Origin of the sequence: Winslowiella arboricola (assembly GCF_025527015.1) — a bacterium.
Taxonomy (GTDB): Bacteria; Pseudomonadota; Gammaproteobacteria; order Enterobacterales; family Enterobacteriaceae; genus Erwinia; species Erwinia arboricola.
The window spans coordinates 748,121-978,806 of the sequence record NZ_JAODIM010000043.1 but is presented as its reverse complement, the minus strand read 5'-3'; the positions used below and the strand labels follow the sequence as shown (position 1 = coordinate 978,806).

Sequence of the window (230,686 nt, the reverse complement as noted above, 5' to 3'; positions counted from 1 at the left end):
GAGGTCATAATGAGCATCCTGTCATTAACAGATAAATGTATTCTGGTTAAGGGTTAATTTTTTATTAATTTCAGCTCAGCTGTGGTGACATTTTTATTTGGTTATATTCTTTTTTTCAGGCAACAGGAGTCCGTCATCATCATGCGATAATGGCGTATCATGCGTCAGCCGCTGTACAGGCATTCCTCGCAGGCACACTCAGGTATAAGGCATAAATCCTCCTCAGTCGCAGGTGGCATCACTGAATTCAGACCAAAAAAAAACCTAAACCCGGCGGGCTGCATTAATAAAAATGTCAGCCCGCCGGGTTTAGGTTTTGCCTGAGAACAGTAACAACCCTAAATAATATTTGCGGATTCTGCCACAGAGCAGAGTTAAAACAAGCGTCGATGCAATACGGTGTTGTTTTTTGTGATAACAATCAAAAATAATCAACAGTAAATAGTGACTGGGCATTTTTCCGCTGGAAAGAAATAATACCGCAGCAAAACCACTGCTATTTGGCTTCAGACGGGCACTCGGGTAATCTGACACCGCAGGTGAATTGAAAAAGGGCAGGGCATGGTTTGGATCAATGGTGAAGTGCAGGATCGGCTGGCGGTCAGCGATCGCGCGGTGCAGTTTGGCGATGGCTGTTTTACTACCGCCCGGGTGCGAGACGGCGAAGTTGACTGGCTGGCTGACCATTTGCAGCGCTTACAGCTGGGCGCGCGCCGTCTGCTGATTGAGGGCGTTGACTGGCTGGCGCTGGAAGCTGAAATAAAAGCCGCGGCTGCCGGGCAGGGTGATGGCGTGCTGAAAGCGGTGATTACCCGTGGCAGCGGCGGCCGCGGTTACAGCGCGGCAGGCTGTTCGACGCCAACGCGTATTGTCTCATTTGCGCCTTACCCGTCCCATTATCATCGTCTGCGTGAAAGTGGTGCGCGTCTGGCGCTCAGTCCGGTACGTCTGGGGCTGAACCCGTTGCTGGCTGGCATTAAACACCTGAACCGCCTTGAGCAGGTATTAATCCGTACGCAACTTGAGCAGACTGGCGCTGATGAGGCGCTGGTGCTTGACACTGCGGGTAAGCTGGTGGAATGCTGTGCGGCCAATTTGTTCTGGCGCATCGACCAGCAGGTGTTTACACCGCTGCTGACACACTCCGGCGTCGACGGCATTATGCGCCAGCGCATTATCAGCCTGCTGGAACAAAAGGGATATCACTGTCAGGAAGTCAGCGTGGAGATGAGTGTGCTCTCCCGTGCCGATGAAGTGCTGATTTGCAACGCACTGATGCCTGTTTTGCCGGTATATCAGGTCGAAGAGTGGCGTTATGCTTCCCGTCAGCTGTTTGATCTGATCAGCCCACATTGTTAATTAAATGGATATTGCATGACAAAAACGCGCAAAGTTATCGCCGCTGCGATAGTTATTCTGGCGCTGATTATCGCCACTTGTTACTGGCAGATTCGCCAGTTTGCTGCTTCACCGCTCGCGATTAGCCAGGAAACTATCTTTACGCTGCCTGCCGGCACTGGCCGGGTGGCACTGGAAGCACAGTTAGTGCGTGATAAGATCGTGCCGCAAACACTCTGGTTTGGCGCGCTGCTAAAATTGCAGCCTGAGCTGGCGAAATTTAAAGCGGGCACCTATCGTCTGACGCAGGGAATGACGGTGCGCGAGATGCTGGCGCTGCTGGCCAGTGGCAAAGAGGCGCAGTTCCCGATCCGCTTTGTGGAAGGCACCCGGCTACAGGAGTGGCTGACAGCGATGCGCGCCGCGCCTTATATTAAACATACGCTGGCGGATGACCAGTTCGCTACCCTGGCGCAGGCGCTGGAGCTGGAAAACCCTGACGCGATTGAGGGCTGGTTCTACCCGGATACCTATCTTTATACTGCCAACACCACTGATATCGCATTGCTGAAGCGGGCGCATCAGCGTATGACGGCGCTGGTCGACAGCGTCTGGCAGGGTAAAGTCGCCGACCTGCCGTATAAAACGCCAGACGAACTGCTGACGATGGCCTCGATCATTGAGAAAGAGACCGCGGTAAACGATGAGCGCAGTAAAGTGGCTTCTGTATTTATCAACCGTCTGCGACTGGGGATGCGTTTGCAGACCGATCCGACAGTGATCTACGGGATGGGCGAAAAATATAATGGAAGCCTGACGCGCAAAGATCTTGAAACGCCAACCGCGTATAATACCTATACCATCAGCGGATTGCCGCCCGGACCGATTGCGATGCCGGGCAAGGCGTCGCTGGAAGCCGCAGCGCATCCGCTGAAAACCAGCTATCTCTATTTTGTTGCCGATGGCAAAGGTGGACATACTTTTACCACCAACCTTGCCAGTCATAATCGCGCAGTTGCTGTTTATCGTCAGGCACTGAAGGAAAAGAATGAACAGTAAATTCATTGTTATTGAAGGCCTTGAAGGGGCGGGGAAAACTACCGCCCGTGAGGCCATTGTGGAAGTGCTGCAACAGCATGGCATTCGTGAGCTGGTCTTTACCCGCGAACCCGGCGGCACGCCACTGGCAGAAAAGTTGCGCGATCTGATTAAGCAGGGTATTGAAGGCGAAAAAGTCACTGATAAAGCCGAACTGCTGATGCTGTATGCCGCGCGCGTACAGCTGGTGGACACGGTGATCAAGCCGGCGCTGGCGCGTGGCGCGTGGGTGGTAGGCGATCGTCACGATCTCTCTTCACAAGCGTATCAGGGCGGCGGACGTGGACTTGACCGTCAGCTGATGGAAACGCTGCGCGCGACGGCGCTGGGCGACTTTACCCCCGATTTAACGCTTTACCTCGATGTAACGCCCGAAATTGGCCTGCAACGTGCGCGTGCGCGCGGTGAACTGGACCGTATCGAGCAGGAGTCACTGAACTTCTTTATCCGCACCCGTCAGCGTTATCTGGAACTTGCTGCCGCCGATCCGCGGATTAAAACCATTGATGCGACGCAAAATATTGAACAGGTGACGTTGTCACTTAAAGCAGTGTTGCAGCAATGGCTGGCGGAGCAGGCGTAATGAACTGGTATCCATGGCTGAATCAGCCTTACCGGCAAATTGTTGAGCAGCATCAGGCAGACCGTGGTCATCACGCGTTACTGATTCAGGCCTTGCCGGGTATGGGCGATGACGCGCTGGTCTGGGCGCTGAGTCGCTGGCTGATGTGTCAGCGCCGCGACGGCGTTAAAAGTTGCGGAGAATGTCATGGCTGTCAGCTGATGCAGGCGGGCAACCATCCTGACTGGTATAAGCTGGAAGCGGAAAAAGGCAAAAGCTCGCTGGGTATCGATGCGGTACGCGGCGTAACCGAAAAGCTCTATCACCATGCCCAGCAGGGCGGCGCCAAAGTGGTCTGGCTGCCGGATAGCGCTCAGCTGACTGAAGCTGCAGCCAATGCCTTACTGAAAACCCTGGAAGAACCGCCGAAAAATACCTGGTTTTTCCTGAGCAGCCGCGAACCGCAGCGCCTGTTAGCTACGCTGCGTAGCCGTTGCTTTAACTGGCATCTCGCACCGCCGGACGAGGCGCAAAGCCTGCGCTGGTTGCAAAAGCAGACTCAGGCCGCGCAGCATGACTGCATCAGCGCGCTGCGTCTGAGCAGTGGCGCACCGGCCGCTGCGCTGGCTTTGCTGGATGAGAAACTGTGGGCGCAGCGTCAGCTGCTGTGCAGCACGCTGGCAACGGCATTGCAGCAGGATCTGCTGAGTTTGCTGTCGGTACTGAACCATGATGACGCTGCTGCGCGAATTGGCTGGCTGTGTGCCTTACTGATTGATGCCATGAAATGGCAGCAGGGCGGCGGGCAGTTTATTGCCAATGTCGATCAGCAAACGCTGGTCGGGCAAATCGCACAACAGCTGCCGTCATCTGCGCTGGATAGCAGCCTGCGCAGCTGGATGACCTGCCGCGACCGCCTGCGCCATGTAGTCGCGGTCAACCGCGAGCTGCTTCTTACTGAACAGCTGTTAAGCTGGGAACAGATTTTTTTACCGATAAGCGGGAGCCGATAACGGCACCCCTGTGCTAAACCGTAGGGGCGATGGTTTCGCCGCCCGAACCGATGGATGTAACCTTATGTTTTTAGTTGATTCCCATTGCCATCTGGATGGCCTGGACTACGAAAATCTGCACAAAGATCTTGATGATGTGCTGGCAAAAGCCGCGGCGCGTGATGTGAAATTTATGCTGGCCGTTGCCACTACCTTACCGGGTTATAAGGCGATGCAGCAGCTGATTGGTGACCGTGACAATGTGGCTTACTCCTGCGGCGTCCACCCGTTAAATCAGGCGGAAGAGTATGACTTCGCCGAACTGCGTCAGCTGGCGGCTGACCCGCGCGTAGTCGCGATGGGCGAAACGGGGCTGGATTACTACTACCAGGCGGAAACGAAAGCGCGCCAGCAGGCATCTTTCCGCGAACATATTCGCATTGGCCGCGATCTGAATAAACCGGTGATTGTGCATACTCGCGATGCGCGTGAAGATACGCTGGCGATTCTGCGCGAAGAGCAGGTTGAAGGTTGTGGCGGCGTACTGCACTGTTTTACTGAAGATCGGGACACCGCTGGCAAGCTGCTGGATATGGGCTTCTATATCTCGTTCTCCGGGATTGTCACCTTCCGCAACGCGGAAGCGTTGCGTGAGGCGGCGCGCTTTGTGCCGCTGGACCGCATGCTGGTTGAGACCGACTCGCCTTATCTGGCGCCAGTGCCGTACCGGGGTAAAGAGAATCAGCCAGCTTATACCCGCGATGTCGCTGATTATATGGCCGTGCTGAAGGGCGTTGATACAGAAACGCTGGCGGCAGCGACCACGCAAAACTTCTCAGATCTGTTCCATATCCCTCTGTCGCGCCTTGGCGGAGCCCCGCAGGCCTGATTTTTTTATAGCTCGTAATTAATAAACAAAAGTCGTAAAGTGCTGCGCCGTAAAACGGTGCATGCACTTTTTTTGTTTAAAAAACTGGCAATAATTAAACGTTTTTTAAGATTTTAAGCGATAGCTTCCAGGAAACGTGATAGCCATCAAATAAAATAAACTGGAATTATTTTACTCTCCGTAATAAATACCGAGAGCGCTAAAACGCTCCACCGTAAAGGGATCCTCCCCCCTTTACAACGCGCACTGCGCGGTAAAAAAGCAATCATACTCAGGAGCTCCACAATATGTTTAAGAACGCATTTGCAAACCTGCAAAAGGTCGGTAAATCGCTAATGTTGCCGGTATCGGTGCTGCCGATTGCCGGTATTCTGCTGGGCGTTGGCTCTGCAAACTTTAGCTGGTTACCGGCGGTTGTCTCCCATGTCATGGCCGAGGCTGGCGGATCGGTGTTTGCCAATATGCCGCTGATTTTTGCTATCGGTGTGGCATTAGGCTTTACTAATAACGACGGTGTTTCAGCTCTGGCCGCCGTGGTGGCCTACGGCATTATGGTGAAAACCATGGCTGTGGTCGCACCGCTGGTTCTGCATCTGCCAGCCGCAGAGATTGAAGCGAAACACCTTGCTGATACTGGTGTGCTGGGCGGGATTATCGCCGGTTCTATCGCGGCCTATATGTTTAACCGCTTCTATCGCATTAAGCTGCCTGAATACCTTGGCTTCTTTGCCGGTAAACGTTTTGTGCCGATTATCTCCGGTATGACGGCGATTATTCTGGGTGTGGTGCTCTCCTTTATCTGGCCTCCGGTCGGTGCGGCGATTCAGGAATTCTCCCAGTGGGCGGCGTATCAGAACCCGGTTGTGGCCTTCGGTATCTACGGTGTGGTTGAACGTTCGCTGGTGCCATTTGGTCTGCACCATATCTGGAACGTTCCTTTCCAGATGCAGATTGGTGAGTTTACCAATGCGGCAGGCCAGGTATTCCACGGTGATATTCCACGCTATATGGCGGGTGACCCAACCGCAGGTAAACTATCTGGCGGTTTCCTGTTTAAAATGTACGGTCTGCCAGCCGCGGCGATTGCGATCTGGCATTCGGCGAAGCCGGAAAACCGTGCCAAAGTGGGCGGTATTATGATCTCCGCCGCGCTGACCTCTTTCCTGACCGGTATTACCGAACCCATCGAATTCTCCTTTATGTTCGTGGCGCCGATCCTGTACGGCATTCACGCGATTCTGGCCGGTCTGGCATTCCCGATCTGTATTCTGTTGGGTATGCGTGATGGCACCAGCTTCTCGCATGGTCTGATCGACTTTATTGTCCTGAGCGGCAACAGCAGTAAAATCTGGCTGTTCCCAATTATCGGTATCATTTACGGCCTGATCTATTACACCGTATTCCGTGTACTGATTGCCAAACTGGATCTGAAAACGCCGGGTCGTGAAGAGACCATTTCTGAGCAGACTGCCGGTGCAGCAAACGAAATGGCAGGTAATCTGGTCAACGCCTTTGGTGGTAAAGAGAACATCACCAACCTTGATGCCTGTATTACCCGTCTGCGTGTCAGCGTGGCGGATGTGTCGAAAGTGGATCAGGCTGGCCTGAAGAAACTCGGTGCTGCGGGTGTGGTGGTTGCAGGCTCTGGCGTGCAGGCGATTTTCGGCACCAAATCAGATAACCTGAAAACGGAAATGGACGATTATATTCGTAATCATGCATAGCCATTCAGCAGGTGATAAAAAGGGAGCGTGAGCTCCCTTTTTTGATTTTTTAAGGCGACAGGTTAATAGTGTGAGGCTTTCATTAGTGCGTCACTGATCCACTGATTGACGCTTTTACCTGAGATTTCATCAGCAATATTGATTGCTGAATGAATTTCCGGCGGGCACGTAAGCTTAATGCCAGTCAGTTAATGTATAACTATATGATTTAATTAATCAGGCTGGTTTGTGGGGAGGGTACATCCATAAAATTAAGCGTGTTTCAAACGCCTGGTGCCTCGCCATGGTGCATATCATCGGCACGGGCGGCGAGAACGCCGCCCCTACAGAAAATTCATAGGCTTATGTAGGGGCGGCGTTCTCGCCGCCCATAAAATCACCAATGGTACAATGATAGCGTTGACCTTTGGTGGCGCAACTTTAGCGAAGTCCCTGAAAGCGCGGATGTAAACGGCCACTTTAAGCGGTATTTCTCTTAACTGACCAACATTAGAGCGCAAGCTCCCTTAATTATTTCACCGCCCGGACCTTCCGCTTACAAATAAACCCGCAGATACTCGGTTAAGCACAGCAGTGCCATTGCCTGGCCATACGGCATTGAGGTCAGCGGGATCTGGCGGTAATAGTCCAGATCCTTGCCCATCGCGGTACCAAATGACACCTGCGTCAGCTCACCGTCGGCATTGATATGCCTGATCACCCCCTGCAAGGCTTTCTCCGCCATTGGCAGATAATCGCGTGAGAGATAACGCTTACGTACGGCTTTCAGAATACCGTAGGCAAAACCGGCACTGGCCGAGGCTTCCGGGTAGCTGTCGCGATCATCCAGCAGGGTGTGCCACAGTCCACTGTCATGCTGGTATTGCTCCAGCGCCGCCACCTGGGTTTCCAGCGTCTGCAACAGAAAACGGCGGGTGGCATGGTTTTCCGGCCATGCCATCAGCTCGATAAACTCCGGAATGGCGATGGTTAACCAGCTGTTGCCGCGCGCCCAGCGTGCACTGGCAAAGTTATGTTCGCCGTCAAAGGTCCAGCCGTGGAACCATAAGCCACTCTGGCGATCCATCAGATACTGCACATGCAGTAAAAACTGGTAGCTGGCCTCTTGCAGATACTCTTCGCGCCCCAGCAGCTTACCGATTTTCGCCAGCGGCAGTACGCTCATCATTAGCGTGTCATCCCACAGCTGTTGATGGTTTTCATTGTTATAGACAATATGCTGCAGGCCGTTGCATCGCGTGCGTGGCATCTCATACATCACCCATTCCGCCCAGCGTTCCAGCACTGGCAGCAGCGCCGGGTTGCCGCTCTCTTCATAGCGATAAGCCAGCGTCAGAAACGGGCAGACGGTGTTGACGTTTTTGGTCGGTGTTCCTTCCGCCAGGCGGGCGGCGAACCAGTCATCAATGATCGCCAGCGTTTTTTGATCGCCGGTCTGCTGATAATAGTGATACATGCCATACAGGCCGATACCGTGGGTCCACTCCCAGCCTGCCCAGCCTTTGGTATCGATCACCCGACCATCATCCAGCCGCAGTAAGAACTCGCCGCTATGGTCGGTAATATTCACCAGATTATCCTGCAGTTTGCCAATCAGTTGCATCAGCTCCTGACGTGGCAGCAGATATTCGGGCTGGCGAAGTAATGCGCTCTGTTTAACCGGGAATATCGTCATTATGCGATCCTATCGTTTTATCGTGTGAGTGACGGGCACCGTGCCGCTGTGGGCTACTGGCAGTGCGGGCGCCGGTGCTTTATTGCGATTCAGGAAACCAATATCGTTGTTACCCCACAGGTTTTCGTATGGTATACCGGCAAGAACTTCCACCGTGGCGCGGGCGTCCGGGGTGATTTTTTCCGGTACCGCGCGGCCCGCCTCGCGCATTTTCAGCGTCTCGGCGCGCAGGGTGCTGTGGGTATGCAGATTGAGTTTGAAACGCAGCGAGATAAAGAAGCCCATCGCCAGTACGGCCACGGTGCCAACGCTGAGGATCAGCAAAATGGTATGAGTCACCGCTTCGCTCTGGCTGGGCTGGCCGGAAACGAAACCGGAGAGCTGCAGCACGATGCCGACAAACATCACCGCACCCGCCTGCGAGGCTTTACGCGTCAGGGTCATAATGCCGGCAAAGATGCCTTCACGGCGCTGGCCGGTAATGACCTCATCGACGTCGGCGATATAGGTGTAGATATTCCATGGCACGTAGTTGATACCACCGCGGCCGAGACCGGCAATCGCCGAGATCAGCAGTAACAGCGACATATTGTCATTCATGCCGGCATACCACAGACCGGCATAGGAGAGGGCGCTGCAACCAAACAGCACCACCACCAGGCGATAGGAGGGCGCGGGCCCAAGGCGGATACAGAGTGGGATCATCCCCATCACGGCGATAAATTGCAGAATCGCCATCGTCCCCATCAGGCTGGAGGCGACCTGTGCGCTTTGCATCAGCACAAACACCACATACCAGGTGAACACCGCATTAAACACGTCCTGGGCAATATAACCGCCGAGGTACATACCGAGATGCTGACGGAAGATACGGATGCGGAAAGTGGAAGCCAGTTCGACATACAATCTTTTCAGGCTCTGCAGTAAGTTGAGCTGCTGTTTTTCCTCTTCAGCGCGGCGCGATTCCTCTGAGAAATCTTCCGCCGCGCGTTCCCAGGTAAAGAACCATACCAGCGTCAGCACCAGTGCGCAGATCACCGAGAACACCAGGCTGGAGTAGAAAAACGAGATGGCATTATCTTTGCCGAAAATACCCAGCAGGATGCCCGGCAGGAAAGCGGCAAGGATCGCCGACAGCTGTGCCAGCGCGATGCGGGCGCCGGAGAACTTGGTTTTCTTTTTAAAGTCATCGGTCATTTCCGGCACCAGCGTTTCATATGGCACCAGAATCATGGTGTAGACGATATCGAACAGCAGATAAGTCAGCAGATAATACAGATAGCTCATATCGCCAACCCACATCAGGCTGTAGCTGAAGACGCAGGGAATACCGAGCAGGATAAAGAATTTACGGCGACCAAAGCGCTTGCCCAGCCGTGTTGAGCCGAAGTTATCGGTCAAAAAGCCCATCAGCGGACTGATAACCGCATCAAGCACGCGCGCCATTGCAAAGATAAAGGTGGCTTCGATCGGCGTCAGGCCACAAAAGTTGGTATAGAAGTAGAGCAGCCAGGCGGCGGTCAGCGCGGTCGTGCCAGCGCCGAGAAAATCGCCAGAGCCGTAAGCGAGGTAGTTGGCTAAGCCAATTTTACGAGAGGGCATCTTCAATACTCCCTGGTCAAAACCTGTAGTGAAAAAACACGGATACCGGACAACTCAGACGGATTGGCATGAAATTAGAGCGATAGCGACGGCTTAACCTTCGCAATTTGGCAATCCGCTAATGGAAAGTGGCAAAAATACAAAGAGCAGGCTGACCAGAGTCTAAATTTATAAAACATCGTTTTATTTTTGTTGGGCGCAGCATGCAGAAGTGCGAGAGATCGCACATAAAATCGTAAAGAAGGGTTAACTGAGGCGGAAATGGCGTAAAGCTATGCGGCAGGTAAAAGAAAAGTCACTTGAGGCTTGAAAGAAAACAAATTTCTCGCTCATACTGCCATAACTTATCTTTTCGCTAAGGATTTACACGATGGCTGAAGAAACTATTTTCAGTAAAATCATTCGCCGCGAAATTCCGGCTGATATTGTCTATCAGGATGAGCTGGTGACCGCTTTTCGTGATATCGCCCCGCAGGCACCGACTCATGTGCTGATTATTCCCAACGTGCTGATTGCCACCACTAACGATACGACAGAAGCGCATGAGCAGGCGCTGGGACGGATGATAACCGTGGCGGCGAAGATTGCCAAAGCCGAGGGTATTGCCGAAGAGGGTTACCGTTTAATTATGAATTGTAATCAACATGCTGGTCAGGTGGTGTACCATATTCATATGCACCTGGTTGGCGGTCGTCCACTTGGGCCTTTGCTTTCTCATTGATAACTCAGCGGACTCCCCCTATGCGCGCTCTGTTTACCGGTATTGCCGTGCTGCTGGCCCTTAGCGGTTGCAGTAGCAAGCCGCCAAAGATCAATACCTCGCAGTCACTGGTAATGGAGTCCTCAGTATTATCGGCGGGCATCACCACCGATGAACCGACAATCAGCGAACGCGACGGACAACAGCGCGCCGCCAGCGTGCTGGATAATCAGCAGGAAAATGCGGTGGAGGTGAACTATCGCTTTTACTGGTACGACGATAAGGGTCTGGAGATTCAGCCTTTTGAACGCCCGCGTAAGGTGGTGGTGCCTGCACACGCTAAAGTCGAAATCGCTTCGCAGCTGGGTAATCTTACCGCCAGCAAAGTGCGACTTTATCTCTATCTTTAAGGGGAACATTTGTGACCAGCAGTATGTATAAACTTTCCGGCGTGATGTTACTGGCGCTGATCCTCAGCGGTTGTGTCCGTGAACAGCAACCTCAACAGCCAGCCCCGGTAGAACCGGCCCAGCCAACACAACCCGTTCCGCCGCCGCAACCGCAACCCGGTGTGCCGGTTCCACAGCCGCCAAAACTGGTATCCATTAACTGGGATGCCAGCGTGCAGCCGTTAGTGGCGAAAATGTTGCAGGCTGATGGCGTAACTCAGGGCAGTGTGTTGTTAGTCGATCGGATTAAGAACAGCACCAATGGCAATCTGCAGACCGCCAAAGCCACTGCCGCACTGCAAAATGCGCTGGCGAATAACGGCAAATTCACCCTGGTGACCAACCAGCAGCTGAATGTCGCCAAACAGACCCTCGGTCTGTCGCCGGAAGACAGCCTGACCTCACGCAGTAAAGCGATTGGTCTGGCCCGTTATGTCGGCGCGCAGTATGTGGTTTACACCAATGCGCAGGGCGATGTGAAATCCCCTGAACTGCAAATGCAGCTGATGCTGGTGCAGACGGGCGAAATCATCTGGTCGGGCAACGGTGACGTACAGCATTGATCCCACGCTGCGGCAGCTTATTGTCCGACAGTTTCCGGCGGCTCAGGCCGCCGGTTGCTTTTCCCCATTAGCCGGGCTGACCGGTCTTACTGCTAAAGTGACTGTCGGCCAGCAGCAGATGCTGGCGCGCCGGGAGTCGTCGCAACCGATCCCGTTTGTCAGCCGCCGCCGTGAATATCGCCTGCTAAAGCGTCTTGCCAGTAGTGGCCTGACGCCGCAGGTATATGGGCATAACCCGCACTGGTTACTGCTGGAATGGCTGCCGGGTGAGGTGCTGGACGGCAGTCAGATCCCGCAGCATCTGGCCGAACTGGTGGCGATGCTCAGTCGCCTGCATCATCAACCGCTTAGCGGTTACCGCTTGCAGATATTGCCGCTGTTGCAGCGTTACTGGCAGCTGTGCCGCCAGCGCAATATCCGCTGGTTACGCGCATTACAGCGGCTGACGTGTCGGGGTGAACCGCAACCGCTGCGTCTGGCGCCGCTGCATATGGATATCCACGCCGGCAATATTCTGCAGTGTGGCGCTCAGTTGCGGCTGATTGACTGGGAGTATGCCGGTGACGGCGATATTGCTTTAGAGCTGGCGGCAATTATCGCGGCGAATACGCTTTCCGGTACGCTTAGCGGCGAGCTGGTGGCGGATTATGCGCACCACAACCAGATCGATTGCCATGAGCTGACGCAGCAAATTGCGCGCTGGCAGCCGTGGCTGCGCGTGCTGATGGCCAGCTGGTATCAGCTGCGTGCCGAACAGAGTAGCGACTGCCATCTGCAGCAACTGGCCGCCGACGCCTGGCGGGCGCTGTAAGCAGCGATTTTCCGATTTCCCCTCCTGCAAATCACGCGGCGATCGCCTATTATGGGCGCCTGCTTTGCAACAGGAATACTATCTATGATGGAGCTGACCACGCCTGGTCCGGTGATGCTGGATGTCCAGAGCTATGAACTGGATGCCGAAGAGCGCGAAATTTTACAACATCCGCTGGTGGGCGGTCTGATTCTGTTTACCCGCAATTATCACGATCCTGCGCAGCTGCGCGAGCTGGTACGCCAGATCCGTGCAGCTTCACGTAATCGTTTAGTGGTGGCGGTGGATCAGGAAGGCGGGCGCGTGCAGCGCTTCCGCGAGGGGTTTACCCGTTTACCGGCGATGCAGTCATTCGCCGCGTTGAATGACAGCATCAGCGCCGGTGAACTGGCGCAACAGGCGGGCTGGCTGATGGCATCAGAGATGATCGCCATGGATATCGATATCAGTTTTGCCCCGGTGCTGGATATCGGCCATATCAGTGCGGCCATTGGCGAGCGCTCTTTCCACCAGGATCCAGCGATTGCGCTGGCGGTCGCGCGTCGTTTTATTGCCGGGATGCATGAAGCCGGCATGAAAACCACCGGTAAGCACTTCCCGGGGCATGGCGCCGTCAGCGCCGATTCGCATAAAGAGACGCCGCACGATGGCCGCGATGAAGCGCTGATCCGCGAGCATGATATGCAGATCTTCCGCCAGCTGATTGATGAGCGGGCGCTGGATGCGATTATGCCCGCGCATGTGATCTACAGCGAGGTTGATCCGCGCCCGGCCAGCGGTTCGCCGCACTGGCTGAAGCAGGTATTACGCACTGAGCTGGGCTTTGATGGCGTGATTTTCTCCGACGATCTGTCGATGGAAGGGGCGGCGATTATGGGTAGCTATGCAGAGCGCGGTCAGGCTTCGCTCGATGCCGGTTGCGATATGATTCTGGTGTGCAATAACCGCGACGGGGCGGTGAGCGTGCTGGATAATCTGTCACCAGTGAAAGCCGAACGCGTCAGCCAGTTGTATCACCAGGGATCGTTCAGCCGTCAGCAGCTAATGCAGTCAGAACGCTGGAAGCGCGCGAATCGTCAGCTGACTCAGCTGCATGAGCGCTGGCTGGCGCATACCACAGCGGGCAAATAGCCCCCAGGCGCTGCTGCAGTCGATAATCTGTCATCGATCAAAGCAGCGCCGCGAATTAAGCTCTATCTTTAGTGTGGGTTTTACCGTAACCAACGCTGAGGATAACGATGATCATCTATCTGCACGGTTTTGATTCAAACAGTCCGGGGAATCATGAGAAGGTACTGCAACTGCAGTTTATCGATCCCGATGTACGTTTGCTGAGTTACAGCACCCTGCATCCGAAACATGATATGCAGCATTTGTTAAAAGAGACTGACAAAATGTTGCAGCTGAACGTGGATGAGCGGCCGCTGATTTGTGGCGTAGGCCTCGGCGGCTACTGGGCAGAACGTATCGGTTTTCTCTGCGATATTCGCCAGGTGATGTTTAATCCTAATCTGTTCCCCCAGGAGAATATGACCGGCAAAATCGACCGGCCAGAAGAGTACCTGGATATTGCCACTAAATGCGTCAGTAATTTTCGTGACAAAAATCGCGATCGCTGTCTGACCATCCTTTCCCGCCGCGATGAAGCGCTGGATAATCAACGCAGCGCCAGCACCTTGCATGATTATTACGAGATTGTCTGGGATGAGGTAGAGGGACATAAATTCAAAAATATTTCTCCGCATTTACAACGTATTAAGGCTTTTAAGACCCTTGGCTGACCGGGTTAAACGTGGCCGGAGAGCCCCGGCCATCGCCGGTTATATGGGTATTAATCCGAGTTTTAAGCGTTAAAATTGACCCTGATCAATTTTGGTATGACCTGCTTACCCCGCCATGTTATCCTGCCTTCAGATAGCGATTTAAGTTCGCCAACCCTATGTTTACTAAGGATATTATTTTAACCTTTAGTTAACGATTGGTTCACATTTGAGGGGGTCTTTTGACTACACCAATAAAGAAAATTGTCATCGTAGGTGGCGGCGCAGGAGGACTTGAGCTGGCTACCCAGCTGGGTCACAAACTGGGCCGTAAGAATAAAGCGGAAATTACGCTGGTTGACCGTAATCATAGTCATTTATGGAAACCGTTGCTGCATGAAGTGGCAACCGGTTCTCTCGATGAAGGTATTGATGCGCTAAGCTATCTGGCGCATGCCCGTAACCATCATTTCCAGTTCCAGCTGGGAACGGTGACCAACCTCGATCGTGAATCCAAATCTCTGCAGTTGGCTGAAATCCGTGATGCGCAGGGCGATTTGCTGGTGCCGGAGCGTGAGCTGGCATATGACACGCTGGTAATGGCGCTGGGCAGTACCTCGAATGACTTTGGTACTGCGGGGGTGAAAGATCACTGCATCTTCCTCGACAACCCAGGCCAGGCACGTCGTTTCCATAACGAAATGCTCAATCTGTTCCTGAAGTTCTCCTCGAACGAAGGGGCAAATGATACGGTCAATATCGCCATCGTCGGCGGCGGCGCCACCGGCGTAGAGCTTTCCGCTGAACTGCATAATGCGGTGAAGCAGCTGCACAGTTATGGCTATAAAGGGCTGGATAACTCCGCACTGAACGTGACGCTGGTAGAAGCTGGTGAGCGCATTCTGCCGGCGCTGCCGCCGCGCATCTCCGCAGCGGCGCATCAGGAACTGACGAAGCTGGGCGTGCGGGTATTAACCCAAACCATGGTGACCAGTGCTGATGCTAAGGGCCTGAATACCAAATCCGGTGAGTTTATTGAAGCCGACCTGATGGTGTGGGCAGCCGGTATTAAAGCGCCAGATTTTATGAAAGAGCTGGGTGGGCTGGAAACCAACCGTATTAATCAGCTGGTGGTGAACGAAAACTTACAGACCACCCGCGATGAGAATATCTTCGCCATCGGTGACTGTGCTTCCTGCGCGCTGCCGGGTGGTGGCTTTGTACCGCCGCGTGCGCAGTCGGCGCATCAGATGGCCTCGCGGGTACTGGGCAATATTCTGGCGCAGATCAAAGGCCAGCCACTGAAACCCTACGTCTATAAAGATCACGGTTCACTGGTTTCATTGTCACGCTTTACTACCGTCGGTAGCCTGATGGGTAATCTGATGCGCGGCTCGATGATGATTGAAGGGCGTATTGCCCGCTTCGTCTATATCTCCCTGTACCGTATGCACCAGATTGCATTGCATGGCTACTTCAAAACCGGCCTGATGATGCTGGTGGGAAGTATCAACCGGGTGATCCGCCCGCGTCTGAAGCTGCACTAAGCACCAGTGGCGGGGGCAATCCCCGCCATTTCAATCGATTAACTGCATCCTGTTACCCTGTCACCATCACTTTATCCTCTGAAACGCCGTGCAAACCAGCCAGATAAGAACACTCTGAAAAGGTTTTTCTTATCGCTTTCGTCCGCTTGTCTGATTGTCGCGTTTCGTTACTTTCTGCAAACTTCAGGTTAATGACCACGGCGCGTCGCGCACGCCGGGAATGCCAAAGCTGCAAAGGAACTGGCAGTGGCAATAGATGCGCGGTAACAATTCAGGAGGATTTCCTGTGAATAAATCAATGTTAGCGGGTATAGGTATTGGCGTGGCAGCGGCATTAGGTGTTGCCGCCGTTGCAGGTATGAACGTCTTTAGCAGCGGCCCGCAATATGCTCAGGTGCTCTCCGCAACACCAATTAAAGAAACCATTAAAAATCCGCGTCAGGAGTGCCGTAATGTCACACTGACCCACCGTCGTCCGGTACAGGATGAGAACCGCATAACCGGTTCCGTACTGGGGGCGGTAGCGGGTGGCGTGCTGGGTCACCAGTTTGGTGGCGGACGCGGTAAGGATGTGGCGACCGTTGCGGGCGCACTGGCAGGCGGCTACGGCGGCAACCAGGTGCAGGGTGCAATGCAGGAGCGTGATACCTACACCACCAGCGAACAGCGCTGTAAAACGGTCTACGATAAGCAGGAAAAAATGCTGGGTTACGACGTAACCTATAAAATTGGCGACCAGCAGGGAAAAATCCGTATGGAGAATGATCCCGGCACCCGTATTCCGCTGGATAATAAAGGCCAGCTGGTGCTGAATAATCAGGCCTGAGCAGGCGAAGATTAAGATCATCCTGTTACAGGACCGGTTAATTAAATAAAAATCCGTAAGCACCAATGTGCAAACGGATTTTTTTTTGCATTTGCAAAAGTTGGCGTGGATCACGGCGTATTTACATAAAATGGCACTATTGCAAAATAAAAATCGGATATTATCGAGACAGAAAAATCAGCAGCATAGTTGAAAAGGAATTTAGGCTATTCATATGACAAAATTTATCATTCACCATATCAACCAATTTTCGATAGTTCATGCCGCAACATTTTTTTCTAATGGGGTGGAGTATGAAATAACTTTCCAAAAGCTATCGTCGGATAATTTAATTGACTCAACATTAATTTTTCCGGATAACTTTATATTTAGTAATAAAGGATGCTGGGAAGTTACATTTGATATAGCCGAAAACGCCAGAAAGGGCACTCATTACCACCCCCCTGTACTGGGAAGGGTAAATGCGATTCAGGTATTTCGCATTGTTGAAAATATAATTATTGATCACTACAAGCAGTTCCAGGGTGGCATGTATATGTATCTTCCAGTTAATGATGAGGTTGCTGCTATATACCGGCGGTTAGCCAGTAAAAGACTTGGGAAGGGAATCACATTAGAAATCGGTCTTGAACCCTACAGGAGAGGAAATGTCTTACGCACGCCGCAAAGCTATACAGGAACGTCCTGCAGAAATGCAGGCAGCAATAGACAAACTTGGAGCAAGGATGCGTCTTATCCACGAGGCGCGTATCTCAGGGAAAATGGTTCCGGCAACCCTCGAACAAGTGCTGGAATGTAATCGGGCCACCCAACAGGAGACAATACGTCGGCAAGCGATGCGGGAACATCCCGCTGAAAATATAGTGTTTAAATGTGATATCTGTGCCAGAGAATATATTCCCGTGATGCGGGTTGATAACTAACGCGCGCAAGCGAAAAAATTTAATTACAGCAGGAAGCAACAATCAGCGATAACCATTGTTGCTTCCCCTGTCGGGATAAAATATCAGGCCGCATTCTCCAGCAGCTGAGCCATAAAATCACGTACCCACTTCATACGCAGCTTGCGATCGCCCAGTTCACGGATAAACTTCAGGCGCGTTGGCCCATCCAGCCGCCAGTGCTGCGGCTCTTTTTGCAGCAGACCAATCAGCCAGCCGGGATCGACGCGGTTTTTTTCAGCGAACTCAATAAATCCGCCTTTTTCACTGCCATCGATGCGACGAACGCCCAGTTTCTGCGCCACCAGACGCAGCGCGGCAATATCCAGCAGATTGCGCGCCGCATCCGGCAGCAAACCAAAGCGGTCAATCAGCTCAACTTTTAACTCATCCAGCTCGCCTTCACTCTGCGCACTGGCGATACGCTTGTAGAACGACAGGCGGGTATTAACGTCAGGAATAAAGTCATCTGGCAGCAGGGCAGGCATACGCAGTTCGATATCGGTCTGATTGCTGGTCAGATCCTCCAGCGACGGTTCGCGTCCCTCTTTCAGCGCGTCGACGGCATTTTCCAGCAGCTCCATATACAGCGAGAAGCCGATGGTTTCCATCTGCCCGCTCTGGTCTTCGCCCAGCAACTCACCGGCGCCACGAATTTCCAGATCGTGGGTTGCCAGCGCAAAGCCCGCGCCGAGATCTTCCAGCGAGGCGATAGCTTCCAGACGCTTGTGTGCATCGGTGGTCATCGCCTTTGGATGCGGCGTCAACAGCCAGGCATAAGCCTGATGATGCGAACGGCCAACACGGCCACGCAGCTGATGCAGCTGCGCCAGACCAAAGTGGTCGGCACGTTCAATAATAATGGTATTGGCGGTGGCGATATCGATACCGGTTTCAATGATAGTGGTACAGACCAGTACATTGAAACGCTGGTGGTGGAAATCATTCATCACCCGTTCCAGCTCGCGCTCACGCATCTGACCATGGCCGATGGCGACGCGGGCTTCCGGCACCAGTTCCGCCAGGCGTTGCGCGGCTTTTTCGATATTTTCCACGTCGTTATACAGGTAGTATACCTGGCCACCACGCAGCACCTCACGCAGAATCGCTTCGCGTACCACCAGGTCGTCATACTGACGCACAAAGGTTTTCACTGCCAGACGACGCGCCGGAGGGGTGGCAATAATCGACAGATCGCGCATACCGCTCATCGCCATATTCAGCGTGCGCGGGATTGGCGTCGCGGTCAGGGTCAGAATATCAACATCGGCGCGCATCGCTTTAATTCGCTCTTTATGGCGCACACCAAAGCGGTGCTCTTCATCGACAATCAGCAGACCCAAATCGCGCCATTTAATTTCGGTTTGCAGCAGCTTGTGGGTACCGATCAGAATATCAATCTTGCCTTCGGCGGCCTGCTCGAGGATCTGAGCCTGTTCTTTAGCAGTACGAAAACGGGAAAGCATTTCAATCCGCACCGGCCAGTTGGCAAAGCGGTCACGGAAGTTATCAAAGTGCTGCTGCGCCAGCAGGGTGGTCGGCACTAATACCGCAACCTGCTTATGGTTCTCGACCGCAAGGAATGCGGCACGCATCGCCACTTCGGTTTTACCAAAACCGACATCACCGCATACCAGACGATCCATCGCCAGTGGCTGGCACATATCACTGAGCACCGCATTAATCGCCTGCGCCTGATCCGGCGTGGTATCGAACGGGAAGCTTTCACAGAACAGCTGATACTGCTCGCGGTTATGTTTAAAGGCAAAACCGGTTTTGGCGGCGCGCTGGGCATAAATATCCAGCAGCTCGGCCGCCACGTCGCGCACTTTCTCCGCAGCTTTCTGTCGCGCGCGTGACCAGGCATCACTGCCCAGTTTATGCAGCGGCGCATTTTCGTCGGCGCCACCGGCATAGCGGCTTATCAGATGCAGTGACGAAACCGGCACATAGAGCCTGGCATCGTTGGCATAGGCCAGCATCAGGTATTCAGCGGTGATGCCACCGGTTTCCAGCGTGGTCAGGCCGATATAGCGACCGACGCCATGCTCCAGATGCACCACCGGCTGTCCGGGATGCAGCTCGGCAAGGTTACGGATCAGGACATCCGGGTTAATGGTGCGGCGGCTGTCCTGACGGCGGCGGGTCACGCGCTCACCCAGCAGATCACTTTCGCAAATCAGCGCGCGCTGACGCAGGCCATCAATAAAGCCGCGTTCGCTGGCGCCAACAATCAGATAGTGGCCGGTTTCGCTGGCCTGATCGAGACGGGAAATGGTTTTTGGCTGCACTTTGATTCGTGCCAGCAGCTCCTGCAGGGTTTCACGGCGGCCTTCACTCTCAACTGAGAAGATGACCGGGCCATCAAAGTTTTCAAGGAAGTGACGCAGATTATCCAGCGGGGCTTTCGCCTGTGCCTGCACCGCCAAATCCGGCAGCGGCTGATAGTTAAGATTGGTATGGGCGGCTTTATCTGCCAGCACGTCGCTGCTGAGCTGCACGCGCGGCCACTTTTTCAGTTCGCTAAACAGCTCGTCGATACGCAGCCACAGTTTTTCCGGCGCCAGCAGCGGGCGCATCGGGTCCACCCGGCGGTTTTCATAACGCGAGGTGACGTCCAGCCAGAAGCGGTCGGCGCTGCTTTCCAGATCGCCGGTATTCACTACCAGCGTATTATCCGGCAGATAGCTGAACAGCGCAGGCAGCGGCTGATCGAAAAACAGCGGCTGCCAGTATTCAATGCCGGCCGGCAACGTGCCTTTGCTGACCTGCTGATAAATATGCTCGGGTTCACGTCTGACGTCGAACTGTTCGCGCCACTGGCTGCGGAACAGTTCGATGGCGGCTTTATCGGTGGGGAATTCGTGGGCGGGCAGCAGATTAATCGCCGCCACTTCTTCCAGCGTCCGCTGCGTGTCAACATCAAACAGGCGCAGGCTGTCGATTTCATCATCAAAGAAATCAATACGGTACGGCTGTTCGCTACCCATCGGGTAGAGATCAAGCAGGGCGCCGCGGGTGGCATACTCGCCGTGGGCCATCACCTGGTCGACGCTGCGATAACCGGCCTGCTCCAGCTGACTGCGCAGGGTATCGCGCGACAGATGCTGACCTTTCTGCATCACCAGCGCGTGGCCGTGCAAAAAACTGTGCGGGCAGACGCGCTGCATCAGGGTATTAACCGGCAGGATCAGTACACCGCGTTGCAGCGTCGGCAGCTGATACAGGGTCGACAGGCGCGAGGAGATAATTTCCTGGTGCGGCGAAAAGCTGTCAAAAGGCAGCGTTTCCCAGTCGGCAAGGCTGGTGACCGGCTGGTCGGTAAACTGCTGAATTTCATCCTGTAAGCGCAGGGCATTTTGCATATCAGGTGCAATTAACATCACCGGTCCACGATGACGTTCAATGATTTCAGCGCACTCAACGGCACAAGCCGCGCCGGTCAGCTGCCCAAGCAGGGAGCGATCGCCGGCTTTCACAGGCAGGGAATAGCGAGTCTGTTCTGGCATAGTCGGTTCGACGTTCTCTTAATGATCCATATGGCGTAATGATTTCACAGAACGCGGCAGGGTGCACCTGATCGCGAACGGATTTTTGTGCGGCTAATTCAGCAGGGTAACCGCGTCACTTAGTCGACTGACGAGTGTAATGCATTTTTGGCCGATCGATATTGGCCCAGCACAATTCCTGCTCGACATGATAGCTGTGATTGCCGTCATCCCATTTGACGTAGTAACCGGTTGGCGAATCTCCCTGTTCAAACACATTCACCACTTCGCCTCTGATTTCACCGGATTTATGTTTAACGATACTGCCTTTGGGATATCTGAACATCGTACCACTCCAGCGCCGTTAAAACGGCAGTAATACTCAGGCCACATACTGTCAGTATAGTTTACGTCGCATGCAGGCTGGCCCGTTAACCGCTTAAAGCAGTATGGCTGCTGCTTTTTTACGCATTCAGGCAGCTGTCAGCACGATCTTTACAGCCTTTGCCGCAGACTCAGAGGCTTAGAGGTTCCATAAAGCGAGCCGCTCCTTTATCATCCCTGATCACTTTGCCTCAGCAAGCGCACAAGACGGATTACATGTATCAACCTGTTGCCCTATTTATTGGTCTGCGCTACATGCGCGGACGCGCCTCAGACCGCTTTGGACGGTTTGTTTCCTGGCTCTCCACCATCGGCATTACGCTGGGGGTACTGGCGCTGGTTACCGTATTGTCGGTAATGAACGGTTTTGAGCGTGAGCTGGAAAACAATATTCTTGGTCTGATGCCGCAAGCGCTGGTCACCAGCGATAAAGGATCGATTAATCCGCAGCAGGTCAGCGCCGACAGTCTGAAATTACAGGGCGTCAGCCGCGTTGCGCCGCTGACCACCGGCGATGTGGTGCTGCAGAGCGCACGCAGCGTGGCGGTCGGGGTGATGCTCGGCGTGGATCCACAAGAGCAGGATCCGCTGACGCCATATCTGGTCAACGTTAAGCAGTCCGATCTGCAAAGCGGAAAATATAACGTTATCCTCGGCGAGCAGCTGGCCGGACAGCTGGGCGTTAAGCGCGGTGACTCCCTGCGTCTGATGGTGCCTTCCGCCAGCCAGTTCACCCCAATGGGGCGCGTGCCGAGTCAGCGCCTGTTCAATATTATCGGTACTTTTGCCGCCAACAGCGAAGTCGATGGTTACCAGATTCTGGTTAATCAGCAGGATGCGTCACGCCTGATGCGTTATCCGGCGGGCAATATCACCGGCTGGCGTTTGTGGCTGAATGAGCCGCTCAGCGTTGATACCCTCAGCCAGCAAACGCTGCCGCAAGGTATGGTATGGAAAGACTGGCGCGAGCGTAAAGGCGAGCTGTTCCAGGCCGTACGTATGGAAAAAAATATGATGGGTCTGCTGCTGAGTCTGATTGTGGCGGTCGCGGCATTTAATATTATCACCTCACTTGGCTTGCTGATTATGGAGAAGCAGGGTGAAGTGGCGATTCTGCAAACCCAGGGCCTGACGCGCCGGCAGATTATGCTGGTGTTTATGGTGCAGGGTGCCAGCGCGGGCATTATCGGTGCGCTGCTGGGCGCCTTGTTTGGCGTGCTGCTGGCCAGCCAGCTCAATAATCTGATGCCCGTAATTGGCCTGTTCCTTGATGGCGCGGCGCTGCCGGTGGCGATTTCGCCATGGCAGGTGGTGGCGATTGCCTTTACCGCGATGGCGGTGGCGCTGCTGTCGACGCTTTATCCTTCCTGGCGCGCTGCCGCCGTACAACCCGCTGAGGCTTTACGCTATGAGTAATTCGATCCTGTTGCAGTGTAACGATCTGTGCAAACGCTATCAGGAAGGCAGCGTGCAGACAGATGTACTGCGCAATGTCTCTTTTAGCATTGAGCCGGGCGAAATGATGGCGATTGTCGGCAGCTCCGGCTCTGGCAAAAGTACCCTGATGCATCTGCTGGGTGGGCTGGATTCTCCTACCTCCGGCGAAGTGGTGTTTAACGGTAAATCGCTGAACAGCTTATCTTCATCGGCGAAAGCAGAACTGCGTAACCGCGAGCTGGGCTTTATCTATCAGTTCCACCATCTGCTACCGGACTTCACTGCGCTGGAAAATGTGGCGATGCCGCTGCTGATTGGCAAGGTGCATAAAAGCGAAGCGCAGGAGAAAGCGCACGCAATGTTAGCGGCGGTCGGGCTGGAGAAGCGTGCGACGCATCGTCCTTCTGAGCTTTCCGGCGGTGAGCGTCAGCGCGTGGCGATCGCCCGTGCGCTGGTCAATAATCCGCGGCTGGTGCTGGCGGATGAACCGACCGGAAACCTGGATGCGCGCAACGCGGACGCCATTTTTGATCTGCTGGGTGAACTCAATGTGCGCCAGGGCACCGCGTTTCTGGTGGTAACCCACGATCTGCATCTGGCGAAACGCCTGAAGCGCCAGATGGAGATGCGCGATGGTCAGCTGACTGGTGAACTGACGCTGGCAGGAGCGGTGTAATGGCTTCTTCTTTATCCCTGTTACTGGGATTACGCTTTAGTCGTGGCCGCCGCCGTGGCGGCATGGTGTCGCTGATTTCGGTGATCTCTACTGTCGGTATCGCGCTCGGCGTGGCGGTGCTGATTGTCGGGCTGAGCGCGATGAATGGCTTTGAGCGCGAGCTGAATAACCGCATTCTGGCGGTGGTGCCCCACGGCGAGATTGAGCCGGTAAATCAGCCGATGACCGGCTGGCAGGCGATGTTGCCGCGCATTGAAAAAGTGCCAGGCATTGCTGCCGCCGCACCCTATATCAACTTCACCGGCCTGATTGAAAGCGGCGCTAAACTGCAGGCGATTCAGGTGAAAGGGGTGGATCCGCAGCTGGAAACCCGCCTGAGCGCGCTACCGAAATTTGTCCAGAACAACGCCTGGTCGAGTTTTACCCCGGGCAAGCAGCAGGTGATTATCGGCAGCGGCGTAGCGAAATCGCTGAATCTGAAGCAGGGCGACTGGCTGACGATTATGATCCCCAACAGTGATACCGAACATAAACTGTTGCAGCCAAAGCGTGTCCGCCTGCAAGTTAGCGGGATACTGCAGCTTAGCGGCATGCTGGATCACAGCCTGGCGATGGTGCCGCTGGCCGATGCCCAGCAGTATCTGACCATGGGTGATAATGTCACCGGTATTGCGATTAAAGTTAACGATCCTTTTAGCGCCAATAAGCTGGTACGCGATGCCGGGCAGGTGACGCAATCCTATGTTTATATCCGCAGCTGGGTCGGTACTTATGGCTATATGTATCGTGATATCCAGATGATCCGCGCGATTATGTATCTGGCGATGGTGCTGGTGATCGGCGTGGCCTGCTTCAATATCGTGTCGACGTTAGTGATGGCGGTCAAGGATAAGAGCAGCGATATTGCCGTGCTGCGAACCCTCGGGGCGAAAGATGGGCTGATCCGCGCTATCTTTGTCTGGTACGGATTGATGGCCGGTTTACTCGGCAGCGTCAGCGGCGTGGTGGTCGGCGTGCTGGCGGCGTTAAATCTTACGCCGTTGATCCGTGGCATTGAAACCCTGCTTGGTCATCAGTTCCTGTCAGGTGATATCTACTTTATCGACTTTCTGCCGTCAGAACTGCACTGGCTGGATGTGATTTCGGTGCTGGCGACGGCGATTGTGCTGAGTCTGGTGGCAAGCTGGTATCCGGCGCGGCGCGCCAGCCGTATCGATCCGGCACGCGTGCTTAGCGGGCAGTAACGGCGGGCGGCGATGATGGGTACCGCAGGTAAGGGAAACGGGTAAGCACATGTACTATGGCCTCGATATGGGCGGCAGCAAAATCGCCCTCGGTGTGTATGACGCGCAGCGGCGCCAGGTCTGGAGCACGCGCGTGCCCACGCCGCGTGATGATTATCCGCAACTGCTGGCGGTGCTGGAGCAGCTGGTGCGCGAGGCCGATCAACGCACGGGAGAACAGGGCAGTGTCGGCATTGGTGTGCCGGGCTTGCCGGTGCCGGATGATGGCACACTGTTTACCGCCAACGTGCCCGCTGCGCGTGGTAAGACGCTGTGTGCCGACCTGTCGCAGCGCCTGCAACGTGAAGTGCGTATCGACAACGACGCCAACTGTTTTGCCCTCTCCGAAGCCTGGGACGATGAATTCCAGGCTTATCCGGTGGTGTTTGGCCTGATCCTCGGCACCGGCGTTGGCGGCGGGTTAATTGTCGATGGCAAACCGGTCACCGGCCGCAATTTTATCACCGGCGAATTTGGTCATCTGCGTTTACCGGTTGATGCCCTTGAGGTGCTGGGGCGTGATATCCCCTTGCAACAGTGTGGCTGCGGCAAGCGCGGCTGTATTGAATCTTATCTCTCCGGAACCGGCTTTGCCTGGCTCTGGCAGCAGCAGTATCAGCAGACTCTCAGTGCGCCTGACATCATCACCCGTTATTATCAGGGAGATCAGCAGGCGCTGGCCCACACCGGGCGATATCGCGAGCTGCTGGCAGTATGCCTTGGCAATCTGCTGACGCTGATCGATCCGCATCTGGTGGTGCTGGGTGGGGGACTTTCTAATTTCGATGCACTTTATGAAGGGCTGGAACAGCGTGTGGCGAAGTACCTGTTACCGGTGGCCAAAACGCCTCGTTTCGCCAAAGCCCGTCATGGAGATGCCGGAGGAATGCGCGGCGCCGCTTTCCTCCACCTCAGGTAACTAAAGGAGCTTTTATGCGCACACCCCGTCGCCGACTGCGACTCGCACGCTACAAGAAGACTAAGCGCCAGATCCATCAACGTTTTCGCCAGCGCATTTTTGAGCGCGACCGCACCGCGGAACTGCTGGCCCATCCGCTGCCGCGTGTGGTGATCCTGACCGGAGCGGGGATTTCCGCTGAATCCGGGATCCGTACTTTCCGCGCCCATGATGGTTTGTGGGAAGAGCATCGGGTGGAAGATATCGCCACGCCGGAAGGCTTTGCGCGCGATCCGGAAAAGGTGCAGGCATTTTACAATGCGCGTCGTCGCCAGCTGCAACAGCCGGAAATCCACCCCAATGCCGCGCATCAGGCGCTGGCGGAGCTGGAATCGGCGCTGGGCGACAACTTTCTGCTGGTGACGCAGAATATCGATAACCTGCATGAGCGCGCCGGCAGTGAGCGGGTGATTCATATGCACGGCGAGCTGCTGAAAGTGCGCTGTCCAGGCAGCGGGCAGATTTTTGCATGGCTTGAAGATGTTAATCCCGGCGATCGCTGCCACTGCTGTCAGTTCCCCAACCGTCTACGCCCGCATGTGGTGTGGTTTGGCGAGATGCCGCTGGAGATGGAAGAGATCTATCAGGCGATTGAAAAGGCTAACTACTTTATTGCCATTGGCACCTCAGGCCATGTCTATCCGGCGGCCGGTTTTGTCCATGAAGCTCGCCTGCAGGGGGCGCATACCGTTGAGCTGAACCTGGAGCCAAGCCAGGTGGGCAGCGAGTTTGAAGAGAAGAAATACGGTTTAGCCAGCGAAGTGGTACCGCTGTATGTGCGTACTTTTTTACTGGGCCTGTATAAATAGTATCGGGGGCGGCGAGAACGTCGTCATTACGGCAGGTGCAAATCATTAACACGGGCGGCGAGAACGCCGCCCCTACGGGAAATACCGCTGGTTTGCAGGGGCGGCGTTCTCGCCGCCCACTCACTTAGCGTCCCGCTTTTAACTTCTGGAACAGCGTCTCATATTGAATGCTGGCGTCGCCGACATCATCCTGCCACTCGCCTTTTTTGATCACTTCATCACCCGGATAGAGTGACGGATCGCCGGAAACCTCTTTTGGCAGCAGCTTTTTCGCCGCCAGATTCGGCGTCGGATAACCGATGGTTTCCGCGACCTGAGCCGCCACATCCGGGCGCAGCAGGAAGTTAATCAGCTTCAGCGCGCCATCGACGTTTTTCGCATTCGCCGGGATAGCCAGACTGTCCATCCAGAAAATACCGCCTTCTTCCGGCCAGACGATCTGCAATGGCGTGCCTGCCTGACGTGCGACATAAGCAGAACCATTCCACACCATACCGAGATTGACCTCACCTTCCATATAAGGATTACCCGGATTATCTGAGTTAAAGGTCAGTACATTCGGCATCAGCTTTTTCAGCTCGGCATAAGCGGCTTCAATCTGTTGCGGATCTTTGCTGTTGCCCGAGAAGCCCAGCTTGCGCAGCGCGATCTGGAACACTTCACGCGCATCATCGGTCAGCAACAGGCTCTGTTTATATTCAGGTTTCCACAGGTCGGCCCAGCGGGTAACGCTTTTCGGCTCAATCTCATCGCTGTTCAGACCAATGGCGGTGGCGCCCCAGATATAGGGGATTGAGTAGTCGTTATTGGGATCAAATGACTTATTCAGTAACAGCGGATCGAGGTTATGGAAATTACTGAGCTTCGTTTTATCAATCTTCTGGATCATGCCTTCGTTGCGCATTTTGGCGACGAAGTAGGTCGATGGCACCACCAGATCGTAGGCGCCATCTTTATAGGTCTTCAGTTTGGCATACATACTTTCGTTGGATTCATAGGTGGAGTAGATCACCTTGATGCCAGTCTCTTTGGTAAACTGCTCCAGCAGCCCGGGCGGTACATATTCCGTCCAGTTGTAGAAATAGAGAGTTTTACTGTCGTCCGCCTGCGCGCTCTGTAAACCTAAAGCCAGCGCCCCGGCTGCCAGCCAGTGTGACCATCTTTTCATTATCATTACTCCCAAAGGTGGAGCCGCATGCCGTTGCAGGCCCCGATTTATTATGGCCGGGATTATATGTCAGGGGGCTGTGGGGTCAAGGCTCAACCACCCGACGGGTTTTATCACGCAGCAACAGCTGGCTGGCGGCCACCATCAGCAGTGACAGCAGCATCAGAATAGTCGCCAGCGCATTCACCTCTGGCGAGACGCCCACTTTCACCATCGAATAGATTTTCAGCGGTAAAATCTCGTAGCTGGGGCCGGTGACAAACGATGAAACCACTACATCATCCATCGACAACGTAAAGCTCAGCAACCAGCCCGCCGCCACCGCCGGCAGCGCCAGCGGCAGAATGATTTTACGCAGAATGGTCAGCTCGCTGGCGCCCAGATCTTTCGCCGCTTCCAGCATCCGCACATCAAAGCCTTTCAGGCGTGAGAACACGGTGATCACCACAAACGGCAGGCAGAAGGTGATATGGGAAAACAGCAGCGACCAGAAACCAAGGGAAATGCCCAGCAGCATAAACAGCACCAGCAGGGAGATGGCCATCACAATATCCGGTGACATCATCACCACAAACAGCATGCCGCCGACAAAGGGCTTCCCCCGGAAGCGGTAGCGATAGAGCGCTACTGCCGTCAGCGAGCCAATCAGCGTAGCGAAGGTGGCGGACAGTACGCCCATGGTCAGTGAATGTTTTGCCGCTTCAATCAGGCTGTCGTTATTGAGCAGCAGGCTATACCATTTGCTGCTGAAACCCTGCCAGTTAATGCCGAAGCGTGATGCGTTAAACGAGTTAATGATCAGAATGCCGATCGGGATATACAACCAGGCGTAAATAACGGCCATAAAGCCGCCGCGTAACCAGCGCGCGATCATTCCGGCACCACCTTATTATTCAGCAGACGTGCAGCACGCCAGTAAATCAGCAACATCAGTCCCATAATCAGTGTCAGCACCACGCTGGTGGCGGCGCCGAACGGCCAGTCGCGGATATTAAGAAACTGACTTTTAATCACATTGCCGATCAGCAGATTTTTCGCGCCGCCCATCAGATCGGAGACAAAAAACAGCCCCATTGCCGGCAGCAGCACCAGCAGACAACCGGCGACAATTCCTGGCATGGTTAGCGGCAGAATAATGCGGATAAAGGTTTGCAGCTTGCTGGCGCCAAGATCGCGCGCTGCTTCCAGACACGGCTTATCCAGCTTTTCCAGGCTGGAGTAGAGCGGCATTACCATAAACGGTAGCAGAATATAGACCAGTCCCAGCACCACCGCTTCAGAGCTGTACATAATACTGAAAGGTTTATCGATCACCCCGAGCCACAACAGAAAATCGTTCAGCCAGCCGCGGGTGCTGAGAAAAATTTTCAGGCCGTAAATGCGGATCAGCGAGTTGGTCCAGAACGGCACAATCAGCAGAAACAGCATCAGCGGACGCAGACGCGCAGGCAGGCGGGTCAGACACCAGGCGAAGGGATAGCCGAGCAGCAGACAGCAGAGGGTGGCGATCAGCGCCATATTCAGCGAGTGCAGCAGCACCGAAGCATACAGCGGGTCGGCAAGGCGGCTATAGTTGTCGAGGGTGAATACCAGCTTAACGAAACTGCTGTCATCACGGGTAAGAAAGCTGGTGGCGAAAATCATCAGGTTGGGCAGAAAGACAAACAGCACCAGCCAGCTGACAACGGTCAGAATCACCCCTTTCTGTAAGCGATTACGCGTCGTTTTCATCTTTCAGCACCACTTCCCAGCTTTCAACCCAGTTCACCGCCATCTTCTGATTCAGCGAGTGGTCGAAATCAGGATCATCTTCGTTAAAGAATTCACTGACGGTGACCAGCTTGCCGTTTTCCAGCTCGACGGTCGATTCCAGCGTCATACCTTTGTAGTTGCGCTCGCGCACATAGCCAATCAGGCCATCAATGGTATTGTCATCGTTGATCTCTTCCACCCGCAGATCTTCCGGGCGCAGCAACACATGCAGCCGCTCGCCGGGTTGCACCGCGAAAGGCACCTGGATATCGCATTCCCGCCCTTCGACGCGCGCACGCACGCGCTGGTTACCGAGATCGGCAATCGCCTCGGCGTCGAAAACATTAATTTCACCAATAAAACGGGCGACAAACAGGTTGCGCGGCTCTTCATAGATTTCACGCGGCGTGCCGTCCTGCTCAATACGTCCGTCACGCATCACCACGATGCGGTCTGACATGGTCAGCGCCTCTTCCTGATCGTGGGTAACAAAGATAAAGGTGATGCCCAGTTTGCGCTGCAGAGCTTTCAGTTCGTTCTGCATCTGCTTACGCAGCTTATAGTCCAGCGCCGACAGTGACTCATCAAGCAGCAATACTTTCGGCCGGTTAACTACCGCACGGGCGATAGCCACGCGCTGCTGTTGTCCGCCAGAGAGCTGGTGCGGGCGGCGCTGAGAAAATTCATCCAGCTGCACCATCGCCAGCGCTTCATTGACCCGGCTGGTAATTTCCGCCGCCGGGGTTTTCTGCATCCGCAGGCCAAAGGCGACATTTTCAAATACCGTCATATGCGGAAACAGTGCATAGCTCTGAAAGACGGTATTGATATGGCGATGTTCCGCCGGGGTATCGGTGATGGTTTCGTTGTCCAGCACGATATCGCCGCGATCGGCGCTTTCCAGCCCGGCAATCAGGCGCAAAATGGTGGTTTTGCCGCAGCCGGACGGGCCAAGCAGCGTAATAAACTCGCCATGATTAATGGTGAGGTTAAAGTCGGCGATAATTTCTTTGCCGTCAAACGCTTTACCAATCGCGGAAAGCGTGACCAGTGGCTTGCGCGCGTGGGTTTTCATCATCTTCGCTGCCAGGTTTAAAATTTGGGGGAGCGATGATACCTGAAAAAGTCGCAGCCCGCCTGAGTAAAGCCAGCGGGCTGGGTCAATATGGCCTGATTTATTGACCGCTGGCGTTATTTTCTGCCGACCAGTAACAGTGTCAGGGCAAAAGATAATCCCAGTGACAGTGCTACGCCCAGAAGGGCAAACATAAAGTACGGGCCGATATAGGCTGGCAGGCTGAAAATACTGGATAAAATATAACCGTATAAACGCACGCCAAAGAAAGCAATAAACGCCGAGGCCAGTGAGCTGGCAACCGTGGCGGCGATAAACGCCTTTTTATAGCGCGTCAGCACGCCAAACAGCGCCGGTTCGGTAATGCCCAGCAGCGCAGAAATCGCCGCAGAAAGCACCACCGACTTTTCCTGACGCGTTTTGCTGTGCAGCCAGATGGCAAACGTCGAGCCGGCAATCGCCATATTGGCCATAAACATCATCGGCATCAGCATATCGTAGCCGCGATCGGTAAAATTCTGCAGCGCAACCGGCGTCATGGCATGGTGCATGCCGGTAAGGATAGCAATCGGACGAATTGCACCGACCACCAATCCGGCAAAACTGGCTGAGACGCCAAACAGACCTTCAATAAACCATGCCAGCAGTTTACCCAGCCAGATACCGGCCGGGCCGATAATCACCAGCGCCACCAGCGCAGTAATAAACAGTGTCAGGGTGGGGGTAAAGACGGTTTTTAATACCTCGGGCATGATGGCATCCACCCAGCGGTAGATATAGCTGAGTGCCAGCACGGAAAAGATGACCGGTATCACACTCGAGGCATAATTGAACACCGATACCGGAATCATATCGAGAAAGTAAAACGCGCTGACGGCGTTGGGCGCGTGGTTTGCCAGCGCTTTGGCCGCTTCAAGCAACGACGGATACATCAGGCAGGCAGCGACGGCGGCGGCAAGATATTCGTTCGTTTTAAACATCTTCGCTGCGGAGATCGCGAGAAAGAACGGCAGAAACCAGAATACGCCACTGGCGATCAGATCGATAACCACCACCGTATCGCTTTTCGCCGAAACCACCTGTAGCGCCACCAGCCCGGCCAGCAGACCTTTGATCATCCCGGCACCGGCAATGGCCGGGACTATCGGACCAAAGACGCCGGAAACCGTGTCCATAAACAGCGAAATCAGCCCTTTTTTCTGTTTTGTCGTGCTGTCTGCTGTCGCACGGTCGCCGGGCGTCAGCACACCGGAGAGCTGCTGATACCAGCTGTTGACCTGCGGACCAATAATAATCTGAAACTGATCGCTCTGAATCTGCGCCCCTAATACACCCGGCAGCTGTTTTATTTCCTGCTGGTTAATTTTGCTGTCATCGATTAAATCAAAACGCAGACGCGTCATGCAGTGCCAGACTTTATTAATATTATCTGTACCGCCAACCAGCTGAATAATACGATTTACCGCCGCTGTATTCCCCATAAAACTGCTCCTGACCCTGTGCTTATTGTTGTCTGAGTGTCGCGGAACGATAGTAGAGAATCGCCCATAGCAAAACAAACCAATAAAAGTTGATATCAGTCACAGTTTGCACCAATGCAGGCGGTTAATAGCGCGGAGGGTGAAATTGGTCTGGTTTTTTCTGGTAATAATCCGGCTTTTCGAACCAAAATAAATTCGCTAAAAAAAGGTTTACCTGCTGGCGGAAATAAGGCGATAGTAAATAACGATTGCGATAAATTTAATGCGGTAACCGGGTATTCTCTGCCCGGCGCGGGGATGATTACGATGTTGCCAACGCTGATAGAAAATATTGAGTGCTTTATCACCAAACCGGATCGCCATAACCTGATTGTGGTGCGCGTCACCACCAGTAAAAATATCACAGGCTACGGTTGCGCCACTTTCCAGCAGCGTCCGCTGGCGGTAAAAACCATGGTGGATGAGTATCTGAAACCGCTGTTGACTGGCCGTGACGCCAACCATATTGAAGATCTGTGGCAGATGATGATGGTCAATGCCTACTGGCGTAACGGCCCGGTGATCAACAATGCGGTATCCGGGATTGATATGGCGTTATGGGATATCAAAGGTCAGCTGGCGCAGATGCCGCTTTATCAGCTGCTGGGCGGAAAATCCAAAGATGCGATAGCGGTTTACAGCCATGCCGCCAGTGAGACGCTGGCCGGGCTTTATCCGCAGATCGATGCGCTACTCGCCGATGGTCATCGCCATATTCGCTGCCAGCTGGGGTTCTATGGCGGTACGCCGCAGGGCATGCACAGCACTCGCCAGCCAACACCCGGCGCCTATTACGATCAGGATGAGTATATGGCGAATACGCTGGCGATGTTTAAGGCGCTGCGTGAGAAATATCAGCACCGTTTTCATATTCTGCACGATGTGCATGAGCGGCTGTTTCCGCAGCAGGCGGTGCAGTTCGCTAAAGCGGTGGAACAGTACCAGCCTTACTTTATTGAAGATATTGTCTCGCCGCAGCAGAGCGGCTGGCTGGAGCAGGTGCGTCAGCACTCGGCGGTGCCGCTGGCAATGGGCGAACTGTTTAACAACCCGGCGGAGTGGCACGATCTGATTGTTAATCGTCGCATCGATTTTATCCGCTGCCATGTGTCGCAGCTGGGCGGGATTACACCGGCGCTGAAGCTGGCGGTACTTTGTCAGGCATTTGGCGTACGTCTGGCGTGGCACGGGCCGCCGGATATGTCGCCTGTCGGTTGTGCAGTGAATACGCATCTGAATATTCATCTGCATAATGCGGCGATCCAGGAGTTTAATCCCTATGGCGCCAATACCCGCAGCGTATTTGCCAATGCGCCGCAGGCAGAGCAGGGCTATATCTATCCGCTCGAACGGCCCGGTATCGGCGTCGGCTTTGATGAGGAAGCGGCGCGCAGCTTCCCGCTGGAGTATCGTCCGCATGAATGGACGCAGAGCCGTTTACCCAATGGCGCGATGCATACTCCTTAAGGGTGCGTCTGACGAAAACTCAGATTGTCCTGGTTAAACGGGATCACGTAGGTGCAGGAGTAGTTAATATCAATCACCTCGCTGATCTCAAATACCCGTCCGCCCGCCAGAATACCGCGGCTGTTGATCTGCATCGCTGGCTGGCCCCGCTTGCAGGCCAGCAGCGCCGCTTGCTGTTTGTCGATGCTGATCGCCTGGTAGCTGGTCAGCAGATGAGAGATCTGCAAACCGCGCCCCAGCACATATTGCTGAATCGAGCTTTCGATAATCTGCTGGTTAAGATCGGGGAAATCGCTAAATGGCAGCTTTGAGGTTTCGATCTGCACCCGCTGATTATCGACATAGCGCACGCGGCAGAATTGCCAGATATACTCGTGCTCACCGAGGCCAAATACCTGACGCTCCTCTTTATCCGGCAACTTTTTATGCAGACTGATCAGCCGAAAGGCGATCTGGTCGAAACGTTTTTCGGTGATTGAGTTATACACCAGCGGATTACTGCGCGCGCGCTCGCTGATATAAATGCCGGAACCCTGCACCACATTTATCACGCCGATACTGACCAGCTTCTCCAGCGCCTGGCGAATGGTAAAACGCGAAACACCATACTCCTCGGCCAGCTGCCTTTCCGGCGGCAGTTTATTCAGCGGTGGCGAGCTTTGCTGATAAATCTTGCTCAGCAGATCCTGGGTGACAAACTCTTTTTTCTTCATGCTGGTCTCTTCCACGGCAGCAATGGCCACTACAATTACGCTAATAAATCCATATTAACGTTAGTCGCTTATGACTTTACGCAATACTTTCACTGGCAAGGCTCACCATAATAATGGGCAGGCACTCAGAGGGACGACAGATGGACAGATTACTCGATCGCTTTTTACACTACGTTTCTTACGATACGCAATCAAAAAGTCATGCCCGCCAGGTTCCCAGTACTGACGGCCAGTGGCGGCTGGCGGAAGTGCTACAGAACGAGTTGCGGCAACTGGGTTTTCAGGATGTCACGCTGAGTGAATTTGGCTGCGTGATGGCCAGTATGCCATCCAACGTGGCGTGGCCGACACCAGCGATCGGTTTTATTGCGCATATGGATACTTCGCCCGATTTTACCGCGAAAAATGTCAATCCGCAGATTGTGGAGAACTACCGTGGCGGCGATATCGCCCTGGGCAGCGGTGAAGAGATCCTGTCGCCAGTGATGTTTCCGGTGCTGCACCAGCTGACTGGTCATACGCTGATCACCACTGACGGCAAAACGTTGCTTGGCGCCGATGATAAAGCTGGTGTCGCCGAGATTATGACCGCAATGGCGCGGCTGATGCAGGGCGATATCCCGCATGGCAAGATCTGTGTGGCGTTTACCCCGGATGAAGAGATTGGCAAGGGCACCGCCCACTTTGATGTGGCGGCCTTTGGCGCGGACTGGGCTTACACCATCGATGGCGGTGGCGTCGGCGAGTTTGAATTTGAGAATTTTAATGCCGCTTCGGCAACCATCAGGATTACCGGCAACAATGTTCACCCGGGTTCAGCCAAAGGCGTGATGGTCAATGCGCTGGAGCTGGCGCTGCGTTTTCATGGCGAAGTCCCGGCGCAGGAGACGCCGGAACATACCGCGGGTTATGAAGGTTTCTATCATCTGCATCAGATTAAGGGCAATGTCGAGCGCGCCGAACTGCACTATATTGTGCGCGATTTCGATGCGGATAATTTTGCCGCACGCAAAAAAACGCTGCAGGATATTGGTAAGCGTCTGAGCCGCGGATTAACGGCGAATTGCGCCATTGAAGTGACGCTGGAAGACAGCTATTACAATATGCGCGCGAAGGTGGAAGCTCATCCGCACATTATCGAGCTGGCGTTACAGGCGATGCGTGATTGTGATATTGAGCCGGAAGTGAAACCGATTCGTGGCGGCACGGACGGCGCCAGCCTGTCGTTTAAAGGGCTGCCTTGCCCGAATATCTTTACCGGCGGCTACAACTATCATGGCAAACACGAGTTTGCTTCACTGGATAATATGGAGAAGAGCGTGGCGGTGATTATGCGCATTGCTGAGCTGGCGGCGGTGCGAAAATAAGTCAGGGCGGCATTAGCGCCGCCCTGGAGGTTTATTCGTCGCCGAAATACCAGTAGCCGCTGTTTACCAGCGCTGCCAGCTGGGCGAGGAATGACGGATCGTCCAGCGCGTCGCCAAACGCATCCAGACCCAGCGTCAGCTGATTGGCCAGCGCCGCCAGCGCTGCGGTGTGCGCGCTCTCCAGCTGTTCGCCATTGATAAATACCGCACTGCCGATGCACAGTACGCGCAGACCACCGAGACGCGTCAGGGTATCGCCTTGCTGCAATGCGTCGTAAATTTCATCCGGCTGGTATGGCGGTTCCGGCGGCGCCACATCCAGTTCGTGACGCGATTGCGAAATAAATTCGCCAAACCACTGGTTAAAGTGTTCTGGCTGGTTAATCACATCCAGCATCATCTGGCGGATACCGTCGATCTCCTGCGGCAGGATATCAGCCGGGCGATCGCGCGCGGCAACATCCGGATCGCTGAAGCGGTGACTGCCCAGTTCACGCGCCAGCACATAATCCGCGAAGCCGCTGATCAGTTCACGTCCGCTTGGTGCGCGGAAGCCGACGGAATAGTTGATGGCGTTTTCCAGTGAATAGCCTTCATGCGGGAAACCAGGCGGAATATAGAGAATATCGCCCGGTTCCAGCTCTTCATCGATAATGGCGTCAAACGGCTCAACCTGCAGCAGATCAGGATGCGGACAGTGCTGTTTCAGCGGCAGTTTCTCGCCGACACGCCAGCGACGGCGGCCGGTGCCCTGTACAATAAATACATCATACTGATCGAAATGCGGACCAACGCCGCCGCCCGGCACCGAGAAGGAGATCATCAGATCATCGGTGCGCCAGTCAGGCAGAAAACGGAAAGGGCGCATCAGCGCGGCAGAGGGTTCGTGCCAGTGATCCACCGCCTGCACCAGCAGCGACCAGTTACTCTCGCCTAAATGGTCATAGCTCTCAAACGGGCCATGGCTGACTTGCCATTTGCCATCTTGGTGGCTGACTAAGCGGCTGTCGACTTCATTTTCCATCGCCAGACCGGCCAGCTCATCGGGAGAGATAGGGTCGACGAAATTTTTAAAGCCGCGCTTAAGTACTACCGGGCGTTTCTGCCAGTAGCGTTGAATAAAATCGGGCCAGTTAAGATCAAGCTGATAATCCATATAACGTTCCAGTTCAGGCGGTAATTTGCTGGAAGTATATACCTTCGCTTGTTAAGTTGCAGTGCAGCTTTCGCTATTCGCCGCTGTGTACCACTTCCTGACGCTGGAACACCACCTCCATGCGTGCGCCACCCAGCTCACTGGTGCCGGTGAGGATATCGCCATCATATTGTTCCAGAATATCGCGCGCCACCGCTAAACCTAAGCCCTGTCCGGGACGCATGGTATCGGCACGCTGACCGCGGACAAAAATCAGATCGCGTTTGCTCTCCGGGATGCCCGGCCCGTCATCCTCAACAATAAGATAGAGCGCGTTATCGGTCTGGCGGGCGGAGATCTCTACAAATTCCAGGCAATATTTACAGGCGTTATCGAGGATATTGCCCATCACTTCCATAAAGTCAGTTGGATCGCCGACAAAGGTGATTTCCGGCGACAGATCCAGCGACAGGGAGACCCCTTTGCGCTGATAGACTTTATTGAGTGCCGAACAGAGGCTGTCGAGCAGCGCCGATACTGAATGCAGTTCGCGCTTCAGCGGATTGTGGTCCGCCTGCATACTGGCGCGATGCAGATAGTAACCAATCTGTTGCGAGATACGGCTGATCTGCTCCAGCATCAGCGGTTCGGCCTGCTCAATCGAATATGTTTTACTGCCGCGCAGCGAGCGCAGGGTGCTTTGCAACACCGACAGTGGCGTTTTCAGGCTGTGGGCCAGATCGGAAAGGGTGGTGCGGTAGCGGGTATAGCGCTGGCGCTCGTTATCCAGCAGCAAGTTGAGATTGCGCACCAGACTGCGCAGCTCCTGCGGCGGATAGGGATCAAGCGTTTCGCGGATGCCGGTTTCCAGTTCGCGTACCTGGCTGGCCAGTTCGCCAATCGGCCGCAAACTCCAGTGCGCCGCCAGCCACAGCAAGGGGATCACCAGCAGCAGATTCACCAGCAGCACATAGTTAAACCACACCCAGACCATATCCGACTGTTGCAGCTCTTGCGGAATCGAGTCGACGACTACAATGGTCAGCGCGGGCAGGTTAGTGGTGGCATCGTAGCGATTCACGGCGACCGAGTGGGTAAAAGAGCTGCTGCCGTCATCATCGTAGGCATGCAGTTTGCTCTGCGCATCTTTGTTATTGCCCAGTGCTTCGCGGCTGGTGCTGCTATTGGTATCGATTTCGTAGAAGTCAGGTTTACGCAGCCACTCTGGCTTGATCTTGTTGCTGATTTCCGGCACATCGCGCTGTTGCCACAGCAGGCGGCCGCGTTCGTCATAGATAAACACCAGCGTCGGAAAGTTTAGCGTCATGCGCTCCGGCTGGGCGATGGATAATTTGCCATCCTGCCACTGCGCGAGGGTAAAGAACAGATTGCTCTCACCGCGCATCACCCGATAGGTATTTTTATCAAAACTGACCACATAGCCGACGACCGCGACCATGCCATAGGAGAGTGAGAGAACCAGCACAACTGCGGCGGTTGCCAGCAGAAATCGGGCGCGTAGCGAGTAGGGAATAAAGCGTCGCAGCAGTGACATTGCTCAGAGGTCGAAGCGGTAGCCCTGACCGCGCACAGTGGTGATCACATCTTGCGGGTGTTCCGCGAGGATTTTCTTACGCAAACGGCCCATTAACACGTCAATGGTGTGACTTTCACGCAGTTCGGCATCCGGATAGAGTTGCAGCATCAGCGAATCTTTACTGACCACTTTGCCGTTATTACGGATAAGCGTTTCAATAATGGTGTATTCAAAGGCGGTCAGCTTAATTTGTTGCTCATTGATGGTCAGTTCACGACGTGAGAGATCGACCTGGAAGGGAGGCAGAGTAATAATTTGCGAGGCGAGCCCGCTGTTACGCCGCATCAGCGCCTGCATGCGTGCAACCACTTCTTCAATATGAAAAGGTTTGGTGACATAGTCATCGGCGCCAGCTTCCAGCGCGGCCACTTTGGCCTGCCAGCCATCACGGGCGGTCAGCACCAGGATCGGTTGCTTCACTTCCTGGGTACGCCAGCGGCGGATCAGCGTCATGCCATCTTCATCGGGCAGACCCAAATCAACCAGTGTGATATCCGGGGTATGTTCATTGAGAAAATAATCTGCTTCTTTGGCATCTTCAGCGGCATCAACCTGATGTCCCATATCCCGCAACTGTACCGCCAGATGATGACGCAGCAGGGCATTGTCTTCCACAACCAACACGCGCATAAGCCTTTCCTTTATGAAAACACTAATAATATATGCCGAGTATAGGTTAAAGCAGCTAAACAACAGGTTAACATGGGCTGACTTGCGCCAGCCCGCAGGACATTATTTCAGATCATCAACCATCTGAATAGCCCGACCGATATAATTTGCCGGCGTCATCTGTTTCAGGCGTGTTTTCTCCTCTTCCGGCAGCGCCAGGCTGTCGATAAAGGTCTGCATACCCGCCGCATCCACACGTTTGCCGCGCGTCAGCTCTTTCAGTTTCTCATAAGGCTTTTCAATGCCATAACGGCGCATTACGGTCTGGATCGGCTCTGCCAGCACCTCCCAGTTATGATCCAGCTCGTCCAGCAGACGGTCGCGGTTCACTTCCAGTTTAGAGATGCCTTTCAGCGTCGCCTGATAGGCGATCAGCGCATAGCCGACACCGACACCGAGGTTACGCAGGACGGTGGAGTCCGTCAGATCGCGCTGCCAGCGGGAGACCGGCAGTTTGCTGGCCAGATGCTGCATAACCGCATTTGCCAGACCCAGGTTGCCTTCGGAGTTTTCGAAGTCAATCGGGTTAACTTTATGCGGCATGGTGGAAGAACCAATCTCACCGGCAATGGTTTTCTGCTTAAAGTGGTTCAGCGCAATATAGCCCCACACATCGCGATCGAAATCGATCAGGATGGTGTTGAAGCGCGCCATGCAGTCAAACAGCTCAGCAATATAGTCGTGCGGCTCAATCTGGGTGGTGTACGGGTTCCAGGTGATACCCAGTGAAGTGACAAATGCTTCGCTCAGCTGATGCCAGTCCACTTCCGGGTATGCGGCGATATGGGCGTTATAGTTACCCACCGCACCGTTGATTTTACCCAGCACTTCTACCCGCTCCAGCTGACGCAGCTGACGTTCCATACGGTACGCCACGTTGGCCATCTCTTTGCCTAAGGTTGAAGGCGTAGCAGGCTGACCATGGGTGCGGGAGAGCAGGGGAATATCGCGATATTGCAGCGCGAGGTCTTTCACGGCGGCAATCAGTTGCTGCCAGTACGGCGCGATAACATCGCGACGTGCGGTTTCCAGCATCAGTGCGTGTGACAGGTTGTTGATATCTTCAGAGGTACAGGCGAAGTGAATAAACTCAGAAACCGCATGCAGCGCTGGCACTGACTCCACTTTCTCTTTCAGAAAGTACTCCACCGCTTTTACATCGTGATTGGTGGTGCGCTCAATGGTTTTAATGCGCGCGGCGTCTTCTTCGTTGAAATTAGCGACAATAGCATCAAGGTAAGCGTTTGCGTCGGCATCAAATGCAGGAACTTCCTTGATCTCTGCGGTCGCGGCCAGTTTCTGTAACCAGCGAACTTCAACCTCAACGCGGAACTTCAGCAAACCGTATTCGCTGAAAATAGCGCGCAGCGGGCTGACTTTGTCGCCGTAACGACCATCGACAGGTGAGACGGCGGTCAGAGAGGATAATTCCATCAGTGCAACTCCTGGATCGTTAACAAGGTATTGGGCTGAACCCCCGGCGTTATTCTGCCGGGATATCTGCCGGGGTGATATTGGCTAAAATTCTTTTTGCTTCATTAGCAAGGCGATTACGGGAAAACATTAACTGCAGGCGGCCACCGCCAACCTGCTGCCACAGTACCGCAGAACGAATGCCCGCCAGCAGGGTGGCGCGCACTTTGCTCTGGATCTGTGAATTCTGTAACACTGCCGGCGAACCGGTGACCTGAATGCGCGGGCCGAGCGGGCTGATAACATCGACATAAATCGCCGCCATCGCGCTCATCAGCGTGTCGGATTCCAGTTCGTAATGGGCCAGCTGGCGGTCAAGCTGGGAGATGCGGCTGGCCAGCTCGTTAAGCGCCGACTTATTGCTGTTGAGCTTACGCTCCAGCACCATCAGGCTCAGTGTGTAACGCGTTAGTTCGGCTCCCAGCCCCTGACGGTTGCTGGTGTTAAGGATCGCCAGCATGCTTTCGAGGCCAAAGCGCAGGTTGGCTTCGTTATTACCATATACCGCCAGCGTTGATGACGGGTTTAAATCCAGCAGACTTTGCAGCGAAACTTTCAGGACTTCGCTGTCGCAATGCCCCTGATGAGCCAGCTGCTGCACCAGATGCGCTGACTGACAGATGCCAGCCATCGCTAACGTGATATCGTAATAATTCTTAGCCACGGTTACTCCTGTTTACGCGTCGCGCGCATTTGATGCTGTGCAAATCTTTGGCACGGGCGGCGCGATAACGCTGCCCCTACAATAATGGTAAACGCTGTTCAATAATGCCGCCGCCAAGGCAGACATCATCCAGATAAAAGACCGCTGACTGACCGGGAGTAACCGCAGCAACCGGTTGGTCAAAACGCACTTCAATCGCACCGTCGTCTTGTGGGCTGATCACACAAGGGATATCCGCCTGGCGATAGCGGGTTTTCACCACGCAGCGCAGCGGTTCGCGCAGGGGCTCACGATCGACCCAGTCGAGCTGGCGGGCGATCAGGCCAACCGACATCAGGCGCGGATGTTCGCCGCCCTGGGCGACAACCAGCAGGTTATTGGCGACATCTTTGTCCACTACATACCACGGATCGTCGTTACTCTCTTTCATGCCGCCAATGCCCAGCCCTTTACGCTGGCCGAGGGTATGGTACATCAGACCCTGATGTTCGCCGACAGTCTGGCCATCGACGGTGACGATGGCGCCAGGCTGCGCAGGCAGATAGCGGCCCAGGAAGTCGCGGAATTTGCGCTCGCCGATAAAACAGATACCGGTGGAGTCTTTTTTCTTGGCAGTGATCAGATCCAGTTCTTCGGCAATGCGGCGCACTTCCGGCTTTTCCAGCTCGCCAACCGGGAACAGACTCTGGGCGATTTGCTGGTGGCTTAAGGTGTAGAGGAAGTAGCTCTGGTCCTTATTGTCGTCGAGACCGCGCAGCAGGCGGCTTTTGCCATCGACATCCTGACGGCGCACATAGTGGCCGGTCGCAATAAAGTCCGCGCCAAGATCTTCAGCGGCGAATTCCAGGAAGGCTTTAAATTTAATCTCTTTATTGCACAGGATATCCGGGTTTGGCGTACGACCGGCTTTGTACTCTTCGAGAAAATGCTCAAACACATTATCCCAGTACTCGGCGGCGAAGTTGACCTTATGCAGGCGCATACCCAGTTTGTCACATACCGCTTGTGCATCAGCCAGATCTTCAGCGGCGGTGCAATACTCCTCACCGTCATCTTCTTCCCAGTTTTTCATAAACAGGCCTTCAACCTGATAGCCCTGCTGTTGCAGTAACCAGGCGGAAACGGAAGAGTCGACGCCGCCGGACATACCGACGATCACTTTTTTCTGGCTGTTGTCAGACATGACACACTCACGATAAGGAAATAAGGAATAAAACAAGCGGCGTATTCTATCACGCGTCGCGGGCGGGCGCACCCTCGCAAAACGGCCATTGAAACGCCTGTAAAAGCGTCAGCGGATGGCGTTCCGGCTGCTGCCAGATACGCACGCTTTCCGCGACCAGCGGCGAACGCAAGTTGCTGGCTTGCAGGATCTGCTCCGGTGGCAGCCACCAGCAGCGGTCAATATCGCTATCCTGCGGGGTAGTCGGCAGGATCGCGGGCAGGTCGAGGGCGAAAAGTACACGCAGAAACGGCGTATTATCCGGCGCGATCCACTGATGAATACGCAGCAACCACTGTGGCGACGCCTGGATGCCGGTCTCTTCCAGTAGTTCGCGTTCGGCAGCCTGAATCAGGGTTTCATCCGCTTCCAGGTGACCCGCCGGTTGATTCCAGGTCGCGACGCCGTTAATCGTCTCTTCCACCACCAGCAGCTGGCCTTCGGCCTGTACTACACAGGCGACGGTAACATGAGGTTTAAACATGGTGTTCTCCGTGATGATTAACCTGCGGTTATCGATTTCAGCCGCTAATTTCGGCGCTGATATCACGCCATTCGCCGGGGGGCAGATCGCCCAGCTGTAAGGATCCCATCGCGAAACGAATCAGTCGCAGCGTCGGGAAGCCGATATGCGCGGTCATGCGGCGCACCTGGCGATTACGGCCTTCGTATAAAGTAATTTTCAGCCAGCAGGTGGGAATCGCTTTGCGCTCACGAATCGGCGGATTACGCGGCCAAAGCCAGGCAGGTTCCGCCACCCGCTCGACGCCTGCGGGCAGGGTGGGACCATCTTTCAGATTAACCCCAGTGCGCAGCGGCTGCAGATGCTGCTCTTCCGGCACACCTTCCACCTGGACATAGTAGATTTTCCCGGTGTTTTTACCCGGCTGCGTCAGCTTTGCCTGTAGCGCGCCGTCGTTGGTCAGCACCATCAGGCCTTCGCTGTCACGATCGAGACGACCGGCGGCATAGACTTCGCTCACCGGGACAAAATCTTTTAGCGTCGCGCGTCCCGCTTCATCAGTGAACTGCGGCAGTACATCAAAAGGTTTATTAAAAACAAGCACCCGGCGTGGGCCTTTTGGCGTACGCCGGGCGTCAGCACTTTGGCTGAATCGTTTAACGCGGTGATTTTTAACAGGAGTTTTAGGCATGGTCTTTGCAGTTTGTGACAATAGGCGCATTATAACGCAAACCCGAGGTGATTGGCGCGGAGTTAATATTCGAGTAGTATTGACGCGCATCTTACAAGTCATTAACAAAAAAAGCGCTCGAAGGAGAGGTTAATGGAAAGCAAAGTAGTTGTTCCGGCTGAAGGTCAAAAAATCACCCTGGATCAGGGAAAACTGGTTGTTCCGAATAACCCTATCATTCCTTTTATTGAAGGCGATGGTATTGGGATTGATGTTTCACCAGTGATGATCAAAGTGGTTGATGCCGCAGTACAGAAAGCCTATAACGGCGAGCGAAAAATCTCCTGGATGGAGATCTATACTGGTGAGAAGTCCACCGAACTGTATGGCCCGGATGTCTGGCTGCCAGAAGAAACCCTCGATCTGATCAAAGAATATCGCGTTGCCATTAAAGGCCCGCTGACCACCCCGGTCGGTGGCGGTATTCGTTCTCTGAACGTTGCCCTGCGTCAGCAACTCGATCTCTATATCTGTCTGCGTCCGGTACGTTACTACCAGGGTACACCAAGCCCGGTAAAACGCCCGGAAGAGACCGATATGGTGATCTTCCGCGAAAACTCTGAAGATATCTATGCAGGTATCGAATGGAAAGCGGGTTCTGCGGAAGCAGATAAAGTGATTAAGTTCCTGAAAGAAGAAATGGGTGTGAAGAAAATCCGTTTCCCTGAGCAGTGCGGTATCGGTATTAAGCCGTGTTCAGAAGAAGGGACTAAGCGCCTGGTGCGTGCCGCCATTGAGTATGCGATCACTAACGATCGTGACTCTGTGACGCTGGTACATAAAGGCAACATCATGAAATTCACCGAAGGTGCGTTTAAAGATTGGGGATACCAGCTGGCTCGTGAAGAGTTTGGTGGTGAACTGATCGATGGCGGCCCGTGGCTGAAAATCAAGAACCCGAATACCGGCAAAGAGATCGTGGTAAAAGACGTGATCGCCGATGCGTTCCTGCAGCAGATCCTGCTGCGTCCGGCCGAGTATGACGTTATCGCCTGTATGAACCTGAACGGTGACTACATTTCTGATGCCCTGGCGGCACAGGTTGGCGGTATCGGTATTGCTCCGGGCGCAAATATTGGTGACGAGTGTGCGCTGTTCGAAGCCACCCACGGTACCGCACCGAAGTATGCAGGTCAGGATAAAGTGAACCCAGGTTCAGTGATTCTGTCTGCAGAAATGATGCTGCGTCATATGGAATGGTTTGAAGCCGCCGATCTGATCGTCAAAGGGATGGAAGGCGCTATCGCAGCGAAAACCGTCACTTACGATTTTGAACGTCTGATGGACGGCGCTAAGCTGCTGAAATCTTCAGAGTTTGGCGATGCTATGATTAAGCATATGTAATTCTGCTTGCTCTTAATCAGGCCAGTCAGGGGTAACCTCTGGCTGGCCTGATGTGTTTTCAGCCTTCCCCAAAACCTCCCCAACATATCGGCCTTGACTGTTCCTGAACTTAAAGGTTAATGGTATAGCGGACAAAATCATCCAGTTCGGCAAGCATTGTCATACAATACCCTGGCCGGATTAGATTCTCTGGTAACCCAATCTACTTTTGACCATGATTTTTCCCGGGCCTTATCACCTATAGCCTCAATCAATGCTTTTCCCGCACCAATGCCACGTGACCCCGTGGATGCCTGTGGGGCTGGGGCTCTGCAACAATGCCGACCTGACCCCACACCTCAACATGAATATGACTCATGCTTCAATGAAATTAAATCACTTTTACTCAACCAATGACTCTGGCATAAAGTACGTACAGCTATTAGCGCCAGACAATATGAAGACTGCTGAATAAGAAAACCCGAAAATAAAATTTTGACGTGCTGAATAAGAATGAAATTCAGGTTTTATATCAGAAATTAGGATGACAGATCGCGATGAATAAAGAATTTACCTTTACTATCAAAAGCATTTCTTTCGATGAAAATTATAACCCCTCCGAAAATACGCGTATTACTACCAATTTCGCCAATTTGGCCAGAGGCAACAAGCGCCAGCAGAATTTGCGCAATGCCTTAATGATGATTGATGATCGTTTCAATAGCCTTGCGCATTGGGATAACCCCGAAGGGGATCGTTACTCTGTTGAACTTGAAATTATTTCCGTTGAGATGGATTTGGAAGGCAAGGGCGACACCTTCCCGGTGATTGAAATATTGAAAACGAATATTGTTGATCAAACAACCAACGAGCGTATAGCAGGAATAGTAGGGAATAATTTTTCCTCTTACGTGCGAGATTATGACTTCAGCATATTACTGTCAGAGCACAACAAGAATAAAAGCGAATTTAGCACGCCTGATGATTTTGGCGATTTGCATGGAAAGATATTTAAATGTTTCGTTAATTCGGCTGCTTACAAAGAGCACTTTAATAAGCCGCCTGTCATCTGTCTGAGTGTTTCAAGTAAAAACACCTATCACCAGACTGAAAATCAGCATCCTGTACTGGGCGTCGAATACCAGCAGAACGAACCGTCCATGACCGATCACTATTTCAGAAAAATGGGTTTACGGGCACGCTATTTTATGCCGCCAGGTAGCGTTGCACCTTTGGCTTTTTATTTTGTTGGTGATTTAATCAGCGATTATACGAATCTTGAGCTGACCAGTACCATCAGCACGATGGAGACTTTTCAAAAGATTTACCGACCTGAAATTTACAACGCTAATTCAGCAGCAGGAAAAGAGTATCAACCAAGCCTGAATAGCCAGGATTATGCATTAACTCAGATTGTTTATGATCGCGAAGAACGCAGCCAGTTAGCGATTGAGCAGGGAAAGTTTACTGAAGAGCACTTCATTAAACCTTACCGAACTATTCTTGAGCAATGGTCCGCTGATTACGTTCTTTGATTAACCAAAACACAAGGTCACCTGTTATGAAAATATTGTTACCCACTTCGACTGCAGGCAGTTTGCCTAAACCCTCCTGGCTTGCACAGCCAGAGACACTTTGGTCACCGTGGAAATTGCAAGATCAGGAACTGATTGAGGGCAAACACGATGCTCTGCGTTTGTGCCTGCAAGATCAACAGCAGGCAGGTATTGATATTGTCAGTGATGGCGAGCAAACGCGCCAACATTTTGTCACGACGTTTATTGAGCACCTCAGCGGCGTTGATTTTGAGAAACGCGAGATTGTTAAAATTCGTAATCGTTATGATGCGAGTGTACCGACAGTGGTTGGTGAGGTGAGTCGCCAGAAGCCCGTTTTTGTTGAAGATGCCCGATTTTTACGTCAGCAAACTACACAACCGATTAAATGGGCACTGCCGGGTCCGATGACTATGATAGATACACTCTATGATAGCCACTATAAAAGCCGCGAAAAACTAGCCTGGGAATTCGCTAAAATTCTCAATCAAGAAGCCAGAGAGTTAGAGGCGGCGGGTGTCGATATTATCCAGTTTGATGAGCCAGCATTTAATGTTTTTTTTGATGAGGTAAATGACTGGGGAATTGCCGCTTTAGAAAGAGCAATTGAAGGACTTAAATGCGAAACCGCTGTACATATTTGCTATGGCTATGGCATCAAAGCCAATACCGACTGGAAAAAGACTCTGGGGTCAGAATGGCGGCAATATGAAGAAATATTCCCCAAACTGCAGACATCTGATATCGATATAATCTCACTGGAATGTCAAAACTCTCGTGTTCCAATGGATCTCATTGAACTCATTCGCGGTAAAAAAGTCATGGTAGGGGCTATTGATGTGGCTACCAATACCATTGAAACACCAGAGGAAGTGGCCGATACTTTGCGAAAAGCACTTCAGTTTGTGGATGCCGATAAGCTCTATCCTTCTACCAATTGTGGCATGACCCCATTATCTCGTCGGGTAGCAAGAGGCAAGCTAAACGCTTTAAGTGCAGGCGCAGCAATCGTCCGAAGCGAACTCTCGACTAAATAACATCGCCAGAGATGAGATCATTTGAAGGGAACTCAGTCCGGGTTAAGCGATCTGATCAATCGCCAGCTATCCCAGGCCACCACCCGGACTGAGCGATAATGTTCATATTCAGCAACACCACTTCCTGCCTGGACGATTTATGCCCCAGCAATTCTTGCGTATCGATCCGCTGATTCCGCTATCAGCGTTCTGACAGCGATCGTTGCTTATGAAAGGTCGGCGCCGTTTCTTCCTCCTGTTACCTTCGATCATGAGTGATAAAGATAGTGAACCTAAACCCGTATGCGTTCTTTCACGCTGTCAGAACTGAAGTGTGTCACTGCTGCGTTATGTCTGCCAAATCTTGCAAAATCACCCCTGCCGTCATGTTCATCTGCCTCAGGCTGGCTACTTTGCCTCAAACTGCACCGGGATAACTCGGGGTCTTGTCCCGGCGTATTCAGTTTGTAACGGGGTGGGCTTTGTTAAGCTGAGTTTACTAAATACTAAACATTAAGTAAAGTGTTTGGTGGGTGATAGTTGTTGAGGAACCAAAAAAACCGGCATTAAGCCGGTTATCAAAAAAGAGAGGGGTGGTTAGTTTTTAGCAGCCTGCCGCAGTTTTGCCAGCTCATCAAAAAGCCGGTCGTATTCTTCCGCCTTGTCTCTGAACAGAGCCATCATCTCGCGCTTACCTGCATCGGGGAAACGACGAAAACAGGCAATCAGCGCCTTTTCATTTTCATCTAACTCAATGTTTTCTGACTCTTTATCGCTACTGCTAACGCTGTCGAGGTGCTTAAGCGGCATGCCGTAATCATGCTCAATGCGCCGCGCAGCCTTTTCACCAAAAGAGGATTTGCCGTTTATCAGTTGCGATAAATAGCTCTTCTCTTTTTCGGGGAGTGGCTGACCACTAAACCACTGTCTGAGGCGCGTGCGCCTGATTTCTCTGATGTCCATATCTCATTTTGATTAGAAAAGGCCAAATAAGCAAACGCTTGATGTTTAGTTTAGTGTTTAGTAAATTTCAGTGCGCGCAAGGAGGGTATATGCATCTGAAGATCTGTCTCGCCATAGCGACACGATACGTATCGGGTAACGCTGGCAGCGTTACAGAGCCGCTTCACAGAGGTTGTTATGGCATCGAGCTGGATAAAGATTGAAGTGATCACCCCGGATAAGCCCGAGATTTACCAGATAGCCGAAATTCTGAAGCTGGACCCGGATGCTGTGCTTGGCAAGCTGGTGCGCCTTTGGGCCTGGGCCGATCAGCAAACCGTTGATGGCCATACCAGCTGTAACACTATGAGCGTTACCAAAACTGCAATTGACCGGATCACCTTTACCAGCGGGTTTGCCAGTGCGCTGATAAAGGCTGGCTGGCTGCTTGAGTCGCAACAGGCAATGATTTTCCCCAATTTCGAACGCCATAACGGTAACTCCTCGAAAAAACGGGCGCTTACTAACCGACGCGTCAGCGAACACCGGCAGGGGAAACGCAGTGGTAACGCTGCTGGCGTTAGCCGCCACGATCAAAAACGGTTACCAGAGGAAGAGAGAGAGAAAGAAACTAAAAGTAATAATAACATTGTGCCGCCAGCTGTCGAAAAAAAATACCCGGATGAATTCGAAACGCTCTGGCAGCAATACCCGGCGCGGGAGGGCAGCAATAATAAAATAAATGCCCTGTCATGCTGGAAGGCGCGCAGGCGGGAAGGAATTAGCGACGCCGCCATGCTGGAGGGAACAAGGCGATACCTTAAGTTTTGTGAAGCAAAGGGGCAGATCGGGACGGCGTTTGTGATGCAAACCCAGCGTTTTCTGGGCGCGGGCAGGGAGTTTGCCAATGCCTGGCAGGTTAGTACTGCCTGTGGCAAAGGAGGCCTTGATTGTTTGCCGGAGCCTGATTACTCAATACCTGAGGGATTCAGGGGGTAACAGGATAAAAACGCCAGGCATTAATCGCGAAGCTTTTTGGTGATGGTGGTGGCGTCCATATGGCAGTTGATCGGCTATGGAAAGACAAGCGGATTATAATTGATTCATTAACTATTTAATAATAACCGAACAGATATTATTGAATAACGTGTAGTAAAAATAAGTATCTTTCACCCCGGCTATTTGTACTGCGGTAGCCAGATGCCTTATTTTTTTAGCGGGTTGGTAAGGAACCAACAGCAAGATGGTTACTCTCAAGGAGAGATCATATGATCAAGAGAAGAACTTTAATCCGCAATCTCCCTGCAAACGGCCGTATTGTAGTAAATATGGCTAACGGACAAATAATTTCAATGCGGCTCTTAACGGACAGTGAATATATTGCCACTGTGAGGGAATTTATAGAAATAACCCGAGCGGTCGGTTATCACATTGAATCCGTTGTTGATGGTAGTTATACTGCCGAATAAGCTGGCCTGAACAACCAGTATTGTGTCACTGCTGTGCCTTCGGAGGATATGATGGCACAGCTTCGCTTTATTAATAGCAATCGAATTATCCTGATGCATGAGGAGGGGGCATGATATATCCCTCCACTAGCGGGAGATTTGCAGGTGACGAATACCGTCTGAATACGCTGGAAACGGTCTGGATACAGGGGAAATTACGCCTGTGGGGACGCTGGTCATATACAGGCAGCGCCACCTTCGTCAATATGTTTAATAAACTTCTCGTATCAGAAACAATCAGTAAAAAGGCGATCAACCAGATTTTACTCAGTCTGAAAAAATCCGGGCTGACCCGGGATGAACTGGCTATCTATCTGGATGATCTGCTGAAGAGTAAATATAAAAGCGGTCTGGCATTTTGTAGCGATACTGAGGCGATGATTATCGATCGGGTAATAGGCGAGATTTTTATCGATCAACAACCCTTGCTCAGCGTACTTCATCAACGCTATATCGGTCGGGGCAAAAGTAAAAAACAGATGGCGCGCGAACTCAATGTCAGGCATCCCGGGTGGTCTCTGAGAACATGTGTGAACCGCATCGACGTATGGTTAAATCTCGCCGAATCGATGCTGTATTTGCCAATCTGTGACGCGTTCGACACAAATAGCGGAAGATTTCGTTTGAAAAGTTGCACGCAAAGTGGTTAACTTTAGCTATCCTTCGCAAAGATGCACCCGCAAGGGATTTACCTGAATTATTGTCAAAATGCCCTGGCCATCCGCCGGGGCTTTTTTATGCCCGCAATAAGCACCATCCTGGTGCGGAGGAGATTATGAGTTCAGAAGACTCGGGTCTGCTTGAACATACACTGAAATGGATGTCGGCTAATTTCCCCTCGCTGTATGCCGGCCTCAGCGCATTATGCATCTCAGCCTTGATCGATGTACGCGCCGGAAAATCCAGACTCTTTACTGCTACCGGGGCAATGATCTGCGGCATATTCGCGCTGACGATTTCGGCATCACTGGAGTATTTCGGCCTTCCTGCCAGTTCCGGTGCGTTTGTCGGCGCGCTGGTGGGTTTTGTCGGCGCGGATCGTTTACGGAATATCGCCGTAGCGGTCATCGCGCGTCGCGCAGGGATCGATAATTCAGGGAAATGACTATGGATGTTAACCAGTTTCAGCAGGCGGCTAATATCAGCGTCGTAATGGCTACGCGCTTATTTCCGTACTTTGTCGAATCAATGGAATTATCGGATATTGCGACGCCGCTCGATAAGGCGATGTTTATCGCGCAGACCGGACATGAATCTAACGGCTTTATGGCTACAACTGAAAACTTTAACTACAGCGTGGAAACGTTGCAGGAATTGTTTGTCCCGTACCGTATTTCACGGGCGCAGGCGCAAGCGCTGGGGCGCCGCCAGGGCGAGCCTGCGTTGCCATTAATCCGGCAAAAGGCTATTGCCAATCTGGTTTACCAGGGGCGGCTCGGTAATTCAGCCGTTGGGGATGGCTGGAAATATCGCGGACGCGGCTATTTACAGATCACCTTTCGGGATAACTATCGCGCCTGCGGTAACGCGTTAAAACTCGATCTGGTTGCAAATCCCGAAATACTGGAGCAGGAGCGGGAAGCCGTACGTTCGGCGGCCTGGTTCTGGCAGTCGAAAGGCTGTAGCCGCTATCAGGGGAATATTGTGCGGGTTACCCGAATAATTAACGGCGGGCAGCATGGACTTGCCGAACGTAAAGCGCGCTTTGAGCGCGCCTGCGCGGTGCTGCGATGAAATGGCTGACGCTGAAATCACATCCGCAACAGATCATCGCTCAGCAGCGAGCAACCGCGGGGGAGACGATGCGCGTGTGCAATCTCTTCCTGCAGCGCTAAAAAATAGCGGCCAGGTCAAAACTTCATTTATCGCATGGACAGATAACGATGCCGAGCCTTGACGACATTGCCGGGAATACCGGTAACCAGCTTGCCTCACTACTTCAGTCAGCAGTTGAAACCCTCTCCTCAAGTCAGCAAATCACTTTTCGTCTTTATATAAAACAGGTGCTGCCGCTGGATGGTTTTGTCCGTTGGGTTAATGCGGCAATCATCAACCGGGATGTTCTGAAGCGTCTGAATATCAATACCCCGTTCACTATGACCCTTAATGGCAGCCTTCACCGTCAGGTGTTCGCTGAACAAGCGGATACCACCTCCCGCACGGTTAACAGCCTCATCTTTACGCCGACAGAGCAGATTGATGATTTCAATGTGCAGACCTCTGATGCGCTCTGGTTAGGGGAGTTTGCCGGTACACAATTTGCCTTTGCCCCTGTGGATAGCCGTTACAGCCAGGCGGGGGGGGTTCATTATCGGGGAACGGCAATACTGCCGACGATGTGCAGGCAAATTATTAATGACGCCGATGATATCTCTGACGAGCTGGTGTTATCCAACAGTATGCCGATCTGGCTAAGTCTTAATCAGTTTGCTCCGGTTTACCCTTCATTTCACAACCTGAATGACCTGGAACCGCCCTGCATCGTTGCTGATGTCAGCGAAACTCAGCCTTTGCAGACCGCGCCGTACGTCCCGGGACGCTGGCAGCATGCGCAGGATCGGGTACGCATTACTCTGTATGGCCTGAATAATTCCGTCGCGCTGGAGTACCTCGACTACGTCGTGCACGCCGCGCTGGAGGATGAACATTTCGGCATAACCAATCTGCCGGTTATCACCGATAGCACATCAAATCAGGCAGAGAACACTGTGCTGGCGAAAAGAAAGTGTATCGATTTCGATGCCAACTATTACCAGTCCGCCGCGCGTGACATCTCCAGACAGCTGATTAAACAAGTCATCTTTAACTATGAGGTAAAATAATGAGTTACAACATTGTCACTGTTAACGTCTCACAAACTGCCGGCGCAACACCGTCCAACTTGCAGCAGATGTCCGCTATTATCTCGCATGGCGCCACGCTGCAAAAAAACGCTCATCCGGTACTGATTACGCGAAATACTGAAATGACAGAACAGGTGCAAAACGCCATCGGTTCGCTGGAGGCGGAGCAATCCTCATCCGGCGCAGAGGTGACGCTGCGTCTGCCTGCGGGTGTGGTGATCGACCGGGATACGGATAGTGAAATCGATATCATTATTAGCGGTTGCGCGCCATCGGTCTGGAACGGCAAATACACCGCGACGCTGACTGGCCAGGGCACGCTGAAATGGACAATCGCTCCTTCAGCACTGGCAGGAAAACCCACAACGCTGGGCCTGTTTGCGCTTGCCGCCAGTGAAGAACTGCTCACCGCAGTAAATACATTTTTCGCGCAGGGGAATTCTGTCGGGACTTACCTGCTGGAGCTGGGGTATCAGGGCGGGAAAACGACAGATCAGGTTGCCGCGCTAAAGCGTTATCTGGAAGAGCCGGCTAAACGCTTTTACGCGTATCTGGTACCGTCACACTGGGACGGCGATGCTGATTTTATTGCGCTGGCCAGCCTGTATACCGGTAATGAAGCGATGCAGTATTTTTTTACGCTGACTGCCGCGCCAGCCGACACCAATTATCGCAGTCCATACGCCAGTATTAAATCGGTTATCGCTGTTTGCGATGACAGCGGGCCGCTAACCAACGCGGCGGCAGCCGTAATGTGGAATCTGGTCTCCGCCTCGCCCAGCGAAATCAATAAGGTTCCGCCGATGGCGTTCCGCTTCCTGCTGGCGGTCAATGCCAGCCAGGCAAAATCGTCACTTCTTACCACCCTGGTGAAGAACAATATCAACTACGTCGGCACCGGGGCAGAAGGGGGTATCGCCAATACCATCCTGGTCAAAGGGGTAACCAGTGACGGCAACGATATGACGTACTGGTACTCGGTGGACTGGGTACAGATCAACGTTGACAGGATGCTGGCGAACGCGGTGATCAATGGCAGCAACAATCCCATCAACCCGCTTTATTACGATCAGGATGGTATTGACCGCCTGCAGATGGTTGCTCAGGGCGTATTTAATACCGGCATTGCCTGCGGTCTGGTTAACGGTCTCACTCCAGTTAACGCCGTACCGTTTAAAAGCTACGTTACCCATCATCCTGACGATTACGGCACTGGCCGCTACGCGGGTCTGTCGGCGAGCTATACCCCGATGCGTGGTTTTGTGGAAATTATCTTCAATATTAACGTGACGATGCAGCTGTCTTAAAAGGAATTGAACAATGCATAATCCAATGATCAGCCCCGGCGTGCTCAATCGTGTCAGGGCCAGTGCTAAATTTACCGATCACCCTGAGCTGAATGTATCCGCGTCCGCTCTGGCGAAGGAAGGTGTCGAGATAACATTTCAGGGCAATATCGTTGAGCCTCTCCCGGCAATGACCGGGATTGTTCAGTCGCCGCAGCCTTATGTGCTGGTACAAGCCAAAATCCATCTGCTACGCAGCCAGCTGATGGCTGCTCAGTATAAGAAGCAGATCGAAAACGACGGTTTTGTCGGGGACGTGCGCCTGTATACCGACAGCAGTACTTTAGGCGAGTTTGATATGGCCAGTACCGCGATCACATCGGTTGGCGATATGACATTTGCCGGAGGAGACCCGGGTGTCGTGATTACGCTCACCGGCACCTATTACGTCAACTCAGCCTTGTGGGAACTCTGATGAAAATCTCTCGTGTAATGAATCTGATTGTGCCGGTAGAAACCGAATCAGGAGCAGCCTGGATCCATTCAACGCCGATTTCCAGAGAGATTTACAAAGCGCATTTCCTTATTCTCAGCAAAACCTTTGCCGCCATTTTTACCGAAGGATTAGGCACCGTAGCCGGGCCGCGAGTGGCCTGTCTGATGCTGGAAAAGATTGCATCTGAATCGGGTGGCTGGGACGGGGCAAATGGCGTGCGCAATACGCTGGTCGGGGAAATCATCCGCCTTTCAAACCTGGTGTATCCGCAGGAAGGAAAAGGCTGGCAGACTAAACCGCTGGATGTGGCTATCGAAAAAGGCGTGGTTGAGCTGGATGAAATAATCGGTGAACTGGTTTTTTTTACCTGTGTCTCGGCGATAAACAAACCGGATCAGGCGAGGGGACTTATGGAAGTGGTGGCTGGTCTGTGGAGCAGTGCAACCACATCATTGAGCCTTATGGACTGGATCGATTCATTAGTGATATCGAAACCAACCGGCAATTCTGGCGAGATGGAGAACATGTCGTTAGCGATATCCTCGACTACTGTGCCGGTGTAGGTTTTCGGCAGCTATTTATCGACACACCGCTAAATCTGAAAACAGCAGCTCAGTTACGTGAACTGCTGAAATGCACCCCTCCCGGAGGCTTTTAATGGCCGGAAATCAGCTCCCCGTGATCGATGAAGCGAAAATTCGCCAGTTGCAGGACATAGCGGATAAGTTTAAGGCAGCCTTCAGTGTGGGTCCTGGCGGTTTCTCCGCGCGTTTTCAGGCTCCGGCAGCAGCCCAGACCGATACCGGGTTTAATCAATTTCTGCAAAACCTTGATACAGAGGCGCAGGGAACACTGAAAACCTTTGCACTGATCAATAAGACGCTGGATGTCACCACCAGAACGCTAAAAGGGCTATTTTCAACAGCCCTGTCCTGGGGAAACAAACTGGTGTCGCTTAGCGTCGCGGGGCCATTTGGCTTTGGCCAGTTTGCGAGGCAGGCAACCAGTCAATATCTGAATGCCCAAAGTGTGGGGCTGACGACCGGGCAGTGGCAGGCGGCAAACAGCGTTTATGGCGCCCGCATCTCAGGCACAGATAATATCATACAGGCTCTGGCTGCCGCCCGTAATGATCCTATCCATCCTGCATACGCCGGTCTTATGTCTCTGGGTATCAATCCCAATGCCAGCGTTCACCACAATCTGCCAGCATTTCTTACCCAAATCACCGGACTGTTAGAGCAGTACCAGGATTCGGGGACTTCACAAGCCATTCTGCATGCAAAAGGGCTGGGCTTTATTAGTGTCGCCGATGCTAATCAGATCATGGACAATCGGTACTCCCTTCCCTTACTCAATCAGCAATATAGCGAACGGTCGCAGTATCTGGACGCGGCGATTGGGGACGGTAGCCAGGGATGGTTGCAAAAGGTTTATTCCAGTCTTACGTATAATGCGGACAGGCTTGGTAACACCCTGGTTAAATCATTAAGCAACCTTGCTCCTGCCATTATCAAATTCTCCGATTCAATCACTTCTGGTTTAGAAAAATTTATCAGAGGCGAGAACGGTAAAGCGCTTTTCGAGCTGGTGGCCAGCGGGCTGAATACGTTAAGTGACTGGCTTGGCAGCGAACAGTTTCAGGCGGATCTGAAAACCTTTGCCGACTGCATCAAAACCATTGTTACAGCGTTGGGGCAGGCGATTAAATGGATCGCCGGTAAGGTACCAGGTGTCCAGCTCAGCGGCAGCGGAACAGGGCGAGATAGTGCGGCGCGTGAACTGGTAAATTTTGGCGATAAGTATCTGGGCGGGAAACTGCCTGGCGCCAATCGAATGACCAACCAGTACACCAGTTACTTTTCCGAAAATGCGGTGTACGACAACTATCAAATGCCTGATGGACTGAAAAGGAATATTAAGCATTTTGTCGTGCAGATGAATGATACGGCGAAATTGCCCAAAGGGCTGATGTCCGCGATTGCGCAGACCGAATCATCCTGGAATCCCCTGGCCAAGAACAAACAATCCGGTGCCGCCGGACTGTTTCAGTTTATACCAGCAACAGCTGCCGCTTATGGCCTGAGTGAAGAGGATGTTTTTGATCCGAAGAAAGCCACGCAGGCAGCAGCAAAATATTTGCAAAACAACATGAAACGCTACAACGGCGATATTGCAAAGACGCTGACGCAATATAACGGCGGACAAATTGATCAAGACGGCAACCTGAGCCTTAAAAAGGAAACCGTCGACTATCTGCTGAAAATCCTGCCGCAAGTACAGGGTGGGCTGGCACAGCATCCCGGCATTGTGCCCCGGCTGCGGGAGGCGAGTTACGCCCTTGCCGGCGCCCCGGATAACGCCCGCGCCACGATTCAACTCGATATTAACCAGATGCCGGGATCCGATATCAGCGCCCAGGTGAAAGGCATGTGCAGCGTTCAGAGGTAAAAATGGCATTAAATTATTTCGGCAAAGCCTGGCAGCTGGCATTTGAAATCTCACCAATCATGCTGGTCGGGGGGCTGGCTGCCACTATTCCCGGCAGCACGTTACCCATTGCAGTGTTTACGGAAGGGTTGAGTATTGTCAGTGGGCTTATGCATGGTGAACTCGGTAACGGAGCAACCGCACGTTTTATGCCGATGGCCGGAACCACTCTGATTCAACAAGAGATAGGGAATCTCAATTTCTATAACCAGACAACGGCAGCTAATGCGGTGGTGAACAAACCCAATCGGATCAATATGCAAATGCAGCGTCCCGTCTCCACCCGTGACGGTGGCTATGCGACGAAATCGCTGACGTTTACGGCGCTGAAAATGGCGCTCGATAAACATAATCAGCTCGGCGGCAGTTATAACGTGCTCACTCCGGCATTTATCTATACCGGATGCCTGTTGCGCTCGCTTAGCGATAACTCCGGGTTTTCTGCGCAGAACAAACAGGCGCAGCACTCCTGGGTGTTTGAGTTTGAGCAGCCGCTTTTAGTCCTTTCCCAGCTAGAGGCGGTACTCGGTAACCTGATGAACAAATTTGAATCTGGTTTACCCGCAACTGGCGGGCTGGGTTGGACAGCGCAGGGAAACCAGATAGCGGGGCCACCACCATTATGACAAGTTTTATTCCATTTAAACCGAACGACCAGCTACCGTTTTCGTTTCAGGCAACAATCGGTGGAGTGAATCTGTTTGCCTCTGTGCCGTTTAACCTTTATGCCAACCGTTACTACCTGAAACTGGTCGAGGGGCAGGGAAGCGCGACTGTGTATGTTCCTCTCATCGACTCACCGGATGATTACGATATTAATCTGGCGTTGCCCTGGTCACCGGGTTCACTGGTTTATCGCGGCAGCAGCCGTCAGTTTGAGGTGACTTAGGGTGAGATATTACAGACTGGAAATTGCCGACAAATATGGAAGACCTGCAATTGCCCGCGACGGTACGTTAATCGGACCATTCGATACAGCAGGCAGTGCAGGCCGTGGGTTGCATATTGATTTTGACGCGATGATTGCCGGCTATGATGTGATCAAAAGCGGAACGAAGATTAGCCTTTACGGTTTACCCGCTTCGATGCTGAGTCAAAGCGTCCAGCTTAATGGTTACCATTTAAAACTCAAAGCCGGGTTTACGCAGGGATTGCCGTTAGCGAATCCGGGTCAGGCGGACTGGATAATTAGTGGCGAGATTTATAATTGTTATGCGAACTGGATCGGTACAGAACAGTCACTGAATTTCATCGTTAACCCCAGCCCGCTGTTAAACGACGAAGGGCAATCGACCTGTATTACGCTGTCGGGCAAGAGAGGGGATAATCTTGGCAAGGTAGTAGAACAGGCGCTAAAAAGGGCTTACCCGAAATGCGAGGTGATAACAACGGTCAGCAACAAATTAGTTTTGCCGGAAGATGCCACTGGTGTTTGTCCACGCATGGAGCCGCTTGCCACAACGGCACGAAGTATGTCGAAAGACATCATCAATGACGATGGTTATAGCGGCGTGCAGGTTGTGGTAGCAGACGATGTTATTCATGTTTTCGATAACTGGTGGGTCAGCGGGGAGGGCGATAAGCCGATATTGCCGCAAGAACTCATCGGCCAGCCAACGTGGGCAGGATTAAAGCTGGTTTCCTTTAAATGCCCTCTGAGAGCAGATCTGCGCTGCGGTGATAAGATCAGCCTGCCAAAAAATATTCTTTCCGCTCCTTCATCTTTACTCTCGGTTAATAATGAACAGGCCAACCCCATGCTGCGAAACAATGTGAATTTTTCCGGACTATTTTTGATTACCGCGGTACGTCATGTCGGGAAATACCTTTCTGCTGATAGCAGCAATGCCTGGGTCACCAACTATGAAGCACTTGCTCAGTATCGTGAGGCCGAAAAATGAGTGATGCACAGAAATTTCCGTTTGCGAAAGCGCTAACCAACGTTATTACCACTGCATGGCGGGATAATGACGCGCTCCGCGGCCGCGCATTACCCTGTCACGTGGTTGCAGTAAAAGGGCAGATTGTCACGGTTCAGTTCGATCTGCTGCCTGGTGGGGTTCAGTACCCGCAGATAACCATACCGATCGCGACCTTCGCTTATATTCGCTACCCGGTTCAGCCCGGAGATAAAGGTGTTACTGTTCCCGCAGATGTCTCACTACGCGGGATATCCGGCTTAGGAACGGATATTGCCAGCCTCTCTCTGTCGCCTTCACTGACACCGCTGTTTTTTGTACCGCTCGCTAACGTCACCTGGTCTGATGAAGATCCCCGAAAGGTCACCGTTTACGGCCCGGAAGGGGTGATTTGTAAAACTGTCGCCGGGGACGCAACGGTCACCATCGAGCCAGGCAAGGTGACACTGAAAGCCGCCCATATCTACCTGGAAGGAACGATACATCTTAACGGCAAGATTGTGCAGGATGCAGGCCAGATCCCCGGCGATGCCACCGCATCGCTTATTGGCCCGCTGAGTGTGCAGAACGATGCAACAATCAACGGTGTCAGCGTCAGCCAGCACGGCCATGATATTAAAAACGTGCAGGGCGGTAACAGCACGGTGACTTCAGAAAAACCCAATCCGGGAGGGACACAATGAGAACCTGGGGAAGAGTTACTGACGCGCGCGGCCATGCAAAGTGGGTTGCCGTGGAAGCCGATGAGCAAGGGGATTTTTCCTGGGGCTGGTTAACCACGCTGATCCAGACGCTAAAACTGAGCCTCGGTGAATCCCCGTTCTACGCGCAGTACGGTATACCGGCGCAGCAATCGATTGTTACTCAGGTGCATCCCGATTACTACGTCAACATCACGCAGCAGCAGTTTGCCGGCTACTTTGCCTCGTTATCGATCAGCAAAACAGATGGGGCTGATTGTCCCACCTATGAGATAAAAGCCGTGTTTCTTAACGGGACATCATTTAGCGAGAGTATTGCGGTTTAGTCCTGACTTCTGCATTTGTACCATCACAATAGTCAGAATGGGTCACGATAAATGACGGAATTTTAATATCCCCCGGCGCATCGGCTGAAGGCATTACGCGGCGACAAATCAATAATCACGCCGCGGGTATTTTACATGGCGACTGAAATCCTTCTGGGTTCTGGGAAATGGCTTATCATCGGCGTCAGCAAATCTTCACCGACTTTATTCTCTCAATCCCCTTTCACTATCCATATTTATACAGTAGGTAATCTATGTCAGATCTACCCATAGTCATTACTCAATCTGGTGCGCAGCCCACACCGCCAAAAACACTGCTGTCGAACCTTATCACCAACGTAGCCGCCATCGTTCCCGGCTATACCGCCAATCTGCCTGCCGCTTTGATCGCTGACTTAGCCGGCACCGCAACCGGCGCGGTTGCCCTTATCGACAGCGCGATGGTGGATACCATCAACTCAGTGACGCCGTACGGCGCTAACCTGCCGATGCTGATGCAACTCGGCACCCTTTACGGCGTGCCGCAGGGCAAGGGCTACAACACCTCCGTCAATGTCACCTTTATAGGCTTGCCGGGATTTGTGATCCCGAAAGGATTTATTGTTTCGGATGGCAACTATCAATATATGGTCCAGAATAATGCTGTGGTGCCTGCGGGAGGGCAAACGAAACCCATCTATTGCCTGGCGACAACGGGAGGTTGCTGGGCGGTTCCTGCCGGCTCGGTCACGCAGATAATTACCTCAGTGCCGAGTACCATCACTTTGAGCTGTACCAACGTCACTGCGGGGGTTCCCGGCGCTGAGAAACAGCCTGAGTCTTCCTATCGCGCCCAGGTTATGCAGGCCGGTATGGTAACAGCTCAGGGCGTGCCCGCTTTTCTGAAAACCCTGCTGCAAAAAGTATCCGGGGTGAAAAGTAATCTGATTTCCTACAGAAATGTGAGTACCGGCAGATGGGCGCTTATCGTCGGGGGTGGCGATCCCTACGAAGTCGGGCTGGCCGTGTACAGTGCGGTCCCTGATATTTCGGTTCTGACCGCAGACGTGCTCGACGGGGAGGGCAATAAACCCGATAGTATTACCGTTACAATAACGGATTACCCGGATAACTATAATATACCTGTCATTCTGCCCACGTCACAGATGGCATCTGTGATACTCACATGGAATATAAGAGTGGCTGACCAGCTTGATCCTGACAGCGCCTCTGCCGCCGCCATTGCTCCGCTGGTTGATTATATTAATGATATTCCCATCGGCGAGCCGATAAATACCTATCAGATCGAGTCTATATTTCTCACTGCAATCACCTCCCTCGTCAGCCCTACACAGATATCACTGATCGACATCAGTATCGGGATAAACGGCGTTGTTGTTCCGCCATTAACGGGAACGGAGCTGATATACGGCGGTGAGTACAGTTATTTCACCACAGATCCATCACGTATAACGGTGCAACGATATGGCAACACCGATTAGTCAAATCATTCCATCTTACCCGTTTGTGCAGTACAACGATGATCCAGACGTAGTGGCTTTTTTTACCGCATACAACAAAATCGCACAAAATTATCTGACGGCATTTAATAAACTGACATTGCCATTCTGGCCCGGCGAATGTATCAACGGTTATCTGCTCGACTGGGTTGCCGAAGGTATATACGGTTATGCCAGACCCTATCTGAAAATTTCCGAGGAAAGTGTCGCGAAAGGCGCTTATAACAGCGTTGACTATAACACGGTTCCCTATGCGAAATTAAAAACTTACCGGCCGGGGAAAACGCAATATCTGCCGGATGAATATTTTAAACGCATACTGACATGGAATTTTTATAAAGGTGACGGTTTCCAGTTCAGTATTACCTGGCTTAAGCGACGTATAGCCAGGTTTATCTATGGGAAGTCTGGACTGGATTTTACCCTTCAGCATATATCCAATATCAGTATTTCAAGTTCAGCAGGAACGTTCAATATAAGCGTGCCTGAATATGGCGACGGGATTGGACTATTTCTCAAAACGGCGATTGAGCAGGGGTTAGTTAATCTTCCCTTTATTTACACCTTTAACGTGACGGTAAATAAACAATGATTACAGGATTCGGGAATAATGTGGTGTCTTCGTTAGCTTCTGACATCACCGCAGCGCAAACCACTTTTGCAGTGATGCCTGGCACGGGAGAGCTATTTGCCAGATTGCTGACGACGGATATTGCTAATCCGGACAGCCCTCACAACATTTATGCAAAGCTCACGCTCACTGATGCTCAGCAATCTGTATTTGAAATCTGTCATCTGATGGCAGTATCACAGGATACTTTAACCGTGATTCGCGGGCAGGAGGAAACCACGGCAAAAGGCTGGTCATTAAATGATGCGGTAGCGAACTTTGCCACTCGTGGATCTGAACAAAATTATGTTCAGATTGAGCAGCTGCAAGCCGGAGACTTCACAACCGCAACCGCTGGTGGCACGGCGAATGCCCTGACGGTTTCTTTACCCTCAACGTACTTTAATAACAGCGGCACAGAGTGGCAGCTGAAAACGCCGCTGATTATTACACCCACAGCAGCGAATACGGGGGGCGCTACGCTGCAGGTGACTCTGTCCGGGATCGTGCTCGGTACATTTCCACTGTATAAAGGTCACAAAAGAGAACTTGATACAGGTGATTTAGTCAGTGGGGTGCCGTTTTGCTGCGTGCTTGATCAGACCAAAGAATTTTTTAACGTAATAAACCCAACTGCTTTATATAATTATTCGGTTGATCAGATGTATCCCGTAGGAATCGTTATCTGGTTTGCGCAGAATAAAAATCCGAACCTATTATTCCCCGGCACTACCTGGGTATATATCGGTGAAAACAGGGTGATACGCACAGCTAAGGCTGATGGAACCGATATACTGGCATCCGGCGGTGCTGATGTCGTTACGCTGGTGCCAGGGAATTTACCGGCACATAGCCATAGTTTCTCTGCCAATACCAGCAGTTTTGATTACGGTACGAAAACCAGCAGTAGTTTTGACTATGGAACCAAAACGTCTAACTCTGCGGGCGCGCATACCCATAACGCCTGGCAGTTTACCCTGGATGGGGCAGTACAAAGCTACAGGATTTCTTTACATGATCGTTGGTTCGGAAATAACCTCACGGCTACAAATAGCGCGGGAGCGCATACGCATACAGTGGTTATAGGGGCACACACCCATACTGTAGCTATAGGTGCACACAGCCATAGCGTATCGGGTTCAACCGAAAGCACAGGGAGCGGAACTGCACTTTCGGTTGTTAACGCCTATGTGAAATTAATGGGGTGGTACAGAACGGCCTGATTATGCCTGGCTTTGGCTCACAACGCGTAAACGGAGTGCGATAAATCGGCTGTATACTTCATCGACGCTCAATAAACCCACATTTCTTTCCGGCGCTTCTACTGTTTCGTTTGGCACCCCCCATGGTCCCCAGAACAAGGCATCGCTATTGCCAAACATTGCTACCGTCGGAACGCCTGCTCCAGCAGCAACATGCAATGCGCCACCGTCGCTCGTCAATATCTGATCACAGAGTGACATTGCCGACATCAGTTCTCTGAGGTTTTTCGTTGCGACGGGAGTTATGAATGAATCCTGTAATGCATTGATGATCTGCTGTGCTTTATCATCATCTCCAGGATGCTCCTTATTACTGGTTTTGCCTGGCGCCCAGAAAAGCAGAATATGGCATTTTTCACGTTTGTTCAGCCGGTCCGCCATTTCGACGAATTTTTCTGCCTGCCAGCGCTGCATTGGCTTTCTGGCGCTGATCTGTAATCCATACACAGGCACATTTTCAGAAACGGACAGACGGGCTTTCATCGACCTGATTTCTTCCGCTGTTATATAAAGCTCAAGTGGTCCGGGTTCTTTGTAAACACCAATGGGTTTAGCCAGCTGGGCGAGTAACTGCACAATATGACACCGTTCTGCCGGCTTCGGGACAAGATCTGTAATCGCCGCTGGTGCGTCACTGCCAATGGCGATTACCCTTCTGGCGCCAGATAATTTTGCCCACTGAAGAGGGCGCTTATCCCATTTCTCTCGTGCGATTATTGCCACATCATAGCGCGCAAGCCGTAACGCGATACATGTTTTCAGGCGGCGCAGAATCACGCCTGATGCCCACTGGCCGGGTTTACGATGGTGTAATTTGCTATAAAGATGCACCCGCCCAATATGTGGATTATTATCCATAATAGATTGGTTGTAAGTATTCACCAAAACATCAACTTTAGTGCCGTAGACCTGTGCAATACAGGCAATCAGCGGTGTGGTCAAAATCAAATCACCTATGTTATCCCTGCGTATAATGAGTATTTTCATTCCCATTCCTTTGGTATTAAAGAGAAGAACCAACAAGTTTCTTGTCAGGCTTTATTAATGAGGTCTGGTGACGATTTTATCAGTGGAAATGCACGAAAAAAAGGCTGCCTCGTTTCGGCAAGCTGATAAAAAATCAATGCATTTATAGCTGTGCTAATTATTATTTTTCCATTCTTTCAGGTGGTGTGGAAATATCTTATCAATACAGTTGAAAGATGACGGTTTTTCTTTAAGGCGAAGCCTCATTAAGTATGGGGAAGGCAGGATCTTTTATTTGTAGAATATGCAGAATCCATCGGCCGGCTATCTTAAGCAGAGGCTAAATATTGACGATGTTTCATTACCCCAAAAGGTTAGAAGCCGTCGATTTGATCGTCTGAGGGACGGACGGCGCTACACTACAATCATCAAGCCTATATAATTCTGATGCTCTTAATCAGGCCAGGTGCAGAGTTCACCTGCGGCTGGCCTGATGTGTTGTAAGGCTGCTTCTGTATCCTCACCATCCCTCTATCGCTTATGACACTCAACCAGCATGAGCGATGTTTACGTGATCGAATTGGCCGAAATTTTTAATCTATGAAAGAAATGTCTCATGCAGGTGTCGCCAAATTACATGACCTTCAGGATCTGTTACAAAGACAACGGTGGCAAAACGAAGTATCGCATGTTGTCCCGGCAGCTGTTGCAGCTCTTTATAGGTCAGGGTTGCCCCACGTTCACTTTCAGCAACTATTTGCATATCCTCAATTTCAATGTTCAATCCAGCACGGGCTCCGTGCTGAGTGCGGAAGAAACTGTTTAATGCGGTAAAGTCGAGAAGTTTGCCGCCTGGCGTGACCATCGTGTACGCCGGGCTAAAGCGTGATAATAAAGTTTCGCATACCTCAACGGATGTCTCTGCATTACCCAGCCAGTCACGAATCAGCTCGTGAGCATCCAGCACTTCTTTAAAATAGCGGTTCATTTCTGCTCCTGATTAAGAATAAGACAATGTTTTGGTTAGCGATCCGGGTACAACCCGGGATGAGAAGCAGTAGCTGTTACTTTTCCCCGCAAGCTGACTGAGGGGGGATCAACGCGACAACCCATCTCCGGATAAGCGATGTTGGCTATAAACATGTTCACCAGATTTATTAAGCATCCCGGTAAACAGCCAGATTCGCCAGCCAGCAGAAAATTAGTTATTATCCGCTCCCACTCTCCATCCGGGCTGCCTGATGTCTGTGATTTTCGATACCTTTGTTGCTCCGCCGTGCCATGACGAGATAGAGACTCTCTATCAGGACGATCACCTGGTGCTTATCAATAAACCTGCAGGACTGCTCAGCCTCTCGGGGAAAAATCCGCAAAATCTCGATTCAGTGCATCATCGGCTGGTACAGATATTCCCCGGGTGCACGCTGGTGCATCGCCTTGATTTTGGTACTTCCGGGCTGATGGTGATTGCCCGTAATAAGGCTATCAATGCCGCCCTCTGCCAGCAGTTCAGTCAGCGCAAAGTGACCAAGGTCTACAGCGCACTGCTCTGCGGACATCTGGATGAAAACGAAGGGGTGATAGACGCGGCGATTGCCAAAGATCCGGCGCTGTTCCCGCTGATGTCGATTTGTTCAATCCACGGCAAACCCGCACGCTCCCGCTATCGGGTCGTTGAGCGCTTTTATCGCGAGCTGGAAGACAGAACATTACTGCCTTTGACGCGGGTACAGCTCACCCCGGAGACCGGGCGCACCCATCAACTACGCATTCACTGCCAGCAGTTGGGCCACTCTATTTTGGGCTGCGATCTGTATGGCGGTCTTCTGCTGCCTGGTACCGAGCGGACGCCGCGACTGATGCTGCACGCCAGTGAGTTGCATTTTGTTCATCCCATCAGCGAAAAGTGGATCAAAGCCCATAGTGACTGCCCGTTCTGAAAGCGAAAGCATCTGTAACGATACTGTCGCGCAGCGGCCTGGCGTGATGCCGAAAGGCTTAATCAGAAGGCTTTGATCGTAAAACCCGACATCTGCAAGAGTTAATTACCACATCAAATCATCAGGCACTTTAAAATCAGCATACGGATCTTCTTCATCCTGCTCTTCCTGACTAAGCGTACTGTTTAATATAATGCTGTTCGCATCTCGCTGCGCAATTTTATCGGCTACGCTCGCGGGGATAATAGCGTATTCGCTCTGGCCACTGTTATCCGCAACCAAACGAGCGATCGCGAGACGACCACTGATCAGCTGAGCCTGAGTCGCTTTATCCACTACTATTTTTTTAATTAAATTATTATCGGTGAAGTTAAAATCAATATTACCTTTTGCAATCTCGATTCTGTTCATTTCAATAAGTTGCTTCACCTGAGATTTATATTCTTTAGATAAAGCAGCTTGTTTTTGTTGTTCGCTTAGCAACTTATCACGCTCAAGTTGCGCTTTTTTATTCTCTTCCACAGCTTCTCTTGCCTCACGCGCCTGAACGCGTGATTTTTTGGCCGTTTTCTGGACTTTGGCCATTTTCTTGCTGGTCACTAATCCAGCTTTCAGCATCTGCTCTTGTAAGGTGAGTTTTGTCATCTTCGTTTTAAACCAGTTGAATAATTTTGGGGATTATACCAGATTGCAGGGTCTGATCACTGTGTGGTTTGAATCTGGCGGAGTCGTTCAGTGCTGGCGTGGCCGGATCTCAGGATAAGAGACACAACGCGCAGTTGATAATGTCCGCATCTGACGCCCTCAGGACAAGATTTGTCATCGCGCGTAAGCCGTAACGCGATATAAGTTTTCAGGCAGCGCGGAATCACGCCCAACCGCCGAACTGTAAACTATCATTTATTTCAGTCGCCTGTGAATATCACTCGTCGATATATGATATCAAAAGGTTGATTAATATATGGCTCTTCTCCGGTTATGATGGGTGTGGTACGGTTTTACAAGAGTCATTAAACCGAATTAAGTACGAGGAGCCAGCATGCGCCTGATTACGCAATTTTTATCATTCTGCACGTCTTTAGCGTTTCTCATCACTCCATTTTCCATCATGGCAGAAAGCGGCAGTACTGCTGGTGTTAACGTTGAAAAACTTCTTGAAACCGAGCAATCCTGGGATGGAGTGTTTTATAAGCGATACCCCAAGGGGACGCCGCAGATTTCTGTGCTTAAAATTACTGTTGCACCAAATACTGCCCTTGCCTGGCATGAGCACCCAATACCTAATGCAGGTTATGTACTGAGCGGGAGATTAACGGTAGAAAATAAAACTACTGGCGAAAAACGGCTATTGAAAGCGGGAGAAGTATTAGCTGAAATGGTCGACGGTGCGCATCGTGGTTATACCGGTAAAGAGGGCGTTATGCTGGTGGTTTTCTATGCAGGACAAAAAGGTATCCCTCTTTCTACCCCTGCTGAATAGCGACGGTTGATGTGATTTTCGGCCTCTTTTATAACCAGTGAAAACCTTTTGCCATCATCCCGGCAAGCCCAAGGGCAACAGCAATCATCGCGCCGAAAAGCATGCGAAAATCTGTTCTGGCATCACGCTTGATCTCGCGGATGTCATCATTAATCCCTTTTATTGAATCTTTCATATTTTCGACATTCGATTCAAGCATGGCTAAACGAACTTCAGGCATATCAGCTCCTTTATACTTGCAATTAATATTATATACATTAAATAAAACTGACTGTTATTTTACCTGATGGAAAGGGGGTGGACTAGTACCTGATTAAAGAAAAAAGCGCGAAGATTTATTTATCGAATGTATATCACCGGCTTTATGTATTGTCAGCGGTTTTTCATTGCCTTTTGGGTGACAGATCGAATTTCACCCTGTGGCCTTTACCTCTGCTTTATTAATAAATTAATCAGAAATGATTTCAGAACGCGGGATGCGAAACCAGATGCTGTCCTGACCTGATATAATAATACAAACAACTATAAAGCACTTAACCCTATCGCCGCATTGACCACTGCGGCCGTCATAAAACAGCTTCCTGCATACAAAAAAGCCTTATGCTTACTGGATGCGGCAACCACAAACATCACTACTGCGGTGATAAAGAACGGTATAGCGATGATGGTAAAAGTTGACATTCTTTCTCCTTGACCTTCGTCCTTTTTCTGCCGATTGTTGGCTTAAAATGGTCTGGTAAATTAACAACATTACAGGGATTATCTGTTAACTACGGCGAAGGAGTAAAGGGAATGTTGGAACTCAGACCAAATTGTGAGCATTGTGATAAAGATCTTCCACCCGAGTCAGCTGCAATGATCTGTTCTTTTGAATGCACCTGGTGTGTTGATTGCTGTGACAGTGATTTGCAGGGAATCTGTCCAAACTGTGGCGGAGAGCTGGTGCGCCGACCGATCAGACCGGCAGATAAACTCGCAAAATTTCCGCCATCGACGCAACGTGTCGGAAAACCATACGCATAAACCTTCAGGAAATATGCAGCACCGCGCCGGGGATTTTTAGCAACATGAATATCTCTGTCTGGCTGGCGGCAGAAATATCCCGGGTGCAGTCGGGGTTACTGTATTGCATCGAGGTAATCCGCCCGAGCTGACGCCAGACAATAATCACCGACACGATCAACGAGCAGTGTTCATCCGCCTGCATGCACAACAGGGTGTAATGCCAGCGCTCCTCAAGCTCGTTGGAGAAAAACTGGATGGAGGCCGCGGGCAGCAGCGCACGCAGATCCGGCAACAGTATGTCGCTGACGCCCCATGAGAGTCGTAATGTTAATCTGTGCTGAATCAATATGTTGTCCCTGGCTGCTGAGTGTTGCCGTTGATAACTTACCTTTTAATCGAAAAGTGCACAGATAGCCATAGCCAGGGCGTTTATAGCAGGAAAACAGCGGTGACGGACGCATATGCTTAGTAAGATCAATTTTATCGTCAAAAAAATGGGTCGCGATATTGTGACGGACCGCGTTCAGGCACAACATATCCCTTCCGCTGTAGACTGAAAGAGTTTGCCAATGCTGATTAGAATTGATGAAGCCAGAACGATTATTACTGACAGCCGCTTAGCCTGCACGCTAGCTTTTGTCGCCGGCGCGCTGAATACTGCTGCATTTGAAGCGGTGGGTTTCTTCTCAGCGAATATGACCGGCAATGTCTCTTCACTTTCCGATAACCTTGCCCATGCCAGATTGCAGGGCGGCTGGTTTTTCTTTGAGATCGTCTGCCTGTTTATCCTGGGTTCACTGTTTTCGGCGATGGTAATCAATGCCGGACGCCGGCGTAATATTCGTTCTATCTACGCGCTCAATATCCTGATTGAAGCCTGTTTGCTGACCACGCTGGGCATTATCGAATGCTGGTTGCGTCCGGACTCTGGCGGGGTGCTACTGATTCTCAGCCTCAGTTTTCTGATGGGATTGCAGAATGCGGTGGTTACACGAATATCCAATGCGCGCGTACGCACCACCCATGTGTCCGGCACCTCAACGGATATCGGCATTGAACTGGCGATGCTGATTGATATTCTGCTGCGCAAAGAGTCACCGAAGGATGCGCCGGCCTGGCTGCAAAAGCTGGCGCTGCATAGCAGCACCGTGCTGGCTTTTCTGACCGGCGGCATCGCAGGGATCTGGTTATATCGCATGCTGGGTTATGCATTTCTGATTTTATTCGGTCTGGCGTTGCTGCTGATTGCACTATCGGCGATCTTAAAAACCCGTAGTTTGCAGGTTAACACGCAATAGGAGTGGCCAGAAAACACCTCCGCAGAGGTGTTTTCTGGCGATTACGGCAGCCGCAGTTTTTTGGCGGTCCAGTAAATCACCCCGGCCACCACCAGCGAGGTTATCGTCGGTACGCCCCATTCAACATTAAGACCGACGACACTGCCAATAATGCTGGCGATAATCGCGCTCCAGCCAATCACCGGCAATTCTTCTGGCAGCGCGCCGCTATTGCGCGATGCATCCAGTGCTGCTCTGTGGCTGCGTAACAGATAATAATCCACCAGCATAATGCTGATGATCGGTGGAAACACCACGCCTAGCACCGTCAGGAAATCCACAAAACGATCGAGAATACCCAGTACCGACAGCAGGGTGCCAAGCAGGCCGATGGCGACCGTGGTGGTGGTGTAACGCAGCCTTTTGCCGGTAATGCCTTCGACCGCATTGACAATCCCCAGCGCGGATGAATAGAGGTTGATATCATTAATACGCAGGGTGGAGAACACCACTACCAGCAACCCAATGCCCCCGGCGGTTTGCGCCATAATGGTGACGACATCAGCGGAACCGAGGGTTTTGGCAATCAGGATCGCCAGGCCGTTAACAATAAATTCGCCGGCGATAATGGTAAGCAGGGTGATATTAAATACCTGCTTGCCATTTTTTGAGTAGCGGGTGAGGTCCGGCGTAATCAGACTGGCGACGATGGCGCCGCCCACCACCATGGTAATCCCCGCGCTGATGGTGATCGGCTCACCCGCTGGCAGCAGACCAAATACCTGATGGATATTGATACCTGACAGGGTGGTTACCGAGATAAACGCCACCAGCAGAATAAACAGCGGCACCGCAATTCTGGCGGTAATACGTAATGCCTTAAAGCCAAAGGCCACCAGAATGGTCAGGAAAACCCCGGTCAGGGTTGCGGCCCACGGGAAACTTATGTTGTCATGCAGGGCAAAAGTCAGCGAGCGGGCAAAGATGGCGTTCTGAATACCAAACCAGCCTAACAGGCTGACGGCAATCACCACCCCAATCAGTACCGAACCAATACGGCCAAAGCCACACCAGCGCGCCAGCAGGCTACCGGAGATGCCTTCGCGCATGCCGGCATATCCCAGGCCAAAGGTCACAATGCCAAAAATCAGACTGCCGATAAAAATGGCGATAAACGCATCGGTTAACGTCATTGAGTGTCCAAGTACCGCGCCCAGCATAAATTGATCTAATGCTGTCAGCATCCCCATATGCACGACTGCAACGCTGAGAAAGGAGACGCGTTTATCCTGCGGCACACGGCTTAAAGGATAATCTTCAATCTTTAGCACAATATTCCTTCCTTGATTTAATTTAAATAAACAGAATGCCTTTGGCGATCAGACGGTCAGGGATGTAATTATCTAAATTGCTCTGTTTGCAGAAGCCTTCGAACTGACGCAAAGTATGCACGCCAGCTTTTTGATAAATATTGTAGACGCGGTTTTCAATTGTCTTATGGCTGACATCATAAAGATTGGCAATTTCTTTGGTGGAAAGACGTTGCAGCATCAAAAAGATAATATCCAGCTCCGATTTGGTAAACATATCGGTGCTGACTTCCGTCGTCAGTACGCTGGGTTTTTGTTTATTAATATAGATCAATGGCGACAGGGTATTGAGCGGACGCGCATTCCATACCAGCGCAATCACCTGCTTTTGATCGTTGAAAACAGGGATCTTCTCACTGACAAAAGGCATCAGGGCGTCTTTGCCATACCAGAAATGAGTTTCAATCACGGCAACGCGGTTCTGGGTTAACGCCGTTTGTCTGTCGTGCTCAATAAGCTTATCGGCGCTGTCTGACCAGTCAGCCGGAAACTCTTCATCAAGCTTACCTTCAATCGCAAAATCAACCGGCGTATTGGTATAGAGAAACGCCGCTTTATTCATATAAATATGGCGTGATTCTAAATCTTTAATTCCCCATGGCTCACTCAGATGCTCGGTCATGGCAATCAGGGTATTAAAATAGAGTGCGTTGTCTTTATGAGAAGAATCCATCTTTCACCTCATTTAGTATCTGAGAATGATTATAATTTCTTCGCTAAATAGTAACGCACATGCTTATGGGCATATTCGCCTAATTTACCGTAAGCCTGATAACCTAACTTTTCATAAAAACCTTTCGCCTGAAAACTAAAGGTATCAACATAAGCCATATGACAACCCCGGCCGATCGCCTCCTGTTCCGCCTGCTGCATAAGCTGGAGGCCCAGGCCAGTTTTACGGTGTGCTTCACTGACCCACAGGTATTGCACTTCCAGGCCACCCCACCAGGTTCTGGCAACCAGTCCGGCAATGATTTGGTGCTGATCGTCGGTGAAAGTGAGGAACAGCGGGCGGATATCGACTTTATCGATGGTGTCGTTGTGAGCCCACAGGCTGTCAATGACAAACTCTTCGTCCTGCAGATTCGGTGTATCAGTAATATTAATTTTCATGTGTAGTTCAAATTAGTTATGGGGATGTTTGAAAACATTGGCTTTTCTAACCAGCTAATTTGCCATGCATTTTCTAATCTGGATTACAAGGGTGAATTACACCCCTTCCGTGATTAGTTAAAAATATTTAAGATTAAGATATACCGCGATGGGGAGAGGCTACAAGCCCTCCAGCGATAAAAAGTTACCATCGTGGAAAGCGTCACTTTAAGCCATACCGGGGAAATTCCAGCAACTGCATATCGTGATATCCGCCATCATGGCGGGCCTGTGGTACTCACACAGGGTAGTTTAATATCGACTAACTCACCGCGACTTTTGTCCGCAACGCACCGGGGCTTTTGCCATTGATGCGCTTAAAAGCGCGACTAAACGCCGCCAGCGAGCCATATCCCAGACGCCAGGCAACGGTTTCAATCGCTTCACCATCCTGAGTAATCCATTGTGTCGCCAGCTGCATGCGCAGCTCTGTCAGATAGCGCAATGGCGTCATCCCGGTCACGGCTAAAAATCGCTCGGCAAACACCGTACGTGAACTTCCCATTTCTGCCGCCAGCAGCGCCACCGTCCAGTTGCGACCCGGATCGCGATGCAGTGCAACCAGCGCTTTGCCCAGTCGTGGATCACGCAGCGCCTGCAACCAGCCAGCGGTATTACCACACCCATTTTCTACCCAGCCGCGTACGATAAATGCTGCCACCACATCGGCGAGCCGGGAGAGAATACCGGCATAGCCCGCGCGTCTGGCCTGCGATTCGCGCTCCATTGCATCCAGCATCGGCTGAACCTCGGGGTGCTGGTGCATCAGGGTGCTCACCAGCATCAGTTCCGGCATCGCTCTGATCAGCGGCTGCATTCCCCCTAAATCAAACTCCATGCAGCCACTGAAGATCAGGGTGGTTGACGCATTGTTGGCGTTATTCTTACAGGCATTAATACAACAGACGTTGTCGCATATCGCTGTGGCATCAAAGGCGGTGATATCGGTGGCGGGAATATCAGGCGAGGAGAGCAGCAGATGATCGACGCCCTGCGGCAGTAGCACCGCATCGCCGCTGTTCAGTGGCCAGAGTTTGCCGCTGGCGGTACGCAGCAGCACCGGGCCGCGACTGACAAAATGGAACTGTGCACGGCCGGGCGCACTGGCGAAGTGGATACCGAACGGCTGCGCCATCTCGATACGTTTGTACTGGACGCCCAGCAGGCGCATTCCGAGCAGCAATTCACTGGCAAGATCGTGGCTCTGGCTTATCTCTGACATAACGCGGCATACTCCCGGACGAATAATCAATAATTGCGGATTTTACATCATAGACCATCCGGCCAGAGACTTTTACCCTGTGGCATAATTTAAATCCGCTGAGATATTACCGATGAACAACGCGAATCACCTGAGTACCACCTCTTCCGCTGAGCTGCAGCCAGCATGGGGAGCGGTATTTTCTATGGCGCTGGGCGTGTTCGGCCTGGTCACTGCTGAGTTTCTGCCCGCCAGTCTGCTGACGCCGATGGCCGCCAGCCTGGATGCCAGCGAAGCATTAACCGGTCAGGCGGTCACCATCACCGCGGTGGTGGCATTAATCACCAGTTTTGTCAGCGTCAGCGCCACGCGCAAGATTGACCGCCGCTGGGTACTGCTGGCGTTTTCTGTCATGTTAATCGTCTCCAATCTGCTGGTGGCTTTCGCGCCACAGCTGTCATTTATTTTTGCCGGACGCGTGCTGTTGGGGGTAGCGATCGGTGGATTCTGGACCCTGTCGGCCGCGACGGCAATGCGGCTGGTGCCGGCAGCGCTGATCCCGCGCGCGCTGTCGATTATTTTTAGTGGTGTTTCCGTGGCCACTATCGCTGCCGCGCCGCTGGGGAGTTATTTCGGCGAGCTGATTGGCTGGCGTAATGTGTTTATCGCCGCCGCCGGCATTGGCGCACTGGCATTAATCTGGCAGATCGCCAGCTTACCGAAAATGCCTCCGGCCGCTGCGGGCCACACCAGTAACTTTTTAACCGTGCTAAAACGCCCCGGTATTCAGCTGGCGATGTTTGCCGTGATCCTGGTCTTCTCCGGCCATTTTGCCTTCTTCACTTATCTGCGTCCGTTCCTGGAGAATGTCACCGGTGTGGGCGTGAATGGGCTGTCGGCGATTCTGCTTGGTTTTGGCGTCGCCAATTTCGCCGGAACCCTGCTCGCCGGGCTGCTGCTGGAGCGCAATCTTAATCTGACCCTGATGATGATGCCGCTGGTGATGGGCGTAATGGGGCTGGCGCTGGTGCTGCTGGGATTTGCTCCGATGATCGATGCGCTGCTAATTGCGCTATGGGGAATGGCGTTCGGCGCGGTGCCGGTAGGCTGGTCGACCTGGCTGACGCGCACCATGCCTGATGATGCCGAAAGCGGCGGTGGACTGATGGTGGCCGCAGTACAGCTGGCGATTGCGGTTGGCGCCGCAGCGGGCGGGGCGATATTTAACCTCGGCGGCGCCAGAGGCGTGTTTATCGGTAGCGCGCTGGCGCTGCTGATTGCCACGGTGACCATCTATGTCGCCTTACGACCAAAGCCGGCAATTGCTTAATTTATCTGCGTTCGGCGCAGGCAAGCGATGCCCGCGCCGTCATTCTGCTGAGAAGCTTCTATACTGAGAGTACATTCTGAAGCAACCGGAGGATTTAATGACCATTCATAAAAAAGGACAGGCTCACTGGGAAGGCGATATCAAGCAGGGCAAAGGTTATATTTCTACCGAGAGCGGTGCTCTTAGCCAGCAACCCTATGGATTCAATACCCGCTTTGAAGGTAAAGCCGGCACTAACCCGGAAGAGCTGATTGGCGCAGCGCATTCAGCCTGCTTTTCAATGGCGCTATCGCTGATGTTAGGCGACGCCGGTTTTGTGCCAGAGAGTATTGATACCACTGCAGATGTGTCGCTGGATAAAGCGGATGGCGGATTTGCTATCACCCAGGTGGCGCTGAAAAGCCAGGTTAAGCTGCCAGGCATTGATAAAGAGACTTTTGACAAGATTATCAATCAGGCAAAAGCCGGTTGCCCGGTATCGAAATTGCTTAAGGCGGAAATTACCCTTGAGTATCAGCTGGACAACTGATTACTGTTGCCCGCGCGCCTTACTTGTTAAGGCGCGCATTGAGCGGAAATTGATATCGCTTCGGATTATAGCCTGCTACAACGTATGGCTAAATATATCGCTGAATTAACTGACCTGTAATCAATAACAAATGGAGCTTGTTATGACATTTATCCCTTCCGGTTTGCCGCCAGTAACACCTCACTCGCCCGAGCAAAGTAAGTCTGTCAGTCATCATAATGGTGTTCAACTTTCGTTTTGCCATCAGGTAACAGGGACTGGAAATTGCCTTCAGACTACCTATCTCCAGCAGCCTGCACAGGGGCCGGGTGAGAAAACCTCGCGTTAATAATCTCTGATCTAATGGCAGATATAGGTCACCATCTGATTTTTCGGCGAGTCGATCAGGCAAAAGCTGTTATCAGAGAGGCGTTGGGCAAGATAGCCTTCACGGGTAACCGCTGAGGGCAGATATAACCGGCGGTTGGTGGTTTGTAATGGCCCGCTGTTAATACTTCTTTCGGCGGTGGTGACGGTAAACGAGCTATAGCGGTCAATAACCAGCGCCTGCGTCTGGCCCAGCGGCTGACCGGATAAACTTTGCACTCTGCCGACGCACTCTTTGCCCTGATAATCAGAGGAACAGGCAGTCAGCGCCAGAGTTGTGACGACGAGGATTATCGGCAACAGCTTCATTTTTCCTTCCTTAACTCAAATCTTCATCTCACCCGTATCTCTCAGGTATAGCGTAGCGGATAAACGATGATCCAGCCGATTGTGCGGTTTATTTCACGTGTATACCCCGCAAACCAGTTATCACTGGCGCTGATAAATGATGACGAAGAGCGGCGGGAAACGGTATGCTTGGCCTTATGCGCGAAATGACTTAACAGGGAGGACTGAATGAAAGAAGAAGAAGCCAGTTTGATGATCATCCGTAATGCCGTGGCGTCATTAGCTGAAGATCAGCAACAGCGCGTCAATGGCTGTGTCAGCGCGATTCGTGATGTGATGGGGCAGTACGATGCGGAAGATGCCGGCATCGCACTGATGCTCATTGCTGCAGAAGTAGCGGCAGAGTAAAGCCCGGTCAGCCCGTTAGCGGGCATCTGGTTGCTTTTAGTGACTCCAGCTGATTTAGCCGGTCACTGGCTTTGTCGTTGGCGCGGTATTTAGCGATACCATTACCGATGCCAAAATCACCGATAAATCCCACCACCGTCAGCGCATCGAACGATCCGGTGCGGGAAATCTCCTGCTGCACGCTGTGGGAGCTGGCGATTTCACGCTCGATGGCCGGACAATCCAGCGCGGCGGATTCCTCCGCGCTAAGCTGCGGCGATTGCGGGTACTGCTTTAAAGCACAGCCGGAAAGCAATATCGCCACCAGCGCGACCATAAATTTAAGCCCCATTTTTCTCACTTCTGCCTCGATATGATCACTCTGTCAGATTATCGGTCAACTTGCCTGAGACTTTAATTCTGACAGCGACTATTGGCTCTTGTCGCTACTTCAGAGTTATCTGTAAACCATAAAGTTGCGCACCAATGCCTAAAATCGTGTGGCGCGACTTGTTACTCTTACAGTGAATCTGACAAAGGAGCTGAAACATGACGTTAACGATTAAAAAGACCCTTTTTGCTGCGGCCACTCTGACTGCGGGTCTGTTCCTCGCCGGTTGTGCCAATGATCATGTCATGCACACCAACGACGGACGTACCATTGTGGTTTCTGGCAAGCCTGAGGTGGATAAAGACACCGGGATGATCAGTTACACCGATGAGCAGGGCAAACAGCAGCAGATTAACCGCTCAGAAATTAAAGAGATGTCCGAGTTTGATAATTAACACTGTCTGATCATATCCCCTGAGCGAAATGCGTTCAGGGGAGTCTTCCGCCTTACTGCCAGAACTTCCGCTTACTGGTTTTACCAATCCCCGGATTACAGCTGTTGGTTGGATCGAGATGGCGCATATGCAGTTCATATTCGTCAGAAGCCTGATACAGATGCCCGACATTATGCTCTGCCGGATAGCGCGCACCGCGCTGATCAAGATACGCCAGTACCTGATGTTTAAACGCACCAGCGTCCACGCCGGGCTTCAGAATATAGTCCTGATGATTTACAAAACAGAAAAAATGGCCGCAGCAGGAGTCTTCCTGCACCTGCGCCTGCAATTCTGGCGGCAAATCAATGCGCCACTGCGTGTCATTACGGCGCAGCGCCACGTCAAAGGCGATCAGCCGCTTATCAGGATCAATCGCGTAATAATCGCAGTACGAGATAGTGCAGCCACCGACGCCAAAACGCACCAGAAACGCATCCTTTTCCTCGCGATCGTCACAGCGGAAAAATTCACCGGACTGGGTGCTGAAAAAGCGGGTTAACAGCTGCTGCAACTGTGCAGCGTGGCGGGTTTCGGCTTTGATCATCAGATGATGTTCGTAACGATCGCGATAGTCGAGAAGTCGTTTTGCCACCATTTTCGGCGTCAGGTTATTTGCCAGCTGTAATACTTTATCGACAAAATTACGCGGCAGAATGCGCAGCTTTTTCACCCGCAGATCCCATTTCGCCTTGCCGGCCATTAACGATGGCAGCGCCTCCGGCCCCAGGCGGTTAATCGCCCAGTACATATGTTTGGCATAAGTCACCGTGAGGTCAAAGGCGTTACGGTGGATATACTCCGCCTGTAATGGCAGTTCATCGAGGTTTTCCAGCAGATAGCGACGCAGCGCTACCAGCTCGCTCTCCTGGTTGGTGCCGATATAAAAGGTCGCGGTCTTATCGCTGGCGTCAAAGGTAGAGAGGCGCACGGCAAATACCGCAATTTTCCCGGCGCTACCGGCGCTGTCATGCAGATACTGCACATTGCCGTTATAGCGGGTCGGCGTATCGGCGCCGACATCACGCAAAATCGAGGCGTAATCATCCGCCCAGATTTTCCCCTGCCAGTCGGCGGCGACGCCGGTGGTGTACTGTTGCTGTTCCAGCCGGGTGATCATCTCTTCCGGCGTGTCACCGAGGTCGACACCCAAATGGTTGACCAGTGACAGGCTGCCGTCGAGATTAATTTGCGCGAACAGGGATTTCTCGGTAAACGCCGGGCCACGACGAATCAATGAGCCACCGGAGTTATTACAGACGCCGCCAATCACTGAGGCGCCAATACAGGAGGAGCCGATCACCGAATGCGGTTCTTTATGATGCGGCTTAAGGGCGTTTTCCAGTTCAGTCAGCGTGCTGCCCGGGAAGGCGATCACCTGTTGCGCACTATCAATAACCTGCACGCCCTTAATGCGCCGGGTGCTGATAATCACGATATCACGATCATAGTCGCTGCCATCCGGGGTTGAGCCGCCGGTCACGCCGGTATTGGCAGCCTGCATCAGAATAATTTTGTCGCAGGTGACACAGGCCTGCAGAACCTGCCACAGCTCCATCAGTGTTTGTGGAATTGCCACCGCCAGCGCCTGGCCTTTGCCGACACGGAACCCTTTGGTGTAGTAGGCTTTATCGTCTTCACTGGTCAGCAACTGGTCAGCAGCCAGCAGACGTTGCAACTGCGGAATAATGTCCTGATCCTTCGTCATGCCAGACATCCCCTGAAGTCATCAAATAGAGAGTTCACGCTAACGCGCGTACAGCATTGTAACCATTGCCACGGCAGAAAAATGTCGTTTCGGTGCTAAAATTGGCTTTCACTGTTTTATTACAAGGGCTTAAGCATGCTGAAATTGACGCGTCATCTGTTGCTGGCAGCGGCCCTGACCACCGCTGCCGCCAGTGCGCAGGCCGCACCGCAGTATGGTCAGGAGTTGCAGGGTTTTGCTATGCCATATCCGTTGCAGCACTTCAGTTTTACCTCGCAGTCGCAACAGCTGAGTATGGGTTATATGGATATTGCGCCGGAAGGGCGCGCCAACGGCCACACGGTGGTGCTGATGCATGGTAAAAACTTCTGTGGCGCCACCTGGCAGGAGACGATTGCCGCACTGAGTAAAGACGGATACCGGGTGGTCGCGCCGGATCAAATTGGTTTCTGCACCTCGACTAAACCTGCCGCTTATCAGTACAGCTTCCAGCAGCTGGCGCAAAATACTCAGGCGCTGCTGGAACACCTGCATATTTCACGGGCAATTATTATCGGCCACTCCACCGGCGGGATGCTGGCGACGCGTTACAGTCTGATGTATCCGCAACAGGTTGAACAGCTGGTGCTGGTCAATCCTATTGGTCTGGAAGACTGGAAAGCCAAAGGCGTGCCGTGGCGCAGCGTCGACCAGTGGTATCAGCGTGAGCTGAAACTGTCGGCAGAAAGTATCAGGCAGTATGAACTGAAAACCTACTACGTTGGTAAGTGGCAACCACGCTATGACCAGTGGGTGGATATGCTGGCGGGGCTGAATAACGGTCCAGGCAAGCAGCGCGTGGCGTGGAACTCAGCGCTGATCTACGACATGATTTTTACCCAGCCGGTGTTTTACGAGTTTAAAGATCTGCGTACGCCAACCACCCTGATGATCGGTACTTCAGATACCACCGCAATTGGCAGTGATATCGCGTCGCCGCAGGTGAAAGCACAGGTGGGGAATTATCAGGTACTGGGCAAGCAGGCGGCGGCAGTGATCCCCCATGCGCGGCTGATCAGCTTCCCGGGAATGGGACATGCGCCACAAATGGAAGAACCACGGGAATTTAACCAGCAGTTACTGCAGGCCTTAGCGCATCCGCCAGGCCGCTGACAGGTTGAGGCGGGCTGCGTGCAGCCCGCCTGGGCGCATTACATGACTTCGCTCAGCAGGTTATACATCGCACGGAAGGCGCGTTTGCTGACCTGGTCGTGGTACATACTGACACCTTCAACATTCGCCTGTGGATCGGTAAAGGAGTGTACCGCGCCACCAAAGCTCAGCAGCTGCCAGTCAACGCCGGCACCGCTCATTTCCGCGGCAAAAGCCGGTAACTGTTCACGTGGTACCAGCGGATCTTCCGCGCCATCCAGCACCAGCACCGAACCGGTAATATTACTGGCGCCATCGCGGTCAGTGGTATCCAGCGTGCCGTGGAAAGTCAGCGTCGCTTTCAGTGGTGCGCCGCTGCGTGCCAGTTCCAGCACACAGTGACCACCAAAGCAGAAGCCAAAGGCAGCCAGTTTTTCGCTGTCGACTGGCGCATCGGTTTGCGTCGCCAGGGTATCCAGCGCGGCCTGCATACGTGTACGTTCCTGCGGAGTATCTTTCACCGCCATCATTGCTGCGCCCGCTTCTTCAGCATTGGCAGGACGTACATCGGCGCCGTATAAATCGGCGATAAACACCACGTAACCCTCAGCCACCACCTGACGAACCAGATCGACGGCTTTATCACTCACGCCCATCCAGTTTGGCGCCATCACCAGTCCCGGCAGTTTGCCATCCTGACCGGATTGCCACACCAGACGCCCCTGTAAAGCCTGGCCACCGGCCTGGTAATCGATACTTTTAACGACAATATTGCTCATAATGGCCTCTGCGGCTGTTGTTATGGGTGATTGATTTTTCAGGTGATTATTTTAGACGACAAACGCACTGACAATATAAGTATATTGTTAGCAAGCTATTTAAATGGTTAGCAGCGGTGTCATTACGGGTATGTTGCAAGGGGGAAGGGCAGCGGAGAAGCTGGCGAGGCTTTCCGCTACCGTGCTGATGCAGGCGGTATTTAGCGCATGTAAACGGCATGCGCTGTCATCAGGCGACCTTATTGTGGGGATACTGATTTTTAATATTTTCAGCAAAAAATTGTCCTTTTGATTTCGCCGCCATCAGTAAATGGAAAATGGTCAGCGGGACATGCTGGTAACGATAGACTTCCTGTTGCTGAAACTCTATTTCCAATAGCTTATTATCCATATCGTAGCCAACGGTATGAATTTTAGTGGAATTAACATTGCGCCGTTTCATAAATAACCCTCCTTATTACTTTACATGGCTTTATCCTGTAACCTGCTGCCGCGCCACGGCTTAACTTTGATCAATTTTCGCTCATTAATATTAGTCCATTTTCGGGTTTTAGGATTTTTCCGGAAACAGTATTTTGTTGTGTTAAGCTGTGGCAGAAAATAACCTGTAAATTCAGAGAGAAAAAAACAGCAGCGGAGAATGACATCGATGTCTTATTCAGCACTGGCAGCTTGTCTGCTGGCTTTCATCCTGGTTCCGGCGCACGCCGACAGCGAGTTTCAAATTACCTGTCCGGGCCGTGCCACAATGACCATTTCCCGCGCGCAGTACGGTTTAACCACCGCCATGTGGCCGGGACATCACTTCCAGATTGCTTCCGGCCGTCAGCGCTCACAAATCAACGGTGGCGATCGGGTTACCATTACGCGCTTTCGCAATGGCGATCAGCTGATTGTCGATAAAAGCAGTGATGAGACCTTTTTCGCCTTTAATAACAGCAGCGAACTGGTGCCATGCGCGCGCAGCAGCGACCGTGAAAGCGAAGCCATCTCGCTGGAGCGCTATTCTGATGCCACGAAAGATCACTCTTAAGCTGAATGTCATGCCGCTTTAACGCTGGCATGCCAGGGTTATTAACGGCATTTTGTCTGGGTTTAAGGAGCATTTTATGGAACTTAAAATAACCGCTACGCCAACTCACCAGGATCTGGATGATATAAAAGCTGGGTTAATGGCGTTTAACGCCAGACATATTGATATCGATGAAGTGAGATCGATTGCGGTATTTGTCTGCGATAAACAGGGTAAAAAGCAGGCGGGACTGACCGGCTCGACCTCCGGCAACTGGCTGCGCATTGATATGCTGTGGGTCAGTGATGCTTTACGCGGGCAGGGCGTGGGTAGTCAGCTAATCCACGCGGCGGAGCAGGAAGCACGTGCGCGTGGCTGTATTTATGCGCAGGTTGATACCGCCAGTTTCCAGGCGCGTCCGTTCTATGAAAAGCTGGGCTATCAGCTGCGCTTCTCGCTGGATAATTATCCGCGCGTCCATCAGCGCCATTACCTGACGAAATCCCTGCAGGCTTAATGCTGCGGGGCGTCGCGCATATCCAGCGGCGACTGCTCAGCCTGATTAATCGCCTCCTGCCACTGCTCGTGCGTCACTTGCTGCCAGGAAAGATGACCGCGGGTGGTGCTCATCAATACCACATCCGGTTGCAGTGTCCGATAGTGCGCCAGCGTCTGCTGCAAATCGGCGGCGTTGCTGTCGGTAACGGTGACGGTGATCCAGCGCCCTTTATCCTGTGTCAGCGTATCGCCGACAAACAGATAGCGTTTACCGTAGGGTGAATGATAGAAAAAGCTGCAACAGCCGGGAGTATGACCGGGCGAAGGCAGAATATGGAAATCGCCAAAATGGCTTTCAAGTGCATTCAGGGTAGCATCCGGCTCCAGCACCAGACTCACCGGGCCGAGCGCCCGCGTGTGGCAGTATAGCGCGCTGTTAAAACGCTGCTGGATCACCAGCGCACCGGGAGCGGCTTCATGCCAGTGCGTCAGGTAGTGGCGCATCACACCACCCAGATCGGCTAATGCATCGTGATCGTCCGGGTGTTCTACCCGGGCAATCAGCAGGTTGCCGCGCGGATGCTTCAGCATAAAGCCGTGCATCATTAATTCTGGCTCACCTTCAGCCGCGGGAAATTCTGGTGTGGAGATCCACAGATCTTCATACAGCGGCTTCATCGTCATTTTCCTGATGCATAGAAAGAAATTATCTGAGCGTCGGATGTCCCTTGATGCTCAGCTGACTACGGCCCTGATTTACCTGTAATACGGCCTGCGCGCCCAATGGCAGGGTCACGGTATCCTGATCATGACCAAAGGCCAGATCGGTGATCACCGGCAACCCGGTCAGTGCACGTATGCGCTGCCAGACGTCGGGAAAATCGAAGCCATTGTCATAGTCGCTGAGCGTCGCGCCGGTAAAACTGCCGGTGATAATGGCGCGCTGCCGCGCCAGAATGCCGCTCTGATGCAGTTGCAGCAGCATCCGCTCGGTGCGGAACGGATGCTCATTCACATCTTCAATCACCAGCATGCCGTCGTCACCCTGCGGCAACCATGGCGTGCCGACCAGTGAAGCAATCATCGCCAGATTGCCGCCCCATAATCTCCCGCTGACCTGCGTATCGGGCGCGCTTGTCTGCCACTCTACCCTGAATTCGGGCTGAGTGATCGCCCGCCAGAAGTGTTCGACGGTGAAATCAGACAATTGCTCAGCGCCAAAATTGCCACACAGCATCGGGCCGCTAAAAGTTATCAACCCGCTTTGCGTCAGCAGCGCCAGTTGCAGGGCGGTAAAATCGCTGTGGCCGCAGATTGCCAGCGGTTTTCCCGCCAGCTGGCGCAACGCCGTATAATCGACCTGATCGAGCAGGCGTGTGGCGCCATAGCCGCCGCGTACCGCCAGTACAATATCCGGCAGAGCGGGCAGGGTGGCGAGCGCATTAATATCCTGCAGACGTTCGCTGTCGTCGCCAGCAAAACGCTGAAAACGGCGGCTGATTACCGCACGATTCTCCACGCGATGGCCCGCAGCGGTCAGCCGCTCAATACCCCGTTGGGCGGCAGCCTGGTTGTGACAATAACCCGATGGCGCAACCAGATGAAAAAGTCGGGAAGTTGCAGACCTCATGCTCAGTTATCTCCCTCTAAGCGGTCAATGACGGCGAATGGTGTAAATAGTAACAGCCGTGCAGGCCGGATCCGCAACAGAACCGACGCAATAATGGCTATTTTTCAGACCGCACAAATGGAATTATTTCGCGCATTGCGCTGTCCAAACTCGCTGATGATGACGAAAAGTGGGCGCGAAGTCACCTCCGGCCCCGGATTTCCAGGCAATTCAGATAAACGGCAATTTTTAACTTCAAGCCAGTCAGTATGATTGAGCGCGAATAAGTGGCTGCGAGGAAGATAATAGCGTGAAAACCCGATCGCTGATTTTATGTGCACTGTTACTGGCGGGATGCGCCAGTGAAACCCCGCGACATGCGCCACCCGAGCGGCAAACCCCGTTAACCAAAGCGCCGCCGGAAAAAGTTTCTCAGGCCTGGTCGATGTTTACTGAAGATGCGGCCAGCCATTATGGCGTTGATGAGCGGCTGATTAATGCCATTATCAGCGTTGAGTCCGGTGGCAATCCAACGGTCGTCAGCCGTTCGAATGCCATTGGTTTAATGCAGATTAAAGCCTCAACCGCCGGTCGTGAAGTTTACCGCGCCCGTGGTCAGCACGGACAACCGAGCGGCTCGGAGCTGCGCGATCCGGCACGCAATATCGATATCGGCACCGCGTATCTGCGTATCCTGCAATCGCAGCAGCTGGCCGGTATTCGTGATCCGGAAACCCTGCGTTATGCCACTATTGTTTCGTACGCCAATGGTGCCGGCGCGCTGCTGCGTACGTTTTCACGCAGTCGCGGCCGCGCAATTGCCATGATTAACACCATGACGCCGCAGGAGTTTTACCAGCATGTGCAGGAAAAACATCCGGCCGCTCAGGCGCCGCGCTATCTGTGGAAAGTGACTACCGCTTACCGCACCATCTGACCTGTCGCCACCTGCCCAACGGTGGCGCATGCTTCTGCTTAATTTCTCCATCATTCACCGAGTTTTACCGTTTAGTGTGAAACATGGTAACAATGTATATAAATGTATTGATAATCATTATCATTTATATATTATGGCCGACATAAAAATCAGATCGTCTGTTTAACCCTCTGCCATTGGTGCAGAAGGGCGCTTTTAGTTTGTCTTTTTTTCATGGAAGTCATTGCTGAGCACATACCAATAATTAAGCAGGGTATTGCTATGCGCACTTTTACACCACACCAGCTGTTAGTGAAAACATCGTTTTTAACCGGGGTATTATTGACGGCAACGTTTAACGTCAATCTGGCCCGTGCAGACGAAAAAACCAATACTGTTTCGTCCGATCAAAAGACCCCACTGAAAATCACCACTAAGCGCCAGGCTGAAACGGTAATGACCGTCACCGCGCGCGAGCCGGAAAAAGAAGCTGGCAGTAAAGTGGTTTACAGCGCCGACGATCTGCAGAAAAAGGGCGCCAATGATTTCGGCTCGGTAATGCGTTATGAAACCATTATCAGCGCGATGGGCGTGCAGGGCGGTTCTTCGGCGGGAAAAAGCGGCTTCGATCGCAGCGGTTACACCGGTTTTAATATTCGCGGGCTGGAAAGCAACCGTGTGGGTATTGATGTTGACGGTATTCCGCAGCCAGACGCCACCGGGCGTAGCTATGTCAGCCGCGCCGGTCTGAACACCTTTGGTATCGGCAGGGACTATCTCGACCCTTACATGTATGGCCAGGTTGAGATTGAAGCTGGCGCTACCAGCGTCTCACGTGCGAATACCTCTATCGGTGGCGCGGTATCGTTCCTGCCGAAATCGGCCGATGATTATCTCTCACCCAGCAAATCCACTTACTTTGGCTATCAGAGTGACTACGACTCCGCCAGCCACAGCTGGCACAACGGCATTACTGCTGCCGCGGGCGATGAATACCTGCGCGGCATGCTGGTTTACAGCCGTCGCGATGGTCAGCAAACACGTAATAACAGTGATTCCGTCTCTGCATACCCGGCCAACTGGCACTCCAACGCATTGCAGGCCTCGGCTATCTGGCAGCCAAACGATGAGCATAAAATTACCGGCATCGTCGATTATTACGATAAAACCAACCATACCCACTATGACAGCTGGGACACCAGCGGCAATACGGTGCTGGGCACCGCAGAGCAGCAGAGTAATACCCGTCGCTGGGGCATCAGCCTGAAAGATGAGTGGACGCCGTATAATGATTTTGTCGACAGTCTGCTAAGCAAAGTGTTCTATCAGCATACTCTGGCGCACGATAATACCTGGATGCCGGACGGCAGCAACGGCATGAAGCGCGTCTACTCTGATTACAATGTCGATACCTGGGGATTTGAGACGCAGCTGGCGAAAACCCTTGGCCGTCATCAGCTAAGCGGCGGCCTGAACGGGCGCATCAGCGAGACCGGGCGCCCCTTCCGCCAGGAGCCGGTGCAGAGTATCTACAGCACCATTATGCAGCCGGAAGCGGACAGCCGCAGTTATACGCTGGGCGCGTTTGTGCAGGATAAAATCCAGTTTGATCTCGACGGACATGGCTTTAACGTGGTGCCGGGCCTGCGCGTCGCCCATCAAAGTACGAAGGCGCAAAACCTCAGTAGCCTGACCACAGAAAGCGCGGTGCTGACCACGTCTGACGTAGAAACGCTGTATGGTGAGACCAACTCCGATACTCAGCTGCTGCCTTCGATTAGTTTTAACTACGATCTGACGCCAAAACTGATGACTTATATTCAGTATAAGCGCGGTGCGCAGTTCCCGAATGCCAGCCAGCTGTATGGTTCATGGAATCTCGGTTCCAACTATATCCCAGGCGCGCAGTATGCGCTGATCGGCAACCCGGATATGAAGACCGAAACCAGCAATAATTTTGAGTGGGGCATGAAAGGTGAAGTGACGGATGGCGTCACCATTCGCAGCTCACTGTATTACAACACCTATAAAAACTTTATCGCCTACAGCCGCTATTCGCGTTCCGCTAACCCGGATCACTTCAGCAATGTACCATCCAATATCGCCACCATTTATCAGGCGGAAAACCGCGATAAAGCCTTTATCTATGGCGGTGATATCAGTGCTCGTCTGAACCTGGGCACCTGGTTCCGGCAGGCAGAAGGACTCAGCGCCGGACTGGGCTTCGCTTACAGTAAAGGTGAGTCGAAATCGAGCTACGATGGGGACAAATATGTCGACCTCGAAAGCGTCGCGCCGATGAAAGCAGTGGTCGGACTGGCCTGGGATGCACCGGCGAAAGCCTGGGGCACCGCGGTAACCGCGACCTTTGTTAAAGGCAAGCAGGCTACCGCCACCAATCGTCAAAGCTACTCGAATAGCGGCAGTGCGATTACCGATTCCAGCAGTGAGTATATGCGCGTGCCGGGTTATGGCATGGTGGATATGACCGCTTACTGGCAGGCGACGAAAAACGTCAAGCTGAGTGGCGGGCTGTACAATATCACCGACCGCAAATACTGGGACTACCTCAGCAGTCGCGATCTGACCAGCGGCACCGCCCAGGATGCTAACGATCAGGCGCTGGCGGTGATGCCGGGCCGTACCTTCCAGTTAGGGGTCAATGTCGACTTCTGACAGCAAAAACCACGTTCTCAGCCGCGCACTGCGCGGCTTTTTTATGGATTATCGCTTTTCTTTTCGTTATGCCCGAGATCACGATCGGGAAAACATTGCGCCCGCAGCCGTCGCTTAATCTCCGCCGCATCCGGAAAACCGCCCATGGTTTTGCGATCCCAGATCAGCTGATCGTCAACGGTAATCTGGTAAATGCCGCCCGTCGCCGGAATCAGCGTCACCTGCGCCAGATCGGTGCTGAAGGTGCTGAGCAGCTCCTGTGACATCCAGGCCGCGCGCAGCAGCCAGTTGCATTGTGAACAGTAGGTAATGGTGACTTTGGGAAGGGTTGTCATGGTGGCAAATCCTGCATAAAGGCTGTTATCCCCAGTTTGCCCGATAGCCGTCACCTTATCATCATTTTTACCTGATGGTTTTCCATCATCAAACTGATACCGAAGCCGCCAGGCTGCTGATTATAGTGGTCACCTGCATCACCACTCAGGAGCAAGCAGATGACAACAGCAGGGGTACAACTTGGCGTAAGTCCACTGTGCTGGACTAATGATGTGCTGGAGGATCTTGGCGGCGACATCCCGCTGGAAAGCTGCCTGCAACAGGCCGCCGCAGCCGGCTATCAGGGCATCGAACTGGGGCGCAAATTTCCGCGCACCGTCAGCGAGCTGGAGCCACTGCTCTCCGCGGTTGGTTTGCAGCTGGCCTCGGGCTGGCACAGCGGCTTTCTCGCCGATCGCAGCGTGGAGGAAGAGATTGCCGCCGTACGCGATCACGCTAATTTATTGCGCCAGCTGGGCGCAAAAGTGATGGTCTATGGCGAATGCGGGCAGTTGCCGGGCATTACGCCGCTGGATGAGCCGATATCACGGTCACCGGCGCTGAGCAGCATCGATCTGGCCCGCTATGCCGCCAGAGTAAATGCGTTTGCCGATGTGCTGCTGCGCGATTACGGTCTGAAAATCGCCTATCACCACCATCTGATGATGCTGGTGGAACATGACGACGAACTGGAAAGCTTTATGCAGCACACCAGTCACAATGTTGGCCTGGTACTGGACAGCGGCCATGGCTACGCCGGTGGCGTGGATATCGCCCGGGTATTGCAGAAATATGGTTCGCGCATTGTGCATATCCACCTGAAAGATGTGCGTCCGGCAATTTTGCAGCGCGTTTATCAGCAGGATTTAAGTTTTAACGATGCGGTACGCGCCGGGTTGTTTACCGTACCGGGCGAAGGCTGCATTGATTATGCGCCGATTATTGAGTTTGTCAGCCACTCGGGTTACCAGGGCTGGCTGATTGTGGAAGCGGAGCAGGACCCGCAACAGGCGCCACCGCTGGCGACCGCCACCCGCGCCGCACACTGGGTCAGTCAGCAGTTCCATCTGCCGCATAGCATTAAGGAGATCGCATAATGCGTAATACCCTGAATATTGGCCTGATCGGTTCAGGTTTTATGGGCCAGGCCCATGCCGATGCTTACCGTCGCGCGGCGATGATCTATCCCAACCTGCCAAAGCGGCCGCTGCTGTATGCGGTGGCGGATCAGAATCAGCCTATGGCGGAGGCGTCGGCGGCACGTTTTGGCGCGCAACTGGCGTATGGCGACTGGCGCGAACTGGTTAATGATCCTGAGGTGGATGTGGTGGATATCACCTCGCCAAACCATCTGCACTTTGAGATGGCGCTTGCTGCCATCGCTGCCGGCAAGCATGTGTATTGCGAGAAACCGCTGGCGGTCAGTGCTCAGCAGGCGCAGGAGATGACCGCTGCGGCACGCCGCGCCGGGGTCAAAACCATGGTGGCGTTTAATAATATCAAAACCCCTGCCGCGCTGCTGGCGAAGCAGATTATTGAGCGCGGTGATATCGGCACGCCGGTACGTTTTCGCGGCACCTTTGATCAGGGTTTCTACAATGATCCCACGCTGCCATGGTCATGGCGCTGTTCGAAAACCCTCGGCGGTAGCGGCTCGCTCGGCGATCTCGGCGCGCATACGCTCTCTGTCGCCCAGTTTCTGATGGGCGGCATCAGCGAAGTGACCGCCAGCGCCCAGACTTATCTGCGTCAGCGTCCGCTACCGCAGGTAGATGCCGGTTACGCCAGCCGTACCGACGCCAATGCCGAAATGCGTGAAGTGGAAAACGACGATCAGGTGCAGTGCCTGGTGAGTTTTGACAGCGGTGCTTCCGGGGTGATCGAAGCTTCGCGGATTGCCGCCGGACGAATTTTTGGCGTGTACTGGGAAGTTTCCGGCACCGAAGGCACGCTGTATATGGATGGCGAGCGCTTTAACGAGTTGCAGGTCTATCGCTTTAATGATGATAAACACGATCGCGGATTTAAAACGCTGCTGGCTGGCAGCCAGATCCCGGCTTATGCCGGTTTCTTTGGTTTCGATTTTGGCGGCGGCGGTCTGGGCTATTTTGATATCAAAGTGATCGAGGTCCATGATCTGGTGCAGGGCATCTGCAGTGACCACGACTGCTATCCGAATTTTGCCTTCGGCCTGCAAAACCAGCAGATCCTGACGGCCATTGAGCAATCAATGGCGTCACGGCGCTGGGTGCCGGTTGCCACAGGCGAGTAACCTTATAAAAGCCACCACAGGAGAGCCAATGTTTCCTTCCTCATTACCCGTACCCCGTCGCCCGGCGGCAGGCACTATTCCGTCACTGCGCTGGGGCATTATTGGTCCAGGCTGGATTGCCGATCACTTTGCCAGAGCGCTGCGCGAACACACCTCGCAGCAGCTGGTGGCGGTGGCGTCGCGCAGTCAGCAGAAAGGCGATGCCTTTGCCGCCCGCTGGGCTATCCCGCAGGTGTTTACCCACGTTGATGAGATGCTGGCGCGACCGGATATCGATGCGGTGTATATTGCCACGCCGCATAATCACCACTATCCGGACGGGCTGAAAGTCCTGAGTGCCGGCAAACATACCCTGATTGAGAAGCCGCTGGCGCTAAATGCGCGTGAAGGGGCGGAACTGCAGGCGCGCGCTAAGCAGCAGGGCGTACTCTGCATGGAAGCGATGTGGTGCGACTTTACGCCAAAATATGATGTGCTGAGTCAGCTGCTGGCAGAGGGGGTATTGGGCGACCTGCATACCCTGATTGCTGACCACGGCGAGTTTTTTACGCCCGGTCACCGTATTTTTAATCCCGAGCTGGCCGGTGGTCCGATGCTGGATCTTGGCAGCTATCTGATTGCGCTGAGCATGAAAGTTGGCGGCGCGCCGGAAAGTATCGTCGCCAGCGGCCAGCCCGCCCCTGGCGGCGTTAACGGTCAGGCATCAATGCTGCTGACCCACGCTAACGGCATGCACTCGGTATTAAACACCACGCTGTTTAGCAATACTCCTGGCGGTGCGGTGATTGCCGGGCGTGACGCCACTCTTCTGATCGACGGGCAGTTCTATGCGCCAGGCGCCTTTACCCTGACCGCCAGCCAGGGGGGGAAAAGCTTACGCTGGGAAGAGCCAGATAACCGTTATGCTCAGCTTAGTCACGAAGCGGAACATTTTGCCTGGTGCGTCGGTCAGCGACTCAATGATTCACCGGTTCGTTCGCTGGACAGCTCGTTACTGACGCTGTCAGTGATGGATGAAGCGCGTCGGCAGATGGGCATTGTCTTTAACGAAGAAAAGGTATCGGCATAACTGACCGGGCGGCGAAAACGCCGCCCCTGCAACCGTTCCTTCAATCAATCCCGTAGGGGCGGCGTTCTCGCCGCCCGCGCCGCTTACAACACTATCCGCTCGACGTGACAAAAACGTTTCTCTGCCAGCGACTGCACTGCCGCTTCAGCAATCGCCTGCGCCTGCAAGCCATCAATTAATCCTGGCAGATCCGCCACCGCTTCACCGTTGAGCTGGCGTACAAACGCATCCAGATGCTGATAATAAGTCTCGCGCACCCGACTAAACCAGTCCGGCCACAGACCCGGCCGGGTGGCCTGCGATCCCTGCCACACACTCGCCCCTTGCGGACACTGACTGGCGGACTCCGCCATCCCGCGATCACCCATCACACTAAGGCGTTCATCATAGCCGTAGCCGGTACGCCGGGTGTTATCCAGCTGCGCCAGCGCACCGCTGTTCATCTGCATAATCAGCACCGAAGTATCGACATCGCCAAACGCACTGATTTCCGGCAGCGCCAGCGCCGCCCCCAGTGCGCCCACGCTGCTGACTTCGTCTTCAGTCAGCCAGCGCAACAGATCGAAAAAATGAATCGCCTGGTCGCGCATCTGACCGCCGGAGGCTTGCAGATAGCTTAATGGCGGCATTTCGGAGGCGCGACACACCATCTGAATCAGCTCGGCACGGCCAACAGCACCCTGTTGCAGATGCTGTTTTAGCTGCTGATGGCTGGTGTCAAAGCGGCGGTTAAAGCCCACGGTGATCGGCAGATCAAATGGCAGCACTTTTTCCACCACGCGCTTCGCTCGATCGAGCGACAGATCGATCGGTTTTTCGCAATAGATTGCCTTTCCCGCGCGGGCAGCGGCTTCCAGCAGTTCAGCATGGGTCGGAGTGGCGCTGGCGATCAGTACGGCGTCAATCGTATCGCTGTTAATTGCCTGCGAGACGTCCGCCACCTGCGCGCCATAGCGCGCTGCGACGGCCTGCGCGCGCGCGGCATCAGGATCGGCGACCAGCACCAGATCCACCAGTGGATGCGCCGCCAGGTTCTGTGCATGAACCTGACCGATAAAACCGCTGCCCAGCAGGGCAAATCGTTGCTTTGCTGCCATTTTTTGACTCCGGATGTTGAATAATGTGAGCGCCATCGTTCAGCGTACATTGTCAAAATACCCTCAGCCGATACACTTGAAGAACGTCGTTTTTGATGGAATTCCCTCAAGGTAACCCAGGATGAAAAAACTCACCCTCGAAGGGCTGGCAAAAACCGCTGGTGTGGGCGTCGCCACGGTGGACAGGGTGCTGAATGAACGCGGTGGCGTTTCGCCAGCCACTACGCGAAAAGTACTGGAAGCGGCGCGCGCAGCCGGGCTCAATCGTATTTTGCCCGAGGAGCATCGCCATCCCTGGCAGCTTGAAGTGGTGCTGAGCGGTAATGACTCCTTTTTCTTTAAGCAGCTGGCGCAGGATTTTAGCGATGTGGCGAGCGGCCTCGGCTATCGCCGTCTGACGCTGCACCGCACCTTTATCCCGGAATCACGGCCCGATAAGCTGGCCGCCCATATCGTCGCCTGTAGCAGCAAGCGCGACGGGCTGATCGTCTTTGCCCATGAATATAGCGCCATCTATGATGCGCTGGCGTTATGTAAACAGCGCGGCGTACCGGTGATCACCATTGTCAGCGATCTGCCGGGCGCTGAGCGCTTATGTCATGTCGGCATTAATCAGCTGCAGGCAGGGCGAACCGCCGGACTGTTAATGGGGAAAATGCTGCATACTGCTGGTGAAGTTATCATGATCAGCGGCCGCTTTGATTACACCGCACACCGCTTGCGCATTCAGGGATTCCGCGATGTCTTGCAGCAGGATTTCCCGCATATTGGTCTGCGCGAAGTGCTGGCAGGTCAGGAGCAGCGCGACACCATCAGCAAACTGCTGGAAAAACAGCTGAGTCAGGCGGGCCATATTACCGGCATCTATAACACCGGCCTCGGTAACCGCGAAATCAGCGAAGCGCTGGCGCGTCACCGGATGCTGGATAAAAGCGTATTTATAACCCATGAGTTATATCGTTCTACCCGCGAACTGCTGGCAAAAAAAACGCTCTCCCTGACGATCGATCAGAACACCCGTCAGCATGCCCAGCTGGCTACCGATATTATGTTAAGGCATCTCGACAGCGGTGATACGCCGGAAACTTACGCCAGCGGCAAAGTCGAATTTATGCTCTTTACCGGTGAGAACTATGCATAGGCTTTGACGTTAACTTCTGTGGGGCACTGGCATCATTAATTGTTATGTTATAACATATCAATTAAAAGCATGCTGGATGCTGAATCAGGAGAACCATAATGTCACAGAGTCTCGCAGAACATCCTGCGCCACGCCGCCTGCCGGTTACCGTACTGTCCGGTTTCCTCGGCGCAGGCAAAACCACCTTGTTAAATCACATTCTTAATAATCGTGAAGGCCGCCGGGTGGCGGTGATTGTTAATGATATGTCTGAAGTCAATATTGATGCGACGCTGGTCAGAGAGGGCGGCGCGCAGCTGTCGCGTACCGACGAAAAACTGGTCGAGATGAGTAATGGCTGTATCTGCTGCACGTTGCGTGAAGATCTGCTGCTGGAGGTGACGCGGCTGGCGAAAGAGGGGCGCTTCGATCAGCTGGTAATTGAATCCACCGGTATTTCTGAACCGCTGCCGGTTGCGGAAACCTTTACCTTTGCCGATGAGGATGGCAGCAGTCTGTCAGAGGTCGCGCGGCTGGACACCATGGTAACGGTGGTGGACGCCGGTAATTTTCTGCGTGATTACCAGGCGCATGAGAGTTTGCAGGCACGCGGTGAATCACTGGGGGAAGAAGATCAGCGCACGGTGGTCGACCTGCTGACCGACCAGATTGAATTCTGTGATGTGCTGGTGCTGAACAAAATCGATTTGATCGATGCGCCGCAGCGTCAGAGATTGCTGGCGATTCTGCACAGTCTCAATCCGCGGGCAACCGTGGAGCTAGCTGAGTTTGGCCGCGTACCGCTCGATCGTCTGCTCAACACCGGTCTGTTTGATTTTGATGCCGCTGCGCAGGCGCCTGGCTGGTTGCAGGAGCTGCGCGGCACTCATACGCCGGAAACCGAAGAGTATGGCATCCGTAACTTTGTGTTCCGCGCGCGTCGTCCTTTCCATCCACAGCGCTTCTGGCAGCTGTTCGGCGGCGATCTGCCTGGCGTGATCCGTTCCAAGGGCTATTTCTGGCTGGCCAGCCGTCCGGGTTATGCCGGTAACTGGTCGCAGGCTGGTGGCGTGGCGCGTCAGGGCATGGCCGGTATGTGGTGGGCAAGCGTACCAAAAGCGCGCTGGCCGCAGGATCAGGCGTCGCTGGCGATGATTAATGAGAACTGGATCGAAGGCAGCGGTGATGCGCGCCAGGAGCTGGTATTTATTGGCATTGAGATGGACGAAATACAGCTGCGCCAGCAACTGCAGCAGGCATTGTTAACCGATCGCGAGATGGCAATGGGGCCAGCGGAATGGGTGGCGTTTGACGACCCGGTTCCTGACTGGTTTATTCATCAGTAGGCCGCTGAGTCGGGGATCATGAATATAAGGGGCATCAGCCCCTCTGTATTATCTCAAGCACAAGGCCGGGATTTCACAGTCTTTAATATCGGCAATCGGCCCGAGAATGGCGCCATCGAATGTCTGCACCGGCTGTCCGTTCTTAACCTGTTGCGGCCAGTTATGGTTTGCCAGCGCTCCACGTCCCAGGGCGATAAATTCAGCGCCGGCGGCCAGTACTTCTTCGGCACGGGCAACATCATGCAGGCTGCCGTTGGCAATAATCGTCAGTTCAGGCGCGTATTTACGTGCCAGCGCCACCAGGGATAATGGATTGCCGTCAAAGGCAGGTTGCCAGGCTTCAAATTCTGTCAGGTGCAAATAATCGATCCCGGAATTTGCCAGCAGCGTGAAAACCACCCGCGCATCCTCTTCACCGTTTGCCCATTTATGGAAAAAGTCATTTACTTTCCCCTGGGAGATGCGGATACCGACGGGTACATCCTTACCCAGACGAGTACGGACAGCGCTAATCACCTCAAGGCTTAGCGCCAGACGGCTCGCAATATCGCCACCCCACCGATCGGTACGCTGATTGGTATAGTCCGTAAAAAACTGATCCAGCAGATAACCATTTGCACCGTGGATTTCCACGCCATCAAACCCGGCTTCGTTAACCGCTCGTGATGCAGCATCAGCAAAGCCAGTAATGATATCCTGAATCTGATCTTCATCCAGCTCGCGCGGCACGGGATACTCCCCCTCTCCGCGATAGAATGTCATCTGTTTGCCGACCGGGCGCACAGCAGAAGGTGCGACGGTGCCTTCTGCATAATGGTTACCCTGAGACAGCGCCCCTGAATGCTGAATCTGGGCGAAAATGCGACCGCCCTGGTGATGAACGGCATCGGTAATCGAATGCCACGCCAGTGCCTGCCGGGTATTCACCATACCGGCCTGGAAAGCATAGGTTTGTGACCAGGCTGTATCGATATATATCCCCTCAGTAATAATGAGGGCAAACCTGCCACGGGCGAAATCTTCGTAATAGGCTTTCATACGTTCACTGGCGACACCGTCCTCCGATGCAGTAACCCGGGTCATGGGTGCCACAACCAGGCGGTTACCGAGTGACAGCTTGCTGATACAGGATGGACTGAACAGAGATGATAAGCGCATCAGGCGCTCCTTATTTAGGATTAAATTGATAAGGGAATATAATCGCTATAAGTTAAGTGTTAAACAGGGCAAAGTGATAAACCGGTATATCGTAATTCGTTATAATTGCGCGACCTGTTTCACTGATTTCATGGCACTGAGCGGATGACGTTGATATGAACCTGCAGGACGTTCACCTTTTTTTGATGATTACTGAGACCAGCAGCCTGACGCAGGCAGCAAGGCGTCTTGATATTTCCCCGATGGCGGTGTCGAGACGGCTTGCCGCGCTTGAGCAGGAGTTGGGTACCCGTCTTTTGCAGCGTACAACCCGATCCGTTTCCCTGACACAGGAAGGCGCCGAGTTTCTGCCCTATGCCCGGGCACTGCTTGAGGCGGAAGAAGGGGCCAGAGCCCTTTTTTCCCCTGAAACGAAAGGTGCCGTGGGCCTGCTGAGAGTGACCGCGCCCTCCGGCTTTGGTCGCCGGAATATTCTGCCGCTGGTACCGACGCTGCTTTCTGCAAACCCGGCGCTCAGAATCGATGTACAGCTTAGTGAAGAGGTGGTGGATATCGTTGGCCGCGGTATCGATGTGGCTATCCGCATCGCTCCCCTGCGGGATTCCAGCCTTATTGCCCGCAAACTCAGTGATAACCCACGCGTGGTCTGCGCTTCGCCGGCATATCTGCAAAAATATGGCGTACCTGAAACCTTAAGTGATTTGAGCGAACATAACTGCCTGCGGTTAACAAATGTGTTGCAGTGGACCTTTGAAGCCGACGGGCAAAGCAGCAGCAGCACTGTTGAGGGGCGTTTCAGTTGCAGTAATGTGGACGGCGTCAGGGAACTGTGTGTGCAGGGGCTGGGGATTGCTCAATTAACATGGTGGGACGTGAAAAAAGAGCTGAGTGAAGGTTCACTTATTGAACTGACATTCACTGATGTGCGGCCGCAAAATCTTTCAGTCTGGGCACTGTTACCGACTACCCGTTATCTGCCGCTGCGCGTTAGTCTGTTTGTTGATGAGCTAAAGGCTTCGCTGCAAATGCAATAAATAATGGGGCGCCCCCCATTAATACTGTACAACGTGGCGACAGGGGAAGCGCTTACTGGAAGCGCATAGCTTTATCGCGCGCCAGGCGCTCAAGAGCGAAGATCACCTGCTGCAGCTGACGCTCCTGCACCGCAGTGAGCGCCACAAAGCGAAAACTCAGCCGCGGTGTAACCACCGTTTCATTTTTACTGCTGACGGTGGTGCGCTCAGCGATATTCAGCAACTGGGTATCAACGGTAAACTGGCCATACTCACCCAGCTCCACATACAGATTACGCACAATATCGCCGCTGTTCAGCTTCTCGGGCAGGGCGCCATCCACCAGCACGCCAATACCGCCGAGGGAGAGATCCTGCAGACGAAAGCGCGCTTTACTGCCGTCGGGCCATTTTGTTTCACAGAAGAACACCGGTTCCAGTGGTGCATTAACGCGGAAAAACTCCCGACGTTGCAGCATCCACAACATATCGGGCAGCGGGGCGGCAAAGGCCGGTAAGCCTTCATGTTCAATTGTATTCAGCGACGGCAGGGTAAACTCAACTTTTGCCCCATGGGTTTCGGCTGAAATCTGCAGATCTTCTGACTCTGACGCCAGCTGATTGTCATACTGGCTGCTGCCATAGTCGACGACCACTTGCTCTTTATCGACAAACAGCAAACGGCTGATAAATTGTCCGCGCGAACAGGTCACCCGCACCGGGGTCTGGTGTTTTTCAAGATCGCGCAGCACGCCGAGAACCGCCAGCGTGCCCCGCTTAAGATACTGCTCTTTATCTTCCAGTTTCACTTCCTGCTCCGCTACGATTTATCACAGGTTATTGTTCTTAAGCAGTCACTATCGGCGTTTTGGCAGCAGACTTTAGTGGTTTTTACTTGTGCGTCAGGCTTTTTATCAACAAAGTTTAGATTCAAATCACAGAGTTAGAAATCTCGCCTATACTTATTCCCGTTAATGGCAACGGGATAGCCGTCAGCCTGGAAAAAGGAGAGAGGAATGTTTTCAAAGCGTGAAGCCCGTAACAACCTTGAACAGGTACAGGAATACACCCGCGAGAAGGGTGGTGAGCTCTGTGGTGAACTGAAAAGTGTTGCCAGCGACTCCTGTGATTACCTGAAAAAAAATCCGTGGGCTGGCGTTGGCATTGGTGCAGCGCTGGGTCTGGTCGTCGGTGTGTTAATTAGCAAAAAATAAGGAGCAGCAAATGGGAATTCTTTCTTGGATCATTTTTGGTCTAATCGCCGGGATTATCGCAAAATGGATTATGCCAGGTAAAGATGGCGGCGGTTTTATTATCACCGTTATATTGGGAATTATCGGTGCGGTAGTCGGTGGCTGGATCAGCACCTTCTTTGGTTTTGGCCGGGTCGATGGCTTTAACTTTGGCAGTTTTGTCGTGGCGGTAATTGGCGCGATTGTGGTGCTGTGGATCTACCGTAAAGTCAGAAGTTAAACAGCCGCAAGATTTAAAAAAAGGGAGACATTACGTCTCCCTTTTTAGTATCAGAAATCGTAGCCGACAGTAGCCATAATTGTGCGTTCTGCACCCTTATAGCAGTAGCCAGTGCCGTAACACGCGGCGATATATTTACGGTCGGTCAGGTTGTTGGCATTCACCTGCACAAACGCGCCTTTAAGCTGGCTGTCCCATGCACCGAGGTCGGCACGTACCGAAGCATCAAACAGCGTCACCGAAGGCAGACGGGTGGTGTTTTCGTTGTCCGCCCACTGTTTGCCGAGATAACGCACACCGGTGCCGACGCTGATACCATAATCAAACTGGTAATGCGCCCAGGCGGAAGCCATCTGATTGGGGGTGATATAAGGCGTATGGCCATTGTTGCCATCCGGTGACTCTTTAAAGCGCACATGGTTCAGGGTATATCCGGCGATAGTGCTCAGACGGGGAGTAATCTGATTACGTGCTTCCAGCTCAATCCCCTGCGAATGCACTTTACCTGCTGGTACGTTAACCCCCGATACCACATCGCGGTTAGAGATATCCTTCTGGGTCAGATCGTAGGCCGCGATGGTGTACATATCTGATGTTCCCACCGGCTGATATTTCACCCCGGCTTCATACTGCCCGGCGGTGCTTGGTTTTAGCAGATTGCCATCCGGACCTTCCAGCGAGCTGGGCGTGACAGCCTGACTGTAGCTGACATAAGGTGAAATACCGTTATCAAAAGCATACAGCAGCGAGGCACGGCCGCTGACGTGATCGTCTGAACGGCGACGTGAAGCCTCGGTGGTATCGTTAACCTGCTTCGACACAATACGGTCATAGCGGCCGGACAGATCAAGATGCCATTTATCCAGCGTCATTTCATCCTGCAGATACAGCCCGGTCTGGTAGTAGCGACGGGTAATATCATCATTTTTGTAGAAACTCAGCGCCGTGCCGCCCGTTACGCCGGTAAACGGATTCAGGTTGCTGGCGGTGGCCTGCCCGTCCCACATGTCATTTTTGTACTGATGATATTCCGCGCCGAGCACCACTTTATGCTGCAGATCGCCGGTGGCAAAATCGGCTTCCAGCTGATTATCAATCGCCAGGGCGTCGAGACTGGAGCGGTTACCCGAGTAGTAACGGAACATCTCATCGCTGCTGGGGCTGACCCAGCCGTTCTGATAGACCTGATCCAGATTGATATTGGAGTGGGTATAACTGGCGTTGGAGCGGAATGCCCAGGTTTCATTAAAGCGGTGGGCGAATTCATAGCTGTAAATCTGCTCGCTACGCTTGTACTGATCGACAGAACTCTCACCGTCATAGAAGCTGCGGCTGAGGGTTTTACCGTTGTGCGGATTCGTCGTACCGTCAAGCGGCACCGAGCCGTGATAGCCGCCGGAAGGATCTTTCTGCAAATACGCCTTCAGTAATAATGAGGTGTCTTCCGACGGCTGCCATAACAGCGCCGGCGAAATGGCGTAGCGCTCTTCACGGGTATGGTCGTACTGGGTATCACTGGTGCGGGTCATGCCGGTAATGCGAAACGCCCACTGATCGTTAATCGCATTGGTATAGTCAAAGGCGCCGCCTTTGGTATTTTGCGTACCTGCCGACAGGCGAAAATGCCCCTCTTCAGTAAACTGTGGCCGTTTGGAGGTCATATTGACCAGCCCACCCGGAACGGTCTGACCATAGAGAGCTGAAGAAGGGCCTTTAATAATATCGACGCGTTCAAGGAACCAGGGATCAACCTGCAGCACGTTATGGCTGCCGCCATCGCTCATCACCCGCAGTCCGTCCAGGAAGGTATTATCGGTATCACCACCATGAAAGCCGCGCAGAGAGATGGTATCAAAACGCGAAGCAGCACCGGCGAAGTTGGTAAATACCCCCGGCGTGTAGTTCAGTACCTGGTTAAGGTTGCTGGCGCCCTGATCGTCGATCTGCTGGCGGGTAACCACCGATACTGACTGGCCGGTAGTGATCAGCGGTTCATCGGTTTTGGTGGCGCCTTTACTGGTGGCGGCGGTGTAGCCTGAGGTCGGGGACTCTGCGGTTTCGGCGGGTTGCGCACTAACGACCATAGTTTCGGCGGCAAACGAGAAGTTGGGAGTGCTGACAGCGAGTGAACAGAGCAGAACAGAACGCTTTAAAGTAAAAGACATTCTCATTATTTCCTATCCTTTATTTTATGGTGATTGCGCCGCACTCCGGAGGGAAAGTCGTGGCAAAGGCGCATAAATCTTAGCGATTGGGTTGTGTTTTATCGTTATAATGATAATTATTATCTTTCTCGTTTATCGTTTCAAGCATTGATTTTACTTAACTATTCACACAATAAGATCGGGGTATTATCCCATTCGTGCGAAAACGGGCGGGGAGGAGGCAAAGCGTGACGATGGCGCGCAATGCGCGCCGGCGGGCAGGATTTAGCTTTCGAGGTCGCGCAGATGGTCGTCAGGGCGCAGGGTGAGGATCGCCAGCAAGCTGATGAGCGAGATAATCACCACGTAGTAAGCCGGAATATTGATATTGCCGGTCTGCTTAATCAGCGAGGTGATAATCAGACCCGCACAGCCGGAAAATACCGCGTTGGAGAGCGAGTAGGCGAGGCCTAAACCGGTATAACGCACGCGGGTAGGAAACATCTCGGCCAGCATCGCCGGGCCAGGGCCGGCCAGCAGACCGACCACCGCGCCCGCCAGCATGACCGCCAGCCCTTTCAGCCACAACGAGGCCTCAGGTTGCTGCAGGATCGCCAGTAACGGGAAAGTAAACACAATCACCGCAGCAATCGCCAGTAACATAATACGGCGGCGGCCATAGCGATCACTAAGGCGACCAGCCGGTAAAATGGTCAGGGCAAAACCGATATTGCCCAATACCGTGGCGACCAGCGCCTGCTGGAAACTGGCATGCAGCGAGGTTTGCAGCCACGAGGGCATCACCACCAGAAAAGTGTAACCCGCTGCTGACCAGCCCATCATGCGGCCAATTCCCAGCACAATCGCTTTGACTACCCCAGGCAGCGGCGCGCTGGCTGGCTGCGCCACTGCCTGTTTGAAGGTTGGCGTTTCATCCAGCTGTAATCGCAGCCACAGCGCTACCAGCCCCAGTGGCAACGCCAGCAGAAACGGGATACGCCAGCCCCAGCTATGCAGCTGTTCGGTGCTAAGCAGTGCCCCAAGCAGCGCGACAATCCCGGCACCGGCCAGTAAACCCAGCGCCACGGTAAAGGATTGCCAGGCGCCGTAACTGCCGCGTTTACCGCGCGGGGCAAATTCGGTCATCAGCGCCACCGCACCGCCAAATTCGCCACCCGCAAACAGCCCCTGCAACATGCGCAGCAACGTCAGCAACAGCGGCGCGGCAACGCCGAGAGTGGCATAGGTGGGCATCAGACCGATGGCGGCGGTCGCCAGCGTCATCATAATCAATACCGCGATCAGCGTCGGCTTGCGGCCAATGCGGTCGCCGATACGGCCAAAAATAATCGCGCCAATCGGACGGCAAAAGAAGGCGAGGGCGAAAGCGGCGTAAGTGAGGATCAGGCTGGTAATTTCGCTTTCACCTTCCAGCCGAAAGAAATTGCCGGCAATCACGGTGGCGAGAAAGCCGTAAACACCAAATTCATACCATTCGATAAAGTTACCGACCGAACCGGCGACCAGCGCACGGCGGTTTGAAGTTTGCATAGCGGTTATCCCCGGACATAAATGCGCGGGGGCGACATAAATGCCGCCCCCGCCGGTTGCAGATGATTATTTACTGCGTCTTAGTGATATCACCGACGTTATTACAGGTGACATTTTTCGGGCAATACATATCCATCAGTTTCAGGGTGACGCCATTGGTCCAGCCAAAGCCGTCCTGCAACGGATATTCACCGCCGCCGCCGCCGCCAAGACCTTTGCCTTCCACTACATATTTTTCAACCAGCTTATGCTGCTTATCATAGGTGCCTTGCACATTGTTCAGGAAGCGCATGCCGATATCTTTGGCCAGCGTCTGCTTACCATAGTGGTTGAGACCCTCTACCGCCACCCACTGCAATGGCGCCCAGCCGTTGGGGGCATCCCACTGCTGGCCATTATTTACATTGGTAGTAGCCAGTCCACCCTCTTTAACCAGCTGTTTCTCTACCGCGGTGGCAGTACGATTGGCCTTATCTTTATCAGCGGCCTGCAGGAAGAGTGGGAACAGCGTTGCGGCGGTCAGCTGTTTACGCACACTGTTTTTCTTCCAGTCGTAGTCAGCAAACCAGCCATCCTGCTCATCCCACAAATAGTGGTTAATCGCCGTCTGACGCTTGTTCGCCATCTCAGTAAAGCGCTGGCTGGCATTATCCTGTTTTGCCACTTTACTGGCATGGGCGAGGGTTTTTTCCAGCTGGAACAGCAGGGCGTTGAGATCGACCGGAATAATCTGCGTGGTATGAATGGTTGACAGATCGCCCGGTTTATCAAACCAGCGCGAGCTGAAATCCCAGCCCGATGCCGCACCGGAACGCAGATCGCGATACAGTTCCGCTTTATTGCGATCCGTCGCTTTGCTGGCAGTGGCGATATCATCCATATACGACTCGGTACGTGGCACATCGCGCGCATCCCAGTAACGATTAAGCACGGTGCCATCTTTCAGTTTCACCACGCGCTTGCTGGCTTCACCGGCTTTGACCGTTGCGGCATCCGCCATCCAGTAATCATGCTCTTTCTGCAACTGCGGCAGATACTTGCTGTAGACCTGTTCACCGCCATGTTTCGCCAGCAGCTCCACCATCAGGCTGAAGAACGGTGGCTGGGAGCGGCTGAGATAGTAGCTGCGGTTGCCGTTGGGGATATGACCATATTTATCCAGCTCATGGGCGAAGTTATCGACCATATCCTGTACGCGATCCCAGTTTCCGCTTTCGGCGAGACCGAGCATGGTGAAGTAGCTGTCCCAGTAATAGACTTCGCGGAAACGTCCGCCGGGCACCACATAGGGTTTCGGTAATGGCAGCAGCGAATCATACTGACCGGCTTTATCGGTAGTGCGCGTCAGTACCGGCCACAGGCCGTTAATATGCTCACGTAAACTCTGTCCTGCCGGCGGCACATACTTTTCACCTTCAGCCGGCAGGGTAAAGTTAGTGTTCACAAAATGTCTGAGATCGAAATTGCGCTGCGATTTCTGCATCTGCCAGTCGGCGACAATCGACGCAGGATCTGATTTTGGCACTGCATCGGCAAAGGTTTTCTGATCGGGGAAGAATTTAGCCGATTGTACCGCGTGATACAGCGGTCCCAGTCGCACATCAGGGGGTTGCGGCACACTGCTTAACATGCGTTGGTTATTTTCGCCATCCGCATGGGCAGGTAATGTGACGCCAACCAGTGCACCGCTTAAAATCAGTGGCACGACTAATGCTGCTCGCCATTGACGGCTATCAACTCGTTTCATCATCGGCAGTTCTCCTTGTCCAGACCAGGTATGGTCTGTAAGTTATTGACCATGCGAAAAACTTTAGACGAGATTTGAGCAACTGGCTGTAATGAGGGCACGAAGTGTGAGGTAGCTAATGAATTTAGCTGTCAGCCGCCTGAAGAATGGCCTGGCCCGGCGTCCATATTTAGCCTGTCAGTAACGCGCGTTTAAACGACAGAACATGTTCACGGTTTGCGGCTTCCGCGGCCTGAGGGTCCTGACATGCCAGCGCCGCAATAATCGCCTCATGTTCGGCAATCACTTCCTGCATATGGCTCTCGCGCGACAGGGTTGTCGCCCAGAAGCGCTGCGCCTGAGCATGGATAACGCTGAGAATATCAATCAACCGGCTGTTACCGGCGATGCTGGCCAGCAGATGGTGGAACTGGCGATCGAGCAGCATCATATTGATGCGATCGCGCTGCAGGCTGGCGGCGGCAATCTGCTGATTAATCGCGCGCAGTGCGTCAATATCGCTGTCGGTGACGCGCTGGCAGGCGAGAGCGATACAGAGGGATTCATTGGCCAGGCGCACTTCAATCAGCTCCAGCGCATCGTCAATCGATAATGGCGCCACCATCACCCCTTTCCGCGGGATCACCTGCAACAGCCCTTCACCGGCTAAACGATGAATCGCCTGGTTTACCGGCGTACGACCCATTTCGAGATCCGCCATCACCTGCGCCGTATTCAGATAATCACCGGGCTTGTAGCTCAGGGTGATCAGCGCCTGCTTAAAGCGCAGATAAGCCAGTTCATTTAACGATAATGCGCGCGGGTTTTCACCCAATAGCATAGTGTCGCTGCTCACATTTCACTCCGATGATTTGAACTCTTTCACATTCTACACAAAAACATGGCATGAAAATCGCTTATTTAAGGTTAGTGTGAAATTTCACAGTGATTTCAAATAAGGACTGGATGTGATGAAACTGAGCTTTAGTTTACCGGCAAATCATGGCGATACGCTTAATACCGATGTTAATCAGCTGGTTATTGCGGGCTGGACCGGGCGCGACCATCAGGCGATTATGCACCATATCAGTGAGCTGGAAGCACTCGGTGTGCCCCGTCCTGGTGCAGTTCCGCTGTTTTATCGCGTTACAACTAACCAGCTGACGCAGGCTGACAGCATTGAAGTAGTGGGTGAACACACCTCAGGCGAAGCGGAGCCGTTTATCTTCACCGTGGATGGCGAGCTGTATGTCTCGCTGGCTTCCGACCATACCGATCGTCAGCTGGAAACTTACAGCGTGGCGATGTCAAAGCAGGTTTGCGTTAAGCCGGTGGCGCAGCAGGCCTGGGCAATGAAAGAGGTGGCCGGACACTGGGACAGCCTGATCTTACGTTCGTGGATCCGTGAGCAGGGCGAATGGGTGCTGTATCAGGACGGCACGCTGGCCAGTCTGCGTACGCCGCTGGATCTCCTCGACCGTTACACCAGCGCTGAAGCGGCAGGCGGTATCCCGGCCAATGGTCTGGCGATGACCTGCGGCACCCTTGGCGCAATCGGCGGCATCCGTCCGGCCAGCGAGTTCCGTATGGCGCTGGTGGATGAAACCCTCGGCCGCACCATCAGCCACCAGTATCGCAGCAATGTGCTGCCGATCGTCGCCTGAGGAGCCGCAGATGAACAACGTGACGCTTCAGCAGGCCAGTGAACAACTGGCGCAGGGCAGCCTGCAAGCCAGCGATTTACTGCAACAGGCTTTCAGCCGGATTAACGCGCCGGATGGCGAAGGTAAACGGACGTTTATCCGGGTGTATACCGCGAGCGCAACACAACAGGCGCAAGCCGCGGATGCACGCCAGCAAAAGCTGAGTGCGCTGGATGGCATTCCGGTATCGATTAAAGATCTGTTTGATGTGGCAGGCGAGACCACCACCGGCGGCTCAGCCATTCTCGCAACGGCAGATGCCGCCAGCGCCAATGCCGCGGTGGTCGATCGCCTGTTGCAGGCCGGTGCGGTAATCGTCGGCAAAACCAATATGACCGAGTTTGCTTATTCCGGGCTGGGCATCAACCCTCACTACGGCACGCCTGCCAATGCTTTTGACCGCGCCAGCCGGCGTATTCCTGGTGGTTCCTCTTCCGGTGCGGCGGTGGCGCTGACTGACGGTATGTGCCTCGGCTCGGTTGGCACCGATACCGGCGGATCGGTGCGAATTCCTGCGGCGCTATGCGGACTGACTGGCTTTAAACCGACCGCACGCCGTATCAGTGCTGCCGGTCTGCAACCCCTGTCGCCGTCGCTCGATTCCATTGGTGTGCTGGCGCATAACGTCAGCAGCTGCCTGCTGCTGGATGCGGTGATCGCCGGTGAACCATTAACGGCGGTGGCGCAGGATTTAAGCCATGCACGATTCGCCGTACCGCAAACCCTGGCGCTGGATGGCATGGACGAAGCCGTCAGCAGCGCGTTTTATCAGGCAATTGAACAGCTGAAAGCGCAGGGCGCCACCGTGGACAGCCTGCCATTAAGCGAATTTTCTGAACTGGCGACCATCAATGCGCGCGGCGGTTTTACCGCGCTGGAGTCCTGGCAGTGGCATCAGTCGCTGATTGCCCGCCAGCCGGAAAAATATGACCCACGGGTCATCTCGCGGATCCGCCGCGGCGCCGAACTGACCGATGCCGACCGCATCACCCTTGAGCAGCAGCGCGCCGACTGGCAGCAGCGCGTCAGCGCTGAGCTAACGGGCTATCACGCCTTGCTGATGCCGACGGTGCCAGTTATTGCGCCAGTCATCGCCGAACTGGAAGCCGACGAAGAGCACTACTTCCGCGTTAACGGCGCGATGCTGCGTAATCCGTCGATTATCAACTTTCTCGACGGTTGCTCGATTTCATTACCCTGTCAGCCAGCAGGTGCAGCACCGGTTGGACTGATGGTTTCCGCATTACCGATGCAGGACAGCGAGCTGATGGGCTGGGCGCTGAGTATCGAACAGGCCCTGACACGGGCGTAACTTTTTATTTACCGGGCATATTGCAGGAGAAAATCGATGAATCGTTCACCCCAGGGAATGCTGTTTGTTGCAACGGATGTTAATCCGGCTGATGAAGCTGACTTTAACCAGTGGTATGACCGTGAACACGTGGAAGAACGTGTGGCGATCAGCGGCTTTTTAAGCGGCACGCGTTATCAGGCGCTGGACGGCAGCCGTAAATACCTCGGACTGTATAAAACCGGCTCGCTGGCCGATTTTACCAGCGATGCTTACCATGCCGCTTTTACCCGCCAGACCGCCTGGTCGGTCAGCAATCTGAATAAAATGATCGATCCGATGCGCCGGGTATGCGCCATCGAAGCAAAAGTCGGTTTTGGCAGCGGCAGTCATCTTGCCATTCTGACGCTAAAAGCAGAGCAGGATATCGCCAGTGTTCGCCATCTGGGAGAGCGTCTGTTTGCCGAAGCGGGCTTTATCAGCTCCAGCCTGTTGCTGCCGGACAGCACCCTGAGCACGCCGCTGCCGAAAGAGGCGCGCGAAAACCGCCAGTTATTACCGATGATGTTAATTGAAAGCAGCAGCGCCGACGCCAGCCAGTATCTGGCCGCGCTTGCCGGTGAGTCACTTAATGCCCACGCCAGTTTTTACGCGCTGAGCTGGCAGCTAACCAGGCAGGAGATGCCATCATGACGCTGTTAAATACTGATAATCCGGCGCGTGAAGCGCAAGATACGCCGAAAACCGGACGTCTGGCCGCCGCCAGCTCCATTGGCACCGCGCTCGAATGGTATGACTTTACTGTCTATAACATTATGGCGGCGCTGATCTTTAACCATGTGTTTTTCCCGTCGTTTGATCCGCTGGTCGGCACCATTCTGGCGTTTTCTACCTATGCGGTGGGCTATATCTCACGCCCGATCGGCGGCATGGTATTTGGTCATCTTGGCGACGTGCTTGGCCGCCGGTTTGTGCTGGTGACCACACTGGTGATTATGGGGGTGACCACCGCGCTAATGGGGCTGTTACCCGGCTATGCCAGCTGGGGCATCTGGAGTCCGGTACTGCTGGTGGCACTGCGTTTTGTGCAGGGCATTGCTCTGGGTGGTGAGTGGGCCGGCGCGGTGCTGTTATCAATGGAGCACGGTAAACCGAATCAGCGTGGCCGCAACGCCTCCTTTGCGCAGGTTGGTCCGTCGTGCGGTACGCTGATGGGCACCGGTCTGATCACCCTGATCACCGTAATGATGACCGCTGAACAGTTCCAGCAGTGGGGCTGGCGTATTCCGTTCCTGCTAAGCCTGGTGCTGGTGGTGTTTGGACTCTGGTTGCGTCGTGGCGTGGGCGAAACGCCGGCGTTTCTGAAGCTGGAGCAAAGCAAAAAAACCACGCATACCCCGCTGAAAGAGGTGTTTGTGAAGCATCCGCGTGCGCTGCTGATTGCCGGTGGCTCGCGTATTGGTTCGGATGTGCTGTATGCGCTGGTAGTGGTCTTTACCCTGACGTATGTCACCACCGTGCTTAATCTGCCACGACCGCTGGCGCTGCTGGCGACCATGCTCGGCGCGGTGGGGAATGCGATTACCGTACCGATGTTTGGCGCGCTGTCGGACCGCATTGGTCGCCGCCCGGTGTATATGATCGGCGCAGTGCTGGCGATGATCTGGGCATTTGCGTTCTTTGCCCTGCTCGACAGCGCCCAGCCGTGGTTAATCTGCCTCGGCGTGATAGGTGGCCTGTTGATCCATGCCATCATGTACGGTCCGCAGGCGGCATTTGTTACCGAACAGTTTCCGACCCATGTGCGTTACGCCGGTTCATCACTGGCCTATACGCTGGCAGGGATTATTGGTGGCGGATTCGCACCGCTGATTATTACCACGTTGTTCAGAGAGACGGGCAGCACGCTATGGGTATCACTGTATGTGGTGCTGGCGCTGCTGATTACCTTCTTTGCATTGTGGAAGGCAAAAGAGACTGCTCATAAGCCATTGTAATTGCATTGTTATAACTGACATCTGATTGACACAACCATGACACAAAATTGTCATGGTTGTGTCGCAAACTGGCTCCCTGAAATCTTTGGCAAAACTTTTTCATGGAGATACGACTTAATGCAAAACAACAAACTGTTTACTCTCACGCTGATCGCCACGCTTTTTTCTGCCCACTGCTATGCCGATATTGCTGCTTACAGCCGCGCTGCGCAGGGTGATCTGACTCAGCCTGGCGGTGCACGCCGACTGACGGAAGATCAGACTGAGGCATTAAAAGCGTCGTTAAAAAATAGCACGGCGAAAAACGTTATCCTGCTGATTGGGGATGGTATGGGCGACTCCGAAATCACCGCGGCCCGTAACTATGCTGAGGGTGCGGGCGGTTTCTTTAAAGGTATCGATGCGCTACCGCTGACCGGTCAGTACACCCACTATGCGCTGGATAAAAAAACGCATAAACCTGATTACGTGACCGATTCCGCCGCTTCCGCCACCGCCTGGAGCACCGGGGTGAAATCTTATAACGGTGCGATTAGCGTGGATGTCAATGGCAAAGATCATCCGACCATTATGGAGATGGCGAAAGCCGCAGGCAAAGCCACCGGCAATGTCTCCACCGCTGAACTGGAAGATGCCACGCCAGCTGCGCAGATCGCGCATGTCACCTCTCGTAAATGTTACGGCCCGGAAAAAACCACTGAAGTCTGCGCCACTAATGCGCTGGAGAAAGGCGGTAAAGGTTCTATCGCCGAACAGTTACTCAATGCCCGCGCAGATGTGACGCTGGGGGGCGGCGGTAAAACTTTCGGCGAAACTGCAAAAGCCGGAGAGTGGCAGGGCAAGACGCTGGAAGAGCAGGCCAAACTACGTGGCTATCAGCTGGTCAACGATCTTGACGGTATGAACGCCATCAGCGCCGCGGATCAGGATAAACCGCTGCTCGGTCTGTTTGCCGCGGGCAATATGCCGGTGCGCTGGAAAGGGCCGAAAGCCAGTTACCATGCGAATCTGGATGGAAAGCCAGTCACCTGCGAAGTGAATGCTGAGCGTCCGGCTTCCGTGCCGACACTGGCGCAGATGACGGATAAAGCCATCAATCTGTTAAGCAAAAATGACCATGGCTTCTTCCTGCAAGTAGAAGGCGCTTCGATTGATAAACAGGATCATGCCGCGAATCCATGTGGTCAGATTGGTGAAACCGTGGATCTGGATGAAGCCGTACAGAAAGCGCTGGAGTTTGCACGTAAAGATGGCAATACGCTGGTGATTGTGACCGCTGACCATGCGCACTCCAGCCAGATTGTTGCCAATGACAGCAAAGCGCCGGGTCTGACCCAGACCCTGAATACCAAAGAGGGTGGCCTGATGACCATCAGCTACGGTAATTCGGAAGAGGATTCACAGGGCCACACCGGCACCCAGTTGCGTATCGCGGCTTACGGTCCGCATGCGGCAAATGTGGTGGGACTGACCGATCAGACCGACCTGTTCTATACCCTGCGTGCGGCGATGGGTATTAAGTAATCTGCCTCCCTCCCGTCAACGAGCGGGAGGGGTTAACTCTCTGGCAAGTAAAGTAAAGATAAGAGAAATATCAGGGTGGGATATTGCATTGCGTGGCGAATTTGCAGATTATTTGCGCTATGCATATATTAAGGGAGTAATACCGATGGTTGCGATTCCCCTCGACACCCACAGGGCAATTAAGGAACTGCAGGATGCAGGTATCAATGAGAAACAGGCTGAAGCTATGGTGAAGCTGGTTGGTGGGGTTTACAACAGTGAGATCGCCACTAAGTCAGATTTGAATCTGCTGCATGAAAATATTAAATCCGATCTTAAATGCATGCGGACAGATATGAACGGCATGCGGACCGAGCTGGAATCCGAGCTGAAAAGCATCCGCACCGATCTGCAGTCCGAGCTGAAAAGCATCCACACCGATCTGGACTGGATTAAAAAATTTATGCTTGCGATAGGGCTGGCGGCATTGATTGCGGCGGTGAAGTATATTTTTATCGTGTAATCAGGGCAGAAGTGGATGGAGAGTGATCTTATTGCGGGCAGGACAATGCCTTAAGCGGTGATATTTTCACTCATCGTTGCAGGCCCGCTAGCATAGCCTTTCGCTCTGAGTTCCTCCATCAGGATAAAGAGTGTATTTAACACATCACTGTGTAGAAGAGCGTTGCGGCGATATCTAAAGCATCTGGCAACGAACATTTTCTTTGCCAAAGCGGAACAGACACTTCGAGTTTTTGAACAGCTCAAATTGTTGCTGAAGCTGCTGACCATTAATACTATTATTCAGGAAAGCATCAATAATTTCTTCTGGTTTATGCAATTGTAACGTATTGCTGGTGGTTTCATTACCCATCTCATCACCTTTCCGCCAGTGTATTTTGCCATCCTGCAGGATATTTCTAAGCAGATTCCATTCATAGAAATAAACCCCCTGATGTTCATAGAAATTCAGGAAGGGTATATTGTGCAGCAAAATAAAATGGCTGTTTTCCAGAGTGGCGGCCGCTAGTCCCCGGCTACGTAACTGGTTTCTGATGCTTTGATGAGAGAAGTTATCTTTCAATGTAATAAGCTGATTCACATACCCTTTTTTAAATGAGTCTTCATTGAAGAACATAAATTGCTCAGAGAAATACGTCGGTAGCGCAGAGAAACGATATTTAACCTGAATAAAATAATAGATATCATTTCTGCTGTCATGCAAAACAATATCAACATCATAGCCTTTTATTTCCGACTTATTGGTTGATTTAAATCCTGCGTGCGGTGTATAGCCAAAGTAATTTAATTTCTTCAGGTAATTCAGAATATAATCAACCTCAAAAAAGTCACCCAGCTCGCCTTTAAAATCTTTTCCTTTCAGATTATCCTGCTGCGCCTGCAACAACATGCCGCAAAATTTACGCAATCCATATTTAAACGATAAGCCTGCCCGCTTATAGCCTGAGTCGCCACTCTGACAGATAAAACCACCCTCATTGTTTAATCTGGCGTCCGATGCCGGGAGTAAGTGCTGCTCAATAAATTGCAGGGATTTATCTCTGATATGTTTGCTGTTAAGAAAGTACTGTCTGTCAACAGCATGGGATCCTGAAAGGAAATTGCATTCTAAAATTAAGGAGAAAAATATAACCTCTCTAAGAAACTGGTATTTTTCATTGGCGCTGACTGCTGGTGTTATGTAGTTTGGGTTTATCGAGAAAACTTTATCAAGAATATAATCAATTGAGGCGTTGGCGAGGTCTGCAGGAAGTGTTTTGCGTCTTGTCAGGGCAGAGGCGAGATCTATAAAGGCTTTGATATCCGAGGTTTTGGAATTAGCCTCAAGTATTTCAGAAATCCAGTAACCTCTTACTTTCTGTTTGAATTCTTCACCAGACTCAATAAAAATATCATTGCCATTAAGGTTTAGAGTAAAAATATTGCATTTTAACAGCAAGTAAACTTCACTCAGGAAAAATGAGATCCACAACTTTTCGTTCGCAGAGATTGAGTGAAGATAATCATCACTCAGATCAAAGGCTTCAGTGATTCTGTTACAATGGTACTCAAGCTTAGTCAGCAGATTAGCCGTGATATGTCCATTAGCCAGTTTTTTATCAGCCTGAGAAAAATCATCATCATTTGCAAATAACACCCCGATTTTAAAAAAACGGGTAAAGTTATTCATTATTACTGAAATATATTTCTCATCCCTTACATCATGATGGCCAGGCGCTAAAGACTGAGTTGCAGCAGAAGCCTCTGTTAAATATGCAGCATACCGCCGTTCAAAAATGGCCATTGCATCTTTATCATTAATAAACTTGCGTAAGAATGGGACGTTATACAGTATTCTGGCCGCTATACTCAGTGATGCAGGCCTCTCGGTCAGATAACAACGATTTTTAATCGGGTTGCTGATAAATTCAAATAATTCTCTGTCGATATGTTGATAGATCATATTACTGTTCCATAATGAGAACTTTTATGCCGCTTTCCGTTATGATTTATTATTAATAGCATACTGTTATAAATATAACTACCGGTTATACCGGAGCGGGCAACCTGGCTTTTGGCATCATCGGGGGGACAGGGACAGGGGACAGAACGGCTGACCAGCTTCAACACATAAAAAAAGCCCGAACATCAGTTCGGGCTTTCTCTTTAAAATATGGCGGTGAGAGAGGGGTTCGAACCCTCGATACGTTGCCGTATACACACTTTCCAGGCGTGCTCCTTCAGCCACTCGGACACCTCACCCTGTTGTCGTCAACAAGCAGCTTGTCGACGGGCGCTAATGTAGGGATTTCCAGTTATCGCGTCAATATTCTTTCATCATCTGGTGATGCGATCAGACAGTTTTGCAGCACTTTGCTGCGAAATTCAGCGAATAGCATGGATTGCCCGCTTCTTTCGTTAGCCGTTAATAAGTGATTCAGATCAATTTTTACTTGCCAGCACGCCGGTTTTCCCTGAGCCTTGAGAAAAAAGAGGAGCGAAAGTGGACATTATTTTTTATCACCCATTCTTTAACGCCACCACCTGGATCAACGGGTTACAGCAACGCCTGCCGCAGGCCACCATCCGCAAATGGCTGCCGGGCGACAGTGCCCCGGCGGACTATGCATTAGTCCGCACCCCGCCAGTGGCGATGCTACAGGGACGCAATCAGCTAAAAGGCGTTTTTGCCCTTGGCGCTGGCGTCGATGACATTCTTTCCCAGCTTAAACAACACCCTGAAATGTTGCCGGAACATGTGCCGCTGTTTCGTCTGGAAGATACCGGTATGGGCCTGCAAATGCAGGAATATGCAGTCTGCACCGTGCTTGGCTGGTTCCGTCGCTTTGATGACTACCAGTTGCAGAAACAGCAGGCATTATGGCAGTCGCTGGAAAACTACAGCCGTAAAAACTTCACTGTCGGTATTCTTGGCGCCGGGGTGTTAGGCAGCAGCGTAGCGCAAAGCCTGAAAGTCTGGGGTTTCCCGATTCGCAGCTGGAGCCGCTCGCCGAAGCAGATCGAGGGGGTCACCAGCTATCATGGTGCCGATCAGCTCAGTGATTTCCTTAACGGCACCCAGGTACTGATTAACCTGCTACCCAATACCCCGCAAACTGTTGGCATCATTAATCGCCAGTTGCTGAGCCAGCTTAACGACGGCGCTTTTGTGCTTAATCTCGCGCGCGGCGCCCATCTGGTTGAGGATGACTTACTGGCGGCGCTGGAAGCAGGGGAGATTAAAGCGGCGGCGCTGGACGTCTTTGCCCGGGAGCCGCTGGCGGAACAAAGCCCGCTCTGGGCGCATCCGCGTGTTGCGATTACCCCGCATAATGCGGCGGTAACCCTGCCGGATGAAGCGATGGACTATATTGCCAAATCGATTTTGCAGCGCGAAGCGGGTGAAATGCCGGAAGGGAAGGTTGATATCGCGCGCGGCTATTAATTAGCGCAATGTCCGGGCCAGTTATTAAAAGGCGTCAGCTTGCTGGCGCTTTTTTATTTACATCAATCAGTAACCTGTAAATAAATTCAGAACAATCAGCATCTGAGTGACACAAAACGCAAAGACCCCCGTTTTTCAGCTAGCCAGGGTCGAAAGATGCTATCCTTGCCTTAACCCGTAAGGAGAAAAAAACTATGTACCCCGTTGATCTTCATATGCACACCGTTGCCAGCACCCACGCCTACAGCACCCTGCACGATTACGTGGTGCATGCCAAAACCAACAATATCAAATTGTTCGCTATTACGGATCACGGCCCGGATATGGCCGATGCGCCGCACGCCTGGCATTTTATTAATATGCGTATCTGGCCGCGGCTGGTGGATGGGGTGGGGATTTTGCGCGGTATTGAGGCCAATATTAAAAATACCGCTGGTGATATTGACTGCACCGGACCGATGCTGGATGCGGTTGATCTGGTGGTGGCGGGTTTTCATGAGCCGGTGTTTCCACCCCAGGATAAAGCCACCCATACCGAGGCAATGATTGCTGCGATGGCGAATGGCGATGTCCATATTATCTCGCACCCGGGCAATCCTAAGTTCCCGGTCGATATTCCGGCGATTGCCGCTGCTGCGGCAAAATATGATGTGGCGCTGGAAATTAATAACTCCTCATTTACCACCTCGCGGGCGGGCAGTGAACCTAACTGTCGGGCGATTGCCGCCGCAGTGCGAGATGCCGGCGGACGCCTGGCTTTTGGCTCAGACTCCCATACCGCCTTTACCCTCGGTAATTTCGAACACTGCCTGCGCATTATGCGCGAAGTGGATTTTCCGCAAGATCGCGTGTTAAATGTCACGCCGCGCCGCTTGCTGGAGTTCCTTGAACTGCGCGGGCGATCGCATATTGAAGAATTCGCCAATTTGTGACCCTGTCACTTTGAACCTCTGAATGGACTGATATCAATGAATGAGTTTTCCATCATCTGCCGCATTCTCGGCTCGCTGTTTAATCGTCAGCCGCAGGATCCGTTGCTGGTGCCGTTGTTTAGCATGCTGCGTGAAGGTAAGTTGCAGCAGCACTGGCCGCTGGAACAGGATGAGTTGTTAACCCGTCTGCAACAGCACAGCGATCCGCAGGCGCTGGCCGCGGATTACAATGCGCTGTTTGTCGGCAGTGACTGCAAAGTGCCGCCTTACGCTTCGCAGTGGGAAAACGGCCCGCAGGAAGCGGATGTGCGTGCCTTTTTGCAGCAGCGCGGCATGCCGATCGGCGATGCGCCGGTTGACCATTTTGGCGCTTTACTGCTGGCGGCGTCATGGCTGGAAGATCAGTCGGAAGAGGATGAGAGTCAGGCGCAGATTGCGCTGTTTGACGACTATCTGATGCCGTGGTGTGGTCAGTTCCTTGGCAAAGTGGAGGCTCATGCCAGTAGCGTTTTTTACCGTACGCTGGCGGCAATCAGCCGTGAAGCGGTACAGGCGATGCGAGATGAGCTAGCCGAAGAGTAACAGCAGAGCGGCATATTGCGATGCCGCCCTTTATTTATCTTAGTGGGTTAACCTCAGCGGTTTCTTCACAAACAGGCCGTAGCTGATCGCTCCCAGCATCAGCAGTGCCGCGCCCAGCAGGAACACGTTCGTAAATTTCCCGGTCATATCCAGAATAATACCGGTGACGATCGGCGCCATCGCCGCGCCAAGAAAACCACCAAAGTTCTGAATCGCCCCCAGTGACGCGACTTGCTCTTTCGGCGCAATATCGGTTGCCAGCGTCCAGATTGCACCTTGTGGCATCTGCGAACAGAAGTAGCCCAGCGACAGCAGGGTAATCGCCAGCGGCGTACTGCTGACAAACGGGATCGGCGCGACAAAACAGGCTGCCAGCGCCGCACCGACCACGATAGGGATTTTGCGCGCGCCAATCGCGGCCATACCGCGCCGCACCAGACGGTCAGAGAGCATGCCGCCCACCAGTACCCCGAGAATACCGGCAAGGAACGGAATCGAGGCAATCCAGCCGGTGGCTTTCAGGCTGAAACCGAGCGATTTTTCCAGATAGCTTGGCAGCCAGGTCAGATATACCCAGATGGTAAACATAATCGAAAAGTTACCAATCACCATAAACCAGGTGGTTCTCTGCTTAAACAGCGTGCCCCAGCTGACTTTAACCGTGCCCTGGCTTTCAGGCTCGGCGACGGTGCGGTGTCCGGCGTGGATCAGCGCATCTTCACGCGCGGTCGGGTCGCGATAGAACTTCAGCCACGCCACAATCAATGGAATGCCCATCAGGCCGATAGCGATAAACATCCCACGCCAGCCGAGTGTCAGCAGCAATACGGTGAGAATCGGTGGGGCGATAGCATTAGCGATCTGCGAGCCAGTATTAATAATCGCTGTCGGTAAACCGCGCTCTTTATCGCCAAACCAGCGATGGGTAATCTTAATCCCGGAGGTGAAAAACGGTGATTCGGAAATCCCCAGCATCATGCGTAAGCCGTAAAACATCGAGTAGCTGTTAACGAAAGCCGCCATCACCGTAAAGCCTGACCACAGTCCCAGCGCCCACGAGAACATCCGTTTCGGACCAAATTTATCCACCAGCCAGCCAGCGGGCAGATTAGCCAGCGCGTAAGGCCAGAGAAACGCCGACAGCAGCAACCCCATTTCGGTCTGCGAGAAGCCAAATTCGGCGGCAATAGTGGTATTGGCGATACTGAGGTTGGCGCGATCAAGGTAATTGACCACCGCGGCAGTCAGCAGAATCAGAATAATGCCCCAGCGCAGGCGGGTAACCACCGGCGTCGTGGCTGATGCTGTTGTGCCGGGCAGGCTGGCGGCAGCCAGAGTTGATTGACCGTTTTTCATCATGGATTCTCGTGGGTGAACAAGCTCAGGTGAATTTTGATTACCGCTTTGCGGATTGCCGATTCGCCGTGGGTTTGACAGCAGGGACGATGAACATCATGCGGAAAGAACACGGCGAACATGCCGGGTTCCAGGGCAATCATCGATTCATTTATGGTGTGCTGATAGAACACGATATCGTGCTGCTCAGCGCGGTCTTCGGTTATACGGTGTTCAGGATGAGCACGCGCGACGCCAATACTCTCCTCACCCTGTAACAGATACTGAATATCAACATAGCTAAAGTGCGACTCGGCGCGCATCTCAGCGGCAGGAACGGTGTTCATCTCCTGGAGCAGGCAGAACATTTTATTGTCCGGCAAAATGTCATATTTCCCGCTGCTCAGGGCAGTAAAATCGGTGTGGTGAATCCAGTTAACAGCCTGGCTGATGACCGGATGAAGGGCGTGTTTTTCCCTCGCCCAATCCTGGCGATCGCAAATAATCATGGTGTTTATTCCCGTATAGTTATCGTTAGCGGGTATTGGGGTACAGCGGATGGCGCATTGCTACGCCATCCTTCCACAGGGTTAACCCGCGATTTTCTTTTGCCACAGCGCCGTGCCCTGCTGAATTTGATCCAGCAACACGCCAAGGCCCCAGAATTTTTCCAGCACGTTATCTTTGTTTACCCGGCAAAACTCACTGTCGAAGGTGCCGAGACGCTGATGATAGATCTTGGCGTTTTTCGGATAGCCAAGGGTTTCGGTGACCGCGCCGAGAGAAAGGAACAGCGACAGCTCCTGCGCCAGCTCAGGCTGTTCGGCACCGTGGTGATACAGCCAGTGATACAGCTCGGGATGGAAGTTAGTAAACACGCCGCTAAAGCCCTTCGAACCGGCCTGCATGGCGGGCCAGGCAATCGCCGCATTGGCGTTAATGATATTCAGCGGCGTACCTTCAGCAAGACGTACACGTTTCTCAACGGTTGGCAGATCGCAGCTGACATCTTTCAGCACCACAAAGCGACCGCTGCTGGCGCAGAAGCTAAACTCTTCATCGCTTAGCAGACGACGATATGGCGCCGGGCACTCGTAGAGGCCCAGCGGCATTGAGGCTGGCAGTGCTTCCAGCAGCTGGTTGAGGGTGCGATAAAACACCTCGCTGCCTTCATTTTTCGCATCGAGATGGTTGGTCACCAGCACCAGCGCATCGATACCGCTGTTTGCCATCGCCGTCAGCTCAGTAATCTGCTGCTCAATCGCGTCACTGATATGGCCGGAGGCAATGACCGGTACGCGTCCGGCCACCTTTTTCACCACAAACTGCGCCAGTTCAACGCGCTCTTGCAGGGTAAGGAACTGCATTTCGCTCGACTGGCACACTGCGAACAGCGCATCGACGCCTTGCTGCAGATACCACTCAATCAGGCGCTCAAGACCGGGATAATCAATCTGGTTATCATCGGTAAAAGGCGTCAACATCACCGGCACAATGCCTTCAATCTGTTTCATTGTTCTCTCCTGGCGACAGAGGCTCTGCCGCGAATGGTTAAATAGTGATGGCATCAGCGCTGGGCAAGACGCGCAGCAACCTGCTGATGATCGGGCATATTGGATGCGCCTTCACGTTCGACCGCCAGTGAAGCGAAAGCGGAGGCGTAGGTGGCGGCTTGCGCAATAGTGTCGCCGGAGGCAATCGCCGCCGCGAAGGCGCCATTAAACGCATCACCGGCGCCGGTGGTATCGACGCTCAGCGCCGGGAAGGCGGCAATATGCTGGAACTGCTGGTTGTCATACAGCAATGCGCCGCGCGAGCCCATGGTGATAATTACCCGGCGCGCGCCCTGGCGTACAATCGCCAGCGCCGCCTCTTTGGCGCTCTCCAGATCGGTGACTTCAATGCCGGACAGCAGTGATGCTTCGGTTTCATTCGGCGTCACCACATCGGCATATTGCAGACAGGAGATGATGTCGCTGGAAAACGGCGCCGGATTCATAATTACCTGCACACCAAGGGTGTTCGCCAGCTTCATTGCGTTAAGCGTGGCGGAGAAGTTATTCTCCAGCTGCAACAGCAGCACATCCGAGGTCGACAGCTCGTGGGTCAGCTCCGCCACTTCATCGTCAGTGATGGTTTTATTGGCGCCGGAGTAGATGGCGATCATGTTTTCGCCATTCTCCTGCGACACATAAATAATCGCGTTGCCGGTGGGTTCGACATCGGTCTGATACAGCTTAAAAGAGTGAATATCGGATGCGGACAGATGGTCAAACGCGAACTGACTGAACTGATCAGTGCCCACTTTGGAGACAAAGTGCACGCGCGCGCCGGCGCGACTGGCGGCCATCGCCTGATTGGCCCCTTTGCCGCCCGGACCTAAGGTGCTGCCGAGCGCCAGCAGTGATTCACCGCCTTTGGGAAAACGCGCCACTTTGGCCACGATATCGACATTAAACGAGCCAAGAATACAGACCTTTCCCTTCATGCTTTTACTCCGTTTGCGCTGATGCTGGTTTTTCTGACGCTGATCTTCCAGCCGTTTAAGCAGCACTTCAAAATTGCCGCCGGTTTCGCTAATTAACTTTGCCTGCAGGTTACGGCGCACAATAATCGCGCCGCCATGGCAACGCTGCACCAGGCCCATTCGTGCCAGCGCGCCTAAATCGCTGCGGATGGTCTCTTTGGTGACCGCAAAAGTTGCGGCGAGCCAGGCCACACTGACGCGTTCCAGATCGTCCAGATAATCGATAATTTTTTCGCGGCGTTCTTCAAGAAACATTGTCACCTCAGCAAGTTAGATAAAGCCTAAGGGAGCGCTTGCGGGTAAAAAGTGACAGCGATCATATGTGGCGGTGAAAAACGGAAGGAAACAAAAATGAAACCAGGTGAAAGAAATGAGGGGTAGATCACAGGTTGCCGGACGGCAGTGCATCCGCCCGGCAGGCTGGTGGTTTAACTGAACAGGCTGAGGTTAATTTTGATCACCGCCTTGCGGAGGGCGGAGGTGCCGTGCGTCTGACAGCAGGGACGGTGTACATCGTGAGGGAAGAAGACGGCAAACATCCCCGGCTCAAGGTGAATCATCGACTCATTCACCACCTGCTGATAAAACACGATATCGCGTTCCTGCGCATAATCTTCAGTGATGACATTCGCCGCATTCGCGCGAGCCACGCCGATGCTCTCTTTGCCTTTTAACAGATACTGAATATCCACATAGTTGAAATGCGCTTCGGCAGGACGGTCAGCAGCGGGTTCGGTATTCATCTCCTGCAAAATACAGAACATCTGGTTGTCCGGCAAAATGTCATATTTACCGGTGGGCAGCGCGCTTAAATCGGTGCCGGCAATCCAGCTTATTGCCTGATTGATTACCGGATGAAAGGCGTGTTGTTCGCGCGCCCAGTCGTCGCGATCGCAAATAATCATGTTTCAGTCCCCGTAGAGTGATTGAAGGTTTATTGGTTTATCATCTGGAGACTAAGGGAGAGGCCGCCGAGAAATAATGACTGCGATCATATTTATTATCATCGGCGGGTTTACGGCGTGATTAATTGCGTTTATGCAGCCATTGCGCGCGGGAGGAACCCAGCGGCGCAGGCGGGCGCGACCAGATAAGCGGTGTGCCGTGTAGCCATACCGGCGCACGCAGGCGGTAACCGATTCCCCAGGCTGAATACTCAATAATATCTGACTCGTCAGCAGGCTGCGCCACCAGCGCGGTGGCCGGGTGGTCTGTTGCGGGATTATCGCTTAACAGCCAGGCGGTGCGCGCTAAGGATAACCGCGCACTGAATCCACACTGCGTGGCCTGGCGCTGGCGCATGCCTTCCAGCACCGCGGCCGCCATCAGATAGCCAGTGGCGTGATCCAGCGCCTGAACCGGCAGTGGCTCCGGCTGCTCACTGTTTTTCCACTGGCGGCCCGCTTCGGCAATACCGCACGCCATTTGCACCAGACTGTCAAAACCACGCCGGTTACGCCAGGGGCCGCTCCAGCCCCAGGCATTCAGGCTGACATCAATCAGCCCTGGCGACAGTTGTTGCAGGCGCTCGCTGCTGTAGCCCAGCTTTTCCAGCGCATCGGCGCGGTAGCCATGCACCAGCACATCCGCCGCGCCCAGCAGCGATTCAAACTGCTGACGTCCGGCGGCTGATTTCAGATCCAGCCGCGCACAGCGTTTACCGAGAGTGACCTCCTCCGCCAGCGCCGGTTCATCCCATTCTGGCGCATCAATCCGCAGTACCTCTGCGCCCAGTCCGGCGAGAAAACGCGTCGCCACCGGCCCGGCGATAATCCGCGTCAGATCCAGTACCCGTACGCCGAGCAGCGGACGGGCGGGCGGCAGTTGCCATCGCGGCGGCGGCGCCTGTGCTTGCAGGCTCCGGGCGATTAACGCTTCGCGCGCCACGCTTTGTCCTTGCGCATGTTGCCGCCAGGCGTTCAGGCTGCGCATCTCGGCGGCACAACCGCCTGCGGCGACGATCGCCTGTTCCAGCGTCTGCTTTTGCCAGCTGCGGACTGTTTCCGCCAGGGCCTGACGGTCAGATTGCTGGCCGAGCACCGATTCCATTGCCTGGCGATGGTGAAGAGCGTTGGTATGCAGACGGATCCAGCCATCAGCAGTGGCATAATCACCGGCGAAAGGGTCCCACAGAGAAGGGCGCTGGCGATTCAGCGGGCGCAGCGAATGCTGAAACCAGCGTGCTGCCAGGCGGACATCGACGTCCACCGGATGCGGATTGGTAACCAGCGTCGCCGCAGCTTGTGTGGCCAGCGCGATGCTGGTTGCCGCCAGCTCGCTGACCGGATAAGCCGAACTCAGCGTCTGCTCGCCGCAAAAATGGATTACGGGCAGCGGAGTATCCGCATCGCGTAAGCTGTGCCACAGTTGCTGCCAGAAAATTGCCGCCTTGCCGTGATCCATTGCCTTTTCCCTTTATTGACTCAGTAATACAAGGTAGCAACAGATCGCACTATTTTCCGTCAGCTGAAGCGCAGCCCGGGCCTATTTCGTTTTTCGCCGGCGCGGCAGACGTGGAAAACGGGCATGCATACGTAAATTACGCAGATTGATCACTGAAATTGCCGTACCGAGAATGACCAGCAGCGCGCCGACCACTTTAAACAGATTCATGCTGTCGCCCAGCACCAGCACGCCCATAATCACCGCCAGCACTGGCGTTAACAGCGAGTAGGGCATAATCAGGTTGACGTTATATTGCTTCAGCAGCGCATACCACAATGAATAAGCGACAATCGATGAGCCGATGGCGCTGTATAAAATGCCGAACCAGCCGCGCCAGCCGGAATGGGTTAAGGCATAAAGCTGATCCGACTCCATCAGCCAGGAGGCCAGACCGACAATCGGGATGGCCAGAAATGAGATCCAGCCGGTCATGGTCAGCGGTTTTATCGGCGGCGATTTTTTGACAATCATATTACTTATGGCCCAGCCTGCGGCGCTGCACAACAGCAGGCAGAGCACCCACCAGCTGGGAATGGTCGGACTGCCGGTCAGTACTACCACGCCGGTCAGTGAAATGGTGATGCCGAAGATCTGAATCAGCGTCAGCTTCTCTTTCAGCACCACCATTGCCAGCAACATCGCAAAGGGTGTGCCGAGCTGAACCACAATCGCCCCGGTACCGGCATCGGTATAGTTGATGCCGACAAACAGCAGCGAAAAATGGAGAAAGCCAAAGGTAAATGCCAGCGGCAGCAGATAGCGCAGTTGTTCGCGCGTCACCCGGGTAAAGGGGATCAGCAAAACAGCCACCACTACAAAGCGCATGCAGGTCATAAACAGTGGCGGCAGATCCAGCAGGCCCCACTTAATGGCGACGTTATTAAATGCCCAGAGAAAGACCACCAGTAAAACCAGAAAAAAATGACGCAGTGCCACGACGCAGTCCTTAGTTTTGCGTTGTTAACTCACGACTTATCATGACACGAATATTCCTTTCACGGGGCAAACGGAACAGTAATTTTTTTAACCGCAGCGGCATAAGGTCCTCAGAAAAAGTTATGAGACGCGCGGCACAACTGCTGGCAAACTGGTTAACCGATACCTGACTTAATCAGCACGCTGATTTTGCGTTAACCGACAAGGATCCTGATTCGGCATGTCTTATTCAGCCAAAGCGCCTTTAGCGATTATTCAACTGGAAGTGCCTCCTGCCGCTGTCAGTGCGCAGGTTGGTGAGCAGAGCCACTGGTTTGTGCAGGCGCTGCAGTTACAGCCACAAGACTATATTGTGGTGCGCCCGCATCTTGGCGAGCAGCTTCCCGATTTTGATCAAGTTTCCGCCGCCATTCTGAGCGGCTCCTGGGCGATGGTCACTGACCACGCCGACTGGAGCGAACGCACCGCCGCCTGGGTGCGTGGCGCCATTGAACAACAGCTGCCGCTGCTGGGCGTCTGTTATGGTCATCAGCTGATGTCTTATGCGCTGGGGGGGGAAGTTGCCGATAATCCGCGTGGCTGGGAGCGGGGCTTAAAGCCGGTGGAAAATCTGGCGCCGGGCGATACGTTGTTGTCAGCACTGCCCGCGCAGTTTGAAGCCTGGCTATCCCATCGTCAGTCGGTGGTGCAGCCGCCAGCCGGGGCGCAAGTGCTGGCGCGCTCTGCGCTTGATGAGTGTCAGATTATTCGCTACTCGCCGACAGCGCTGTCAGTGCAGTTTCATCCGGAATTTGATGCGCAGATTATGACCGCCTGCCTGCCCGCCGGGCTTAGTGATGACGGCGTCGGTTTGCAGGGCGCAGACTGGGCGCGCAGCCTGCTGGAAACCTTCTACCGTAATGCGCAGCCGCGTCAGGTGCAGACCGGCTGAAGGGCGGTGAACACGCGTCTGCGTGTTCACCTTTAACTCTCGGTTACAGCACGCTCTCCGCTACCGCGCTGGTCTGCATAATGGCCGCCGCTACTGCATCGGTCACTTGCTGCGTGGTGGCGCTGCCGCCGACATCCGGCGTCTTGATTCCGGCGCGGCAGACGTTTTCCACGGCCTGCATCAGCGTTTCAGCGGCCTGATGTTCACCCAGATGTTCCAGCATCTGCGCGGCAGTCCAGAAACTGGCCACCGGGTTGGCAATTCCTTTGCCGGTGATATCAAACGCTGAGCCGTGAATCGGTTCAAACATCGACGGGAAACGGCGTTCAGGGTCGATATTGGCGGTCGGCGCCACGCCGAGGCTGCCCGCCAGTGCGCCAGCCAGATCGGAGAGAATATCCGCATGCAGATTGGTGGCGACAATAGTGTCGAGGCTTTGCGGATGCAGCGTCATACGCACGGTCATCGCATCGACCAGCATTTTATCCCAGCTGACATCCGGAAACTCCTGCGCCACTTCGGCGGCAATTTCATCCCACATCACCATGCCGTGACGCTGGGCGTTGGATTTGGTCACCACCGTCAGCTGTTTGCGCGGACGAGACTGCGCCAGGCTGAAGGCGTAGCGCATAATGCGTGTGACGCCGGTACGGGTGAAGATCGCCACTTCGGTGCCGACCTCTTCCGGCAGTCCACGGTGGGCGCGGCCGCCATGACCAGAATATTCCCCTTCCGAATTTTCACGCACGATAATCCAGTCAAGATCGCCGGGGCCACAGTTGCGCAGCGGAGAAGAGATGCCGGGCAATACCCGCGTCGGCCGCACATTGGCATATTGATCAAAACCCTGACAGATCGGCAGGCGCAGTCCCCACAGCGTAATATGATCCGGCACATCGGCAGCGCCGACCGCGCCAAAATAGATCGCGTTAAAATGCTTTAAAACTTCCAGACCGTTTTCCGGCATCATCACGCCATGTTGCTTATAGTAATCCGAGCCCCAGTCAAACTGCTGGATATTAAATTGCAGGCCGGGAAAGCGCTGTTCAAGACTGCGTAACAGCTGAATACCGGCATTGATCACTTCCGGGCCGATACCATCAGCAGGAATGGCAGCAATGGAGTAAGTACGCATCATAGAGTCCTTATTTGTTGATCAAAGTGTGAGTGGAAACAGTGGAATTATCGTCGGTGCGCTGCATCCGGCGTTGCGACCAGGAGAGCCACAGCACCAGCAGCGCGGAGAACACCAGCAGTGCGGCGACAAACCACAGGCCATTGGTGTAACTGCCGGTTTGATGTTTGATCACGCCGATAATCGTCGGGCCGACAAAGCCGCCGAGATTACCGATGGAGTTGATGGTGGCGATGCCTGCCGCGGCCGCAGAGCCGGACAGAAACAGGGTTGGCATGCTCCACAACGGCGGTTTTGAGCAGCTGATACCGATATTGACCAGCACCAGCGCGAGGATAACCCCGACCAGCGAGCCGGATAGTCCGGCGAACACCAGACCCAGCGCCGCCAGCAGACAGGCTGCGATCACATGCCAGGTACGCTCATTGTGACGATCCGAATGGCGCGCCCACCACACCATCGCCCCTACCGCCAGCACCGCAGGAATGGCATTAATAAAGCCCACTGCCAGCGCTGACATACCGAAGCTTTTAATAATCTGCGGTGACCAGATGCCCAGCGTGTAGAGTCCGGCAGAGGTGCCAAAATATACCAGCGCCAGCGCCAGCACGCGTTTATCGGCGAGGCCACGCCAGACGCTCTGGTGGCCTTGTTGCGGACGGCGCGCCTGTTCAGCAGCCATGGTGGTGGTCAGCCATTCGCGCTCTTCATCGTTCAGCCATTTGGCTTTTTCCGGCCGATCGGTCAGGTAAAACAGCACCACTACGCCGAGGATCAGCGCCGGTACTGCTTCGAGGACAAACATCCATTGCCAGCCGCTAAAGCCATATAAACCATGCATCTCCAGCAGCGCGCCGGAGATTGGCGAACCCAGCGCGGTAGAGAGTGGCGCGGCGGCCATAAAGATCGCCGTCACCTGGGCGCGGCGCTGAGCAGGAAACCAGTAACTCAGATAGAGAATAATGCCGGGAAAGAAACCCGCTTCCGCCACACCCAGCAAAAAGCGCAGGGTATAAAAGCTGGTGGTGCCCTGGACGAATGCCATCGCGCCGGAGACTAAACCCCAGGTGATCATGACGCGCGCAATCCAGATACGCGCCCCGACTTTATGCAGAATTAAATTAGAGGGCACTTCGCACAGAAAGTAGCCGATAAAAAAGATACCGGCGCCAAAACCAAAAACAGTGGGGGAGAATCCGAGCTCTTCATTCATCGTTAACGCGGCGAAACCAATATTGACGCGGTCGAGAAAAGCGATGAAATAGAGCAGCATGATAAAAGGGACGATGCGCAGCGTAATTTTGCGCAATACCCGATTTTCGAGTTTGCAGGTCATAGTGAGGTTTTCCTCTTTTATTTTATGTAGGGTAGTAACAGGCGTTACAGAACTGAGTATGGAGAAAATCCTTCAGGGATCATTAGCCGTGGTTTATACAAAAAATTGATATAATCTTTTAAGGAAGCCTGTATGGATCTCCACCAACTGCGCTGTTTTATTGCGGTAGCCGAAGAGCTGCATTTTGGTCATGCCGCCCAGCGACTCGATATGATGCCGTCGGCGCTGGGGCGCTATATCCGCCTGCTGGAGGAAGATCTTGGCGCCAGGCTGTTTAGCCGCTCAACGCGCAATGTTGCGCTGACGCCGACCGGCCTGCTGCTGCTTGACGAGGCGCGCTTGTTGATTGCACAAGCCGATAGCCTCGCCAGCCGCTTCCGCCAGATGGGACGTCATCAGGCGACAATGCTGAAAATTGGCGCGATCGACAGCGCCGCCGCCGGCCTGATTCCGCAGCTGCTACAGGCATTTCGCAAACAATATCCCGAAGTGGAAGTGCAGATATTCGAGGACAAAACCCTGCGTTTATTACCGCGGCTAAAATCAGGACGGCTGGACCTGGTATTTATCCGTCCGCCGGAGAAACCGGATCGCGATATTGAGATGCGCTTTTTATTTAATGAAGCGATTGTGGTGGCGGTCCCGGATAATCATCCGCTGGCCAGCCGCCAATATTTACAGATTACCGATCTGCAGGACCAGCCATTAATTGTGCCGGAACGGAAGTCGCGTCCGCACAGTCATGACCTGTCGATTAATCTGTTTGCTGAAGCGGGACTGACCGCGAAAATTGCCCAGCTTGCGGATGAGAAGCAGACCATTATTAACCTGGTGGCGGCGGAGCTGGGGATTGCCATTGTGCCGCAGTGGACATCACGTATGCCGGCGCGCAATGTCAGCTATATTCCGCTGCAGGGTAGTCCCGGCGGCGCAATAAATGGCCTGCCGTTATCGGTGGCGTGGATGCGTGATGCCCGCGATCCGTTGCGCGAGAAAATGCTTGATCTGCTGATCTCACCACCTTCAGTTAATGTCTGAAGGTAAGGGGATAAATATCGTTTCTGCCGAAATATTAAAGCCTGCTTCACATTTTCATCTCAAGCTAACTGACATTCTCCATACCCTCTGCCAGTGTTAAAAGTCCGTTATTCAATTGTTAATAAAAACACTAATCAAATGGGCAGGAGAATGACCATGCGCTATGCATATCCCGGATATAAAGATTCGCTGATAACCCTCCAGCAACGCTATGGTAACTATATCAACGGCGAATTTGTCCCACCGCAGAATGGCGAATATTTTGCCAATACTTCCCCGGTTAATGGTTCGGTTATCGGGGAATTTCCCCGTTCAGGCCAGGACGATGTGGATCTGGCGGTGGATGCCGCCCATGCCGCCGCCGAGGCCTGGGGCAAAACCTCGGTTCAGGTGCGCTCATTAACGCTGCTGAAAATTGCCGATCGTCTGGAGCAGAATCTGGAACGTATGGCGATCAATGAGACCTGGGATAACGGCAAACCGGTGCGTGAAACCCTGGCTGCCGATCTGCCGCTGGCCGTCGACCACTTCCGTTACTTTGCCGGTTGCCTGCGCGCGCAGGAAGGCAGCGTGGCGGAGATTGATGAGTTTACCGCCGCCTATCACTTCCACGAACCATTAGGTGTAGTGGCGCAAATTATCCCGTGGAACTTTCCGCTGCTGATGGCGGCATGGAAGCTGGCGCCAGCGCTGGCGGCCGGTAACTGCGTGGTGCTGAAACCGGCGGAACAGACGCCACTGTCGATTACCCTGTTTGCGGAGCTGGTTAACGATCTGCTGCCGCCGGGGGTACTGAACGTGGTGCATGGTTACGGTCGTGAAGCGGGCGAAGCGCTGGCGTCACATCCGCGTATCGCCAAAGTCGCGTTTACCGGATCCACCGCTACCGGTGGTCATATTCTGCAACTGGCGGCGAAAAGCCTGATTCCCTCCACGGTCGAGCTGGGCGGAAAATCGCCGAATATCTTCTTTGAAGACATTATGCAGGCCGAGCCGTCGTTTATTGAGAAAGCCGCGGAAGGGGTGGTGCTGGGATTCCTTAATCAGGGGGAAATTTGTACCTGTCCGTCGCGTGCGCTGGTGCAGGAGTCGATCTACGAACCCTTTATGGAAGCGGTGCTGAAACGCGTCAAAACCATTAAGCGTGGCGACCCGATGGATACCGAAACCATGGTCGGCGCGCAGGCGTCACAGCAGCAGTTTGATAAAATTCTCTCCTATCTGGAAATTGCGCAGCAGGAGGGGGCGGAAGTGCTGACCGGCGGCGGCATTGAGAAGCTGGAAGGGGGGCTGGCGACCGGTTACTACATTCAGCCGACTCTGCTGAAAGGCAATAACAGCATGCGCGTCTTCCAGGAGGAGATTTTTGGGCCGGTAGTGGGGATCACCACCTTTAAGGATGAAGCGGAGGCGATCGCGATTGCTAACGACTCCATCTACGGCCTTGGCGCGGGTGTCTGGACGCGGGATATTAATCGCGCCTATCGTGTCGGCCGGGCGATTAAAGCCGGACGCGTCTGGACCAACTGTTACCACCTCTATCCGGCGCATGCCGCTTTTGGTGGCTACAAAAAATCCGGCATCGGCCGTGAAACCCATAAAATGATGCTCGATCACTACCAGCAAACCAAAAACCTGCTGGTCAGCTACAGCGTGCAGCCACTTGGTTTCTTCTGAGTCAGCGCGTTGCTAAGTCACGGGGCGAATCTTCGCCCCGTTTTTTTTTGCCGATCATATCCGTGCGTTAGCACATTGCATGGGTGGTTTATTACCCGCTAAGAAATATGATACTTTGCCAGTCAATAATCAGGGATACAGGCAAAAACAGGAGTGACGGGTGAAAAAAGCGTTATCTTTCCCGCCGTTGTTGATATGGACCGCGATATTTATTTATGCACTGGCTTTTATCGCCATTGTCATCCAGCAAAAATCACCGGCTGACGAACTGATTCCCTGCGCAATATTTGTCAGCATGCTGATATTGGTACTCTATATTGTCAGTTATGGGGTGGCAAGCGGTGAGAGAAAACAGCGCGAAGCCGACAAACTGGCCACTTTTTTTCTTCTGCATAAACAGGGGCGCCTGCACGGCGTAATTAAGTTTTCACGCTATTCACTGATGCTGTATCTGCTGGCGATACTGTTTTTTCTGGCGCAGGATAATACCGCGGCGCGGGCGCTATTATTGCTGTCCAGCATTGCCATCGTGATGGCAATTGTAGACTTCTGGTTTCTGCACTATCAGCAAATCGGTGCAGAATATCGCGCCCGCAGCTGGAAAGTACTGGCGATCTGTTTTTCTGCAATATTGTTCTTCGCCAATATGCTTTCGTCACAGTTTATTCTTGAGGCATTTGATATTGAACCGGCACGGCTGAATTTTACCCGCTGGTCGTTCTCGCTGATTATGGTGTTATTGCTGATGTCGCCGGTAAGCTATTTTGTGCTGTTAATCCATGGCGCCTTTATGCGCGTCGCCAGACGCAGCCGCCGTCAGGCGATGATGGCGCTGTTTGATAGCGTAACCGTCACCACGCTGCTGTTTAGCATGTCGCTACTGCTGCTGATTACCACTAAACTGCCGGTGCTGGGTAATGCCATGACCGGCTATTTTTATCACTTCGATACCCGCACTACCTTTTCCTGTAAACAGCAGTACCATATTATCCCGCGTCTGGGTGACCAGGCTGGCTATATCAAAGTGGTCGAGGGGGAATACCGGGCGATTTATCAAAAACAGGGCGGCGTTTACGTAGAAACGGTGATCTGTCAGCCGGATGGCAGCTATAAGTTAAATGACATCAGATACGCCAGCGATATCCGGCGGCTTAATCAGCGCATGGCCGCCAATGGCAGTTAAATTATGCGGGCCGCATAAAGGGCCCGTCAATCACCGAATCCCTGATAATCAGGTCCGATAAAAAGATATTCTCTTTGGATAAGTAGCCGCCATCCAGCATCGCGATCAGACGATTGATTACTTCATTAATCATATCGCTGACCGGATCTTTTACGCTGGAGAGCGCCGGATTCAGGAAAGGAGCATTGGGGATATTATCAAAACCGAGCACCGACACCTGCTCCGGCACTTTAATGTCCGCTGCGTTCAGCGCTTTGATTGCGCCAATCGCCATATCATCATTGCTGGCAATCAGCGCGCTAAAGGGGTGCTGCGTAGCCAGTAACGCTTCGGCGGCCACCGCGCCGCTGGCCGCACTCCATTTGCCTTCTGCTACCAGCAGCGGCTGGAAAGCAATGGAATGGCTGCTTAGCGCCTGCCTGTAACCGTTAAGACGCTCAATGGCGGTCGGGGAATCCAGTGAACCGCTAATAAAAGCAATCTGCCGATGACCATGCTCCAGCAGATAACGGGTGGCGAGATAGCTGGAACCCTGATGATCGCAGCAGATACAGTGGCTCTGATGCTTACGCAGCTTACGGTTAACCACCATAATTGGCTGTTTATGCTGTTCGACAATCAGATCGAGGGCATCAACGCTTAAAAAGCGCGGATAGAGGATAATGGCATCGCAACGTAAATCGAGCAGAAACTGAATCGCCTGCTGCTCTTCGGCGGCACTGTGTTTACCATCCACCAGAATCAGCTGACGCCCGTTGGCTTCTAACTTTCTCGCTGCCTGCGACAGCAGCTCATTAAAATAACTGCCGTTATACAGGGTGTTGGTCACCACCAGGCCAATGCACTGGGATTTACTGCTGGCCAGATTGCGCGCCAGCAGATTAGGCCGATAGCCAGCCTCTTCAATAGCCTGAAATACCTGCTGTTTAGTGGCTTCACTGACGTAACCTTTGCCCGACAGTACACGCGAGACCGTGGCCTTCGAGACGCCAGCTTTCTTTGCCACTTGTTGCATGGTAGACATCGCTACTTCCTGAATTGATTCATATTAGCGTTATTCTACACATTTCAGCACGGCAACGGGCGGCGTTTTTCGCCGCCCGCAAGCGTTACAGTCCGCGTTTTTCCATCCACAGTGCCAGATCAACCAGGCGATTGGAGAAACCCCACTCGTTGTCATACCAGGCGAGGATTTTGACCATTTTGCCACCGATAACCAGCGTCGACAGACCATCAATAATCGATGAACGCGGGTCGCCGCGATAGTCGCTGGAAACCAGCGGTTCGTCACTGTAGCCAAGAATATCCTGCAACGGACCGGATTCAGCTGCCTGGCGGAAGGCGTTATTGACCTCATCCACTGTCACATCGCGTTTCAGAGTCACCGTCAGATCGACAACCGACACTACCGGCACCGGAACGCGCAGCGAATAGCCGGTCAGACGGCCATCCAGATCCGGGATCACTTTGCCCAGCGCTTTAGCGGCGCCACTGGAGTAGGGCACAATCGACAGCGCGGCAGCGCGCGCGCCACGCAGATCTTTCTCCGGCTGGTCATGTAGCGCCTGGCTGTTGGTGTAGGCGTGAGTGGTGTTCATCAGGCCATGTTCAATACCGAATGCCTGATGCAATACCTGCGCCGCCGGGGCCAGACCATTCGTTGTGCAGCTACCATTACTGACTACCCGATGCTGCGCCGGGTCGTACTGCTGATGGTTAACGCCCATCACTACCGTAATATCATCATCTTTGCCGGGCGCGGAGATGATCACCCGTTTGGCGCCGCCTTTGCTGATATGCACTTCGGCTTTCGCTTTCTCGGTGAAGAAACCGGTGGCTTCAATCACGATCTCCACGCCAACGCTGCTCCAGGGAATCAGTGACGGATCGCGTTCGGAGAAGACGCGGATAGTTTTACCGTCCACCACCAGCTGACCTTCAGCGGCTTCCACCGGCGCGGGCAGCTTACCCAGCAGAGAGTCATATTTCAGCAGATGGGCGAGGGTTTTACTGTCCGTCAGGTCATTAATCGCCACTACCTGGAAGTCGTCGCGGCCCAGTGCGGCGCGCAACACATTACGACCGATACGGCCAAAGCCGTTGATGCCTACTTTTACCATGATGAGCTCCTTTGTTAGCTGTCTGATATCAATCTAGGCCGACAAAGGTGTGGCGTAAATGACAAATAACAATCAATTTACGCCAGACTGCGCTCACAAAAACGCTCGCGGTATTCTCCTGGCGTAAGTTGCAGATTACGTTCAAATACCCGTCGCAGATTGAGGCTGTTGCCGAAACCGCTGGCGCTCGCAACCTGCTCCAGTCCTTCGCTGCTCTGTTCCAGCCGCTGGCGGGCGGCGGCCAGACGCGCTTCGGCCACGTATCTGGCCGGCGTTGCACCGGTTTCGCGGGTGAAGACACGGGTAAAGTTGCGTGGGCTCATGGCAACCCGTTCCGCCAGTTTTTCCACTGACAGGTCACTGGCGAGGTTTACCAGGATCCAGCTCTGCAGATCGTTAATCGGGCCGGGCCTGCGCGCCTGATTAAGCAGAAAACGGCTGAACTGCGCCTGGCCACCGGGGCGGCGCAGATACATCACCAGCTCCTGAGCCACATCACGTGCCAGACTGAAGCCGTAATCTTCCTCCACCAGCGCGAGGGTAAGGTCAAAGCCGGTACTGACGCCGCCGGAGGTCCAGAAAGCACCATCCTGCACATACAGCGGTCCGCTGACCACCTTCACCTGCGGGAAGCTGGCCTGCAGGGTCTCCAGTAAACGCCAGTGCGTGGTGGCGTTGCGTCCGTCAAGCAGCCCGCTTTGCGCCAGCAGCATCGCACCGCCACAGACTGACACCACCCGCCGCGCGTGTGGTGCGGCATAACGTAGCCAGTCGACTACTGCGTCGCCTTCCTCAGCGCTGACGCCGCGGCCGGTGATCATAATGGTGTCGCGTGGCTGGGTCGGATCGAGTTCCGCCAGACGGTTATCCGCCAGCAAATTCAGACCCGACTGGCCGTGAATCACATGATGCGGTTGGGTGGTGGCAATCGTCAGCTGATACAGCGGCTGCTGTGACGACGCCGCGCGCAGGCGGTTGGCTTGCATCAGGATATCGGCGATGCCTGCCGCTTCAAATAGCATGCCCCCTTCAGGGACGATAATCAGAAATGTTTTCATGTCCTGAAAATACAAAATTGACAAAATAAGTCAAGTTACAGTCGGTTAAGCGGCAGGCAATTTGTTGATTAAACGGGCCGGTTAGCACCGATCGCGATCACTATCACAAAAATGGAAATATCATTTTAATTTTCTTGAACTATTTGTCGCTTGTAAACATTCTCGTGTGGAACCGGTTACCTGGTTGCTCAGGATTTCTGCAATGCAGCGGTTTTCCGGTCGCTGATACTACTAACCAGAGAGTCATCACTGATGTCACAGAATTTTACTGAAGTATCAAAATCGATAGTTGATGCCATTGGCGGCGCGGATAACGTCACTGCGGTGACCCACTGCATGACGCGCTTACGCTTTGTGCTGAATGATGACAGCGCGGTGGATAGCGCCCGGCTGAAATCGATCAAAGGGGTGATGGGCGTCGTCCACAATGACAACCAGTGCCAGGTGATAATTGGCAATAATGTTGCAAAAGCGTATGCCGAAGTGGTGAAACTGCTGCCGGCAGGCGCAGTTACGGAGCGTGTCACCGCTGCACAGGGCAAAAATAAAATCACCCTGAAACGCATTGGCGCAGGCATTCTTGATGCGCTGATTGGCACTATGTCACCGTTAATTCCGGCGATTATCGGCGGCTCGATGGTCAAACTGCTGGCGATGATTCTCGATATGACCGGCATCTTTGAGAAAGGCGCTTCGACGCTGATTATCCTCAATGTGATTGGCGACGGCGCGTTCTTCTTCCTGCCGGTGATGGTGGCGGCCTCGGCGGCGGTGAAATTCAAAACCAATATGTCGCTGGCGATTGCGATTGCCGGCGTGCTGGTTCACCCTAACTTTATCGACCTGATGGCGAAAGCGGCGCAGGGCCAGCAGGTGTCATTTATCGGTGTTGATATTACGGCGGTGAAGTACACCTATACCGTGATTCCGGCGCTCTGCATGACCTGGCTGCTGTCGTATATCGAGACGTGGGTGGATCGTATCACGCCAGCAGTGACCAAAAACTTCCTGAAACCGATGCTGATCGTGCTGATTGCCGCGCCGATTGCGATTATGTTTATCGGCCCGCTGGGCATCTGGATCGGCAGCGGTATCTCAGCGCTGGTCTATACCGTACACAGCTATCTTGGCTGGTTGTCGGTGGCGATTATGGGCGCCATCTGGCCACTGCTGGTCATGACCGGTATGCATCGCGTTTTTACCCCAACCATTATTCAGACCATTGCCGAAACCGGTAAAGAGGGCATGGTTATGCCATCGGAAATCGGCGCCAACCTGTCGCTGGGGGGATCTTCACTGGCGGTAGCCTGGCGCACCAAAAACCCGGAACTGCGTCAAACGGCGCTGGCCGCGGCGGCATCGGCGATTGTCGCCGGGATTTCTGAACCGGCGCTGTATGGCGTGGCGCTGCGACTGAAACGTCCGCTGATTGCCTGCCTGATCAGTGGTTTTATCTGCGGCGCGATCGCCGGTATTGGCGGGCTGGCCAGCCACTCAATGGCGTCGCCAGGCCTGTTTACCAGCGTGCAGTTCTTTGATCCAACCAATCCGATGAGTATCGTCTGGGTGTTTGCGGTAATGATCCTGGCGGTGGTGCTCTCCTTTATTACCACCTTATTACTGGGGTTCGAAGATATTCCGGTTGAACAGCCAGCCAGCGACAGCGTAGCGGCCACAACCTATAACGCGTCGCCAGACGTCGTAAAAGTTAACTGAGACAAGAGGACTTTATGTCAGCAGCAACATTTCCCGATGGATTTTTATGGGGCGGCGCACTGGCCGCAAATCAGGCTGAAGGCGCTGCTTTTGAAGGCGGAAAAGGGCTGACCACGGTTGATATGATCCCTCACGGACCGCAGCGTCTGGCGGTAAAAATTGGTCAGCAGAAGCGTGTGGCATTGCAGGCGGATGAGTTTTATCCCAGCCATCAGGCGATCGACTTTTACCACCGTTATAAAGAAGATATCGCGCTGATGGCGGAAATGGGCTTCACCGTATTTCGTACCTCCATCGCCTGGAGCCGTATCTATCCTAATGGCGACGAACTGACGCCGAACGCCGAAGGCATCGCCTTTTATCGCGAACTGTTCAGCGAGTGCAAGAAACACAATATTGAGCCGCTGGTGACTCTGTGCCATTTCGATGTGCCGATGCATCTGGTGACCGAATATGGCTCCTGGCGCAACCGAAAAATGGTCGAGTTCTTTGCCCGCTATGCCCGCACCTGCTTTGAAGCTTTTGACGGGCTGGTGAAGTACTGGCTGACCTTTAATGAGATCAATATCCTGCTGCACAGCCCGTTCTCCGGCGCTGGTCTGGTATTTGAGGAAGGAGAAAATCAGCAGCAGGTAAAATATCAGGCGGCGCACCATGAGCTGGTAGCCAGCGCCTTAGCCACCAAAATTGCCCATGAGGTAAATCCGCACAATCAGGTGGGCTGCATGCTGGCAGGCGGTAATTTCTATCCGTGGTCATGCAAACCGGAAGATGTCTGGGCAGCGCTGGAAAAAGATCGCGAAAACCTGTTCTTTATTGATGTGCAGGCACGTGGCGCGTATCCGGGCTATACCCGCCGCCTGTTTAAAGAGCAGGGCGTGACGCTGGTTACCGCGCCAGAAGATAACGAAATCCTTCAGCACACCGTCGATTTTGTCTCCTTCAGTTACTACGCATCGCGTTGCGCTTCAGCGGATATGAATGAACATAACAGCAGCGCCGCCAATATCGTCAAATCGCTGAAAAACCCGCATATCCAGGCCAGTGAATGGGGCTGGGGTATCGATCCGCTGGGTCTGCGCATCACCATGAATATGATGTATGACCGCTATCAGAAGCCGCTGTTTCTGGTGGAGAACGGACTCGGCGCCAAAGATGAAATTAACCCGCAAGGTGAAATCAACGACGATTACCGCATCAGTTATCTGCGCGAACATATCAAAGCGATGGCGGATGCAATTGAAGACGGCATTCCGGTGATCGGCTATACCTCATGGGGTTGTATTGATCTGGTATCCGCTTCTACCGGTGAAATGAGTAAGCGTTACGGCTTTGTCTGGGTCGATCGTGACGATCAGGGGCAGGGGACGTTAAACCGGATGCGTAAGAAGTCGTTTTACTGGTATCAGAAAGTGATTGCCAGTAATGGCGCGGACTTAGCTTAACGTCGAAGGGTAAAATCCGCGCCTCGGCGCGGATTAATATTTTTATTTCGCGGCGGCCGCGGCCTGTTTCACCCAGCCATCAAAAGTGGCCTGATGCGCCTTAATCCAGCCTTCGACATGCTGCTGAATATGTTCGGAAGAGGATTCACCGTCATGCATACGCTGGTTCTGCGCATTGACATCGGCCAGCGGCAGTTTCACAATCGCGAATAATTTCGCGGCTGCCGGGTTTTGCTGCGCCCACGCTTTATTGGCAACCACATGCTCGCTATTGGCGATAAAGCCATAATTTTTACCATTGGGTAATTTGGTATCGAGATCTTTTTGCGAGCCTGGCGTGGCGGAAAACGGTACGGTTAACCACACCACATCTTTCCCCGGCTTTAATACATTGCTGACCCAGTAGGGAGTCCAGGTAAAATAGAGCACCGGCAGACCGGATTTATAGCGGGTTAAGGTGTCAGCAATAATTGCCGAATAATTTCCCTGATTCTGCTGCACGGTATTGCTCAGACCGTAGGCTTTCACCTGCGCCTCGATCACCGAACCACATACCCAGCCCGGATTACAGCCAGCCAAATCGGCTTTGCCATCTCCATCGGCATCAAACAGCTTCGCCAGTTTCGGATCTTTCAGCTGTGAGATATCGGTGATGTGATATTTATCAGCGGTTTTTTTATCGATCAGATAGCCCTGCGCCGCGCCGCTAATATAGGTGCCTTCGCGATAGAATTTCTGGTCGCCGCCGGCAGTCTCATACATATCTTTTTGCAGCGGATCCCAGTTTACCGCCAGATAAGTGGCGTCTCCTTTGGCAATTGCGGTGTAAGCCACGTTGTAATCCACTTCTTTGGTTGGCTGTACGTCGTAACCGAGTTTTACCAGTGCCTGATTGATTAATTCGGTCTGAAAAGACTCTTCCGGCAGGGTGCTTTGTACCGGATTGACCGTTACCCCTTTTCCGGGTAAATCGGCGGCATAAGCGGCCGGAGCGGTAAGCAGAATGGCGAGGGTGATGGCGTTAATTCCAGTGGTGCGCATAATAAGAACCTTATTATTTTTCACAAGTTAAGCCTGAATTGGCAGGAATATTCCCGGATTGTGGTTTTGTTGGGAATGAAAATTAAAGATGGGGAGTGGCGGGATAGATCGCCTGATCAGCAACAGAATAAGTTGCAGACAGTGAAATGTATGCGGTGATAGCCGGGGGTCGAGGTAACGCTGATTATAAGCAAATATCATGCGGGTAATGTGGGGTGATCGCTGTCTTACGGGGTGATCATTTAGCGGGTAAGACTCACCGTTATTCTTCCTGGTTATATGTTATCGGTTTGTTTATACCCTAACACACTGAGCAGAGCTGGCAAGCACTACTGACAGTGCGCAATATTTCATCAGCCCAACCGCCTGCGGCAGTGGCGGGTCACTCATTGCCGTTGTGATGTGCCCACACCGCTGCTTCGACGCGCGATTTCAGCTTCATTTTTTTCAGCAGATGTTTTACGTGCACTTTCACCGTGCTTTCGGTAATCACCAGTTTGCGGGCAATGGCTTTATTGGTCAGGCCCTGAGCGATCAGTTTAAGGATATCGCGCTCGCGCCTTGTCAGCTGCTGCATGCTGGTTTCAGGCGCGCCGCGTGCGCTGCGCAGACTGCCGACTAATACGTTGGTCAGCGATCCACTCAGCACCACCTGACCGGCGACCGCCTGATGCAGGTTTTTCAGCAAATCGTCACCCGCCATATTTTTCAGCAGATAACCATCGGCTCCATGCCGGAAGGCACTCACCACATCCTCCTGCTTGTCTGACGCGCTGAATATCAGAATGCGACCGATGAAGCTGCGTTCACGCAGCTGAATCAGGGTATCCAGCCCGTGCAGAGCGGGCATATACAGGTCGAGCAGAATCAGATCCGGGCGGTATTGTTCCGCCAGCGCAATACCCTGCACGCCGTCACCGGCTTCGGCGATCACTTCCAGCCGTGGGTCGGTGGCAATCAGCTGTCGCACGCCATGGCGCAGCAGCGGATGATCGTCAATTAACAGTACAGTGGTTGGCTTAGTCATGATGGCAAACGCCTTTTAATCGGAGCTGAGGCATCCGTTAACAATTCAGTTAGTGTGGGTTATTTTCACCTGGCTGGCGTCTTATCCCTATACCACTAAGGGAGTAATCCCTAATAGCCAGTAGCGGCTTCGTCACGCAGATTATAAAGGAAAAAAATGGACAGACTGTTGAATCATAAGATTTTAGTATGACACGTCAGTCTACTTATTACGGGTATTGGCAGTTTTTACGACGAAATTAAACTGCATTCAGCTTGATTTGCATCAATCTGGCGTCGTGGCGGGTGTTCAGGATAGGCAGCATTATTATTCTGCAAACGAGAGCATTATGTCGCAAACCACTCCTGTTAACGCTAAAAAAACCGGTTCGGTTATTTACGACTGGCAGCCTGAAAATGCCGAATTCTGGCAGCAACGCGGTAAACGTATTGCCAGCCGCAATCTGTGGATCTCGGTTTTCTGTTTGTTGCTGGCCTTCTGCGTCTGGATGCTGTTTAGCGCCGTCGCGGTAAACCTGAAAAAAGTCGGTTTTACCTTTAGCACCAATCAGCTGTTTCTGCTGACGGCGTTGCCGTCGGTTTCCGGCGCGCTACTGCGCGTGCCTTACTCGTTTGTGATCCCGATTTTTGGCGGACGGCGCTGGACCGCATTCAGCACCGCTATTCTGCTGATCCCCTGTCTGTGGCTGGGCTTTGCGGTGCAGAACCCGGATACGCCGTTTACCGTATTTGTGATTATCGCGCTGCTGTGCGGATTTGCCGGCGCCAACTTCGCCTCCAGTATGGGCAATATCAGTTTCTTCTTTCCCAAAGCCCGGCAGGGCGCAGCGCTCGGCATCAACGGCGGGCTGGGGAATCTTGGCGTCAGCGTGATGCAGCTGTTTGCGCCGCTGGCTATCTCATTTTCGATGTTTGCGGTGTTTGGCGGCAGTTCGCAAACCGTGGTTGCCGATGGTGAAACGGTGTGGCTGGAAAATGCCGCCTGGATGTGGGTGCCGCTGCTGGTGGTGGCGACACTGGCGGCGTGGTTTGGCATGAATGATCTGGCGACCGCGAAATCTTCGCTGCGTGAGCAGTTGCCGGTGCTGAAGCGACCGCATCTTTGGGTGATGGCGCTGCTCTATCTGGCGACGTTCGGCTCTTTTATCGGTTTTTCCGCCGGTTTTGCCATGCTGTCAAAAACTCAGTTTCCTGATGTGGTGATTCTGCATTATGCCTTTTTCGGTCCGTTACTGGGTGCACTGGCGCGTTCCGCTGGTGGCATGCTTTCGGATCGCTTCGGCGGCATTCGCGTTACGCTGATCAATTTTATCCTGATGGCGCTGTTCTGCGGCTTGCTGTTTTTCACTTTACCGGGCAACGGCCAGCCGGGATCCTTTATCGCCTTTTACGGCATCTTTATGGTGCTGTTCCTGACAGCCGGTCTCGGCAGCGGCTCTACTTTCCAGATGATTGCGCTGATTTTCCGTAAGAAAACCCTTGAACGGGTAAAAGCCGCAGGCGGCAGTGAGGAGAGCGCTCAGCGCGAGGCGATCACCGATACCGCCGCAGCGCTGGGTTTTATCTCGGCGATTGGCGCGGCAGGCGGCTTCTTTATTCCACAAACTTTTGGTCTCTCGCTGGCGCTGACCGGTTCGCCTGCCGGGGCGATGAAGCTGTTTCTCGCCTTTTATCTCTGCTGTATTGCCATCACCTGGCTGGTGTATGGCCGTAAATCAGCCCGCTAATCACACAAGGTTGCCCAATCCGTTGCTGAAACGCATTGGGCTTAGCTTTTTCTACCCCTAAATAGCTGAGTTAACACCAGAAGCGTTGGTTTCGCGAATAAAGTGTATTTTATATATAACTTTCATGGGGTTATATGTTTTTCTTCTGTACTACTTTGGGGGTAGAGCCGCCGGTAAGCGGGGTATTTTGTGGTTGTCAGTTGATCGTTATCAAGTTGTTGCCCGTTTCACCTCAGTACGCTTGCCCCGTTAAAGCAATGTCGTGATTTACCCATAACTATACAGAGCCTTCAGGAGAACGCCGGATGAGCAAGTTTCTCGATCGGTTTCGCTATTTTAAACAACTGGCGGAACCGTTTTCTGGCCAGCATGGCCAGACCTTAAACAGTAACCGTGACTGGGAGGATGGCTATCGCAGCCGCTGGCAGCACGACAAGATTGTGCGCTCCACCCACGGGGTGAACTGTACCGGCTCCTGCAGCTGGAAAATTTATGTCAAAAATGGTCTGGTCACCTGGGAAACGCAGCAAACCGACTATCCGCGCACCCGTCCTGATCTGCCAAATCATGAACCGCGTGGCTGTCCGCGCGGCGCCAGTTACTCCTGGTATCTCTACAGCGCCAACCGGCTGAAATACCCGTTAATGCGTAAAGTGCTGATTGAACTCTGGCGTGAAGCCAAAGCGCTTCACAGCGATCCGGTGGTGGCCTGGGGATCGATTATTGGCGATGCGGAACAGAGCAAACGTTATAAAGCGGCGCGTGGGCGCGGCGGCTTTGTGCGCTCCAGCTGGGCGGAAGTCAATGAGCTGATTGCGGCGGCGAATATCTTTACCGCAAAAACCTTTGGGCCGGACCGCATCGTCGGTTTCTCGCCGATTCCGGCGATGTCGATGGTCTCTTATGCCGCTGGCGCCCGGTATCTGTCACTGATTGGCGGCGTCTGTCTGAGCTTTTACGACTGGTATTGCGACCTGCCGCCCGCCTCGCCGATGACCTGGGGCGAACAGACTGACGTGCCTGAATCGGCGGACTGGTATAACGCGTCCTACATTATCGCCTGGGGATCCAATGTGCCGCAGACGCGCACCCCGGATGCGCACTTCTTTACGGAAGTACGGTACAAAGGCACCAAAACTGTCGCCATCACCCCGGATTATGCGGAAGTCGCCAAACTTTGTGATCAGTGGCTAAGCCCGAAACAGGGCACCGACAGCGCGCTGGCGCTGGCGATGGGCCATGTGATGCTGAAAGAGTTTCACCTCGATCGTGAGGTCAGCTATTTTCGCGACTATGTGCGCCGCTATACCGATATGCCGATGCTGGTGCTGCTGGAGCCGCGTGAAGAGGGTTATTACGCCGCAGGTCGCCTGCTGCGCGCCAGCGATCTGGTTGATGGCCTCGGCCAGCAAAATAATCCCGAGTGGAAAACGGTCGCCATCGACCAGATCAGTGGTCAGCTGGTGGCGCCGCAGGGTTCTATTGGCTACCGCTGGGGTGAGAAGGGCAAGTGGAACCTTGAGCAGCGCGAAGGGCGGGCGCAACAGGAAGTGGAGCTGCAACTTAGTCTGCTGGGTAGCCATGATGAAGTTGCTAATGTGGGCTTCCCCTATTTTGGCGGCAGCGAGCGTGAACACTTCAACAGCGTGGCGCTGGACGAGGTACTGCTGCACCGTCTGCCGGTGAAGCGTCTGACCCTCGCCGACGGCAGCGAAGCGCTGGTCACCAGCGTCTGGGACCTGACCCTCGCTAATTATGGCCTGGATCGCGGGCTGGAGGATGCCAGCTGCGCCAGCAGCTACGAGGATGTCAAGGCGTACAGTCCGGCATGGGCGGAGAAAATTACCGGCGTACCGCGCCAGAATATTATCCGTATCGCCCGTGAATTTGCCGAAAATGCGGAGAAAACCCATGGCCGTTCGATGATTATCGTCGGCGCCGGTATGAACCACTGGTATCACATGGATATGAACTACCGTGGTCTGATCAATATGCTGATCTTCTGCGGCTGCGTCGGGCAAAGCGGTGGCGGCTGGGCGCACTATGTCGGTCAGGAGAAGCTGCGCCCGCAAACCGGCTGGACACCGCTGGCCTTTGCTCTCGACTGGCAGCGTCCGCCGCGTCATATGAACAGCACCTCGTTTTTCTATAACCACTCCAGCCAGTGGCGCTATGAGACGGTGACCACTGCCGATCTGCTGTCGCCACTGGCGGATAAATCCCGCTATAGCGGCAGCCTGATCGACTTTAATGTTCGCTCCGAACGCATGGGCTGGCTGCCGTCCGCGCCGCAGTTAGGGACCAATCCGCTGCATCTGGCGGCGCAGGCGGCCGCAGCCGGACAATCGGTGGTCGACTATACCGTGGAGAGCCTGAAGCAGGGCACGCTGCGTTTTGCTGCAGAGCAGCCGGATGAGGCGAAAAACTTTCCGCGCAATATGTTTATCTGGCGTTCTAACCTGCTCGGCTCCTCCGGTAAAGGGCACGAGTATATGCTGAAGTATCTGCTGGGAACCGAGAACGGCATTCAGGGTAAAGATCTCGGCCAGCAGGGCGGCGTGATGCCGGAGGAGGTGGAGTGGGCGACTAATGGCGGCGAAGGCAAACTGGACCTGGTGGTCACGCTGGATTTCCGCATGTCCAGCACCTGTCTCTATTCAGATATCGTATTGCCTACCGCCACCTGGTATGAAAAAGACGATATGAATACCTCGGATATGCATCCGTTTATTCATCCGCTGTCGGCAGCGGTCGACCCAGCCTGGGAATCGAAAAGCGACTGGGAAATCTATAAGGGTATCGCCAAATCCTTCTCGCAACTCTGCGTTGGCCATCTGGGGGTGGAAACCGATGTGGTGACGCTGCCAGTTCAGCATGACTCAGCGGCCGAGCTGGCGCAGCCACTGGAGGTGAAGGAGTGGAAGCGAGGTGAATGCGCGCTGATTCCGGGAAAAACCGCGCCGCATATTCTGGCCGTGGAACGTGACTATCCCGCCACCTGGGAGCGCTTTACTTCGCTGGGTCCACTAATGGATAAAGCCGGCAACGGCGGTAAAGGCATCAGCTGGAACACACAGACCGAAGTCGATTTCCTGAAGAAACTGAATTACGTCAAAACAGAAGGTCCGGCGGTGGGTCGTCCGTTGATCGACAGCGCGATTGATGCGGCGGAAGTGATTCTGTCGCTGGCGCCGGAAACCAATGGTCAGGTGGCGGTGAAAGCCTGGCAGGCATTAAGCGCCATCACCGGGCGCGACCATCGCCATCTGGCGCTGAACAAAGAAGATGAGAAAATCCGTTTCCGCGATATTCAGGCGCAGCCACGCAAAATAATCTCCAGCCCGACCTGGTCAGGTCTGGAAGATGAACATGTCTCCTATAGCGCCTGTTATACCAACGTTCATGAGCTGATCCCGTGGCGCACCCTGAGTGGCCGCCAGCAGCTGTATCAGGATCACCCGTGGATGCGCGCCTTTGGCGAAAGCCTGCTGGTATACCGTCCGCCAATTGATACCCGCGCGGCGAAACCGCTGCTGAATCAGAAGCCCAATGGCAACCCGGAGAAAGCGCTTAACTTCCTGACGCCGCATCAGAAGTGGGGCATCCACTCCACCTACAGCGACAACCTGCTGATGCTGACCCTGTCGCGTGGCGGCCCGATTGTCTGGCTAAGTGAAGAGGACGCGCGTGAGCTGGGTATTGAAGATAACGACTGGATTGAAGCCTTTAACGCCAACGGTGCGCTCAGCGCCCGCGCGGTGGTCAGTCAGCGTATTCCGGCGGGGATGACCATGATGTATCACGCCCAGGAACGCATCATTAATATTCCCGGTTCGGAAATTACCGGCCAGCGCGGCGGCATCCATAACTCGGTGACGCGCGCCTGTCCCAAGCCGACCCATATGATTGGCGGCTACGCCCAGCTTTCTTACGGCTTTAACTATTACGGCACCGTTGGCTCAAACCGCGATGAGTTTGTCGTCGTGAGAAAGATGAACAAGATTAACTGGTTAGATGGTGAAGGCCAGGATGATTGCCAGGGCAGCCAGCAGGAGACACGCCAATGAAAATTCGCTCGCAAGTCGGCATGGTGTTAAACCTCGACAAATGTATCGGCTGCCATACCTGTTCGGTGACCTGTAAAAACGTCTGGACCAGCCGCGAAGGGATGGAGTACGCCTGGTTTAATAATGTCGAAAGCAAGCCTGGCGTCGGTTATCCGCACGCCTGGGAAGATCAGCAGAAGTGGAAAGGGGGCTGGATCCGCAAAATCAACGGCAGGCTGGAGCCGCGCATGGGCAACCGGGTCAGTGTGCTGTCGAAGATTTTTGCCAACCCGGACGTCCCGGCGCTCGATGATTACTATGAGCCGTTCGATTACGACTATCAGCATCTGCATAACGCCCCGGCCGGTAAGCATCAGCCGGTGGCGCGTCCGCGCTCGCTGATCACCGGTCAGCGGATGAAGAAGATCGAAAATGGCCCCAACTGGGAAGAGATCCTCGGCGGCGAGTTTTCCAAACGCAGCGCGGATAAAAACTTCGACAATATCCAGAAGGAGATGTACGGGCAGTTTGAACACACTTTTATGATGTATCTGCCGCGCCTGTGCGAACACTGTCTTAATCCGGCCTGCGTGGCGACCTGTCCCAGCGGCGCCATCTATAAGCGTGGCGAAGATGGCATTGTGCTGATCGATCAGGATAAATGCCGGGGCTGGCGTATGTGCCTGACCGGCTGCCCGTACAAAAAAATCTACTTCAACTGGAAAAGCGGTAAATCGGAAAAATGTATTTTCTGCTATCCGCGGATTGAAGCGGGTCAGCCTACCGTCTGTTCCGAAACCTGTGTCGGTCGTATTCGCTATCTTGGCGTGCTGCTGTACGACGCCGACCGTATCGAACAGGCCGCGGCGGTGGAAGATGAGAAAGCGCTGTACCAGAGCCAGAGGGATATTTTCCTCGATCCGAACGATCCGCTGGTTATCGCCCAGGCGCTGGCCGACGGCGTGCCGCAGAGCGTGATCGACGCCGCGCAGCGCTCGCCGGTATATAAAATGGCAATGGAATGGAAGCTGGCGCTGCCGTTACACCCGGAATATCGCACCCTGCCAATGGTGTGGTATGTGCCGCCGTTATCGCCGATTCAGTCGGTGGCTGATGCCGGTCAGCTGGCGCACAGCGGCGTATTGCCAGACGTGGAGAGCTTGCGTATCCCGGTGCAGTACCTTGCTAATCTGCTGACCGCCGGGGAGTGTGAACCGGTAGTGCTGGCGCTAAAACGGATGCTGGCGATGCGCCACTACAAGCGTGCGGAAACCGTGGAAGGGGTCTGCGATACCCGCGCACTGGAGCAGGTCGGGCTGAGCGAAGCGCAGGCGCAGGAGATGTATCGCTATCTGGCAATTGCCAACTACGAAGATCGTTTTGTGGTGCCTTCCAGCCATCGCGAGCTGGCGCGTGAAGCCTTCCCGGAAAGTCGGGGCTGTGGCTTTAGTTTTGGCGACGGCTGCCACGGCAGCGACAGCAGATTCAATCTGTTTAACAGCCGCCGTATTGATGCCATTGATATCGGTAAACGGGGAGACGCATCATGATCGCGCTGCGTGTGATTGCCCGCCTGCTGGATTACCCGGATCAGGCGCTGTTTGACCACCGGCAGGAGCTGCTGGAGGCGCTGGAAAGCGTCAGCGAACTGAATCTGCAACACAGCGCCCGGCTGATGCAGTTTATTAGCGGCTTATGCGCGCGGCCGCTACTGGACCGGCAGGCGGAATACGGCGAGTTGTTTGACCGTGGCCGCGCCACCTCGCTGCTGCTGTTTGAGCATGTGCATGGCGAATCGCGCGATCGCGGCCAGGCGATGGTCGATCTGCTGGATCAGTATCGCGCTGACGGACTGGAGCTGGATGCAAAAGAGTTGCCGGATTTTTTACCGCTTTACCTCGAATACCTTGCGCACGGCAGTGATGAGCGCGCCCGTACTGGCCTGCAGGATATTTTGCCGATTCTGGCGCTGCTGAAGGCGCGTCTGGAGCAGCGGGACAACCATTATGCCCAGCTGTTCGCCACGCTGATCTCTCTCTCCGGCAGCGAAGTGGAACAGGCGTCACTGCAGACGCAGATCGCCCGCGAAGCGCGTGACGATACTCCGCAGGCGCTGGATGCAGTATGGGAAGAGGAACAGGTGACGTTTCTCGGCGAACAGGGGTGCGCATCCGCGCAGCAGACGGCGCATCAGCGTCGTTTCGCCGCTGCAGTTGCGCCGCAATATCTTGACGTGGCGCAGGCCACCACACGTGGAACCCGGAGCTGATTATGCATTTTCTCACAAGCTTCTTTTTTGATATTTACCCGTATCTGGCGGGAACGGTATTTCTGGTAGGCAGCTGGCTACGTTATGACTACGGCCAATACAGCTGGCGTGCCGGTTCCAGCCAGATGCTGGATAAAAAGGGCATGCGGCTGGCGTCAAATCTGTTCCACATCGGTATTATCGGCATCTTTTTCGGCCATATTGTTGGCATGCTGACGCCCCACTGGATGTATGAAGCTTTTCTGCCGGTTGAGGTGAAACAAAAACTGGCGATGATTGCTGGTGGCTTCTGTGGGCTGCTGACGCTGGTTGGCGGCGCGCTGTTGCTGAAACGCCGCCTGACTCATGTCCGGGTGCGCGCCACCAGCAGTTTTGGCGATATCGGTATCCTGACGCTGCTGGTAATCCAGGCGAGCCTTGGCCTGCTGACCATTCCGTTCTCCGCGCAGCATATGGATGGCAGCGAGATGATGAAGCTGGTGGGCTGGGCACAGGCGGTGGTGACCTTTCAGGGCGGCGCTTCCGCGCATCTTGACGGTGTGGCGTGGATATTCCGCGTGCATATGGTGCTGGGAATGACACTGTTCCTGCTGTTTCCTTTCTGCCGGCTGGTGCATATCTGGAGCGCGCCGGTGGAGTATCTGACCCGCCGCTACCAGCTGGTGCGTAATCGTCGCTAAGACGATGGCGCATTTTTTTCGGGTTGCGGCACAGGTTTGATTTGGCAGCGTTTTTATCGGCTACACTTGCTGGCTTAGCATCATAGTCAGGAGAGTCGATGATCATTTCTGCTTCTACGGATTACCGTGCCGCCGCCAGGCGCAGGTTGCCGCCATTTCTGTTTCATTACATTGATGGCGGCGCTTACAGTGAACACACCCTCAGGCGTAACACCGCCGATTTAGCCGATATTGCCCTGCGCCAGCGGGTGCTGAAAAATATGGCGGATCTCAGCCTTGAAACCACGCTGTTTGGCGAAAAACTGGCGATGCCGCTGGTGCTGGCGCCTGTCGGCCTGACCGGGATGTATGCGCGTCGCGGCGAGGTGCAGGCGGCGCGCGCGGCGGCGCGCAAGGGGATTCCTTTTACGCTCTCCACGGTTTCCGTCTGTCCGATTGAAGAGGTGGCACCCGCCATCGACCGTCCGATGTGGTTCCAGCTGTATGTCCTGAAAGATCGTGGCTTTATGCGCAATGCGCTGGAGCGCGCTCAGGCTGCCGGGGTGAAAACGCTGGTATTTACCGTCGATATGCCGGTGCCGGGCGCGCGCTACCGTGATGCGCATTCCGGGATGAGTGGCGCTAACGCTGCTTCGCGCCGCATCTTACAGGCGATAACCCATCCGCAGTGGGCGTGGGATGTCGGTTTACACGGTAAGCCGCACGATCTTGGCAATGTGTCCGCTTATCGCGGCCAGCCGACCACGCTGGAGGATTATATTGGCTGGTTAGGGGCGAATTTTGACCCGTCGATTAGCTGGAAAGATCTCGAGTGGATCCGCGAATTCTGGCAGGGGCCGATGATTATCAAGGGCATTCTTGATGCGGAAGACGCGAAAGACGCAGTGCGATTTGGCGCTGACGGTATTGTGGTGTCGAACCACGGTGGCCGTCAGTTGGACGGCGTGCTGTCAACCGCCCGTGCGTTGCCAGCGATTGCGGATGCGGTAAAAGGGGACATTACGATACTGGCGGACTCCGGTATTCGCAGCGGTCTCGACGTGGTGCGGATGATTGCGCTGGGCGCCGACAGCGTTCTGCTGGGGCGCGCCTTTGTCTATGCGCTGGCTACCGCCGGTGAAGCAGGAGTGGTGAATCTGCTGGAGCTGTTTGAAAAAGAGATGCGGGTGGCGATGACCCTGACCGGTGCGAAGTCGATCGCGGATATTGGCCGGCATTCGCTGGTGGGATTGCCACAGTAACTGCTGTGTGATTTGTTTATCCGTATTGATTTAATTAACAAAATATCCGCATGGAAATGATACATCCATAAGGTCAGATGCGTATCGGCCTCGGCATGGGCGGCGTTCTCACCGCCCATAAAATCACCAGTATCACAATGCCCGCATTACGTCCTCGCGTGGCATCAGGCTTCTGCCTGCGTTTTAAGCCAGCGAACGCCGCTTTCAGGCGAGGTGAGCACCGCTACCGGCGGTGGCGGCAGCTGTTGCAGCACGCGCGCCATTGATGCCTGCGCAAGCATCACCACATCAGCATCGGCAAAAGCATTGTTCAGTCCTTCAGCCACTATCTGATCATGCCGGAAGGTATCGCCCTGCAACAGCGCATGGAAGGCCTCCTCCATCAGCAGCGAGCGGATTGTCAGCGGCTGTTCGCTCTGCTGCACTTTACGTTCCAGATACGCGAGGGTCGGTCTCAGGGTCGTCGCTACCGTCGCCAGCACGGTGATACGCCCGCCATGCTGAATCGCGCTATCCACCATCGCACTGTCGATACGTGCCAGTTGCAGGCCGGTCATAAACTGGCACTGCTCCACCGCCGCACCTATGGAAGAGCAGGCGGTGATAAAGATATCGCAGTCGGCTTTTTCCGCAATTCGGATATAACCGGCGATGCGGGCGCTGATTGATGGCGTGACGCCACCGGCTTTCATTACCTGCTTAATCATCGACTCTTCAATCAGATGCATCACGTCCACCTGCGGCATAATATCGCTGGTTAACTGCTGCATCAGCGCCAGCGTGGCTGAGCTGGTGTGAAACATGGCAACTTTTTTCATTGGGCACGCTCCTGACTGATAAAGGCGACCACCGCGGTTGCCGCATCATGATCCTCCCGTGCCGACAGGCCACCGACTGCCACAGCGCCAAGACACTTGCCATCGCGAAGCACCGGCACGCCGCCGGGCAGGGCGGTGAAATGCGGATCGGCAAACCAGCCGATATCCAGTTGCTCCTGTTGCAGACGCTGTAAAAATGCCTGCGTGGTGCAACCGAGACGGCTGCTGGTGCGCGCTTTCTGCTGCGTCAGTGCGATAGTCAGCAACTTCGCCTGATCCATCCGCGCGAAACTCAGCAACTCACCACTGGCGTCACATACCGCCACACTTAGCGCACGCTGCTGATAATCGGTCTGCGCCAGCTGGAGGGCATGTTCCACCGCCTGCCGCGCTTGCTGTAACGTTAACGTCATCATAAGGGTGATCCTTTTGAGAGCTGCTCTGCGGAGCGGGTATGCGCAGCAACTGCCAGTCGCGCATCTTTTTTTCGCCAGTAATTGGCTAACAGCGAACCGCTGACATTACCCAGCGGCGTCATCACCGCCGACGCCAGACCGACGGTCGCCAGTTTACCCATTGCCGCCGCCAGTCCGGAGGCCATGCCGCCGTTCTGTAAGCCAACTTCAAAGGCGACGGTGCGCGCCGACTGGACATCCATGCGGAACAGCCAGCGGCTCATCAGATAACCGATCAGGAAGCCGCCAAGATTGTGCAGCAGCATGGCGAAACAGAGCAGAAAGCCAACCTGTAACAGATTGTCGCGACCGGCCGCCGCCGCGGTAGTGGTGAAGAAAATAATCCCCATCATCGACAGGGTCGGCATCATTATTTGCACCTTTGCCGAACGGCTGTGCAGCCAGTTGTAGAACAGCGCCCAGATAATGCCGCCGGCAGCAAAATTCAGTACCACCGCATACATCTGACTGTCCGCACTGGCGTCGGCGAACAGCTGATCCCAGCCACCGGCAATCATCAATATCAGCCACAGGGCGCAGATCGCCGCCAGCCCCTGAACGATGCGTCTGCCGCGCAAGCTGGCATAGCTTTGCAGATAGTCATGCAGGATGGCGGCACCAATCGGAATCAGCACAATCTTCACCACATCCATCACCATCGCGGTGAGTTTGATATCGATCATCGAGCCTGCCAGCAGTTTCACCCACAACGGCGTCATAAAGGTGGCCGCGAGGGTCGAGACGGCGGCAATCGAGACGGCAAGCGCCAGATTGGCATTAGCGATATACACCATCACCGTCGAGGATAAACCGCTGGGACAGGCGCCAATCAGCAGAATGCCGACCGCCACTTCCGGCGGAAAATTAAACAGCAGGGTGATGGAAAAACCGAGCAACGGCATAATGACAAAGTGGCAGAAGGTGCCGATAAATACCGCCCACGGCATTCTGGCGACGCCGATAAAATCCTGAATAGTCAGTTTGGTGCCCATACTGAACATCGTCAGCTGAATCACCAGGAACACGATCCATTTATGGGTAATATTAAATCCTCCCCAGATAATCAGACCGCTGGCGTAAGTCATGGCGGCAACAAAACCGGCAATAATCCACAGCGTAAACTGATAACTGCGTAGCGCCTGCCAGTAGCCTGCGCCGACGGCAAAACCCGCGCTAAGCATCACCAGCCCTGGCTGCCAGATGGCAGGCGTCTGCACCATGGCGCCCACCAACGCCAGTGCGCCACCAAGGCTGCTGATGCCTAAACCAGTTTTATGGATAACGGAATAAATGGTCATAGCGTATTTCCTTAGCGAGTAATTAGCGTTGCCGTTGTGGAATATTCAGCATCTGACGCGCAAGAGCAGGGCTGGCGACGTTTTTATCCATGCCATAAATAATATTTGCCAGTTTTTCTACCAGACGAAAGTTATGCGCAACTTTCTCGCTGGCATTAATATAATCACTGTCCTCGAATCCGATTCTGACTTCACTGGCGCCCAGCGCGACGGCGGCGGCGATAATATCGAAATTACCACGACCAAAATGGGTGATGCCCCATAAAGCACCGGGCGGGATCATACTGCGCATGGCAATTAACGCCTCAATGGAAGCGGGCGTCGTGCCGCGATGACCGAGAACGATATTCAACAACATCGGTGTTTTAAACTTAATTTTCTGTTGCAGCGCGACAATGTTATTAATCATGCCGATTTCGAATACTTCAAATTCAGGAATAATATTGCGTTCTACAATATTGCGCGCGCAATATTCCACATCCGGCGTGGGATTAAAATAGACCTGATCGCCAAGATTTACTGAGCCAACATTCAGTGAAGCCATCTCAACCCCGGCGCACTCCAGCGGCGCGCAGCGTTGTGCAATCGACATCGCCGATACGCCACCGGTTGAGGCCTGAATAATCAGCCCGGATTGCGCGATCAGCGGCGCGATAGTGGCAGCGAAATCGCGGGTATCTGGCGTCAGACGGCCTTGCTGGTCGCGGACATGTAAATGCACAATTGCCGCGCCATAATCGGTGCAGCCCAGTATTTCTTCGGCAAGTTCTGCAGGTATGACGCGCGGACAGTCCGCGGCAACCGGCGCCAGCGAGATAATGACGTTATCCGACATTTTATTCCTCCGGTACAGAGATGAATTATTTTTAGTGGAATTAACGACCCGTTTTACTCTGTATTACCTCCTTACCGGCAGCAACCAGATGCAATTTAATTGCCAGCAGAGTGATTTCCTGCTGCACATTAAACGGTAATTGCTGGTCGCAAATAATATCCGTCAGTCGGTCCAGCGCGCAGATATGGAACATGCCATATTTGCCAAATTTACTGCTATCTGAAACCAGCACGCGCCGTCGCGAGACATTCAGCACCGCCTCTTTTACCGAGGCTTTGCCTTCGCTGGGTGTCGACATCCCGCGCTCAAGATCCCAGGAGGAGGAGCTGAGAAACGCGACATCGATATTAATGGTGCGAGGAAAACTGGCGGCGCTTTTGCCAAGGCAGGAGCGGTTACGTTGATCCACGAGACCGCCGGTGTGGTAAAGCGTGATATGCGGCATATCCATCAGATAGTGGCTGATGGAGAAATCGTTAGTGACCACCGTCAGGTTAAAACAGTTACTGGCCGCCACCGCTTTCGCAACCTCAAACAGCGAGGTGCCGGCATCAAGATAGAGTGTCTGCCCCGGCTCGATCAGCATTGCCGCCAGCGCGCCCATATTGCGCTTTACCTCATGATGCAGCAGCGCTTTTTCGCGCCAGGGCAGCTCAATCTTTAGCAGGTTATTCAGCTTTACTCCGCCATTAATCGCCACCACTTTGCCTTCTTCCTCCAGTAACTGGATGTCACGCCGCACCGTCATATGCGAAACGTTCATCAGTTCCGCCAGCTCATTAAAAGAGGCGACATTTTTCTCATGAACATAGCGATAGATAAAATCACGCCGCTGATCGGGGATCATCGCCCGCTCCTGTAGTGGTTATAAATTGAGCATATTATTCAGCAGTTATCTTCACATTCATATGATGCTTCTCACAAACAGTCACACGGCCAGATAAATAAATAATGATTCATTTGATTGATTTTAAACAAATATAATTCTGTTGTGGTGTGAAAGGGCATCACAGGCTGATGTGAAAATTCGTGAGTGCCGAGAAAAGAAGTGACAGAAGCTCGCTAAACCGGGCCTGGGGGGTTATTGGCTCTTACCGGAAATATTATGCCCCGCATCCGCGGCAAGTTTACTGATGTCATAAAGCGCAAACGCGGTTATCACGGCGATCGCCACAAACCCCAGCCTGAAATCCATACCACGCCCGGCGGGAAGTCCCAGCCAGCTGCTTAGCCAGCTGCCGGTGCGAATACTGAGCGCCCCCAGCGTCACGCCGAGACCGCTGGCGAGCTGTAATGAGGTGCTGAACAGCGTATTTGCTGAGCTCATCTCCTGCGGCGGCACCTCGGCAAAGGCCAGCGAACTGATCGCGGTAAACTGCATTGAGCGACACAGGCCGCCGATAAACAGCAGCAACAGCGTAATGACAGGTGGCGAGTCTGGCGTCAAAAATGCGCAGCCCAGCAGCGATAATACGCAGACCACGCCATTGCCCATCAGCAGTTTTTTAAAGCCAAAATAGTGAATCAGCGGGGTGGTGGCCGGTTTCATCGCCAGATTACCGGCAAAAACCGCCAGCACCAGCGTACCGGCCTGAAACGCATCCATGCCAAAGCCAACCTGAAACATCAGCGGCAGCATAAACGGCGCTGAACTGATGGTGGCGCGCAGCACAAAACCGCCGCGCATCGTAATGCGAAAGGAGGGGATCGCCAGCGAGCTAAGGCGCACAAGCGGTGTCTGGCAGCGGTGCAAATGTTTTACTGCCCAGATCAGCGCCAGCAGACCCAGCACAATCAGCGTTACTGCCGTCACCGGGTTCAGACTTTCCTGACTAAACATCTCCAGACCTGCCACCAGGCAGAGCATGGTGATCCCCAGCGAGACAAAGCCGATAGCGTCAAACGGGCGGTGTTTATCCGCGCTCTGGTTCGGCATGATGCGCAGCGTCAGCAGGATGGCGATAATGCCCAGCGGAACATTGAGGAAGAAGATCCAGTGCCAGCTGGCATAGGTGGTGATAAACCCGCCCAGCGGCGGACCGAGAATCGGCGCTACCAGCGCAGGCCAGGTTAACGTGGCGATGGCCTTAATCAGATGCTCTTTTTTAGTGGTGCGCAGCACCACCAGCCGCCCGACCGGCACCATCATCGCGCCGCCGACTCCCTGCAAAATGCGCATCAGCACAAATTCGCTGACGTTATGCGTCAGGCCGCAGAACAGAGAGGAGAGGGTAAAAATCAGCAGCGCAAGGCTGAACACATTGCGGCCGCCAAAACGTTCAGCGACCCAGCCACTGGCCGGGATCAGCACCGCCAGCGTTAACAGATAAGCGCTGATGCCAATATTAAGGTCGACCGCGGAGACGCCGAAGGCGGTTGCCATCTGCGGCAAGGCAGTGGCAATGACGGTGCCATCAAGAAACTCCATAAAAAAGGCACTGGCAACCAGTAGCGCTACCGCTGAAACACCACCTGCATCCGCCTCCGGCCTGCGTTGAGGTTTTTCTGCTAAACCCATGCCACACCCTCTGTTATCCCCTTACTCACGCGCCAACAAAGGTATGATAAGTTTGAAAATCTGTTACACCAAAAAATGCGCTAACGGCGCAGTAACGCCCTTAACCATCACTTTTATGACCTTTTATTTATTTGCATCAAATAAACACGCTTAGCCGCTTACCAGGGGCGGGATGTAACCCTGGATATCTTTCCCGTGCCAGTTATCTATTTTTTGCGGCGCAACGCGACACTCTTTCACGGCGCCACACCTTATGAGTGTTCTTATTCCTGGCATGTGATATTGATATTTTAACAATGGAGGTATTCAGATAACAGCCAGGAGGGCGCCGTGACGACATACCAAATTAACTATGATTTTGGTCAGACAAATTTAAAGTCGATAACGGATGCAATAAAAGATTTGAATGTTGGCAAGGATACAGAGATAATCATTTTTAACAATGCAGGGGGGAGTGCGCAGCTTGCCGTAGATTTAACTCACGCAATAATATTCTCCGAAGCTATTAGCATTAAAATAATTGTTGTTGGCTTTGCGCACTCTGCGGCGGCATTTGTCGTAATGAGTGTCTATATGTATGGATCAGGAAATGTAAACATCACTTTCCCTGAACCCATTTCGCTTATGTACCATCGGCCAAGGCAAATCAACCCGAAAACTGGCTTGTCATACTTTGATTTACATTCTGAAATCTGTATTGAGTATGACAAGCTGATGAACAAGTGGATAAAGCGTTTCGAGGTCAGTTATAATGATCAGGAAGCTTATTACACTAATCATGAATATGTCGTTATCATTAAGTGAGGGATAATTATGATTCAAATTATTACACTTACCGGAAAAAAACGTCCATTTTTACCTGTTCCGGAATGGTTCAGCAAACCTGTTAGTGGCGAGGAGGCGATGAAACGAGCAAAGGCCTATGATGAGAGAATGGAACTCGTCTCTCAGGGGCGGGAACTATCAACGTTAGCGAAATAGATCCGGCACGTCATCTATTTTGAACGAACGAAACAGATCATAAACCGGATCACTCAGGGCCGTCATTAGCGGCCTTTTTAGTCGATTAGGGAAAAGGAAAGCCCAAAAAATCCAGTTAGTTGCTAAACTTACGCGAAGTTTATCAAAAGGTGGGTTTATGAAACTGGGCTTTGCTTGCAAATTTCTTAATGCAGAACTATCGCAGCCTTTTCCTTTCCGGGCCACAACACGTAAAAGGTTCCTGGGATTAGAGAATAAAGAAAGAATCGCGTTGATAGCTGAAATTTCAACCCTGAATTTAACTAACCTGCTGCTGGTTCTCCGGCAACTGGCATTAGCGCCTGAAGCACTTCGAATGATGAGGATTGGCAGTGATTTACTGCCACTCTATACCGTCCCGGAAGCCACCGTTTTATATCATGATTTCCTGCCTGATTTAACGCCATTGTTTGCCGAATGTGGTGAGTTCGCCAGACAGCATAATATCCGGCTCTCCTTCCACCCGGGTCAATATACGGTGCTGGCATCAGATAACCCCTTAGTCGTCGCAAGAGCGATTGAAGATGTTGAATACCATGCTCTGTGCGCAAAACTGATGGGCTATGGTAAACATTTCCAGGATTTCAAAATCAATATCCATATGAACGGCAAACAGGGTTTTGCCGGGTTTAGTGAGGCTTTCGCTAAACTGAGTCCTGAAGCAAAGCGAATGTTAACGGTGGAAAACGATGAAATTTCCTGTTCACTGGATGACGTATTGCAGGCCGCAGAGTTATGTCCGGTGGTGCTGGATATTCATCACCACTGGGTAAAGGAAAACCAGTTTATTCTGCCAGATGATCCGCGTATCGCTTTAATTAAAGCCTCATGGCGTGGTGTCAGACCGGTTTTACACTATTCGATCTCTCAGGAGGGGTTGATTCCCGCGCAGGGTTTTCCGGACCAGAATACTCTCGGATTATCAAAAACAAAATTCAGGGCGCATTCGGATTATTATTTCAACCCTACATTAAATGACTGGGCTTTATCATTTACTGATTTTGATATTATGTGTGAAGTGAAAATGAAAAATATTGCCAGAGAGCGTTTGTATGATTATGCGCGGTTGCATTCTGTTAAGTTTGCAGAGCATTAACCATCGGGCGCGCATATTCCGGTGATTTAAGGGGAATACCTTTAAAACAGTCGGTTAAAGTTATTATTGTGATATGGGATGTTTGTACGGGCGGCGAGAACGCCGCCCGTGCCGATGACGTGCACAATGGCGGTGCGGCAGTTTGTGCATGATTCGATAAATCAGAGGCGAGGCAAATGTTGTTGAAAACAAATGCCAGTGGTTGAGGGATCGGTCAAGCCTCTGATATTTACGTTACATTGCAGCTTATGGCCGCCTGAACAGTGCCATGCTGCGGCCTGCCAGTTCGAAATCCTTTTCACGGGTGATAACGATGCCGTGCTGTGCGCTGTCACAGGTAGTGAGTTCCAGCACCCAGCCGCCCTCGCCAAACTGTGGGATACGGAACGGTACAGTGCCTTCGAAGGGATTAAGCAGCATCAGCACGTCATGCCAGATACCCTCTTCGGTTTGCAGGTCCGGGCGGCCGATATAGACCCCGAGCGTCGAACCCTCATCCCAGTGTTCAGACTGCTGAAAACCACCGCCGGCATTAAACCATTTAATATCCATACCATCGCGCCAGCTCTCGCGGCGCAGCAGCGGCTGTTCGGCGCGTAGCCGGATAACCCGGCGGGTAAACTCACGTAGCGACTCACTGCTTTCCGGCAGATTTTCCCAATGGATCCAGGAAATCTCGCTGTCCTGACAATAGCCATTATTGTTACCCATCTGGCTGCGGCCAAACTCATCACCGGCCAGCAGCATCGGCGTGCCATGGGAAAAGAACAGCGTGGCGAGGAAATTGCGTTTCTGGCGATCGCGCACCGCATTAATCTCGTTATCGGTGGTCGGGCCTTCAGCGCCATAGTTATACGAACGATTGTCATTATGACCGTCGTTATTATCTTCGCCATTCGCCTCATTATGCTTTTCATTGTACGACACCAGATCGTTGAGGGTGAAGCCGTCATGAGCGGTGATAAAGTTGACGCTCGCCCACGGCCGACGGCCGCGCTGATCGTAGAGATCGCCTGATCCGAGCAGGCGGGCGGCGAAATCGGTTGAGACATTGTCCCCCAGCCAGTATTCGCGCACCGTATCGCGATATTTATCATTCCACTCGGCCCAGCCTGGCGGAAAGCCGCCAACCTGATAACCACCGGGGCCGATATCCCAGGGTTCGCCAATCAGCTTCAGTTTCGACAGCACCGGATCCTGCATGATTGCGTCGAAAAAGCCGCCGCGCTCATCAAAACCTTCCGGCTCGCGGCCAAGAATAGTACCGAGATCAAAGCGGAAGCCGTCGATATGCATCGATTCCGCCCAGTATCGCAGCGAATCCATAATCATCTGTAACACGCGCGGGTGTGAGGTGTTGACGGTATTACCGGTGCCGGTGTCATTAATATAATAGCGGTGCTGCTCAGGCATGGTGCGGTAATAGGAGAAGTTATCGATACCCTTGAGCGACAGCGTCGGGCCAAGCTCGTTGCCTTCCGCGGTGTGATTGTAGACCACATCAAGGATCACCTCGATACCGGCATCATGGAACGCCCGCACCATATCGCGAAAGCCCTGGATGCCGTTTGGTCCGAAATAGCGCGACGCGGGCGCGAAGAAGGCGAGGGTGTTATAACCCCAGAAATTCTTCAGTCCCTTTTCGAGCAGATGGTGATCGTCCGGGAACCAGTGAACCGGCAGCAGCTCGACCGACGTGATACCGAGACTTTTGATGTAATCAACCGACGCCTGGTGACCCATACCTTCGTAAGTGCCGCGCAACGCTTCAGGCAGCGCGGGATTGAGCTGGGTAAAACCCTTTACATGGGTTTCATAGACCACCGCTTGCGGCCAGGCAATGGTCGGGCGGTTCTCGTCATGCCAGTCGAATTCTTCAGGATCAATAACCCGGCACTTTGGCATAAATGGCGCACTGTCGCGGGTGTCAAAGCTCAGATCTTTATCTTCATGCAGCAGGTCATAGGCGAAGTGCGCATCGTCCCACGCAATATCGCCAGCAAGTTCGCGCGCATAAGGGTCGATAAGCAGCTTGTTGGGGTTAAAACGATGGCCGTTTTCCGGGTCATAAGGGCCATGCACACGATAGCCGTACAGTGCGCCGGGTTGTAAACCTGGCACATAACCATGCCAGATCTCATGGGTGTATTCCGGCAGCTCAAGTTTTGCGATCTCAATTTTTCCGCTCGGATCGTAGAGGCACAGCTCGACACGTTCCGCATGTGCCGAGAAAATCGCAAAGTTAACCCCTTCGCCATCGAAATTGGCGCCGAGAGGATGACCAGACCCGCTGGTGATAGTAAAAACTGTATCGTTTGACATTCGTCCCTCGCCATTAAATGAAGAAATTTCACGAATTACATTGATTTATAACGTTTTTATTTCAACAAAATCATTCGCTTAACAGGACGAGCGCTGCGCTACCATCGAATAGCGCCAGGTTGATCCGGTCATCGGGAAATATTACTTCTCCAGTCAGAATGTCACGGTAGCGGCGGTTAGCGAGCCGCGCGGCCAGGGGGATTTCCGTCTGCGGCCAGCGTATCGCAAAAGGTCCGGCAGGACTCTCTTCAAGGGCTGCAAACATCAGGCGCGGGGCGATAACGATTAGCACAGCATCGTTTTCTGTCCGGGCGAAGGCGAGGACGTTTTCCGCCTGCTGGCCGCTGGCGGCGAGCGGTAGGTAGTCGCCATAACGAAACAACGTCGGTGCATGCTGGCGGCAACGTAGCAGCCTGGCGATGATATGCTGATTGAGACGGCCATTCAGCCAGTTCTGCTGCGCGGTGAAATTCGGTTTTTCATTTTCAGCCAGCTGCCGGGCGAGCGCGGCGAAATCAGGTTCACGCCGGTTATCGGGATCGACAAGGCTGAAATCCAGCGCCTCGCTACCCTGGTAGATATCCGGCACGCCCGGCGCGGTTAGCTTGACGATGGTCTGGGTGAGACTGTTGACCAGACCGGCGCGAATAAAGGGTTGCAGCGTGGCGGCAAAATCCTGCAGAAAAGTCTGGTTAGCCGGTGACAGCAGCTGGCGGGCATAGTCGATCACTGCCTGCTCATAAGCGTCGTTGCTGTCGCCCCAGTTAGTGCGCTGCTTGGCTTCGCGCAGCGCTTTTTCCACATACACCACAAAGCGTTCTTCCAGCGCCTTCAGGCCCGCTTCGTCGGTCGGCTGCAGCGTGGTCGGCCAGACCCCGGCCAGCGCCTGATAGAGCATCCATTCGACCACCGGCTTCGGTGCCACGCCATCAATGAGCACTTTGACGCTGGCGTGATTCATCTCGCGCCAGCGGGCGATACATTCAGCCCAGCGCTGCGGCGCTTCGGTCAGCGTGCAGAGCCGTGCGCGGGCATCCTCGCCGCGTTTGGTATCATGGGTGGACGTGCCGGAAAGCGCATCGGGCTGCCGTTGCAGCCGCGTTTTCATCTCCGCGTGGAAGCGATCAAGCGAGAAAGCGGTCGGCACCGGTTCTGCGCCGACTTCGTTGAGCGCCAGCGCCATATTCTGGCGGTAGAACAGCGTATCCTCCACCGATTTCGCCATCAGTGGGCCGGTCAGTTGCTGGAATCGGGTGCGGAAGGTGGCGGCATCACTGGAGGCCGTTGTTGACACCTCACCGGCAAGAATGCGGATCAGGAAATCGAGCGCCGCGGTATCAGGCGCATATGCGCTGGTTTTAACCTTGTTCGCCACCTTTTGCAGCAGCTGATTGTCAGCCGCAGTCATTCCTTGTGGCGTGCCGTAACTGCGATAGACCGGGAAAGCGATCAGCAGTTCGCGCAGAGCCGCGCGGGTGGTTTTCTCGTCTGAGGTGAGGGCATCGATGCTGGCAATCTTTATCGCCAGCTTTAGCAGCGTGGCGAATTCACCGGCGAAATTCTTATCCACCATTAATAACTTAGCTGCGCGCAGTTCGGCTTTCATATCCACCGGCCTGCCAACTACTGCCTCATAAGCCTTGCGCAGGCTGTCGATCTTCGCGCCATCTACCAGCGCATCGGTGACTGCGGACATAAATTCGTAACCGGTGGTGCCGGAAATCGGCCACTCTGGCGGAAGTTGCTCGCCCTCGCCAAGGATCTTTTCGACCGTGATATAGCAGTCAGACCCGGTCTGCCGACGCAGCAGATCGAGATAAGCTTTCGGGTCGGCAAGCCCGTCGATATGGTCAACGCGCAGTCCGTCAACCGCGCCACAATCCACCAGTTCGAGGATCAGCCGATGGGTATCGTCAAACACCGCGCGATCCTCGACCCGCATGCCCACCAGTCCGGTCACCTCAAAGAAGCGGCGATAAGAGAGGTCATGCGACGCATCGCGCCAGCTCATCAGCCGCCACGGCTGGCGATCGTGCAGTTCAGCGATCTGCGCTTTGTCGGTCAGACTGAAGACGTCAGCTTCGCGACCCTGCCAGCTGGCCGGGGTCAGCGGATAGAAGCTTTCGTAACAGGCGAAAGCGGGCCTGCCGCTGTTCGGATCAGGCTTTACGGCAATGTCGCCGTTTGCCAGCAGTGCCTCAAAGCTATCGCCAAGGAACGGCAAAGTCAGGCGGCGCGACCAGTCGATATCAAAATGCCGGGCATAGTGGCTGTTTTCGCCATTTTCAATCACATCACGCCACCACGCATTTTCCAGCGAGGCGGCCATATGGTTTGGCACGATGTCGAGAATTAGCCCGAGACCTGCGCCATGCAGCGCCTTCACCATACGGTCAAAGCCCGGGCGGCCACCAATTGAAGGCTCGATCTGGTTAACGTCGGTCACGTCGTAGCCATGCGTCGAACCGGTTGTAGCGGTGAAAATGGGCGAAGCATACAGATGCGTAATGCCAAGCCGGTGTAAATAGGGCACCAGCTCCGCTGCGCGGTCGAAAGTCATGCCATTGCGGAACTGAATACGGTAAGTAGCGCCAGGGATTTTCATGCAGCGTCTCCCGGAGCAAGGCGGACGACAATGGCGTTCTGTGGCAGGCTATCGGCTGCTGGCGGCCAGGCGAAGAGTATCTCGCCGGGCTGGTCAGGTAATGGCCGGGTCTGCTTACTGATATTCAGCGCCATCGACAACATACCTTGCGGGAACGTCCAGCTGACCGCGAAAAAGCCTGGCGCCGTCGCCACCACCTTGCCAGCATTACCGCCCGCGCTGGCAAGCAACGGCAGGATAACTTGCTGACGCAGCGCCAGCAGCTCCCGGCTTAGCGCCAGCCATGCCTTACCCTCCTTGCTGTCTGGCTTACGCCAGTCCAGTTTCGACTTTTCAAAGGTGGTGCTGGCATTAGGATCGGGCACGCTTTCACCCTTATGACCAGCATGATCCGCAAACTCTTTTGCGCGACCCTCGCGTACGGCGCGGGCGAGATCGCCATGAAAATCGGTAAAGAACAGGAAAGGATTGGTTTCGCCATACTCCTCGCCCATAAACAGCAGCGGGATATGCGGTGAGAGCAGCAGCGTGGCCAGCAGCAGCCGGGTGCGATCGGCGCCAGCCAGGGTAATCAGTCTCTCCCCCTGCGCGCGGTTGCCTGTCTGGTCATGGTTCTGGATAAAATCCACAAAGGCGACCGGCGGCTGGCTGGCGCTTTTCACGCCGCGCGGTTCGCCGCTGTGTGGCGATACCTCGCCCTGATACGCGAAACCTTGCGTCAGCACCCGGGCAATCAGCTTTTCCGGCTCACTGGCAAAATCCTGGTAATACGCATGCGTCTCGCCGGTAGCGAAAACATGCATGGCGTTGTGGAAATCATCGTTCCATTCACCGCTGAATAGCGGCACGGAACCATCCTGCTCGCGCGGATGCAGGAAGATCACATTGCGGCTGTCTTCGGTGGTCAGATGGACCGGGCGGTCAGTGATTTCGGCGCGGATGCGCTCCGCGATCTCGATAAGCACATGCTTAGGGGAAATATCCTCGATCTGGTCGATGGCGTCGAAGCGCAGGCCGTCAAGATTAAACTCCTTCAGCCAGTAAAGCGGCGCCTCAACGATATAACGGCGGGCCGCATCGACATCATAAGCGATACCCGCGCCCCACGGCGTCATCCGTTCCTTATGGAAGAAGTCCGGTGCCAGCAGCGGCAGATAATTGCCTTCCGGGCCAAAATGGTTGAGCACGATATCAAGCACCACCGACAGGCCATAACCATGGGCGGCATCGACGAAAGCCTTAACATCATCCGGTGTGCCATAGGCGGAATGGGGGGCGTAGAGCAGCACGCCGTCATAGCCCCAGCCACGATTGCCGCCAAACTGCGCAAGGGGCAGCAGCTCGATCATGGTGATGCCGAGTTCAGCAAGCCGCGGTAGTTTTGCCACCGCCGCCTGCAATGTCCCTTCCGGCGTAAAGGTGCCAATATGCAGCTCGTAGACCACCGTTTCCTGCCACGGGCGGCCGCGCCATGCGGTGTTCTGCCACTGATAGCCGGTGGGGTCGATAACCAGCGAAGGGCCGTTGACATCCGCCTGCTGCGCGCGGGAAGCCGGATCCGGCACGACGGTGCCATCGGCGAGGACAAAATTATACTCCGCGCCAGCCGCAACATCGGTTGCCTGCTGTTCAAACCAGCCGTCGCCGTGCGGCATCATCTCCAGTTCTTCGCCGGAGAGTCGGAGTGTTACGCTGTGCTGGCCAGTGGCCCAGAGACGAAAGCGAACCGTACCGGGGGAAACGTATTCGGCGCCCCAGCTTTTCAGAAATGCCCTGGATTCCATGCAATGGCCTCTTTTGATCCAGCAGTGAGTAGTGGACGACAGCACGTAATGGTGGTTGCAGCCTCAGGCGACATACCACCAATAATCATAGACTAAGAAATGGACAATTCTCTGTGCAGCACGTTGTTATTCTCTCTGGCTGCTCACGACCTGGCAGAAACGCCAGCGCAGAACGCACTGGCGTGATCGTCGATACCCTGGCGGGTTGCTGATACGGCGGGATTATTTGCTGCGGCAGGCGCCGGTGGTGAATTCATTGGCTGTAGCAAAACCCCGCAGGCCACCGACCAGAACGGACATCAGCTGGCTGCCCACCTGTTTCTCCGTCAGACCGACGGTATCGAGCAGGTCGAATATCTCTCGCGGGTCAAACAGGATATTCCAGAGGAAAACGGCTTTATCACCAATATCCGGCAGATCCATCTCTTCCATCGCTTCGCGCAGTGCCGGACGTACCGCATTGGCCTGAACCAGCAGGTATTCAGCGCCTTCCCATAAACGTTCCAGGTAACCACGCCGGTTGCGCATTGGCACCATTGCGGCGCCGCGTTCGCGCACCAGCCTGATCCAGTAACGGCTGACCCGCTCCAGTTTCTGCAGTCCATCGCACTGTTGCTGCTGGCTGTACTCCAGCAGCAGCTGGCCCACTTCCTGACGGTAAGTATTCAGCACTTCTTCTACCGAAGTAAACTGACGATAGGCGGTCGCCACGGAAACACCGGCTTCGCTGGCAATTTCCGTCATGCTTATCGGCGTGTCGGATCGCTCAAACAATCTGGCCGCGGCCTGGATAAGATTCCTGCGATTTCTTTCGGTATCACTGCGCATCATTTTTCCCGTCATTATCGGTTCTGGTTCCTGTGACGACCTGTGGTTACTTAAGCCCCGCCAGACCACGCTTCAGGCGGCGAATGCCCTCTGCAATCGCTTCACTGCTGGCCGCATACGAAAGACGAATATGGCCTTCGCCTGCGGCGCCAAATTCACTGCCAGGCCTGACGGCAATACCCTGTTCACGCAGTAATGCCACCATATCAATCGCCGGAACCGGCAACGAGTATGACGGGAAGCAGTAAAACGCCCCCTCCGGTTGGTTGAGGCTCAGCTCTGGGATAGCCTGCAAGCCGGTTATCATCAGCTGGCGACGTTCACGATAGATATCATACATTCGTTTGACGTCATCTTTGCACTCGCGGATAGCCACCAGCGCTGCTCGCTGCACCGCACTGTTAACGGAGCCGTTCACCGTATTATGAACACGGGCGGCGGCTTTAATCATCGCTGCCGGTCCGGCCAGATAGCCCACGCGCCAGCCGGTCATGGCATAACTTTTGGAAAATGTCTGGCAATAGAGGGTACGCCCCTGGAATGCGGCGACCTGCAAAACCGACGTAAATGGACGATCGGTAAATACCAGATCACTGTAGGCTTCGTCGGCGATAACCAGCGTATCGTAACGCTTCACCAGCTTACCGAGTGTCTCAATCTCTTCACGGCTATGGACGATACCGGTTGGATTGCCCGGGTTGCAGAAGATAAACAGTCTGGCGTCTTCAAGCGCCAGCGCCAGACGATCCAGATCCCAGTGCAGGTCAGCACGGCAGGGCATGGGTACGCAAATCCCGCCCGCCATATTGACCAAATCAGCATACAGCGAGTAGGTGGGGTCCGGGATAACCACCCGATCGCCGGGATTGACGATGGACAGGATCGCCGCGGCCAGTCCGGCCGTTCCGCCGTGGGTCACCAGGATCTCGTCCGCTTTTACCGCATTGCCACTCTGCCCGGAAACCTCGTACGCCAGCGCCTGACAGAGCGCACTATCCCCCAGCAGCGGCGCATAATGGGTAAAACCGGCGTTCAGTGCCTCTACCGCCGCCTGCACAATACGTGGTGGCGTGTCGAAATCAGGCTCGCCCATTGCCAGCGACACCATATCGCCGGTTGATGCCGGTTGTTGCACACGCATTGAGTTGCGTTCGACACGTAATACCGCCTCAGCGGCCTTAAACAGAGAAGATGACATGCTGTACCTTATAAAATGGGATCAGAGGTGGTTTTCACGTTCGGCAACAGATTCCGGCGGCGCATTTTTCCAGCGGCTGCTCTCAAGGTCGCTGCTGATATCGCGCTGGAACGTCGGGGCGACAACAAGCTCTTCGATAACCGTGCGTGCTGGCAGGCAGGCGCATAGCATAATGGCTTCCGCCACATCTTCCGGTTGCACCATATTATCGCGGACGCTTTGCTGTGGCGGGTTGGCGCGGTTATCCATTATTGGCGTATTCACCTCACCGGGCAGAATACAGGTCGAACGTATGCCATCATTACGAAAGGTGTTATGCAGGTAAGTCATAAAGTTACGCACCCCGGCTTTGGCTGCGCCATAGGCAGCGCCACCGAGCAGATTGGGTCGCAATGCGGCCAGTGATGACACCGTGATAATGGTGCCGCTTTTACGGCTAAGCATCTCCGGCAGAACCGCCTGGGTCAGCAGAAAAACCGCCTTCAGGTTCACATCCTGCACCTGTTGCCATTCAGCCTCCTCAATCCAGCGAGCGTTCAGCGTATTGCTGGCGCTGCCAGCGTTATTGACCAGAATATCAATCGGCCCAATTTCATTGCCAACGAAGCTGATCAGGGCTGCGACCTGTTGTTGGCTGGTGATATCCGTTGCACAGGACCAGGCCTTGCCGCCCTGAGCGCGCAATTCAGTTACCAGCGTGGTAAGAACCTCCTGACGACGCCCAACCAGCACCACGCTGGCGCCGCGAGCCGCAAAACCTGCGGCGGCGGCTTTACCGATTCCGCTTCCGGCACCCGTGACAACGACAACTTTACCCTTCAGTGACTGCATCGTTTTATCCTCTGATTAACTTTTTAATATCAATACCGTAATCACGCTGTGCGCCCGCTTCAGTGATATAGCCTTCCTGCAGATCCCACAGAATGGCCTGAATATCACGCTCGTCGACCGGCATTTTTCCACCGCCGCCTGGCATCTGAATGGTCACTTCATCACCAGGGAAAACATCGTGACGACCAACCGGTTTGGCCAGCGATTCGCCATTAATCGCCACGGTGTTAGGCGCGCCTGACGCCGCACCCAGCACGCCTTCAGCTGCGTGTTTTTGACGTGAATAGAACATGCTGTGGGAGAGGGGGTATTGACTGGTATTACGGATCACCATGCGTTGAGCAACGCCGCCGCGGTAACGTCCTGCGCCGCCGGAATCAGGCACAATGGCTTTTTCCAGAAACAGCAGCGGCGTGGCGGACTCAATCAGTTCAACCGGCGTCGATGACATATTGCCCGGGAAACCGGTGACAATGCCGTCAGCCGACGGACGAGCGCCGGTGCCACCGTTAACACACAGGCTTTCGACAAAGCGTCTGCCGTCATCAAACTGACCGGCGAAGACGTCACAGGTTACCGGCGCGCTGCCGGAGTGGCCCATCACCCGCTCAGGCATGATTGCAGACAACGCAGTAAAGATCGCCGCGTGCGCCATATGGCCGACACGATTGCGCATTTCAACCGCACAGGGGGGACGCGCGTTGGCAATCGAGCCTTCCGGCGCAGTGACGGTGATCGATCTGAAACAACCTTCGTTATTAGGCAGGTTGGGTTCCAGCAGACATTTCAGCGGATAGACGCTGTAGGCATAAGTGAACGACATCGGACAGTTACTGCCAAATAATGACTCTGCTGATGAACCGGCGTAGTCGATCACAATCGTGCTGCCAGCAACGATAACCGCGACCTGAAGATGGATATCGCCTTCATAATCGCCGATATCGACAGCGGCTTCATAACGACCATCAGGCACCGCCTCGATAGCTTTGCGCATCGCGTTTTCCGTCAGCGTATGAATTTTTTCTGCCAGCGGCGACACCGATTCCAGCTGCAAATCATCCATCAGTCCGAGCAGACCCCTGGCGCCAATCTGGTTGGCTGCCAGCATGGCATGAAGATCGCCCTCGACCTGATCGGGTGAACGAACGTTAGCCAGAAACAGGTCAAGCAACTGCTGGTTAATCTCGCCCGCAATCATCAGTTTGCTGGGCGGGATAAGAAAGCCTTCCTCAAACATATCGCGCGATGAGCCCATATTGAGCGAGCCGCCGATATCAGACATATGCGCAGCCGCGCCGGTAAAGGCCACCAGTGTCCCGTTACGGAATACCGGCGTCACTACGGTGACATCATTCAGATGACCGGTACCCAGCCAGGGATCGTTGGTGATCAGACTGTCACCGGGTTTCAGCGTCTCTGCCGGGAATTTTGCCAGCAGATGACGAACCGTTGCCGGCAGGGTGCCGATAAAGACCGGCACACTGGTTTTCGGCTGGGCCAGCGAATTGCCGCTGGCATCCATCAGCAGACAGGAGTAATCGCCGACCTCGCGGATAATGCTGGAAAACGCCATATTGACCAGGGTTGCTGCGGCCTCTTCCGAAATACTGACCAGACGGTCCCAGGTAATACGCAGGCTGATCGGATCATCGAGAAATTTCAAATTATCAGGGGATGCAGAAGTCATTAGTTCAGCTCCATCAAAATATTGCCTTGCTCATCCAGCTTTGCCGTCGCGCCTGGACCGATATAGATCGCACACTCTTTTTCCTGCAATAACGCCGGGCCATGCACCGATTCACCGCTTACCAACAGGCTGCGGGGGATCACGCGGCAGGGGCGGTAACCCTGCTCGCGGCCAAGATAAACCTGCAAGGTTTTTTCTCTGGCGTCCGCTTCAGGCTGCTGCAACTTGTCAGTGGTATTCAGTTTCGGTGGCGTGGTCTGTACCCGGCCGCGCCAGTTGACCACTTCCACTCCCTGGCCTGACAGGATGCGGCCAAAGCGCGCCAGATGGGCGGCTTCAAACGCATCTACCAGCGCCGCGGTATCGCCTTCTTGCAGGAAGGCAGGCGGCAGCGTCACGGTCAGTTCAGAGCCCTGACCGATATAACGCACCCCGGCGAGTTTTTGCTGCGTGGCGCTGGCGGGATCAACATTTGCGGCGGCCAGCGTAGTAAAGGCTTCGTCAAATCCTTCGGCGAACAGCGCGTTGATACGGGCGATATCAATGCCAGCCAGCAGGCGACAGCGATCGCTGCGAACAAAGTCGGCACTCGGTGGGGCGGTAAGCAGTCCGAAAGCAGAATAGACACCCGCGCCATTCGGGAAACAGACGCGCTTCACGCTGAGCTGTTTCGCCAGTGACCAGGCGTGACTCGGACCCGCGCCGCCAAATGCCAGCATCATCATTTGTGACGGGCTGACATTTTTCTCCACAGAATGGGTTCGCAGCGCTTCAGACATTTTGCTGTTAGCCACTTCATGGATGCCCCAGGCGGCATCCTCAATGCTGAGTCCCAGGGGGTGCGCTATCCGCCGGATCGCCTGGCGAGCCGCTGCCACGTCAAGCTGCATGCGGCCGCCGAGGAACGCATCAGGATCCAGTAATCCCAGCACCAGATTGGCGTCAGTGACCGTCGGTTGTTCGCCGCCACGGCCATAGCAGGCCGGGCCGGGCCAGGCGCTGGCGCTCTCCGGGCCAATTTCAAGCAGACCGAGCGAGTCAACGCGGGCAATGCTGCCGCCGCCAGCGCCGATTTCGATCATATCGACAACCGGCAACTTGACCGGCAGACCGCTGCCTTTCAGCAAGCGGTCCGCGCGACCCACTTCATAATCGGTGGTGATAGAAGGTTCACCGTCGCGCACCACACAGGCTTTCGCGGTGGTGCCGCCCATATCAAATGCCAGTACCTGATGTTCGTGGTTGGCACGGGCGAAAGCCGCGGTGGCGACGATACCGCCAGCGGGGCCGGATTCGATAATCCGTGTCGGATAGTCCGCCGCCACCTGTGGCGCCATCAGACCACCGTTCGAGCCCATCACCAGCCACTCGCAGGTAAACCCCCCTGCGCGCAGTTTGTTCTCCAGGCGCGCCATATAGCGACGGGCTTTGGGCTGGACAAAGGCGTTCATCGCCGTCAGCACCCCACGGTCATATTCGCGGATCTCGCGGGAGACTTTATGTGAGACTGAAATTGAGACGCCGGGCAGTTCGGCGGTCAGAATCGCTTCAATCTGGTTCTCATGGTCCGGCCAGGCATAGGCATGCATACAGAGTACGGCGACCGCTTCATAACCTTTAGCGCGAAGATCGGCCGCTAACCTCACCACCTCCGCCGCATCGAGGGGCGTGATAATCTCGCCGCTGGCGGTAACCCTTTCATTAATCTCATAAGCCTGCGAGCGTGGTATCAGCGGCTGGGCGGGCGCGCCGTTGAGATCATAGATGTCATAACGGTATTCACGTCCCAGCACCAGTACATCGCGAAAACCCCGCGTTACCACCAGCGCGGTTTTCGCCCCCCTGCGTTCAAGCAGCGCATTAATCGCCAGCGTGGTGCCGTGGGTTATGGTGTGAATATCGCTCGCTTTCAGTCCTGCCATCTCTGTCAGTTGGGTCAGACCGGTATAAGCGCCTTCCGAAGGATCCTCCGGCGTGGTCAGCGTTTTGTGGCGCAGTGCTTCGCCGGAAATGTCATTGAGCAGCACCAGATCAGTGAAGGTGCCACCAATATCAAACCCTATACGCCAGGGTGATGCGTTTTTCATATTGACCTCGAATACCAGAATGATGACGTTGTTTACGGCAGTTACTCATCGTTGAGTGGTTTACCGGCGGTTTCTTTCAGCCAGAGTGCGCTGACCAGGGTGAGAGCGGCGGTGATGATCACCATATAGCTCGGGATGCTGGCGATGCCGGTCAGGCCAATCAGCCAGGTCATTAACAGCGGCGCGGAGCCGCCAAAAATGACGGTAGAGAGGTTAAAGCCAATGCTGTAAGCGCTGTAGCGCACGTTGGTCGGGAACATCTCCGCCAGTGCTGCCTGGATGACGCCGGCGTGACCGGCAAAGGCAAAGGCCAGCAGCATTGCCGCCATACAGGCCAGCGGCATCATCCCCAGCGTCAGCAACCAGAAGCAGGGCCATGCCAGCAGCGCCATGGCAATCGCTGAAGCGATCAGCAACGGACGGCGGCCAAGACGGTCAGACAGCCATGCCATCAGCGGGATGGCGGCCACAATGGTCAGTAATCCGCAGGCGGTAACCATCAGGCTTTGCACCTGCTGGAAATGCATCACTTTTTGCAGATACGTCGGCATATAGACAAACAGGATGTAGTAACCCGGCCCGTTGACGGCAGGAAGGGTGATCGCCAGGCCGATAGCCTTAAGATGACGCTTTGAGGTCAGCACCTCGCGAATGGGGTTGCGTACCACGCGCTTACTGGCTTTTACCATCTGGAAGTGCGGAGTATCCTGGATGCGGGTGCGGATATAGACACCAATCATCGCCATCGGGATCGCCAGCAGGAAGGGGATGCGCCATAGCCAGCTGTTCATTGCATCTACGCCAAAAGTGTTGATTAAACCGCTGATCAGCAGGCTGCCAAATAACAGTGCAATAAAGGAACCCATCACCAGCGGCGACATCACCACGGCGCGGCGATGATCTTCGGCATATTCCGCCACAAAGGAACCGGCCCCGGAGACTTCGCCGCCAGCCGAGAAGCCCTGCACAATTCGCAGCAGGATCAGCAAGGCAGGCGCCGCCCAGCCAATGCTGGCGTAGCCCGGTAACAGGCCGATTGCCGCCGTCGCCAGCGAGATCATCAACAGCAGGATGGCCAGTAATTTCTGACGACCCATTCTGTCACCCAGGTAGCCACAAATAACCCCACCAAAGGGCCTGACCAGGAAACTGACCGTGAAACCGACATAAGTCAGCATCAGGCCGGAATCGGTGGTACTCATATCGCTGGCGGAAAACACCAGCACCAGAGAGCTGACCAGCAATCCATAAATGCCATAGTCATACCATTCAACAAACGAGCCGACGCCACCTGCAAGAGAAGCACGGCGTACGACATTACTGGTCGTCACCTTATCTTGCGGCAAAGCATAATCCATTGTTACTGCATGTGATTTTGTCATTGTTCTGCCCTGCAATCGTGTTGAGTTATCCCGGAGTGCCTGCCGCCGCCGGTCGCCATGATCTTTTTTATTGATATTTGCGGGTGACTTCTTCGGTCATTTCAGCTTCATGTCGCGCCACCTCGCGCACCGCTTCCAGCACCGTTTCAGCACGCCAGAATGGAATGATAATGATGCCGTCGTCGTCACCGACCACGATGTCGCCGGCGCAACAGACCACGCCGCCGATGGCCACGGGTTCACCGATCACGCCCGGACCATTTTTATACGGCCCCGCCGGTGTGATGCCACGACACCAGGTGGCTAAACCGGTTGACTCGATGACCTTGCGATCGCGTACCGCGCCGTCGATTACCTGTGCGGTCGCGCCGGCATGCTGGAATCGCTGGGTCAGTTGTTCACCCACCAGCGCGCGATCGATATAGCCCTGGCCGTTAATCATCATCACGTCGCCGGGCTGAATGTAATCCAGCGCTTTAATCACCGCGGCGTTGTCGCCAGCCGTGACCAGCACCGGGAAGGCGAAGCCAACGAAACTGGCGCCGCTGTTGAGCGGGGCAATACCGGCATCGCACATGCTCAGGCGTTCCATGGCATCGCCAATGTTCGCTACCGGGAATGCTGCAAAAGCCGAAAGCCATTTTTTATCCGGACGATTCCACAGCGGAGAAATACGAATATCTGCCGTTTCAAGAGACATAACCTTACCCTTAAAGTGAAAATGATTTATCAACTGAGAATGTTTTATCACTTTAAAAAATGGAGGTGCAATGCTTTTTTAAGCGACGGAATTTAATTAAGGTGCAAATAGAGAAGATTCCAATCAGTCGGGGTAAAGAAAAAGGCATGGTGGTATGCTATTGATTTTACAGTATTTAATGTTAAATTTCTGTCCATATAATAAATTTATAAATGACAGTTTTTTTTGCTTTACGTTACGCCTACGCTTCCATACTGTTTACTTATGGAATTGGAATGATATAACTGCACAATATCAGTGCAGTCATGAAAAATAATAAATTATTTATCACTGAATTGGTGCGTTTACTTTATTTAATACGCCGCGCTTAAAATATTGGTTACTTTTCAGCACGCCGTGAATTGATGTTTTGCATCAGCGCAGTGCAGAGAAAAATGCACTTACTATCCTCAGCCAATCATTGCGCTTACTCCTCTGCCGCGAAATGGCCGCCCTTTAGCACTGCCACCACCATGCTGAAAATGATAAAAAACCGTGATTAATGAATTCTGCTCATAGCGCCAATGCGAATCTGCCTGATTATCCCGTTGCTGATAGCCAGTAACATCAGGTGATTGATTCTGCCTGGACATTACAATGGATAACGCCTCTCAGCGTATCAACACCTTTACCGTGAAATCGAGCGGATTGCCTTTTATTCTTATTCTCAGCGCGCTAATGGCTTTCACGTCGTTATCTACTGATATCTACCTGCCCGCCATGCCGGTGATGGCGAAAGATCTGCATGGTGATGCCGGGCTCACGATTACCGGTTTTTTAATCGGCTTTTGTCTCGCGCAGTTGATATGGGGGCCAATAAGCGACCATTTTGGCCGTAAAGCGCCGCTGTTTATTGGTCTGATATTATTTATTATCGGTTCAGCAGGTTGTGCACTCTCAACAGATATTACGCAAATTGTGTTCTGGCGTGTCTTCCAGGCGCTTGGCGCCTGTACCGGCCCGATGCTAGCTCGCGCTATGATTCGCGACCTGTTTGGCCGCACCCGGGCCGCACAAATGCTCTCCACGTTAATGGTGATTATGGCCATCGCGCCGATAGCCGGGCCTCTGCTGGGGGGGCAAATGATCAGGGTGACGTCGTGGCATAATATATTCTGGCTACTGACGCTAATCGGCGCCTTAATGCTGGTTTTGATGTGCTGGCTGCCGGAAACCTTAGCGGAAGAAAAAAGGGTCAAAACCTCTTTAGCAGGCGCGTTCAGCAATTATTATCACTTGCTGAAAAATACCCGCTTTATGCGTTTTACACTCTGTGTAACGTTCTATTATGTCGCCGCCTACGCGTTTATTACCGGTTCGCCTTTTGTTTATATCTCTTACTTCGGCATCGATCCGCAGCATTATGGCGGGTTATTTGCGGTTAATGTGGTTGGCTTAATGGCCGTGAGTATGGTCAACCGACGCCTGGTGCATCGCTATCCGTTAGAGTCACTGCTTAAATTTGCCGTGGTGATTGCCGCTGTTGCCGCCATTACGCTGGCGATAAGCACAAAACTGGGTTTCGGCGGCATCGTGATGATTGTCCTCGCAGTGTTTATTTTCTTTTCCATGAACGGAATTATTGCCGCAACCTCAACGGCTGCGGCAATGGATGCTGTGCCGGATATGGCAGGCTCCGCATCCGCATTAACAGGTTCACTGCAATATGGCAGCGGCATTATCTCTTCTTTGCTGCTCGCACTGTTAAGTGACGGCACGCCGTGGACCATGAGCTGGATAATCGCGTTATTTACCGTGGCGAGTGCGGTAATGGCCTTAACCACACGTACGACCGTTAAACCTGTTCGCTAAATATTTTTATCAAAGAAGGGATCAAGCTGGTTTATGGCCTGATCGACATAACGCGGAACCCAGTAAGTCTCAATATGGGTCGCGCCTTCGATAAGATACAACTTTTTGTCAGGGGTGCCGGTGGCCTGCTTAAAAGCACTTTCAGTCATATAGAGAGAGTCAGCTTTGCTGCCCGCCATCATCAGCAGCGGCTGATTGATCAGGTCCATATTGCTTTGCGCATCAAAGCGCATTAAATCGAGCAGGCTGCTGGTGGTATAGCGGAAGGTTGAATTCGGATGCGCATGGGTTTTCCAGTAATACTCATAACCCTGACGATAGAGATCGAAAGGCAGTTTAGCGATTTGCGCAGCCGTCAGGCTGGCATCGCCGGAGTAAGTGACTTCACCGGTGGTGGCCTCTTTACTGCGCGCGTCAGTTGCCACTTTCAGGCGATCCTGAATGGTTGCCAGTTGAGAATCCTGATAGCCGTTACGGCGTACCTGCCCGGAGTTAAACATGCTGAGGGTTGCCAGCGCTTTAAACCGCTTGTCTGTCTGCGCGGCTTTAATTGAATAACCGCCGCCGCCACAGATACCGAGCAGACCCATGCGGGCTGCATCAACGCCCGGATACTGGCTGATGTAATCAGCCATACCGTGGATATCTTCAATGCGGTTAGCCGGTTTATCCACGCTGCGCGGCATGCCGCCGCTGGCGCCCTGATAAGCCGCATCCGCGGTGATAGTGATATATCCGTGTTCTGCCAGTCGCTGCGCATACAATCCGGCGACCTGTTCTTTAACACCACCGTTTGGATGCGCCACCACCACCGCAGGGTATTTTTTCGCCGGATCGTAATTCGCTGGCGTATAGACATTGGCGGCGATCTGAATGCCGTGAAGATCATATTTCACCGGATGAATATTGACCTTGCCCTGAACATTTTCACGAATCGCCCCGTCATACACCAGGGTAAAGGGGTTTTGTTTGTAATCGGCGGCCTGAGCAGTTGCGGCCAGCCCGGCCGTCGCTGCAAGCAGCAGTGCATGTAAAACGGTAAGTTTCATGTTATCTCCCGGGATAAAGTCGCGGCCTGAAGGGGGAGGCGCGCGGTAGTGAAAGTGCCAGCTCAGCTTAGGGAGGGAGGTCTGTCAGCATCATGACCAGAGAGTAACAATTTTGTCAGTTATCACTATCGTTACGGTTTCTGACAATCCTGTCAGAAAATTGTCAGCCTGCTGTTGGTAAGCGCAGATAAAGATGGGGTAACGCAAAATGCTGTTCGCTCAGACCGCCGCGCAGTTTCGCTGCGGGTAAGCTGAAAATCGCGTTACGGATAAAAGGAAGCACGTTCTATGCGTTTACTGTTAGTCGAGGATGAAGAAAAAACCTCAACGTATCTCAGCCGTGCGCTGGGGGAGTCAGGCTTTACCGTTGACGTCTCCGCCGATGGCGCGGAGGGTCTGCACTTTGCGCTGGAATTCGATTATGACGCGATAATCCTCGATGTCATGCTGCCGGGTATAGACGGCTACCGTGTACTGGAAGGGATTCGTGGCAGTAAACAGACGCCGGTGCTGATGCTGTCTGCGCGCGGCTCGGTCGATGAACGGGTGAAAGGGTTGCGACTTGGCGCGGACGACTACCTGCCGAAACCGTTTTCACTGATTGAGCTGGTCGCGCGCATCCAGGCGCTGGTTCGCCGTCGTTCGACCGATGGAGCCGATATTACGCAACTGCAAATTCACGACCTGCATCTGGATCTGCTGGCGCGTCGCGTGTTTCGCGCCGGTGTCCGGCTGGAACTTACCGCTAAAGAGTTTTCGCTGGTCAGCCTGCTTGCCCGCCATCAGGGGGAAATTCTGTCGAAGATGATGATTGCTGAACAGGTCTGGGATATGAATTTCGACAGCGACGCGAATGTTGTTGAAGTGGCCATTAAGCGCCTGCGCGCCAAAATCGATGCTCCCTTCGAAATCAGATTACTGCACACCGTGCGTGGTATGGGATATGTGCTGGAAGTCAGATCGCATTCGCAGCCATAACCGGAGAATAATAATGTTTAAGCGCTCCATTTCCGGGCGTCTTGCCCTGATGTTTGTCCTGAGCATCGTGCTGATTGTCTCGACCCTGGGTTTGCTGTTGCGAAGTTCGCTGCACGATTCATTGCAAAAGCAGATGCATAACGAGCTGCTGTTTCGTGAGTCACTGATGAGCCCCTGGATAACCGCGCGCACCTCCACCGAGGGGGGGTCCGTTCTGGCGAATAAGTTCACCGATTTGGCCAGCTCCGAAGGCGAGCGGGTACGTTACTGGATATTGAGTGATGACGCCCGTTTCAGTGTCGGCGGGGCGCCACCGCTGGGCGTTAACTGGGCCTCGCTTCAGGAGGGGTTAAATAAAGCGCCGGGCGCTTCTGATGACGCCTGCTCGCTGTTTCTGCTGGTAAAAACCATCCCTGCCAGAGGAGAGCGTCCTGAACTGCGCTATGTGGTGGCCATCGATTCGACACCCTATATGGGAACGCTCGATGCGTTCACGCGCACGCTGCTGATTATCTCCGCCGGTGGCGTATTTATTGTCGCATTACTCGGTTATGGCGTATCACGAATTGGTCTGCGTCCGCTGGGGGCATTAAGCCAGCAGGCCCATCATCTGGCGCCGGGCGATCACGCCGGACGACTGGCGACTGACGCGTTGCCGGATGAACTCAGGCAGCTGGCGTTCTCATTTAACGGCGTGCTGGAAAGGCAGGAAATTGCCTGGCGGCAGCTGGAGAGTTTTAACGCTGATGTCGCCCATGAGCTGCGTACCCCGCTGACCAATCTGATTGGTCAGACCCAGCTGGGATTATCGCGCCGGCGTTCGCCGGAGGAACTGGAAGAGTTGCTGGGTTCCAATCTGGAAGAGCTGGAGCGTATGACATCCATCGTGAACGATATGCTGTTTCTGTCACACGCGCATGCGGGTCAACATGCCTCACAACTTTTGCAGGTTTCGTTGCGCGAAGAAACCCTGAAAACCGCTGAATACGTTGAACCTTCATTTGCTGAAAAGCAGCTGGTATTACTGGTTGAAGGCGATGCGACTGTTCATATTGACCGGCGGTTATTCCATCGTTCGCTGGCAAATTTGCTGGAGAACAGCGCGCGCCATTCTGTGCCGCACAGCACGGTGACCGTCAGCTTAAGCGAAACCCATAGCCATGCCCGGGTTGCGGTATCAAACCCTGGCGCCGCGGTGGCGCCTGAGCATTTACCGCGTCTGTTTGAGCGGTTTTACCGGGTCGATGCTTCCCGCGCCAGAAGCGATACCCATCACGGGCTGGGATTATCCATTGTCCGTGCGGTGGCGATTATGCATCGGGGCGAGGTGTTCGCTCATAGTGAGCAGGGCATCAACACCTTTGGGCTGAGTTTTGCTTTGTTGCCAGCCAGTGAACAGAAACGCTCTACAGAAGAGGTATCACAACCTGTATTTCAGGCGCTTACTGACAATATTGTCAGCAAACCGTCAGCCTGACGACATCCGCTGGTCGTTAGAATCATTGCTACATTTTCATCCAAAGGACGCAATGTATGAGCGGAAAACCTGGCTGTCTGGGGCTGTTGTTGTCTCTTATCACTTTCTCATCTGCCGCACAGCAGCAAAACACGTCAGAACATATCGCGCCTGCGGGGAGCCAGAAATCGATTTCCGCTCCGGCGGAGAACTTTACTGGCCGGGTGCGGGTCGATCCGCTGTTCGCGGCGGATAACGCCATCGCCGCTTCAGCTGCATATGTCACCTTTGAACCGGGTGCGCGTTCAGCCTGGCACTCGCATCCGGCAGGTCAGCGTCTGATCGTCACCTCCGGCGTCGGTTTAACCCAGCAGGCAGGGCAGCCGGTGCAGATTATCCGTCCCGGGGATGTGGTGTTATGTCCGCCGGGCGTTAAACACTGGCATGGCGCCGCCCCCGACAGTGCAATGACTCATCTTGCAGTGAGCGGGGTGGTGGCGGGCAATAGCGTAAAATGGATGGAGAAAGTGACAGATGAACAATATTACGCGCATTAAGCAACTCACCCCTACGATTTTACTGATTTGTAGCTGTGGTATGGCGTCGCAGGCAGCAACCAGCCATGCAGCAATCGCGGCGATCAATCAGGCGCAAACGGCTGCCGACAGGCTTTCCGCTCGTCAACAAGCCATCCCGCTGATCGCGGCATTTATGGCGAGCAGCAAGATGGAAAAACTGGATAAAGCCCTGAATCAGGGACTGGACGCCGGATTAACCGTCAACGAAGCCAAAGAAATCCTGGTGCAGCTTTACGCTTACACCGGCTTTCCGCGCAGCCTGAATGCGCTGAATGTCTTAATGCAAGTCACCCGGACGCGTAAGCAACGCGGCATCAATGATGTGCAGGGAAAAGAACCTGAACAGCCGATTCCGGTTGGTGATCAACTTCGCCAGCTGGGGACGGAGAACCAGACCAGAATCTCCGGCGCAGCGGTGCAGGGAGCCGTTTTCGAGTTTGCGCCGGTGATCAATCAGTTTCTGCAAACCCATCTGTTTGGCGATATTTTTGCCCGCGACAACCTCGACTGGCAAAGCCGTGAACTGGCGACGGTCGGCGCATTGGCCGCGACGCCCGGTGTGGAAGCACAGTTGCTGTCGCATACCCGGGCCAGTCTGCGTGTGGGACTCAGCCGCGGGCAACTGCAGCAGCTGGTGCAAATATTGCGTGATAACGATGAGCAATCTGCCGCCGGGCGTGCTGAAGAGGCCCTGATTAAGGCGCAAACCAGCGTCAGATAAGGAGAGTAAATGATGGCAGACGCGCATGATTCTTACCGCAGAATGCTGCTTACCGCGCTGGCTGGAATAACCTTATCGAAGGTTATGCTGACGCCCGCTGCTGCCGGTAGAGTGGATACGCCAAATAACAGCCGCACACTGGTGGTCAGTTTTTCCCGCAGCGGCAATACGCGGGTTATAGCAGGCGTTATCCATCGCAGCCTTAAAACCGATCTGTTTGAAATTGAACCCGCGACACCTTATCCGCAGGATTATTTCCAGACGGTAGCGCTGGCAAAAAATCAGCGCGACCGTGGCGTTCACCCGGCGTTAAAAAACAGTATCGCCAATATTGCAGATTACCAGACCCTCTATTTAGGCTTTCCGATCTGGGGAACCACGGTTCCGCCGGTGGTCCAGACCTTTCTCAGCACCCATAATCTCGCAGATAAACTGCTTATCCCTTTTATTACCCACGGTGGATATGGCATCGGCGACAGTGAAGAGATGCTGGCAAAGCTGGCGCCCGCAGCCAGACGCGAAAAACCGCTGGTGATTGAATGCGATCAGGAGAGAAAAACCACTGAAACCGTCACCAGCTGGCTGGAAGCGATACGCAGCTAATCTGCGTTATTAATGAAGCCGCTGAATAAGGGCAATCTGCCCGGCTAAATAATTCTCGCTGACAATAGCGTTATAATTTATGTGCTCACGATGACTGAGGAAATATCCTTGAAGAAATTATTAAAAATATTGAGATTATCTCTGCTGGCGGCAGGCTTTATTGCCTGGTCAGCCAGTGCTGAACCGCTGGTTATTCAGCAACAAGGCAGTTTTGCTGCTGGTGGCGCGGTGGCGACAGCACCCGGTCAGTTTGGTGCCAAAAAACCGCTGGATCCGGCGGGGCAGAGTTATCATGGCGATCACGCTAATGTGTTCTATCAGATTCCGCCGAACCCGCATAAATATCCCATCGTGATGCTTCACGGCGCCGGACAGTCTTCCCGCAGCTGGCAAACGACAGCGGATGGCCGGGAGGGCTTTCAAAACATCTTTCTGCGCCGGGGGTTCTCAACTTATCTGGTTGATCAACCACGCCGGGGTAATGCAGGTCGCAGCATGGCCGAAGGGACGGTAACGCCGAAGCCGGATGAGCAGATGTGGTTTAACCAGTTCCGGCTGGGCGTCTGGCCAGCCTTTTTTAAAGGCGTGCAGTTCTCTGATGATCAACAGGCGCTGAACCAGTACTTCCGCCAGATGACGCCGAATACCGGGCCTTATGATAGCAACGTTGTCGCCGATGCCATGTCAGCGGTGGTGGATAAAACCGGTCCGGCGATTCTGTTTACCCACTCGCAGGGCGGCGGGCCGGGATGGTACACGGCGATAAGCAACAGCAAGGTGAAAGCGATAGTCGCGTTTGAACCTGGCAGCAGCTTTGTTTTTCCTGAGAATGAGTTACCGGCGCCGATGCCCAGCGCATTCGATACGCTGAAAGGCGAACCGGTGCCCCTCGCTCAGTTTATGGCATTAACCAAAATTCCCATTCTGATCTTTTATGGCGATAACATTCCGCATAAACCCGTGGCGATGCCTGCTCAGGACAGCTGGCGCGTCCGGCTGGCGATGGCGCGCCAGTGGCGGGATGTAGTTAATCAACATGGTGGTGATGTCAAAGTGGTCCATCTCCCGGAGATCGGGATTAAAGGCAATACGCATTTTCCTTTCTCCGATCTGAACAATATTCAGATTGCCGATCAGGTCAGCCAGTTTCTTCAAGAAAAAAATCTGCAATAACGCAAACAGGGATAATGATATGCAAACGGTAAAACTTAATAACGGTATTGAAATGCCCCTGCTGGGGTTTGGTGTCTTCCAGATGACGGATGCCGCCGAATGCGAACGCGCGGTTATCGATGCCATTGAAAGCGGTTATCGCCTGATCGATACCGCTGCCTCTTATCAGAATGAAACCCAGGTGGGGAATGCGCTGCAACAGAGCGGTATAGCGCGTGATCAGTTATTTGTAACGACAAAATTGTGGTTACAGGATACCAATTATGCCGGCGCCAAAGCGCAGTTTGAGCGTTCACTGAATCGCCTGCAGCTGGATTATGTTGATCTCTACCTGATTCACCAGCCTTACGGTGATGTCCATGGCGCATGGCGGGCCATGGAAGAGTTACACCAGGCGGGAAAAATCAGGGCAATTGGCGTCAGTAACTTCCAGCCTGACAGGCTTGCCGATCTTATCGCTTTCAATAAAATTGTTCCGGCGGTAAATCAGGTCGAAGTAAACCCTTTCAATCAGCAACTGCATGCAGTGCCGTGGATGAAGAGCAGAGATATTCAGCCTGAAGCCTGGGCGCCGTTTGCTGAAGGCAAAAACGGTCTGTTCCAGCACCCGCTGCTTGCCGCGATTGGCGAAAAACAGGGCAAAAGCGTGGGGCAGGTTGTACTGCGCTGGATCCTGCAACGTGGCATTGTCTCGCTGGCGAAAACCGTGCGTAAACAACGCATGGCGGAAAACATCAATATTCTCGACTTCGAGCTGAGCGACGAGGAAATAATGCAAATCACTGCTCTGGATACGGCAACCAGCGCCTTCTTCTCTCATCGCAATCCGGCAATGGTTGAGTGGCTGACCGGGCGTAAACTGGATGTTTAACCCGGCGCTGGGCGCCGCTGCATAAGGATTAACCGAGCGGGCTTGCGGCGCTGGTGGTCGGTGCCGCAAACAGTTCAGGCTGTAAAGCGCAACGCGTCAATCATCAGCGCAAAGGCGGGGGGATGTTGCTTTCTGCTCGGGTAGTAGAGGTAATAGCCCGGAAACGTCGGGCACCAGTCTTCAAGTATCTGAATCAGCTCTCCTGACTGAACGGCTTCTGCCACCCGGTCCTCAGGCATACAGGCGATACCAAAGCCGGAGATAACCGCGTCGGTCCGTTCTGCCAGATGATTAAATATCAGCTGTCCTTCCACGCGGACACGCAGCGGTTTACCGTCCTTTTCGAATTCCCAGTGATATAAACCGCCGGCGGTGGGAAGACGCATATTAATGCAGCGGTGGTGCTGCAGCTCATGCGGCGTCTGAGGCGTCCCGTGTGCAGCGAAATATGACGGTGCGCCTACCACCACCATACGCATATCCGGGCCAATTCTGACCGCAATCATATCTTTATCGACACTTTCTCCCAGCCGAATCCCGGCATCGAAACGCCCCTCGACGATATTGACAAAACCATTATCCACCACCAGCTCTACGTTGATTTCCGGGTATTCACGCAGAAAAGGTTTAAGTTTTGGCCACAGCAGACTGCTTGCGGCATGTTCCCCGGCCGACAGCCGGATATTGCCTGAAGCCGCGCCATTCAGCTGGAGCAGGGCTTGCAACTCCTCTTCAAGATCGGCAAGGCGGGGTTCGAGGCAGTTAATTATTTTCTCTCCGGCTTCGGTTGGCGCGACACTGCGCGTTGTCCTTGTCAGAAGCCGGGTATTTAAACGTGCTTCAAGCGCTTTGATTGCGTGACTCAGCGCCGACTGTGAAACCCCAAGTTTACCCGCGGCCCGGGTAAAACTGCGTTCACGCGCCACGACAAGCAAGATCTGAAGTTCATTAAAATTTTCTTTAAGCATTGCACGTGGTCCTTGTTGATATCGTCGCTGCAGATGGCGCTAATTTTTGACAGGCAGACCGATTCTAACCCGGTTATGCTTATCCGTCGTGGGACTTAAGCCAGTCGTGCCAGTGGTAAGTATTTTAATATCTTTAACGCCACCACGCTAAACCAGGAATATTTACCTGTTGAAATAGTCGTAAACGCAGTAAATTTGCGGCGAAGGAAATTACCTGCGCCATGGATTAGGTGTTTAAACAACAATCATATTTTAACGCTATTACATTCCATTAATAATAATGGTGATGGGGTTTCTAATGCTTATCAAACGCAGCTGTACGGTTGCTATTGTTTTACTGGTCACGCTATCTGTTTCGGCATGCGGTATGTCCCATCGTGGTCGTAACACTGCTATCGGGGCGGGGGTGGGTGCTGTCGGTGGCGCGGTACTGACCGGTGGTAGCACCTTCGGAACCTTGGGGGGAGCAGCGATTGGCGGGCTGATTGGACATGAAATCAGCCGCTAATTCCATCTTATTGAGCATGAGCCTGCAATTGCACTCACCGGGTCAGTTATTTTTATGCCAGCTCTGCTGAAAATAACACCAGATCTCATATAAAAATCCACGCAATTGCGTGGATTTTTATGTTTTGCAGCGTGGTTATAACGCTGACATCCGCTGGTTGTGTTGAATCATGAGGCTTCATATGGCCTTATGAAAAGCCCAGAACCGGTCAGACGTTAAACAGGAAATTCATCACATCGCCATCTTTAACGATATATTCTTTCCCTTCTGAACGCATTTTGCCGGCTTCTTTCGCGCCTTGCTCGCCCTTATAGGCGATAAAGTCATCAAAAGCGATGGTCTGCGCGCGGATAAAGCCTTTTTCGAAATCGGTATGGATTTTACCCGCCGCCTGCGGTGCAGTCGCGCCAACCGGGATGGTCCAGGCACGCACTTCTTTTACACCAGCGGTGAAGTAAGTCTGCAAGTTCAGCAGCGCATAACCGGCACGAATCACGCGATTCAGGCCCGGCTCTTCCAGACCCAGCTCCGCCATAAACTCTTCACGGTCTGCATCGTCCAGCTCAGCGATATCCGATTCCACTGCGGCGCAAATCGCTACGACTACCGAACCTTCCTGCTCAGCAATCGCACGCACTTTATCCAGGTACGGGTTATTTTCAAAACCGTCCTCGTTGACGTTAGCGATATACATGGTCGGCTTCAGTGTCAGGAAGCTCAGGTAACGGATAGCAGCCAGTTCGTCTGCGTCCAGCTTCAGTGAACGCAGCATGCCCGCTTCGGACAGATGCGGCAGACATTTTTCCAGCGCAGCCTGTTCGGTTTTCGCGTCTTTATCGCCACCTTTGGCTTTCTTCTGTACGCGTTGCAGCGCACGTTCACAGGTGTCGAGATCCGACAGCGCCAGCTCAGTATTGATCACGTCAATATCTTCCGCCGGGTCAACTTTTCCCGCAACGTGGATGATATTGTCATTTTCAAAGCAGCGCACCACATGGCCGATAGCTTCGGTTTCACGAATATTGGTCAGGAACTGGTTGCCAAGGCCTTCGCCTTTCGACGCGCCTTTTACCAGACCCGCGATATCAACAAATTCCATGGTAGTCGGCACCACGCGCTGTGGCTTAACAATCGCCGACAGCTGGTCAAGACGTAAGTCTGGCATTGGCACCACGCCGGTATTCGGCTCAATGGTGCAGAACGGGAAGTTCGCTGCTTCAATTCCCGCTTTGGTCAACGCATTGAACAGGGTGGATTTACCCACGTTAGGCAGGCCCACGATACCGCATTTGAATCCCATGTTTGAATCACCTTAATAGCTTGATAATCAAGGTATTTAAAAATACCTCAATAATGACATAGAAAAAACTTCCGGCATTATACACGTAATTATTACCGGCATGGCGGCGATTTCATCCTGAAAGCTAAGTAAAGACTTGTGATCGCGATCTGATTTTCCGATACTTGTGCCCCAATCGCTCAGTGGCGCGGCACTCGCTGTTTTCAGTCATCTGCTAACAATAATCAGTCATCTGCTAACAATAATAAGTGAAAAATCTATGTTTAACCTGAACCTCAGGGCGGCTGACGTCAAAAATGACGTGCTGGCAGGCTCTGTAGTCGCCGTGGCGCTGATCCCGGAAGCCACCGCCTTTTCGCTGCTGGCCGGACTTTCACCGACCATTGGCCTGCATACCGCCTTTATCCTCGGACTGGTCACGGCTCTCTTCGGCGGAAAACCCGGGATGATTTCAGGCGCCGCAGGTTCGATTGTGGTGGTGTTAATCAGCCTGATTAATCAGCATGGCTATGAGTATGTGTTACTGGCCTCCATTTTAGCCGGTGTGTTGCAGGTGGCGATTGGTGCCTTCCGGCTGGGTAAATTTATCCGTCTGGTGCCGCAACCGGCGATATTTGGTTTTGTGAACGGACTGGCGATTGTGATTATGCTGGCGCAGCTACCGATGATTAAAAATCAGGGACCGGTGATGTACGCGCTGGTGGCGCTGGCGATGCTGATTGTCTGGCTGTTTCCGAAATTCACGAAAATTATTCCCGGTTCGCTGGCGGCGCTGATCGCGATTAGCGCCATTGCCATTGGTTTTCACCTGGATACTAAACGCGTCGGTGATCTGGCAGATATTTCCGGAAGCTTACCGATGTTCCACCTGCCGGATGCGCCATTAAGCTGGGAAACGCTGAAAATTGTCCTGCCTTATTCGGTGATTATTGCGCTGGTCGGGCTGATTGAGTCGCTGCTCACGCTGGCGGTGCTCGATGAGATGGGCAGTAAGAAGGGCGCGGGGAATAAAGAGTGTGTGGCGCAGGGCATCGGCAATACGATCTGCGGCTTCTTTGGCAGCTTTGCGGGTTGCGCGATGATTGGTCAGTCGATTATCAACTTTACCTCTGGCGGACGTGGGCGTATCTCCAATGCGGTCGGCGCCATTCTGTTAATTCTGTTTGTCGTCAGCCTGTCGCAATATATTGCGTTGCTGCCGGTGGCGGCGCTGGCGGGCATTATGTTTGTGGTCTGCATTAAGACGTTCGAATGGAGTTCAATACGTCGTCTGAAGCGGATGCCCAAAGCCGATGCGGTAGTGATGATTGCCGTCACGCTGGTGACGATTTTTACCGATCTGGCGATGGCGGTGATTTGCGGGGTGATTATCTCGGCGCTGGTGTTTGCCTGGCAGCATGCGCGGATCACCATTCTGCGCCAGCAGGAGCAAGGTGATACCAAAACGTATCAGCTGGAAGGACCGCTGTTTTTCGGCTCCGCCAGCGCTTTTGCTGAGCTGTTTACCCCGGAAAACGATCCGCAAAACGTGGTAATTGATTTCGCCCGTACCCGGGTGATGGATTCCAGCGGGGTCGAAGCGATTGATAAACTCAGCACGCGCTACCAGCAGGCGGGGAAAAGTTTGCGTTTACGCCATCTGAGCGAAGATTGCATCAGCCTGCTGCGTAAGGCCGGGCCTTATTGCATGCATGAACTGGACGATCCGGATTATAAAGTGGCGGCTGACGACGCCTGATTACGGCATCCTGATAGGCAGGGGCGGCATTCTCGCCGCCCAGCAGCATATATTATTCCGCTTTAAACGTATGCAGGCGGTTCATCGCCTTTAACCGATCTTCTTTCAGCCACACTTCGGTGCAGCGCACGGCTTCATCGACCGCATCCTCAATCAGTTTCTGCTCCGCGGCCTGCGGTTTGCCCAGCACAAAACCCACCACTTTATTACGATCGCCCGGATGGCCGATGCCGATACGTAAACGGTGGAAATCCTGGCTGTTGCCCAGCTTGCTGATAATATCTTTTAAGCCATTGTGACCACCGTGACCGCCACCCTGTTTAAACTTCGCCACGCCCGGCGGCAGATCCAGCTCATCGTGCGCCACCAGAATCTCTTCCGGCGTGATGCGATAAAAGGTCGCCATCGCCGCCACCGCTTTACCACTCAGGTTCATAAAGGTGGTCGGCACCAGCAGCCGCACATCTTCACCGCCGATATTCAGCCGCGCAGTGTAGCCGTAAAATTTACTCTCTTCCTTTAGCGACTGATTGTGACGTTCAGCCAGCAGGTCGACGTACCAGGCTCCTGCGTTATGGCGGGTTGCGGCGTATTCAGCGCCAGGGTTGGCAAGGCCAACAATCAGTTTAATGCTGCTCACGGTGGTGGGTTCCTGATAAGTGCTTAAGCAAAGGGCGATAGTTTACTGTGCTGGCTGGCAGAACACAAAAATCGCGCGTTACTGTGTAACCTGCGTAATAGTTCAGTGTGGCGATAATACATTTTCTATCGAAATTCAGGCTGTTAGACGTAAAGAATTGTCAAAATTAAGCGCATATTGTGATCAAACCCGCAACGAACCGGCCGGTCATTTCCTAAACTTATGGCAACCAGGCAATTTGTGCTATTGCCGCTATACACAGGTAGTGGAGGTGACAGATGAAACGTAAACACGCGAGTTTTGCCGGGAATGGCCTGATGGTACTGGGCTTGCTCACCATGGTGGTTGGCGTGGGTTACTCCATTCTGAACCAGCTGCCACAGCTTGATCTCCCGCAGTATATGGCGCACGGTGCAATATTCAGCATCTTTATTGGCGCCTTATTGTGGCTGGCGGGAGCAAGTATTAGCGGACGGGAAAAGGTCGCTGACCGTTACTACTGGCTGCGTCACTGTGGCGACAAACGTTGTCGTCGTGACAGCCATCGCCATTCATAATAAAATATGCTGATTGCGGGGCGACAGGATTGTCGCCCTTTTTATTGGCTCAAATCACCGCTTTAGCCTGGACCTTATGGCGCAGGCTAATCTGTACCAGCAGGGCGCACAGCAGGGTTATCACCATTAACAGCAACAGTAACTGATTAAACGCCTGCAGCCAGATCTGCTGTAACGTGGCAACCGGAAGATGCAACGCGTGTGCGACAAGATCCAGGTTGCCCGCAGCCAGATATTGCGCGGCACTGCGAGCGCTTTCAACCGGGAACATCGCCGTCAACGGAGCGGCAATCAGCACCGTTAGTAGCGTGGTCACCAGCGCCAGCGCGACGCCTTCGCCCGCCACGCGGATAGTGCTGAAAATGCCGGTCGCCATCCCGGCGCGCTCTTCCGGCACCACACTGACCGACAAACCATCCATCAGCCCCCACGGCAGACCGCTACCGCAACCAATAATCAGCATCGCCAGCAGTTGCAGCGGCAGATCCGCGCCGCCATCCAGCTGACTGAGCAGAAACAGACCCGCGGAAGCGATCACCAGACCGCCGCTGGCCAGCGTTGCGGCTGAAAACCAGCGTGTCAGGGTGACGGCCAGGCTGGGAACCACCAGAATGGGCGTTGAGATCGCCAGCATAAACAGCCCGGTGGTCAGCGTGCTGTAGCCATCAATGCCCATAAAGCGTACCGGCAGCAGCGCCAGCAACACCACAAAGCAGTAGCAGGTGGCGATGGGTAGCAGCTGGATGCCGAGAAAACGGCGATAGCGAAACAGCGTCAGATCGAGCATTGGCTGTTTGCTCTTCATTTCGATAACCATAAACAGCAGGGCAAACAGCAGAGTGCAGGTGAACAGGGCGATCACCAGCGGGTGGCGCCAGCCATCTTCGCTGAACTGCAGGATGCCCCAGGTAAAGGCGGTCAGCGCGAGGCTGAAAGTGATAATTCCGCCAATATCGATTACTGCGCGTTGTGAGGCGCGGGATTCGTGCATCCGCCAGTAACCGATTAGCGCAGCGGTGCCACCCAGCAATGCCGGCAGCAGAAATACGCTCCGCCAGCCGCCATGGCTGATCAGTAAACCCGCCACCACCGGGCCACTGGCGAGGCCCACGCCGAAGCTGGTTCCCAGCAGGCTGAAAGCGCGTGCCTGCGCCGGGCCGCTCCAGGCATCGGCCAGCGCTGCCGCACCGCCTGCCAGCGCACAGGCGGCGGCAATGCCCTGCAGGGCGCGCAGTAAGTCGAGGATGAATACATTGGGCGCCAGGCCAATGACCAGTGATGCCAGGGTAAATAATCCCACGCCACTGAGGAACAGGCGTTTCCGTCCCAGATGGTCAGCCAGTGAACCGGCGGCCATCAGCAGGCTGCCAAAGGTCAGCATAAAAGCATTGGTGATCCAGCTAAGCGCCAGCGGCGAACCGCCCAGCTCCTGCGCAATCGCTGGTGTGGCTATTACGCCGCCGGTAAAGCTGAGCGGCAGGATCATTGCGGCGGTGCAAACCGCCAGTAAGGTCCAGCGCGGGCTGGTCTGTTTAATAGTTAGCGTGCTCATAGAGTGCATCCGTGGTTAACCTGTGCGAGGATGCAGGATAAAATGACCTGCTATAGTTAAAAACAGGCCGTAGTTCATGACTGAAAGGACAAAAACTCCGTAATGAATGCGCTTGAGAGTCTTAGCGGGTTAACCGCGCTGGTGAAAGCGGTGGAAACTGGCAGTTTTATCGCCGCTTCGGAACGTCTTGGTGTGTCGGCATCGGCGGTGGGCAAAAGCGTGGCGCGGCTGGAAAACAGTCTCGGCGTCAGCCTGCTTAACCGCAGTACCCGCAGTATCAGCCTGACCGATGAAGGGGCGCTGTTTTATGAGCGCGCACGACGGATTGTCGCCGAAATTGAGGAAGCGCAGAATGAGCTGTCGCGGGTGACGGCAAAACCCAGCGGGCGCTTGCGCGTCAGTCTGCCTGCGATTGGTTACCGGATGCTGCTGCCGCTGTTGCCGCAATTTATCGAAAAATATCAGGATATCGAGCTGGATCTCGATTTTAGCGACCGGCTGGTGGATGTGATTGCTGAAGGGGTTGATGTGGTGGTGCGCAGTGGCAGCTTTAATGATTCGCAGCTGCGGGCGAAGCGACTTGGCAGTTACCGTTTTCAGCTGGTGGCGTCGCCCGCTTATCTGGCGCGACGTGGAATACCGCACTCAACAGCCGATCTGGTGCGGCATGCCTGCTTACGCTATCGCTTTAGCGCCACAGGTGCACTGCAATCCTGGCAGTTTAGCGACGTGGCGGATCAGCCGTTGCCGGAAAAGCTGGTGTTTACCAATCTGGAAGCGTTGATTTCGGCGGCGGTAAGTGGTCTGGGACTGGTATATGTACCGGATTTTGCCGTGGCGCAGGAGATCAAAACCGGAAAGCTGGTCACGGTGCTGGATGAAACAATCAGTGGTGGCGGGCAGTTTTCGTTACTCTGGCCGGGTAATCGGCATCTTTTGCCTAAGCTGCGGGTATTTATTGATTTTATCCACCAGAATCATCCACTGGGTGACTAATCAGCGAAACGGATAAATAAAAAAAAGCCGGGCAAGCCCGGCTTTTTGCGCTCTGTCTGATGCTTAATGTTCAAACATCGCAGAGATTGATTCTTCATTGCTGATACGGCGAATCGCTTCGGCCAGCATGCCAGACAGCGTAAGGGTACGCACGTTTGGCAGGGCTTTGATCTCTTCCGGCAGCGGAATGGTGTCACACACCACAACTTCGTCAATCACCGAGTTGCGCAGGTTTTCCACCGCATTACCAGAGAAGATCGGGTGCGTGGCATAGGCAAACACACGTTTTGCACCGCGTTCTTTCAGCGCTTCCGCTGCTTTACACAGCGTACCGCCAGTATCGATCATATCATCAACCAGCACACAGTCACGGCCAGCCACGTCACCGATGATATGCATCACCTGAGACACGTTGGCGCGTGGACGGCGCTTATCGATAATCGCCATATCGGTATCGTTCAGCAGTTTAGCGATAGCACGAGCACGCACCACGCCGCCGATATCCGGAGAAACCACAATCGGATTGACCAGGCCGATCTGCAGCATATCCTCAAGCAGAATCGGGCTACCAAACACGTTATCAACCGGGACATCAAAGAATCCCTGAATCTGTTCTGCATGCAGGTCCACGGTCAGAACACGGTCGACGCCAACGCTGGAAAGGAAATCCGCAACCACTTTCGCGGTGATCGGCACACGCGCTGAGCGGACACGACGGTCCTGGCGCGCATAACCAAAATAGGGAATAACAGCAGTAATACGACCAGCGGAAGCACGACGCAGCGCGTCAACCATCACAACCAGTTCCATCAGGTTGTCGTTGGTTGGGGCACAGGTGGACTGGATGATGAAAATATCACCACCGCGTACATTTTCATTGATTTGTACACTAACTTCACCATCACTGAAACGACCGACAGCGGCGTCGCCCAGGCTGGTGTAAAGGCGGTTGGCAATACGTTGTGCTAGTTCCGGCGTAGCGTTACCAGCAAAAAGCTTCATATCAGGCACGAGAAGAACCTCAGGCTTTGCGTCCAGAGAATGAACATAACTGTAATTGGCTACGGGCGCCACAATATTACAGCTGTTTCATACGGGTATGTTAATGCGCCACGTGCAGTGTCAGGAACGGGTGACACTGTCACGTAATCGCTTACTGCCCTGAAAGGTTGCGATGCAACGGTGAGACGTTAACGCCTCGCGCTACAAATCCCCGCAACCAGTTCGGGGCCAGCTCAAGCACCTGGCGGGCAGCGGACTCAGTGTCGAATTCAGCAAACACACAAGCACCGGTTCCTGTCAGGCGCGACGGCGCGTATTCTAGCAGCCAGGAAACGAGCTGTTCAACCTCGCGAAAACGTTTTCTTACTGCTGGTTCACAATCATTGCTAAAAGGTGACTGCATAATGTGCGAAAAAGCGCGTAATGGGGTGTCACGTTTCAGCTCTGGATCGTTGAATACCAGTGGTGTCGGGATGCTGACGCCTGCATGCGCCACCAGATACCATTTTTCTGGCGGATTTACCGGTTGTAACTGTTCACCGACGCCTTCAGCGAAAGCGGCATGGCCTTTTACAAACACCGGCACATCGGCGCCAAGGGTTAATCCCATCGTCGCCAGCTGATCGAGAGTGAAACCGGTCTGCCATAGCTGGTTCAGCGCGACCAGCACTGTGGCGGCATTCGACGAGCCGCCGCCCAGCCCACCGCCCATCGGTAACTGCTTATCGATGGTGATGGCGGCGCCAGCGTCAGCGGGCAGGGTGCCCGCCAGCGTTGCCTGCTGCATCAGCAGGCGCGCGGCGCGCACGATCAGGTTCTGCTCGTCGGCAACGCCGTCAACCGGCGTCAGCAGGCTGATTGTGCCGCTGTTATCCGGCGTAATATGCAGCGTGTCGCCGTAATCAAGAAACTGAAACAGCGTCTGCAGATTATGGTAGCCGTCCGCACGACGCCCGGTGATGTAAAGAAACAGGTTAAGTTTTGCCGGTGCAGGCCAGGTGGTGATCATTATTTTACGGTCCAGCTATCCATACGCAGTTTAATGCGCTGCGAACCTTCACGCAGTTCGAGACTGGCGGGCAGCGGCGGGTTAACTTTGCTGTCATAATCCTGCCAGCTGACTTTCCACTGCTGGCCGTTGCGGCTGTAGTTCAGTTCGCGCAGCTGATATTGATCGTTCAGCTGATAATCGGTGGCTTCGCCTGGCAGACCCATCATCCACTTACGCAGGTTTTCCAGCGGGATATCCATGCCGGTCAGCTGCGAAATCATTTTCTCCGCATCGTTGCTGACATAGCGTTTACCGTTATTATCGACCAGCTGCACCACTGAACCCTGCGCATCAAGCTGCAGTTCGGTGCTGCCAAGTGGGTTGGTTAACAGTAAACGGTAGCGATCCGGCGCAGTTTGTTGCCAGTTAAAGCGCGCATAAACTTTTTGCTTATCGGAAAGATAGGCAAAAGCGCCACGCGTCTGGTATTGGGTGATTTTTTCGACACTTTGCTGATGTTGTTGCCACTGTGGAGAGGTAACACTTTGACCAGGACCCTGCGGTTTATTGGCGGTACAGGCTGCCAGTAACAGGCCTGCAAGCGGCAGCAACCGCATCAGACGGGGCTTGCGTACGTACATAGGTGGTCATCTCCTCAGACACATTCAGGGCATGCTTGCCCAAAGTTAACCGTTAACGCTAACCATCCGCGTTTAAGCAGTCAATGCTCAAATTGTCTTATTTAACTGCAATTGCCCAGATCAAGGCACAACCTGATAGAGGCATATGCTCTGTATGGCTTTTATTGATCTCGCTCATCTTGTAGAATGCGCCTCACAAAACCACAATATCAGTGTGATAACCAGACCGAATTCACCATGACCCTGCTGGCCCTTGGAATTAATCATAAAACAGCACCTGTTGCGCTGCGCGAAAAAGTCGCTTTTTCGCCGGACACGCTTGAACAGGCGCTTAACAGCCTGCTGGCGCAGCCGCTTGTGCAGGGCGGCGTAGTGTTGTCTACCTGTAACCGCACTGAGCTGTACCTGAGTGTCGAACAGCAAGAGAATCTGCAAGAGCAACTGGTACGCTGGCTGTGTGACTATCATCAGCTCAGCGCTGAAGATGTGCGTAAAAGCCTTTACTGGCACCATGATAACGAGGCGGTCAGCCATCTGATGCGCGTCGCCAGCGGACTGGATTCGCTGGTGCTTGGTGAGCCGCAGATCCTTGGCCAGGTAAAAAAAGCTTTTGCTGACTCCCAGCGCGGCCATTCGCTCTCCAGCGAACTGGAGCGCATGTTCCAGAAAACCTTCTCCGTCGCCAAACGTGTGCGTACTGAAACCGATATCGGCGCCAGTGCGGTCTCGGTGGCGTTTGCCGCCTGTACGCTGGCGCGGCAGATCTTTGAGTCGCTGTCGACGGTCAATGTGCTGCTGGTGGGTGCCGGTGAAACCATTGAGCTGGTGGCGCGTCATCTGCGTGAGCACAAGGTTAAAAAACTGATTATCGCCAACCGCACCCGTGAGCGCGCCCAGCTGCTGGCGGATGAAGTGGGCGCTGAAGTGATCAATCTGGCGGATATTGATGTGCGTCTGGCGGAAGCCGATATCATTATCAGCTCCACCGCCAGCCCGTTGCCGATTATCGGTAAAGGTATGGTTGAGCGTGCGTTAAAAGCGCGTCGTAATCAGCCGATGCTGCTGGTGGATATCGCCGTTCCGCGCGATGTGGAACCGGAAGTTGGCAAACTGGCGAATGCCTATTTATACAGCGTCGACGATCTGCAGCAGATTATCGAAAAAAATATGGCGCAGCGCAAAGCCGCCGCCGTACAGGCTGAAACTATTGTTGTGCAAGAGAGCGGTGAGTTTATGGCCTGGCTGCGCGCGCAAAGCGCCGTTGAGACCATTCGTGACTACCGTTCGCAGGCCGATCAGATCCGTGCCGATCTCGAGGCGCGGGCGCTGACGGCGTTGCAGCAGGGCGGTGATGCGCAGGAGATTATGCGCGATTTGGCCCATAAACTGACTAACCGACTGATCCACGCCCCTACCAAATCTCTCCAGCAGGCCGCTCGCGATGGCGATGACGAACGTCTGCAGATCCTGCGCGACAGCCTCGGGCTGGATTAGCTGCGTCACAACTGATTGTGTGACGCGGCTGTATTAATCGAACCCCATTTACAAGGTAAATAACACCACATGAAGACTTCTATTGTTGCCAAACTGGAAGCCTTGCAGGAGCGCCACGAAGAAGTGGAGGCGATGCTGGGTGATGCTGGCGTGATTGCCGATCAGGATCGCTTTCGTGCGCTTTCGCGGGAATACGCTCAGCTTACTGATGTCAGCCAGTGTTTCCGTCAGTGGCAGCAGGTGCAGGAAGATATCGAAACCGCTGAACTGCTGATGGCTGACCCGGAAATGCGCGATATGGCGCAGGAAGAGTTAACTGAAGCGCGCGCGCAGAGCGAGCAGCTGGAGCAGCAGTTGCAGGTATTGCTGCTGCCGAAAGATCCCGATGATGAGCGTAACTGCTATCTGGAAGTGCGTGCCGGTACCGGCGGTGACGAAGCGGCGATTTTCGCCGGCGATCTGTTCCGTATGTACAGCCGTTATGCCGAATCGCGCCGCTGGCGGGTTGAGGTGATGAGCGCCAACGACGGCGAACATGGCGGCTATAAAGAGATCATTGCCAAAGTGATCGGCGAGGGCGCTTATGGCCGCCTGAAATTTGAATCCGGCGGTCATCGCGTGCAGCGCGTACCGGAAACCGAATCGCAGGGACGCATTCATACATCGGCCTGTACCGTCGCGGTGATGCCGGAGCTGCCGGAAGCTGAACTGCCGGAGATTAACCCGTCTGAGCTGCGTATCGATACCTTCCGCTCCTCCGGGGCGGGTGGCCAGCACGTCAACACCACCGACTCGGCGATCCGTATCACCCACTTGCCAACCGGCATCGTGGTTGAGTGCCAGGATGAGCGTTCACAGCATAAAAACAAAGCCAAAGCGCTGGCGGTGCTGGGGTCACGTATCCGTGCCGCAGAGGTGGCTAAGCGCCAGGCATCGGAGGCGTCAACACGCCGCAACCTGCTGGGCAGCGGCGACCGTTCCGATCGTAACCGCACCTATAACTTCCCGCAGGGCCGTGTGACTGACCACCGTATCAACCTCACGGTCTACCGTCTGGATGAAGTGATGGAAGGTAAACTGGACGCGCTGATTGAGCCGATTGTCCAGGAGTACCAGGCAGACCAGCTGGCCGCGTTGTCCGGGCAGGATTAATGGATATCCGCAGCTGGCTGAAAGCCGCCACCGCTGCGCTGTGCGGCGGCGACAGCCCAAAACGCGATGCGGAGATTTTGCTCGGTTTTGTCACCGGTAAATCCCGCAGCTGGCTGATCGCCTTTGATGAGACTGAACTCACTGCGCCGCAGCTGGCGCAGCTTGAGGCGCTGATTGCCCGTCGGGCTAACGGCGAGCCGGTGGCGCATCTGACCGGTGAACGTGAGTTCTGGTCACTGCCGCTAAGCGTCTCAGCCGCCACGCTAATCCCCCGCCCTGATACCGAAATCCTTGTTGAGCAGGCGCTGGCGCGTCTGCCCGCGTCACCCGCGCAGATCCTCGATCTCGGCACCGGCACCGGTGCGGTGGCGCTGGCGCTGGCCAGTGAGCGTGCCGATTGTCAGGTGGTCGGGGTGGATCGTATTGCTGAAGCGGTCACGCTGGCGCAGCATAATGCCGCCAAATTGCAGCTGACCAACGCCCGTTTTCTGCTGAGCGACTGGTTTTCCGCGCTGGAAAATCAGCGTTTTGATCTGATTGTCAGTAACCCGCCCTACATTGATGCTGACGATCAGCATCTGCAACAGGGTGATGTACGTTTTGAGCCGTTAAGCGCGCTGGTGGCCGATGAGCAGGGACTGGCGGATATCAGACGCATCAGCGCCGCTGCTGCGCGATTTTTGCAACCCGGCGGCTGGTTATTGTTCGAACATGGCTGGCAGCAGGCCGCTGCGGTGCGCGATATCTTGCGCGATCACAACTTTCTGCAGGTGGAAACCTGTCAGGATTATGCGGGTAACGATCGGGTTACGGTTGGGCAACTATCAGAATAAGGAATCGCAATGGTCGCATATTACGCAACAATTAAACATTTTCACCTGCTGACGGTTGCCATCACGATAGTGATGTTTATGCTGCGTTTTTACTGGCAGCAGGCCGGTTCAGCGATGCTGCAACGCCGCTGGGTGCGGATTGTGCCGCATCTGAACGATACCTTATTGTTTGTTTCCGGTATTCTGTTGGTGAGCATTACCCATTTTTATCCGTTTTCACCGCAAGGTAGCTGGCTGACTGAGAAGCTGTTTGGCGTTATTATCTATATCGTGCTCGGCATAATCGTCCTTGGACGCCGTCCGCGCAGCAATAAAGTGCGCTGGATAGCCTTCCTCGTGGCGTTGGTGGTGATCGGGCTGATCATCAAGCTGGCCACAAGTAAAATGCCACTGTTGGGGATTGTATGACGTCAGTAGCGAAATTTGATATTTCGCAATCACCGCTTTGTGAAGCGGTGATTGCAGCATCGCGCGAGATCCGCGCCGATTTTCCCACGGAAGATGTAGGAACCCAGCTTCAGGCGCTGGTTGCCGAAGCGCAGCAGTATGTTGCTGCAGAGAGCGAGCAGGATGCTAAGTTAGAGAAACTGCTGGAACTGTTCTATAAGCAGTGGGGGTTTGGCGGCGCCAGCGGCATCTATAAACTGTCCGATGCCCTGTGGCTGGATAACGTGCTGAAAAGCCGTCAGGGCACCGCAGTATCACTGGGCGTGATTCTGCTGCATATCGCTGGTGAGCTGGAACTGCCGCTGATGCCGGTGATTTTCCCGACCCAGCTGATCCTGCGCGCCGACTGGCTCGATGGTGAAATGTGGCTGATTAATCCGTTTAATGGCGACACCCTTGACGAGCATACGCTGGAAGTGTGGCTGAAGGGCAATATCAGCCCGACGGCGGAGCTGTATGAAGACGATCTGGAAGAGGCGGAATCCACCACGGTGATCCGCAAAATGCTGGATACGCTGAAGTCGGCACTGATGGAAGAGAAGCGCATGGAGATGGCGCTGAACGTCAGCAATGTGCTGTTGCAGATCGATCCGCACGATCCGTATGAAATTCGCGACCGTGGCTTGATTTACGCCCAGTTAGAGTGTGAACATATCGCGCTAACCGACCTGACTTATTTCGTTGAGCAGTGCCCGGAAGATCCGGTCAGCGAAATGATCAAAGTTCAAATTCATTCGATAGAGCATAAGCAGGTGACGCTTCATTAATCGAAGCCAGTCTGCAGAAAAAAAAGGCGAAGGCATGACTCAGAAAGTAGTTAATATCGGCGACATCAAGGTCGCTAACGACCTGCCATTTGTTCTGTTTGGCGGCATGAATGTTCTCGAATCGCGCGATCTGGCGATGCGTATCTGCGAACATTACGTTACCGTCACCGATAAACTCGGTATCCCTTACGTATTCAAAGCGTCATTTGATAAAGCTAACCGTTCATCGATTCGTTCTTACCGTGGTCCAGGCCTCGAAGAGGGGATGAAACTGTTCCAGGAACTGAAGCAGACCTTTGGCGTGAAAATTATCACTGATGTTCACGAAGCCAGCCAGGCCCAGACCGTGGCTGACGTGGTGGACGTGATTCAGCTGCCAGCATTCCTTGCACGTCAGACCGATCTGGTTGAAGCGATGGCGAAAACCGGTGCAGTGATTAACGTCAAGAAACCGCAGTTTGTCAGCCCGGGCCAGATGGGGAATATCGTTGAAAAATTCGCTGAAGGCGGTAACGATAAAGTGATCCTGTGTGACCGTGGCGCGAATTTCGGTTACGACAACCTGGTCGTTGATATGCTGGGCTTCAATGTGATGAAGCAGGTGACCAACGGTAGCCCGGTGATTTTCGATGTGACGCATGCATTGCAGTGCCGCGACCCGTTTGGTTCCGCTTCAAGCGGCCGTCGTGGTCAGGTCACCGAACTGGCTCGCGCCGGTATGGCGATTGGTCTGGCAGGTCTGTTTATTGAAGCGCACCCGGATCCGGCTAACGCGAAATGTGACGGTCCATCCGCACTGCCGCTGGATAAACTGGAGCCTTTCCTGCAACAGATGAAAGCTATCGATGAGCTGGTGAAGAACTTCCCGGAACTCGATACCAGTAATTAAGTGTCGTGATAATATACCGAGGCGCCTGAGGGCGCCTTTTTTATGTCAGGTTTTTAGCAAAATGGATAGTCCCGTAAAAGGAGCAGTAAGATGAAAAAAATCCTTCCCATGGCGTTGCTGGCCCTGATAGTCAGCGGATGTCATCAGCACGCTGATTCCGGGCTAACGGCGCAGCAGCTGGCTGGCCAGCACTTTATTTTGCAGAGCGTTAATGGTGTGGCGGCGCGCAGCAACCAGGGGCAGCAGCCGGAAATCGCCTTCAGTGACGATCTGCGCCTTAGCGGCGCGATCTGTAATCGCTTCTTTGGTCAGGGCGAGTTAAGCGGTAATGTGCTGACGGTGAAGCAGCTGGGTTCCACGCGCATGATATGCAGCGATCAGCAGTTAAGCCACTGGGATAGTGTAGTGGCGGAAACCCTGAGTAACGGTGCGCAGGTGACGCTGGAGCGAGGTAATTTAACGCTGAAGGGGGGTGGTCATACGCTGAAGTATAAAGCCGCGCAGTAATGACCCACTGACAGAACGTGGCCGGGCACAATGCCCGGCCATTTTTTTATAACATAATCGTCATCAGATAGCCGACAAACAGCGCCAGATGCGCGGCACCGTTCAGTACATTGGTTCGGCCGGTGGAGAACGAGATATGACACAGGATCAGCGTCGCCATCAGCATCACCATCTGCGGCGGTTCAAGGCCGAAAATCAGCTGCTGATTGGTCAGGGTGGCAATAATTGACACTGCGGGAACGGTTAGCGAGATGGTCGCCAGCACTGAACCGAAAAACAGGTTCATCGCGCGCTGCACCTGATTAGCCAGTACTGCCCGAATCGCGCCTAAACCTTCCGGTGACAGAATCAGTAACGCCACCAGAAAACCGGTAAACTGCGCTGGCGCATTAAGTTCGGTTAACAGGAATTCCAGCGGATTGGCGTTCATTTTGGTCACGGTAATCACCGCCACCAGATGGATCAGCAACCATACCGCATGACGAAGACTGCTGTGCGCCGAAGGCTTACCGTGGTGCGGGTCATCATCGTCGCCCTCATCTTCATGCTCATAGATAAACAGGCTCTGGTGGGTTTTGGTCTGAATCAGCAGAAAGACGCCATACATTGCGGCAGAAATGGCGGCGATTAACAGCGCCTGACCGGTGGTAAAGTTGCCGCCCGGTAACGCATTGGGAAACACCAGCACCAGAATCGCCAGCGGAAAGATGGCGATCATATACTGCTTAACACCGGCCAGGTTCAGATACTGGGTGGCAAACTTATTACCGCCCAGCAGCAGCGCACAACCCACCAGACCGGTACTGACAATCATAATAATCGAGTAGAGCGTATCGCGCATCAGCGCCGGTGCGGCATCGCCAGTGGCCATCAGGGCGGAAATCAGGCTCACTTCGAGAATTACTACCGAAAGACTGAGGATCAGTGAGCCGTAGGGTTCACCTAATCGGTGCGCCAGCACGTCGGCATGACGCACTACGCTAAATGCGCTGCTAAGAATAGCCACCAGCGCCAGCAGGTTAATAGCAATAACAACAGGGAAGGAAGTGGATGAGCCCCACATCGCCAGCACTGCCAGTGCGGCAATCGTCAGAATCAGTGTGTATTCGGTATGACGCGTTTTTGAGCCTTCATGTGCTCCCATAGGCATTCATCTCCTTAATACCCGTCATACTTCGAATTGCATCTTTTTGGCTGAGCTCACTCAGCCGAATCACGTAGTTGACTACGTTCATCGGCATTCGCTCGCTTGCCGCCTTGATGCAACTCGAATTACTTAGGGTATAAATTTTCAATTGGCAGAAACCCGAGTGCAGGCTTCTAAGCATTATCACAGTTTGTTTATTTTACCAGCGCCGTCAGTGTAACAAGGTTAGCCGTATAATTATTTAATTTTTACGTTATTTTACCCGTTAGCAGTGAAAAGAGGGTTAAGTGCGGATAACAGCAGGATATCGTGAATAAGTGATGATATTTGTTGGTGTTATGCGTTGTGAAAGAGAAAATAACCCTGCTTTTTTGGCGATTAATGCCATGAATAACGCATCTAAATGGCCGCTATTCTCGTTTTTGTGCTAAGCATGCCTCAACTGTGGCTTTGCACTCTGGCAAGAATAAGCCAGGCTTAAAGGGAGTTGAATCGAAAGGAGAAAATCCATGCCTTATCAGTCGAAATCCGAGCTACCAGAAAGTGTTAAAAATGTGCTGCCTGCCCATGCGCAGGAGATCTATAAAGAGGCGTTTAACAGCGCCTGGGATCAGTATAAAGACAAACAGGAGCGGCGCGGCGATGAGTCACGGGAAGAGGTGGCGCATAAAGTCGCCTGGGCGGCAGTTAAACATCAGTATCACAAGGGGGATGATGATAAATGGCACAAAAAATAGTGCCGCCCGGGCTGTGAGCTAGCCCCCGTGCTGAAGAAAATTTGCCTTAATCCGCTCAAGAATAACGATAGCCTGCCGATGGAGTTTATGACACTTTTTTTCTTTTGTGATCGCCTTCAAACTTGATCGGCGAGTGATAAATGAATAAGGTCATAGGGTAAATGCAACGAAAGTTGCCCAAATAACTCAAAACTGAGGGAAAAGTGGCCGTCTGTTACAGGGAAGTGAAGCTGTGGCGTGGGAGATTCATATGTTGACGCGGGATTTCTTATTAAAAGCTGATTGTAAAACTGCTTTTGGCACCATCGAGGAGTCGCTGTTATAGACCTGCGAACAGCGCGCATCGTCCCTGGCGGCGGCGCTTGCCTGCCGCCCGGATCATAGCCCGGTATGGATCTTCGGCTATGGTTCGCTGATGTGGAATCCGGTGTTCGAATCGGATGAGGTCGCCAGCGGTACGCTGCAGGGCTGGCACCGCGCGTTCTGCTTACGTCTGACCGCCGGGCGCGGTACCCATCACCAGCCGGGACGGATGCTGGCGCTGAAAGAGGGCGGTAAAACCAGCGGGCTGGCGTTTCGTCTGCCGGAAGAGACGCTGCATGAAGAGCTGGAACTGCTGTGGAAGCGTGAGATGATTACCGGCTGCTACCTGCCGACCTGGTGCGAACTGGCGCTGGCGGACGGGCGTAAAGTCACTGCGCTGGTGTTTATCATGGATCCACGTCATCCGCTGTATGAGTCTGATTCCTGCGCCAACACCATTGCGCCGCTGATTGCGCGCGCCAGTGGGCCGTTGGGCACCAATGCACAGTATCTGTTTTCGCTGGAGCAGGAGCTGGTGAAGCGCGGTATGCACGATAAGTGTCTGACCGATCTGGCGCAGCAGGTGCGGGAGTTACAGTCTTCCCATCCGTATGCCTGAATGGGCGGCGAGAACGCCGTCCATTCAGGCAACACCGATTTTATGTAGGGGAGCCGTTTTCGGCTCCCGTATAAATGGCGGGTGCGGTGCCAATCGTCAACACGGGCGGCGAGAACGCCGCCCCTGCAGGTATTCCGCCCGCCTTATGATCCCGGGTTAATCAGCCAGGTTCCGGCGCGATCGATCTTCAGCGTCTGTGAATGCACGCGATCCTTCTGCTGCACTTCGATTTTATATTCACCTGCCGCCAGATTAAGTGATGCATAACCGCTGTTGCTTGGCTTCACATCCATCACTTCACCGTTAAGCATGACGCTCTCACCGCTTTTCAGTTTCAGATAGACGGTGGCCAGCGCAGGCGCGCTGGTGGCCGTCTTCGCGCTGCCAGAGGTGCTGGCAGGCGTCGTGCCCGCTGAGGCGGCATGCTCCACATCGCTGTCGCTGTCGCCACGGTTCAGAAACAGCGTCAGGGCGATTACCGCCAGTAACGCCACGCCGCTCAGCAGCATCAGCGTCGGCGAGAGACGTCGGCGCAGCGGCAGGGCGACATTCTCTGCGGCGCCCGCCGCCGGATTAACCGCCAGCACCACCGTTTCTGTCGGCTCGATAATCTCTGCTTCCGCGGGCTGCTGATAAGCGGGAATGCTGACTGCCGTCACCAGCTCCTGAACTTCACTGACCGGCAAATCAATCAGCGCCGCCAGCTCGTCAATACTTTGCGGGCGATCCGCCGGCTTCATCATCAGTGCGCGATCGATCGCATGCAGCAGCGGCAGCGAAAAACCTGGCGGATGCAACAGCGCCAGCGGCTGATAACTGTCTTCAATGCAGCGCACCACGCTGGCTGACGGCGGATTGCCGGTCACCAGCGTATGCAGTACCGCGCCCAGCGCATAGATATCGGTCCACGGCCCCTGTTCGCTGTCACTCTCTTCGCTGTATTGCTCAATCGGCGCGAAGCCCGGTTTCAGCATGATTTCGGTTTCATCGGAGAGATTACCGATCTCTTTACGCGCCGAGCCGAAGTCCAGCAGCACCGGCAGCTGGTTTTCCTGAATCTGAATATTATCGAGTGAAATATCGCGATGCAGATAGCCCGCGCGATGGATGGTATTAATCGCGCCAAACAGCGGCGGCAGCAGCTGGCGGATCCAGTTCTCATCAATCACCTGCGGACTGGTCAGCTGCCACTCTTTCAGCGTCATACCGCTGTAATAGAGGGTGCCCATATAGGCGGTGCCGTTCTCTTCCCAGAAGCGCAGCACGTGCAGCAGGCCGGGATGATTAAAGCGTGCCAGCAGTCGCGCTTCCTGGATAAAGCTGTTCAGACCGGCATGGAACATTTTATGGAAACGCTCGCCGCGCAGGCCAAGGCTCAGATCCTCGTTGCGCATCGCCAGCGAGATCGGCATGTACTCTTTAATGGCGATAGTACGTTCTAATAAATGGTCCCAGGCGCGATAGACGATACCAAAGCCGCCGCCACCAATAACCTCTTTAATCTCGAATTCATTAAAACGATGCCCGTTGGGTAACGCATTTGGCACAGTTTTTTGATTCTCATTTGCCGACATATTTCACACTCTCTGAGAACTAACGGCCTGACTACAGCAGGCGTTACGCCTGCGATTAATTAAGGGTACGGTATGCGCCAATTGCCGGGTCGGCAAGATCGGCATGCAGCTCGTCGATTAACAACACAGTCAGTTTAACTTTCGGGTCGTACTGCGCTGACCAGCTCTTCTTCAGCGCATCAATCCGTGCTTTCACTGCCGTCATATCCGCAGCGTCGTCTTTACTGATTTTCACCAGCAGCGTGCCGTTAAACGACCAGACGTGAAGACGTGGATCAAATGGCAGTACCAGCCAGCTGTCAGCGGCCTGTTTATTGCCCACCACCATGCGCTGATTATTAATCGCCACCACTTCCAGCGCATTCTTACCGGGACGCATATTCTGCAACGGATAGCCCTGATAGAAATTGACCGGCACTGGCGTGGCGGCGCCCGCGCTGGAGAGCGTCAGCTGACTGTAACCTTCCAGCCAGCCTTCGGTGGAGCAGCTCATGGCGCGATCGTCAGGGATAAACAGCGACTGGCCGTTTTCATCCCACCAGGTGCGGAAGTGGCAACCGCCGGGCAGATCGAAATGCTGCAGTGGCTGACTGTCGGCGGGACGCGACAGGTCTAGCGGGGCGGCGTTGCTGGCATTGGCGGTGGCAGTGGCATCGACGGTGACAATAGGTCGCCAGCTTTGCAGTTTGGCGGCAGTACCGCCGGCCAGCACCGAGCCTTTTTTGTCGGTCATCTGCCACGGCAGTTCGTCCAGCTTGCCGCACTGATTGGCCAGCAGGTTGCCGACGCGTGGCAGGAAGCTGTCTAACACCTGCGACTCTTTACTCTCGCCGGAGACAATACGCAGGTGCAGCGTCTGTTTACACCAGTCCTGCGGCGCGTTGCTTTCAACGTTATCGATATAGACTTCCAGCTCAAGGCTCGGTGAATAGACCACCCGATAGTCCTCTGCACTGGCGGCAGAAGCCATCAACAATGTCATAACGCCGGGCAACCAGTATTTCATATCGTTCCTTGCTGTTAATCGCGAGGCGGCAGAAAGCGTGCCGAATCAGACTGTGATTGTAACAATGTCGTTTCTTGCGGTGAGCCTACCCATACCGCGACGGCGCTCAGGTTATCGCTTTTGCTGCTGCGGTTGATGGCCGTTTGCATCAGAGCCAGCCATTCGTCAGGGGAGTTAACCATGCGCAGCGCTTGTTCCATCTCCTGAGGCGTCAGGTTTAGCCAGAAACCATCCGTGCAGACTAAAAAAGCATCGCCATCTTCCAGCTCCAGCACATCGCTATAGCTGGCTTCACGTTCGACTTCCGCACCGAGCGCATTATAAAGTAAATTACTGTTAATACCGGTATTTTCATACCCGGCCTCTTTCATCTGCTGGGCCAGACTATGGTCGCGTGTCACCTGATGGATATAGCCGCGACGCAGGTGATAAACGCGGCTATCACCGGCGTGAGCCCACCATGCCAGCAGGCGGTCGCGGTCAATAAACAGCGCCGCAAGGGTGGTACTCATGCGGGAAAATTTCGGATTTATCTGCTGCGCTTCACGGATAGAACGCGCGCTTTTTTCCACTGCCTGGCGGGTTTCCTGTGGCGAATAGCGGCGATCTTCATTCAGCTCACTGAGCAATCTGTCGCGGGCGATCTGCGCGGCTTTATCGCCACCGGGTAACCCGGCGACACCATCACAGACCAGAAAACAGGCGCGATGCTCGCCCGGTAAGCTGCCGGTAATATCCTGATTACTGTCACGTCCGCCGATCTGTGAAGTTGAAGCATAGGTAATTTTCATTCGTCGTCCGCTCTCTGTTGTGAATCCTTATACTGGTTCACCTCGACATCGTACGCATGCAGAAATGCCTCGCCAAACAGGGTATGGAAGTCATCTTCGATCTCGCCGGAAGTTTGCTGAAAGTTACGCACAAAGTAGTCCCACATCGCTGCTTTACGCGTGGAGGAGAAACTGATTTTCGGCTGCACGCCATCGCGCCGGGCGCTCTCTTCCAGGCGTTGCGGGTTAAAGGATTGCAGCATGGCGGCAATAATCGCGCGGATACCGGCAATCATCCCCAGCTGATGCGCCTGCAGGTCGACCAGCGCATCGCGCACCGCCTGTTCAGGTTGCATAAAGCCAGGCATCTGGCTCTGATACATCTGCATCAGTACGGTTTTGCCTGAGGGCAGGATTTTAAACGGGTTATTCGCCTCATTCAGGATCATTGTCATCTCGGCCTTCACGCCGCGTTTCAGAATCGAACGCGAAGAGAGCAGCGCCACCGTGCCCTGCGAGAACAGACTCAGCATGCGGCCGGTCATCATCATATCCTCTTCGGTCAGCAGGGTACTGTTCTGGCTGCTGTCGAGTCCCATGCCGGTCAGCAACGCCTGAATCAATTTCTCATCGCTGCTGGCGCTGGTATAGCCATTGCGCTCGCTGGCGTCATGCGGCAGTGGATCGATATCCAGCCGGGCGCTGTTGTGTCTGGCGTGCCGCGTCGGGGGCTGTTCCGCATGAAGTACGTCATGATCGCGAGTGATCAGCGGCTCTTCCTCGCTGAGAATACCCAGCGGGTCGGCAGTCCGGGTGGTGTTTTCGTGAAACAGATCGAGTGGATCCAGCGTTTCCTGATTGATTTCAGCCGCCCGGCCCGGGTCGCTGACCTCAATCTGATAGCCGCCAATCCCCAGCGCATCGCCATGTTGCAGTTCAACCTGGCGTCCGCACTCCAGCGGTTTGCCGTTCAGCACCACCGAGGTGACGCTGCCGCGGTTGGTCAGGCGGCATTCGCCGCTGGCGGAGATATGCACCAGCGCCTGCAGGCGCGAAATAGCACGATCTTCATCAGGCAATATCAGGTCGTTGTCAACGCTGCGGCCAATGGTTCCGCCCGGAGGCAGGAAATCAAAGGCGGTCTGCGGCATCGCCGTTTTGCTCTGCACAATGGTAAATCGCATGAGGTATCCTGCATTAAAAAGCCAAAAAGCATAATGCTATTCAAACATCGGCGGATAAAGTCCGTTCCGCCCCGGCAGGGCACCAGCCGCCGGATTGAATAGTAGCGAAAACAGCTGTGCGGTAAGGTTGCCGCTATGCTTGTGTGTCGCATGTGGATAGCCGTCAATGCGGTTACTCCACCAGTAACTGATATATTGCTGCGGATCGAAACGATCCGCGACTTCGCGCCAGTTCAGAGTGCAGGGCAGATCCTGATAGCCAATCACATCCATAATCGCTGAACGCTGTTTTTCCGGCACCGACAGCGGCGCCAGCGCCAGCAAGCTGGCTTCCAGCTCATCAGGTGACAGGCCGTTACGCACCCCGCGCCATAACGTATCGCCCAGCGCCTGATACCATTCGCCGGAGATCGCCAGCTGGGCCGGGTGCCAGTCGTTCAGCGCAAAGCTGCGCAGCGCCAGCAGCGGCCAGGCGCGACCGACCCGATCGCGCGAGGGCAGCAGGCAGCCCATCTGGATCCGCTGCACGCCGCTGGTGGCAGGTAATACAAAATTCCACACTGGCGCGCGTAAAAACTCATCGCTGGTGGCGCCGGTATGATGGTGCCAGTGGGTCAGCCCCTGCTGGAACCAGTTTGACCAGCTGGCAACGATCGGTTCAGGCAATCGTCGCTGGATAAAGTCACCGGTGATCGGCAGCTTGCCGTACCAACCGAGGCTTAGTCTCTCTGCCATAACTTTATCCTTTGGATTAGTGAGCGTTCCGGGTGACCGACGGAAACAGCACGCCAGGCGTTAACGCCAGTGCGGTGCCGTTTTGGCCCGCTTTATCCAGATTATCCGCCAGTTTACGCATCATTAATGCGTTATCGCGTGCATAAGGCGATGTCTGGATCTGACGATCCAGCAGCTGGCTGAGATGCCAGTCGAGCTGCTGCAAATCCCGCGTGGTCACGTCCGCAGGCAGGGTACGCTGGAAATTCTGCATCACCCAGCCGCGCAGGAACTCACCGTCGTAATTGCGCGGCTGATACAGCATCTGATAAGCCCGCAACGCATTACGGCTGAATTCACTGTCGCCGCCTTTGTCATTACGCAGAGTGGCGGTGATCTGCCGCGCCACGCGCGGCAGCAACAGTGAACGCAACGCGTTCTGATACAGCGTCCAGGCTGCATCGCTGATCTGGTCACCGCGATACAGTCCGGCGCGAATGCTGAGTGGCGGACTGTCGAGCGAAAATTCTCCGGGTTGCGGTAACTTCACCAGATTATTTAAGAAGGGTAGCAGATCGATAATATCGCCGGTCTCGGCCTGCGAAAAATGTTCAGCCTGCTGTGACAATGCCGGAACCCGCGCTTCAATCTGCTGCAGATAGTGCTGATTCTGGTAGTAGCTCAGCAGCCACCAGCCACTGGCGACCAGCAGGCTCAGCGCCAGCGCGCCATAGCCTACCCAGTGCATCAGGCGGTTACGGTACTCCCACGAGCGATCGCTGCCGGCAAGGCCACTCTCTTTAAAAATCACTTCGCTCAGCAGATCGCGGATAAAGAAACTCTGGCCTTTATTCGCCGGAATCGGCGCAGCGCGATTGACGCTGTCCCAGCTGGCGATAGAGTGACGCCTTGCCTGCGGCAGTTGCAGTTTGCGCGTCAGCTCACCCATTACGCGGTCAAACGGCAGTCCTTCCTGGGTGCCGCTGGTAAAGAACAGGCCACGTGCAGACCACGCCACTTCGCCGGCGTCTGGCGAAAAGACAATATCAAGATATTCGGCCAGCAACGGGCGCAGCGAAGCGAACTCCTGCGGAAACAGGAAGCAGTCGGCGCGCTGGGTTAAATCATGTTCCTGCGCCATCTTGCAGGCTAAATCCCGGGTTAAACGGTTGGACAGCGTCAGGAATTGCTGATCAAACAGCTGGTTAAGCGCACGTTCGCTGTCACGGTTAGGTTCCCAGGGGAAGGTAAAGCCCCAGGTCTGTTCGCGTTGTGACTTGTCGAGGGTGGCAAAGTAACTCATAAACCCTTTCAGCAGATCGGTCTTGGTCACCATCACATATACCGGGAAGTGGATGCCTGTCTGCTGATGCAGTTCGGCCATCCGGTTGCGCAGGGCGGTAGCCTGGGTAAAGCGCGCTTCAGCGGAGTCGCTCAGCAGATCGGCGACGCTGATAGTAATAATCACGCCATTGATCGGCTGACGGGCGCGGTAATGCTTCAGCAGATTGATAAAGGTTTGCCACTCGCTGGCGTCGCGGGCGCGCATGCTCTCCTGCAAGGTATAACGCCCGGCGGTATCCAGCAGCACCGCACGGTCGGTAAACCACCAGTCGCAGTGACGGGTGCCGCCAACGCCGCGGATTGCCTGTTTACCCATGCTGTCAGTCAATGGGAACTCAAGACCGGAGTTAATCAGCGCGGTGGTTTTACCGGCCCCCGGCGCGCCGACAATCATGTACCAGGGCAGCTGATAGAGATAGCGCGCGCTGTAGCGCTGGAACCAGCTGGAAGGCGGACGCTGATAAAAGTGGGCTTTTTTCAGTAATGACGCCGCTTCATTAAAGCGCGAGGTTAACAGCTCCTCGGTGGCCATCATTTCGCCATGATCGACATTACTGTATTGCAGATTATGCAGCAGCTTGCTGTTAAACCAGGCGCTGTAGAGATGCGGAATAAGCTGAAACAGGATCCACAAGAAATAGCTGATACCGACCAGCACCTGACGATGTAGCGGCGCTTCCAGCGGACGCAGATCGTTCACGGTCACCAGCGGGCCGAGCATCCAGATAACACTGGCCAGCGCGGTAATGCCGATAAAGCCCCATAACAGGCGGCTGGTAAGCAGTGAAAACAGTTGATTACGCATCACGGCGCTCCTTTCTTAACCGGGCTGGCCGGTTCTGGCGCGGCAAACAGGGTGATTTCCACACGGCGGTTGTGGGCGCGATTTTCCTTGCTGTCATTAGGCATCATCGCATCGCTGTCACCGCGGCCTTCCGCGCGGATATCATGACCGGGCGCCAGCTGCTGTTCCAGCTGGCTGGCAATGGTGCGCGCCAGCGCCAGCGAATATTCGTAGTTGGAGGCAAAGCGCGCGCTGCGCAGCGGTTGATCGTCGGTGTAGACCGTCACCACGATTTTACCTTTAATATCATCCATCGCGGCAGCAACGCGGGCAATCAGCGCCCGACCCACCACATTCAGCGCAGTGGCGTTGTCGTCGAACAGCTTGTCATTTGACAGTAACACCTTACTGCCGAAAGGCCCGTCGCTGACCTCCAGCTGATTGGCGGCGATCACATCACTTAATGCTTTGCGCAGATCGAGCAGGCTTTGCGGCGAACTGGTGTTGCGTCCGCTGATGACCTGCGGCAGGGGCGTTTGATAGATCTCGCGCAGCAGCGGTTCCGCAGAATTTCCCAGCCGCCAGTTCAGCCCGCTGTAAACCATGCAGGCGATAAAGGCGGTAACCGTAAAGCAGGCCCACAGCGGCACTGGCGGGCGCCACAGATTGCTCTGTTGCGGGCGCACCACCACCTGCGCCGCCAGCGGTTGCTGCGGCGTATTGCGGGAGCTGTCAATCAGCTGGGCCAGCCGGTGACGAATGGCGTCGCATTGCGCGCGACCATTTTCCGCTCCGCGGTAGCGGCCTTCATAGCCAAGCAGTAAGCAGTAGTGAATCACTTCCAGTAACCACAAATGCTGTTGTGGCGACTGTGAGATACGCGACAGCAGCTGGAAAAACTTTTCTCCTCCCCAACTTTCATTATGGAAGGTAACCAGCAAGCCATTACCAGACCAGACGCCGCGCGTACCCCATGGGGTTTGCGCCGCCGCCTCATCCAGCACGCTACATAAGCAGTAGCGGGCGCCAATAATCATCTCAAAGGGTAAATCCAGCTGTTTACAGCGGGTTTCAAACAGGCGGATCTCATCCACCAGCTGGTGGCGCAATCCGGCCGGGTCATCATGCGTTGCGGCCAGACGAATTTGCACAATGGCATTCAGTAAGGGCGCAGCTGCGGCGAATAATGGGTTTTCGGCGCTCGCATCGGGGGTATCGCGGGCGGCAAGTTCCGGCGTCATTGGCTGTGGTAAATCCTGGCTTAGCGTCTGTTCCATCAGGCGATTTCACGTGTTATTCAAGCAGTAAGGCGCGTCACTGCGCCTTGCGAAGCCGCATGGATCATTCAAGAATCCAGGTTGCGGTGTCTTTATTTTTGCAGGCTTTGCTGGCGCCGCCGACATCCACACACACTTGCTGTTTTGCCGATTTACGCGGGCGTGGCCGATCGTTACGCAGCGTCGCGTCATAACGTTCGCTTTTAACGCCCGCTTTCAGCGGTACATAGCCAATTAACTGCTCCTGATCTTCCTCAGCAATAGCCAGCCAGTGGTTTTCAACTTCACCTAATACGGTAAATGATTTGCCGTTATCCAGATAACGCACAATTTTACCGCTGTAATCCGGCGTGGTCATGACAGAAGCATTATAGAGTGCGCGCCAGTTTTCGTTGACCGCGGTAAATTCCTGCGGCGGCTGGACGGCATAACGGTGGGTCAGTTTGACGCCCGCTACCTCACTGGTCACCAGCGTATCATCGGTCAAAGGTGGCGGGGGAGCCTTACATCCGGCCACGGTAAGCACAGCAATTAGTGTCAACGCGATACGAATTTTCACAGTGATCCTCGTGAATATCATCAGGGAGTCTGGACAATTTCAGACAGTCTGGCGCATAAATGCGCAAATTAAGGTTAAATTTTGACCAATTTATGTGGCGCGCCTGCCCGGAAAATTGCTTAGTTTTACATAAACATAAAGTGCGGTCAGTCTACCTGACACTTTTGAGATTTAAAACCATTGCATGCAAATGATTATCATGTTAATTGCTCGCCGCCCGGTTGCGTGTCCGTGCGGCTGAGAGCCGACAGTGCGTAGCTTAGATTAAACGAATTTATGCTTAGGGATTTGACGGACAGGGCAAAGAATGCCGCCATCGAAGCGCAAAAGTGGCACTGAAACTTATCTTATTAGCAAATCTGATGTGTTATGCGGGCGGCAGCGCTGTTGCCGCTCGGTAAAAAAGTAAAATAATTCAGAGATTACAGACGGCAATGACCGGCGATATCTGCCACTTCACTGACACGGAATTGCCACGCGCCTGCAGCAGCAGATTCAACCATCCACCCGACACTGGTCTGCACCCACTCTTTTATGCTGTGGCCGGAATAAGCGGCACGACTCTTGCTTGATCTGGTAATAATTTGCGTCTTACGGAGCGACCTCCATGACGGCAGCCACGCCTTCAGCTCTCAATTTTTTGCTGGCATCACGGCAAAGTGAAATCGCCAGCCTGCGTAATCTGCTGCATACCGGCCAGCTGATTGGTCAGCTCAGTCAGCTGATCCATGTGCTGCAACGCGAAAGGGGCGCCTCCAATATCTGGCTCTGTTCCACTGGCAAACTGTTTGGCGCTGAGCTGCCGCAGCGCGAACGCGATGTCAGCCGCGAATTAGCCAGCATGATCCAGTTGCTGCCGCGTCCGCAGAACAGTCCGCTGGCAGGCAACAGTCGTCTTTATGCGCGTATCGCGGCAGCGCTGCACGGACTGAGTGAACTGGAGCCGCTGCGTCAGCAGGTGCGCGATCGTACCCTCAGTCATGCGCTGGCGATGGAACGCTTTAACCAGATTATCCGTCAGCTGCTGAACCTGGTATTTGAGGCTGCCGATACCGCCAGCGATGCGCAGGTGTCACGCGCGCTGATCGCCATGTTCAGTTTTATGCAGGGTAAAGAACTGGCGGGCCAGGAACGCGCCACCGGTTCCGCCGGCTTTGCCGTCGGCGCATTTAGCGCCGAACAGAGCAAACATATTGTGGCGCTGATCGAAGCGCAGGAGCGCTGTTTCAGCACCTTCAGTCAGTTTGCCGATGCAGGCAGCCTGCAACTGTGGCGCGAAATAGCCGAAGCGGAACCGGAAGTGGAGCGTCTGCGCCGGGTTGCCTGCATGAGCAGCCAGACCGGTGAGGCGGGGGTTTCGCGCTGGTTTCAGCTGCTGAGTAAACGGCTGGACAGCATGAAGGTGGTGGAAGACCGGCTGGAAACCACCCTGATGCAGTGCTGCCGTGACACCATCCGCCGTGCGGAACAGGCGGATGAAATCAGCGATCTGAGCAGCCATTTGCAGGCGATCAACAGCGAGCAGGGTTACAGCCTGTATGTCGCTGGCGCCGACTGGACCGGCGGCCAGAGCGTGGCGCTTGATGCGGAGGGCGTTGCGCCGCAGCTGGGGCGATCGGTATTAACCCTGATTCAGCAGCAGTCGCAACGGTTGCAGGCGCAGGCTGATGAACTGGCAACCATGCGCGCCTCGATGAATGATCGGAAACAGATCGATCAGGTGAAACTGTTGCTGATGAATCTTCACGGTTACAGCGAGGAGCAGGCCTGGCAAACGCTGCGCAAAATGGCGATGAATCAAAATAAACGCGTGGTAGATATCGCTAACGCGATGCTATCTGTGGCATCGGCCTTTGACGGAAGATCAAAATAATTAAATGCACAATGAATGTGCGTGTTATGCCTCAGGATAGTGCGTTCGCTGATACTGCGGTCGCGTAGCGGTCGCTGCTGAAAGCGATAAGCGCCTGTAAAATGCAACTTTATTACCTGTCAGCAAAGCTGGCACACCGCTTGCAACACTTCAATTACAAATAATGCATTTGCTTCGCCAATGGCGGTGAAACGAGTGCTTTGGATAAAGGCGTCCTGCCGCATGCTTTCGAGCATGTCGGAGGACGCCTTTTTTTATTTCTTTTTTTCAGGAAGCCAATGATGAGCAAAGAGCGTTTTCCACTCTCCCGACGTCGATTTCTTGCCGGCAGCGCCATACTTGGCGGCGGTTATCTGTTGCCGGGATTGATGAACAGCGTCTGGGCCGCCGGATCGGATGCGCCGGAGAAAACAGAAGTAAACGTCGGCTTTATTCCGCTTACCGACTGCGCGCCGGTGATTATGGCGGCGATAAAAGGCTTCGATAAACAGTACGGCATCCGCATTTTGCCGAGTAAAGAGGCGAGCTGGGCGGCGGTGCGTGACAAACTCACCTCCGGCGAGCTGGATGCCGCCCATGTGCTGTATGGCATGTTGTACGGCCTGCATCTGGGCGTCGCCGGGCCGCAGCATGCGATGGCGAACCTGATGACGCTGAACAACAACGGCCAGGCGATCACCCTGTCGAATCAGCTGAAAGAGATGAAAGTCACCGATGGCGCCAGCCTTAAACAGGCGGTGGCAGCTAAACCGCCAGGCACTTACACCTTCGCCCATACCTTTCCCACCAGTACCCATGCGATGTGGCTTTACTATTGGCTGGCCAATGCCGGGATCAATCCTTTCGATGATGTGCGCACCGTGGTGGTTCCGCCGCCGCAGATGGTGATGAATATGAAGATCGGCAATATGAGCGGCTACTGCGTCGGTGAGCCGTGGAATCAGCGCGCCATCAGCGAAAACATCGGGTTTACCGCCGCTACCACTCAGCAGATCTGGCCGGATCATCCGGAGAAAGTGCTGGGCACCCGCGCCGCCTGGGTGCAGGAAAATCCCAACACCGCCCGCGCGCTGACCGCCGCAGTGCTGGAAGCCGCGCGCTGGATCGATGCTTCCGATGACAATCGCCGTGAAACCGCCCAGGTTATTGCCGGTCGCGCGTATCTCAATACCAGACCAGAGACTATCGAAGGTCGCATGCTGGGCGAGTATGAAAACGGCCTCGGCCAGCGCTGGCAGGATCAGCATGCGATGCGCTTCTTCCATGATGGCGCGGTGAGCTTCCCTTATCTCTCCGACGGCATGTGGTTCCTGACTCAGCAAAAACGCTGGGGATTGCTGAAACAGGATCCCGACTACCTTGCGGTGGCAAAACAGGTTAACCGCATCGATATCTACCGCCAGGCGGTCAGCGCGGTAGGGAATGTGGCTTTACCGGCCAGCGAGATGCGCAGCAGCACTTTGCTGGACGGCAAAGTCTGGGACGGCAGTAATCCGGCGCAGTATGCCGCCAGTTTCGCGATTAAACGTTGAGGAGAACAGAGATGAAAAGTGAAGCGCGCGTGGTAGTGCTGAATGCTGACAGTGCGGCAACCCGTGCCGAGGTGATTGCACTAAAACCGCCGGCAAAAACGGGGGGCAAATTGCGGCGTAACTGGCTGCGGCCGTTAATGCAGCGGGTGATCCCGCCTTGCTGCGGTCTGCTGCTGCTGCTGGCGGTGTGGCAAATCGCCGCGCTGTACAGCAGCGGTTTCCCGACGCCGTACAGCACCTGGCAGGCGGCGCTGACGCTGTTTGCCGATCCGTTCTATAACGCAGGTCCTAACGATCAGGGCATCGGCTGGAATGTGCTGGCGTCACTGCAACGTGTGGCGATTGGCTTTGGCCTGGCGGCGCTGGTGGGCATTCCGGCTGGCTTTATGATTGGTCGCTTCACCTTTCTGGCGCGCATGCTCAATCCGATTATTGCCTTACTGCGTCCGGTCAGTCCGCTGGCGTGGCTGCCGATCGGCCTGTTGCTGTTTCAGCGCGCTGAACCAGCCTCCAGCTGGACGATTTTTATCTGCTCGATCTGGCCAATGATTATCAATACCGCAGAAGGGGTGATGCGTATTCCACAGGATTATCTCAACGTGGCGCGCGTGCTGAAGCTCTCCGAGTGGACGGTGATGCGTAAAATTCTGTTTCCGGCTGTGCTGCCTGCGGTGCTGACCGGCGTGCGCCTGTCGATTGGCATTGCCTGGCTGGTGATTGTCGCCGCCGAGATGCTGACCGGCGGGCTGGGGATTGGTTTCTGGATCTGGAACGAGTGGAACAACCTGAATGTGGAAAACATCCTGATCGCCATTGTGATTATCGGGGTGGTGGGACTGTTGCTGGAGCAGGCGCTGATGCTGCTGGCTCGTCGTTTTAGCTGGGAAAAATAAGGGGAATACCGTGAATCCAATAATTCAGGTACAGAACGTCAGCCAGCGCTTTGACACCGATAGCGGTGAGTTTCTCGCGCTGGATAACGTCAGCTTCAATATCAGCGAAGGCGAAACCGTCAGTCTGATTGGTCACTCCGGCTGCGGCAAATCAACGCTGCTGAATTTAATTGCCGGTTTAACCCAACCCACATCCGGCGTGCTGCTGTGTGATAACCGCGAAATCGACGGCCCTGGCCCGGAACGCGCGGTGGTATTTCAGAATCACTCGCTGCTGCCGTGGCTGACCACCTGGGACAACGTGGCGCTGGCGGTAAATCAGGTGTTTCGCGCCACGATGAGTAAAGCGGAGATGCGCGAGTGGATCGAGCACAACCTGGAGCTGGTGCAGATGGCGCATGCGCGGAATAAACGCCCCGGCGAAATCTCCGGCGGTATGAAGCAGCGTGTTGGTATTGCCCGTGCGCTGGCGATGAAGCCACGGGTGCTGCTGATGGATGAACCCTTTGGCGCCCTCGATGCGCTGACGCGCGCGCACTTACAGGATGCAGTGATGCGCATCCAGCAGAAATTAAATACCACCATTGTGCTGATTACCCATGACGTCGACGAGGCAGTGCTGCTTTCCGATCGCGTGCTGATGATGACTAACGGCCCGGCGGCGACGGTGGGTGAGATCCTCAGCGTCGACCTGACGCGACCACGTTCGCGGGTGGCACTGGCGGAAGAGCCGCATTATCACCATTTGCGCCAGCAGGTACTGCATTTCCTCTATGAGAAGCAGGTCAGCGCGGCATAAGGAGCGGGCAATGGTCGAACATCTGCTGGTGATTGGCAACGGCATGGCCGGGATGCGCATGGTGGAAACCCTGTTGCAGCTGGCGCCGCAGCGCTATCGCATCACGGTGATTGGCCGCGAGGCGCTGGGTAACTACAACCGCATTATGTTGTCGCCGGTGTTAAGCGGTGAAAAGCCGTTTGCCGATACGCTGCTGCATATCCCGCAGTGGTATGCCGATCACGGCGTCACCCTGCTGAGCGGTGAAACCGTGCTAAAGGTGGAGATTGCCCGCCGCCAGCTGGCGACCGATAAGCGCCAGCTCAGCTGGGATCGGCTGGTGTTTGCCACCGGTTCGCTGCCGGTGATGCCGCCGGTTGCCGGTATTGATGCGCCACATGTCAGCGGCTTTCGTCGGCTGGCGGATGTCGAGCAGATGCTAAGCAGTAACGGGCCGGTGGTGGTGCTGGGCGGCGGCGTGCTGGGTATTGAAGCGGCGGCGGCGCTGCGTCTGCGCGGCCGCGCGGTGGCACTGGTGCACCGTCAACCGTGGCTGCTGGATCGCCAGCTGGACCAACAGGCCGCGGCAATGCTGCAGGATTCGCTGCAACAGCGTGGTATCGCCTGCTGGCTAAATCAGCAGATCAGTGTGATTCATAGTGACAGTGTCACTTTATCCGGTGGGCAGCAGCTGCCTGCTGAGCGGGTGGTGATTGCTACTGGTGTAAAGCCGGAACTGGCGCTGGCAAAAGCGGCAGGGCTGGTTTGTGGTCGCGGTATTCAGGTTAATGGTCAGCTGCAAACCCGCCAGCAGGGTGTCTATGCGTTAGGCGAATGTTGTGAAATTGACGGCGAAACCTTTGGCCTGCTGGCTCCCTGTCTGCGTCAGGCGCAGATCCTCGCCCATCAGCTGGCCGCAGAGCCGCTGGCGGACTTTCAGCCGGAAGAGAACGCCATCCGGCTGAAGGTCACCGGCATCGACGTGTTTAGCGCCGGGGATATCCGTGACGATCCGCACAGCCGTTCGTTAATCAGTTTTGACCCGCTCAGTTCGCACTATCGCCGTCTGCTGCTGCGCGACGGCAAGTTAAGCGGTGTGCTGCTGTATGGCGATATCAGCCAGGCGGCATCGCTGATGAAAAAATTACAACGCGCTGAGGCAGTGTCATCTGCCGCGCTTTTTGATGCTGAAGATAACTACAGGCAGCCATTGGCTGCAGGGAACAATGTGATGAGCAAACCGGTATTAGTTGTGATTGGCCACGGGATGGTCGGTCATCATTTTCTTGAACAGCTGGTGCAGCGCGAGTTGCACCATCACTATCAGGTGGTGGTGTACGGCGAAGAGCGCCATCAGGCTTACGATCGTGTCCATCTCTCCGACTATTTCGCCGGCAGCAGCCATGCGGATTTGTCGCTGGTCAGTGAAAACTTCTTCGAACTGAACGGCATTGAGCTGCGCAGCCACTGCGAAGTGGTAGCGATTGACCGCCAGCGAAAATGCATTCGCGATGCCAGCGGCCATGAGATGGCGTGGGACAAACTGGTGCTGGCGACCGGATCCTGGCCGTTTGTGCCGCCGATCCCGGGTGGTCAATCAGCCAACTGCTTTGTCTACCGGACCCTGGACGATCTGGATGCGATTGCCGCGCGGGCGAAACAGGCGACGCGCGGCGTGGTGATTGGCGGCGGTCTGTTAGGGCTGGAAGCGGCCAATGCGCTGCAACAGCTGGGACTGGAAACCCATGTGGTGGAGTTCGCGCCACGGCTGATGGCGGTGCAGCTGGATGACGGCGGCGCACAGATGCTGCGGCGTAAAATTGAAGCCCTCGGCGTGCGTGTCCATACCGCTAAAGAGACGCGCGAAATCACTGAGCATGCTGACGGCAGCATGACGCTGAACTTCGCCGATGGCGAAACCCTGACCAGCGATCTGGTGCTGTTTTCTGCCGGGATCCGACCGCGTGACCAGCTGGCGCGTGACGCCGGTCTCAACCTCGGCCCGCGTGGCGGCATTGCGATCCATGATACCTGCGCCACCTCGGATGCGGCCATTTACGCCATTGGCGAATGCGCGCTGTGGAACGGGCAGATCTTTGGCCTGGTGGCGCCGGGTTACCAGATGGCGCGGGTGCTGGCGGCGACGCTGGCTGGCGAAGCCGCGGCGTTTACCGGCGCCGATATGAGCACCAAACTCAAACTGCTGGGGGTGGAAGTGGCTTCACTTGGTGATGCGCATGGACGCACGCCGGGCTGTCAGAGCTATCACTGGACCAACGGGCCACAGGAAATCTACAAAAAAATTGTGGTATCCGCCGACGGTAAAAAGCTGCTTGGCGGCGTGCTGGTGGGCGACAGCAGTGAATACAGCACCTTATTGCAGATGATGCTGAATGATATGGCGCTGCCAGCCGCGCCGGAAACCTTGATCCTGCCGCAAACCAGCGGTGCGCCGGTAAAAGCGCTGGGCGTGGCGGCGCTGCCCGACAGCGCGCAGATCTGCTCGTGTCATAACGTCAGTAAAAGCGATATTTGTGGCGCGGTGCGTAATGGCGCGGGCGATATGGCGGCGATTAAAAACTGCACCAAAGCCGCTACCGGCTGCGGCGGCTGTGCGGCGCTGGTGAAACAGGTGATGGAGTTCCAGCTGGCGGATCTCGGCGTGGAAGTGAAGAAAGATGTCTGTGAACACTTTGCCTGGTCGCGTCAGGAGCTGCACCATTTGATCCGCGTTAATCAAATTAAAAGTTTCGATCAGCTACTGACGCAGCACGGGCGTGGTCACGGCTGCGAAGTATGCAAGCCACTGGTGGGGTCGTTGCTGGCTTCCTGCTGGAATGAGTATCTGCTGAAGCCGCAGCATCTGCCGTTGCAGGACACTAATGACCGCTACTTTGCCAATATTCAGAAAGATGGCACGTATTCAGTGGTGCCGCGCATGCCTGCCGGAGAGGTCACCCCGCAGGGACTGATCGCCATTGGCCAGATTGCACAGCGCTATAACCTCTACAGCAAAATCACCGGCGGCCAGCGTATTGATCTGTTTGGCGCGCGCCTCGACCAGTTGCCAGAGATCTGGCAGCAGCTGGTCGAGGCCGGTTTTGAAACTGGCCATGCCTACGGCAAATCGCTACGCACGGTGAAATCCTGCGTCGGATCGACCTGGTGTCGCTACGGTGTGCAGGACTCTACCGGCTTCGCTATTGCGCTGGAGAATCGTTACAAAGGACTGCGTGCGCCGCACAAAATCAAAATGGCGGTATCCGGCTGCACCCGCGAGTGCGCCGAAGCGCAGAGCAAAGATATCGGCGTGATTGCCACCGATAAGGGCTGGAATCTGTATGTCTGCGGCAATGGCGGCATGAAGCCACGCCATGCCGATCTGTTTGCCAGCGATCTCGACGATCAGACCCTGCTGCGTTATGTCGATCGGCTGCTCATGTTTTATGTGCGTACCGCCGATCGTCTGCAACGCACCAGCGTGTGGATGGATAATCTGGAAGGCGGTCTCGACTATCTGCGCGCGGTGGTGATTGAGGACAGCTTAGGTATCGGTAGCGAGCTGGAACAGGAGATGCAGCGGGTGGTGGCGGCTTATCAGTGCGAATGGCAGACCACGCTGGCGACGCCGGACCGTCTGGCGCTGTTCCGTCCGACCGTCAATAGTCAGGATGCCGATGAGACAGTGCGCCGGGAACAGTCGCGCGGGCAGATCCGTCCGGCAACCCGATCCCCGATCCCGCTGACCGAACTGCCGGCAGAGCCGTGGAGTGCCTTGTGTCAGCTGCAGGATATTCCGGTGCAGGCCGGGATTGGCGCGCGGCTTGGCAGCCTGCGCATCGCTCTGTTCCGTTTTGGCGAGCAGGTTTTTGCGCTGGATGATATTGAGCCAGGTACGCAGGCCAGCGTGATATCGCGTGGCATTCTCGGTGACAGCGGTGGTGAAGCGATGGTGATCTCGCCGCTGTACAAGCAGCGCTTCCGCCTGCGTGATGGTCAGAGTATTGATAATCCGGCGTTGCAGCTGCGCTGCTGGCCGGTGAAACTGGAAAATGGCGTTGTACTGGTGGCGAATACGCCGCTGGTGGTGGCGGAAACGGCGATGGCGGTGGCGATATGAACAGCACCTGCCCGTACTGTGGGGTGGGCTGCGGCGTTACGCTGAGTGCTCAGCCCGACGGAAAGGTGCAGGTCAGCGGCGACAGCCGCCATCCGGCCAATTATGGTCGTCTGTGCGTCAAGGGCGCGGCGCTGGGGGAAACCCTCGGTCATCAGGGGCGTTTACTGTGGCCGCAGCTTAACGGCCAGCGTGTCAGCTGGGATCGGGCGCTGGATCGGGTGGCGCAGGGGTTGCAGCAGGTTATTGCGCAACACGGGCCGCAGGCGGTGGCATTTTATGCCTCCGGCCAGCTGCTGACTGAGGATTACTACGCGGCAAATAAGCTGATGAAGGGTTTTATTGGCAGCGGCAATATCGATACCAATTCCCGGCTCTGTATGGCGTCGGCGGTGGTGGGCTATAAACGCGCCTTTGGCGCTGATGCGGTTCCCTGCTGTTATGACGATTTCAGCCATAGCGATCTGATTGTGCTGGTGGGATCCAACACCGCCTGGGCGCATCCGGTGGCGTATCAGCGGCTGGTGGCAGCGAAAAAGCAGCGCCCGGCGATGCAGGTGGTGGTGATCGATCCGCGCCGCACCGCCAGCTGCGACCTCGCCGATCTGCATCTGCCGCTGCGTCCCGGCAGCGATGGCGCGCTGTTTGCGGGCTTACTGCACTGGCTGGCGCAGCATCAGGGTATTGATCGTAGTATGCTGGCGCATCTTTCGGGCGTGGAAGCGGCGCTGACGGCCGCGGCGGAGTGGCCCGGCGAGGCGGTGGCTGCGTTCTGCCAGCTGGAGCTGGCGCAGGTCGAAGCCTTTTATCAGCTGTTTACCTCCTGTCCGCAGGCGCTGACGTTGTATTGCATGGGCATCAATCAGTCGGGCAGCGGCAGCGATAAGTGCAACGCGATTATCAATGCGCATCTGCTCAGCGGCAAACTGGGCCGTGCGGGTAGCGGGCCATTTTCGCTCACCGGGCAGCCCAATGCGATGGGTGGGCGCGAAGTGGGCGGTCTGGCAAATCAGCTGGCGGCGCATATGGAGTTTGCGCCACAGGATATCGATCGCCTGCGACGTTTCTGGCACAGCGACCGTGTGGCGCAGCAACCGGGACTGAAAGCGGTGGAGTTGTTTCAGGCTATTGAGCGCGGCGAGGTTAAAGCAGTATGGATTATGGGCACCAATCCGGCGGTATCGTTGCCGGATGGTCATCGCGTGGCGCAGGCGCTGGCGCGCTGTGAACTGGTGATCGTGTCTGATGTCAGTCAGCATACCGATACTACCGCTTTTGCCGATATTCTGCTGCCCGCGCAGGGCTGGGGCGAGAAAAATGGCACCGTCACTAATTCGGAGCGCCGCATTTCACGCCAGCGCGGCTTTGTCGCGGCGGCGGGTGAGGCGCAGCCTGATTGGTGGATCATTGCCGGTGTCGCGCGGCGTATGGGATTTGGCGCGGCTTTTGCCTGGCAACATCCGGCGGAGATTTTCCGTGAACATGCGGCGCTGTCCGGTTTTGAGAATCAGGGCGCGCGAGCCTTTGATATCAGCGGGCTGGCGACCCTGACTGACGCCGGATGGGACGCGCTGCAACCGATCCAGTGGCCGGTCAACACGCAGCATCCGCAGGGCTGTGCCCGGCTGTTTAGCGACCGGCGCTTTTTTCATGCCGACGGTAAAGCACGGCTGCTGGCTATCACACCACGCCTTCCCGCCGCGCAGGTCAGTGACGCCTGGCCGCTGCTGATGAACAGCGGACGTATTCGCGATCAGTGGCACACCATGACGCGCACCGGCAACGTGCCGCGTCTGATGCAGCACCGGAGTGAGCCTTTTGCCGATCTGCATCCGCAGGATGCGCAGCAACATCAGATAAGCGAAGGCGATTTAGTGCGGGTGCAGTCGGCCAGCGGCTGGATAGTTGTGCGCGCCTGGCTTACTGATGCGCAGCAGCGCGGCACGCTGTTTGTACCGATGCACTGGACGCGGCAGTTCGCCGCCGAAGGCAATGTCGACCGGCTGGTGGCGGCGCATCTCGACCCGCACTCCGGTCAGCCGGAGAGTAAGCAGACGCCAGTACGTCTGCGTCGCTGGCACAGTGACTGGCAGGGGATGTTATTTGTACGTGACAATGTCACTATTAACGCCACCGGCTGGTGGGCGCGGATCCCGCACGAGGCGGTAACGCAATATCAGCTGGCGGCTGACGGCGATCCGCAGCGCTGGCTGGCGCAGCAGTGCGAGCTCAGTGGCCTGACACTCCAGTATGCGCAGGGTGAAGGCGCTTGTTATCGGCTGCTGGGCTGGCGCGACGGCGTGCTGGTGGTGGCATTTTATGCCGATGGTTTGCGTCCACAAATTGACAGCGCACTGGTGGCGCAGGCATTTCGTCAGCCGACGACCACCGCTGCCGAACGCCATGCATTACTGGCGGGGCGGGCCGCCGATAGCGCAGGCAATGGCAAAACCATCTGCAGCTGCTTTGGCATCGGCGAACAACAAATTATCGCGGCAATTGCCGGTGGGTGCAGCAGTGCGGCGGCGCTGGGCAAAACATTAGGATGCGGCACGAACTGCGGCTCCTGTATTCCTGAATTAAAACAGTTAATTGCCCGTTGTGCGGTTTCGCAAGCGGGTTAACGAGGTATCCAATGACAGTGGCGCTCTCTTCTCTGGATAAATTACTGCGCGGTGCAATGCACGGAGCAGAACCTGGCGCGGTGTGGCTGGTGGGTGCCGGACCCGGCGATGTCGATCTGCTGACGGTAAAAGCACTCAGGCTGATCGAGCAGGCGCAGGTGCTGGTGTACGATCGGCTGGTCAGTGCGGAAATCCTGGCGCTGGCGCCTGCGGATGCCCTGTGCATTGATGTCGGCAAAACCCCTGGCTTTCATGGCATGAAGCAGTCGCAAATTAATCAGCTGCTGGTGGATTTAGCGCGTACCGGTCAGCAGGTGATCCGGCTAAAAGGTGGTGATCCCTTTATTTTTGGGCGCGGCGGCGAAGAGATGAGCTGGGCGCAGCAGGCAGGCATTCCCTGTCATGTGGTGCCGGGGATCACCGCGGCGACAGGCTGTGCCGCGGCCTGCGGCATTCCGTTAACGCACCGGGCAATGGCGCAGTCGGTACGCTTTATAACCGGCCATGGCCGCGATGGCAAACCGCAGCCTGACTGGCAGAGTTTGCAGGATCCGCGTCAGACACTGGTATTTTATATGGGACTGACCTGGTGCGAAGCATTAAGCCAGCAGCTGATTGCCCACGGCCGCGATGCGCAAACCCCGGTGGCGATTATTGAACGCGGCACCCGGCGCGATCAGCGGGTCATGATTACTCGCTTAGCGGAACTTGCCCGCTGTGTGGCAGAACAGCAGCCGCAGTCTCCGAGTTTGCTGATCATCGGCGACGTCGTGACGCTGTACCGGCCCGCTTATTCCGCCACCAGTACTTTGACCCCCAGCGCTTCAAACGCATTAATCGACAGCTGAGAGATGCCGCTGTCGGTGATCAGATAGTGGATATCGCTCCAGTCACAGGGCAGGGCAAACATCGATACCTTATCGATTTTACTCGAATCGGCCACCACATAGACGGTGCTGGCCGATTTCATCATCGCGGTTTTCACTTTGATATCGGTTTCACTGGGAAAGCTCAGCCCGAGGCGCGGTGAGATACAGGCGGTGGCAAGAAACAGTTTGCCGGCCAGCACATTGTCAAAAAATCCGGCGGCTTTTTCACCCGAGGTGGAGAGCGTGGGGAATTTAAAGGTACCGCCGGTTAGCAGGATATTGATCCCCGGCTCGCCGCCCAGCTTCAGCGCGATATTCACTGCGGTAGTGATAACCGACAACTTTCGAATATGGCTCATATGATTGGCGATTGCGGTGGTGGTAGTGCCGGAATCGAAAATCACTGTATCGCCATTCTCAATATGTTTCGCCGCCAGTCGGCCGATGGCATCTTTTGCCTCCAGATGCGTCTGGCGTTCCAGCAGCAGTGCGCCGGTATTCTGCCTGCCGGTCATCAATGTGGCACCACCATGATAGCGCTGCACATGCCCCTGTTGCTGCAACTTACGCAGATCGGTGCGGATGGTGGCCTCGGTCAGGTTAAAAGCCTCAGTCAGCATTTTTACCGTGACGGTACCGTCCTCCCGGATCATCTCGAGAATCTTATCGCGGCGCTGCTGCATATCAGCCAGCTGTTCACTTTTGCTTTTCAATCGAAACACTCCCTTTTCCTGATTGTCGCGCTCAGGCTCGGCTCAATCGCTGTCTCTGCAGCAAATATTAACGCTGCTGGTGAATGAAAGCGAGATGGCACCCGTGAAATCATCACTTTCGTTCGAAAGTGTTATGGATGAAATGCAATTGATTTTCCACAGTTTTCACCGCTATTTGTCCATATGGTCAAGATTAAAGATTATCACATAATAAATAAATCAGTCACTTATGTGGTTTGCTGGTTTTTATTTGAACTATGATCTGCGCCACAAACCATTAACAAACGATAGCGTATATTTTTATTCGAAAACCAATAACACCGTTTCGTTAACAGGGCCGTTTCGTAAGGAGAGCCGGACGATGAGTAGTGAATACGATGTCAATCTGCGTTACGGCGTAGATATCAACCTTAATCTGAGCGGTAAAGTTGCGGTGGTGACGGGCGGTCTTGGCGGGATTGCGATGGCCAGTAATCAGATGTTGCTGGCAAAGGGCGCCAGCCTCGCACTGCTCTATCCGGCCTTTGAGCAGGAGAAAGTGGCGGAGATCGCCGCGCAGTTTGATGCCGCACGCGTACAGTTTGTCTCCTGCGACGTCACCGACCCGGCGTCAGTGGAGAGCGCGTTTCAGCAGGTAGTTGCCCACTACGGGCATCTGGATATTCTGCTTAACTGCGCGGGCTACGTGATGCTCCAGCCGGTGATGGAGACGGAGTTTACCGAGTGGCAAAAACAGATTGCCGTCAATCTGACCGGCCCGTTCCTCTGCTCGCAGGCGGCGGCAAAACAGATGATTGCTGCCGGTCAGGGCGGCAAGATTATCAATATCGCTTCGCAGGCAGCGTCAATCGCCCTCGATAACCATGTGGCCTACACCGCCGCGAAAGCCGGGCTACTGGGCATGACCAAAGTGATGGCGAAAGAGTTCGCTCCCCACAAAATCAACGTTAATACCCTGTCACCGACCGTGGTGCTGACACCGATGGGTGAAAAAGCCTGGCGCGGCGAAAAAGGGGAAGCGATGAAAAAATTAATTCCGCTCGGGCGTTTTGCTTATACCGATGAGATCGCCGCCGCCGTGCTGTTTTTCGCCAGCAATGGCAGTGACATGATCACCGGCGCTGATCTGATGATCGATGGCGGTTTCACCATCTGGTAATCCAAAAAATGTAGGGGCGGCGTTCTCGCCGCCCGCGCCAGCATCAGAAATCACCTTTTGACCCTGCATATAACAAACAGAGAGAACATCATTATGAAAACGCGTGTATTGCTGTTAGCCGTTGCTACGGCCTGTAGTTTTTCCGGCGCGCTGCTCGCGGCGGAAAAAGGCACCATTATGATTATGGTTAACTCACTCGATAACCCTTACTACGCCTCCGAAGCCAAAGGCGCCAATCTGAAAGCGCAGGCGCTGGGGTATAAGACTTCGGTGCTGTCCCATGGCGAAGATGTGAAGAAGCAAAGCGAGTTAATTGATGCCGCCATCGGTAAAAAAGTGCAGGGCATCGTGCTGGATAACGCTGACTCCACTGCCAGCGTGGCGGCAATTAAAAAAGCCAAAGATGCCGGTATCCCGGTGGTGCTGATCAACCGTGAAATCCCGGTTGATGATGTGGCGCTGGTGCAAATCACCCATAACAACTTCCAGGCGGGTTCCGATGTCGCCAACGTATTTGTCGAGAAGATGGGCGAGAAGGGCAAATACGCCGAGCTGACCTGTAACCTCGCGGATAACAACTGTGTGACGCGATCCAAATCCTTCCACCAGGTGCTGGATCAATATTCCGATATGCAGAGCGTGGCGCGCCAGGATGCCAAAGGCACGCTGATCGACGGTAAACGCATTATGGACAGTATCCTGCAGGCACATCCGGATGTGAAAGGGGTGATCTGTGGTAACGGCCCGGTGGCGCTGGGAGCGATTGCGGCGCTGAAAGCTGCCGGTCGTGACGACGTGATTGTGGTGGGTATCGATGGCAGCAACGATGAACGTGAAGCGGTCAAAGCCGGCACATTGAAAGCCACCGTAATGTTGCAGGCGCAGGCGATTGCCGCGCAGGGAGTTACCGACCTCGATAACTTTATCCAGAAAGGCGCCAAACCGGAAAAACAGCGCGTGATGTTTCGCGGCATCCTGATCACGCCGGAGAATGCCAGCAAGGTTCAGGACTTCAACTTTAAGTCGTAACGCGTAACCGACTGCTGTCGCGCCCGCCCGGCGGGCGCAAAGGAGAGTAACGATGTTCAGAGGTGTCTGGCTGACGATTGCCGCACTGGCCTTAGGTGGCTGCCGTATCGTGTCCCAGCAGGAGCTGGCCGCATTAAAAAATCCGCCCAACCCGAAGATGGCGGATGTTCACCAGGTGTTTGAGCAACACATTATTCCGCAGCTGGCCAGTGAGGCGAAACCACTTGATGTGCTGATGAAAGATCTGGCGGCGGCGAAGGATTTTGACAGCGCCTGCCGGACATTGGGTTATCGCGCGCAGGCGGAGAACCCGTGCGTATTTACCGTAGTCGTCAAAGGCGCGGTAGAGAGTGTCAATACCACCTCGCGCAGCGGCAGGATGACGGTGAAAGATATCAGCGGCGTTAGTGCGGTGGTGCAGATCGGGCCGATTATTCGCGGTACGGCGCTGCGCGATGCTTATAAAGGCGCCAGCTATCAGGACTTTAACGACCAGGTGCTGTTTGGCGACTATGGCCGCGCGATCAATAACCAGGCCTCCGATCTGATGAAAAGCCTGCAGCCGAAGGTGGGCGATAAACTTGAAGTGGTAGGCGTGTTCAGCAGCTGGGACATTCCGCAGACCGTACCGGATATTACTCCGGCACGGGTAACGCGTCAGTAAGGAGTGAGTATGGCCCAGATGCAAAGCGAGCAGGCGCCACTGCCGGAAGTGATTATCGAGACGCAGAGTGTGTCGCGCATCTATCCCGGCGTCATCGCCCTCGACCAGGTCAACTACCGCGTCTACCGCAATCAGGTCAATGTGCTGATCGGCGAGAACGGCGCCGGTAAATCCACCATGATGAAAATGCTGGCCGGGGTGGAAACACCCTCCTCCGGACAGATTTTCCTCGACGGCGAAGCCGTCCATCTGCACTCCACCCAGCAGGCGGAGAAACATGGCATCAGCATTATTTTTCAGGAGCTGAACCTGTTCCCCAATATGAATGTGATGGACAACATTTTTATCGGCAACGAGTTTTTCCAGCGCGGACGGATTAATGAGAAGTATCAGTATCAGCTGGCGAAAGCGCTGCTGGAGCGGCTGGAGCTGGATGTCGACCCGTATGCCTCGCTTGGCGAACTGGGTATCGGCCATCAGCAACTGGTGGAGATCGCGCGCGCGCTGTCAAAAGATACGCGGGTGCTGATTATGGATGAGCCAACCTCGGCGCTGAGTCAGTCGGAAGTGAAAGTGCTGTTCAATGTGATTGCTCAGCTGAAGCGGCGGGGTGTCACTATTATCTATATCTCACACCGGCTGGAAGAGCTGATGGAGATTGGCGATCACATCACCATTTTTCGCGATGGCCGTTTTATCAGCGAGCGTGACGTGCGCGACGCCAGTGTGCCGTGGATTATCGAACAGATGGTCGGCGATAAGAAAAAACATTTTGATTACTCCCCTGCCAGTCAGGGCGAGACGGTGCTGGCGGTCAGTGGCCTGACGGCGCTGCACCAGAACGGCGGCTATAAGCTGAATGATGTCACTTTTACTCTGCGTAAAGGCGAAGTGCTGGGCATCTATGGCCTGCTGGGCGCCGGACGTACCGAACTGTTTAAAGGGGTTATTGGCCTGATGCACTGTCAGAGCGGCAGCGTCATGCTGAATGGCCAGTCGCTGGAGAAGTGCAATTTTCAGCAGCGGCTCAAACGCGGTATCGCGCTGGTGCCGGAAGATCGTCAGGGTGAAGGGGTGATCCAGCTGATGTCGATCAAAACCAATATGACGCTGTCAGATGTCAGCCTGCGCGCATTTTATCGCGCGCTGGCGCTGTTACGTCCCAATCAAGAGCAGATCCGGGTTAACGATATGATCCAGCGGCTGGCGATCAAAGTCAGTGATATTGAGCTGCCGATCACCTCTCTCAGCGGCGGTAATCAGCAGAAGGTGGTGCTGGGCAAGGCATTAATGACCGGGCCGAAAGTGGTGCTGCTGGATGAGCCGACACGCGGTATCGATGTCGGGGCAAAAACCGATGTTTATCATCTGATTGGATCGATGGCGCATCAGGGGCTGGCGGTGATGTTCTCCTCTTCCGAACTGGATGAAGTGATGGCGCTGGCCGACCGTATTCTGGTGATGGCCGATGGCAGGATCACCGCCGATTTACCGCGCGCCGAGGCGACACGCGAAATGCTGATCGCGGCATCCACGCCGCATGACTGACCGCGCCTGAGGATAATAAGATGAACCAGAAATACCTGCTTTATATGTACTTACTGAAAGCGCGCACCTTTATCGCCCTGTTAATCGTAATTGGCTTCTTTAGCATTATGGTGCCGAATTTTCTCACCACTTCAAATCTGCTGATTATGACGCAGCATGTCGCCATTACCGGTCTGCTGGCTATCGGTATGACGCTGGTGATTCTGACCGGCGGCATCGATCTGTCGGTCGGCGCGGTGGCGGGGATCTGCGGCATGGTGGCGGGCGCGTTGCTGACCAACGGCATTCCGCTGTGGGGCGGCAATACTCTGTTCCTCAATGTGCCCGAGGTGATCCTGCTGGTGGCGGTATTTGGCGTGCTGATTGGTCTGGTCAATGGCGCGGTGATTACCCGTCTGGGGGTCGCGCCCTTTATCTGTACGCTCGGCATGATGTATGTCGCGCGTGGTGCGGCGCTGCTGTTTAACGACGGCAGCACCTATGCCAACCTGGTCGGCCTCGAACCGCTGGGCAATACCGGTTTTGCAATACTCGGTTCCGGCACGGTGTTTGGCGTGTATATCCCGATCTGGCTGATGCTGGGCTTTCTGCTGCTGGGGCTTTATCTGACACGCAAAACCCCGCTGGGACGCTATATCTACGCCACCGGCGGCAATGAGTCCGCCGCGCGCCTCGCTGGCGTGCCGATTATCAAAGTGAAAGTGTTTGTCTACGGTTTTTCCGGGCTGTGCGCCGCCCTGGTCGGGCTGGTGGTGGCCTCACAGCTGCAAACCGCCCATCCGATGACCGGCAATATGTTTGAGATGGACGCCATCGGCGCCACGGTGCTGGGCGGCACCGCGCTGGCGGGCGGACGTGGTCGGGTTTCCGGTTCGATTATTGGCGCCTTTGTGATCGTCTTTCTTGCCGACGGTATGGTGATGATGGGCGTCAGTGACTTCTGGCAGATGGTGATTAAAGGCCTGGTGATTGTTACCGCGGTGGTGATCGACCAGTTCCAGCAGCGTTTACAAAGTAAGGTGGTGTTGATGCGTCGCCATGAAATTAAACAGCAGGCAGCGTGATGACCACCCTTAACAGGAGCAGAGTATGAAGCGTGATTTTAGCGGAAAAACGGTGGTGATCACCGGCGCCTGCCGTGGCATTGGCGCGGGTATTGCTGAGCGTTTTGCCGGGGATGGCGCCCGGCTGGTGATGGTGTCAAATGATGGCGAGCGGGTGCAGGCGACGGCGGAAAAACTGCGTTCGCAGTATGGCGCGGAGATTCTGTCGTTACAGGTGGATGTTACTGATGAAGCGCAGGTGCAGGGGTTATATCAGCAGGCGGCGCAGACGTTCGGCAGCATCGATGTCTCGGTTCAGAATGCCGGGGTGATCACCATTGCGACTTACGACAAGATGCCAAAAGCGGATTTTGAGCGCATCCTCGCGGTGAATACCACGGGCGTCTGGCTTTGCTGTCGCGAAGCAGCGAAGTATATGGTGAAGCAGCAGAGCGGCAGCCTGATTAATACCTCGTCCGGCCAGGGGCGGCAGGGCTTTATCTATACGCCCCACTATGCGGCCAGCAAAATGGGGGTGATCGGCATTACCCAGAGTCTGGCCCATGAGCTGGCGCCGTGGCATATCACCGTCAATGCTTTCTGCCCGGGGATTATTGAAAGTGAGATGTGGGATTACAATGATCGCGTGTGGGGTGAAATACTCAGCAGCGACAGCAAACGTTATGGTAAAGGCGAGCTGATGGCGGAGTGGGTTGAGGGCATCCCGCTAAAACGCGCCGGGCAGCCGCGCGATGTCGCCGGGCTGGTGGCGTTTCTGGCGTCCGATGACGCGCGCTATATCACCGGACAAACCATTAATGTCGATGGCGGGCTGATTATGTCGTAATCAGTTGCCGTAACGACCAATAATCCCGGCAGCGCCGAGAGTGTGACCTTTCAGTTTTTCCAGCAATGCTTCACGCGTTAAGCCATGTTGCAGACCGCTGGCGGGCAGGTCGGTGGCAATCAGCGTAAACACATAGTGGTGCGCGCCGCTGCCTGCCGGTGGACAGGGGCCATGATAACGGTCGTTGCCGGGGGTGTTTTTACCGCCAGTATAGCCGGTGCCAGCAGTTAACTCACCCTGCGCAAAGCTGTTACGTTCGGCGGGGATGTTATAGGCCACAAGGTGCGACACGCCAAGGCCTTTGGCGCCTTCCGGGTCAAATACCAGTAACGCGAAACTTTTGGTGCCCTGCGGT

The 230,686-nt window shown here is 54.2% G+C and carries 217 protein-coding genes, 1 tRNA gene and 1 pseudogene (2 of these 219 cut by a window edge); 122 read left to right on the top strand and 97 right to left on the bottom strand.

The features are described from left to right. Positions 1–8: the start of a carbohydrate porin gene (locus N5923_RS22030; protein ID WP_267144650.1), read on the bottom strand. It extends 1,558 nt beyond the left edge of the window; the window shows 8 of its 1,566 coding nt (coding positions 1–8); its start codon is at positions 6–8; its stop codon lies off the left edge, out of view. Between the two features lie 553 nt (positions 9–561). Between N5923_RS22030 and pabC the strand changes: the two genes are divergently transcribed. From pabC to ptsG, 6 genes are all read left to right on the top strand, one after another. Beyond that, complete coding sequence (pabC, locus tag N5923_RS22025; protein WP_267144651.1) at positions 562–1,359, top strand: aminodeoxychorismate lyase; 798 nt, start codon at positions 562–564, stop codon at positions 1,357–1,359. 15 nt (positions 1,360–1,374) lie between these two features. After that, complete coding sequence (yceG, locus tag N5923_RS22020; RefSeq protein ID WP_267144652.1) at positions 1,375–2,397, top strand: cell division protein YceG; 1,023 nt, start codon at positions 1,375–1,377, stop codon at positions 2,395–2,397. Then, positions 2,387–3,019 (top strand): dTMP kinase, encoded by a 633-nt coding sequence (gene tmk, locus N5923_RS22015; protein WP_267144653.1) that lies wholly within the window; start codon positions 2,387–2,389, stop codon positions 3,017–3,019. Before yceG ends, tmk begins: the two co-directional genes overlap by 11 nt. Then, positions 3,019–4,011, top strand: coding sequence for a DNA polymerase III subunit delta' (gene holB, locus N5923_RS22010; protein WP_267144654.1), 993 nt, complete (start codon positions 3,019–3,021; stop codon positions 4,009–4,011). The genes tmk and holB overlap by 1 nt, the downstream gene beginning before the upstream one ends. A 64-nt stretch (positions 4,012–4,075) precedes the next feature. Then, on the top strand, positions 4,076–4,879 hold the full coding sequence (locus N5923_RS22005; protein ID WP_267144655.1) for a metal-dependent hydrolase: 804 nt from the start codon (positions 4,076–4,078) through the stop codon (positions 4,877–4,879). Between the two features lie 287 nt (positions 4,880–5,166). Further along, the gene (gene ptsG / locus N5923_RS22000) at positions 5,167–6,603 is read left to right on the top strand and encodes a PTS glucose transporter subunit IIBC (RefSeq protein ID WP_267144656.1); all 1,437 of its coding nucleotides are present in this window, start codon (positions 5,167–5,169) and stop codon (positions 6,601–6,603) included. A gap of 62 nt (positions 6,604–6,665) precedes the next feature. Here ptsG and N5923_RS21995 read toward each other — a convergent pair whose 3' ends face one another. The 3 genes from N5923_RS21995 to N5923_RS21985 all read right to left on the bottom strand — a co-directional run bounded on the left by N5923_RS21995 (position 6,666) and on the right by N5923_RS21985 (position 9,880). Next, the gene (locus N5923_RS21995; protein WP_267144678.1) at positions 6,666–6,758 is read right to left on the bottom strand and encodes a hypothetical protein; all 93 of its coding nucleotides are present in this window, start codon (positions 6,756–6,758) and stop codon (positions 6,666–6,668) included. Between the two features lie 380 nt (positions 6,759–7,138). After that, on the bottom strand, positions 7,139–8,278 hold the full coding sequence (gene bglB / locus N5923_RS21990; protein WP_267143954.1) for a beta-galactosidase BglB: 1,140 nt from the start codon (positions 8,276–8,278) through the stop codon (positions 7,139–7,141). 9 nt (positions 8,279–8,287) lie between these two features. Continuing rightward, positions 8,288–9,880: an MFS transporter gene (locus tag N5923_RS21985; protein ID WP_267143955.1), complete on the bottom strand. Its 1,593-nt coding sequence runs from the start codon at positions 9,878–9,880 to the stop codon at positions 8,288–8,290. A gap of 370 nt (positions 9,881–10,250) precedes the next feature. Here N5923_RS21985 and hinT point away from each other — a divergent pair, with 370 nt between their 5' ends. The 9 genes from hinT to N5923_RS21940 all read left to right on the top strand — a co-directional run bounded on the left by hinT (position 10,251) and on the right by N5923_RS21940 (position 17,335). Then, positions 10,251–10,601 carry a purine nucleoside phosphoramidase gene (gene hinT, locus N5923_RS21980; RefSeq protein ID WP_267143956.1) on the top strand — a complete coding sequence of 117 codons (351 nt, stop codon included), beginning with the start codon at positions 10,251–10,253 and terminating at the stop codon, positions 10,599–10,601. 20 nt (positions 10,602–10,621) lie between these two features. Beyond that, positions 10,622–10,990 (top strand): YcfL family protein, encoded by a 369-nt coding sequence (locus N5923_RS21975; RefSeq protein ID WP_267143957.1) that lies wholly within the window; start codon positions 10,622–10,624, stop codon positions 10,988–10,990. A 23-nt stretch (positions 10,991–11,013) separates the two neighbouring features. After that, positions 11,014–11,592, top strand: coding sequence for a penicillin-binding protein activator LpoB (gene lpoB / locus N5923_RS21970; RefSeq protein ID WP_407704542.1), 579 nt, complete (start codon positions 11,014–11,016; stop codon positions 11,590–11,592). Beyond that, positions 11,576–12,403 carry a thiamine kinase gene (thiK, locus tag N5923_RS21965; RefSeq protein WP_267143959.1) on the top strand — a complete coding sequence of 276 codons (828 nt, stop codon included), beginning with the start codon at positions 11,576–11,578 and terminating at the stop codon, positions 12,401–12,403. The genes lpoB and thiK overlap by 17 nt, the downstream gene beginning before the upstream one ends. A gap of 87 nt (positions 12,404–12,490) precedes the next feature. Beyond that, a complete protein-coding gene (nagZ, locus tag N5923_RS21960; RefSeq protein ID WP_267144211.1) occupies positions 12,491–13,534 on the top strand; it encodes a beta-N-acetylhexosaminidase in 1,044 nt (347 codons plus the stop codon). Positions 13,535–13,641: 107 nt separating this feature from the next. Next, a complete protein-coding gene (gene ycfP / locus N5923_RS21955) occupies positions 13,642–14,184 on the top strand; it encodes an alpha/beta hydrolase YcfP (RefSeq protein WP_267143960.1) in 543 nt (180 codons plus the stop codon). 221 nt (positions 14,185–14,405) lie between these two features. Next, positions 14,406–15,710 carry an NAD(P)/FAD-dependent oxidoreductase gene (locus N5923_RS21950; protein ID WP_267143961.1) on the top strand — a complete coding sequence of 435 codons (1,305 nt, stop codon included), beginning with the start codon at positions 14,406–14,408 and terminating at the stop codon, positions 15,708–15,710. 286 nt (positions 15,711–15,996) lie between these two features. Further along, positions 15,997–16,536: a glycine zipper 2TM domain-containing protein gene (locus N5923_RS21945; protein ID WP_267143962.1), complete on the top strand. Its 540-nt coding sequence runs from the start codon at positions 15,997–15,999 to the stop codon at positions 16,534–16,536. Positions 16,537–16,750: 214 nt separating this feature from the next. Further along, positions 16,751–17,335, top strand: a complete 585-nt coding sequence (locus tag N5923_RS21940) for a hypothetical protein (protein ID WP_267143963.1) — start codon at positions 16,751–16,753, stop codon at positions 17,333–17,335. A gap of 207 nt (positions 17,336–17,542) precedes the next feature. Here the strand turns inward: N5923_RS21940 and mfd are convergent, their stop codons facing one another. Together mfd and N5923_RS21930 are read right to left on the bottom strand one after the other, a co-directional pair. Beyond that, the gene (gene mfd, locus N5923_RS21935) at positions 17,543–20,986 is read right to left on the bottom strand and encodes a transcription-repair coupling factor (RefSeq protein WP_267143964.1); all 3,444 of its coding nucleotides are present in this window, start codon (positions 20,984–20,986) and stop codon (positions 17,543–17,545) included. Positions 20,987–21,101: 115 nt separating this feature from the next. Then, entirely contained in the window at positions 21,102–21,311 is a 210-nt protein-coding gene (locus tag N5923_RS21930; RefSeq protein WP_267143965.1) for a hypothetical protein, read from the bottom strand. Between the two features lie 254 nt (positions 21,312–21,565). On the opposite strand from N5923_RS21930, the gene lolC reads away from it, so the two are divergent. From lolC to cobB, 5 genes are read left to right on the top strand one after another with little or no spacing between them, the layout of a single operon-like run. Then, positions 21,566–22,765, top strand: coding sequence for a lipoprotein-releasing ABC transporter permease subunit LolC (gene lolC, locus N5923_RS21925; protein WP_267143966.1), 1,200 nt, complete (start codon positions 21,566–21,568; stop codon positions 22,763–22,765). Continuing rightward, positions 22,758–23,462 carry a lipoprotein-releasing ABC transporter ATP-binding protein LolD gene (lolD, locus tag N5923_RS21920; RefSeq protein WP_267143967.1) on the top strand — a complete coding sequence of 235 codons (705 nt, stop codon included), beginning with the start codon at positions 22,758–22,760 and terminating at the stop codon, positions 23,460–23,462. Before lolC ends, lolD begins: the two co-directional genes overlap by 8 nt. After that, the gene (gene lolE / locus N5923_RS21915) at positions 23,462–24,706 is read left to right on the top strand and encodes a lipoprotein-releasing ABC transporter permease subunit LolE (protein WP_267143968.1); all 1,245 of its coding nucleotides are present in this window, start codon (positions 23,462–23,464) and stop codon (positions 24,704–24,706) included. Before lolD ends, lolE begins: the two co-directional genes overlap by 1 nt. 49 nt (positions 24,707–24,755) lie before the next feature. Further along, the gene (gene nagK, locus N5923_RS21910; RefSeq protein ID WP_267143969.1) at positions 24,756–25,664 is read left to right on the top strand and encodes an N-acetylglucosamine kinase; all 909 of its coding nucleotides are present in this window, start codon (positions 24,756–24,758) and stop codon (positions 25,662–25,664) included. Between the two features lie 14 nt (positions 25,665–25,678). Continuing rightward, entirely contained in the window at positions 25,679–26,512 is an 834-nt protein-coding gene (cobB, locus tag N5923_RS21905) for a Sir2 family NAD+-dependent deacetylase (RefSeq protein WP_267143970.1), read from the top strand. A 124-nt stretch (positions 26,513–26,636) separates the two neighbouring features. Here the strand turns inward: cobB and potD are convergent, their stop codons facing one another. The 5 genes from potD to N5923_RS21880 all read right to left on the bottom strand — a co-directional run bounded on the left by potD (position 26,637) and on the right by N5923_RS21880 (position 31,988). After that, the gene (gene potD, locus N5923_RS21900) at positions 26,637–27,680 is read right to left on the bottom strand and encodes a spermidine/putrescine ABC transporter substrate-binding protein PotD (RefSeq protein WP_267143971.1); all 1,044 of its coding nucleotides are present in this window, start codon (positions 27,678–27,680) and stop codon (positions 26,637–26,639) included. Positions 27,681–27,765: 85 nt separating this feature from the next. After that, positions 27,766–28,554, bottom strand: coding sequence for a spermidine/putrescine ABC transporter permease PotC (potC, locus tag N5923_RS21895; protein WP_267143972.1), 789 nt, complete (start codon positions 28,552–28,554; stop codon positions 27,766–27,768). Next, the gene (gene potB / locus N5923_RS21890; protein ID WP_267143973.1) at positions 28,551–29,411 is read right to left on the bottom strand and encodes a spermidine/putrescine ABC transporter permease PotB; all 861 of its coding nucleotides are present in this window, start codon (positions 29,409–29,411) and stop codon (positions 28,551–28,553) included. The genes potC and potB overlap by 4 nt, the downstream gene beginning before the upstream one ends. After that, complete coding sequence (potA, locus tag N5923_RS21885) at positions 29,395–30,510, bottom strand: spermidine/putrescine ABC transporter ATP-binding protein PotA (RefSeq protein WP_267143974.1); 1,116 nt, start codon at positions 30,508–30,510, stop codon at positions 29,395–29,397. Before potA ends, potB begins: the two co-directional genes overlap by 17 nt. Positions 30,511–30,623: 113 nt before the next feature. Further along, positions 30,624–31,988 (bottom strand): PTS transporter subunit EIIC, encoded by a 1,365-nt coding sequence (locus N5923_RS21880; RefSeq protein ID WP_267143975.1) that lies wholly within the window; start codon positions 31,986–31,988, stop codon positions 30,624–30,626. A gap of 306 nt (positions 31,989–32,294) precedes the next feature. Between N5923_RS21880 and N5923_RS21875 the strand changes: the two genes are divergently transcribed. Further along, the gene (locus N5923_RS21875; RefSeq protein WP_267144212.1) at positions 32,295–33,494 is read left to right on the top strand and encodes an enolase C-terminal domain-like protein; all 1,200 of its coding nucleotides are present in this window, start codon (positions 32,295–32,297) and stop codon (positions 33,492–33,494) included. On the opposite strand, the gene N5923_RS21870 is transcribed toward N5923_RS21875, so the two are convergent. After that, a complete protein-coding gene (locus N5923_RS21870) occupies positions 33,491–34,207 on the bottom strand; it encodes a GntR family transcriptional regulator (RefSeq protein ID WP_267143976.1) in 717 nt (238 codons plus the stop codon). The genes N5923_RS21875 and N5923_RS21870 overlap by 4 nt on opposite strands. 140 nt (positions 34,208–34,347) lie before the next feature. Here N5923_RS21870 and pepT point away from each other — a divergent pair, with 140 nt between their 5' ends. After that, positions 34,348–35,574, top strand: a complete 1,227-nt coding sequence (pepT, locus tag N5923_RS21865) for a peptidase T (protein WP_267143977.1) — start codon at positions 34,348–34,350, stop codon at positions 35,572–35,574. Positions 35,575–35,605: 31 nt separating this feature from the next. On the opposite strand, the gene N5923_RS21860 is transcribed toward pepT, so the two are convergent. From N5923_RS21860 to rluE, 8 genes are all read right to left on the bottom strand, one after another. Next, the gene (locus N5923_RS21860; RefSeq protein ID WP_267143978.1) at positions 35,606–36,730 is read right to left on the bottom strand and encodes a ribosomal protein uL16 3-hydroxylase; all 1,125 of its coding nucleotides are present in this window, start codon (positions 36,728–36,730) and stop codon (positions 35,606–35,608) included. A gap of 73 nt (positions 36,731–36,803) precedes the next feature. Continuing rightward, positions 36,804–38,264, bottom strand: a complete 1,461-nt coding sequence (gene phoQ / locus N5923_RS21855; protein WP_267143979.1) for a two-component system sensor histidine kinase PhoQ — start codon at positions 38,262–38,264, stop codon at positions 36,804–36,806. A gap of 3 nt (positions 38,265–38,267) precedes the next feature. Continuing rightward, positions 38,268–38,936, bottom strand: coding sequence for a two-component system response regulator PhoP (gene phoP / locus N5923_RS21850; RefSeq protein WP_267143980.1), 669 nt, complete (start codon positions 38,934–38,936; stop codon positions 38,268–38,270). A 102-nt stretch (positions 38,937–39,038) separates the two neighbouring features. Continuing rightward, positions 39,039–40,409: an adenylosuccinate lyase gene (gene purB / locus N5923_RS21845; protein WP_267143981.1), complete on the bottom strand. Its 1,371-nt coding sequence runs from the start codon at positions 40,407–40,409 to the stop codon at positions 39,039–39,041. A gap of 49 nt (positions 40,410–40,458) precedes the next feature. Beyond that, the gene (gene hflD / locus N5923_RS21840) at positions 40,459–41,112 is read right to left on the bottom strand and encodes a high frequency lysogenization protein HflD (RefSeq protein WP_267143982.1); all 654 of its coding nucleotides are present in this window, start codon (positions 41,110–41,112) and stop codon (positions 40,459–40,461) included. A gap of 76 nt (positions 41,113–41,188) precedes the next feature. Beyond that, positions 41,189–42,295, bottom strand: a complete 1,107-nt coding sequence (gene mnmA, locus N5923_RS21835; protein ID WP_267143983.1) for a tRNA 2-thiouridine(34) synthase MnmA — start codon at positions 42,293–42,295, stop codon at positions 41,189–41,191. A gap of 49 nt (positions 42,296–42,344) precedes the next feature. After that, complete coding sequence (locus N5923_RS21830) at positions 42,345–42,818, bottom strand: NUDIX domain-containing protein (protein WP_267143984.1); 474 nt, start codon at positions 42,816–42,818, stop codon at positions 42,345–42,347. 37 nt (positions 42,819–42,855) lie between these two features. After that, positions 42,856–43,518, bottom strand: coding sequence for a 23S rRNA pseudouridine(2457) synthase RluE (rluE, locus tag N5923_RS21825; protein WP_267143985.1), 663 nt, complete (start codon positions 43,516–43,518; stop codon positions 42,856–42,858). Positions 43,519–43,620: 102 nt separating this feature from the next. Between rluE and icd the strand changes: the two genes are divergently transcribed. From icd to N5923_RS21805, 3 genes are all read left to right on the top strand, one after another. Next, positions 43,621–44,871: an NADP-dependent isocitrate dehydrogenase gene (gene icd / locus N5923_RS21820; protein ID WP_267143986.1), complete on the top strand. Its 1,251-nt coding sequence runs from the start codon at positions 43,621–43,623 to the stop codon at positions 44,869–44,871. A 536-nt stretch (positions 44,872–45,407) separates the two neighbouring features. Then, entirely contained in the window at positions 45,408–46,385 is a 978-nt protein-coding gene (locus N5923_RS21810) for a DUF1852 domain-containing protein (protein ID WP_267143987.1), read from the top strand. 26 nt (positions 46,386–46,411) lie between these two features. After that, complete coding sequence (locus tag N5923_RS21805; RefSeq protein ID WP_267143988.1) at positions 46,412–47,443, top strand: methionine synthase; 1,032 nt, start codon at positions 46,412–46,414, stop codon at positions 47,441–47,443. Between the two features lie 576 nt (positions 47,444–48,019). On the opposite strand, the gene N5923_RS21800 is transcribed toward N5923_RS21805, so the two are convergent. Continuing rightward, positions 48,020–48,385: a hypothetical protein gene (locus N5923_RS21800; protein ID WP_267143989.1), complete on the bottom strand. Its 366-nt coding sequence runs from the start codon at positions 48,383–48,385 to the stop codon at positions 48,020–48,022. A 177-nt stretch (positions 48,386–48,562) separates the two neighbouring features. Here N5923_RS21800 and N5923_RS21795 point away from each other — a divergent pair, with 177 nt between their 5' ends. From N5923_RS21795 to N5923_RS21710, 18 genes are all read left to right on the top strand, one after another. Beyond that, the gene (locus N5923_RS21795) at positions 48,563–49,363 is read left to right on the top strand and encodes a hypothetical protein (RefSeq protein ID WP_267143990.1); all 801 of its coding nucleotides are present in this window, start codon (positions 48,563–48,565) and stop codon (positions 49,361–49,363) included. A gap of 269 nt (positions 49,364–49,632) precedes the next feature. After that, on the top strand, positions 49,633–49,833 hold the full coding sequence (locus tag N5923_RS21790) for a hypothetical protein (protein ID WP_267143991.1): 201 nt from the start codon (positions 49,633–49,635) through the stop codon (positions 49,831–49,833). A gap of 110 nt (positions 49,834–49,943) precedes the next feature. Beyond that, positions 49,944–50,522, top strand: coding sequence for a DUF1133 family protein (locus N5923_RS21785; protein ID WP_267143992.1), 579 nt, complete (start codon positions 49,944–49,946; stop codon positions 50,520–50,522). A 125-nt stretch (positions 50,523–50,647) separates the two neighbouring features. Then, positions 50,648–50,977: a phage holin, lambda family gene (locus N5923_RS21780; protein ID WP_267143993.1), complete on the top strand. Its 330-nt coding sequence runs from the start codon at positions 50,648–50,650 to the stop codon at positions 50,975–50,977. Positions 50,978–50,979: 2 nt separating this feature from the next. After that, entirely contained in the window at positions 50,980–51,606 is a 627-nt protein-coding gene (locus tag N5923_RS21775; RefSeq protein WP_267143994.1) for a glycoside hydrolase family 19 protein, read from the top strand. 149 nt (positions 51,607–51,755) lie between these two features. Then, positions 51,756–52,694 (top strand): hypothetical protein, encoded by a 939-nt coding sequence (locus tag N5923_RS21770; protein WP_267143995.1) that lies wholly within the window; start codon positions 51,756–51,758, stop codon positions 52,692–52,694. Further along, positions 52,694–54,022 carry a hypothetical protein gene (locus N5923_RS21765; RefSeq protein WP_267143996.1) on the top strand — a complete coding sequence of 443 codons (1,329 nt, stop codon included), beginning with the start codon at positions 52,694–52,696 and terminating at the stop codon, positions 54,020–54,022. The genes N5923_RS21770 and N5923_RS21765 overlap by 1 nt, the downstream gene beginning before the upstream one ends. A 13-nt stretch (positions 54,023–54,035) precedes the next feature. Further along, positions 54,036–54,476 (top strand): hypothetical protein, encoded by a 441-nt coding sequence (locus N5923_RS21760; protein WP_267143997.1) that lies wholly within the window; start codon positions 54,036–54,038, stop codon positions 54,474–54,476. Next, positions 54,476–55,060 carry a hypothetical protein gene (locus tag N5923_RS21755; protein WP_267143998.1) on the top strand — a complete coding sequence of 195 codons (585 nt, stop codon included), beginning with the start codon at positions 54,476–54,478 and terminating at the stop codon, positions 55,058–55,060. Before N5923_RS21760 ends, N5923_RS21755 begins: the two co-directional genes overlap by 1 nt. A 94-nt stretch (positions 55,061–55,154) precedes the next feature. Further along, positions 55,155–56,948, top strand: coding sequence for a lytic transglycosylase domain-containing protein (locus tag N5923_RS21750; RefSeq protein ID WP_267143999.1), 1,794 nt, complete (start codon positions 55,155–55,157; stop codon positions 56,946–56,948). A gap of 2 nt (positions 56,949–56,950) precedes the next feature. Then, positions 56,951–57,613 (top strand): hypothetical protein, encoded by a 663-nt coding sequence (locus tag N5923_RS21745; RefSeq protein ID WP_267144000.1) that lies wholly within the window; start codon positions 56,951–56,953, stop codon positions 57,611–57,613. Continuing rightward, positions 57,610–57,876 carry a hypothetical protein gene (locus N5923_RS21740; RefSeq protein ID WP_267144001.1) on the top strand — a complete coding sequence of 89 codons (267 nt, stop codon included), beginning with the start codon at positions 57,610–57,612 and terminating at the stop codon, positions 57,874–57,876. Before N5923_RS21745 ends, N5923_RS21740 begins: the two co-directional genes overlap by 4 nt. A gap of 1 nt (position 57,877) precedes the next feature. Beyond that, the gene (locus tag N5923_RS21735; RefSeq protein ID WP_267144002.1) at positions 57,878–58,888 is read left to right on the top strand and encodes a hypothetical protein; all 1,011 of its coding nucleotides are present in this window, start codon (positions 57,878–57,880) and stop codon (positions 58,886–58,888) included. Further along, complete coding sequence (locus tag N5923_RS21730) at positions 58,885–59,589, top strand: phage baseplate protein (RefSeq protein WP_267145267.1); 705 nt, start codon at positions 58,885–58,887, stop codon at positions 59,587–59,589. The genes N5923_RS21735 and N5923_RS21730 overlap by 4 nt, the downstream gene beginning before the upstream one ends. Then, positions 59,586–59,933: a hypothetical protein gene (locus N5923_RS21725; protein WP_267144004.1), complete on the top strand. Its 348-nt coding sequence runs from the start codon at positions 59,586–59,588 to the stop codon at positions 59,931–59,933. The genes N5923_RS21730 and N5923_RS21725 overlap by 4 nt, the downstream gene beginning before the upstream one ends. Before the next feature lie 254 nt (positions 59,934–60,187). Then, positions 60,188–61,414, top strand: coding sequence for a baseplate J/gp47 family protein (locus N5923_RS21720; protein ID WP_267144005.1), 1,227 nt, complete (start codon positions 60,188–60,190; stop codon positions 61,412–61,414). Next, positions 61,398–62,024: a hypothetical protein gene (locus tag N5923_RS21715; protein WP_267144006.1), complete on the top strand. Its 627-nt coding sequence runs from the start codon at positions 61,398–61,400 to the stop codon at positions 62,022–62,024. The genes N5923_RS21720 and N5923_RS21715 overlap by 17 nt, the downstream gene beginning before the upstream one ends. Further along, on the top strand, positions 62,021–63,265 hold the full coding sequence (locus tag N5923_RS21710; RefSeq protein ID WP_267144007.1) for a phage baseplate protein: 1,245 nt from the start codon (positions 62,021–62,023) through the stop codon (positions 63,263–63,265). Before N5923_RS21715 ends, N5923_RS21710 begins: the two co-directional genes overlap by 4 nt. Here the strand turns inward: N5923_RS21710 and N5923_RS21705 are convergent, their stop codons facing one another. Both N5923_RS21705 and N5923_RS21700 read right to left on the bottom strand, forming a co-directional pair. Further along, the gene (locus N5923_RS21705; protein ID WP_267144008.1) at positions 63,266–64,291 is read right to left on the bottom strand and encodes a glycosyltransferase family 9 protein; all 1,026 of its coding nucleotides are present in this window, start codon (positions 64,289–64,291) and stop codon (positions 63,266–63,268) included. Between the two features lie 577 nt (positions 64,292–64,868). Then, positions 64,869–65,258 carry a DUF4440 domain-containing protein gene (locus tag N5923_RS21700; RefSeq protein WP_267144009.1) on the bottom strand — a complete coding sequence of 130 codons (390 nt, stop codon included), beginning with the start codon at positions 65,256–65,258 and terminating at the stop codon, positions 64,869–64,871. A gap of 253 nt (positions 65,259–65,511) precedes the next feature. Here N5923_RS21700 and N5923_RS21695 point away from each other — a divergent pair, with 253 nt between their 5' ends. Then, the gene (locus N5923_RS21695; RefSeq protein WP_267144010.1) at positions 65,512–66,210 is read left to right on the top strand and encodes an RluA family pseudouridine synthase; all 699 of its coding nucleotides are present in this window, start codon (positions 65,512–65,514) and stop codon (positions 66,208–66,210) included. A 105-nt stretch (positions 66,211–66,315) separates the two neighbouring features. On the opposite strand, the gene N5923_RS21690 is transcribed toward N5923_RS21695, so the two are convergent. Next, a complete protein-coding gene (locus N5923_RS21690) occupies positions 66,316–66,855 on the bottom strand; it encodes a DUF2058 domain-containing protein (protein WP_267144011.1) in 540 nt (179 codons plus the stop codon). A 394-nt stretch (positions 66,856–67,249) separates the two neighbouring features. Between N5923_RS21690 and N5923_RS21685 the strand changes: the two genes are divergently transcribed. Further along, a complete protein-coding gene (locus N5923_RS21685; protein WP_267144012.1) occupies positions 67,250–67,690 on the top strand; it encodes a cupin domain-containing protein in 441 nt (146 codons plus the stop codon). A 28-nt stretch (positions 67,691–67,718) separates the two neighbouring features. On the opposite strand, the gene N5923_RS21680 is transcribed toward N5923_RS21685, so the two are convergent. Together N5923_RS21680 and N5923_RS21675 are read right to left on the bottom strand one after the other, a co-directional pair. After that, positions 67,719–67,910 (bottom strand): hypothetical protein, encoded by a 192-nt coding sequence (locus N5923_RS21680; RefSeq protein WP_267144013.1) that lies wholly within the window; start codon positions 67,908–67,910, stop codon positions 67,719–67,721. Between the two features lie 302 nt (positions 67,911–68,212). Beyond that, positions 68,213–68,371 (bottom strand): hypothetical protein, encoded by a 159-nt coding sequence (locus N5923_RS21675; protein ID WP_267144014.1) that lies wholly within the window; start codon positions 68,369–68,371, stop codon positions 68,213–68,215. Positions 68,372–68,482: 111 nt separating this feature from the next. Between N5923_RS21675 and N5923_RS21670 the strand changes: the two genes are divergently transcribed. Continuing rightward, positions 68,483–68,713, top strand: coding sequence for a DUF1272 domain-containing protein (locus tag N5923_RS21670; RefSeq protein WP_267144015.1), 231 nt, complete (start codon positions 68,483–68,485; stop codon positions 68,711–68,713). A 4-nt stretch (positions 68,714–68,717) separates the two neighbouring features. Here the strand turns inward: N5923_RS21670 and N5923_RS21665 are convergent, their stop codons facing one another. Next, entirely contained in the window at positions 68,718–69,041 is a 324-nt protein-coding gene (locus N5923_RS21665; protein WP_267144016.1) for a hypothetical protein, read from the bottom strand. Positions 69,042–69,264: 223 nt separating this feature from the next. Here N5923_RS21665 and N5923_RS21660 point away from each other — a divergent pair, with 223 nt between their 5' ends. Next, the gene (locus N5923_RS21660) at positions 69,265–69,993 is read left to right on the top strand and encodes a YoaK family protein (protein ID WP_267144017.1); all 729 of its coding nucleotides are present in this window, start codon (positions 69,265–69,267) and stop codon (positions 69,991–69,993) included. A gap of 41 nt (positions 69,994–70,034) precedes the next feature. On the opposite strand, the gene N5923_RS21655 is transcribed toward N5923_RS21660, so the two are convergent. The 4 genes from N5923_RS21655 to N5923_RS21640 all read right to left on the bottom strand — a co-directional run bounded on the left by N5923_RS21655 (position 70,035) and on the right by N5923_RS21640 (position 73,707). Next, on the bottom strand, positions 70,035–71,303 hold the full coding sequence (locus N5923_RS21655) for a cytosine permease (protein ID WP_267144018.1): 1,269 nt from the start codon (positions 71,301–71,303) through the stop codon (positions 70,035–70,037). 22 nt (positions 71,304–71,325) lie between these two features. Then, complete coding sequence (locus tag N5923_RS21650) at positions 71,326–72,015, bottom strand: helix-turn-helix transcriptional regulator (RefSeq protein WP_267144019.1); 690 nt, start codon at positions 72,013–72,015, stop codon at positions 71,326–71,328. A 29-nt stretch (positions 72,016–72,044) separates the two neighbouring features. Continuing rightward, a complete protein-coding gene (locus N5923_RS21645; protein ID WP_267144020.1) occupies positions 72,045–72,455 on the bottom strand; it encodes a GNAT family N-acetyltransferase in 411 nt (136 codons plus the stop codon). A 301-nt stretch (positions 72,456–72,756) separates the two neighbouring features. Further along, positions 72,757–73,707: an AraC family transcriptional regulator gene (locus N5923_RS21640; protein WP_267144213.1), complete on the bottom strand. Its 951-nt coding sequence runs from the start codon at positions 73,705–73,707 to the stop codon at positions 72,757–72,759. Positions 73,708–73,828: 121 nt separating this feature from the next. Here N5923_RS21640 and N5923_RS21635 point away from each other — a divergent pair, with 121 nt between their 5' ends. Both N5923_RS21635 and N5923_RS21630 read left to right on the top strand, forming a co-directional pair. Next, positions 73,829–75,025, top strand: a complete 1,197-nt coding sequence (locus tag N5923_RS21635; RefSeq protein ID WP_267144021.1) for an MFS transporter — start codon at positions 73,829–73,831, stop codon at positions 75,023–75,025. A 97-nt stretch (positions 75,026–75,122) separates the two neighbouring features. Further along, on the top strand, positions 75,123–75,554 hold the full coding sequence (locus N5923_RS21630) for an OsmC family protein (RefSeq protein ID WP_017801957.1): 432 nt from the start codon (positions 75,123–75,125) through the stop codon (positions 75,552–75,554). A gap of 339 nt (positions 75,555–75,893) precedes the next feature. On the opposite strand, the gene N5923_RS21625 is transcribed toward N5923_RS21630, so the two are convergent. Next, the gene (locus N5923_RS21625; protein WP_267144022.1) at positions 75,894–76,229 is read right to left on the bottom strand and encodes a hypothetical protein; all 336 of its coding nucleotides are present in this window, start codon (positions 76,227–76,229) and stop codon (positions 75,894–75,896) included. Between the two features lie 207 nt (positions 76,230–76,436). Here N5923_RS21625 and N5923_RS21620 point away from each other — a divergent pair, with 207 nt between their 5' ends. After that, positions 76,437–76,616: a hypothetical protein gene (locus tag N5923_RS21620; RefSeq protein ID WP_267144023.1), complete on the top strand. Its 180-nt coding sequence runs from the start codon at positions 76,437–76,439 to the stop codon at positions 76,614–76,616. Positions 76,617–76,623: 7 nt separating this feature from the next. Here the strand turns inward: N5923_RS21620 and N5923_RS21615 are convergent, their stop codons facing one another. Next, the gene (locus N5923_RS21615) at positions 76,624–76,947 is read right to left on the bottom strand and encodes a hypothetical protein (RefSeq protein WP_267144024.1); all 324 of its coding nucleotides are present in this window, start codon (positions 76,945–76,947) and stop codon (positions 76,624–76,626) included. A gap of 209 nt (positions 76,948–77,156) precedes the next feature. Between N5923_RS21615 and N5923_RS21610 the strand changes: the two genes are divergently transcribed. Beyond that, entirely contained in the window at positions 77,157–77,381 is a 225-nt protein-coding gene (locus N5923_RS21610; RefSeq protein ID WP_407704540.1) for a YgdI/YgdR family lipoprotein, read from the top strand. Between the two features lie 52 nt (positions 77,382–77,433). On the opposite strand, the gene dld is transcribed toward N5923_RS21610, so the two are convergent. Then, positions 77,434–79,128, bottom strand: coding sequence for a D-lactate dehydrogenase (dld, locus tag N5923_RS21605; RefSeq protein ID WP_267144026.1), 1,695 nt, complete (start codon positions 79,126–79,128; stop codon positions 77,434–77,436). A 135-nt stretch (positions 79,129–79,263) separates the two neighbouring features. Here dld and N5923_RS21600 point away from each other — a divergent pair, with 135 nt between their 5' ends. Further along, positions 79,264–80,280, top strand: coding sequence for an alpha/beta fold hydrolase (locus N5923_RS21600; RefSeq protein WP_267144027.1), 1,017 nt, complete (start codon positions 79,264–79,266; stop codon positions 80,278–80,280). A gap of 38 nt (positions 80,281–80,318) precedes the next feature. On the opposite strand, the gene N5923_RS21595 is transcribed toward N5923_RS21600, so the two are convergent. Continuing rightward, on the bottom strand, positions 80,319–81,038 hold the full coding sequence (locus N5923_RS21595; protein ID WP_267144028.1) for a dienelactone hydrolase family protein: 720 nt from the start codon (positions 81,036–81,038) through the stop codon (positions 80,319–80,321). A gap of 229 nt (positions 81,039–81,267) precedes the next feature. Then, positions 81,268–81,480 carry a KTSC domain-containing protein gene (locus tag N5923_RS21590; RefSeq protein ID WP_267144029.1) on the bottom strand — a complete coding sequence of 71 codons (213 nt, stop codon included), beginning with the start codon at positions 81,478–81,480 and terminating at the stop codon, positions 81,268–81,270. Between the two features lie 207 nt (positions 81,481–81,687). Here N5923_RS21590 and N5923_RS21585 point away from each other — a divergent pair, with 207 nt between their 5' ends. After that, positions 81,688–82,071: a hypothetical protein gene (locus N5923_RS21585; protein WP_267144030.1), complete on the top strand. Its 384-nt coding sequence runs from the start codon at positions 81,688–81,690 to the stop codon at positions 82,069–82,071. A 76-nt stretch (positions 82,072–82,147) separates the two neighbouring features. After that, positions 82,148–82,567 carry a GNAT family N-acetyltransferase gene (locus N5923_RS21580; protein ID WP_267144031.1) on the top strand — a complete coding sequence of 140 codons (420 nt, stop codon included), beginning with the start codon at positions 82,148–82,150 and terminating at the stop codon, positions 82,565–82,567. Here the strand turns inward: N5923_RS21580 and N5923_RS21575 are convergent. Together N5923_RS21575 and ldcA are read right to left on the bottom strand one after the other, a co-directional pair. Continuing rightward, positions 82,564–83,226, bottom strand: coding sequence for an MBL fold metallo-hydrolase (locus N5923_RS21575; RefSeq protein ID WP_267144032.1), 663 nt, complete (start codon positions 83,224–83,226; stop codon positions 82,564–82,566). The genes N5923_RS21580 and N5923_RS21575 overlap by 4 nt on opposite strands. 28 nt (positions 83,227–83,254) lie before the next feature. Beyond that, complete coding sequence (ldcA, locus tag N5923_RS21570; protein ID WP_267144033.1) at positions 83,255–84,178, bottom strand: muramoyltetrapeptide carboxypeptidase; 924 nt, start codon at positions 84,176–84,178, stop codon at positions 83,255–83,257. Between the two features lie 289 nt (positions 84,179–84,467). Here ldcA and emtA point away from each other — a divergent pair, with 289 nt between their 5' ends. Continuing rightward, the gene (gene emtA / locus N5923_RS21565) at positions 84,468–85,094 is read left to right on the top strand and encodes a membrane-bound lytic murein transglycosylase EmtA (protein ID WP_267144034.1); all 627 of its coding nucleotides are present in this window, start codon (positions 84,468–84,470) and stop codon (positions 85,092–85,094) included. 261 nt (positions 85,095–85,355) lie between these two features. Then, positions 85,356–87,749 carry a TonB-dependent receptor domain-containing protein gene (locus N5923_RS21560; protein WP_267144035.1) on the top strand — a complete coding sequence of 798 codons (2,394 nt, stop codon included), beginning with the start codon at positions 85,356–85,358 and terminating at the stop codon, positions 87,747–87,749. A 41-nt stretch (positions 87,750–87,790) separates the two neighbouring features. On the opposite strand, the gene N5923_RS21555 is transcribed toward N5923_RS21560, so the two are convergent. Beyond that, positions 87,791–88,084 carry a SelT/SelW/SelH family protein gene (locus N5923_RS21555; protein ID WP_267144036.1) on the bottom strand — a complete coding sequence of 98 codons (294 nt, stop codon included), beginning with the start codon at positions 88,082–88,084 and terminating at the stop codon, positions 87,791–87,793. Between the two features lie 159 nt (positions 88,085–88,243). Between N5923_RS21555 and iolE the strand changes: the two genes are divergently transcribed. From iolE to N5923_RS21540, 3 genes are read left to right on the top strand one after another with little or no spacing between them, the layout of a single operon-like run. Next, on the top strand, positions 88,244–89,161 hold the full coding sequence (gene iolE / locus N5923_RS21550) for a myo-inosose-2 dehydratase (protein WP_267144037.1): 918 nt from the start codon (positions 88,244–88,246) through the stop codon (positions 89,159–89,161). After that, complete coding sequence (locus N5923_RS21545) at positions 89,161–90,336, top strand: Gfo/Idh/MocA family protein (RefSeq protein WP_267144038.1); 1,176 nt, start codon at positions 89,161–89,163, stop codon at positions 90,334–90,336. Before iolE ends, N5923_RS21545 begins: the two co-directional genes overlap by 1 nt. A 28-nt stretch (positions 90,337–90,364) precedes the next feature. Further along, positions 90,365–91,405: a Gfo/Idh/MocA family protein gene (locus N5923_RS21540; protein WP_267144039.1), complete on the top strand. Its 1,041-nt coding sequence runs from the start codon at positions 90,365–90,367 to the stop codon at positions 91,403–91,405. Positions 91,406–91,488: 83 nt separating this feature from the next. On the opposite strand, the gene N5923_RS21535 is transcribed toward N5923_RS21540, so the two are convergent. Continuing rightward, positions 91,489–92,502, bottom strand: a complete 1,014-nt coding sequence (locus N5923_RS21535) for a Gfo/Idh/MocA family oxidoreductase (protein ID WP_267144040.1) — start codon at positions 92,500–92,502, stop codon at positions 91,489–91,491. Positions 92,503–92,623: 121 nt separating this feature from the next. On the opposite strand from N5923_RS21535, the gene N5923_RS21530 reads away from it, so the two are divergent. Together N5923_RS21530 and zigA are read left to right on the top strand one after the other, a co-directional pair. Next, positions 92,624–93,643, top strand: coding sequence for a LacI family DNA-binding transcriptional regulator (locus tag N5923_RS21530; protein WP_267144041.1), 1,020 nt, complete (start codon positions 92,624–92,626; stop codon positions 93,641–93,643). A gap of 98 nt (positions 93,644–93,741) precedes the next feature. Next, positions 93,742–94,968: a zinc metallochaperone GTPase ZigA gene (gene zigA, locus N5923_RS21525; RefSeq protein ID WP_267144042.1), complete on the top strand. Its 1,227-nt coding sequence runs from the start codon at positions 93,742–93,744 to the stop codon at positions 94,966–94,968. A gap of 48 nt (positions 94,969–95,016) precedes the next feature. On the opposite strand, the gene N5923_RS21520 is transcribed toward zigA, so the two are convergent. After that, positions 95,017–96,126, bottom strand: a complete 1,110-nt coding sequence (locus N5923_RS21520) for an NADH:flavin oxidoreductase (protein WP_267144043.1) — start codon at positions 96,124–96,126, stop codon at positions 95,017–95,019. A 155-nt stretch (positions 96,127–96,281) separates the two neighbouring features. Here N5923_RS21520 and N5923_RS21515 point away from each other — a divergent pair, with 155 nt between their 5' ends. Next, the gene (locus N5923_RS21515; protein ID WP_267144044.1) at positions 96,282–97,160 is read left to right on the top strand and encodes a LysR family transcriptional regulator; all 879 of its coding nucleotides are present in this window, start codon (positions 96,282–96,284) and stop codon (positions 97,158–97,160) included. 52 nt (positions 97,161–97,212) lie between these two features. On the opposite strand, the gene N5923_RS21510 is transcribed toward N5923_RS21515, so the two are convergent. After that, positions 97,213–97,947: a flagellar brake protein gene (locus N5923_RS21510; protein ID WP_267144045.1), complete on the bottom strand. Its 735-nt coding sequence runs from the start codon at positions 97,945–97,947 to the stop codon at positions 97,213–97,215. A 207-nt stretch (positions 97,948–98,154) separates the two neighbouring features. Between N5923_RS21510 and N5923_RS21505 the strand changes: the two genes are divergently transcribed. Both N5923_RS21505 and N5923_RS21500 read left to right on the top strand, forming a co-directional pair. Then, positions 98,155–98,352 carry a DUF883 family protein gene (locus N5923_RS21505; RefSeq protein WP_267144046.1) on the top strand — a complete coding sequence of 66 codons (198 nt, stop codon included), beginning with the start codon at positions 98,155–98,157 and terminating at the stop codon, positions 98,350–98,352. A 10-nt stretch (positions 98,353–98,362) separates the two neighbouring features. Next, positions 98,363–98,611 (top strand): GlsB/YeaQ/YmgE family stress response membrane protein, encoded by a 249-nt coding sequence (locus tag N5923_RS21500; RefSeq protein ID WP_267144047.1) that lies wholly within the window; start codon positions 98,363–98,365, stop codon positions 98,609–98,611. 50 nt (positions 98,612–98,661) lie between these two features. On the opposite strand, the gene N5923_RS21495 is transcribed toward N5923_RS21500, so the two are convergent. The 4 genes from N5923_RS21495 to N5923_RS21480 form a co-directional block, all read right to left on the bottom strand. Beyond that, positions 98,662–100,782 (bottom strand): TonB-dependent siderophore receptor, encoded by a 2,121-nt coding sequence (locus tag N5923_RS21495; RefSeq protein ID WP_267144048.1) that lies wholly within the window; start codon positions 100,780–100,782, stop codon positions 98,662–98,664. A gap of 258 nt (positions 100,783–101,040) precedes the next feature. Beyond that, positions 101,041–102,306: an MFS transporter gene (locus tag N5923_RS21490; RefSeq protein WP_267144049.1), complete on the bottom strand. Its 1,266-nt coding sequence runs from the start codon at positions 102,304–102,306 to the stop codon at positions 101,041–101,043. Between the two features lie 70 nt (positions 102,307–102,376). Next, complete coding sequence (gene treA, locus N5923_RS21485; RefSeq protein WP_267144050.1) at positions 102,377–104,056, bottom strand: alpha,alpha-trehalase TreA; 1,680 nt, start codon at positions 104,054–104,056, stop codon at positions 102,377–102,379. Between the two features lie 166 nt (positions 104,057–104,222). Next, complete coding sequence (locus tag N5923_RS21480) at positions 104,223–104,873, bottom strand: GntR family transcriptional regulator (protein ID WP_267144214.1); 651 nt, start codon at positions 104,871–104,873, stop codon at positions 104,223–104,225. Between the two features lie 130 nt (positions 104,874–105,003). On the opposite strand from N5923_RS21480, the gene N5923_RS21475 reads away from it, so the two are divergent. The 6 genes from N5923_RS21475 (at position 105,004) to N5923_RS21450 (ending at position 111,049) form a co-directional block, all read left to right on the top strand. After that, a complete protein-coding gene (locus N5923_RS21475; RefSeq protein WP_267144051.1) occupies positions 105,004–105,696 on the top strand; it encodes a DUF2848 domain-containing protein in 693 nt (230 codons plus the stop codon). 10 nt (positions 105,697–105,706) lie between these two features. Continuing rightward, positions 105,707–107,047, top strand: a complete 1,341-nt coding sequence (locus N5923_RS21470) for an amidase (protein WP_267144052.1) — start codon at positions 105,707–105,709, stop codon at positions 107,045–107,047. 36 nt (positions 107,048–107,083) lie between these two features. Beyond that, positions 107,084–107,719, top strand: coding sequence for a DUF4286 family protein (locus N5923_RS21465; protein ID WP_267144053.1), 636 nt, complete (start codon positions 107,084–107,086; stop codon positions 107,717–107,719). Beyond that, on the top strand, positions 107,716–109,023 hold the full coding sequence (locus N5923_RS21460; protein WP_267144054.1) for an MFS transporter: 1,308 nt from the start codon (positions 107,716–107,718) through the stop codon (positions 109,021–109,023). Before N5923_RS21465 ends, N5923_RS21460 begins: the two co-directional genes overlap by 4 nt. 117 nt (positions 109,024–109,140) lie before the next feature. Continuing rightward, on the top strand, positions 109,141–110,547 hold the full coding sequence (gene phoA / locus N5923_RS21455) for an alkaline phosphatase (protein ID WP_267144055.1): 1,407 nt from the start codon (positions 109,141–109,143) through the stop codon (positions 110,545–110,547). Positions 110,548–110,635: 88 nt separating this feature from the next. Next, a complete protein-coding gene (locus N5923_RS21450; RefSeq protein ID WP_267144056.1) occupies positions 110,636–111,049 on the top strand; it encodes a coiled-coil domain-containing protein in 414 nt (137 codons plus the stop codon). Positions 111,050–111,223: 174 nt separating this feature from the next. On the opposite strand, the gene N5923_RS21445 is transcribed toward N5923_RS21450, so the two are convergent. Then, on the bottom strand, positions 111,224–112,990 hold the full coding sequence (locus N5923_RS21445) for a hypothetical protein (protein WP_267144057.1): 1,767 nt from the start codon (positions 112,988–112,990) through the stop codon (positions 111,224–111,226). A gap of 211 nt (positions 112,991–113,201) precedes the next feature. Continuing rightward, a tRNA-Ser gene (locus tag N5923_RS21440) sits at positions 113,202–113,289 on the bottom strand. Between the two features lie 241 nt (positions 113,290–113,530). Here N5923_RS21440 and ghrA point away from each other — a divergent pair. From ghrA to N5923_RS21425, 3 genes are all read left to right on the top strand, one after another. Continuing rightward, on the top strand, positions 113,531–114,472 hold the full coding sequence (ghrA, locus tag N5923_RS21435; RefSeq protein WP_267144058.1) for a glyoxylate/hydroxypyruvate reductase GhrA: 942 nt from the start codon (positions 113,531–113,533) through the stop codon (positions 114,470–114,472). A 194-nt stretch (positions 114,473–114,666) separates the two neighbouring features. After that, complete coding sequence (locus N5923_RS21430) at positions 114,667–115,404, top strand: phosphatase (RefSeq protein WP_267144059.1); 738 nt, start codon at positions 114,667–114,669, stop codon at positions 115,402–115,404. 36 nt (positions 115,405–115,440) lie between these two features. Then, positions 115,441–115,986, top strand: a complete 546-nt coding sequence (locus N5923_RS21425; protein WP_267144060.1) for a TorD/DmsD family molecular chaperone — start codon at positions 115,441–115,443, stop codon at positions 115,984–115,986. A gap of 39 nt (positions 115,987–116,025) precedes the next feature. On the opposite strand, the gene N5923_RS21420 is transcribed toward N5923_RS21425, so the two are convergent. The 7 genes from N5923_RS21420 to N5923_RS21390 all read right to left on the bottom strand — a co-directional run bounded on the left by N5923_RS21420 (position 116,026) and on the right by N5923_RS21390 (position 123,229). Continuing rightward, complete coding sequence (locus N5923_RS21420) at positions 116,026–117,342, bottom strand: MFS transporter (protein WP_267144215.1); 1,317 nt, start codon at positions 117,340–117,342, stop codon at positions 116,026–116,028. Then, positions 117,342–117,830: a YhcH/YjgK/YiaL family protein gene (locus N5923_RS21415; RefSeq protein ID WP_267144061.1), complete on the bottom strand. Its 489-nt coding sequence runs from the start codon at positions 117,828–117,830 to the stop codon at positions 117,342–117,344. The genes N5923_RS21420 and N5923_RS21415 overlap by 1 nt, the downstream gene beginning before the upstream one ends. 81 nt (positions 117,831–117,911) lie before the next feature. Continuing rightward, positions 117,912–118,835 carry a dihydrodipicolinate synthase family protein gene (locus N5923_RS21410; RefSeq protein ID WP_267144062.1) on the bottom strand — a complete coding sequence of 308 codons (924 nt, stop codon included), beginning with the start codon at positions 118,833–118,835 and terminating at the stop codon, positions 117,912–117,914. 53 nt (positions 118,836–118,888) lie between these two features. Continuing rightward, positions 118,889–120,103 carry a ribokinase gene (rbsK, locus tag N5923_RS21405; RefSeq protein ID WP_267144063.1) on the bottom strand — a complete coding sequence of 405 codons (1,215 nt, stop codon included), beginning with the start codon at positions 120,101–120,103 and terminating at the stop codon, positions 118,889–118,891. 173 nt (positions 120,104–120,276) lie between these two features. Next, positions 120,277–120,753 carry a YhcH/YjgK/YiaL family protein gene (locus N5923_RS21400; protein WP_267144064.1) on the bottom strand — a complete coding sequence of 159 codons (477 nt, stop codon included), beginning with the start codon at positions 120,751–120,753 and terminating at the stop codon, positions 120,277–120,279. Between the two features lie 121 nt (positions 120,754–120,874). After that, entirely contained in the window at positions 120,875–122,251 is a 1,377-nt protein-coding gene (locus N5923_RS21395) for a CoA transferase (protein WP_267144065.1), read from the bottom strand. Between the two features lie 81 nt (positions 122,252–122,332). Further along, positions 122,333–123,229, bottom strand: a complete 897-nt coding sequence (locus N5923_RS21390) for a DMT family transporter (protein ID WP_267144066.1) — start codon at positions 123,227–123,229, stop codon at positions 122,333–122,335. Positions 123,230–123,449: 220 nt separating this feature from the next. On the opposite strand from N5923_RS21390, the gene N5923_RS21385 reads away from it, so the two are divergent. Next, the gene (locus N5923_RS21385) at positions 123,450–124,160 is read left to right on the top strand and encodes a glutamine amidotransferase (RefSeq protein WP_267144067.1); all 711 of its coding nucleotides are present in this window, start codon (positions 123,450–123,452) and stop codon (positions 124,158–124,160) included. A gap of 43 nt (positions 124,161–124,203) precedes the next feature. Here N5923_RS21385 and N5923_RS21380 read toward each other — a convergent pair whose 3' ends face one another. Both N5923_RS21380 and N5923_RS21375 read right to left on the bottom strand, forming a co-directional pair. Then, complete coding sequence (locus N5923_RS21380; protein WP_267144216.1) at positions 124,204–125,295, bottom strand: tartrate dehydrogenase; 1,092 nt, start codon at positions 125,293–125,295, stop codon at positions 124,204–124,206. A 10-nt stretch (positions 125,296–125,305) separates the two neighbouring features. Continuing rightward, on the bottom strand, positions 125,306–126,631 hold the full coding sequence (locus N5923_RS21375) for an MFS transporter (RefSeq protein WP_267144068.1): 1,326 nt from the start codon (positions 126,629–126,631) through the stop codon (positions 125,306–125,308). A 132-nt stretch (positions 126,632–126,763) separates the two neighbouring features. Between N5923_RS21375 and N5923_RS21370 the strand changes: the two genes are divergently transcribed. The 3 genes from N5923_RS21370 (at position 126,764) to N5923_RS21360 (ending at position 130,529) form a co-directional block, all read left to right on the top strand. Further along, on the top strand, positions 126,764–127,669 hold the full coding sequence (locus N5923_RS21370) for a LysR family transcriptional regulator (protein WP_267144069.1): 906 nt from the start codon (positions 126,764–126,766) through the stop codon (positions 127,667–127,669). 156 nt (positions 127,670–127,825) lie between these two features. Further along, positions 127,826–129,346: an acetaldehyde dehydrogenase ExaC gene (gene exaC, locus N5923_RS21365; RefSeq protein WP_267144070.1), complete on the top strand. Its 1,521-nt coding sequence runs from the start codon at positions 127,826–127,828 to the stop codon at positions 129,344–129,346. A 160-nt stretch (positions 129,347–129,506) separates the two neighbouring features. Then, complete coding sequence (locus tag N5923_RS21360; RefSeq protein WP_267144071.1) at positions 129,507–130,529, top strand: hypothetical protein; 1,023 nt, start codon at positions 129,507–129,509, stop codon at positions 130,527–130,529. A gap of 1 nt (position 130,530) precedes the next feature. On the opposite strand, the gene N5923_RS21355 is transcribed toward N5923_RS21360, so the two are convergent. The 3 genes from N5923_RS21355 to N5923_RS21345 form a co-directional block, all read right to left on the bottom strand. Then, entirely contained in the window at positions 130,531–131,553 is a 1,023-nt protein-coding gene (locus N5923_RS21355) for a LacI family DNA-binding transcriptional regulator (RefSeq protein WP_267144072.1), read from the bottom strand. 85 nt (positions 131,554–131,638) lie between these two features. Continuing rightward, the gene (gene gap, locus N5923_RS21350) at positions 131,639–132,649 is read right to left on the bottom strand and encodes a type I glyceraldehyde-3-phosphate dehydrogenase (RefSeq protein WP_267144073.1); all 1,011 of its coding nucleotides are present in this window, start codon (positions 132,647–132,649) and stop codon (positions 131,639–131,641) included. A gap of 77 nt (positions 132,650–132,726) precedes the next feature. Beyond that, positions 132,727–133,707, bottom strand: a complete 981-nt coding sequence (locus tag N5923_RS21345; protein ID WP_267144074.1) for a GlxA family transcriptional regulator — start codon at positions 133,705–133,707, stop codon at positions 132,727–132,729. 252 nt (positions 133,708–133,959) lie between these two features. On the opposite strand from N5923_RS21345, the gene ascF reads away from it, so the two are divergent. Then, a complete protein-coding gene (ascF, locus tag N5923_RS21340; RefSeq protein WP_267144075.1) occupies positions 133,960–135,423 on the top strand; it encodes a PTS cellobiose/arbutin/salicin transporter subunit IIBC in 1,464 nt (487 codons plus the stop codon). A 14-nt stretch (positions 135,424–135,437) separates the two neighbouring features. Then, entirely contained in the window at positions 135,438–136,868 is a 1,431-nt protein-coding gene (locus tag N5923_RS21335; protein ID WP_267144076.1) for a 6-phospho-beta-glucosidase, read from the top strand. A 42-nt stretch (positions 136,869–136,910) separates the two neighbouring features. On the opposite strand, the gene proX is transcribed toward N5923_RS21335, so the two are convergent. Beyond that, a complete protein-coding gene (gene proX / locus N5923_RS21330) occupies positions 136,911–137,909 on the bottom strand; it encodes a glycine betaine/L-proline ABC transporter substrate-binding protein ProX (RefSeq protein ID WP_267144077.1) in 999 nt (332 codons plus the stop codon). Positions 137,910–138,291: 382 nt separating this feature from the next. After that, positions 138,292–138,936, bottom strand: a complete 645-nt coding sequence (narL, locus tag N5923_RS21325; RefSeq protein ID WP_267144078.1) for a two-component system response regulator NarL — start codon at positions 138,934–138,936, stop codon at positions 138,292–138,294. Between the two features lie 328 nt (positions 138,937–139,264). Here narL and N5923_RS21320 point away from each other — a divergent pair, with 328 nt between their 5' ends. The 6 genes from N5923_RS21320 to lldD all read left to right on the top strand — a co-directional run bounded on the left by N5923_RS21320 (position 139,265) and on the right by lldD (position 148,898). Then, the gene (locus tag N5923_RS21320; RefSeq protein ID WP_267144079.1) at positions 139,265–140,662 is read left to right on the top strand and encodes a NarK family nitrate/nitrite MFS transporter; all 1,398 of its coding nucleotides are present in this window, start codon (positions 139,265–139,267) and stop codon (positions 140,660–140,662) included. A 305-nt stretch (positions 140,663–140,967) separates the two neighbouring features. Then, the gene (locus N5923_RS21315) at positions 140,968–144,729 is read left to right on the top strand and encodes a nitrate reductase subunit alpha (RefSeq protein ID WP_267144080.1); all 3,762 of its coding nucleotides are present in this window, start codon (positions 140,968–140,970) and stop codon (positions 144,727–144,729) included. Then, positions 144,726–146,258, top strand: a complete 1,533-nt coding sequence (narH, locus tag N5923_RS21310) for a nitrate reductase subunit beta (protein WP_267144081.1) — start codon at positions 144,726–144,728, stop codon at positions 146,256–146,258. Before N5923_RS21315 ends, narH begins: the two co-directional genes overlap by 4 nt. Then, positions 146,255–146,977 carry a nitrate reductase molybdenum cofactor assembly chaperone gene (gene narJ / locus N5923_RS21305; protein ID WP_267144082.1) on the top strand — a complete coding sequence of 241 codons (723 nt, stop codon included), beginning with the start codon at positions 146,255–146,257 and terminating at the stop codon, positions 146,975–146,977. The genes narH and narJ overlap by 4 nt, the downstream gene beginning before the upstream one ends. A 2-nt stretch (positions 146,978–146,979) precedes the next feature. After that, positions 146,980–147,657: a respiratory nitrate reductase subunit gamma gene (gene narI, locus N5923_RS21300; protein ID WP_267144083.1), complete on the top strand. Its 678-nt coding sequence runs from the start codon at positions 146,980–146,982 to the stop codon at positions 147,655–147,657. Positions 147,658–147,755: 98 nt separating this feature from the next. Beyond that, complete coding sequence (gene lldD, locus N5923_RS21295) at positions 147,756–148,898, top strand: FMN-dependent L-lactate dehydrogenase LldD (RefSeq protein ID WP_267144084.1); 1,143 nt, start codon at positions 147,756–147,758, stop codon at positions 148,896–148,898. Between the two features lie 164 nt (positions 148,899–149,062). Here lldD and N5923_RS21290 read toward each other — a convergent pair whose 3' ends face one another. The 6 genes from N5923_RS21290 to N5923_RS21265 form a co-directional block, all read right to left on the bottom strand. Then, positions 149,063–149,716 carry an aspartate/glutamate racemase family protein gene (locus N5923_RS21290; RefSeq protein WP_267144085.1) on the bottom strand — a complete coding sequence of 218 codons (654 nt, stop codon included), beginning with the start codon at positions 149,714–149,716 and terminating at the stop codon, positions 149,063–149,065. After that, the gene (locus tag N5923_RS21285; RefSeq protein WP_267144086.1) at positions 149,713–150,132 is read right to left on the bottom strand and encodes a GlcG/HbpS family heme-binding protein; all 420 of its coding nucleotides are present in this window, start codon (positions 150,130–150,132) and stop codon (positions 149,713–149,715) included. Before N5923_RS21285 ends, N5923_RS21290 begins: the two co-directional genes overlap by 4 nt. Further along, positions 150,129–151,469, bottom strand: coding sequence for a bile acid:sodium symporter family protein (locus N5923_RS21280; RefSeq protein ID WP_267144087.1), 1,341 nt, complete (start codon positions 151,467–151,469; stop codon positions 150,129–150,131). The genes N5923_RS21285 and N5923_RS21280 overlap by 4 nt, the downstream gene beginning before the upstream one ends. A gap of 22 nt (positions 151,470–151,491) precedes the next feature. Continuing rightward, the gene (locus tag N5923_RS21275; protein WP_267144088.1) at positions 151,492–152,304 is read right to left on the bottom strand and encodes a BKACE family enzyme; all 813 of its coding nucleotides are present in this window, start codon (positions 152,302–152,304) and stop codon (positions 151,492–151,494) included. Positions 152,305–152,344: 40 nt separating this feature from the next. Next, positions 152,345–153,151: a DeoR/GlpR family DNA-binding transcription regulator gene (locus N5923_RS21270; protein ID WP_267144089.1), complete on the bottom strand. Its 807-nt coding sequence runs from the start codon at positions 153,149–153,151 to the stop codon at positions 152,345–152,347. 234 nt (positions 153,152–153,385) lie between these two features. Then, positions 153,386–154,822, bottom strand: a complete 1,437-nt coding sequence (locus tag N5923_RS21265) for an MFS transporter (protein WP_267144090.1) — start codon at positions 154,820–154,822, stop codon at positions 153,386–153,388. Between the two features lie 330 nt (positions 154,823–155,152). On the opposite strand from N5923_RS21265, the gene N5923_RS21260 reads away from it, so the two are divergent. The 3 genes from N5923_RS21260 (at position 155,153) to N5923_RS21250 (ending at position 156,938) form a co-directional block, all read left to right on the top strand. Then, positions 155,153–155,626, top strand: a complete 474-nt coding sequence (locus N5923_RS21260; RefSeq protein WP_267144091.1) for a hypothetical protein — start codon at positions 155,153–155,155, stop codon at positions 155,624–155,626. Between the two features lie 9 nt (positions 155,627–155,635). Further along, positions 155,636–155,803 (top strand): hypothetical protein, encoded by a 168-nt coding sequence (locus N5923_RS21255; RefSeq protein ID WP_267144092.1) that lies wholly within the window; start codon positions 155,636–155,638, stop codon positions 155,801–155,803. 157 nt (positions 155,804–155,960) lie between these two features. After that, entirely contained in the window at positions 155,961–156,938 is a 978-nt protein-coding gene (locus tag N5923_RS21250; protein ID WP_267144093.1) for an apurinic/apyrimidinic endonuclease family protein, read from the top strand. A gap of 246 nt (positions 156,939–157,184) precedes the next feature. Here N5923_RS21250 and glgX read toward each other — a convergent pair whose 3' ends face one another. From glgX to N5923_RS21200, 10 genes are all read right to left on the bottom strand, one after another. Further along, on the bottom strand, positions 157,185–159,260 hold the full coding sequence (gene glgX / locus N5923_RS21245) for a glycogen debranching protein GlgX (protein WP_267144094.1): 2,076 nt from the start codon (positions 159,258–159,260) through the stop codon (positions 157,185–157,187). A gap of 70 nt (positions 159,261–159,330) precedes the next feature. Next, positions 159,331–161,865 (bottom strand): malto-oligosyltrehalose synthase, encoded by a 2,535-nt coding sequence (treY, locus tag N5923_RS21240; protein ID WP_267144095.1) that lies wholly within the window; start codon positions 161,863–161,865, stop codon positions 159,331–159,333. Beyond that, positions 161,862–163,649 carry a malto-oligosyltrehalose trehalohydrolase gene (gene treZ / locus N5923_RS21235; RefSeq protein ID WP_267144096.1) on the bottom strand — a complete coding sequence of 596 codons (1,788 nt, stop codon included), beginning with the start codon at positions 163,647–163,649 and terminating at the stop codon, positions 161,862–161,864. The genes treY and treZ overlap by 4 nt, the downstream gene beginning before the upstream one ends. Before the next feature lie 222 nt (positions 163,650–163,871). After that, positions 163,872–164,492, bottom strand: coding sequence for a TetR/AcrR family transcriptional regulator (locus tag N5923_RS21230; protein WP_267144097.1), 621 nt, complete (start codon positions 164,490–164,492; stop codon positions 163,872–163,874). 31 nt (positions 164,493–164,523) lie between these two features. Further along, entirely contained in the window at positions 164,524–165,675 is a 1,152-nt protein-coding gene (locus tag N5923_RS21225) for a pyridoxal phosphate-dependent aminotransferase (protein WP_267144098.1), read from the bottom strand. Between the two features lie 21 nt (positions 165,676–165,696). Continuing rightward, the gene (locus N5923_RS21220; RefSeq protein ID WP_267144099.1) at positions 165,697–166,506 is read right to left on the bottom strand and encodes an SDR family oxidoreductase; all 810 of its coding nucleotides are present in this window, start codon (positions 166,504–166,506) and stop codon (positions 165,697–165,699) included. 4 nt (positions 166,507–166,510) lie between these two features. Next, a complete protein-coding gene (locus N5923_RS21215) occupies positions 166,511–168,193 on the bottom strand; it encodes a hydantoinase B/oxoprolinase family protein (RefSeq protein ID WP_267145266.1) in 1,683 nt (560 codons plus the stop codon). Continuing rightward, positions 168,193–170,280, bottom strand: a complete 2,088-nt coding sequence (locus N5923_RS21210; protein WP_267144101.1) for a hydantoinase/oxoprolinase family protein — start codon at positions 170,278–170,280, stop codon at positions 168,193–168,195. The genes N5923_RS21215 and N5923_RS21210 overlap by 1 nt, the downstream gene beginning before the upstream one ends. A 41-nt stretch (positions 170,281–170,321) precedes the next feature. After that, positions 170,322–171,662 (bottom strand): MFS transporter, encoded by a 1,341-nt coding sequence (locus tag N5923_RS21205; RefSeq protein WP_267144102.1) that lies wholly within the window; start codon positions 171,660–171,662, stop codon positions 170,322–170,324. A 67-nt stretch (positions 171,663–171,729) separates the two neighbouring features. Next, positions 171,730–172,362: an RraA family protein gene (locus tag N5923_RS21200; protein ID WP_267144103.1), complete on the bottom strand. Its 633-nt coding sequence runs from the start codon at positions 172,360–172,362 to the stop codon at positions 171,730–171,732. A gap of 636 nt (positions 172,363–172,998) precedes the next feature. On the opposite strand from N5923_RS21200, the gene N5923_RS21195 reads away from it, so the two are divergent. Further along, entirely contained in the window at positions 172,999–174,213 is a 1,215-nt protein-coding gene (locus N5923_RS21195) for a multidrug effflux MFS transporter (RefSeq protein WP_267144104.1), read from the top strand. Here N5923_RS21195 and N5923_RS21190 read toward each other — a convergent pair. Then, positions 174,210–175,262, bottom strand: coding sequence for an alpha/beta hydrolase (locus N5923_RS21190; RefSeq protein WP_267144105.1), 1,053 nt, complete (start codon positions 175,260–175,262; stop codon positions 174,210–174,212). The genes N5923_RS21195 and N5923_RS21190 overlap by 4 nt on opposite strands. A 288-nt stretch (positions 175,263–175,550) precedes the next feature. Between N5923_RS21190 and N5923_RS21185 the strand changes: the two genes are divergently transcribed. The 7 genes from N5923_RS21185 to N5923_RS21155 all read left to right on the top strand — a co-directional run bounded on the left by N5923_RS21185 (position 175,551) and on the right by N5923_RS21155 (position 181,642). Beyond that, positions 175,551–176,240: a heavy metal response regulator transcription factor gene (locus N5923_RS21185; RefSeq protein WP_267144106.1), complete on the top strand. Its 690-nt coding sequence runs from the start codon at positions 175,551–175,553 to the stop codon at positions 176,238–176,240. Positions 176,241–176,253: 13 nt separating this feature from the next. Then, a complete protein-coding gene (locus N5923_RS21180; RefSeq protein WP_267144107.1) occupies positions 176,254–177,717 on the top strand; it encodes a heavy metal sensor histidine kinase in 1,464 nt (487 codons plus the stop codon). A gap of 56 nt (positions 177,718–177,773) precedes the next feature. Continuing rightward, positions 177,774–178,253: a (R)-mandelonitrile lyase gene (locus N5923_RS21175; RefSeq protein WP_267144108.1), complete on the top strand. Its 480-nt coding sequence runs from the start codon at positions 177,774–177,776 to the stop codon at positions 178,251–178,253. Further along, entirely contained in the window at positions 178,231–178,995 is a 765-nt protein-coding gene (locus N5923_RS21170; RefSeq protein WP_267144109.1) for a carboxymuconolactone decarboxylase family protein, read from the top strand. The genes N5923_RS21175 and N5923_RS21170 overlap by 23 nt, the downstream gene beginning before the upstream one ends. Before the next feature lie 12 nt (positions 178,996–179,007). Continuing rightward, positions 179,008–179,598: a flavodoxin gene (locus N5923_RS21165; RefSeq protein ID WP_267144217.1), complete on the top strand. Its 591-nt coding sequence runs from the start codon at positions 179,008–179,010 to the stop codon at positions 179,596–179,598. A gap of 108 nt (positions 179,599–179,706) precedes the next feature. Beyond that, positions 179,707–180,771 (top strand): alpha/beta hydrolase, encoded by a 1,065-nt coding sequence (locus tag N5923_RS21160; RefSeq protein WP_267144110.1) that lies wholly within the window; start codon positions 179,707–179,709, stop codon positions 180,769–180,771. Between the two features lie 19 nt (positions 180,772–180,790). Then, the gene (locus N5923_RS21155) at positions 180,791–181,642 is read left to right on the top strand and encodes an aldo/keto reductase (RefSeq protein WP_267144111.1); all 852 of its coding nucleotides are present in this window, start codon (positions 180,791–180,793) and stop codon (positions 181,640–181,642) included. Positions 181,643–181,716: 74 nt separating this feature from the next. Here the strand turns inward: N5923_RS21155 and N5923_RS21150 are convergent, their stop codons facing one another. Then, positions 181,717–182,610: a LysR family transcriptional regulator gene (locus tag N5923_RS21150; RefSeq protein ID WP_267144112.1), complete on the bottom strand. Its 894-nt coding sequence runs from the start codon at positions 182,608–182,610 to the stop codon at positions 181,717–181,719. Positions 182,611–182,908: 298 nt separating this feature from the next. Here N5923_RS21150 and N5923_RS21145 point away from each other — a divergent pair, with 298 nt between their 5' ends. After that, positions 182,909–183,118 (top strand): glycine zipper 2TM domain-containing protein, encoded by a 210-nt coding sequence (locus N5923_RS21145; RefSeq protein WP_267144113.1) that lies wholly within the window; start codon positions 182,909–182,911, stop codon positions 183,116–183,118. A gap of 208 nt (positions 183,119–183,326) precedes the next feature. On the opposite strand, the gene ychF is transcribed toward N5923_RS21145, so the two are convergent. Continuing rightward, positions 183,327–184,418, bottom strand: a complete 1,092-nt coding sequence (gene ychF, locus N5923_RS21140) for a redox-regulated ATPase YchF (protein WP_267144114.1) — start codon at positions 184,416–184,418, stop codon at positions 183,327–183,329. Positions 184,419–184,677: 259 nt separating this feature from the next. On the opposite strand from ychF, the gene N5923_RS21135 reads away from it, so the two are divergent. Further along, positions 184,678–186,156: a SulP family inorganic anion transporter gene (locus N5923_RS21135; RefSeq protein WP_267144115.1), complete on the top strand. Its 1,479-nt coding sequence runs from the start codon at positions 184,678–184,680 to the stop codon at positions 186,154–186,156. A gap of 52 nt (positions 186,157–186,208) precedes the next feature. Here N5923_RS21135 and pth read toward each other — a convergent pair whose 3' ends face one another. Next, positions 186,209–186,796 carry an aminoacyl-tRNA hydrolase gene (gene pth / locus N5923_RS21130; protein WP_267144116.1) on the bottom strand — a complete coding sequence of 196 codons (588 nt, stop codon included), beginning with the start codon at positions 186,794–186,796 and terminating at the stop codon, positions 186,209–186,211. Between the two features lie 278 nt (positions 186,797–187,074). Between pth and ychH the strand changes: the two genes are divergently transcribed. Beyond that, positions 187,075–187,353 carry a stress-induced protein YchH gene (ychH, locus tag N5923_RS21125; protein ID WP_267144117.1) on the top strand — a complete coding sequence of 93 codons (279 nt, stop codon included), beginning with the start codon at positions 187,075–187,077 and terminating at the stop codon, positions 187,351–187,353. A gap of 49 nt (positions 187,354–187,402) precedes the next feature. On the opposite strand, the gene N5923_RS21120 is transcribed toward ychH, so the two are convergent. Continuing rightward, a complete protein-coding gene (locus N5923_RS21120; RefSeq protein WP_267144118.1) occupies positions 187,403–188,905 on the bottom strand; it encodes an MFS transporter in 1,503 nt (500 codons plus the stop codon). 102 nt (positions 188,906–189,007) lie between these two features. Here N5923_RS21120 and N5923_RS21115 point away from each other — a divergent pair, with 102 nt between their 5' ends. Continuing rightward, complete coding sequence (locus N5923_RS21115) at positions 189,008–189,901, top strand: LysR family transcriptional regulator (RefSeq protein WP_267144119.1); 894 nt, start codon at positions 189,008–189,010, stop codon at positions 189,899–189,901. A gap of 63 nt (positions 189,902–189,964) precedes the next feature. On the opposite strand, the gene prs is transcribed toward N5923_RS21115, so the two are convergent. The 3 genes from prs to lolB all read right to left on the bottom strand — a co-directional run bounded on the left by prs (position 189,965) and on the right by lolB (position 192,535). Beyond that, positions 189,965–190,912: a ribose-phosphate diphosphokinase gene (gene prs, locus N5923_RS21110; protein ID WP_085939527.1), complete on the bottom strand. Its 948-nt coding sequence runs from the start codon at positions 190,910–190,912 to the stop codon at positions 189,965–189,967. Between the two features lie 142 nt (positions 190,913–191,054). Next, positions 191,055–191,912, bottom strand: coding sequence for a 4-(cytidine 5'-diphospho)-2-C-methyl-D-erythritol kinase (gene ispE / locus N5923_RS21105; protein ID WP_267144120.1), 858 nt, complete (start codon positions 191,910–191,912; stop codon positions 191,055–191,057). Next, on the bottom strand, positions 191,912–192,535 hold the full coding sequence (gene lolB, locus N5923_RS21100) for a lipoprotein insertase outer membrane protein LolB (RefSeq protein ID WP_267144121.1): 624 nt from the start codon (positions 192,533–192,535) through the stop codon (positions 191,912–191,914). The genes ispE and lolB overlap by 1 nt, the downstream gene beginning before the upstream one ends. 237 nt (positions 192,536–192,772) lie before the next feature. Here lolB and hemA point away from each other — a divergent pair, with 237 nt between their 5' ends. The 7 genes from hemA (at position 192,773) to N5923_RS21065 (ending at position 198,624) form a co-directional block, all read left to right on the top strand. Next, the gene (gene hemA, locus N5923_RS21095) at positions 192,773–194,029 is read left to right on the top strand and encodes a glutamyl-tRNA reductase (protein ID WP_267144218.1); all 1,257 of its coding nucleotides are present in this window, start codon (positions 192,773–192,775) and stop codon (positions 194,027–194,029) included. A gap of 69 nt (positions 194,030–194,098) precedes the next feature. Further along, entirely contained in the window at positions 194,099–195,181 is a 1,083-nt protein-coding gene (gene prfA, locus N5923_RS21090; RefSeq protein ID WP_267144122.1) for a peptide chain release factor 1, read from the top strand. After that, entirely contained in the window at positions 195,181–196,014 is an 834-nt protein-coding gene (prmC, locus tag N5923_RS21085; RefSeq protein ID WP_267144123.1) for a peptide chain release factor N(5)-glutamine methyltransferase, read from the top strand. Before prfA ends, prmC begins: the two co-directional genes overlap by 1 nt. 9 nt (positions 196,015–196,023) lie before the next feature. Further along, the gene (locus N5923_RS21080) at positions 196,024–196,422 is read left to right on the top strand and encodes a SirB2 family protein (RefSeq protein ID WP_267144124.1); all 399 of its coding nucleotides are present in this window, start codon (positions 196,024–196,026) and stop codon (positions 196,420–196,422) included. After that, positions 196,419–197,228, top strand: coding sequence for an invasion regulator SirB1 (sirB1, locus tag N5923_RS21075; protein WP_267144125.1), 810 nt, complete (start codon positions 196,419–196,421; stop codon positions 197,226–197,228). Before N5923_RS21080 ends, sirB1 begins: the two co-directional genes overlap by 4 nt. Before the next feature lie 34 nt (positions 197,229–197,262). Beyond that, the gene (kdsA, locus tag N5923_RS21070) at positions 197,263–198,117 is read left to right on the top strand and encodes a 3-deoxy-8-phosphooctulonate synthase (RefSeq protein WP_267144126.1); all 855 of its coding nucleotides are present in this window, start codon (positions 197,263–197,265) and stop codon (positions 198,115–198,117) included. Positions 198,118–198,207: 90 nt separating this feature from the next. Continuing rightward, the gene (locus tag N5923_RS21065; RefSeq protein WP_267144127.1) at positions 198,208–198,624 is read left to right on the top strand and encodes an META domain-containing protein; all 417 of its coding nucleotides are present in this window, start codon (positions 198,208–198,210) and stop codon (positions 198,622–198,624) included. Positions 198,625–198,670: 46 nt separating this feature from the next. Here N5923_RS21065 and chaA read toward each other — a convergent pair whose 3' ends face one another. After that, positions 198,671–199,768 carry a sodium-potassium/proton antiporter ChaA gene (gene chaA / locus N5923_RS21060; RefSeq protein WP_267144128.1) on the bottom strand — a complete coding sequence of 366 codons (1,098 nt, stop codon included), beginning with the start codon at positions 199,766–199,768 and terminating at the stop codon, positions 198,671–198,673. 512 nt (positions 199,769–200,280) lie between these two features. Between chaA and chaB the strand changes: the two genes are divergently transcribed. Together chaB and N5923_RS21050 are read left to right on the top strand one after the other, a co-directional pair. Then, positions 200,281–200,508: a putative cation transport regulator ChaB gene (gene chaB / locus N5923_RS21055; protein ID WP_267144129.1), complete on the top strand. Its 228-nt coding sequence runs from the start codon at positions 200,281–200,283 to the stop codon at positions 200,506–200,508. Between the two features lie 250 nt (positions 200,509–200,758). Beyond that, positions 200,759–201,430 (top strand): annotated as a pseudogene (locus N5923_RS21050) (gamma-glutamylcyclotransferase). Positions 201,431–201,573: 143 nt separating this feature from the next. Here the strand turns inward: N5923_RS21050 and N5923_RS21045 are convergent. From N5923_RS21045 to N5923_RS21010, 8 genes are all read right to left on the bottom strand, one after another. Continuing rightward, positions 201,574–203,004 carry a serine/threonine protein kinase gene (locus tag N5923_RS21045; protein ID WP_267144130.1) on the bottom strand — a complete coding sequence of 477 codons (1,431 nt, stop codon included), beginning with the start codon at positions 203,002–203,004 and terminating at the stop codon, positions 201,574–201,576. Positions 203,005–203,059: 55 nt separating this feature from the next. Further along, the gene (locus tag N5923_RS21040) at positions 203,060–204,010 is read right to left on the bottom strand and encodes a hypothetical protein (protein WP_267144131.1); all 951 of its coding nucleotides are present in this window, start codon (positions 204,008–204,010) and stop codon (positions 203,060–203,062) included. A gap of 14 nt (positions 204,011–204,024) precedes the next feature. Continuing rightward, positions 204,025–204,801 (bottom strand): PP2C family protein-serine/threonine phosphatase, encoded by a 777-nt coding sequence (locus N5923_RS21035; protein WP_267144132.1) that lies wholly within the window; start codon positions 204,799–204,801, stop codon positions 204,025–204,027. Beyond that, positions 204,798–205,964 carry a type VI secretion system-associated FHA domain protein TagH gene (tagH, locus tag N5923_RS21030; RefSeq protein WP_267144133.1) on the bottom strand — a complete coding sequence of 389 codons (1,167 nt, stop codon included), beginning with the start codon at positions 205,962–205,964 and terminating at the stop codon, positions 204,798–204,800. The genes N5923_RS21035 and tagH overlap by 4 nt, the downstream gene beginning before the upstream one ends. 36 nt (positions 205,965–206,000) lie before the next feature. After that, positions 206,001–206,699, bottom strand: a complete 699-nt coding sequence (gene tagF, locus N5923_RS21025) for a type VI secretion system-associated protein TagF (protein ID WP_267144134.1) — start codon at positions 206,697–206,699, stop codon at positions 206,001–206,003. A gap of 16 nt (positions 206,700–206,715) precedes the next feature. Beyond that, positions 206,716–208,827 (bottom strand): type VI secretion system membrane subunit TssM, encoded by a 2,112-nt coding sequence (tssM, locus tag N5923_RS21020; RefSeq protein WP_267144135.1) that lies wholly within the window; start codon positions 208,825–208,827, stop codon positions 206,716–206,718. Further along, positions 208,827–210,047: a type IVB secretion system protein IcmH/DotU gene (icmH, locus tag N5923_RS21015; RefSeq protein WP_267144219.1), complete on the bottom strand. Its 1,221-nt coding sequence runs from the start codon at positions 210,045–210,047 to the stop codon at positions 208,827–208,829. Before icmH ends, tssM begins: the two co-directional genes overlap by 1 nt. Positions 210,048–210,147: 100 nt before the next feature. Beyond that, positions 210,148–210,663 carry an SH3 domain-containing protein gene (locus tag N5923_RS21010; RefSeq protein ID WP_407704509.1) on the bottom strand — a complete coding sequence of 172 codons (516 nt, stop codon included), beginning with the start codon at positions 210,661–210,663 and terminating at the stop codon, positions 210,148–210,150. A gap of 586 nt (positions 210,664–211,249) precedes the next feature. Here N5923_RS21010 and N5923_RS21005 point away from each other — a divergent pair. The 7 genes from N5923_RS21005 (at position 211,250) to cobA (ending at position 223,307) form a co-directional block, all read left to right on the top strand. After that, positions 211,250–212,515: a nitrate- and nitrite sensing domain-containing protein gene (locus N5923_RS21005; RefSeq protein WP_267144137.1), complete on the top strand. Its 1,266-nt coding sequence runs from the start codon at positions 211,250–211,252 to the stop codon at positions 212,513–212,515. A 281-nt stretch (positions 212,516–212,796) separates the two neighbouring features. Continuing rightward, positions 212,797–214,047 carry a CmpA/NrtA family ABC transporter substrate-binding protein gene (locus tag N5923_RS21000; protein ID WP_267144220.1) on the top strand — a complete coding sequence of 417 codons (1,251 nt, stop codon included), beginning with the start codon at positions 212,797–212,799 and terminating at the stop codon, positions 214,045–214,047. 11 nt (positions 214,048–214,058) lie between these two features. Continuing rightward, positions 214,059–214,940: a nitrate ABC transporter permease gene (gene ntrB, locus N5923_RS20995; protein ID WP_267144138.1), complete on the top strand. Its 882-nt coding sequence runs from the start codon at positions 214,059–214,061 to the stop codon at positions 214,938–214,940. A 10-nt stretch (positions 214,941–214,950) separates the two neighbouring features. Further along, on the top strand, positions 214,951–215,739 hold the full coding sequence (locus N5923_RS20990; protein WP_267144139.1) for an ABC transporter ATP-binding protein: 789 nt from the start codon (positions 214,951–214,953) through the stop codon (positions 215,737–215,739). A gap of 10 nt (positions 215,740–215,749) precedes the next feature. Then, positions 215,750–219,838 carry a nitrite reductase large subunit NirB gene (nirB, locus tag N5923_RS20985; RefSeq protein ID WP_267144140.1) on the top strand — a complete coding sequence of 1,363 codons (4,089 nt, stop codon included), beginning with the start codon at positions 215,750–215,752 and terminating at the stop codon, positions 219,836–219,838. Next, complete coding sequence (locus N5923_RS20980) at positions 219,835–222,459, top strand: nitrate reductase (RefSeq protein ID WP_267144141.1); 2,625 nt, start codon at positions 219,835–219,837, stop codon at positions 222,457–222,459. Before nirB ends, N5923_RS20980 begins: the two co-directional genes overlap by 4 nt. Positions 222,460–222,470: 11 nt before the next feature. Further along, positions 222,471–223,307 carry a uroporphyrinogen-III C-methyltransferase gene (gene cobA / locus N5923_RS20975; RefSeq protein ID WP_267144142.1) on the top strand — a complete coding sequence of 279 codons (837 nt, stop codon included), beginning with the start codon at positions 222,471–222,473 and terminating at the stop codon, positions 223,305–223,307. On the opposite strand, the gene N5923_RS20970 is transcribed toward cobA, so the two are convergent. After that, entirely contained in the window at positions 223,250–224,041 is a 792-nt protein-coding gene (locus N5923_RS20970; protein ID WP_267144221.1) for a DeoR/GlpR family DNA-binding transcription regulator, read from the bottom strand. The genes cobA and N5923_RS20970 overlap by 58 nt on opposite strands. Positions 224,042–224,402: 361 nt before the next feature. On the opposite strand from N5923_RS20970, the gene N5923_RS20965 reads away from it, so the two are divergent. The 6 genes from N5923_RS20965 to N5923_RS20940 all read left to right on the top strand — a co-directional run bounded on the left by N5923_RS20965 (position 224,403) and on the right by N5923_RS20940 (position 230,331). Beyond that, complete coding sequence (locus tag N5923_RS20965; RefSeq protein ID WP_267144143.1) at positions 224,403–225,200, top strand: GolD/DthD family dehydrogenase; 798 nt, start codon at positions 224,403–224,405, stop codon at positions 225,198–225,200. 93 nt (positions 225,201–225,293) lie between these two features. Further along, positions 225,294–226,229, top strand: coding sequence for a D-ribose ABC transporter substrate-binding protein (locus tag N5923_RS20960; protein ID WP_267144144.1), 936 nt, complete (start codon positions 225,294–225,296; stop codon positions 226,227–226,229). Positions 226,230–226,281: 52 nt separating this feature from the next. After that, on the top strand, positions 226,282–226,893 hold the full coding sequence (locus tag N5923_RS20955) for a DUF2291 family protein (RefSeq protein ID WP_267144145.1): 612 nt from the start codon (positions 226,282–226,284) through the stop codon (positions 226,891–226,893). An 18-nt stretch (positions 226,894–226,911) separates the two neighbouring features. After that, positions 226,912–228,441: a sugar ABC transporter ATP-binding protein gene (locus tag N5923_RS20950; protein ID WP_407704538.1), complete on the top strand. Its 1,530-nt coding sequence runs from the start codon at positions 226,912–226,914 to the stop codon at positions 228,439–228,441. 20 nt (positions 228,442–228,461) lie between these two features. After that, positions 228,462–229,505, top strand: a complete 1,044-nt coding sequence (locus tag N5923_RS20945) for an ABC transporter permease (protein ID WP_267144147.1) — start codon at positions 228,462–228,464, stop codon at positions 229,503–229,505. A 25-nt stretch (positions 229,506–229,530) separates the two neighbouring features. Next, a complete protein-coding gene (locus N5923_RS20940; RefSeq protein ID WP_267144148.1) occupies positions 229,531–230,331 on the top strand; it encodes a glucose 1-dehydrogenase in 801 nt (266 codons plus the stop codon). Here N5923_RS20940 and N5923_RS20935 read toward each other — a convergent pair whose 3' ends face one another. After that, a protein-coding gene (locus tag N5923_RS20935; protein WP_267144149.1) for a YbhB/YbcL family Raf kinase inhibitor-like protein crosses the window boundary here: on the bottom strand, positions 230,332–230,686 show its 3' portion. The gene runs 191 nt beyond the window's last position; only the last 355 of its 546 coding nucleotides appear in the window; its start codon lies beyond the right edge, outside the window; the stop codon is at positions 230,332–230,334.

Bases quoted from the DNA above. Each gene is read 5' to 3' on its own strand.
- nirB (WP_267144140.1), top strand. From the start codon at position 215,750: ATGGTCGAACATCTGCTGGTGATTGGCAACGGCATGGCCGGGATGCGC.
- N5923_RS21580 (WP_267144031.1), top strand. From the start codon at position 82,148: ATGGAACTTAAAATAACCGCTACGCCAACTCACCAGGATCTGGATGAT.
- N5923_RS20960 (WP_267144144.1), top strand. From the start codon at position 225,294: ATGAAAACGCGTGTATTGCTGTTAGCCGTTGCTACGGCCTGTAGTTTT.
- iolE (WP_267144037.1), top strand. From the start codon at position 88,244: ATGACAACAGCAGGGGTACAACTTGGCGTAAGTCCACTGTGCTGGACT.
- exaC (WP_267144070.1), top strand. From the start codon at position 127,826: ATGCGCTATGCATATCCCGGATATAAAGATTCGCTGATAACCCTCCAG.
- rluE (WP_267143985.1), bottom strand. From the start codon at position 43,518: ATGCGCCTATTGTCACAAACTGCAAAGACCATGCCTAAAACTCCTGTT.
- N5923_RS21620 (WP_267144023.1), top strand. From the start codon at position 76,437: ATGAAAGAAGAAGAAGCCAGTTTGATGATCATCCGTAATGCCGTGGCG.
- N5923_RS21685 (WP_267144012.1), top strand. From the start codon at position 67,250: ATGCGCCTGATTACGCAATTTTTATCATTCTGCACGTCTTTAGCGTTT.
- N5923_RS21705 (WP_267144008.1), bottom strand. From the start codon at position 64,291: ATGAAAATACTCATTATACGCAGGGATAACATAGGTGATTTGATTTTG.
- N5923_RS21275 (WP_267144088.1), bottom strand. From the start codon at position 152,304: ATGTCGGATAACGTCATTATCTCGCTGGCGCCGGTTGCCGCGGACTGT.
- N5923_RS21695 (WP_267144010.1), top strand. From the start codon at position 65,512: ATGTCTGTGATTTTCGATACCTTTGTTGCTCCGCCGTGCCATGACGAG.
- N5923_RS21385 (WP_267144067.1), top strand. From the start codon at position 123,450: ATGTCTTATTCAGCCAAAGCGCCTTTAGCGATTATTCAACTGGAAGTG.
- N5923_RS20980 (WP_267144141.1), top strand. From the start codon at position 219,835: ATGAACAGCACCTGCCCGTACTGTGGGGTGGGCTGCGGCGTTACGCTG.
- prmC (WP_267144123.1), top strand. From the start codon at position 195,181: ATGGATATCCGCAGCTGGCTGAAAGCCGCCACCGCTGCGCTGTGCGGC.
- N5923_RS21800 (WP_267143989.1), bottom strand. From the start codon at position 48,385: ATGGACATCAGAGAAATCAGGCGCACGCGCCTCAGACAGTGGTTTAGT.
- N5923_RS21745 (WP_267144000.1), top strand. From the start codon at position 56,951: ATGGCATTAAATTATTTCGGCAAAGCCTGGCAGCTGGCATTTGAAATC.
- phoQ (WP_267143979.1), bottom strand. From the start codon at position 38,264: ATGTCACTGCTGCGACGCTTTATTCCCTACTCGCTACGCGCCCGATTT.
- N5923_RS20945 (WP_267144147.1), top strand. From the start codon at position 228,462: ATGAACCAGAAATACCTGCTTTATATGTACTTACTGAAAGCGCGCACC.
- N5923_RS21250 (WP_267144093.1), top strand. From the start codon at position 155,961: ATGAAACTGGGCTTTGCTTGCAAATTTCTTAATGCAGAACTATCGCAG.
- purB (WP_267143981.1), bottom strand. From the start codon at position 40,409: ATGGAATTATCCTCTCTGACCGCCGTCTCACCTGTCGATGGTCGTTAC.
- N5923_RS21690 (WP_267144011.1), bottom strand. From the start codon at position 66,855: ATGACAAAACTCACCTTACAAGAGCAGATGCTGAAAGCTGGATTAGTG.
- mnmA (WP_267143983.1), bottom strand. From the start codon at position 42,295: ATGTCTGACAACAGCCAGAAAAAAGTGATCGTCGGTATGTCCGGCGGC.
- proX (WP_267144077.1), bottom strand. From the start codon at position 137,909: ATGCGCACCACTGGAATTAACGCCATCACCCTCGCCATTCTGCTTACC.
- N5923_RS21790 (WP_267143991.1), top strand. From the start codon at position 49,633: ATGATCAAGAGAAGAACTTTAATCCGCAATCTCCCTGCAAACGGCCGT.
- hinT (WP_267143956.1), top strand. From the start codon at position 10,251: ATGGCTGAAGAAACTATTTTCAGTAAAATCATTCGCCGCGAAATTCCG.
- potD (WP_267143971.1), bottom strand. From the start codon at position 27,680: ATGAAAAGATGGTCACACTGGCTGGCAGCCGGGGCGCTGGCTTTAGGT.
- N5923_RS21675 (WP_267144014.1), bottom strand. From the start codon at position 68,371: ATGTCAACTTTTACCATCATCGCTATACCGTTCTTTATCACCGCAGTA.
- icmH (WP_267144219.1), bottom strand. From the start codon at position 210,047: ATGACGCCGGAACTTGCCGCCCGCGATACCCCCGATGCGAGCGCCGAA.
- N5923_RS21480 (WP_267144214.1), bottom strand. From the start codon at position 104,873: ATGCTATTGGGTGAAAACCCGCGCGCATTATCGTTAAATGAACTGGCT.
- cobA (WP_267144142.1), top strand. From the start codon at position 222,471: ATGACAGTGGCGCTCTCTTCTCTGGATAAATTACTGCGCGGTGCAATG.
- lolE (WP_267143968.1), top strand. From the start codon at position 23,462: ATGGCTTCTTCTTTATCCCTGTTACTGGGATTACGCTTTAGTCGTGGC.
- potB (WP_267143973.1), bottom strand. From the start codon at position 29,411: ATGAAAACGACGCGTAATCGCTTACAGAAAGGGGTGATTCTGACCGTT.
- gap (WP_267144073.1), bottom strand. From the start codon at position 132,649: ATGGTAAAAGTAGGCATCAACGGCTTTGGCCGTATCGGTCGTAATGTG.
- N5923_RS21740 (WP_267144001.1), top strand. From the start codon at position 57,610: ATGACAAGTTTTATTCCATTTAAACCGAACGACCAGCTACCGTTTTCG.
- N5923_RS21505 (WP_267144046.1), top strand. From the start codon at position 98,155: ATGTTTTCAAAGCGTGAAGCCCGTAACAACCTTGAACAGGTACAGGAA.
- N5923_RS21625 (WP_267144022.1), bottom strand. From the start codon at position 76,229: ATGAAGCTGTTGCCGATAATCCTCGTCGTCACAACTCTGGCGCTGACT.
- prfA (WP_267144122.1), top strand. From the start codon at position 194,099: ATGAAGACTTCTATTGTTGCCAAACTGGAAGCCTTGCAGGAGCGCCAC.
- N5923_RS21460 (WP_267144054.1), top strand. From the start codon at position 107,716: ATGACGCTGTTAAATACTGATAATCCGGCGCGTGAAGCGCAAGATACG.
- N5923_RS21165 (WP_267144217.1), top strand. From the start codon at position 179,008: ATGGCAGACGCGCATGATTCTTACCGCAGAATGCTGCTTACCGCGCTG.
- N5923_RS21575 (WP_267144032.1), bottom strand. From the start codon at position 83,226: ATGAAGCCGCTGTATGAAGATCTGTGGATCTCCACACCAGAATTTCCC.
- N5923_RS21585 (WP_267144030.1), top strand. From the start codon at position 81,688: ATGTCTTATTCAGCACTGGCAGCTTGTCTGCTGGCTTTCATCCTGGTT.
- ychF (WP_267144114.1), bottom strand. From the start codon at position 184,418: ATGGGATTCAAATGCGGTATCGTGGGCCTGCCTAACGTGGGTAAATCC.
- N5923_RS21190 (WP_267144105.1), bottom strand. From the start codon at position 175,262: ATGAAACTTACCGTTTTACATGCACTGCTGCTTGCAGCGACGGCCGGG.
- N5923_RS21530 (WP_267144041.1), top strand. From the start codon at position 92,624: ATGAAAAAACTCACCCTCGAAGGGCTGGCAAAAACCGCTGGTGTGGGC.
- N5923_RS21370 (WP_267144069.1), top strand. From the start codon at position 126,764: ATGGATCTCCACCAACTGCGCTGTTTTATTGCGGTAGCCGAAGAGCTG.
- N5923_RS21860 (WP_267143978.1), bottom strand. From the start codon at position 36,730: ATGGATTATCAGCTTGATCTTAACTGGCCCGATTTTATTCAACGCTAC.
- cobB (WP_267143970.1), top strand. From the start codon at position 25,679: ATGCGCACACCCCGTCGCCGACTGCGACTCGCACGCTACAAGAAGACT.
- N5923_RS21710 (WP_267144007.1), top strand. From the start codon at position 62,021: ATGATTACAGGATTCGGGAATAATGTGGTGTCTTCGTTAGCTTCTGAC.
- N5923_RS21720 (WP_267144005.1), top strand. From the start codon at position 60,188: ATGTCAGATCTACCCATAGTCATTACTCAATCTGGTGCGCAGCCCACA.
- N5923_RS21810 (WP_267143987.1), top strand. From the start codon at position 45,408: ATGAATAAAGAATTTACCTTTACTATCAAAAGCATTTCTTTCGATGAA.
- N5923_RS20965 (WP_267144143.1), top strand. From the start codon at position 224,403: ATGAGTAGTGAATACGATGTCAATCTGCGTTACGGCGTAGATATCAAC.
- N5923_RS21335 (WP_267144076.1), top strand. From the start codon at position 135,438: ATGTCAGCAGCAACATTTCCCGATGGATTTTTATGGGGCGGCGCACTG.
- N5923_RS21930 (WP_267143965.1), bottom strand. From the start codon at position 21,311: ATGTTCAGATATCCCAAAGGCAGTATCGTTAAACATAAATCCGGTGAA.
- narI (WP_267144083.1), top strand. From the start codon at position 146,980: ATGCATTTTCTCACAAGCTTCTTTTTTGATATTTACCCGTATCTGGCG.
- icd (WP_267143986.1), top strand. From the start codon at position 43,621: ATGGAAAGCAAAGTAGTTGTTCCGGCTGAAGGTCAAAAAATCACCCTG.
- N5923_RS21540 (WP_267144039.1), top strand. From the start codon at position 90,365: ATGTTTCCTTCCTCATTACCCGTACCCCGTCGCCCGGCGGCAGGCACT.
- N5923_RS21760 (WP_267143997.1), top strand. From the start codon at position 54,036: ATGCATAATCCAATGATCAGCCCCGGCGTGCTCAATCGTGTCAGGGCC.
- N5923_RS21135 (WP_267144115.1), top strand. From the start codon at position 184,678: ATGTTTAACCTGAACCTCAGGGCGGCTGACGTCAAAAATGACGTGCTG.
- N5923_RS21145 (WP_267144113.1), top strand. From the start codon at position 182,909: ATGCTTATCAAACGCAGCTGTACGGTTGCTATTGTTTTACTGGTCACG.
- N5923_RS21320 (WP_267144079.1), top strand. From the start codon at position 139,265: ATGTCGCAAACCACTCCTGTTAACGCTAAAAAAACCGGTTCGGTTATT.
- N5923_RS21430 (WP_267144059.1), top strand. From the start codon at position 114,667: ATGTACCCCGTTGATCTTCATATGCACACCGTTGCCAGCACCCACGCC.
- N5923_RS21615 (WP_267144024.1), bottom strand. From the start codon at position 76,947: ATGGGGCTTAAATTTATGGTCGCGCTGGTGGCGATATTGCTTTCCGGC.
- N5923_RS21875 (WP_267144212.1), top strand. From the start codon at position 32,295: ATGTTGCCAACGCTGATAGAAAATATTGAGTGCTTTATCACCAAACCG.
- N5923_RS21725 (WP_267144004.1), top strand. From the start codon at position 59,586: ATGAGAACCTGGGGAAGAGTTACTGACGCGCGCGGCCATGCAAAGTGG.
- N5923_RS21630 (WP_017801957.1), top strand. From the start codon at position 75,123: ATGACCATTCATAAAAAAGGACAGGCTCACTGGGAAGGCGATATCAAG.
- N5923_RS21420 (WP_267144215.1), bottom strand. From the start codon at position 117,342: ATGAAAAACGGTCAATCAACTCTGGCTGCCGCCAGCCTGCCCGGCACA.
- phoA (WP_267144055.1), top strand. From the start codon at position 109,141: ATGCAAAACAACAAACTGTTTACTCTCACGCTGATCGCCACGCTTTTT.
- phoP (WP_267143980.1), bottom strand. From the start codon at position 38,936: ATGCGCGTGTTGGTTGTGGAAGACAATGCCCTGCTGCGTCATCATCTG.
- N5923_RS21650 (WP_267144019.1), bottom strand. From the start codon at position 72,015: ATGGATTCTTCTCATAAAGACAACGCACTCTATTTTAATACCCTGATT.
- N5923_RS21490 (WP_267144049.1), bottom strand. From the start codon at position 102,306: ATGCAAACTTCAAACCGCCGTGCGCTGGTCGCCGGTTCGGTCGGTAAC.
- chaB (WP_267144129.1), top strand. From the start codon at position 200,281: ATGCCTTATCAGTCGAAATCCGAGCTACCAGAAAGTGTTAAAAATGTG.
- N5923_RS21555 (WP_267144036.1), bottom strand. From the start codon at position 88,084: ATGACAACCCTTCCCAAAGTCACCATTACCTACTGTTCACAATGCAAC.
- N5923_RS21395 (WP_267144065.1), bottom strand. From the start codon at position 122,251: ATGGATCACGGCAAGGCGGCAATTTTCTGGCAGCAACTGTGGCACAGC.
- tssM (WP_267144135.1), bottom strand. From the start codon at position 208,827: ATGCGTAATCAACTGTTTTCACTGCTTACCAGCCGCCTGTTATGGGGC.
- holB (WP_267144654.1), top strand. From the start codon at position 3,019: ATGAACTGGTATCCATGGCTGAATCAGCCTTACCGGCAAATTGTTGAG.
- N5923_RS21215 (WP_267145266.1), bottom strand. From the start codon at position 168,193: ATGACTTCTGCATCCCCTGATAATTTGAAATTTCTCGATGATCCGATC.
- N5923_RS21195 (WP_267144104.1), top strand. From the start codon at position 172,999: ATGGATAACGCCTCTCAGCGTATCAACACCTTTACCGTGAAATCGAGC.
- N5923_RS21225 (WP_267144098.1), bottom strand. From the start codon at position 165,675: ATGTCATCTTCTCTGTTTAAGGCCGCTGAGGCGGTATTACGTGTCGAA.
- treY (WP_267144095.1), bottom strand. From the start codon at position 161,865: ATGAAAATCCCTGGCGCTACTTACCGTATTCAGTTCCGCAATGGCATG.
- lolC (WP_267143966.1), top strand. From the start codon at position 21,566: ATGTATCAACCTGTTGCCCTATTTATTGGTCTGCGCTACATGCGCGGA.
- N5923_RS21255 (WP_267144092.1), top strand. From the start codon at position 155,636: ATGATTCAAATTATTACACTTACCGGAAAAAAACGTCCATTTTTACCT.
- N5923_RS21000 (WP_267144220.1), top strand. From the start codon at position 212,797: ATGAGCAAAGAGCGTTTTCCACTCTCCCGACGTCGATTTCTTGCCGGC.
- N5923_RS21870 (WP_267143976.1), bottom strand. From the start codon at position 34,207: ATGAAGAAAAAAGAGTTTGTCACCCAGGATCTGCTGAGCAAGATTTAT.
- N5923_RS21290 (WP_267144085.1), bottom strand. From the start codon at position 149,716: ATGAAAAAAGTTGCCATGTTTCACACCAGCTCAGCCACGCTGGCGCTG.
- N5923_RS21635 (WP_267144021.1), top strand. From the start codon at position 73,829: ATGAACAACGCGAATCACCTGAGTACCACCTCTTCCGCTGAGCTGCAG.
- lolB (WP_267144121.1), bottom strand. From the start codon at position 192,535: ATGTACGTACGCAAGCCCCGTCTGATGCGGTTGCTGCCGCTTGCAGGC.
- N5923_RS21010 (WP_407704509.1), bottom strand. From the start codon at position 210,663: ATGATATTCACGAGGATCACTGTGAAAATTCGTATCGCGTTGACACTA.
- treA (WP_267144050.1), bottom strand. From the start codon at position 104,056: ATGATGAAACGAGTTGATAGCCGTCAATGGCGAGCAGCATTAGTCGTG.
- N5923_RS21180 (WP_267144107.1), top strand. From the start codon at position 176,254: ATGTTTAAGCGCTCCATTTCCGGGCGTCTTGCCCTGATGTTTGTCCTG.
- potC (WP_267143972.1), bottom strand. From the start codon at position 28,554: ATGATCGCGCGCTGGTTACGCGGCGGCTTTATGGCCGTTATTTACGCC.
- N5923_RS21500 (WP_267144047.1), top strand. From the start codon at position 98,363: ATGGGAATTCTTTCTTGGATCATTTTTGGTCTAATCGCCGGGATTATC.
- yceG (WP_267144652.1), top strand. From the start codon at position 1,375: ATGACAAAAACGCGCAAAGTTATCGCCGCTGCGATAGTTATTCTGGCG.
- sirB1 (WP_267144125.1), top strand. From the start codon at position 196,419: ATGACGTCAGTAGCGAAATTTGATATTTCGCAATCACCGCTTTGTGAA.
- N5923_RS21035 (WP_267144132.1), bottom strand. From the start codon at position 204,801: ATGAAAATTACCTATGCTTCAACTTCACAGATCGGCGGACGTGACAGT.
- N5923_RS21170 (WP_267144109.1), top strand. From the start codon at position 178,231: ATGAACAATATTACGCGCATTAAGCAACTCACCCCTACGATTTTACTG.
- N5923_RS21595 (WP_267144028.1), bottom strand. From the start codon at position 81,038: ATGAGCAATATTGTCGTTAAAAGTATCGATTACCAGGCCGGTGGCCAG.
- N5923_RS21465 (WP_267144053.1), top strand. From the start codon at position 107,084: ATGAATCGTTCACCCCAGGGAATGCTGTTTGTTGCAACGGATGTTAAT.
- N5923_RS22005 (WP_267144655.1), top strand. From the start codon at position 4,076: ATGTTTTTAGTTGATTCCCATTGCCATCTGGATGGCCTGGACTACGAA.
- N5923_RS21520 (WP_267144043.1), bottom strand. From the start codon at position 96,126: ATGCGCTTATCATCTCTGTTCAGTCCATCCTGTATCAGCAAGCTGTCA.
- N5923_RS21045 (WP_267144130.1), bottom strand. From the start codon at position 203,004: ATGTCGGCAAATGAGAATCAAAAAACTGTGCCAAATGCGTTACCCAAC.
- N5923_RS21150 (WP_267144112.1), bottom strand. From the start codon at position 182,610: ATGCTTAAAGAAAATTTTAATGAACTTCAGATCTTGCTTGTCGTGGCG.
- N5923_RS20940 (WP_267144148.1), top strand. From the start codon at position 229,531: ATGAAGCGTGATTTTAGCGGAAAAACGGTGGTGATCACCGGCGCCTGC.
- potA (WP_267143974.1), bottom strand. From the start codon at position 30,510: ATGATGAAAACCCACGCGCGCAAGCCACTGGTCACGCTTTCCGCGATT.
- N5923_RS21285 (WP_267144086.1), bottom strand. From the start codon at position 150,132: ATGATGACGTTAACGTTACAGCAAGCGCGGCAGGCGGTGGAACATGCC.
- narH (WP_267144081.1), top strand. From the start codon at position 144,726: ATGAAAATTCGCTCGCAAGTCGGCATGGTGTTAAACCTCGACAAATGT.
- N5923_RS21375 (WP_267144068.1), bottom strand. From the start codon at position 126,631: ATGACCTGCAAACTCGAAAATCGGGTATTGCGCAAAATTACGCTGCGC.
- hemA (WP_267144218.1), top strand. From the start codon at position 192,773: ATGACCCTGCTGGCCCTTGGAATTAATCATAAAACAGCACCTGTTGCG.
- tagF (WP_267144134.1), bottom strand. From the start codon at position 206,699: ATGGCAGAGAGACTAAGCCTCGGTTGGTACGGCAAGCTGCCGATCACC.
- N5923_RS21475 (WP_267144051.1), top strand. From the start codon at position 105,004: ATGAAACTGAGCTTTAGTTTACCGGCAAATCATGGCGATACGCTTAAT.
- N5923_RS21445 (WP_267144057.1), bottom strand. From the start codon at position 112,990: ATGATCTATCAACATATCGACAGAGAATTATTTGAATTTATCAGCAAC.
- ldcA (WP_267144033.1), bottom strand. From the start codon at position 84,178: ATGAGGTCTGCAACTTCCCGACTTTTTCATCTGGTTGCGCCATCGGGT.
- N5923_RS21795 (WP_267143990.1), top strand. From the start codon at position 48,563: ATGGCATCGAGCTGGATAAAGATTGAAGTGATCACCCCGGATAAGCCC.
- ascF (WP_267144075.1), top strand. From the start codon at position 133,960: ATGTCACAGAATTTTACTGAAGTATCAAAATCGATAGTTGATGCCATT.
- ychH (WP_267144117.1), top strand. From the start codon at position 187,075: ATGAAACGTAAACACGCGAGTTTTGCCGGGAATGGCCTGATGGTACTG.
- N5923_RS21270 (WP_267144089.1), bottom strand. From the start codon at position 153,151: ATGATCCCCGATCAGCGGCGTGATTTTATCTATCGCTATGTTCATGAG.
- zigA (WP_267144042.1), top strand. From the start codon at position 93,742: ATGTCACAGAGTCTCGCAGAACATCCTGCGCCACGCCGCCTGCCGGTT.
- N5923_RS21775 (WP_267143994.1), top strand. From the start codon at position 50,980: ATGGATGTTAACCAGTTTCAGCAGGCGGCTAATATCAGCGTCGTAATG.
- N5923_RS21715 (WP_267144006.1), top strand. From the start codon at position 61,398: ATGGCAACACCGATTAGTCAAATCATTCCATCTTACCCGTTTGTGCAG.
- N5923_RS21345 (WP_267144074.1), bottom strand. From the start codon at position 133,707: ATGAAAACATTTCTGATTATCGTCCCTGAAGGGGGCATGCTATTTGAA.
- N5923_RS21730 (WP_267145267.1), top strand. From the start codon at position 58,885: ATGAGTGATGCACAGAAATTTCCGTTTGCGAAAGCGCTAACCAACGTT.
- N5923_RS20955 (WP_267144145.1), top strand. From the start codon at position 226,282: ATGTTCAGAGGTGTCTGGCTGACGATTGCCGCACTGGCCTTAGGTGGC.
- N5923_RS21750 (WP_267143999.1), top strand. From the start codon at position 55,155: ATGGCCGGAAATCAGCTCCCCGTGATCGATGAAGCGAAAATTCGCCAG.
- N5923_RS21210 (WP_267144101.1), bottom strand. From the start codon at position 170,280: ATGAAAAACGCATCACCCTGGCGTATAGGGTTTGATATTGGTGGCACC.
- narJ (WP_267144082.1), top strand. From the start codon at position 146,255: ATGATCGCGCTGCGTGTGATTGCCCGCCTGCTGGATTACCCGGATCAG.
- N5923_RS21975 (WP_267143957.1), top strand. From the start codon at position 10,622: ATGCGCGCTCTGTTTACCGGTATTGCCGTGCTGCTGGCCCTTAGCGGT.
- ptsG (WP_267144656.1), top strand. From the start codon at position 5,167: ATGTTTAAGAACGCATTTGCAAACCTGCAAAAGGTCGGTAAATCGCTA.
- narL (WP_267144078.1), bottom strand. From the start codon at position 138,936: ATGACTAAGCCAACCACTGTACTGTTAATTGACGATCATCCGCTGCTG.
- N5923_RS21155 (WP_267144111.1), top strand. From the start codon at position 180,791: ATGCAAACGGTAAAACTTAATAACGGTATTGAAATGCCCCTGCTGGGG.
- N5923_RS21880 (WP_267143975.1), bottom strand. From the start codon at position 31,988: ATGGGGAATACAGCGGCGGTAAATCGTATTATTCAGCTGGTTGGCGGT.
- N5923_RS21805 (WP_267143988.1), top strand. From the start codon at position 46,412: ATGAAAATATTGTTACCCACTTCGACTGCAGGCAGTTTGCCTAAACCC.
- N5923_RS21985 (WP_267143955.1), bottom strand. From the start codon at position 9,880: ATGCCCTCTCGTAAAATTGGCTTAGCCAACTACCTCGCTTACGGCTCT.
- N5923_RS21830 (WP_267143984.1), bottom strand. From the start codon at position 42,818: ATGTTTAAACCTCATGTTACCGTCGCCTGTGTAGTACAGGCCGAAGGC.
- glgX (WP_267144094.1), bottom strand. From the start codon at position 159,260: ATGTCAAACGATACAGTTTTTACTATCACCAGCGGGTCTGGTCATCCT.
- N5923_RS21080 (WP_267144124.1), top strand. From the start codon at position 196,024: ATGGTCGCATATTACGCAACAATTAAACATTTTCACCTGCTGACGGTT.
- N5923_RS21645 (WP_267144020.1), bottom strand. From the start codon at position 72,455: ATGAAAATTAATATTACTGATACACCGAATCTGCAGGACGAAGAGTTT.
- mfd (WP_267143964.1), bottom strand. From the start codon at position 20,986: ATGCCAGAACAGACTCGCTATTCCCTGCCTGTGAAAGCCGGCGATCGC.
- N5923_RS21680 (WP_267144013.1), bottom strand. From the start codon at position 67,910: ATGCCTGAAGTTCGTTTAGCCATGCTTGAATCGAATGTCGAAAATATG.
- bglB (WP_267143954.1), bottom strand. From the start codon at position 8,278: ATGACGATATTCCCGGTTAAACAGAGCGCATTACTTCGCCAGCCCGAA.
- nagZ (WP_267144211.1), top strand. From the start codon at position 12,491: ATGGAGCTGACCACGCCTGGTCCGGTGATGCTGGATGTCCAGAGCTAT.
- N5923_RS21590 (WP_267144029.1), bottom strand. From the start codon at position 81,480: ATGAAACGGCGCAATGTTAATTCCACTAAAATTCATACCGTTGGCTAC.
- N5923_RS21185 (WP_267144106.1), top strand. From the start codon at position 175,551: ATGCGTTTACTGTTAGTCGAGGATGAAGAAAAAACCTCAACGTATCTC.
- N5923_RS21765 (WP_267143996.1), top strand. From the start codon at position 52,694: ATGAGTTACAACATTGTCACTGTTAACGTCTCACAAACTGCCGGCGCA.
- N5923_RS21230 (WP_267144097.1), bottom strand. From the start codon at position 164,492: ATGACGGGAAAAATGATGCGCAGTGATACCGAAAGAAATCGCAGGAAT.
- lldD (WP_267144084.1), top strand. From the start codon at position 147,756: ATGATCATTTCTGCTTCTACGGATTACCGTGCCGCCGCCAGGCGCAGG.
- N5923_RS21535 (WP_267144040.1), bottom strand. From the start codon at position 92,502: ATGGCAGCAAAGCAACGATTTGCCCTGCTGGGCAGCGGTTTTATCGGT.
- N5923_RS21785 (WP_267143992.1), top strand. From the start codon at position 49,944: ATGATATATCCCTCCACTAGCGGGAGATTTGCAGGTGACGAATACCGT.
- N5923_RS21005 (WP_267144137.1), top strand. From the start codon at position 211,250: ATGACGGCAGCCACGCCTTCAGCTCTCAATTTTTTGCTGGCATCACGG.
- N5923_RS21265 (WP_267144090.1), bottom strand. From the start codon at position 154,822: ATGGGTTTAGCAGAAAAACCTCAACGCAGGCCGGAGGCGGATGCAGGT.
- lolD (WP_267143967.1), top strand. From the start codon at position 22,758: ATGAGTAATTCGATCCTGTTGCAGTGTAACGATCTGTGCAAACGCTAT.
- N5923_RS21940 (WP_267143963.1), top strand. From the start codon at position 16,751: ATGACAAAATTTATCATTCACCATATCAACCAATTTTCGATAGTTCAT.
- N5923_RS21670 (WP_267144015.1), top strand. From the start codon at position 68,483: ATGTTGGAACTCAGACCAAATTGTGAGCATTGTGATAAAGATCTTCCA.
- N5923_RS21545 (WP_267144038.1), top strand. From the start codon at position 89,161: ATGCGTAATACCCTGAATATTGGCCTGATCGGTTCAGGTTTTATGGGC.
- N5923_RS21220 (WP_267144099.1), bottom strand. From the start codon at position 166,506: ATGCAGTCACTGAAGGGTAAAGTTGTCGTTGTCACGGGTGCCGGAAGC.
- N5923_RS21410 (WP_267144062.1), bottom strand. From the start codon at position 118,835: ATGAAACAGATTGAAGGCATTGTGCCGGTGATGTTGACGCCTTTTACC.
- N5923_RS20950 (WP_407704538.1), top strand. From the start codon at position 226,912: ATGCAAAGCGAGCAGGCGCCACTGCCGGAAGTGATTATCGAGACGCAG.
- tmk (WP_267144653.1), top strand. From the start codon at position 2,387: ATGAACAGTAAATTCATTGTTATTGAAGGCCTTGAAGGGGCGGGGAAA.
- lpoB (WP_407704542.1), top strand. From the start codon at position 11,014: ATGTATAAACTTTCCGGCGTGATGTTACTGGCGCTGATCCTCAGCGGT.
- N5923_RS21660 (WP_267144017.1), top strand. From the start codon at position 69,265: ATGCTGATTAGAATTGATGAAGCCAGAACGATTATTACTGACAGCCGC.
- dld (WP_267144026.1), bottom strand. From the start codon at position 79,128: ATGACGAAGGATCAGGACATTATTCCGCAGTTGCAACGTCTGCTGGCT.
- nagK (WP_267143969.1), top strand. From the start codon at position 24,756: ATGTACTATGGCCTCGATATGGGCGGCAGCAAAATCGCCCTCGGTGTG.
- N5923_RS21400 (WP_267144064.1), bottom strand. From the start codon at position 120,753: ATGATTATTTGCGATCGCGACGACTGGGCGCGCGAACAACACGCCTTT.
- N5923_RS21600 (WP_267144027.1), top strand. From the start codon at position 79,264: ATGCTGAAATTGACGCGTCATCTGTTGCTGGCAGCGGCCCTGACCACC.
- treZ (WP_267144096.1), bottom strand. From the start codon at position 163,649: ATGGAATCCAGGGCATTTCTGAAAAGCTGGGGCGCCGAATACGTTTCC.
- N5923_RS21780 (WP_267143993.1), top strand. From the start codon at position 50,648: ATGAGTTCAGAAGACTCGGGTCTGCTTGAACATACACTGAAATGGATG.
- N5923_RS21755 (WP_267143998.1), top strand. From the start codon at position 54,476: ATGAAAATCTCTCGTGTAATGAATCTGATTGTGCCGGTAGAAACCGAA.
- N5923_RS21040 (WP_267144131.1), bottom strand. From the start codon at position 204,010: ATGAAATACTGGTTGCCCGGCGTTATGACATTGTTGATGGCTTCTGCC.
- N5923_RS21355 (WP_267144072.1), bottom strand. From the start codon at position 131,553: ATGTCTACCATGCAACAAGTGGCAAAGAAAGCTGGCGTCTCGAAGGCC.
- N5923_RS21515 (WP_267144044.1), top strand. From the start codon at position 96,282: ATGAACCTGCAGGACGTTCACCTTTTTTTGATGATTACTGAGACCAGC.
- N5923_RS21115 (WP_267144119.1), top strand. From the start codon at position 189,008: ATGAATGCGCTTGAGAGTCTTAGCGGGTTAACCGCGCTGGTGAAAGCG.
- N5923_RS21380 (WP_267144216.1), bottom strand. From the start codon at position 125,295: ATGCGTACTTACTCCATTGCTGCCATTCCTGCTGATGGTATCGGCCCG.
- N5923_RS21315 (WP_267144080.1), top strand. From the start codon at position 140,968: ATGAGCAAGTTTCTCGATCGGTTTCGCTATTTTAAACAACTGGCGGAA.
- N5923_RS21280 (WP_267144087.1), bottom strand. From the start codon at position 151,469: ATGACCATTTATTCCGTTATCCATAAAACTGGTTTAGGCATCAGCAGC.
- N5923_RS21120 (WP_267144118.1), bottom strand. From the start codon at position 188,905: ATGAGCACGCTAACTATTAAACAGACCAGCCCGCGCTGGACCTTACTG.
- N5923_RS21495 (WP_267144048.1), bottom strand. From the start codon at position 100,782: ATGAGAATGTCTTTTACTTTAAAGCGTTCTGTTCTGCTCTGTTCACTC.
- N5923_RS21560 (WP_267144035.1), top strand. From the start codon at position 85,356: ATGCGCACTTTTACACCACACCAGCTGTTAGTGAAAACATCGTTTTTA.
- rbsK (WP_267144063.1), bottom strand. From the start codon at position 120,103: ATGTTTCTTGAAGAACGCCGCGAAAAAATTATCGATTATCTGGACGAT.
- chaA (WP_267144128.1), bottom strand. From the start codon at position 199,768: ATGGGAGCACATGAAGGCTCAAAAACGCGTCATACCGAATACACACTG.
- ispE (WP_267144120.1), bottom strand. From the start codon at position 191,912: ATGATCACCACCTGGCCTGCACCGGCAAAACTTAACCTGTTTCTTTAC.
- kdsA (WP_267144126.1), top strand. From the start codon at position 197,263: ATGACTCAGAAAGTAGTTAATATCGGCGACATCAAGGTCGCTAACGAC.
- N5923_RS21700 (WP_267144009.1), bottom strand. From the start codon at position 65,258: ATGAACCGCTATTTTAAAGAAGTGCTGGATGCTCACGAGCTGATTCGT.
- N5923_RS21200 (WP_267144103.1), bottom strand. From the start codon at position 172,362: ATGTCTCTTGAAACGGCAGATATTCGTATTTCTCCGCTGTGGAATCGT.
- N5923_RS21065 (WP_267144127.1), top strand. From the start codon at position 198,208: ATGAAAAAAATCCTTCCCATGGCGTTGCTGGCCCTGATAGTCAGCGGA.
- N5923_RS21425 (WP_267144060.1), top strand. From the start codon at position 115,441: ATGAATGAGTTTTCCATCATCTGCCGCATTCTCGGCTCGCTGTTTAAT.
- N5923_RS21175 (WP_267144108.1), top strand. From the start codon at position 177,774: ATGAGCGGAAAACCTGGCTGTCTGGGGCTGTTGTTGTCTCTTATCACT.
- tagH (WP_267144133.1), bottom strand. From the start codon at position 205,964: ATGCGATTTACCATTGTGCAGAGCAAAACGGCGATGCCGCAGACCGCC.
- pepT (WP_267143977.1), top strand. From the start codon at position 34,348: ATGGACAGATTACTCGATCGCTTTTTACACTACGTTTCTTACGATACG.
- N5923_RS21770 (WP_267143995.1), top strand. From the start codon at position 51,756: ATGCCGAGCCTTGACGACATTGCCGGGAATACCGGTAACCAGCTTGCC.
- pabC (WP_267144651.1), top strand. From the start codon at position 562: ATGGTTTGGATCAATGGTGAAGTGCAGGATCGGCTGGCGGTCAGCGAT.
- N5923_RS21415 (WP_267144061.1), bottom strand. From the start codon at position 117,830: ATGATTATTTGCGATCGCCAGGATTGGGCGAGGGAAAAACACGCCCTT.
- N5923_RS21470 (WP_267144052.1), top strand. From the start codon at position 105,707: ATGAACAACGTGACGCTTCAGCAGGCCAGTGAACAACTGGCGCAGGGC.
- ycfP (WP_267143960.1), top strand. From the start codon at position 13,642: ATGATCATCTATCTGCACGGTTTTGATTCAAACAGTCCGGGGAATCAT.
- ntrB (WP_267144138.1), top strand. From the start codon at position 214,059: ATGAAAAGTGAAGCGCGCGTGGTAGTGCTGAATGCTGACAGTGCGGCA.
- N5923_RS21205 (WP_267144102.1), bottom strand. From the start codon at position 171,662: ATGACAAAATCACATGCAGTAACAATGGATTATGCTTTGCCGCAAGAT.